General features: G+C 54.9%; 177 protein-coding genes, 3 tRNA genes, 1 pseudogene, 1 riboswitch and 1 other annotated feature (1 of these 183 only partly in view). Of the genes and pseudogenes, 81 read left to right on the forward strand and 100 right to left on the reverse strand.

Features of this window, described 5'->3' with window-relative positions:
* Nucleotides 1–1749 carry the 5' portion of an ATP-dependent helicase HrpB gene (gene hrpB / locus C3708_RS09125; protein WP_103949114.1) on the reverse strand. Its footprint begins 681 nt before the window's first position, so the window shows 1749 of its 2430 coding nt (coding positions 1–1749); it begins with the start codon at nt 1747–1749; its stop codon lies beyond the left edge, outside the window.
* Between the two features lie 73 nt (nt 1750–1822).
* Here hrpB and thpR point away from each other — a divergent pair, with 73 nt between their 5' ends.
* From thpR to panD, 9 genes are all read left to right on the forward strand, one after another.
* Nucleotides 1823–2353, forward strand: coding sequence for an RNA 2',3'-cyclic phosphodiesterase (thpR, locus tag C3708_RS09130; RefSeq protein ID WP_103949115.1), 531 nt, complete (start codon nt 1823–1825; stop codon nt 2351–2353).
* A gap of 13 nt (nt 2354–2366) precedes the next feature.
* Nucleotides 2367–3071, forward strand: coding sequence for a DNA/RNA nuclease SfsA (gene sfsA / locus C3708_RS09135; protein ID WP_103949116.1), 705 nt, complete (start codon nt 2367–2369; stop codon nt 3069–3071).
* 174 nt (nt 3072–3245) lie between these two features.
* On the forward strand, nt 3246–3701 hold the full coding sequence (gene dksA, locus C3708_RS09140) for an RNA polymerase-binding protein DksA (RefSeq protein ID WP_003829221.1): 456 nt from the start codon (nt 3246–3248) through the stop codon (nt 3699–3701).
* Nucleotides 3702–3772: 71 nt separating this feature from the next.
* Complete coding sequence (gluQRS, locus tag C3708_RS09145; protein WP_103948066.1) at nt 3773–4663, forward strand: tRNA glutamyl-Q(34) synthetase GluQRS; 891 nt, start codon at nt 3773–3775, stop codon at nt 4661–4663.
* 51 nt (nt 4664–4714) lie between these two features.
* On the forward strand, nt 4715–6115 hold the full coding sequence (gene pcnB / locus C3708_RS09150; RefSeq protein WP_207765889.1) for a polynucleotide adenylyltransferase PcnB: 1401 nt from the start codon (nt 4715–4717) through the stop codon (nt 6113–6115).
* Nucleotides 6112–6591, forward strand: coding sequence for a 2-amino-4-hydroxy-6-hydroxymethyldihydropteridine diphosphokinase (gene folK, locus C3708_RS09155; protein ID WP_095280815.1), 480 nt, complete (start codon nt 6112–6114; stop codon nt 6589–6591). The genes pcnB and folK overlap by 4 nt, the downstream gene beginning before the upstream one ends.
* A gap of 122 nt (nt 6592–6713) precedes the next feature.
* Nucleotides 6714–7505 carry a 3-methyl-2-oxobutanoate hydroxymethyltransferase gene (gene panB, locus C3708_RS09160; protein WP_103949117.1) on the forward strand — a complete coding sequence of 264 codons (792 nt, stop codon included), beginning with the start codon at nt 6714–6716 and terminating at the stop codon, nt 7503–7505.
* 11 nt (nt 7506–7516) lie between these two features.
* Nucleotides 7517–8371 (forward strand): pantoate--beta-alanine ligase, encoded by an 855-nt coding sequence (gene panC, locus C3708_RS09165; RefSeq protein WP_103949118.1) that lies wholly within the window; start codon nt 7517–7519, stop codon nt 8369–8371.
* 111 nt (nt 8372–8482) lie between these two features.
* Nucleotides 8483–8863 carry an aspartate 1-decarboxylase gene (gene panD / locus C3708_RS09170; protein ID WP_095284178.1) on the forward strand — a complete coding sequence of 127 codons (381 nt, stop codon included), beginning with the start codon at nt 8483–8485 and terminating at the stop codon, nt 8861–8863.
* A gap of 1 nt (nt 8864) precedes the next feature.
* On the opposite strand, the gene C3708_RS09175 is transcribed toward panD, so the two are convergent.
* From C3708_RS09175 to C3708_RS09190, 4 genes are all read right to left on the reverse strand, one after another.
* Entirely contained in the window at nt 8865–10112 is a 1248-nt protein-coding gene (locus C3708_RS09175) for a polysaccharide deacetylase family protein (RefSeq protein ID WP_103949119.1), read from the reverse strand.
* 63 nt (nt 10113–10175) lie between these two features.
* Entirely contained in the window at nt 10176–10616 is a 441-nt protein-coding gene (locus C3708_RS09180) for a PTS sugar transporter subunit IIA (protein WP_095280811.1), read from the reverse strand.
* A 107-nt stretch (nt 10617–10723) separates the two neighbouring features.
* Nucleotides 10724–11494, reverse strand: a complete 771-nt coding sequence (locus tag C3708_RS09185) for an ABC transporter permease (protein WP_095280810.1) — start codon at nt 11492–11494, stop codon at nt 10724–10726.
* Entirely contained in the window at nt 11491–12417 is a 927-nt protein-coding gene (locus C3708_RS09190; protein ID WP_095280809.1) for an ABC transporter ATP-binding protein, read from the reverse strand. Before C3708_RS09190 ends, C3708_RS09185 begins: the two co-directional genes overlap by 4 nt.
* A gap of 107 nt (nt 12418–12524) precedes the next feature.
* Between C3708_RS09190 and can the strand changes: the two genes are divergently transcribed.
* A complete protein-coding gene (gene can, locus C3708_RS09195; protein WP_095280808.1) occupies nt 12525–13187 on the forward strand; it encodes a carbonate dehydratase in 663 nt (220 codons plus the stop codon).
* Nucleotides 13188–13291: 104 nt separating this feature from the next.
* On the opposite strand, the gene hpt is transcribed toward can, so the two are convergent.
* Complete coding sequence (hpt, locus tag C3708_RS09200) at nt 13292–13828, reverse strand: hypoxanthine phosphoribosyltransferase (RefSeq protein WP_095280807.1); 537 nt, start codon at nt 13826–13828, stop codon at nt 13292–13294.
* A gap of 204 nt (nt 13829–14032) precedes the next feature.
* Between hpt and C3708_RS09205 the strand changes: the two genes are divergently transcribed.
* Nucleotides 14033–16423 (forward strand): glucose/quinate/shikimate family membrane-bound PQQ-dependent dehydrogenase, encoded by a 2391-nt coding sequence (locus C3708_RS09205; RefSeq protein ID WP_103949120.1) that lies wholly within the window; start codon nt 14033–14035, stop codon nt 16421–16423.
* A gap of 106 nt (nt 16424–16529) precedes the next feature.
* Here C3708_RS09205 and cueO read toward each other — a convergent pair whose 3' ends face one another.
* Complete coding sequence (gene cueO, locus C3708_RS09210; RefSeq protein ID WP_103949121.1) at nt 16530–18101, reverse strand: multicopper oxidase CueO; 1572 nt, start codon at nt 18099–18101, stop codon at nt 16530–16532.
* Nucleotides 18102–18246: 145 nt separating this feature from the next.
* Here cueO and C3708_RS09215 point away from each other — a divergent pair, with 145 nt between their 5' ends.
* From C3708_RS09215 to speD, 3 genes are all read left to right on the forward strand, one after another.
* Nucleotides 18247–18594, forward strand: coding sequence for a YacC family pilotin-like protein (locus C3708_RS09215; protein ID WP_095284177.1), 348 nt, complete (start codon nt 18247–18249; stop codon nt 18592–18594).
* Nucleotides 18595–18711: 117 nt separating this feature from the next.
* Nucleotides 18712–19581 carry a polyamine aminopropyltransferase gene (speE, locus tag C3708_RS09220; protein ID WP_103949122.1) on the forward strand — a complete coding sequence of 290 codons (870 nt, stop codon included), beginning with the start codon at nt 18712–18714 and terminating at the stop codon, nt 19579–19581.
* A gap of 1 nt (nt 19582) precedes the next feature.
* On the forward strand, nt 19583–20377 hold the full coding sequence (gene speD, locus C3708_RS09225; RefSeq protein ID WP_103949123.1) for an adenosylmethionine decarboxylase: 795 nt from the start codon (nt 19583–19585) through the stop codon (nt 20375–20377).
* Between the two features lie 31 nt (nt 20378–20408).
* Here the strand turns inward: speD and yacL are convergent, their stop codons facing one another.
* Both yacL and acnB read right to left on the reverse strand, forming a co-directional pair.
* The gene (yacL, locus tag C3708_RS09230; protein ID WP_095280802.1) at nt 20409–20771 is read right to left on the reverse strand and encodes a protein YacL; all 363 of its coding nucleotides are present in this window, start codon (nt 20769–20771) and stop codon (nt 20409–20411) included.
* Between the two features lie 179 nt (nt 20772–20950).
* Nucleotides 20951–23548, reverse strand: a complete 2598-nt coding sequence (acnB, locus tag C3708_RS09235; protein WP_095280801.1) for a bifunctional aconitate hydratase 2/2-methylisocitrate dehydratase — start codon at nt 23546–23548, stop codon at nt 20951–20953.
* A 1021-nt stretch (nt 23549–24569) separates the two neighbouring features.
* Here acnB and C3708_RS09240 point away from each other — a divergent pair.
* Both C3708_RS09240 and C3708_RS09245 read left to right on the forward strand, forming a co-directional pair.
* The gene (locus C3708_RS09240; RefSeq protein WP_103949124.1) at nt 24570–26129 is read left to right on the forward strand and encodes a DUF3300 domain-containing protein; all 1560 of its coding nucleotides are present in this window, start codon (nt 24570–24572) and stop codon (nt 26127–26129) included.
* Between the two features lie 10 nt (nt 26130–26139).
* Nucleotides 26140–26934 carry a DUF2950 family protein gene (locus tag C3708_RS09245; RefSeq protein ID WP_103949125.1) on the forward strand — a complete coding sequence of 265 codons (795 nt, stop codon included), beginning with the start codon at nt 26140–26142 and terminating at the stop codon, nt 26932–26934.
* 42 nt (nt 26935–26976) lie between these two features.
* Here the strand turns inward: C3708_RS09245 and lpdA are convergent, their stop codons facing one another.
* The 4 genes from lpdA to pdhR all read right to left on the reverse strand — a co-directional run bounded on the left by lpdA (nt 26977) and on the right by pdhR (nt 34175).
* Nucleotides 26977–28401: a dihydrolipoyl dehydrogenase gene (gene lpdA, locus C3708_RS09250; protein ID WP_095280798.1), complete on the reverse strand. Its 1425-nt coding sequence runs from the start codon at nt 28399–28401 to the stop codon at nt 26977–26979.
* 199 nt (nt 28402–28600) lie between these two features.
* Entirely contained in the window at nt 28601–30490 is a 1890-nt protein-coding gene (gene aceF / locus C3708_RS09255; protein WP_103949126.1) for a pyruvate dehydrogenase complex dihydrolipoyllysine-residue acetyltransferase, read from the reverse strand.
* Between the two features lie 14 nt (nt 30491–30504).
* The gene (aceE, locus tag C3708_RS09260) at nt 30505–33168 is read right to left on the reverse strand and encodes a pyruvate dehydrogenase (acetyl-transferring), homodimeric type (protein ID WP_095280796.1); all 2664 of its coding nucleotides are present in this window, start codon (nt 33166–33168) and stop codon (nt 30505–30507) included.
* Between the two features lie 242 nt (nt 33169–33410).
* A complete protein-coding gene (pdhR, locus tag C3708_RS09265; RefSeq protein ID WP_103947083.1) occupies nt 33411–34175 on the reverse strand; it encodes a pyruvate dehydrogenase complex transcriptional repressor PdhR in 765 nt (254 codons plus the stop codon).
* A 537-nt stretch (nt 34176–34712) separates the two neighbouring features.
* Between pdhR and aroP the strand changes: the two genes are divergently transcribed.
* From aroP to C3708_RS09280, 3 genes are all read left to right on the forward strand, one after another.
* The gene (aroP, locus tag C3708_RS09270) at nt 34713–36083 is read left to right on the forward strand and encodes an aromatic amino acid transporter AroP (protein WP_095280794.1); all 1371 of its coding nucleotides are present in this window, start codon (nt 34713–34715) and stop codon (nt 36081–36083) included.
* 161 nt (nt 36084–36244) lie between these two features.
* The gene (locus tag C3708_RS09275; RefSeq protein ID WP_095280793.1) at nt 36245–37642 is read left to right on the forward strand and encodes a glycoside-pentoside-hexuronide (GPH):cation symporter; all 1398 of its coding nucleotides are present in this window, start codon (nt 36245–36247) and stop codon (nt 37640–37642) included.
* Nucleotides 37643–37652: 10 nt separating this feature from the next.
* Nucleotides 37653–38603: a family 43 glycosylhydrolase gene (locus tag C3708_RS09280; RefSeq protein WP_103947085.1), complete on the forward strand. Its 951-nt coding sequence runs from the start codon at nt 37653–37655 to the stop codon at nt 38601–38603.
* Between the two features lie 18 nt (nt 38604–38621).
* Here the strand turns inward: C3708_RS09280 and ampE are convergent, their stop codons facing one another.
* Both ampE and ampD read right to left on the reverse strand, forming a co-directional pair.
* Nucleotides 38622–39476: a beta-lactamase regulator AmpE gene (gene ampE / locus C3708_RS09285; protein ID WP_103949127.1), complete on the reverse strand. Its 855-nt coding sequence runs from the start codon at nt 39474–39476 to the stop codon at nt 38622–38624.
* Nucleotides 39473–40036 (reverse strand): 1,6-anhydro-N-acetylmuramyl-L-alanine amidase AmpD, encoded by a 564-nt coding sequence (gene ampD / locus C3708_RS09290; protein WP_103949128.1) that lies wholly within the window; start codon nt 40034–40036, stop codon nt 39473–39475. The genes ampE and ampD overlap by 4 nt, the downstream gene beginning before the upstream one ends.
* A gap of 87 nt (nt 40037–40123) precedes the next feature.
* On the opposite strand from ampD, the gene nadC reads away from it, so the two are divergent.
* From nadC to hofC, 4 genes are all read left to right on the forward strand, one after another.
* Nucleotides 40124–41017, forward strand: coding sequence for a carboxylating nicotinate-nucleotide diphosphorylase (gene nadC / locus C3708_RS09295; RefSeq protein WP_095280789.1), 894 nt, complete (start codon nt 40124–40126; stop codon nt 41015–41017).
* A gap of 192 nt (nt 41018–41209) precedes the next feature.
* A complete protein-coding gene (gene ppdD / locus C3708_RS09300) occupies nt 41210–41647 on the forward strand; it encodes a prepilin peptidase-dependent pilin (protein ID WP_103949129.1) in 438 nt (145 codons plus the stop codon).
* Nucleotides 41648–41659: 12 nt separating this feature from the next.
* Nucleotides 41660–43042, forward strand: a complete 1383-nt coding sequence (gene gspE / locus C3708_RS09305) for a type II secretion system protein GspE (protein ID WP_103949130.1) — start codon at nt 41660–41662, stop codon at nt 43040–43042.
* Nucleotides 43032–44228, forward strand: coding sequence for a protein transport protein HofC (gene hofC / locus C3708_RS09310; RefSeq protein ID WP_095280786.1), 1197 nt, complete (start codon nt 43032–43034; stop codon nt 44226–44228). The genes gspE and hofC overlap by 11 nt, the downstream gene beginning before the upstream one ends.
* 35 nt (nt 44229–44263) lie before the next feature.
* Here the strand turns inward: hofC and C3708_RS09315 are convergent, their stop codons facing one another.
* Nucleotides 44264–45307, reverse strand: coding sequence for a GMP reductase (locus C3708_RS09315; RefSeq protein ID WP_095280785.1), 1044 nt, complete (start codon nt 45305–45307; stop codon nt 44264–44266).
* A 228-nt stretch (nt 45308–45535) separates the two neighbouring features.
* On the opposite strand from C3708_RS09315, the gene coaE reads away from it, so the two are divergent.
* Genes coaE through yacG form a run of 3 tightly spaced genes read left to right on the forward strand, consistent with a single transcriptional unit; the run spans nt 45536 to nt 47103 of the window.
* Nucleotides 45536–46156, forward strand: a complete 621-nt coding sequence (gene coaE, locus C3708_RS09320; protein ID WP_095280784.1) for a dephospho-CoA kinase — start codon at nt 45536–45538, stop codon at nt 46154–46156.
* Nucleotides 46156–46899, forward strand: a complete 744-nt coding sequence (gene zapD, locus C3708_RS09325; RefSeq protein WP_095280783.1) for a cell division protein ZapD — start codon at nt 46156–46158, stop codon at nt 46897–46899. Before coaE ends, zapD begins: the two co-directional genes overlap by 1 nt.
* Nucleotides 46900–46908: 9 nt before the next feature.
* Nucleotides 46909–47103, forward strand: coding sequence for a DNA gyrase inhibitor YacG (gene yacG / locus C3708_RS09330; protein WP_095280782.1), 195 nt, complete (start codon nt 46909–46911; stop codon nt 47101–47103).
* Nucleotides 47104–47135: 32 nt separating this feature from the next.
* Here yacG and mutT read toward each other — a convergent pair whose 3' ends face one another.
* From mutT to leuO, 23 genes are all read right to left on the reverse strand, one after another.
* Nucleotides 47136–47537, reverse strand: a complete 402-nt coding sequence (mutT, locus tag C3708_RS09335) for an 8-oxo-dGTP diphosphatase MutT (protein WP_095280781.1) — start codon at nt 47535–47537, stop codon at nt 47136–47138.
* Between the two features lie 60 nt (nt 47538–47597).
* A complete protein-coding gene (secA, locus tag C3708_RS09340) occupies nt 47598–50303 on the reverse strand; it encodes a preprotein translocase subunit SecA (protein WP_103947091.1) in 2706 nt (901 codons plus the stop codon).
* 60 nt (nt 50304–50363) lie between these two features.
* Entirely contained in the window at nt 50364–50867 is a 504-nt protein-coding gene (gene secM / locus C3708_RS09345; protein ID WP_095280779.1) for a secA translation cis-regulator SecM, read from the reverse strand.
* Between the two features lie 275 nt (nt 50868–51142).
* On the reverse strand, nt 51143–52060 hold the full coding sequence (gene lpxC / locus C3708_RS09350) for a UDP-3-O-acyl-N-acetylglucosamine deacetylase (RefSeq protein ID WP_095280778.1): 918 nt from the start codon (nt 52058–52060) through the stop codon (nt 51143–51145).
* 101 nt (nt 52061–52161) lie between these two features.
* Complete coding sequence (gene ftsZ, locus C3708_RS09355; RefSeq protein ID WP_006173842.1) at nt 52162–53313, reverse strand: cell division protein FtsZ; 1152 nt, start codon at nt 53311–53313, stop codon at nt 52162–52164.
* 110 nt (nt 53314–53423) lie between these two features.
* The gene (gene ftsA, locus C3708_RS09360) at nt 53424–54680 is read right to left on the reverse strand and encodes a cell division protein FtsA (protein ID WP_095280777.1); all 1257 of its coding nucleotides are present in this window, start codon (nt 54678–54680) and stop codon (nt 53424–53426) included.
* Nucleotides 54677–55519 carry a cell division protein FtsQ gene (gene ftsQ, locus C3708_RS09365; RefSeq protein WP_095280776.1) on the reverse strand — a complete coding sequence of 281 codons (843 nt, stop codon included), beginning with the start codon at nt 55517–55519 and terminating at the stop codon, nt 54677–54679. Before ftsQ ends, ftsA begins: the two co-directional genes overlap by 4 nt.
* Before the next feature lies 1 nt (nt 55520).
* Nucleotides 55521–56441 (reverse strand): D-alanine--D-alanine ligase, encoded by a 921-nt coding sequence (locus C3708_RS09370; RefSeq protein ID WP_095280775.1) that lies wholly within the window; start codon nt 56439–56441, stop codon nt 55521–55523.
* Nucleotides 56434–57909 carry a UDP-N-acetylmuramate--L-alanine ligase gene (gene murC / locus C3708_RS09375; protein ID WP_095280774.1) on the reverse strand — a complete coding sequence of 492 codons (1476 nt, stop codon included), beginning with the start codon at nt 57907–57909 and terminating at the stop codon, nt 56434–56436. Before murC ends, C3708_RS09370 begins: the two co-directional genes overlap by 8 nt.
* Nucleotides 57910–57967: 58 nt before the next feature.
* Nucleotides 57968–59032 carry an undecaprenyldiphospho-muramoylpentapeptide beta-N-acetylglucosaminyltransferase gene (gene murG, locus C3708_RS09380; RefSeq protein WP_103947093.1) on the reverse strand — a complete coding sequence of 355 codons (1065 nt, stop codon included), beginning with the start codon at nt 59030–59032 and terminating at the stop codon, nt 57968–57970.
* Entirely contained in the window at nt 59029–60273 is a 1245-nt protein-coding gene (gene ftsW, locus C3708_RS09385; RefSeq protein ID WP_095280772.1) for a cell division protein FtsW, read from the reverse strand. The genes murG and ftsW overlap by 4 nt, the downstream gene beginning before the upstream one ends.
* Nucleotides 60273–61589 (reverse strand): UDP-N-acetylmuramoyl-L-alanine--D-glutamate ligase, encoded by a 1317-nt coding sequence (gene murD, locus C3708_RS09390; RefSeq protein ID WP_103949131.1) that lies wholly within the window; start codon nt 61587–61589, stop codon nt 60273–60275. The genes ftsW and murD overlap by 1 nt, the downstream gene beginning before the upstream one ends.
* A gap of 2 nt (nt 61590–61591) precedes the next feature.
* Complete coding sequence (gene mraY, locus C3708_RS09395; protein ID WP_095280770.1) at nt 61592–62674, reverse strand: phospho-N-acetylmuramoyl-pentapeptide-transferase; 1083 nt, start codon at nt 62672–62674, stop codon at nt 61592–61594.
* On the reverse strand, nt 62668–64026 hold the full coding sequence (gene murF, locus C3708_RS09400; protein WP_095280769.1) for a UDP-N-acetylmuramoyl-tripeptide--D-alanyl-D-alanine ligase: 1359 nt from the start codon (nt 64024–64026) through the stop codon (nt 62668–62670). The genes mraY and murF overlap by 7 nt, the downstream gene beginning before the upstream one ends.
* On the reverse strand, nt 64023–65510 hold the full coding sequence (murE, locus tag C3708_RS09405; protein ID WP_103949132.1) for a UDP-N-acetylmuramoyl-L-alanyl-D-glutamate--2,6-diaminopimelate ligase: 1488 nt from the start codon (nt 65508–65510) through the stop codon (nt 64023–64025). Before murE ends, murF begins: the two co-directional genes overlap by 4 nt.
* The gene (locus tag C3708_RS09410; protein ID WP_095280767.1) at nt 65497–67263 is read right to left on the reverse strand and encodes a peptidoglycan glycosyltransferase FtsI; all 1767 of its coding nucleotides are present in this window, start codon (nt 67261–67263) and stop codon (nt 65497–65499) included. The genes murE and C3708_RS09410 overlap by 14 nt, the downstream gene beginning before the upstream one ends.
* 15 nt (nt 67264–67278) lie before the next feature.
* A complete protein-coding gene (gene ftsL, locus C3708_RS09415) occupies nt 67279–67644 on the reverse strand; it encodes a cell division protein FtsL (protein WP_095280766.1) in 366 nt (121 codons plus the stop codon).
* Entirely contained in the window at nt 67641–68582 is a 942-nt protein-coding gene (rsmH, locus tag C3708_RS09420; protein ID WP_095280765.1) for a 16S rRNA (cytosine(1402)-N(4))-methyltransferase RsmH, read from the reverse strand. The genes ftsL and rsmH overlap by 4 nt, the downstream gene beginning before the upstream one ends.
* A gap of 2 nt (nt 68583–68584) precedes the next feature.
* Entirely contained in the window at nt 68585–69043 is a 459-nt protein-coding gene (gene mraZ, locus C3708_RS09425) for a division/cell wall cluster transcriptional repressor MraZ (RefSeq protein WP_103949133.1), read from the reverse strand.
* Nucleotides 69044–69643: 600 nt separating this feature from the next.
* Nucleotides 69644–70648, reverse strand: coding sequence for a catabolite repressor/activator (gene cra, locus C3708_RS09430; RefSeq protein WP_103949134.1), 1005 nt, complete (start codon nt 70646–70648; stop codon nt 69644–69646).
* A 179-nt stretch (nt 70649–70827) separates the two neighbouring features.
* Complete coding sequence (gene ilvN, locus C3708_RS09435) at nt 70828–71319, reverse strand: acetolactate synthase small subunit (RefSeq protein ID WP_006173870.1); 492 nt, start codon at nt 71317–71319, stop codon at nt 70828–70830.
* On the reverse strand, nt 71319–73043 hold the full coding sequence (gene ilvI, locus C3708_RS09440; protein ID WP_103947097.1) for an acetolactate synthase 3 large subunit: 1725 nt from the start codon (nt 73041–73043) through the stop codon (nt 71319–71321). The genes ilvN and ilvI overlap by 1 nt, the downstream gene beginning before the upstream one ends.
* Nucleotides 73044–73429: 386 nt before the next feature.
* Nucleotides 73430–74374: a transcriptional regulator LeuO gene (leuO, locus tag C3708_RS09445; protein WP_095280761.1), complete on the reverse strand. Its 945-nt coding sequence runs from the start codon at nt 74372–74374 to the stop codon at nt 73430–73432.
* Nucleotides 74375–75007: 633 nt separating this feature from the next.
* Here leuO and leuL point away from each other — a divergent pair.
* From leuL to leuD, 5 genes are all read left to right on the forward strand, one after another.
* A complete protein-coding gene (gene leuL / locus C3708_RS24050; protein WP_103947098.1) occupies nt 75008–75094 on the forward strand; it encodes a leu operon leader peptide in 87 nt (28 codons plus the stop codon).
* Nucleotides 75095–75185: 91 nt separating this feature from the next.
* Nucleotides 75186–76757, forward strand: a complete 1572-nt coding sequence (gene leuA / locus C3708_RS09455) for a 2-isopropylmalate synthase (RefSeq protein ID WP_095280760.1) — start codon at nt 75186–75188, stop codon at nt 76755–76757.
* Nucleotides 76757–77848 (forward strand): 3-isopropylmalate dehydrogenase, encoded by a 1092-nt coding sequence (gene leuB / locus C3708_RS09460; RefSeq protein WP_095280759.1) that lies wholly within the window; start codon nt 76757–76759, stop codon nt 77846–77848. Before leuA ends, leuB begins: the two co-directional genes overlap by 1 nt.
* A gap of 2 nt (nt 77849–77850) precedes the next feature.
* Nucleotides 77851–79251 (forward strand): 3-isopropylmalate dehydratase large subunit, encoded by a 1401-nt coding sequence (leuC, locus tag C3708_RS09465; RefSeq protein WP_095280758.1) that lies wholly within the window; start codon nt 77851–77853, stop codon nt 79249–79251.
* Nucleotides 79252–79261: 10 nt separating this feature from the next.
* A complete protein-coding gene (gene leuD, locus C3708_RS09470) occupies nt 79262–79867 on the forward strand; it encodes a 3-isopropylmalate dehydratase small subunit (protein WP_095280757.1) in 606 nt (201 codons plus the stop codon).
* A gap of 75 nt (nt 79868–79942) precedes the next feature.
* Here leuD and C3708_RS09475 read toward each other — a convergent pair whose 3' ends face one another.
* Complete coding sequence (locus C3708_RS09475; protein ID WP_103949135.1) at nt 79943–81121, reverse strand: sugar efflux transporter; 1179 nt, start codon at nt 81119–81121, stop codon at nt 79943–79945.
* A gap of 120 nt (nt 81122–81241) precedes the next feature.
* Nucleotides 81242–81394 carry a glucose uptake inhibitor SgrT gene (gene sgrT / locus C3708_RS09480; protein ID WP_095280755.1) on the reverse strand — a complete coding sequence of 51 codons (153 nt, stop codon included), beginning with the start codon at nt 81392–81394 and terminating at the stop codon, nt 81242–81244.
* 87 nt (nt 81395–81481) lie between these two features.
* On the opposite strand from sgrT, the gene sgrR reads away from it, so the two are divergent.
* The 4 genes from sgrR (at nt 81482) to thiQ (ending at nt 86560) form a co-directional block, all read left to right on the forward strand.
* Complete coding sequence (sgrR, locus tag C3708_RS09485; protein ID WP_103949136.1) at nt 81482–83137, forward strand: HTH-type transcriptional regulator SgrR; 1656 nt, start codon at nt 81482–81484, stop codon at nt 83135–83137.
* A gap of 36 nt (nt 83138–83173) precedes the next feature.
* Nucleotides 83174–83274: riboswitch (TPP riboswitch) on the forward strand.
* Nucleotides 83275–83305: 31 nt separating this feature from the next.
* Nucleotides 83306–84289 (forward strand): thiamine ABC transporter substrate binding subunit, encoded by a 984-nt coding sequence (gene thiB / locus C3708_RS09490; protein WP_103949137.1) that lies wholly within the window; start codon nt 83306–83308, stop codon nt 84287–84289.
* A complete protein-coding gene (gene thiP / locus C3708_RS09495; RefSeq protein ID WP_103949138.1) occupies nt 84265–85875 on the forward strand; it encodes a thiamine/thiamine pyrophosphate ABC transporter permease ThiP in 1611 nt (536 codons plus the stop codon). Before thiB ends, thiP begins: the two co-directional genes overlap by 25 nt.
* On the forward strand, nt 85859–86560 hold the full coding sequence (gene thiQ, locus C3708_RS09500; RefSeq protein ID WP_103949139.1) for a thiamine ABC transporter ATP-binding protein ThiQ: 702 nt from the start codon (nt 85859–85861) through the stop codon (nt 86558–86560). The genes thiP and thiQ overlap by 17 nt, the downstream gene beginning before the upstream one ends.
* Before the next feature lie 204 nt (nt 86561–86764).
* Here the strand turns inward: thiQ and C3708_RS09505 are convergent, their stop codons facing one another.
* Together C3708_RS09505 and araC are read right to left on the reverse strand one after the other, a co-directional pair.
* The gene (locus tag C3708_RS09505; protein ID WP_095284175.1) at nt 86765–87532 is read right to left on the reverse strand and encodes a DedA family protein; all 768 of its coding nucleotides are present in this window, start codon (nt 87530–87532) and stop codon (nt 86765–86767) included.
* Between the two features lie 128 nt (nt 87533–87660).
* Nucleotides 87661–88503, reverse strand: a complete 843-nt coding sequence (gene araC / locus C3708_RS09510; protein ID WP_095280750.1) for an arabinose operon transcriptional regulator AraC — start codon at nt 88501–88503, stop codon at nt 87661–87663.
* Nucleotides 88504–88840: 337 nt separating this feature from the next.
* Between araC and araB the strand changes: the two genes are divergently transcribed.
* From araB to rluA, 8 genes are all read left to right on the forward strand, one after another.
* Entirely contained in the window at nt 88841–90550 is a 1710-nt protein-coding gene (araB, locus tag C3708_RS09515; protein WP_103949140.1) for a ribulokinase, read from the forward strand.
* A gap of 10 nt (nt 90551–90560) precedes the next feature.
* Nucleotides 90561–92063: an L-arabinose isomerase gene (gene araA, locus C3708_RS09520; RefSeq protein ID WP_095280748.1), complete on the forward strand. Its 1503-nt coding sequence runs from the start codon at nt 90561–90563 to the stop codon at nt 92061–92063.
* 104 nt (nt 92064–92167) lie between these two features.
* The gene (araD, locus tag C3708_RS09525; RefSeq protein WP_103949141.1) at nt 92168–92863 is read left to right on the forward strand and encodes an L-ribulose-5-phosphate 4-epimerase; all 696 of its coding nucleotides are present in this window, start codon (nt 92168–92170) and stop codon (nt 92861–92863) included.
* A 137-nt stretch (nt 92864–93000) separates the two neighbouring features.
* Complete coding sequence (locus C3708_RS09530; RefSeq protein WP_103949142.1) at nt 93001–93852, forward strand: hypothetical protein; 852 nt, start codon at nt 93001–93003, stop codon at nt 93850–93852.
* A 2-nt stretch (nt 93853–93854) separates the two neighbouring features.
* The gene (locus tag C3708_RS09535) at nt 93855–94313 is read left to right on the forward strand and encodes a hypothetical protein (protein WP_103949143.1); all 459 of its coding nucleotides are present in this window, start codon (nt 93855–93857) and stop codon (nt 94311–94313) included.
* Nucleotides 94314–94357: 44 nt separating this feature from the next.
* On the forward strand, nt 94358–96715 hold the full coding sequence (gene polB, locus C3708_RS09540) for a DNA polymerase II (protein ID WP_103949144.1): 2358 nt from the start codon (nt 94358–94360) through the stop codon (nt 96713–96715).
* A 131-nt stretch (nt 96716–96846) separates the two neighbouring features.
* Nucleotides 96847–99753, forward strand: coding sequence for an RNA polymerase-associated protein RapA (rapA, locus tag C3708_RS09545; protein ID WP_103949145.1), 2907 nt, complete (start codon nt 96847–96849; stop codon nt 99751–99753).
* A 12-nt stretch (nt 99754–99765) separates the two neighbouring features.
* Entirely contained in the window at nt 99766–100425 is a 660-nt protein-coding gene (gene rluA / locus C3708_RS09550) for a bifunctional tRNA pseudouridine(32) synthase/23S rRNA pseudouridine(746) synthase RluA (protein WP_103947109.1), read from the forward strand.
* A gap of 45 nt (nt 100426–100470) precedes the next feature.
* On the opposite strand, the gene djlA is transcribed toward rluA, so the two are convergent.
* Nucleotides 100471–101286, reverse strand: a complete 816-nt coding sequence (djlA, locus tag C3708_RS09555) for a co-chaperone DjlA (RefSeq protein WP_095280743.1) — start codon at nt 101284–101286, stop codon at nt 100471–100473.
* A gap of 240 nt (nt 101287–101526) precedes the next feature.
* Between djlA and lptD the strand changes: the two genes are divergently transcribed.
* Genes lptD through apaH form a run of 6 tightly spaced genes read left to right on the forward strand, consistent with a single transcriptional unit; the run spans nt 101527 to nt 108253 of the window.
* Entirely contained in the window at nt 101527–103875 is a 2349-nt protein-coding gene (gene lptD, locus C3708_RS09560) for an LPS assembly protein LptD (RefSeq protein ID WP_103949146.1), read from the forward strand.
* Between the two features lie 53 nt (nt 103876–103928).
* Nucleotides 103929–105215, forward strand: coding sequence for a peptidylprolyl isomerase SurA (surA, locus tag C3708_RS09565; RefSeq protein WP_095280741.1), 1287 nt, complete (start codon nt 103929–103931; stop codon nt 105213–105215).
* A complete protein-coding gene (pdxA, locus tag C3708_RS09570; RefSeq protein ID WP_103949147.1) occupies nt 105215–106201 on the forward strand; it encodes a 4-hydroxythreonine-4-phosphate dehydrogenase PdxA in 987 nt (328 codons plus the stop codon). Before surA ends, pdxA begins: the two co-directional genes overlap by 1 nt.
* Nucleotides 106198–107019: a 16S rRNA (adenine(1518)-N(6)/adenine(1519)-N(6))-dimethyltransferase RsmA gene (gene rsmA / locus C3708_RS09575; protein WP_103949148.1), complete on the forward strand. Its 822-nt coding sequence runs from the start codon at nt 106198–106200 to the stop codon at nt 107017–107019. The genes pdxA and rsmA overlap by 4 nt, the downstream gene beginning before the upstream one ends.
* A 3-nt stretch (nt 107020–107022) precedes the next feature.
* Complete coding sequence (gene apaG / locus C3708_RS09580; protein ID WP_095280738.1) at nt 107023–107400, forward strand: Co2+/Mg2+ efflux protein ApaG; 378 nt, start codon at nt 107023–107025, stop codon at nt 107398–107400.
* A 4-nt stretch (nt 107401–107404) separates the two neighbouring features.
* On the forward strand, nt 107405–108253 hold the full coding sequence (gene apaH, locus C3708_RS09585; RefSeq protein WP_095280737.1) for a bis(5'-nucleosyl)-tetraphosphatase (symmetrical) ApaH: 849 nt from the start codon (nt 107405–107407) through the stop codon (nt 108251–108253).
* Nucleotides 108254–108341: 88 nt separating this feature from the next.
* On the opposite strand, the gene folA is transcribed toward apaH, so the two are convergent.
* The 6 genes from folA to C3708_RS09620 all read right to left on the reverse strand — a co-directional run bounded on the left by folA (nt 108342) and on the right by C3708_RS09620 (nt 114872).
* Nucleotides 108342–108821, reverse strand: coding sequence for a type 3 dihydrofolate reductase (gene folA, locus C3708_RS09590; protein ID WP_095280736.1), 480 nt, complete (start codon nt 108819–108821; stop codon nt 108342–108344).
* 114 nt (nt 108822–108935) lie between these two features.
* Complete coding sequence (gene kefC / locus C3708_RS09600) at nt 108936–110801, reverse strand: glutathione-regulated potassium-efflux system protein KefC (protein ID WP_103949149.1); 1866 nt, start codon at nt 110799–110801, stop codon at nt 108936–108938.
* Nucleotides 110794–111324 (reverse strand): glutathione-regulated potassium-efflux system oxidoreductase KefF, encoded by a 531-nt coding sequence (gene kefF / locus C3708_RS09605; RefSeq protein ID WP_103949150.1) that lies wholly within the window; start codon nt 111322–111324, stop codon nt 110794–110796. Before kefF ends, kefC begins: the two co-directional genes overlap by 8 nt.
* Before the next feature lie 88 nt (nt 111325–111412).
* Nucleotides 111413–112723 (reverse strand): MFS transporter, encoded by a 1311-nt coding sequence (locus tag C3708_RS09610; protein ID WP_095280732.1) that lies wholly within the window; start codon nt 112721–112723, stop codon nt 111413–111415.
* Between the two features lie 71 nt (nt 112724–112794).
* The gene (locus C3708_RS09615; protein ID WP_103949151.1) at nt 112795–113745 is read right to left on the reverse strand and encodes a 2-hydroxyacid dehydrogenase; all 951 of its coding nucleotides are present in this window, start codon (nt 113743–113745) and stop codon (nt 112795–112797) included.
* A gap of 134 nt (nt 113746–113879) precedes the next feature.
* Nucleotides 113880–114872 (reverse strand): substrate-binding domain-containing protein, encoded by a 993-nt coding sequence (locus tag C3708_RS09620; protein WP_103949152.1) that lies wholly within the window; start codon nt 114870–114872, stop codon nt 113880–113882.
* A 244-nt stretch (nt 114873–115116) separates the two neighbouring features.
* Between C3708_RS09620 and idnO the strand changes: the two genes are divergently transcribed.
* The 3 genes from idnO to C3708_RS09635 are packed head-to-tail and all read left to right on the forward strand — an operon-like array spanning nt 115117 to nt 116890.
* A complete protein-coding gene (idnO, locus tag C3708_RS09625) occupies nt 115117–115881 on the forward strand; it encodes a gluconate 5-dehydrogenase (protein ID WP_095280729.1) in 765 nt (254 codons plus the stop codon).
* 14 nt (nt 115882–115895) lie between these two features.
* The gene (locus C3708_RS09630; RefSeq protein WP_095284173.1) at nt 115896–116426 is read left to right on the forward strand and encodes a gluconokinase; all 531 of its coding nucleotides are present in this window, start codon (nt 115896–115898) and stop codon (nt 116424–116426) included.
* The gene (locus C3708_RS09635) at nt 116423–116890 is read left to right on the forward strand and encodes a YhcH/YjgK/YiaL family protein (RefSeq protein ID WP_103949153.1); all 468 of its coding nucleotides are present in this window, start codon (nt 116423–116425) and stop codon (nt 116888–116890) included. The genes C3708_RS09630 and C3708_RS09635 overlap by 4 nt, the downstream gene beginning before the upstream one ends.
* A gap of 44 nt (nt 116891–116934) precedes the next feature.
* On the opposite strand, the gene C3708_RS09640 is transcribed toward C3708_RS09635, so the two are convergent.
* The 5 genes from C3708_RS09640 to C3708_RS09665 form a co-directional block, all read right to left on the reverse strand.
* The gene (locus C3708_RS09640) at nt 116935–117168 is read right to left on the reverse strand and encodes a YgdI/YgdR family lipoprotein (protein WP_095280727.1); all 234 of its coding nucleotides are present in this window, start codon (nt 117166–117168) and stop codon (nt 116935–116937) included.
* 424 nt (nt 117169–117592) lie between these two features.
* A complete protein-coding gene (gene carB, locus C3708_RS09645) occupies nt 117593–120817 on the reverse strand; it encodes a carbamoyl-phosphate synthase large subunit (RefSeq protein WP_095280726.1) in 3225 nt (1074 codons plus the stop codon).
* Between the two features lie 18 nt (nt 120818–120835).
* Nucleotides 120836–121969 (reverse strand): glutamine-hydrolyzing carbamoyl-phosphate synthase small subunit, encoded by a 1134-nt coding sequence (gene carA / locus C3708_RS09650; protein ID WP_103949154.1) that lies wholly within the window; start codon nt 121967–121969, stop codon nt 120836–120838.
* A 454-nt stretch (nt 121970–122423) separates the two neighbouring features.
* Entirely contained in the window at nt 122424–123245 is an 822-nt protein-coding gene (gene dapB, locus C3708_RS09660) for a 4-hydroxy-tetrahydrodipicolinate reductase (RefSeq protein WP_095280724.1), read from the reverse strand.
* A gap of 133 nt (nt 123246–123378) precedes the next feature.
* A complete protein-coding gene (locus tag C3708_RS09665) occupies nt 123379–124386 on the reverse strand; it encodes a LacI family DNA-binding transcriptional regulator (RefSeq protein ID WP_095280723.1) in 1008 nt (335 codons plus the stop codon).
* 189 nt (nt 124387–124575) lie between these two features.
* On the opposite strand from C3708_RS09665, the gene C3708_RS09670 reads away from it, so the two are divergent.
* From C3708_RS09670 to C3708_RS09690, 5 genes are read left to right on the forward strand one after another with little or no spacing between them, the layout of a single operon-like run.
* Nucleotides 124576–126312, forward strand: coding sequence for a class I mannose-6-phosphate isomerase (locus tag C3708_RS09670; RefSeq protein ID WP_103949155.1), 1737 nt, complete (start codon nt 124576–124578; stop codon nt 126310–126312).
* Nucleotides 126313–126314: 2 nt separating this feature from the next.
* Complete coding sequence (locus tag C3708_RS09675; RefSeq protein ID WP_103949156.1) at nt 126315–126743, forward strand: PTS sugar transporter subunit IIA; 429 nt, start codon at nt 126315–126317, stop codon at nt 126741–126743.
* Nucleotides 126744–126753: 10 nt separating this feature from the next.
* The gene (locus C3708_RS09680) at nt 126754–127248 is read left to right on the forward strand and encodes a PTS sugar transporter subunit IIB (RefSeq protein ID WP_095280720.1); all 495 of its coding nucleotides are present in this window, start codon (nt 126754–126756) and stop codon (nt 127246–127248) included.
* 10 nt (nt 127249–127258) lie between these two features.
* Nucleotides 127259–128056: a PTS sugar transporter subunit IIC gene (locus C3708_RS09685; RefSeq protein WP_103947120.1), complete on the forward strand. Its 798-nt coding sequence runs from the start codon at nt 127259–127261 to the stop codon at nt 128054–128056.
* Nucleotides 128056–128871 (forward strand): PTS system mannose/fructose/sorbose family transporter subunit IID, encoded by an 816-nt coding sequence (locus C3708_RS09690; protein ID WP_103949157.1) that lies wholly within the window; start codon nt 128056–128058, stop codon nt 128869–128871. The genes C3708_RS09685 and C3708_RS09690 overlap by 1 nt, the downstream gene beginning before the upstream one ends.
* A gap of 167 nt (nt 128872–129038) precedes the next feature.
* Here C3708_RS09690 and C3708_RS09695 read toward each other — a convergent pair whose 3' ends face one another.
* The 7 genes from C3708_RS09695 to ribF form a co-directional block, all read right to left on the reverse strand.
* Nucleotides 129039–129809: a glucose-6-phosphate isomerase family protein gene (locus C3708_RS09695; RefSeq protein ID WP_095280717.1), complete on the reverse strand. Its 771-nt coding sequence runs from the start codon at nt 129807–129809 to the stop codon at nt 129039–129041.
* A complete protein-coding gene (locus tag C3708_RS09700; RefSeq protein WP_103949158.1) occupies nt 129802–130365 on the reverse strand; it encodes a glucose-6-phosphate isomerase family protein in 564 nt (187 codons plus the stop codon). Before C3708_RS09700 ends, C3708_RS09695 begins: the two co-directional genes overlap by 8 nt.
* A 155-nt stretch (nt 130366–130520) precedes the next feature.
* Nucleotides 130521–131471: a 4-hydroxy-3-methylbut-2-enyl diphosphate reductase gene (gene ispH / locus C3708_RS09705; RefSeq protein WP_103949159.1), complete on the reverse strand. Its 951-nt coding sequence runs from the start codon at nt 131469–131471 to the stop codon at nt 130521–130523.
* Nucleotides 131452–131922 (reverse strand): FKBP-type peptidyl-prolyl cis-trans isomerase, encoded by a 471-nt coding sequence (fkpB, locus tag C3708_RS09710; RefSeq protein ID WP_095280714.1) that lies wholly within the window; start codon nt 131920–131922, stop codon nt 131452–131454. Before fkpB ends, ispH begins: the two co-directional genes overlap by 20 nt.
* 117 nt (nt 131923–132039) lie before the next feature.
* Nucleotides 132040–132540 carry a signal peptidase II gene (gene lspA, locus C3708_RS09715; RefSeq protein ID WP_095280713.1) on the reverse strand — a complete coding sequence of 167 codons (501 nt, stop codon included), beginning with the start codon at nt 132538–132540 and terminating at the stop codon, nt 132040–132042.
* On the reverse strand, nt 132540–135356 hold the full coding sequence (gene ileS, locus C3708_RS09720) for an isoleucine--tRNA ligase (protein ID WP_095280712.1): 2817 nt from the start codon (nt 135354–135356) through the stop codon (nt 132540–132542). Before ileS ends, lspA begins: the two co-directional genes overlap by 1 nt.
* Nucleotides 135357–135393: 37 nt before the next feature.
* Nucleotides 135394–136332: a bifunctional riboflavin kinase/FAD synthetase gene (gene ribF / locus C3708_RS09725; protein ID WP_095280711.1), complete on the reverse strand. Its 939-nt coding sequence runs from the start codon at nt 136330–136332 to the stop codon at nt 135394–135396.
* A gap of 327 nt (nt 136333–136659) precedes the next feature.
* On the opposite strand from ribF, the gene rpsT reads away from it, so the two are divergent.
* On the forward strand, nt 136660–136923 hold the full coding sequence (rpsT, locus tag C3708_RS09730; RefSeq protein ID WP_003856458.1) for a 30S ribosomal protein S20: 264 nt from the start codon (nt 136660–136662) through the stop codon (nt 136921–136923).
* Nucleotides 136924–136981: 58 nt separating this feature from the next.
* On the opposite strand, the gene nhaR is transcribed toward rpsT, so the two are convergent.
* From nhaR to dnaK, 4 genes are all read right to left on the reverse strand, one after another.
* Nucleotides 136982–137884 carry a transcriptional activator NhaR gene (gene nhaR, locus C3708_RS09735; protein WP_095280710.1) on the reverse strand — a complete coding sequence of 301 codons (903 nt, stop codon included), beginning with the start codon at nt 137882–137884 and terminating at the stop codon, nt 136982–136984.
* Between the two features lie 60 nt (nt 137885–137944).
* Nucleotides 137945–139120 (reverse strand): Na+/H+ antiporter NhaA, encoded by a 1176-nt coding sequence (nhaA, locus tag C3708_RS09740; protein ID WP_095280709.1) that lies wholly within the window; start codon nt 139118–139120, stop codon nt 137945–137947.
* Between the two features lie 172 nt (nt 139121–139292).
* A complete protein-coding gene (gene dnaJ, locus C3708_RS09745; protein ID WP_095280708.1) occupies nt 139293–140438 on the reverse strand; it encodes a molecular chaperone DnaJ in 1146 nt (381 codons plus the stop codon).
* Between the two features lie 86 nt (nt 140439–140524).
* A complete protein-coding gene (gene dnaK, locus C3708_RS09750) occupies nt 140525–142444 on the reverse strand; it encodes a molecular chaperone DnaK (protein WP_095280707.1) in 1920 nt (639 codons plus the stop codon).
* Between the two features lie 295 nt (nt 142445–142739).
* Between dnaK and satP the strand changes: the two genes are divergently transcribed.
* From satP to C3708_RS09775, 5 genes are all read left to right on the forward strand, one after another.
* Nucleotides 142740–143303, forward strand: a complete 564-nt coding sequence (gene satP / locus C3708_RS09755; RefSeq protein WP_095280706.1) for an acetate uptake transporter — start codon at nt 142740–142742, stop codon at nt 143301–143303.
* 117 nt (nt 143304–143420) lie between these two features.
* Nucleotides 143421–144671 (forward strand): chloride channel protein, encoded by a 1251-nt coding sequence (locus C3708_RS09760; RefSeq protein ID WP_095280705.1) that lies wholly within the window; start codon nt 143421–143423, stop codon nt 144669–144671.
* A gap of 256 nt (nt 144672–144927) precedes the next feature.
* Nucleotides 144928–145929, forward strand: a complete 1002-nt coding sequence (locus C3708_RS09765) for a FecCD family ABC transporter permease (RefSeq protein WP_370446876.1) — start codon at nt 144928–144930, stop codon at nt 145927–145929.
* The gene (locus tag C3708_RS09770; protein ID WP_103949161.1) at nt 145929–146702 is read left to right on the forward strand and encodes an ABC transporter ATP-binding protein; all 774 of its coding nucleotides are present in this window, start codon (nt 145929–145931) and stop codon (nt 146700–146702) included. Before C3708_RS09765 ends, C3708_RS09770 begins: the two co-directional genes overlap by 1 nt.
* 23 nt (nt 146703–146725) lie before the next feature.
* The gene (locus C3708_RS09775; RefSeq protein WP_103949162.1) at nt 146726–147850 is read left to right on the forward strand and encodes an ABC transporter substrate-binding protein; all 1125 of its coding nucleotides are present in this window, start codon (nt 146726–146728) and stop codon (nt 147848–147850) included.
* Here the strand turns inward: C3708_RS09775 and C3708_RS09780 are convergent.
* The 3 genes from C3708_RS09780 to tal form a co-directional block, all read right to left on the reverse strand.
* The gene (locus C3708_RS09780) at nt 147837–149138 is read right to left on the reverse strand and encodes an MFS transporter (RefSeq protein WP_103949163.1); all 1302 of its coding nucleotides are present in this window, start codon (nt 149136–149138) and stop codon (nt 147837–147839) included. The genes C3708_RS09775 and C3708_RS09780 overlap by 14 nt on opposite strands.
* A gap of 121 nt (nt 149139–149259) precedes the next feature.
* On the reverse strand, nt 149260–149847 hold the full coding sequence (mog, locus tag C3708_RS09785) for a molybdopterin adenylyltransferase (RefSeq protein ID WP_103949164.1): 588 nt from the start codon (nt 149845–149847) through the stop codon (nt 149260–149262).
* 115 nt (nt 149848–149962) lie between these two features.
* Nucleotides 149963–150916 carry a transaldolase gene (tal, locus tag C3708_RS09790; RefSeq protein WP_095280699.1) on the reverse strand — a complete coding sequence of 318 codons (954 nt, stop codon included), beginning with the start codon at nt 150914–150916 and terminating at the stop codon, nt 149963–149965.
* Nucleotides 150917–151176: 260 nt separating this feature from the next.
* On the opposite strand from tal, the gene C3708_RS09795 reads away from it, so the two are divergent.
* A complete protein-coding gene (locus C3708_RS09795; RefSeq protein WP_095280698.1) occupies nt 151177–152607 on the forward strand; it encodes a sodium:alanine symporter family protein in 1431 nt (476 codons plus the stop codon).
* Between the two features lie 66 nt (nt 152608–152673).
* Entirely contained in the window at nt 152674–153447 is a 774-nt protein-coding gene (gene yaaA / locus C3708_RS09800; RefSeq protein ID WP_103949165.1) for a peroxide stress protein YaaA, read from the forward strand.
* 69 nt (nt 153448–153516) lie between these two features.
* Here yaaA and C3708_RS09805 read toward each other — a convergent pair whose 3' ends face one another.
* The 7 genes from C3708_RS09805 to yjjY form a co-directional block, all read right to left on the reverse strand.
* Complete coding sequence (locus C3708_RS09805) at nt 153517–153813, reverse strand: DUF2502 domain-containing protein (RefSeq protein WP_103949166.1); 297 nt, start codon at nt 153811–153813, stop codon at nt 153517–153519.
* 247 nt (nt 153814–154060) lie between these two features.
* Nucleotides 154061–155347, reverse strand: a complete 1287-nt coding sequence (gene thrC / locus C3708_RS09810) for a threonine synthase (RefSeq protein ID WP_095280695.1) — start codon at nt 155345–155347, stop codon at nt 154061–154063.
* Between the two features lie 3 nt (nt 155348–155350).
* On the reverse strand, nt 155351–156280 hold the full coding sequence (thrB, locus tag C3708_RS09815; protein WP_095280694.1) for a homoserine kinase: 930 nt from the start codon (nt 156278–156280) through the stop codon (nt 155351–155353).
* Nucleotide 156281: 1 nt separating this feature from the next.
* A complete protein-coding gene (gene thrA, locus C3708_RS09820; RefSeq protein WP_103947133.1) occupies nt 156282–158744 on the reverse strand; it encodes a bifunctional aspartate kinase/homoserine dehydrogenase I in 2463 nt (820 codons plus the stop codon).
* Between the two features lie 23 nt (nt 158745–158767).
* Nucleotides 158768–158886, reverse strand: a sequence feature (Thr leader region).
* On the reverse strand, nt 158825–158893 hold the full coding sequence (thrL, locus tag C3708_RS23580) for a thr operon leader peptide (protein WP_107704209.1): 69 nt from the start codon (nt 158891–158893) through the stop codon (nt 158825–158827). It overlaps the preceding feature by 62 nt.
* Nucleotides 158894–159104: 211 nt before the next feature.
* The gene (locus C3708_RS09830; RefSeq protein WP_095280692.1) at nt 159105–159791 is read right to left on the reverse strand and encodes a tRNA/rRNA methyltransferase; all 687 of its coding nucleotides are present in this window, start codon (nt 159789–159791) and stop codon (nt 159105–159107) included.
* 399 nt (nt 159792–160190) lie between these two features.
* The gene (gene yjjY / locus C3708_RS09835; RefSeq protein ID WP_001303782.1) at nt 160191–160331 is read right to left on the reverse strand and encodes a protein YjjY; all 141 of its coding nucleotides are present in this window, start codon (nt 160329–160331) and stop codon (nt 160191–160193) included.
* Nucleotides 160332–160426: 95 nt separating this feature from the next.
* Between yjjY and arcA the strand changes: the two genes are divergently transcribed.
* Nucleotides 160427–161143: a two-component system response regulator ArcA gene (arcA, locus tag C3708_RS09840; RefSeq protein WP_006174002.1), complete on the forward strand. Its 717-nt coding sequence runs from the start codon at nt 160427–160429 to the stop codon at nt 161141–161143.
* A gap of 45 nt (nt 161144–161188) precedes the next feature.
* On the opposite strand, the gene creD is transcribed toward arcA, so the two are convergent.
* From creD to creA, 4 genes are read right to left on the reverse strand one after another with little or no spacing between them, the layout of a single operon-like run.
* Nucleotides 161189–162541, reverse strand: a complete 1353-nt coding sequence (gene creD, locus C3708_RS09845; protein WP_103947134.1) for a cell envelope integrity protein CreD — start codon at nt 162539–162541, stop codon at nt 161189–161191.
* A 58-nt stretch (nt 162542–162599) separates the two neighbouring features.
* The gene (creC, locus tag C3708_RS09850; protein ID WP_103949167.1) at nt 162600–164024 is read right to left on the reverse strand and encodes a two-component system sensor histidine kinase CreC; all 1425 of its coding nucleotides are present in this window, start codon (nt 164022–164024) and stop codon (nt 162600–162602) included.
* Nucleotides 164024–164713 (reverse strand): two-component system response regulator CreB, encoded by a 690-nt coding sequence (gene creB, locus C3708_RS09855; protein ID WP_103947136.1) that lies wholly within the window; start codon nt 164711–164713, stop codon nt 164024–164026. The genes creC and creB overlap by 1 nt, the downstream gene beginning before the upstream one ends.
* A gap of 14 nt (nt 164714–164727) precedes the next feature.
* A complete protein-coding gene (creA, locus tag C3708_RS09860; RefSeq protein ID WP_095280688.1) occupies nt 164728–165198 on the reverse strand; it encodes a protein CreA in 471 nt (156 codons plus the stop codon).
* Between the two features lie 211 nt (nt 165199–165409).
* Between creA and robA the strand changes: the two genes are divergently transcribed.
* Nucleotides 165410–166279 carry an MDR efflux pump AcrAB transcriptional activator RobA gene (gene robA / locus C3708_RS09865; protein ID WP_095280687.1) on the forward strand — a complete coding sequence of 290 codons (870 nt, stop codon included), beginning with the start codon at nt 165410–165412 and terminating at the stop codon, nt 166277–166279.
* Here robA and gpmB read toward each other — a convergent pair.
* Complete coding sequence (gene gpmB / locus C3708_RS09870) at nt 166276–166923, reverse strand: 2,3-diphosphoglycerate-dependent phosphoglycerate mutase GpmB (protein ID WP_103949168.1); 648 nt, start codon at nt 166921–166923, stop codon at nt 166276–166278. The two genes, robA and gpmB, sit on opposite strands and share 4 nt — an antisense overlap.
* 49 nt (nt 166924–166972) lie before the next feature.
* On the opposite strand from gpmB, the gene yjjX reads away from it, so the two are divergent.
* A complete protein-coding gene (yjjX, locus tag C3708_RS09875) occupies nt 166973–167488 on the forward strand; it encodes an inosine/xanthosine triphosphatase (protein WP_103949169.1) in 516 nt (171 codons plus the stop codon).
* A 131-nt stretch (nt 167489–167619) separates the two neighbouring features.
* On the opposite strand, the gene trpR is transcribed toward yjjX, so the two are convergent.
* Entirely contained in the window at nt 167620–167946 is a 327-nt protein-coding gene (gene trpR, locus C3708_RS09880; RefSeq protein ID WP_103947139.1) for a trp operon repressor, read from the reverse strand.
* Nucleotides 167947–168117: 171 nt separating this feature from the next.
* The gene (sltY, locus tag C3708_RS09890; protein ID WP_095280682.1) at nt 168118–170055 is read right to left on the reverse strand and encodes a murein transglycosylase; all 1938 of its coding nucleotides are present in this window, start codon (nt 170053–170055) and stop codon (nt 168118–168120) included.
* Between the two features lie 226 nt (nt 170056–170281).
* Between sltY and ettA the strand changes: the two genes are divergently transcribed.
* On the forward strand, nt 170282–171949 hold the full coding sequence (gene ettA / locus C3708_RS09900) for an energy-dependent translational throttle protein EttA (protein ID WP_103949170.1): 1668 nt from the start codon (nt 170282–170284) through the stop codon (nt 171947–171949).
* A gap of 100 nt (nt 171950–172049) precedes the next feature.
* On the opposite strand, the gene C3708_RS09905 is transcribed toward ettA, so the two are convergent.
* Nucleotides 172050–172949, reverse strand: coding sequence for a LysR family transcriptional regulator (locus C3708_RS09905; protein ID WP_103949171.1), 900 nt, complete (start codon nt 172947–172949; stop codon nt 172050–172052).
* Between the two features lie 106 nt (nt 172950–173055).
* Between C3708_RS09905 and C3708_RS09910 the strand changes: the two genes are divergently transcribed.
* Complete coding sequence (locus C3708_RS09910) at nt 173056–174057, forward strand: zinc-binding alcohol dehydrogenase family protein (RefSeq protein ID WP_103949172.1); 1002 nt, start codon at nt 173056–173058, stop codon at nt 174055–174057.
* A gap of 61 nt (nt 174058–174118) precedes the next feature.
* Here the strand turns inward: C3708_RS09910 and nadR are convergent, their stop codons facing one another.
* From nadR to serB, 3 genes are all read right to left on the reverse strand, one after another.
* Complete coding sequence (gene nadR / locus C3708_RS09915; protein ID WP_095280678.1) at nt 174119–175351, reverse strand: multifunctional transcriptional regulator/nicotinamide-nucleotide adenylyltransferase/ribosylnicotinamide kinase NadR; 1233 nt, start codon at nt 175349–175351, stop codon at nt 174119–174121.
* A gap of 66 nt (nt 175352–175417) precedes the next feature.
* A complete protein-coding gene (radA, locus tag C3708_RS09920; RefSeq protein ID WP_095280677.1) occupies nt 175418–176800 on the reverse strand; it encodes a DNA repair protein RadA in 1383 nt (460 codons plus the stop codon).
* Nucleotides 176801–176813: 13 nt separating this feature from the next.
* Nucleotides 176814–177782, reverse strand: coding sequence for a phosphoserine phosphatase (gene serB / locus C3708_RS09925; protein ID WP_103949173.1), 969 nt, complete (start codon nt 177780–177782; stop codon nt 176814–176816).
* A 117-nt stretch (nt 177783–177899) separates the two neighbouring features.
* On the opposite strand from serB, the gene C3708_RS09930 reads away from it, so the two are divergent.
* Together C3708_RS09930 and lplA are read left to right on the forward strand one after the other, a co-directional pair.
* Nucleotides 177900–178544, forward strand: a complete 645-nt coding sequence (locus C3708_RS09930) for a YtjB family periplasmic protein (RefSeq protein WP_103947144.1) — start codon at nt 177900–177902, stop codon at nt 178542–178544.
* A gap of 39 nt (nt 178545–178583) precedes the next feature.
* Nucleotides 178584–179600, forward strand: coding sequence for a lipoate--protein ligase LplA (gene lplA / locus C3708_RS09935; RefSeq protein WP_103949174.1), 1017 nt, complete (start codon nt 178584–178586; stop codon nt 179598–179600).
* 112 nt (nt 179601–179712) lie between these two features.
* Here the strand turns inward: lplA and deoD are convergent, their stop codons facing one another.
* The 4 genes from deoD to deoC all read right to left on the reverse strand — a co-directional run bounded on the left by deoD (nt 179713) and on the right by deoC (nt 184055).
* Nucleotides 179713–180435 carry a purine-nucleoside phosphorylase gene (deoD, locus tag C3708_RS09940; RefSeq protein ID WP_095280675.1) on the reverse strand — a complete coding sequence of 241 codons (723 nt, stop codon included), beginning with the start codon at nt 180433–180435 and terminating at the stop codon, nt 179713–179715.
* A 98-nt stretch (nt 180436–180533) separates the two neighbouring features.
* Nucleotides 180534–181757 (reverse strand): phosphopentomutase, encoded by a 1224-nt coding sequence (deoB, locus tag C3708_RS09945; RefSeq protein ID WP_095280674.1) that lies wholly within the window; start codon nt 181755–181757, stop codon nt 180534–180536.
* A 60-nt stretch (nt 181758–181817) separates the two neighbouring features.
* The gene (gene deoA, locus C3708_RS09950; RefSeq protein ID WP_103949175.1) at nt 181818–183140 is read right to left on the reverse strand and encodes a thymidine phosphorylase; all 1323 of its coding nucleotides are present in this window, start codon (nt 183138–183140) and stop codon (nt 181818–181820) included.
* A gap of 135 nt (nt 183141–183275) precedes the next feature.
* A complete protein-coding gene (gene deoC, locus C3708_RS09955; protein WP_103947176.1) occupies nt 183276–184055 on the reverse strand; it encodes a deoxyribose-phosphate aldolase in 780 nt (259 codons plus the stop codon).
* 261 nt (nt 184056–184316) lie between these two features.
* Between deoC and C3708_RS09960 the strand changes: the two genes are divergently transcribed.
* Complete coding sequence (locus C3708_RS09960; protein ID WP_103949176.1) at nt 184317–185864, forward strand: YjjI family glycine radical enzyme; 1548 nt, start codon at nt 184317–184319, stop codon at nt 185862–185864.
* Entirely contained in the window at nt 185839–186699 is an 861-nt protein-coding gene (locus C3708_RS09965; RefSeq protein WP_095280670.1) for a YjjW family glycine radical enzyme activase, read from the forward strand. The genes C3708_RS09960 and C3708_RS09965 overlap by 26 nt, the downstream gene beginning before the upstream one ends.
* On the opposite strand, the gene C3708_RS09970 is transcribed toward C3708_RS09965, so the two are convergent.
* From C3708_RS09970 to C3708_RS10005, 8 genes are all read right to left on the reverse strand, one after another.
* On the reverse strand, nt 186694–187476 hold the full coding sequence (locus C3708_RS09970) for a TatD family hydrolase (RefSeq protein ID WP_103949177.1): 783 nt from the start codon (nt 187474–187476) through the stop codon (nt 186694–186696). The genes C3708_RS09965 and C3708_RS09970 overlap by 6 nt on opposite strands.
* Nucleotides 187473–188525: a patatin family protein gene (locus tag C3708_RS09975; protein ID WP_095280668.1), complete on the reverse strand. Its 1053-nt coding sequence runs from the start codon at nt 188523–188525 to the stop codon at nt 187473–187475. The genes C3708_RS09970 and C3708_RS09975 overlap by 4 nt, the downstream gene beginning before the upstream one ends.
* 133 nt (nt 188526–188658) lie before the next feature.
* Nucleotides 188659–188820 (reverse strand): DUF1328 domain-containing protein, encoded by a 162-nt coding sequence (locus tag C3708_RS09980; protein WP_002887716.1) that lies wholly within the window; start codon nt 188818–188820, stop codon nt 188659–188661.
* A gap of 83 nt (nt 188821–188903) precedes the next feature.
* Nucleotides 188904–189509, reverse strand: coding sequence for a molecular chaperone OsmY (gene osmY / locus C3708_RS09985; RefSeq protein WP_095280666.1), 606 nt, complete (start codon nt 189507–189509; stop codon nt 188904–188906).
* 304 nt (nt 189510–189813) lie between these two features.
* A complete protein-coding gene (gene prfC, locus C3708_RS09990; RefSeq protein ID WP_095280665.1) occupies nt 189814–191403 on the reverse strand; it encodes a peptide chain release factor 3 in 1590 nt (529 codons plus the stop codon).
* Between the two features lie 91 nt (nt 191404–191494).
* On the reverse strand, nt 191495–192172 hold the full coding sequence (gene yjjG, locus C3708_RS09995; RefSeq protein WP_103949178.1) for a pyrimidine 5'-nucleotidase: 678 nt from the start codon (nt 192170–192172) through the stop codon (nt 191495–191497).
* 17 nt (nt 192173–192189) lie between these two features.
* Nucleotides 192190–192633: a ribosomal protein S18-alanine N-acetyltransferase gene (gene rimI / locus C3708_RS10000; RefSeq protein ID WP_095280663.1), complete on the reverse strand. Its 444-nt coding sequence runs from the start codon at nt 192631–192633 to the stop codon at nt 192190–192192.
* Complete coding sequence (locus C3708_RS10005) at nt 192602–193015, reverse strand: DNA polymerase III subunit psi (RefSeq protein WP_103949179.1); 414 nt, start codon at nt 193013–193015, stop codon at nt 192602–192604. Before C3708_RS10005 ends, rimI begins: the two co-directional genes overlap by 32 nt.
* 102 nt (nt 193016–193117) lie before the next feature.
* On the opposite strand from C3708_RS10005, the gene rsmC reads away from it, so the two are divergent.
* The 4 genes from rsmC to C3708_RS10025 all read left to right on the forward strand — a co-directional run bounded on the left by rsmC (nt 193118) and on the right by C3708_RS10025 (nt 194623).
* A complete protein-coding gene (gene rsmC, locus C3708_RS10010; RefSeq protein ID WP_095280661.1) occupies nt 193118–194146 on the forward strand; it encodes a 16S rRNA (guanine(1207)-N(2))-methyltransferase RsmC in 1029 nt (342 codons plus the stop codon).
* A gap of 154 nt (nt 194147–194300) precedes the next feature.
* A tRNA-Leu gene (locus tag C3708_RS10015) sits at nt 194301–194387 on the forward strand.
* Nucleotides 194388–194416: 29 nt separating this feature from the next.
* Nucleotides 194417–194503, forward strand: a tRNA-Leu gene (locus tag C3708_RS10020).
* A 33-nt stretch (nt 194504–194536) separates the two neighbouring features.
* Nucleotides 194537–194623: transfer RNA gene (locus tag C3708_RS10025), tRNA-Leu, on the forward strand.
* 40 nt (nt 194624–194663) lie between these two features.
* On the opposite strand, the gene C3708_RS10030 is transcribed toward C3708_RS10025, so the two are convergent.
* The gene (locus tag C3708_RS10030; RefSeq protein ID WP_103949180.1) at nt 194664–194933 is read right to left on the reverse strand and encodes a DUF1435 domain-containing protein; all 270 of its coding nucleotides are present in this window, start codon (nt 194931–194933) and stop codon (nt 194664–194666) included.
* 216 nt (nt 194934–195149) lie between these two features.
* On the opposite strand from C3708_RS10030, the gene C3708_RS10035 reads away from it, so the two are divergent.
* The 3 genes and pseudogenes from C3708_RS10035 to C3708_RS10045 form a co-directional block, all read left to right on the forward strand.
* Nucleotides 195150–196214: a GGDEF domain-containing protein gene (locus C3708_RS10035; RefSeq protein ID WP_095280660.1), complete on the forward strand. Its 1065-nt coding sequence runs from the start codon at nt 195150–195152 to the stop codon at nt 196212–196214.
* 98 nt (nt 196215–196312) lie between these two features.
* Nucleotides 196313–197101 carry a siderophore-iron reductase FhuF gene (fhuF, locus tag C3708_RS10040; protein ID WP_103947152.1) on the forward strand — a complete coding sequence of 263 codons (789 nt, stop codon included), beginning with the start codon at nt 196313–196315 and terminating at the stop codon, nt 197099–197101.
* A gap of 128 nt (nt 197102–197229) precedes the next feature.
* Nucleotides 197230–197357, forward strand: a pseudogene (locus tag C3708_RS10045) (IS481 family transposase); the annotation flags it as partial.

Consider the following 197357-nt stretch of genomic DNA (forward strand, 5'->3'; position numbering starts at 1 on the left):
TTTCAGCGTGCCCTGCGCATCGTCCCACTCGATAGTGTCCGATTGCTGCAACAGCTGCGGGCAGGTGCGAGTCAGAGCCTCAATGTCCACGGCGATAGCCTGCAAAATACGCGCATCCGGGGATGAACTCCCCTGCAACAGCAGCGGGGCGATCAGCCACTCGTGGCGGGTCAGCGCGTCGTCGCTGTCGAGCATGGCGCCCATGCCGTTCGCCAGCTGATAACGACCGTCCAGCCCGCGACGGCGCGCAATGCGATCCGGGAAAGCCTGCGCCAGCAGACCGGCGATAAGTTCGCTATCCAGCGCGCCGCCGCGACTGTTCAGGCGCTGACTAAGCCGCTGCGCGCGCTGCTGCCAGTTAGGCTGATTGCGCGAAAACGCCGAAGCCAGATCGCTGCTTCCGCCACGCGGAGGCTCTTCCAGAATCGCCGCGAGCTTCGCGGCGGTAGCCACTTCGTCATCATTTTTTGCCGCCACCAGCATCGCCGCCAGACGCGGTTCGTTGCCAAGCGTCGCCATTTTCTGCCCGCGGGACGACAGGCGTTCATTCTCCAGCGCGCCGAGCTGCGTGAGCAATCGACGTGCCGCCGCCAGATTCACTGCTGGCGGCTGGTCGAGCCAGGTCAGTTGGCTCGGGTCCAGGCAACCCCATTGCAGTAATTCCAGCAGTAGCCCGGAAAGATCGCTTTGCAGAATTTCCGGCGTGCCCTGCACTGTCGCGCGTTCTGCCTGTTCCGCGCCGATGAGATGCAGGCAAATCCCCGACTCCAGTCGCCCGGCGCGGCCCGCACGCTGAATCATCGACGCCTGGCTGATGCGCTGTGTCAGAAGACGCGTCAGGCCAGTACGGGGATCGAAACTCGCTACCCGCTCCTGCGCGGTATCGACCACCAGACGAATACCTTCAATGGTTAAACTGGTCTCGGCAATATTAGTCGCCAACACCACTTTGCGCTGCCCGGCGGGTGCAGGAAGGATCGCTTTGCGCTGTTCGTTCAGCGAAAGTGCGCCGTATAGCGGGCAGAGCATGACATCGCTGCCGACGCGGGAAGCGAGCTTTTCCTGGACGCGCTGAATTTCACCGACGCCGGGTAAAAACAGCAGCAGCGAGCCGGGCTCGTGACGCAGTAACTCTGCGGTGGCAATAGCAACGGCTTCATCAAAACGCTGATGAGCGGGTAACGATTGATAGCGACGATCGACGGGAAACGCCCGCCCTTCTGATGAAATCACGGGGGCATCAGGCAGCATCTGCTGCAAACGTGCGTTATCCAGCGTCGCGGACATGATTAACAATTTGAGATCGTCGCGCAGCCCTTGCTGCACATCGAGCAGCAGCGCCAGCGCCAGATCGGCCTGTAGGCTGCGCTCGTGGAATTCATCGAGGATCACCAGACCTACGCCGCTCAACTCCGGATCGTTCTGCAGCATTCGAGTGAGAATGCCCTCGGTCACCACTTCGAGACGCGTCGCGGCGCTGACGCAGGTTTCGGCGCGCATACGATACCCGACCGTTTCGCCCGGCTTTTCGCCAAGCAGTTCAGCGAGCCGTTGCGCCACGTTGCGGGCCGCCAGCCTGCGCGGCTCCAGCAGAATAATTTTTCCGGGAATATTCCCCTCTTTGAGGATTTGCAGCGGCAACCAGGTCGATTTACCCGCGCCCGTTGGCGCATTCAGCAGGATCTGAGGGGCATGTCGTAAGGTGGTAAGTAGCTCAGACAGTACGGCGGCGACCGGCAATAAGGACACGAACAGCTCCAGAGGGTTAACATTAGGCGGCGGACATTGTAGCATCGCCGCATATCATTACCGAGCCCCCCTTATGTCTGAGCCGAAACGCCTGTTTTTCGCCATCGAGCCACCTGCAAAAATTCAGCGACAGATTGTCCGCTGGCGCGCCGCGAATTTCCCGGCAGAAGCGGGCCGCCCGGTGGCGGCCGCCAATTTACATCTGACGCTGGCGTTTCTCGGTGAGGTGAGCGCGGAGAAGCAGCAGGCGCTGTCGGCGATGGCCGGGCGCATCCGCCAGCCGGGCTTTACCCTCAATCTGGACGATGCCGGACAGTGGCTGCGCTCGCGCGTGGTATGGCTCGGCACGCGTCAGCCGCCGCGCGGTTTGTTGCAGCTGGCGAATCTGCTGCGCGCTCAGGCCGCACGCAGCGGCTGCTATCAAAGTCCACAGCCGTTTCACCCGCATCTCACCCTGCTGCGCAACACCAGTCACGCCGTTGCCATTCCCGCGCCCGGCTTTAGCTGGAGCTTTCCGGTGACGGAGTTTGTGCTTTACGAATCGGTATTCCACCAGGGACGCACCCGCTATACGCCACTCACGCGCTGGCCGTTGAGCGACTAATCAAGGATTCACGATGAAGTTTACCCCTGCTTTACAGCAAGCCACCCTGATCCTGCGCTATAAGCGTTTTCTGGCCGATGTCATCACCCCAACCGGCGAGCACCTGACGCTGCACTGCCCAAATACCGGGGCGATGACCGGCTGCGCTACGCCGGGTGATACGGTCTGGTACTCTACGTCCGATAATCCTAAACGCAAATATGCGCACACCTGGGAAATTACCGAGACTCAGGACGGTGCATTTATATGCGTGAATACCCAGCGTGCGAATCCTCTGGTAAAAGAGGCCATCGACGCCGGGGTGATTCCTGAGCTTACGGGATACAGCCAGATTAAAGGCGAAGTGAAATATGGCGAGGAAGGCAGCAGAATTGACTTTATGCTCCAGGCGAATGACCGCCCGGAGTGCTATATTGAAGTCAAATCAGTGACGTTAGCAGACAGGGATAACGGTTACTTTCCGGATGCGGTGACGCTACGCGGCCAAAAGCATCTGCGAGAGTTGATGAGTGTTGCGGCGGCGGGCAAGCGCGCCGTATTGTTGTTTGCCGTCTTGCATTCAGCAATTGAACGATTCTCTCCGGCCCGCCACATTGACCCGAAGTACGCACAATTGTTGAATGAGGCACAAAAGCAGGGGGTAGAAGTTTTCGCTTATAAAGCGGAACTTTCTGCCGATAATATGACTCTGAAGTCGACGCTCCCCGTTGTGTTATAAGGGGTTAGAAGATGACTATTTGGTGTTCTGGCCGCGTGCGCAAATACGCTTTTCCTCACAGGCTTGTCAAGTGTTACGTATAGATAATTGCCTTACGGAAAAGCATCTGCTATTTATAGCGACCTGATTTTTCCCCCACACGGGGATCGATAGTGCGTGTTAAGGAGAAGCAACATGCAAGAAGGGCAAAACCGTAAAACATCGTCCCTGAGTATTCTCGCCATCGCTGGGGTGGAGCCATACCAGGAGAAGCCGGGCGAAGAGTATATGAACGAAGCCCAGCTGTCTCACTTCAGGCGTATTCTTGAAGCATGGCGTAATCAGCTTCGGGATGAAGTCGATCGCACCGTTACACATATGCAAGACGAAGCAGCCAACTTCCCGGATCCGGTAGACCGTGCCGCTCAGGAAGAAGAGTTCAGCCTCGAACTGCGTAACCGTGACCGCGAGCGCAAACTCATCAAAAAGATTGAGAAAACGCTGAAGAAGGTCGAGGACGAAGATTTTGGCTACTGCGAATCATGCGGTGTAGAAATTGGCATTCGTCGCCTGGAAGCGCGTCCAACTGCCGATCTGTGCATCGACTGCAAAACGCTGGCTGAAATCCGCGAAAAACAGATGGCGGGTTAATCCCGACCCTGTCGTAACGATCATAAAGGCGGGAGTTAATCCCGCCTTGTGGCTTTTTGTCTGTCGTGAATATGCCTCAATCTGACTATATCGGGCGCTTTGCGCCATCTCCCTCCGGTGAGCTGCATTTTGGTTCGCTCATTGCCGCTCTCGGCAGCTACCTGCAAGCACGTTCTCAGCACGGTATCTGGCGCGTGCGTATTGAAGATATTGATCCCCCTCGTGAAGTTCCCGGTGCAGCAGAAACCATCCTGCGTCAGCTGGAACATTACGGCCTGAACTGGGACGGCGACGTACTGTGGCAATCGCAACGTCACGACGCCTACCGCGAACGCCTGAAGTGGCTCTATGAACAAGGGCTTTCTTATTATTGCACCTGCACCCGCGCGCGCATTCAGAGCGCTGGCGGTGTGTACGACGGTCATTGCCGTACTCTGAACAATGGGCCTGAAAATGCAGCAGTCCGTTTGTTGCAACATCATCCCGTGACCCGATTTCAAGATGTTCTGCTCGGTGAAATTAACGCCGATGAGCGTCTGGCGCGGGAAGATTTTATTATTCATCGTCGCGATGGCTTATTTGCTTATAATCTTGCTGTGGTCGTCGACGATCATTTTCAGGGCGTGACCGAAATTGTGCGCGGTGCAGATTTGATTGAACCCACAGTGCGGCAAATTTCTTTGTATCAGCAGTTTGGCTGGCAGACGCCGGATTATATTCATCTGCCGCTGGCCGTGAATGAACAGGGCAATAAACTTTCAAAGCAGAATCACGCGCCAGCGCTACCCGATGGCGATCCGCGCCCTGTTTTGATCGACGCTTTACGATTTCTAAACCAGAATGTAACCCAGGAATGGCAGGATCTATCCGTTGAAGAATTGCTGAAAAAAGCTGTCGATAGCTGGTCGCTGTCTGCGGTGCCTAAAATCCAGCATTCTCAAATGCGTCTCGCTGAGCTATGATTAGCCGCTATTTTTTTTCGGATCAATGAAAACACACTACCGAGGTGTACTATTTTTACTCGAGTCGCTAATTTTTGCCGTAAGGTGCTAAGCCGCGATGAGAGCGTAGCAAATGACGCTATCGCTCAATCACATATGTCGGTTATTCCGCGTGAGCAGCACACTATTTCCCGCAAAGATATCAGTGAAAATGCCCTCAAGGTGCTCTATCGTCTGAATAAAGCAGGATACGAGGCCTATCTCGTGGGCGGCGGGGTCCGCGATTTACTGCTTGGCAAAAAACCAAAAGATTTTGACGTGACGACCAGCGCCACGCCGGAGCAGGTGCGTAAATTATTCCGCAACTGCCGTCTGGTAGGCCGTCGTTTCCGTCTTGCTCACGTGATGTTTGGCCCGGAAATTATCGAAGTGGCCACCTTCCGTGGTCACCACGAAGCGGGCGGAACACCGGATCGCACCACGTCTCAGCGCGGCCAGAACGGCATGCTGCTGCGTGACAACATCTTTGGTTCCATCGAAGAAGATGCCCAGCGTCGCGATTTCACCATCAACAGCCTTTATTACAGCGTGGCCGATTTCACGGTGCGTGATTTCGTCGGCGGCGTGCAGGATCTGAAAGACGGCGTGATTCGCCTGATCGGCAATCCAGAAACGCGCTATCGCGAAGATCCGGTGCGTATGCTTCGCGCCGTGCGCTTTGCCGCCAAGCTGAATATGCAAATTAGTGCGGAAACCGCCGAGCCGATCCCACGTCTGGCGACGCTTATCAACGACGTTCCGCCTGCGCGTCTGTTCGAAGAAGCGCTGAAAATGCTGCAAGCCGGTTATGGGTATGAAACCTATAAACTGCTGCGTGAAAACAGCCTGTTCCAGCCACTGTTCCCGACCATTGTGCGCTACTTCACCGAAAACGGTGACAGCCCGATGGAACGCATTATCGCGCAGGTGCTGAAAAACACCGACACCCGCATTCATAACGATATGCGCGTGAATCCGGCGTTCCTGTTTGCGGCGATGTTCTGGTATCCGCTGCTGGAAACTGCGCAGAAAATTGCTCAGGAAAGCGGTCTGGCCTATTACGATGCGTTCGCGCTCGCCGCTAACGACGTGCTGGATGAAGCCTGCCGTACGCTGGCGATTCCAAAGCGCATCACCACGCTGGTTCGCGATATCTGGCAGCTGCAGTTACGCATGTCTCGCCGTCAGGGCAAGCGCGCGTGGAAGCTGATGGAGCATCCAAAATTCCGTGCGGCTTACGATCTGCTGGCGCTGCGCGCTGAGATCGAGAACAACAAAGAGCTGCAAAGTCTGGTTCAGTGGTGGGGCGAGTTCCAGGTTTCCGCACCGCCGGAACAAAAAGGGATGCTGACCAATCTCGACGAAGAGCCTGAGCCGCGTCGCCGTCATCGCCGCCCGCGTAAACGCGCACCGCGCCGCGAAGGCAGTGCATGACGCTTGCTTATATCGCCATCGGCAGCAATCTGGCCTCTCCTCTGGAGCAGGTTAACGCTGCCGTTCAGGCGTTAAGCGAAATCCCACAGAGCCGCCTGGTGGCGGTTTCTGCGTTTTACCGCACTCCGCCGCTTGGGCCGCAGGATCAGCCTGATTACCTGAATGCCGCCGTGGTGCTTGAAACCTCCCTCGATGCCGAAACGCTGCTGGATAATACCCAGCGTATTGAGCTCACGCAGGGCCGTCAGCGCAAAGCAGAACGCTGGGGACCGCGTACGTTGGATCTCGATATCATGCTGTTTGGCGATGAAGTGATTCATACAGAACGCCTGACGGTGCCGCATTACGACATGAAAAATCGCGGTTTTATGCTCTGGCCGCTGTTCGAAGTCGCCCCGCAACTCACCTTCCCGACCGGCGAATCGCTCCAGGCGATTTTGCAGCAACTCAACGCCGACAAACCCGCCCTCTGGTAAACCGTTTTTTTTGCTGATTACCCACAAAACATTTGCTGTTAATCGGTTGCCTAAAATCATTGTTCCCCTGAATGTTACTGATAGAATGCGCAAAGATTCGTTTTGGGCTATCAGGACACATTATGAAACCAACCACCATCGCCTTATTGCAGAAATGCAAACAGGAAAAAAGACGCTTCGCCACGATTACCGCTTATGACTACAGCTTTGCAAAGCTGTTTGCCGAAGAGGGTATTAACGTCATGCTGGTCGGCGACTCGTTAGGGATGACGGTACAAGGACATGATTCCACCCTGCCAGTGACGGTAGAGGATATTGCTTATCACACCCGCGCCGTGCGTCGCGGTGCGCCAAATTGTCTGTTACTTTCTGACCTTCCTTTCATGGCTTATGCCACACCTGAACAAGCCTTTGAAAACGCCGCCGCGGTGATGCGCGCGGGCGCCAATATGGTGAAAATCGAAGGCGGTGCCTGGCTGGTTGAGACCGTTAAAAAGCTGACCGAGCGCGCGGTACCGGTGTGCGGCCATCTCGGTTTAACGCCGCAGTCGGTGAATATCTTCGGCGGGTATAAAGTTCAGGGTCGCGGCGACGCCGGGCAAATTCTGCTGGACGATGCGCTGGCGCTGGAAGCCGCTGGGGCGCAGCTGCTGGTGTTGGAATGTGTACCTGTTGAACTGGCTAAACGCGTCACCGAAGCGCTCTCCATTCCGGTAATCGGCATTGGTGCAGGCAACGTGACTGACGGGCAGATCCTGGTGATGCACGACGCCTTCGGCATCACCGGCGGCCACATTCCTAAATTTGCGAAGAATTTTCTGAGCACCGCGGGCGACATGCGCGCTGCGGTCAGGCAGTATATTGCCGACGTCGAATCCGGTGTTTACCCGGGTGAAGAACACAGTTTCCATTAAGGAGTCTCGTTGTGCTAATCATTGAAACCCTGCCGCTGCTGCGCCAGCACATTCGCCGCCTGCGTCAGGAAGGTAAACGTATCGCTCTGGTCCCGACTATGGGTAATCTGCATGACGGCCACATGAAACTGGTCGAAGAGGCCAAAGCCCGCGCCGATGTGGTGGTGGTCTCTATCTTCGTGAACCCGATGCAGTTTGACCGTGCCGACGATCTGGCGCGTTACCCGCGTACGCTGCAGGAAGATTGCGAGAAGCTCAAAAAACACCACGTCGACTTCGTCTTCTCGCCTGCGCCTGGCGATATCTATCCGCAAGGTACCGAAGGGGCGACTTTCGTTGACGTGCCTGGCATTTCAACGATGCTCGAAGGGGCAAGCCGTCCGGGGCATTTCCGTGGCGTTTCGACGATCGTCAGCAAACTCTTTAATCTGGTACAGCCGGATATCGCCTGCTTCGGCGAGAAAGATTTTCAGCAGTTGGCGCTGATCCGCAAAATGGTCGCGGACATGGGCTACGACATCGAGATCGTCGGCGTGCCGATTGTGCGCGCGAAAGACGGTCTGGCGCTCAGCTCCCGCAACGGTTATCTGACCGCTGACCAGCGTAAAATTGCGCCTGGACTCAGCAAAGTCATGAATGCAATGGCGGAAAAACTCAGCGCAAACGAGCTGACGGCGGAAGAGATTATCGCCATTGCGGAACAAGAATTGAACGAAAAAGGGCTGCGTGCTGACGACGTGCAAATCCGCGATGCCGACACTCTACTGGAGCTTTCAGACACCAGCAAACGCGCCGTGATTTTGGTAGCCGCGTGGCTGGGCCAGGCACGTCTGATCGACAATAAAGTGGTTGAACTGACGCAGTAGACAGCGACTAAAAATCGGGCAATACTGCGCTGATATTTGCCTGGGGAATGTTTCCCCTCACCCTGCCCTCTCCAGCCGGAGAGGGACTGCATGAAGAGTAAAGGTAACGTTATGATTCGCACAATGCTGCAAGGTAAGCTTCACCGCGTCAAAGTGACGCAGGCAGACCTGCATTACGAAGGTTCCTGCGCGATTGACCAGGATTTCCTTGAGGCGGCGGGTATTCTTGAATACGAAGCCATTGATATTTACAACGTCACCAACGGCAAACGCTTCTCGACCTATGCGATTGCCGGTGAACGCGGCTCGAAAATCATCTCCGTGAACGGCGCGGCGGCACACTGTGCGGACGTGGGTGATATCCTGATTATCGCCACCTACGTCACCATGCCGGACGAGCAGGCGCGCAGCTGGCAGCCGAAAGTGGCCTATTTTGACGGCGACAACGAGATGAAACGCACCGCGAAAGCGGTCCCGGTTCAGGTTGCCTGATTTACCCCTGCGGCTGGTTGCTTACCAGCCGCGACATCGTCTCCAGCGAATCCGTTCTTAAGATGTACAGGCGTTTGAGTAAGAACGGATTATCCCCCGGCTTCACCTTCCCTTTCACCGTTGTCACCGCCAGATGAAAACCGGCCTCGTTCGCCGCTTTCACCGCTTTGTCATCGTACCCACCGAACGGATACGAGAGATAGAGCACGCGCGGGTTGAACTGCGCCAGCGCGCGGCGCGAGCGTTCAAAATCAAACAAGATCACATGCGCGCTGCGGCTCAGCAAAATCGGATGTTTGTTGGCGTCGACGCGATGCAGGAAGTGGGTATGCGACTGGATATCAAACACATCCTGGATCTCTTTCAGCTCCGACACGCTCATAAACTGCAGTGATTTAGGATCCCACTTCTGCGGGTGGGCTTTGATTCGCGACGAGATAATAAACGCCGTCGCTTTAAAACCGTACTGCTTCAGAATCGGCCAGGCGTAACGGTTGACCGACTTCAGACCGTCATCAAAGGTGATCACCACCGCCCGCGCGGGCAGGTTCATCTTATTGCGCACATAGCCTTCCAGCTGATACATGGTCAGCGTGGTATAGCCCTGATCGCGCAGCCAGGTCATCTGGTTATTGAACGCGCGCACGCTGGTGGTCGTGGAGGTATGGCGGAAACGGGTATTCTCTTCGTCGCGCAGGATATGATGATAGGTGATCACCGGAATACCGTTATCTTCCTGAGCGTCGAGGCTGCTTACCCACGCAAGCCGGTTGCCCATACGAATCTGGAACCACGTCTGGTTGAGCCTGTCTTTCAGCTTACTGAGAATGGGATAGCGCAGGTTTGAACTGAGCGTACCAAACGGAGCGCTGCCGCTGTTAGGGGCGTTGTAAACCGGAGTGTCTTTCCAGGTGATGAGATTCTGATTGCTGAGCGGCTTATTGAGATCGCCCAGGCTGTCCTGAACGCGCTGTTTCCCCTGCACCTTTTCGAGGTGCCCTTTGTCGATAAAACCGGTGCCAAAGCCGAAGCGAAATTCGTAATAGTCCGCTGCTGTCGGGACCACCGCGAGAATTTGCCCCGCGCGGACATTGCCGACGTTCACGACCTCGTTGCCCACCTGCGCCCAGATCGCCGCATCTTCGGTGGTTTGCATATATTGAGCGGGTAAGCCTTGCTGGCTTAATAAACTGGCCGACGCACCGCCGGAAACCAGCAGCATCAGAAGGAAAAAAACGCGCATAAACATGGGATTATTATCGACACAAAAAATCAGTCGCCATTGTAGCAAAAGCGACATCAATACCAATGTTTAATTCTTATACAGATCGTGGAGCAGGACGAAAGGCGGGTTTTTCTGCTGCTGATGCCAGAGACTGCTGACACCAGGTATTTCCTGCCCAACCAGCGTGTCGCGGAACTCCGCGCTGCTGAGCGTCTGACGCAGCGGGTACATCATCTCCAGCAACGGGTAGTTAATACCGGAAATCACTTCGCAGTTTTCATGTTTGTGGCTTAACAATGCGGCAGCACGATAAGGTGCAGCACCGGATTTATCGGTCAGAAAGATCACCCCTTCGCCGGTGTCCGTCTGATGCAGAGCATCGCACATCATGCGGCTCAGCATATTGGTGCTCAGTCCACGCCAGTAATTGACTACCCAACACTGCGGCAGCGGGCCAAACTTCTTTTCCAGGCGATCGATCATTGCCTGGGCATCGTCATCGTGACAGGTAATTACCCAACCCAGCATAGCGTCTCTCCTTAACGGGGAAAGTAGTTTAGCGGAGTGAAGGTTAATTTAGGGTGATAACTATCAAGAAAATGGCCCGGCAGGTTGTGCGCTGCCGGGTAGGATATTTAGGTGCGCAGTCCGCGCCCGCGCTGGATCAGATACCAGCACAGAATATAGAAAGCAATGATGAAGACGGCCAGCACGATGACGGTGGTAAACAGCGGTACGTCGGTAATACCGAGGAACCCAAAGCGGAACCCGCTGATCATGTAGACAATCGGGTTGAGGTGCGACAGCGCCTGCCAGAACGGCGGCAGCAGCGTCAGGGAGTAGAACACCCCACCGAGATAGGTCAGCGGCGTCAGGACGAAGGTTGGGATCAGGCTGATGTCATCGAACGTGGTGGCGAACACCGCATTCAGCAGGCCAGCCAGCGAGAACAGGATCGCTGTCATCAGCAAGGTCAGCGCCACGAACATCCATGAATGCACCTGGAACGGGACGAAGAACAGCGAAATGGCCGTGACCAAAATCCCGACCGCCAGCCCGCGCGCCACGCCACCGCCGACATAACCGGCGATAATCACGTGCGTCGGCACCGGGGCCACCAGCAGTTCTTCAATATTGCGCTGGAACTTAGCGCTGAAGAACGACGAGGCCACGTTGGCGTAAGCGTTGGTGATCACTGCCATCATGATCAGGCCCGGAACGATAAACTGCATGTAGGTAAAACCGTGCATTTCACCAATGCGGGAACCAATCAGATTACCGAAGATGATGAAATAGAGCGTCATGGTGATCACCGGCGGCACCAGGGTCTGCACCCAGATGCGCATAAAGCGGTTGATCTCTTTGGCCCAGATACTCTTGAGCGCCACCCAGTAAAGATGTGTCATGCCTGCTCTCCTTGTTTATCGTTAACCAGAGAGACAAACAGTTCTTCCAGTCGGTTGGCTTTGTTACGCATACTCAAAACCTGTACGCCCTGTGCGCTCAGCTGCGCGAAGACGCTGTTGATGCCCTGCTCACGCAGCACTTCGACTTCCAGGGTTGAAGTATCTACCAGTCGATACTGATAGCCCTCCAGCTTCGGCAACGGGCTTTTCGCCGCCAGATCGAGAATGAAAGTTTCAGATTTCAGTTTCGACAGCAGGTTTTTCATCGAGGTGTTTTCCACCAGCTCGCCGCGCTGAATGATACCGATATTGCGGCACAGCATTTCAGCTTCTTCGAGGTAGTGAGTGGTCAGAATGATGGTGGTGCCTTTGTCATTCAGATCCTTCAGGAAGCCCCACATCGAGCGGCGCAATTCGATATCGACGCCCGCAGTGGGTTCATCGAGGATCAACAGCTTTGGTTCGTGCATCAGCGCACGGGCGATCATCAGACGGCGCTTCATACCGCCGGAGAGCATCCGCGCACGTTCGCCGCGCTTTTCCCACAGATCGAGCTGTTTGAGGTACTTTTCGCTGCGCTCGATGGCGTCCTGACGCTCAACGCCGTAATAACCGGCCTGGTTAACGACGATTTGCTGCACGGTTTCAAACGGGTTGAAGTTGAACTCCTGCGGCACCAGTCCCAGCTGACGCTTGGCGTTCACCACGTCTTTATCGAGGTCATAACCAAATACCGCGACGCTGCCGGAAGATTTATTCACCAGTGAACTGATGATGCCGATGGTGGTGGATTTCCCTGCGCCATTCGGCCCCAGCAGCGCGTAGAAATCCCCCGCTTCGACCTGCAGATCGATTCCACGCAGCGCCTGAACGCCGCCAGAATAGACTTTTTTAAGCTGCTTTAGCTCAAGTGCAATTGTCATGAATTAAACTTACCTATAGTTCTGACACACGTTGTGTGGTTTCAATAAAAGTCGAGTTACCCTATATTAGCGCAACGCTATTACTCGGTTACAGGTCGTTAACCTCTATGAATGACATAGATACACTCATCAGCAACAATGCACTATGGTCAAAAATGCTGGTAGAAGAGGATCCGGGATTTTTTGAGAAGCTGGCGAAAGCGCAGAATCCACGCTTTTTGTGGATTGGCTGCTCTGACAGCCGCGTCCCGGCAGAACGCCTGACAGGCCTTGATTCGGGTGAACTTTTTGTTCACCGTAACGTTGCCAACCTGGTCATTCACACCGATCTCAATTGTCTTTCCGTCGTACAGTACGCAGTCGACGTGCTGGAAGTGGAGCACATCATTATTTGCGGCCACTACGGCTGCGGTGGCGTGCAGGCGGCGGTCGAAAACCCGGAGCTGGGGCTAATCGATAACTGGCTGCTGCACATTCGCGATATCTGGTTCAAACATAGCTCACTGCTGGGCGAAATGCCGCAGGAGCGCCGCCTCGATACCCTCTGCGAGCTGAACGTGATGGAGCAGGTTTATAACCTGGGTCATTCCACGATTATGCAGTCGGCATGGAAGCGCGGGCAGAAAGTCTCGGTTCACGGCTGGGCGTACGGTATTCATGACGGATTACTGCGTAACCTGGAAGTGACCGCCACCAACCGCGAAACCCTGGAACAACGCTATCGTTCCGGCATTGCCAACCTGAAGCTCAAGCACGTTAACCATAAATAACCTGTAAAAAAGCCGGGTGGCGGCTTCGCCTTACCCGGCCTTGTTGTCCCTCTCCCTGTGGGAGAGGGTTGGGGTGAGGGCATCAGACCGCACCCACATCAGTCTTACTCGTCCAGCAGAACCACTTTTCCAACATACGGCAGATGGCGATAGCGCTGTGCATAATCGATGCCGTAACCCACCACGAACTCATCCGGGATCGAGAAACCGACGAATTCAACCGGGACATCCACTTCGCGACGCGTCGGTTTGTCCAGCAGGGTACAGATCGCCAGGGATTTTGGTCCACGCAGGCTCAGGATCTCGCGCACTTTAGAAAGGGTGTTACCGGAATCGATAATGTCTTCTACGATTAACACGTCTTTGCCGCGAATGTCTTCGTCCAGGTCTTTCAGGATCTTGACATCACGGGTGGTCGACATCCCGCTGCCGTAGCTGGAGGCGGTCATGAAATCCACTTCATGGGACACCTGAACTTCACGGCACAGGTCTGCCATGAACATGAAAGAGCCGCGCAGCAGGCCTACCAGCACCATATCGCTGCCGCTGTCCTGATAACGTTCGGTGATTTGACGACCCAGTTCGGCGATACGCGCTTTGATCTCGGCTTCCGGGATCATCACTTCAACAGTATGTTTCATATTACTAACCGTATGATTTAAAACCAATCTATCACTGCAGATGTAGATACGTCCGGCAATGATTCACAAGTTCAGCAGTATACCAGCAAATGGATTCGCCTGGCGCATGAGTTACAAAAAGCTCATTTTGTGATTCCGATCACACTTGTTAATACCTATAATTAATTGCTATCAAATAATTAACAAACTACAGAGTACTTTTCTATGGCTGAAACAAAATCTCCACAGCCGCGTCTACTGGTAACGTTAACAGCCGCATTTGCCGCTTTCTGCGCGCTGTATCTGTTAGCCGGTGGCGTATGGCTGGTCGCGTTAGGCGGCTCCTGGTACTACCCGATTGCGGGCCTGGTCATGATAGGTGTGACCGTCCTGCTTTTGCGTCGTAAACGTTCCGCGCTGTGGCTTTACGCAGCATTACTGCTCGCAACGATGGTATGGGGTGTCTGGGAGGTCGGCTTCGACTTCTGGGCGCTCACGCCGCGTAGCGACATCCTCGTCTTCTTCGGTATCTGGTTGATTCTGCCGTTCGTCTGGCGTCGCCTGCTGGTTCCGTCCAGCGGTGCCGTGAGCGCACTGGTCGTTGCCCTGCTCATCACGGGTGGCATTCTGACCTGGGCCGGGTTTAACGATCCGCAGGAAGTGAAAGGCACCCTCAGCGCTGATTCCACTCCTGCTGCCGCCATTTCTCAGGTGGCAGACGGTGACTGGCCGGCGTATGGCCGTAATCAGGAAGGACAACGCTACTCGCCGCTGAAGCAAATCAACGCCGATAACGTGAAAAACCTGAAAGAAGCCTGGACCTTCCGCACCGGCGATCTGAAGCAGCCGAACGATCCGGGTGAACTGACCAACGAAGTCACGCCGATCAAAGTGGGCGACATGCTTTACCTGTGTACTGCTCACCAGCGTCTGTTCGCGCTGGATGCGGCGACGGGTAAGGAGAAGTGGCACTTTGACCCGCAGCTGAACACCAATACCTCGTTCCAGCACGTGACCTGTCGCGGTGTCTCTTACCACGAAGCGCGCGCGGAAACGGCCTCCCCGGAAGTTGTGGCTGATTGTCCTCGCCGTATCATGCTGCCGGTGAACGATGGCCGTCTGTTTGCCATCAATGCCGAAACCGGCAAACTGTGCGAAACCTTTGCCAACAAAGGTATCCTCAATCTGCAGACCAACATGCCGGATACCACGCCGGGCCTGTATGAGCCGACGTCTCCGCCGATCATCACCGATAAAACCATCGTCATTGCCGGCTCAGTCACGGATAACTTCTCTACCCGTGAAACCTCTGGCGTGATTCGCGGTTTCGACGTGAATACCGGGAAACTGCTGTGGGCCTTCGATCCGGGCGCGAAAGATCCCAATGCGATCCCGTCGGATGAACATACCTTTACCTTTAACTCTCCTAACTCCTGGGCACCGGCGGCGTATGACGCGAAGCTGGATCTGGTCTATCTGCCGATGGGCGTGACCACGCCAGATATCTGGGGCGGAAACCGTACGCCAGAGCAGGAACGTTACGCCAGCGCGATTGTGGCGCTGAACGCCACCACCGGGAAACTGGCATGGAGCTATCAAACCGTTCACCACGATCTGTGGGATATGGATATGCCGTCCCAGCCGACGCTGGCCGACATTACCGTCGACGGTAAAACGGTTCCGGTGATTTACGCTCCGGCGAAAACCGGCAACATCTTCGTACTGGACAGGACCAACGGCAAACTGGTGGTTCCGGCTCCAGAAAAACCAGTACCGCAGGGTGCGGCGAAAGGCGACTACGTTTCAAAAACGCAGCCATTCTCTGACCTGAGCTTCCGTCCGAAGAAAGATCTGACCGGCGCGGACATGTGGGGCGCCACGATGTTCGACCAGCTGGTGTGCCGCGTGATGTTCCATCAGCTGCGCTATGAAGGCATCTTCACACCGCCGTCTGAGCAAGGCACATTGGTCTTCCCGGGGAACCTGGGGATGTTTGAGTGGGGCGGTATCTCAGTTGATCCAAACCGTCAGGTAGCGATTGCTAACCCGATGGCATTGCCGTTTGTCTCGAAGCTGATCCCACGCGGTCCTGGTAACCCGATGGAGCAGCCGAAAGATGCGAAAGGCAGCGGTACCGAAGCCGGTATTCAGCCGCAGTACGGCGTGCCGTTTGGCGTGACGCTGAACCCGTTCCTTTCTCCGTTTGGCCTGCCGTGTAAACAGCCTGCCTGGGGTTATATCTCCGCGCTGGATCTGAAAACCAATCAGATCGTATGGAAAAAACGTATTGGCACACCGCAGGACAGCATGCCGTTCCCGATGCCGGTTCCGGTGCCGTTCAATATGGGGATGCCGATGCTCGGCGGCCCGATCTCTACCGCTGGTAACGTCCTGTTCATCGCCGCAACCGCAGATAACTATCTGCGTGCGTATAACATGACCAACGGTGAGAAACTGTGGCAAGGCCGTCTGCCAGCAGGCGGACAGGCCACACCGATGACCTACGAAGTGAATGGCAAGCAGTACGTTGTCATTTCAGCGGGTGGTCACGGATCGTTTGGCACCAAGATGGGCGACTATATTGTCGCGTACGCGTTGCCGGATGATGTGAAGTAATTTTCCCCCTCACCCTAGCCCTCTCCCTCAAGGGAGAGGAGACTGTCCGGTTTTCCCCCTCTCCCTGTGGGAGAGGGTCGGGGTGAGGGCATCAAACCGCACGAATTTACACCGTAAAGCCGAGCATCATCCCCGTATCTTCATGCTCCAGCAGATGACAGTGCGCCATATAGGCAAACTCATTCGGCGCATCATGCTCGAACTTCACCAGCACTTCGCTGACGCCACCTTCCACTCGCACCGTATCTTTCCAGCCCGTACGATGGGCCGCAGGCGCTTTGCCATTCTCGGACAAAATGCGGAACTGCGTGCCGTGAATGTGGAACGGATGCAGCATCATGTCGCCCTCGCCTGAAATCACCCAGCGCTCGTACTGCCCTTTTTGGGCCGCAAACATCGGCGTGTTCATATCGAAGGCCTGACCGTTGATACGGTTGGCGTTGTGGAAATCAAACCCTTTCCCGCCGCCGTGATTCATATGGCCCATGTTGCCCATCTTGCCATGATCCATATTCATATGACCCATCGGCTGCCCGTGGTGCATCCCGGCCATCGCCTGGTCGCCATATTTAGTCATCAGCGCCTGCATCCCCATCATGTCGAGCATCGGGTCCATCGACAGCTGGAGTTTGCGCTGGGTTAAGCCGTCGAGTGACGGCAGCGCTGGCACGGTGGCAAGCGCGTCTGGCAATATGCCAGAGGCCGTGACCAGCAAAGGCTGAATGCGCAGCACCGGATGTGGCTTATCGAACGGGGCTACAGCCATCCCCATCTGACTCACCGGCAGTGTGACGAGATCAAACGGCTTGCCGTCGCTGATATCCACCAGCACTTCAAAACGCTCGCCCATCAGCATCGGCAGCTCGCTGACTTTCACCGGCTCGGCTAACAGCCCGCCGTCGCTCGCCACCACGTACAGTGGACGCTGGTCGCTGGTCGCAAAATTCAGGGAGCGGGCGTTACAGCCGTTGAGCAGACGCAGACGCAGCCAGCCTTTCGGTGCCGCGTGCTGGGGGTAAATCGCACCGTTGGTCAGGAGCGTATCGCCAAACCAACCGACGGCTGCGCTCATCACGTCCAGCTGATAGTCGATCTGCCCGTCGGCGGTAAACTTTTTATCCTGCACAATCACCGGCACATCGTCGATGCCCCACTGTTTTGGCAGGCGCAGCAATCGACTTTCGTCATCTTCGATTAGCACTAATCCCGCCAGCCCCATCGCCACCTGATGCCCGGTTTTGCCATGCTGATGCGGGTGGAACCAGCAGGTTGCCGCGTGCTGGTCGGGGGTAAAAGTCACGGTACGCTCACCGCCCGCTTTAATCACACCCTGCGGGCCGCCGTCCACTTCACCGGGGATCTCCAGGCCGTGCCAGTGCAACGTCGTCTCTTCCGCCAGCGTATTGTGAATATTCACCGTCACTTCTTTTCCCCTGCGCAGTTGAAGCGCCGGGCCGAGCAAGTTACCGTTATATCCCCATGTCGTGGCTTGATGTGGTCCAAAGGTGGATTTTCCTGACTGAACGATCAACTGGATGCGGCTACGTGCGTCTGCGGTCAGTAAATCGGGGATCGGAAGCGCCGGTCTGTCGGCGGCAAACACCGCGCGACTCCATAAAGGTAATGCGCTGGCAGCCCCTATTACGGCTGAATATTTCAAAAAATCACGACGTTGCATGTTCATTCCTTTTTTCCGTGCAGGCGATATTTTGAGCTTAAACCCTCCCCTAAGCGGAAGGTCAAGTAAAGTGGCAATAATAAAGATCGTCGGGCTGGTATCAAGTATGCTAACGTTTAATTTCCGTGATGCAGTGGTAGAAGCAATGAAGACGTTTTTCAGGACAATTTTGTTCGCCTGCCTGGTGGCGACAAGTGCGAACAGTTATGCGCTGAGTGAAAACGAAGCAGAAGATATGGCCGATTTAACGGCAGTTTTTGTTTTCCTGAAAAACGATTGTGGATACCAGAATTTACCCAACGGGCAAATTCGTCGCGCACTGGTCTTTTTTGCCCAGCAAAACCAATGGGATCTCAGCAACTACGATAGCTTTGACATGAAGGCACTCGGCGAAGACAGCTACCGCGATTTAAGCGGCATCGGCATCCCGGTCGCGAAAAAATGCAAAGCGCTGGCCCGCGATTCGCTGAGCCTGCTCGCCTACGTGAAGTAACCTTCCCGACGCCCCTTTGTTAAACATGATGGCCGTGCATGCGCGGTCATTGTTGGCTATGATGTTGCGCCCATTTTGCGTGGGTGTAATAGATGTTAACAAAGGAGGTATCAGCCTGTGACCGAGAAAACCCTGTGGCACGAAACGCTGCATGACCAGTTTGGTCAGTACTTTGCCGTTGATAACGTGCTTTATCATGAGAAAACCGATCATCAGGATCTGGTCATCTTCGAGAACGCCGCATTTGGGCGCGTGATGGCGCTGGACGGGGTGGTGCAAACCACCGAGCGCGACGAATTTATCTATCACGAAATGATGACCCACGTGCCGCTGCTGGCACACGGCCACGCAAAACACGTGCTGATTATTGGCGGTGGCGATGGCGCAATGCTGCGCGAAGTGTCCCGTCATAAGACCGTCGAGACGATTACGATGGTCGAAATCGACGCCGGTGTCGTCTCCTTCTGCCGCCAGTATCTGCCGAACCACAATGCGGGCAGTTACGACGATCCGCGCTTTTCGCTGGTGATTGACGATGGCGTCAACTTTGTGAATCAGACCAGCCAGAATTTCGATGTGATCATCTCCGACTGCACCGATCCTATTGGGCCGGGCGCGACGCTCTTCACGTCATCCTTCTACGAAGGCTGCAAACGTTGCCTTAACCCTGGCGGTGTTTTCGTCGCCCAGAACGGTGTGTGTTTCCTGCAGCAGGACGAAGCCATCGACAGTCATCGCAAGCTCAGCAATTACTTCGGTGATGTAAGCTTTTATCAGGCGGCGATCCCCACCTATTACGGCGGCATCATGACCTTTGCCTGGGCGACGGATAACGAGGCACTACGCCATCTCTCAACGGAGATCATTCAGGCCCGATTCCATCAGGCACACCTCAAATGTCGTTACTATAATCCGGCAGTCCACACCGCCGCTTTTGCCTTGCCGCAGTATCTGCACGACGCGCTGTCTTCTAAGGGGGTGAACTAAATTGAAAAAGCTGAAACTGCATGGCTTTAACAACCTGACCAAAAGCCTGAGTTTTTGTATTTACGATATCTGCTACGTCAAAACAGCGGAGGAGCGCGATGGTTATATCGCCTATATCGATGAACTCTACAACGCCAACCGACTGACCGAGATCCTGTCAGAAACCTGCTCCATCATCGGGGCTAATATCCTGAACATTGCCCGTCAGGACTATGAACCGCAGGGCGCGAGCGTCACTATCCTGGTGAGCGAAGAGCCGATTGATCCACAGCTTATCGACCCAACAGAGCATCCTGGCCCGTTGCCAGAGGCGGTAGTCGCCCATCTCGATAAGAGCCACATCTGCGTCCATACCTACCCGGAGAGCCATCCTGAAGGCGGGCTGTGCACCTTCCGCGCCGACATCGAGGTGTCGACCTGCGGCGTGATTTCACCGCTTAATGCGTTGAATTATCTTATCCACCAGCTGGAATCTGATATCGTCACCGTCGATTATCGTGTGCGCGGTTTCACCCGTGATATCAACGGGATGAAACATTTTATCGACCATGAAATTAACTCGATTCAGAACTTTATGTCAGACGACATGAAGGCGCTGTACGACATGATGGACGTGAACGTGTACCAGGAAAACATCTTCCACACCAAGATGTTACTGAAGGAGTTCGACCTGAAGCACTACATGTTCCACACGAAGCCAGAAGATTTAAGCGAAGAAGAGCGGAAGGTGATCACCGATTTGCTCTGGAAAGAGATGCGCGAAATCTACTACGGCCGCAATATTCCGGCCGTGTAAAACGCACGGGGAGCAAGGATGCTCCGTTGGTTTACTTCTGTTTCATGAAATCGCGGTACGCCGCGACAACCTGCAAAAAGTCTTCGACGCCGCAGAGCGACAGGCTCTCTTCGTCGTAGTAGCTCATCCCCTCTTCGATCTCATCGCCTGAAAACTCAAGCTGATTGGCGCGAACCATGACCTCTTCACCGTCCATCCACAGAGTATATTCATGTCCGACGCGCTGCCATGAGCGCTCGCTCCCTTTCACCGTGCCCGCCGCCTGTTCCACTTCATCAAGCAGGGCAAGGTTCTCTTTCACTTCTTCGTTAAACCAGTGCCCGACCACTTCGTGGCCCATCGACATACGCACTTTCACCACTCCGGTGATATCGCGCAGAAATTCGTAATCCATGGTGTTTTCCTCTGCAAAGCCATTGCCTAATTATCGCAGATAGAGAGGAGATAAAAAACGGGACGGGTGTCAGGAGTGGAAAATAAAAACCCCGCGTGAAAAACGCGGGGTTTTTGGGGGAGATTGTGCGGGCTGATGCCCTCACCCCGGCCCTCTCCCACGGGAGAGGGAGAAAACAGTTATACAGCAGTCTGGAAGATCACGCCGTCCGCTTTCTCGGTGTACTGAGAAAGTTTATCGAAGTTCAGATAGCGATAGGTATCTACCGCCGTCTTATCAACCTGAGCCACATAGGTCTGATACTCTTCCGGCGTCGGCAGTTTGCCGATCAGCGCCGCAACAGCCGCCAGTTCCGCAGACGCCAGATAGACGTTCGCGCCGGTCCCTAAACGGTTCGGGAAGTTACGGGTCGAGGTGGAAACCACCGTTGAACCGTCTGCCACACGCGCCTGGTTACCCATACACAGGGAACAGCCAGGGATTTCGATACGCGCACCGCTCTTACCAAACACGCTGTAGTAGCCTTCTTCCGTCAGCTGTGCCGCATCCATACGCGTTGGCGGAGCGACCCAAAGACGAGTTGGCAGCTGGCCTTTATGCGCATCCAGCAGCTTACCTGCCGCGCGGAAGTGACCGATATTGGTCATGCAAGAACCGATGAACACTTCGTCAATCTTATCGCCCTGCACATCAGAAAGCAGACGTGCATCGTCAGGATCGTTCGGCGCACACAGGATTGGCTCTTTGATATCCGCCAGATCGATGTCGATCACTGCCGCATATTCTGCGTCAGCATCTGCTTCGAGCAGATTAGGTTCCGCCAGCCATTTTTCCATCCCCTGAACACGACGCTCCAGAGTACGACGATCGCCGTAACCTTCTGCGATCATCCACTTCAGCAGCACGATGTTAGAGCTGAGATACTCAACGATCGGCTCCTGATTGAGCTTAATGGTACAGCCAGCAGCAGAACGCTCAGCGGAGGCATCGGTCAGCTCAAACGCCTGCTCGACTTTCAGATCCGGCAGACCTTCGATCTCCAGAATACGGCCAGAGAAGATGTTGATCTTCCCTTTCTTCTCAACGGTCAGCAGACCCTGTTTGATCGCGTACAGCGGGATCGCGTGCACCAGATCGCGCAGCGTAATACCCGGCTGCATTTTGCCTTTGAAGCGCACCAGAACGGATTCCGGCATGTCCAGCGGCATGACGCCTGTCGCAGCGGCAAACGCCACCAGGCCAGAACCCGCCGGGAAGGAGATACCGATCGGGAAACGGGTATGGGAGTCACCACCGGTACCGACGGTATCCGGCAGCAGCATACGGTTCAGCCAGGAGTGGATAACGCCATCGCCCGGACGCAGGGACACGCCGCCACGGTTCATGATGAAGTCTGGCAGGGTGTGGTGAGTGGTCACGTCAACCGGCTTCGGATAGGCCGCCGTGTGGCAGAAGGACTGCATCACCAGGTCAGACGAGAAGCCCAGACACGCCAGATCTTTCAGCTCATCACGGGTCATTGGACCGGTGGTGTCCTGAGAACCGACGGATGTCATTTTGGGTTCGCAGTACGCACCCGGACGCACACCGGCTACGCCGCAAGCGCGACCTACCATTTTCTGTGCCAGGGAGAAGCCGCGATTGCTCTCGGCAACATCTTTCGCCTGACGGAACACATCGCTGTGCGGCAGACCCAGCGCTTCACGCGCTTTGGTTGTCAGACCACGACCGATGATCAGTGGAATACGGCCACCGGCACGCACTTCATCGATCAGCACATCAGTTTTCAGTTCGAAGCTGGCCAGCAGTTCGTTGGTTTCGTGGTTGCGCACTTCACCTTTGAACGGGTAAACGTCAATCACGTCGCCCATGTTCAGGTCATTCACATCGACTTCGATCGGCAGCGCGCCCGCGTCTTCCATAGTATTGAAGAAGATAGGTGCGATTTTACCGCCAAGACACAGGCCACCGCCGCGCTTGTTCGGCACATGAGGGATATCATCGCCCATGAACCACAGCACGGAGTTGGTTGCGGATTTGCGCGAAGAACCGGTACCGACAACATCACCGACGTAAGCCAGCGGGAAACCTTTCTTATTTAATTCTTCGATCTGTTTGATTGGGCCAACAACACCCGGCTGATCTGGATTAATGCCTTCGCGGGCGTTTTTCAGCATCGCCAAAGCGTGCAGTGGGATATCCGGGCGAGACCAGGCATCCGGGGCCGGAGACAGGTCATCGGTGTTGGTTTCACCGGTCACTTTAAAGACGGTGACAGTGATTTTTTCGGCCAGTGCCGGGCGGTTCAGGAACCATTCGGCATCCGCCCAGGATTGCATCACCTGCTTCGCATGAGGGTTGCCCGCTTTTGCTTTCTCTTCCACATCGTAGAAGTTATCAAACATCAGCAGCGTCTGAGACAGGGCTTTAGCAGCAATCGGTGCCAGCTTTTCGCTTTCCAGGGCATCAATTAGCGGGTGGATATTGTAGCCGCCCTGCATCGTGCCGAGCAGTTCAATCGCTTTTTCAGGAGTGACCAGTGGGGAGGTGGCTTCGCCTTTGGCAACGGCAGCAAGGAATCCGGCTTTTACATACGCGGCTTCATCAACGCCAGGCGGAACGCGGTTGATCAACAGATCTAACAGGAATTCTTCTTCGCCCGCAGGCGGATTCTTCAGCAGCTCGACGAGGCCGGCCATCTGGGTTGCATCTAAGGGTTTCGGTACAATTCCCTCGGCGGCACGTTCTGCTACGTGCTTACGGTATTCTTCTAGCACGACGGTTCTCCTCGCTCTCATTGTCATAGTGCGGCATACACTTCATCCTTCAATTTGCCTCTGCGTTGGCTACGCTCGCTCACCCCGGTCACATACTCATGTAAGCTCCCGGAGATTCACTCCCTTGCCGCCTTGATGCAACTTGAAAGCTTTCGTGTACTGGGCGTTCTCTTCACGCTCCTGTGAGACAGCAGTTTGTAGGGTAAATGCCCGATACCGCGTCGGGCAGCATAGCAGGATTTCTGCACAGTGTTAATCCGTTTACAAAAAAGCAACATTGAATAATTTGCTGAATCGTTAAGGATGGTGTAGCGCGCAGAGAGAGGAATTTTTCGGGCACAAAAAAACCGCCTTTCAGCGGTTTAGTTGTTGCCTTGCGGTGGTAGCACACCGGGCTGGCAGGTTGTGCGGCAATCATCAACACAGCGAATTTTGCTCTTTCATTCGGTGCGGTGCAAGTTCTGTTTTTCTTTTTGCGTAGCCTCTTCCGCTTTCAGTTGAAAATCAAAGTAATGCCATTTCACAGCTTCTTTCACAATAATTAATACGCTAATGTCCACTCCGGCCTGCTTCGCTGGTGTAGCAACCAGTCACCGGGCCCGGGAGCAGTTCCGTAACCTACGTGGCAATCATCAACTTGCCTGGTTCTGCCTTTCCCGGTGAAGAAGGAATCCGCGTAGCCCTGCAAAGGAACGCACGCAATGGAGAGGCGATATGTTTATGCGCTGATCGTTGTGACCGGTTTACTGCTGACGGCGCTGCATGGTGGCTGGAATATTTCCGACATCACGGTGCTGTTGGTGGTCAATCTCGGCAACTAGCTACTGGCCGCTCGCAAGGGCGGCCTTCTGAATCTCCGACGTCTTTTCCTCCATCGGATATAATTTGTGTCATAAATGCTCACACTCTTTATCCGGACACTTCCGCCGTTTCCCAAGAAACGTCAAAACGGCAAACCACGGGTGAATATACTCGCGGCAACAAGAACGCCCATCGACACTGCTTACGCTGGAGTCACACTATGAAGTTGCCCTTTAAGCCACACCTTCTGGTCCTGCTGTGCAGTGCCGGGCTGTTAGCCGCATCCGGTGTTATGTATGTGAAGAGTCGAGCGCCTGAAACGGTTTCAACACCTTCGGTAACGGCAACTCCCGCCGCTCCTCAGGCCGTAAGCCCTCCCCCCGCACCGGTTGTCGCACCGACCTATACCGCCGCGCAAATCGATCAATTGACGGCGCCTGTTGCGCTCTATCCTGATGCCCTACTGTCGCAAATCCTGATGGCCTCGACCTATCCGGCCAACGTTATTCAGGCGGCGCAGTGGTCGAAAGATAATCCCAAAATGCAGGGCGATGCGGCGATTCAGGCGGTGAGTAATCAGCCGTGGGACCCGAGCGTAAAATCTCTGGTCGCTTTCCCTCAACTGATGTCGCTGATGGGTGAAAACCCGCCGTGGATACAAAGTCTCGGCGATGCCTTCCTCGCACAACCGAAAGATGTGATGGATTCCGTCCAGCGTTTGCGCCTGCTTGCCCAACAAACGGGCGCACTGCAATCGACACCGCAGCAAACGGTGACGAGCGTGAAGAAAGCGGCTCCCGCAACCAGCACCACATCGGGCTCAACGACTGTCACAACGACAACAAGCCCACCGGTAATCAAGATCGAATCCGCCGATCCGCAGGTGGTTTACGTCCCAACGTACAACCCCAACACGGTTTACGGCACCTGGCCAAGTACCAGCTATCCGCCGGTTTATCTGCCCCCTTCTCCGGGCGAGCAATTTACCGATAGCCTGGTAAAAGGCCTGGGCTTTAGCCTCGGCGTCGCAACGACCTACGCCATTTTCAGTAATATCGACTGGGACGATGACGACGATTATCATCACCATGACCACGATGATTACGACCACCACAACGGCGGCTATAACCGTAACGGCGATAACAACATCAATATCAACGTGGATAATTTCAATAAAATCAGCGGGCAGAGGCTGAACGAAAATAACCGTACCTGGCAGCATAATCCTGCTTACCGCGAAGGCGTTCCTTACCCGACTCATCAGCTGAACAATCGTTTCCATTCGACAAACAGCGCAACGGGACTGAGTGCGACTCAACAAAAACCGGTTAACCGCGACAGTCAGCGCCAGGCGGCACTGGCTCAGGTTCAGCAATCCACCGGGAAAAACCTTTCGCAAACCCAGCGTCCGGCAACGAAAGACGCTCAGCGTCAGGCGGCCAACAATCAGCTGAAGCAGATTTCCCAGCGCAATAATTACCGTGGTTACGACAACAGCAAACCGCAGACCGCGCAAAGGGCGAATAACAAAGCGCAGCGCGAAAATCGCCAAACGCAGACGCAACGACAAAACAGGCCGGCTGCGCAAACCAGCCAGCAGCGAAATACGCAACCCCGAGCCAATGCCCTAAGCGGGAACGATAGCCGGTCAGCAAACTGGCAGGCACAGCAGCAGCGTGGCAATCAGAGTCGCCAGCTCGCATCGCACAACCAGAACCGTCAGCAGCCACGGCAAATGCCTGCGGGCCGTAGTGAACATCGTGAATTCCGTCATCGCTAAGGACAACAACATGAAAAAGAAATTACTCAGTGGGATGATGCTGTTGATGGTCTCGACGTTCACTCTCGCACAGCAGAGCTTCACTAACCCAGACGAGGCAACCAGCGCACTGGCCAAGGCGATAAACGCGCAAAACGAAGGCGAGATGAAAAATCTGCTCGGCGATGACTGGCGTGATTTTCTGCCACCAGAAGGTGTCGATCCCGATGCCGTTGACCGTTTCCTGCGAGACTGGAAAGTGAGCCATCGTACGGTGGTCGAAGGTGATATTGCGCATCTGAACGTGGGCGACAGCGACTGGCAACTGCCCATTCCGGCGGTGAAACGCGCCTCCGGCTGGCAGTTTGATATGCAAAAAGCTTCAGAGGAAATCCTGACGCGTGAAATCGGCCGCAACGAACTCGCCGCCATTGAAGCCCTTCACGCCTATGTCGATGCTCAGGAAAGCTATTTCGCGCTCAATCATCAGTACGCGAAAAAAGTGATCAGCTCAGAAGGGAAAAAAGATGGCTTGTACTGGCCTGCAGTACCCGGTGAAGCACCGAGTCCACTTGGTCCGGCATTCAGCCCGCAGGTGCCAGGAACCGGATATCACGGCTATCAATTCCGTATTCTTCCGGACAGCAATAATGGCTTTGCGATGATCGCCTGGCCCGTCAGCTATGGCCAGACCGGAGTGATGAGTTTTATGGTGAACGGTGAAGATCAGGTGTATCAGACGGATCTGGGCAAGGAGTCGCAGAAGAAAGCGCAGGAGATAAAGACTTATCATCCGGATAAAGGGTGGCAGGCCGTAGCGCCATAAAAAAAAGCCGCTCAGTTGAGCGGCTTTTTCACATTCAGAAGATTACTTCTTCTTGGCTTTCGCGTTCGGCAGGTCGGTGATGCTACCTTCGAAGATCTCTGCCGCCAGGCCCACTGACTCATGCAGAGTTGGGTGCGCGTGGATGGTCAGCGCGATGTCTTCAGCGTCGCAGCCCATTTCGATAGCCAGACCGATCTCACCCAGCAGCTCGCCGCCGTTGGTGCCGACAATCGCACCACCGATGACACGGTGAGTCTCTTTGTCGAAGATCAGTTTGGTCACGCCATCGGCGCAATCGGAAGCGATCGCACGGCCAGAAGCAGCCCACGGGAAGGTGGCGGTTTCGTAGCTGATGCCTTTTTCTTTCGCTTCTTTCTCGGTCAGACCCACCCAGGCAACTTCTGGCTCGGTGTAGGCGATCGATGGGATCACTTTCGGGTCGAAGTAGTGCTTCATGCCCGCGATGACTTCAGCGGCAACGTGGCCTTCGTGAACACCTTTGTGCGCCAGCATTGGCTGACCGACGATATCGCCGATAGCAAAGATGTGCGGCACGTTGGTGCGCAGCTGTTTGTCGACACGGATAAAGCCACGGTCGTCAACTTCAACGCCAGCCGCGCCTGCATCCAGGTTTTTGCCGTTCGGTACACGACCGATAGCCACCAGCACTGCGTCGTAACGCTGCGCTTCAGCAGGGGCTTTTTTGCCTTCCATGGAAACGTAAATACCGTCTTCTTTCGCTTCAACGGCAGTCACTTTGGTTTCCAGCATCAGGTTGAATTTCTTGCTGATGCGTTTGGTGAAGACTTTAACGATGTCTTTATCGGCAGCCGGGATAACCTGGTCGAACATTTCAACCACGTCAATCTCTGAACCCAGCGCGTGGTATACGGTACCCATTTCCAGACCGATGATACCGCCACCCATAACCAGCAGGCGTTTTGGAACGGTTTTCAGTTCCAGAGCGTCGGTGGAATCCCACACGCGTGGATCTTCATGCGGAATGAACGGCAGTTCGATCGGACGGGAGCCCGCCGCGATGATCGCGTTGTCGAAGTTGATCACGGTTTTGCCGTTTTCGCCTTCCACTTCCAGGGTGTTTGCCCCGGTAAATTTACCCAGACCGTTGACCACTTTCACTTTACGGCCTTTGGCCATGCCAGCCAGACCGCCAGTCAGCTGAGTGATCACTTTTTCTTTCCAGGTACGAATCTTGTCGATATCGGTTTTCGGCTCGCCGAAGACGATACCGTGGTCAGCCAGTGCTTTGGCTTCTTCGATAACTTTTGCTACGTGCAGCAGTGCTTTAGAAGGGATACAGCCGACGTTCAGACAAACACCACCGAGGGTGCTGTAACGTTCTACGATAACGGTTTCCAGACCTAAATCAGCGCAACGGAAGGCAGCAGAGTAACCTGCAGGACCTGCCCCAAGTACCACGACCTGAGTTTTGATTTCAGTACTCATCATGACCTCTTATTGATTTCCGGCGGTCCAGGTACTTGTCGCCCTTCATCCACCGGGACGTTCTATCCGCCCGTATTTTACAAAATTGTTAACAATTTTGAAACAACAAACGGCTCATGAATTCTTGTCTTTACCCATAACCTCACAATTATCATGAGATTACAAGACAAAAAGCCGGCCGACTGGCCGGCTTTTGCGATTACATCACCAGGCGGCGAATATCGCTCAGGGTGTTGTTGATGATGGTAATGAAGCGAGCACCATCAGCACCGTCGATCACGCGGTGGTCGAAGGAGAGAGAGATTGGCATCATCAGACGCGGCACAAACTCTTTACCATTCCACACCGGTTCCATCGCGGACTTAGACACACCGAGGATCGCCACTTCTGGCGCGTTAACAATCGGCGCGAAGTGGGTGGTACCCAGGCCGCCGATGCTGGAGATAGTGAAGCAACCGCCCTGCATTTCGCCGGCTGTCAGCTTACCATCACGCGCTTTCTTGGAGATCACTGTCAGTTCACGGGACAGCTCAGTAATGCTCTTCTTGTTCACGTCTTTGAAGACCGGAACAACCAGACCATTTGGCGTATCAACCGCAACACCGATGTTGATGTATTTTTTCAGCGTCAGACGTTGTGCATCTTCAGACAGAGAGCTGTTGAAACGTGGCATCTGCTCAAGCGCTGCCGCAACGGCTTTCATGATGAAGACCACTGGGGTGAATTTCACGTCCAGTTTACGTTTTTCAGCTTCGGCGTTCTGCTGTTTACGGAACGCTTCCAGATCGGTGATATCGGTTTTGTCGAAGTGCGTAACGTGCGGGATCATCACCCAGTTACGGCTCAGGTTAGCACCAGAGATTTTCTGGATACGACCCAGTTCCACTTCTTCGATTTCACCAAACTTGCTGAAGTCCACTTTCGGCCAAGGCAGCATGCCCGGAATACCGCCGCCGGTGGCAGCAGCAGGTGCCGCTTCAGCGCGTTTCACCGCTTCTTTCACGTAAGTCTGAACGTCTTCGCGCAGGATACGACCTTTACGGCCAGTCCCTTTCACTTTCGCCAGATTCACACCGAATTCGCGCGCCAGGCGACGAATCAGCGGAGTGGCATGAACGTACGCGTCGTTTTCAGCAAACTCAGATTTGCCTTCGGATTTCGCCGCCGGTGCCGCTGCTTTTGCAGCAGGAGCCGGAGCGGCAGCAGCAGGTGCTGGTGCAGCAGCCGGAGCCGCGGCAGGCGCAGCGCCTTCCACTTCGAAGACCATGATCAGAGAGCCGGTAGACACTTTGTCGCCGGTGCTGATTTTGATTTCTTTCACGGTACCTGCGAACGGAGCCGGGACTTCCATAGAGGCTTTGTCGCCTTCTACGGTGATCAGTGACTGCTCAGCGGCAACTTTGTCGCCCACTTTCACCATCACTTCAGTCACTTCAACTTCGTCACCGCCGATATCCGGAACGTTAACGTCTTTCGCGCCAGACGCTGCTGGTGCCGCCGCTGCTGCCGGAGCAACTGCCTGTGCTGGAGCCGCAGCAGGTGCTGCGCCCGCTACTTCGAAGACCATAATCAGGGAGCCGGTAGACACTTTGTCACCGGTGTTGATTTTGATCTCTTTAACGACGCCCGCGAACGGAGCCGGGACTTCCATAGAGGCTTTGTCGCCTTCTACGGTGAGCAGGGATTGTTCAGCGGCAACGGTGTCGCCCACTTTCACCATGATCTCAGTCACTTCGACTTCGTCACCGCCGATGTCCGGCACGTTAACGTCTTTTGCAGCCGCAGCCGCAGGTGCAGCCGCCGGAGCCACTGCTTCTTTCTTCTCTTCCTGCGCAGGTGCAGCAGCTGCTGCACCGTCGGCGGAATCGAAAATCATGATCAGTTTGCCGGTCTCGGTTTTGTCGCCAACAGAGACTTTGATCTCTTTAACGATGCCAGCCTGAGGAGACGGGACTTCCATAGAGGCTTTATCGCCTTCTACAGTGATCAGCGACTGTTCAGCTTCAACTTTGTCGCCTACTTTGACCAGGATCTCGGTGATTTCAACTTCATCAGCCCCGATGTCCGGTACATTGATTTCGATAGCCATTATTCTTTTACCTCTTACGCCAGACGCGGGTTAACTTTATCTGCATCGATGTTGAATTTGGTAATTGCTTCTGCAACCACTTTCTTATCGATTTCGCCACGTTTAGCCAGTTCGCCCAGCGCTGCTACAACCACGTAAGAAGAGTCAACTTCGAAGTGGTGACGCAGGTTTTCGCGGCTGTCAGAGCGACCGAAGCCGTCGGTACCCAGTACGCGGTAATCGTCAGCCGGTACATAAGTACGAACCTGCTCGGCGAACAGTTTCATATAGTCAGTAGATGCCACTGCCGGTGCGTCGTTCATTACCTGAGCGATGTACGGTACACGTGGAGTTTCCATCGGGTGCAGCATGTTCCAGCGCTCACAATCCTGGCCATCACGCGCCAGTTCAGTGAAGGAGGTCACGCTGTACACGTCGGAGCCAACGCCGTAGTCGTTCGCCAGGATCTGCGCTGCTTCACGTACGTGACGCAGGATAGAACCGGAGCCCAGCAGCTGAACTTTACCTTTGCTACCCGCGATGGTTTCGAGTTTGTAGATACCTTTACGGATACCTTCCTCGGCACCTGCTGGCATAGCCGGCATGTGGTAGTTTTCGTTCAGAGTGGTGATGTAGTAATAAACGTTCTCTTGCGCTTCACCGTACATACGAACCAGGCCGTCATGCATGATGACTGCTACTTCGTACGCGTAAGACGGGTCATAAGAGATACAGTTCGGGATAGTCAGAGACTGAATATGGCTGTGACCATCTTCGTGCTGCAGACCTTCACCGTTCAGCGTTGTACGACCGGAAGTACCACCGACCAGGAAGCCGCGAGCCTGTTGGTCGCCAGCCTGCCAGCACAGGTCACCGATACGCTGGAAACCGAACATTGAATAGTAAATGTAGAACGGAATCATCGGCAGGTTGTTGGTGCTGTAAGAGGTCGCAGCAGCCAGCCAGGATGCGCCTGCACCCAGCTCGTTGATCCCTTCCTGCAGAATCTGGCCTTTCTCGTCTTCTTTGTAGTATGCAACCTGCTCACGGTCCTGCGGGGTGTACTGCTGGCCGTTCGGGCTGTAAATACCGATCTGACGGAACAGACCTTCCATACCGAAAGTACGCGCTTCATCGGCGATGATTGGCACCAGGCGATCTTTGATCGACTTGTTCTTCAGCATCACGTTCAGGGCACGAACGAAAGCGATAGTGGTAGAGATCTCTTTGTTCTGCTCTTCCAGCAGCTGGGAGAAGTCTTCCAGAACCGGCAGTTCCAGTTTCTCAGTGAAGTTCACCTGACGGGACGGCAGGTAGCCGTTCAGTTTCTGACGCTGTGCGTGCAGGTAGGTGTGTTCTTCAGAACCTTCCGGGAAGGTGATGTAAGACAGGTTTTCAACCTGCTCGTCGGTGACAGGAACGTTGAAACGGTCGCGGATATAACGCACGCCGTCCATGTTCATTTTCTTCACCTGGTGAGCAATGTTTTTACCTTCAGCGGTGTCACCCATGCCATAACCTTTGATGGTATGTGCCAGGATAACTGTTGCTTTGCCTTTGGTGTCTTGAGCGTTTTTCAGTGCTGCGTAGACTTTCTTCGGATCGTGGCCGCCGCGGTTCAGAGCCCAGATCTGATCGTCAGACCAGTCTGCAACCAGCGCTGCGGTTTCAGGGTATTTACCGAAGAAGTGTTCACGAACGTAAGCACCGTTTTTGGATTTGAAGGTCTGATAGTCGCCGTCAACGGTTTCGTTCATCAGCTGGATCAGTTTACCGCTGGTGTCTTTACGCAGCAGTTCATCCCAACGACCGCCCCACATCACTTTAACCACGTTCCAGCCAGCACCGCTGAAGATGCCTTCCAGTTCGTTGATGATCTTGCCGTTGCCGGTTACCGGACCATCCAGACGCTGCAGGTTACAGTTGATGATGAAGCACAGGTTGTCCAGTTTCTCACGGGTGGCGATGGTGATCGCACCTTTAGATTCTGGCTCATCCATTTCGCCGTCGCCCAGGAAGGCGTAAACGGTCTGCTGAGAGGTATCTTTCAGGCCACGGTGTTCCAGATATTTCAGGAATTTAGCCTGGTAGATTGCACCGATTGGACCCAGCCCCATAGAAACGGTCGGGAACTGCCAGAATTCAGGCATCAGTTTAGGGTGCGGGTAAGAGGACAGACCTTTACCGTGAACTTCCTGACGGAAGTTGTTCATCTGCTCTTCAGTCAGACGACCTTCCAGGAACGCACGTGCGTAAACGCCCGGAGAGATGTGGCCCTGGAAGTACACCAGGTCGCCGCCGTCTTTCTCGGTGCGCGCGCGGAAGAAGTGGTTGAAGCACACTTCGTATACGGTCGCAGAAGACTGGAAGGAAGCCATGTGGCCGCCCAGTTCCAGGTCTTTCTTGGATGCGCGCAGAACGGTCATGATCGCGTTCCAGCGGATGGCAGAACGAATACGACGTTCCAGATCCAGATTGCCCGGGTATTCCGGTTCGTCTTCGACGGCAATCGTGTTTACGTAGTTGCTAGCCCCTGCACCTGAAGCTACTTTCACGCCACCTTTACGGGCTTCTGAAAGCAGCTGATCAATCAGATACTGAGCGCGCTCAACACCTTCTTCACGGATGACCGATTCGATCGCTTGTAGCCAGTCGCGAGTTTCGATCGGATCCACGTCATTTTGGAGACGTTCTGACATGGGGGTATTCCTTATCTATCTAATACGTTGATTTGTCTGGAACCTGTCCCATTGTGCTCTTTTTCTTCCTATTTCAGGCTGTCTCTTTGTTGGCTGCGCTTCCTCACCCTGGTCACATAGTTAACTATGCTCCCAGGATTCGCGCCCTTGCCACCGCGATACAACCCGAACTATTTCGAAAACTAAAAGCACAATAAGACAGGTTCTGCGTTTAGTTGCCGCGCTCTAAAAATGCCTGGCGCTTAATCCTTTCGTTGCTGTATGCGGCGAAGTGAACGTTCTCGACGACTCTGTTCACGGCTGCGGTCCAGCAAGATTTCCTCAATGAAAGCCAGGTGACGGTGCGACGCTTCACGCGCCTGCTCCGGTTCCCCGGCCATTATCGCCTCGAATACTCGGGTGCGATGGTTGCTGACCAACGGGAGCATCTCCCGGCGGGCGTACAACAATTCAAAATTTTGTCGAACATTCTGGGCCAGCATCGGCTCCATGCAGCGAAGCAGATGGAGCAGCACCACATTGTGCGCCGCTTCGGTGACGGCAATTTGATACTGGACGACGGCATCGGACTCGGCGTCGAGATCGCCTGACTGCTGGGCCCGTTCAATGGCCTGATGAAGCTCGCGAATACGTTCACGATCTTCATCATTGCTGCGCAGGGCCGCGTAATATGCAGCGATGCCCTCAAGCGCGTGACGGGTTTCAAGCAGGTCAAACTGGGATTCTGGGTGGTCAGATAGAAGCTCTACCAGCGGATCGCTGAAGCTCTGCCACAGGCTGTTTTGCACAAAAGTTCCACCGCCCTGACGACGAAGCAGCAAGCCCTTCGCTTCGAGACGTTGAATTGCCTCGCGCAGAGAGGGACGAGAAACGTCGAACTGTTTTGCCAGTTCGCGTTCAGGCGGGAGTTTTTCACCGGGGCGCAGAGTCCCTTCGAGGATTAAAAACTCCAGCTGCTGCTCTATCACATCCGATAGTTTTGGTTGGCGAATTTTGCTGTAGGCCATATTCCCTGTCTTACGCCTTTTTGCCCGGAGTAAATTGGTCTTACCAATTTCATGTTCGTATCGCTAAAGTAACAAAGTATTCACCTTCTGTCCATCTTGGTTTTGATTGAAATCAGTAAACCCTGCACATTTTAACAACCTTACAGAAATAACGTTTCAGAAATGTAACTTTGCACAAATGAACTGGTTACTACTAAAGAGGGTGTTTTAACCATATTGAAACGAGGGAATTTGCAATCTGAAGCGATTCAACAAGGTAAATAATGAAAATTAGCCCACTTATGGAGCATTTTTATTCTATAGGTTGGGTACGGGAGTGAATCGGCACTATTTACAAATGCTTTCTTTTTATTCAAGCGATCCACATCCCTTCATAAAGCAGGTGCATTCGCGGTCGCTTACCACTATTCTGGCGTCAACGGAAGCCATCTCCGATTTTTTCGGTTAACTTAACCGTAAAGAAATAAATACAGAAAATGGACTTTCATAATTACACACGCCCGAGCGTGAACATAACAACCACACACGAGGTTTCAAATGGAAGCTCAACAGCATGGCGATCAGCTAAAGCGCGGCCTTAAAAACCGCCATATACAGCTCATCGCGTTGGGTGGCGCTATCGGTACCGGCCTGTTTCTGGGCAGCGCATCCGTCATTCAGTCGGCAGGTCCGGGCATTATTCTGGGTTACGCCATTGCAGGCTTTATTGCCTTCCTTATTATGCGCCAGCTGGGCGAAATGGTCGTTGAAGAGCCGGTAGCAGGCTCCTTTAGCCACTTTGCCTACAAATACTGGGGCAGCTTTGCCGGTTTCGCATCGGGCTGGAACTACTGGGTCCTGTACGTTCTGGTTGCCATGGCGGAGCTGACTGCCGTCGGTAAGTACATTCAGTTCTGGTATCCGGAGATCCCTACCTGGGCTTCAGCGGCGGCCTTCTTCGTGATCATCAACGCCATCAACCTGACCAACGTTAAAGTGTTTGGTGAGATGGAGTTCTGGTTTGCCATTATCAAAGTCATCGCTGTGGTCGCGATGATCATCTTCGGCGGCTGGCTGCTGTTCAGCGGCAACGGCGGCCCGCAGGCCACTGTGCGTAACCTGTGGGAGCAAGGCGGGTTCCTGCCTCACGGCATGACCGGTCTGGTGATGATGATGGCGATCATTATGTTCTCGTTCGGTGGGCTGGAGTTGGTGGGTATTACCGCAGCTGAAGCCGATAATCCTGAGCAGAGCATCCCGAAAGCCACCAACCAGGTTATCTACCGTATTCTGATTTTCTATGTGGGCTCCCTGGCGGTTCTGCTTTCCCTGCTGCCGTGGACGCGCGTGACCGCAGACACCAGTCCGTTCGTATTGATCTTCCATGAACTGGGCGACACTTTTGTGGCGAACGCGCTGAACATCGTGGTGCTGACCGCTGCGCTATCCGTCTATAACAGCTGCGTATACTGCAACAGCCGTATGCTGTTCGGCCTGGCTCAGCAGGGCAACGCACCAAAAGCGCTGCTTAACGTGGATAAACGTGGCGTACCGGTGAACTCCATTATGGTGTCCGCGCTGGTTACCGCACTGTGCGTACTGATTAACTACCTGGCACCGGAATCTGCCTTTGGTCTGCTGATGGCACTTGTGGTCTCCGCACTGGTGATCAACTGGGCGATGATCAGCCTGGCGCACATTAAATTCCGTCGCGCCAAGCAGAAACAAGGTGTGAAAACCCGCTTCCCGGCCCTGCTTTATCCGCTCGGCAACTGGGTCTGCCTGGTCTTTATGGCGGCGGTACTGGTCATCATGCTGATCACCCCAGGCATGGCCATCTCCGTGTATCTGATCCCGGTGTGGATTGCGATACTGGGTGTGGGCTACATGTTTAAACAGAAAAATGCCAAAACCGTAAAAGCGCATTAATCGTGTCTCGCTCTGTGCCCGATTGCGGCACAGAGCGTGTTACCTGCCTCACAAATTCTCACCAACAGCCATTTCATCCATATCACCGCCCTTATCCTGCAACGCATATATTCCTTCGCCAGCGAATAATTCTCTCCATACCGAAACTCGGAGATCTGTCGATGGATAACAATAAGCTGTCAGTAAAAGAAAAGATCGGCTATGGGATGGGCGACGCGGGATGCAATATCATCTTTGGCGCCATCATGTTGTTTGTTAACTATTTTTATACGGATATCTTTGGGCTGGCACCGGCACTGGTCGGCGTACTGCTGCTGTCAGTGCGGGTTATCGATGCCATCACCGACCCGATAATGGGCGCGATTGCCGATCGCACCCGCAGTAAATATGGTCGATTTCGTCCATGGCTGCTGTGGATTGCCTTCCCCTATGCCCTGTTCAGCATCCTGATGTTCACCACCCCAGAGTGGACTTACAACAGCAAAGTTATCTATGCGTTTGTCACTTACTTCCTGCTGTCTCTCACCTACACGGCAATTAACATCCCATACTGCTCGCTGGGCGGGGTGATCACCAACGACCCTAAAGAGCGCGTGGCCTGTCAGTCGTACCGCTTTGTAATGGTCGGGATTGCCACGCTGCTGCTCTCGTTAACGCTGCTGCCAATGGTGGAGTATTTTGGCGGCGACGACAAAGCAAAAGGCTATCAAATGGCGATGACCGTGCTGGCGCTGATTGGCACCTGCATGTTCCTGTTCAGTTTCTCGACCGTACGGGAACGTATTCGCCCTGCGGTGCAAACCAATGATGAGCTGAAAAACGATCTGAAAGATGTGTGGAAGAACGATCAGTGGGTGCGCATCCTGCTGCTGACCCTGTGCAACGTCTGTCCGGGCTTTATCCGCATGGCGGCGACCATGTATTACGTCACTTGGGTAATGGGACAAAGCACCCATTTCGCCACCCTGTTTATCAGCCTCGGCGTGGTGGGCATGATGCTCGGCAGTATTTTCGCGAAAACCCTGACCGACCGCTGGTGTAAGCTGAAAGTGTTCTTCTGGACCAATATCGCACTGGCGATTTTCTCCTGCGCGTTCTACTTCTTCGACCCGAAAGCCACGACCACCATCGTCGTACTCTATTTCCTGCTCAATATTCTGCATCAGATCCCTTCCCCGCTGCACTGGTCGCTGATGGCGGATGTGGACGACTACGGTGAGTGGAAAACCGGGAAACGCATCACCGGGATCAGTTTTTCCGGCAATATCTTCTTCCTCAAACTCGGGCTGGCGATTGCCGGTGCAATGGTTGGATTCCTGCTCTCCTGGTACGGTTATGATTCCGGAGCAAAAGCACAAAGCGCCGATGCCACTAACGGGATTGTCCTGCTGTTTACCATCATTCCGGGCGTGGGTTATTTGATTACTGCTGGCGTGGTTCGCCTGCTGAAAGTTGACCGCGAAATGATGAAGCAGATCCAGGAGGACCTGGAAAAGCGCCGTAATAACTATCGCGAGCTGAATGATTACCAGGAACTCAAAGCTGTAGAGACTAAATAAGGAAAGCCCTATGCGTCACTGGCCAAACCCGTTTATCGAACAACGTGCCGACCCGTATATTCTGCATCACGACGGGCTTTATTATTTCATCGCCTCAGTACCAGAGTACGACCGGCTGGAGATCCGTCGCGCCGACTCGCTGGAAGGGTTACGTAGCGCAGAAGAAGTGGTGGTCTGGCGTAAACCGGATACCGGCCCGATGAGTGAGCTGATCTGGGCACCGGAACTGCATTACATTGACGGCAAGTGGTACATCTACTTTGCCGCCGCGCACACCCAAGCTCTCGACCAACTGAATATGTTCCAGCACCGGATGTTCGCGCTGGAATGCGCAGACAGCGACCCGCTGAGTGGGAAGTGGGTCGAAAAAGGACAAATCGTCACGCCGTTTGATACGTTTGCGCTCGATGCCACCACCTTCGTGCATCAGGGCAAACGTTGGTATCTGTGGGCGCAAAAAGCACCCCATATTTCCGGTAACTCCAATCTCTATCTGTGCGAAATGGAAAACCCGTGGACGCTTAAAGGTGAGCCCATCATGCTCAGCAAACCGGAATACGACTGGGAATGTCGGGGGTTTTGGGTCAACGAAGGCCCGGCGGTGCTGGAGCATAGCAATACGCTATTTATCAGCTACTCTGCCAGCGCGACGGATGAGAACTACTGCATGGGGCTATTGTGGATTGATAAAAGCGCCGATCCGCGCAATCCAGCCAACTGGCACAAAGCACCGCGACCGGTGTTTACCACCAGCTACGAAAATCGCCAGTACGGGCCAGGGCACAACAGCTTTACGAAAACGCCGGACGGCGAAGATGTGCTGGTGTATCACGCACGAAACTACACAGAAATTGAAGGCGATCCGCTTTACGATCCGAATCGTCATACCCGCCTGAAGTTAGTTCGCTGGGACAAAAACGGGATGCCTGATTTTGGCATCCCGCCTGCGGATACGTATTGAGGAATGCGGTGCGCTGGCTTACACCAGCGTGCCGTAAATGGTCAGTAACGCCACCAGCACCACAATCACAAACGAAGTTTTCTTCGCCATCGACACCGCCGCTTTCGGGGTTTCGACTTTATCCGTGTGTGGTTCACGCGCCAGTGAGAACTGCGCCAGGCGCGTCAGCACCTGATACTGAGAAGTATGACGATCGGCCAAGGAGGCAAACCACGCCGGAAGTGCTTTTTCGCCGTGACCGATTAAGGCATAGACCACACCGACCAGACGAACCGGCAGCCAGTCCAGCACGTGTAAAATCGCGTCGATGCCCGACAGCAGACGCTCGTGCGGTGTCAGATAGCGCGCCAGCCAGGTCTGCCAGGCGCGTAAGAAAGCGTATCCCATCAGGAACACCGGGCCCCACGGGCCGCCCACGACAAACCAGAACAGCGGCGCGAGATAATAGCGGAAGTTGATCCAAAGCAGCGCATTTTGCAGCTCGCGCAGATAATCGCGCTCATTGCAGTCCGGCGGCACGCCGTGAATAAGCGTCAGTTCGCTCGCCATCGCGCCACGCGCGTGGCTATCGTCACGCGATGCGGCTTTCAGATAGGCATGATAGTGCAACCGCACTTTTCCGGCACCGATACACAGTACGCCAAGCAAGATCCACACTACCAGCAGCGGCACGTTAAAAAAGAGGCCATGCAGCGCACGCAGCAACAGAAATACCACGCCCATCAACACAGCGGTCATCAGGAGGGTGCGCAGCATCGAAAAATGTTTAATCCGGCGGAAGAATACTTCCATCCGGTGATCCAAATGCCAGTGCTCGCCCAGTTTAAATAACCGTTCAGCGATCATCACCAGCAGCATGGTAAACAACGTCATGTCATCTCCTTATCTGACGAAGCGGTAAGCATGGCGAGAAACCGGGACCAGTCAAACGCCGGGCCGGGATCGGTTTTTCTCACGGGTGCAATATCGCTATGCCCGGTGATATTTTCAGCAATTTTTGGGTACAGCGCGGACAAAGCACGCGTCACCGCAGCCAAAGCCAGATACTGCGCATCGGTGTAAGGCGTAGTATCTGTGCCTTCCAGCTCAATACCAATCGAAAAATCGTTACAGCGTTCACGCCCTTGATACACAGAGACACCGGCGTGCCACGCACGTTTATCGAAAGGAACATACTGGACGATTTCACCGTCGCGTCGAATCAGACAATGTGCCGAAACGCGCAGATGGGCAATTTCAGCAAAAAAAGGATGGGCATTAGGATCGATTGTTCCGGTGAATAATGCGTCGATCCACGGACCGCCAAATTCACCCGGTGGTAGGCTAATATTGTGGACCACCAGCAGTGAGGGCGTTTCATCCTCCGGGCGGCCATCATGGTGCGGCGACGGTACGTGCCGCGCATCCACCAGCCATCCGTCTTGTAACTGCATGCTGGCTCTCCTTATATATGGTGCAGATTCTCGGTTCAGAGTAGCATGTTTCAATCTTATGATTCGTTACCAATTTGGAGTTTTATCATGCCGCCTCGCCGCTACAACCCCGACCACCGACGTGACGCGCTTCTGGAACGTATTAACCTCGATATCCCGGCAAGCGTCGCCCATGCGCTGCGCGAAGATCTGGGCGGAGAGGTGAATGCCGATAACGATATTACCGCACAATTGCTACCAAAAGAGACGCTTTCCCACGCAGTGATTATCACTCGCGAAGACGGCGTATTCTGCGGCAAGCGCTGGGTAGAAGAGGTCTTTACCCAGCTCGCTGGCGACGACGTACAGATAACCTGGCACGTTCAGGATGGCGACAGCATCAGCGCCAATCAACCTCTTTTTGAACTCAATGGCCCGTCCCGCGTGCTGTTGACAGGTGAACGTACCGCTCTGAACTTTGTCCAGACATTGTCTGGCGTGGCGAGCGCCGTTCGTCGCTACGTTGAGCTTCTGGCTGGCACTAAAACTCAGTTGCTCGATACTCGTAAAACGCTTCCCGGCCTGCGTACGGCGCTAAAATATGCGGTTCTGTGTGGCGGTGGCGCAAACCATCGTCTGGGATTATCCGATGCCTTCCTGATCAAAGAGAACCACATTATCGCGTCTGGTTCGGTACGCCAGGCGGTCGAAAAGGCCTTCTGGCTGCATCCTGACGTGCCTGTCGAAGTCGAAGTTGAAAACATGGATGAATTAGACGCCGCACTCAAAGCCGGGGCGGACATCATCATGCTCGACAACTTCGAAACCGAACAAATGCGCGAAGCCGTCAAACGCACCAATGGTCAGGCGCAGCTGGAAGTCTCCGGCAACGTTACGCATGAAACCCTGCGTGAATTCGCTGAAACGGGCGTGGACTTTATTTCTGTTGGCGCGCTCACCAAACACGTACAAGCACTCGACCTCTCTATGCGCTTCAAATAATACGTGATTCTTCGCTCTCTTCTACCGGGAGAGCGAAGTTAATCCACCGTTTACGGCGCTTCTCGCAAAATTTTTATGCCTTCATACAACTGCTTTAAAATCCTCTGAACCGCCCTTCACAATCTCCTTATTGCTCCTCGTTTTTACTTTCGCGCACTGCCACAGTTGCGCCACGAAACCCAAGGAGCAGACATGAACAGACAACAAGGATTTACCCTCATTGAGCTAATGGTGGTCATTGGCATTATCGCGATTCTCAGCGCCATCGGCGTGCCCGCATACCAGAACTATCTTCGCAAAGCCGCACTGACGGATATGTTGCAAACCTTTATGCCCTATCGCACAGCTATAGAACTTTGCGCGCTCGATCATGGCGGTGTCGATAGCTGCGATGGTGGAACCAACGGGATCTCCTCACCGACAACAACGCGTTACACCTCAGCGATGAGCGTCGCCAAAGGCTCAGTAGCTCTGACAGGTCAAGAGAGTCTGAACGGTCTGGAAGTGGTTTTAGCCCCAATCTGGAACGACGGAAACGGGATAACCGGCTGGACTCGAGACTGCAATATCGCTAATGACAGCGCCATGAAACAAGCGTGTGAAGATGTTTTTCGCTTCGACAATAAATAAAAGGGGCGGACGATGAATTCAGAACAACTGATGCTGCTGTGCCAGCGCCATCATGCATTGCTATTAAGCAATAACGATGAAATGGTCAGTATTGCCGTGCTGGACACTCCAGCATCACAGATGATGGAGGCTCTGCGCTTCGTCACGCAAAAGCGGATTGATATTGAATGCTGGACGAAAGAGCGGATGGAGAAATATCAGCAGACATCATCCCAGGCACATTTACCGATAACCACTCCCGTCAGCTCCGCTGTCGATATTCTTAACCGCACGCTTCAGCTGGCGCTGAGTCAGCGCGCGTCCGATATCCATATCGAGCCTGCCGGGGAGAGTTGGCAAATCCGCTTGCGTATTGATGGCGTGCTTTATCCACAACCCCCGTTAACAGCAGCGTTAGCGACGACGCTCATTGCTCGGCTGAAGGTACTGGGTGAACTGGATATTGCAGAACGCCGCCTGCCGCAGGATGGTCAATTTACCGTTGAGTTGACGGGCAGCGCAGTCTCTTTTCGTATCGCCACGCTCCCTTGTCGCGGGGGCGAAAAAATCGTTTTGCGTTTACTTCATCAAGTGCAACAGGCACTGGAACTTGGCGCATTAGGCATGACTGATTCCCAACGGATGCTTTTTGCAGAAGCACTTTATCAGCCGCAAGGACTTTTATTGGTGACCGGCCCGACCGGAAGTGGAAAAACCGTCACGCTCTACAGTGCACTGCAAGCCCTAAACGCCCAGGACGTGAATATTTGTAGCGTAGAAGATCCGGTAGAGATCCCTCTCGCAGGGTTGAACCAAACACAAATCAATCCACGAGCAGGACTGACGTTTCAAAGCGTGCTTCGAGCACTGCTACGCCAGGACCCGGACATCATCATGGTGGGCGAAATACGCGATGGTGAAACGGCTGAAATCGCCATCAATGCCGCCCAGACGGGGCATTTGGTGCTCTCAACATTGCACACCAACTCCACCACCGAGACATTGATACGATTGCAGCAGATGGGTGTTGCCCGCTGGATGGTGTCATCCGCCCTGACGCTGGTGGTAGCGCAAAGGCTGGTACGCCGCCTGTGCATTCATTGTCGAAAAGAGGGTGAGATGAAAGCAAAATTGCCTAAGACCGTCTGGCCACGTGAACTTCCTCACTGGCAACCGGTAGGCTGCGATCGCTGTTATCACGGCTTTTATGGTCGCGTCGCTCTGTTTGAAGTGCTCTCGGTCAACAGTGATATTCGTCAGGCGATAGCTAGCGGTACGTCGATTGAAGAGATAGACCTCACAGCAAGGGGGACAGGCATGACCACGCTCTTCGAACACGGCTGCATGGCCGTGGAACAAGGACATACCACTCTGAAAGAGATAGTCCGCGTTTTGGGGCTGCCCGATGGCTGCTAATCATCTCTGGCGCTGGCGCGCCCTCACCTTACAGGGGGAACTTCAGCAAGGCACCCTTTGGGCGGTGAATCGAGAAGCAGCCTTTAGTCAGTTGTCATATGAGGCACTTTGCCCGCTGTCACTGTCTCGCACGCTTATGCTGAAGAAATGGCAGCCTCAACATTGCTATGAGATTTTCCGCCAACTTGCCGCGCTGCTTCAGGCCGGGCTTACACTCGCCTACAGCCTGCAAATGCTGGCTGATCAACATCCGATGAAACAATGGCAGGCGCTTTTAGCCAGACTTGCGAACGATCTCAGCGCAGGCTGCGCATTCTCTGAAGCCCTGAAAAAATGGCCTGAGGTATTTCCTCCGCTTTATATCTCAATGATGAAAACCGGAGAACTGACCGGAAAACTGGAAGAGTGCTGTAGTCAGTTGGCTCAGCAGCAAAAATCACAGCAATTGCTCAGTATGAAAGTCAAAAAGGCCCTGCGTTATCCGCTGATCATTCTGGCCCTCGCGGTGGTTGTGGTGCTGGCGATGGTGACATTAGTGTTACCCGAATTCGCCGCCATCTATCAAACGTTCAATACGCCCCTCCCTTTGCTAACACAATTGGTAATGGGGTTTGCTGACTTCGTCCATCAGCACATCATTGCTCTATTCTTCGTGATGCTGTTTCCGGCATTCATGATGCGTGGCTTACGATACCACCCACGCTGGCAGCGTTTTAGTCAGCGTCTGGTTTTGCGTCTACCTGTTATGGGAGTGTTGGTACGCGGACAAAAACTAAGCCAAATATTTACCGTGTTATCGCTAACCCAACAGGCAGGGATCGCCTTCTTACAGGGGCTGGAAAGTGCAGAAGAATCGGTTGCGGGCATATTCTGGCAAGAAGCACTGCGGGGCGCCAGGGAGCGGGTGGCGCAAGGAGCACCTATTGGGTCCTCACTCAGTGAAGCGCGAATTTTCACCCCTCTGTGCATTCAGCTTGTGCGAACAGGGGAGGTTTCTGGCTCACTGGATACGATGCTGGCAAATCTAGCTCATCATCATAATGAACAAACATTCCAGCACGCGGATAATCTCGCGTCGCTGTTAGAACCACTGCTGTTAATTGTGACAGGCATCATTATCGGAACACTGGTGGTGGCAATGTATCTGCCAATTTTCCATTTAGGCGATGCGATGAGTGCGGGATAACGCTGGTGCACAGGTGCGCACCAGCGGAACAGCGATTACAGGCTGTTGAAAACGCGGTTTTCTTGTTCCTGAACGCGGATAAACGTCGTGCGTTTGGTCAACTCTTTCAGACGAGATGCACCGACGTAGGTACAGGCAGAACGCAGGCCACCGAGAACATCACGAGCGGTATTCTCAACCGGACCGCGCAGGGACAGTTTCACGGTTTTGCCTTCTGCTGCACGGTACTGCGCAACGCCGCCGACGTGGCGATTCATAGCGGATTCAGAACTCATTCCGTAGAACAGCATGAATTTCTCACCGTTTTCTTCAACTACGGTACCACCGCTCTCTTCATGACCGGCCAACATACCGCCCAGCATCACGAAATCTGCGCCGCCACCGAAGGCTTTTGCAACATCGCCCGGCATGGTGCAGCCGCCGTCGCTGATGATCTGACCGCCCAGGCCGTGGGCCGCATCGGCACACTCAATCACGGCGGACAGCTGCGGATAGCCGACACCTGTTTTGACACGCGTAGTGCAGACAGAGCCAGGGCCGATCCCCACTTTCACGATATCCGCGCCGGACAGAATCAGCTCTTCACACATCTCGCCGGTCACAACGTTACCCGCGATGATGGTTTTGGTTGGCCAGGCCGCGCGTGCTTTGCTGACAAACTGAACGAAATGTTCGGAATAGCCATTCGCCACGTCGATACAAACAAAATTAAACTCTGGATTATCCACCAGAATTTGTTTGGTTTTCTCGAAATCAGCGTCAGATGTACCCGTGGACACCATCACGTGTTTCTTAACATCATCAGAAGCAGAAGCCGCAAATGCGTTCCACTCTTCGTTGCTGTAGTGTTTGTGCACTGCAGTCAGAATATCGAAACTCGCCAGCGCCGTAGCCATCGCAAAGGTACCCACGGTATCCATATTGGCAGCAATAACAGGCACGCCAGACCAGGTCTGACCGGAGTGTTTAAAGGTGAATTGACGTTCGAGTTCAACGTCTGAGCGGCTTTTCAGCGTAGAGCGTTTAGGGCGGATAAGAACGTCTTTGAAACCTAACTTCAGATCTTCTTCGATACGCATGTGCGGGTTCCTGGGGTTAGAGGCAAATATAGTCAAAGCACAACTCCAGTGACGTTATCATACGCACTAATACGTGCTCCGCAAGACTGCGAATTTCTCTTTTTTTACGCTACAATCCTATAAATTTACCTGGTCAAAAGCAGGTAAACAGAGTTAACCATCCGCTCCGGTAAGTTTAATTTCTAAGCAGCTGATTTTAAAAATGAATAATTCCCAGGATTTGATTTAATGGGGTACGTTGTTGCGTTAACAGGCGGTATCGGTAGTGGCAAAAGCACCGTTGCTGACGCTTTTTCACGCTTGGGTATTGCGATAATTGATGCCGATATCATTGCCCGTCAGGTGGTAGAGCCTCATTCACCTGGGCTTAATGCTATCGCTGCACATTTCGGGCCCAACATCATGAATGCCGACGGCACGCTGAACAGACGCCTGCTGCGCGAGAGTATCTTTTCGCAACCCGCAGAAAAAACCTGGCTCAACGCCCTCCTGCACCCCATGATTCACCAGGAAACTCAGCGCCAGATCGCTGAAGCCACGTCGCCTTATGTACTCTGGGTTGTTCCCTTGCTCGTTGAAAATCAGCTTCAGCATAAGGCCGATCGTATTCTGGTGATCGATGTGTCGCCTGAGACACAGCTTAAGCGAACCATGCTGCGCGATAATGTCTCTCGCCAACATGCTGAACAAATTCTTGCTGCGCAGGCAACACGCGAAGAGCGCCTTGCCGTCGCAGATGATGTTATTGATAATGATGGCGCACCCGATTCCATTGCGTCGGATGTCGCCCGCCTGCACGCCCAATATCTGACCTACGCCGCGCAGGCCGTAGCACAGGAAAAACCATAATGAATACGCACATCCTTTTTGAGCACCCACTCAATGAAAAAATGCGCACCTGGTTGCGCATCGAATTTCTGATTCAGCAGATGTCACACCATCGCCCTATTGCCGATCATGCTGCGGCACTGCATTTTTTTCGCAACGTTGGCGATCTGCTGGATGTCATTGAACGCGGTGATGTTCGTACAGAGTTACTGAAAGAACTTGAGCGCCAACAGCGTAAATTACAGGGGTGGGCTGAAGTCCCGGGCGTCGATCAGAGCCGAATTGATTCCCTGCGACTGCAGTTGAAACAAAGCAGCACAGTTCTGATGGCAGCGCCTCGCGTGGGGCAGTTCCTGCGTGAAGACCGCCTGATTGCCCTGGTACGCCAGCGCCTGAGTATTCCAGGCGGATGCTGTAGCTTTGATCTGCCGACGCTGCACATGTGGCTGCATATGCAGCAGGAACAGCGTGATGTGCAGGTGAAGAGCTGGATGGATAGTCTGGAACCAATGAATCAGGCGTTGACACTAATCCTCGATCTCGTACGCCACTCTGCACCATTTCGCAAGCAGACCAGCCTCAACGGTTTTTACCAGGATAATGGTGACGACGCCGATCTGCTGCGACTAAATCTGTCGCTCAGCGAACAACTTTATCCGCAGATTTCCGGGCATAAAAGTCGCTTCGCGATTCGCTTTATGCCGCTGGATAGCGAAAATGGCACAGTGCCAGAACGTCTCGATTTTGAACTGGCTTGCTGCTAAGGAATATTGATGTCTGAAATTATTACCGTAAGCTGCCCGACCTGTGGGAAAGCTGTTATTTGGGGCGAGATTAGCCCGTTTCGCCCGTTCTGCTGCAAACGCTGCCAGTTAATCGATCTGGGTGAATGGGCCGCAGAAGAGAAACGCATCCCGAGCGAGGGCGATTTATCAGATAGCGACGACTGGAGCGAAGAGCAACAGTAACGTCTTCTTTGTTGTGCCTGCTGGCAACGTGCTTAGCAGGCCTTCAGTTCCTGAGTCAGTCTGGCGATTACTGGTTCATTAGCGGGCGGGAATTTCTCGGCGTCCAGCGCCTCCAACGCCAACCAACTGCCAGGCTGCCCTTCTTTACCCCACGGCTCGCCTTCCCAGCGTTCAACCATCCAGAACCACAACGTAATGTGCCTGTCCGGGAATTGATATTCGAGCTTATCGAACAACGTTGGTTCCAGCGCAGTAATTCCCACCTCTTCCTGAAGCTCTCGCACCAGCGCCTGTTCCGGCGTTTCACCTGATTCGATTTTACCGCCCGGAAATTCCCATTTGTTGGCCATATGGGCATCAGCGGCACGCTGAGTAATGAAGATCTGGTTTTGCGGGTTACGAATAATCCCGACAGCGATTTGCAGTACTTTCATATGTGTGACTTCCATAAAAAAGGCGCAGATCTCTGCGCCTTTTCGATTGGTGATGTGCGTTTAGCTCAGACGGCCATGACACGCTTTATATTTTTTACCGGAACCACATGGGCATGGATCGTTACGACCCACTTTGCGATCGCCCGTCTGGGCAGCAATCGCCGCTGCGGCTTCATCTTCGTCAGTCTGATGGCTCAGCTGTTGCATCTGTGCCAGGCGCTCAGCTTCTTCACGACGCTGCTGTTCCATTGCTTCTACTTCTTCCGGCATACGCACCTGAACTTTACTCAGGGTACTAATCACTTCGTACTTCAGCGACTCCAGCATTGAAGCGAACATCGCAAAGGATTCACGCTTGTACTCCTGCTTAGGATCTTTCTGCGCATAGCCACGCAAATGGATACCTTGACGCAGATAGTCCATCGCTGCCAGATGCTCTTTCCACAGGGAATCCAGCGTCTGCAGCATGACGCCTTTCTCGAAGTGACGCATCATCTCAATGCCAACGACTTCTTCCTTCTGCTTGTAAACAGTAATCGCTGTTTCCAGAATACGTTCGCGCAGCGTCTCTTCGTGCAGCTCAGGCTCTTTGTCCAGCCACTCTTTGATCGGCAGTTCGAGGTCGAAGTCGTTTTTCAGACGTTCCTGCAGGCCTTCGATGTCCCACATTTCTTCCAGAGACTGTGGCGGAATGTACGCATCAATTGTCGCTTTAAAGACATCTTCGCGGATGCTGTTGATGGTTTCGCTCACATCAGACACGTCCAGCAGTTCGTTACGCTGGGAGTAGATCGCACGGCGCTGATCGTTCGCAACGTCATCATATTCCAGCAGTTGCTTACGAATATCGAAGTTGCGACTTTCCACTTTACGCTGGGCGTTGGCAATTGCTTTGGTCACCCACGGGTGTTCGATTGCTTCACCTGGTTTCATGCCCAGTTTGCGCATCATGCCAGACACGCGGTCAGAGGCGAAAATACGCATCAGCGCATCTTCCATTGACAGGTAGAAGCGGGAAGAACCAGCATCACCCTGACGACCCGCACGACCACGCAGCTGGTTGTCGATACGACGAGATTCGTGACGCTCGGTGCCGATAATGTGCAGACCACCAGATGCCAGTACTGCATCGTGACGCACCTGCCAGTCAGCTTTGATCTGCGCAATTTGTTCTGGAGTTGGGTTTTCCAGCTCGGCCAATTCGGCCTGCCAGCTACCACCCAGCATAATATCGGTACCACGACCTGCCATGTTGGTGGCGATGGTAACCGCCGCCGGATAACCGGCCTGAGCAACGATATCTGCTTCTTTAGCGTGGAATTTAGCGTTCAGTACGTTGTGCTTGATACCCGCTTTATCGAGTTCATGAGAAACCACTTCGGATTTCTCGATCGAGATGGTACCCACCAGTACCGGTTGACCTGCAGCGGTACGCTCGCGGATATCTTCGATGATCGCCTGAATTTTTTCCGCTTCGGTCATGTACACCAGATCCGGCATATCTTTACGGATCATTGGGCGGTTAGTCGGGACGACAACGGTATCCAGTTTGTAGATGGAGCTGAATTCGAACGCTTCGGTATCTGCAGTACCGGTCATGCCCGCCAGTTTTTCGTACAGACGGAAGTAGTTCTGGAAGGTGATAGAAGCCAGCGTCTGGTTTTCGTTCTGAATATCCACGCCTTCTTTGGCTTCCACAGCCTGGTGCAGACCATCAGACCAGCGACGGCCCTGCATGGTACGACCGGTATGTTCATCAACGATGATCACTTCGCCGTCTTTCACGATGTAATCCACATCGCGGGTGAACAGCACGTGAGCGCGCAGTGCGGCAGTCACATGGTGCATCAGCATAATGTTGGTCGGAGAGTAAAGTGACTCGCCTTCATCCATAATGCCCTGCTCAACCAGCAGCTCTTCAATCTGAACCAGACCGCGTTCGGTCAGGTTCACCTGACGCGCTTTTTCGTCAACGGAGAAGTGGCCTTCGCCCTGGAACGTATCAGAATCTTCTTTCTCCTGACGAATCAGATGCGGAATGATTTTGTCGACTTTGCGGTACATCTCAGAGCTGTCTTCAGCCGGGCCAGAGATGATCAGCGGAGTACGAGCTTCATCGATCAGGATTGAGTCGACCTCATCCACCAGCGCATAGTGCAGTTTGCGCTGTACGCGCTCTTCCGGGCTGAACGCCATGTTGTCGCGCAGGTAGTCAAAACCGTATTCGTTGTTGGTGCCGTAGGTAATGTCCGCGCCATAAGCTTCGCGCTTCGCCGGAGCAGGCAGGCCAGACATGTTGATACCCACGGACATGCCGAGGAATTCGAACAGTGGACGGTTGTTTTCGGCGTCACGCTGCGCCAGGTAGTCGTTGACGGTGACGACGTGAACGCCTTTACCGGTCAGTGCGTTCAGGTATGCAGGCAGCGTTGCGGTCAGGGTTTTACCTTCACCGGTACGCATTTCTGCGATGCAGCGTTCGTTCAGAACCATACCGCCGAGCAGCTGTACGTCAAAGTGACGCATGCCGAACACGCGTTTACTCGCTTCACGAACCACGGCGAAAGCTTCCGGAATCAGGCTTTCCAGGGTTGCGCCTTTTGCCAGGCGCTCACGGAATTCACCGGTTTTCGCTTTCAGTTCGTCATCGGAGAGTTTTTCCATCTCCGGTTCCATACCATTAATGACGATGACCGCTTTGCGCATACGGCGCAGGGTACGATCGTTACGGCTACCGAAAACTTTGGTTAATAATTTGATTAGCATAATAAATTCTCACACGCCCCATCATGGGCAGATAAATTAAGGTATTGAAAAACAGTTAATTTAGCTGAGGCGTTGTGGCCCGGCGCGGATGCCCTGCACCTGGCTAATCCAGGCCGACACCGAAAAGGCAGCGTGTGGAATAAAAGCGGTATTCGTCATCTGACGAACGATCACTGGCGGTTTGCTTTCTTGCGTCAACAGCGCATTGAGCGTATCCAGCAGAGCAAGATGTTGTGCCTGAACGGGCAGTGATTCTTCTACGACAGGCACAGCCTGCGGTGCCATCGCAAATGAAAGATGGCGAATGACGGTCCGGATAGCATGTTGATGCCAGTAATCGACCGTAAAGTTAGGGCGGCGATTGGCTTCAAGCAGCGCGAGGTTAGTGAAATTAACCCGCGTGGAGAGATCGTGTTTAGTTGTGGTGGTGTTTGCAGGCGTTGCCGCTTCTGCGCTGTGGCTGAGCACAGGCAAGCCGAAGCTCGCCGCGACCATCCCTAATAAGAGATGCGGCCAGAAGTAACGTCTGCCAAATTGTCGCCAGCGCGTTAGTATTCCGCTCACCTAATCCACCATCGTATGCAGGCCAGTACAGGCATGCGTTCAGATATTATTTAGCGCACAGATATTATCACTAAAGCGATAATACAGCAGCAGGAATGACGTAATGCCTCAGGGAAATTCGGTCAAGAATGCAGCGAACGCGCGCACATTCTGTGCTTAGTGGGCAAATTTCATGCGGGGAAGAAAATCAGAGGTCTAGAAACAAAAACGACTGGTCTTCCTGGTCGGAGAGAGTACCAGGTCAACCAGTCGATTTTACGATACGGAATTAACCGTTACGCCAGGACCGTGCTCGGAGCTTTGAATGCCAGAGGCAGTTCAGCTTCATCTTCGAAGGTCACAAATTCCCAGGCTTCCTGTTTTGCAAGGACTGCCTGCAACAATTTGTTGTTCAATGCATGACCGGATTTAAACGCGGTGAATGCACCAATGATATTGTGACCACACATGAACAGGTCGCCGATCGCATCCAGCATTTTGTGACGAACGAATTCATCTTCAAAACGCAGGCCGTCTTCGTTCAGTACGCGATAATCGTCAACAACGATGGCACAATCGAAGCTGCCGCCCAGGCATAGGCCACGGGACTGCAGATATTCGATATCACGCATGAAACCGAAGGTACGTGCACGGCTAATCTGACGCATAAACGCATCAGCAGAGAAGTTCATCGCATAGCGCTGGTTGCTGCCATCAATCGCTGGATGGTTAAAATCGATGGTAAAGTCCAACGAGAAACCATTAAACGGTTTGAATTCAGCCCATTTGTCGCCATCTTGAACGCGAACAGTCTCTTTAATGCGTACAAATTTCTTCGCGCAGTTCAGTTCATCGATGCCGGCATCCAGCAGCAGATAAACGAACGGAGCAGCACTACCGTCCATAATTGGGATTTCTGGTGCATCGACTTCAATAACAATGTTGTCGATACCCAGACCCGCCAGGGCGGCGTTCAGGTGCTCTACGGTAGAAATCCGCACGTCATGCTCATTCACCAGGCAAGTACAGAGCATAGTATCACGCACAGATTTGGCATCAGCCGGAAAATCTACCGGTGGATTCAAGTCGGTGCGACGATAGATGACCCCGGTATTGGCCGACGCAGGGCGTAACGTCAGTGTGACTTTTTTGCCGGTATGTAAACCGACGCCAGTCGCCTGAACGATACGTTTAAGAGTCCTTTGTTTGATCATCGTATAATCTCGCCAAATTACTTATCCAACCGAGAGTGTATATCACTAACGGTGGGCCAGTTTAGCACAAAGAGCGAAAATCCCCAAATTCCAGCCAATTCTTAGTCAGCTTGCTTACGCAGGAACGCTGGGATATCCAGATAATCCGGTTCTTTCGCAGTTTGCGGCGTATTGTCGTTAACCACTTTCGCGGCCGGTTTTTGCTCCTGCGTGAGCGGCGCCATGCCGTGCTGCTGGTAGCGATCCATCACCGGCTGCTGAGTCTGTTTGTTGGTGACCAGGGTGATCTCAGGACGTTTGTCCATACCGATACCGGTCGCAACGACAGTCACACGCAGTTCATCATTCATTTCCGGGTCAAGGGAAGTACCGATAACCACAGTAGCATTATCAGAAGCGAATGCGCGAATGGTGTTACCTACTGTTTCAAATTCGTCCAGACGCAGATCGAAGCCAGCGGTAATGTTGACCAGCACGCCGCGCGCACCAGACAAGTCGATATCTTCCAGCAGTGGAGAAGAGATCGCCATTTCAGCCGCTTCTTCTGCACGGTCTTCACCGCTCGCTACGCCAGAGCCCATCATCGCATAGCCCATTTCGGACATCACGGTGCGCACGTCAGCGAAGTCGACGTTCATCAGACCCGGACGAGTAATCAGCTCAGCGATACCCTGAACCGCGCCTTTCAGCACGTCGTTCGCAGCGCCAAACGCGTCCAGCAGGGAGATACCGCGACCCAGCACTTTCAGCAGTTTGTCGTTCGGAATAGTGATCAGAGAGTCCACGTGTTTGGACAGCTCAGTGATACCCTGCTCCGCGAATGCCATACGCTTCTTGCCTTCAAAGTTGAAAGGCTTAGTCACGACAGCAACGGTCAGAATACCTAAATCTTTGGCCACTTCAGCCACCACTGGCGCAGCACCTGTACCGGTACCACCGCCCATGCCCGCTGCGATAAACACCATATCGGCGCCATCAAGTGCAGCTCGCAGTGCTTCGCGGTCTTCTTCAGCCGCATTACGGCCTACTTCTGGGTTAGCCCCTGCGCCCAGACCTTTGGTGATACCACCACCGATCTGAATAGTCTGGCCTACGGCGGTCTTTCGCAGTGCCTGAGCGTCGGTGTTCACAGCAAAGAACTCAACACCTTCGATGCGCTCGCGCACCATATGCTCCACAGCGTTACCGCCGCCGCCACCGACGCCGATGACTTTAATCACCGCGTCGTTGGTTAATTCCATTGGTTCAAACATGGTTTCTCTCCGTTTTTACACTTCACCATTCTGCCTGCCTGGGCGTATTGAATGCTTCCGCGTATGTGCCTGTCGCCTGAGACCGCTAATTCTCTCCGGTCTCTTTAAAATTAAAATTCTTTTCTCAGCCAGGAGTTGAGTCGCTTGACCCAAGAACCGACCGACGTGCGTTTTTCGACTTCTGCTTCACCACTTAAATGGGACTCTTTCCCGTAGTGCAGCAGGCCCACCGCCGTTGAGTAATACGGCTCCTGAGCGTAATCCGTTAAACCGGTAATATTCAACGGCGCACCAATACGGACTTGCGTATGGAACACGCGCTGGGCACAGGCAGCGAGACCTTCAATTTGCGCTGCACCACCGGTTAAGACAATCCCCGCCGCAAGATGGTGTTTCACACCCTGCTGACGAAGCTGTTCCTGTAACTGTAAAATCTCTTCGTTGACCAGATTGAGCAGCTCGGTATAACGCGGCTCTATCACTTCGGCCAGAGTCTGCCGTTGCAGACTACGCGGCGGACGACCGCCCACGCTTGGCACTTCAACACTCTCATCTTTGCCAACGATAGAACCTAACGCACAACCGTGGCGCACTTTGATTGCCTCTGCATCGCTCGGTGGCGTACCAAAGGCGTAGGCGATATCACTGGTCACTACATTCCCGGCGTAAGGGATAACTTTGGTGTGACGCAATGCACCGCCGGTATACACGGCCATATCCATTGTACCACCACCGATATCAACCACACAGACGCCCAGTTCACGTTCGTCTTCTGTCAGCACCGAATAGCTTGCTGCCAGCCCTGCAAAGATAAGTTGGTCAACTTTCAGGCCACAACGTTCCACGGCTTTAACAATGTTCTTCGCCATATCGTTGTGACATGTGATCAAGTGCACTTTTGCCTGCATACGCACACCGGAAAGGCCGACCGGGTTTTTGATACCCTCTTGATAGTCGATCGCATATTCCTGTGGGATGACATGCAGCACACGATGTTCATCGCGCACGCGCACGGATTTAGCCGTATGCACCACGTTTTCAACGTCTTCCTGCGTCACTTCCTCTTCGGAAATCGGCACCATCCCGATTTCGTTCTGGCAGCTTATATGCTTACCAGAGAGGGCCAGATAGACGGAGGAAATCTGGCAATCTGCCATTAATTCTGCCTGATCGATGGCGCGCTGTACGCATTTCACCACCGACTCGAGGTCGTTTACCCCACCTTTATCCATACCACGGGACGGGCAACTGCCCACGCCAATGATATTGACCATACCGTCGGGCAGAACTTCCCCTACTAAAGCGGCAACCTTAGCGGTGCCAATCTCCAGTCCAACTACCAGTTTTCTGTCCGTCGCCTTGATCATTGTTGTTCTGCCTGTACCTGTGCCTGATTCTGTTGCTGATTAGGTTCCTCAACCGGAGCCGGTACCCAGCCGACTGCTGCGCCTGAGTCATAGCGCAAATCAACGTAGCTTATCCGTTTGCCGTCGGTCTGCGCCTGCTGCTGTAAAACCGGGTACAGTTCTACAAAACGCGCCAAACGCTTCATCGTGTCGCCGCGACCAAGATTGAGCTTAATCCCATTCGTTAACGTCAGTTGCCATGAACGGCGCGCCGTCATTGCTGCATCTTTTAACGCAAATCTGTCCTTAGCCAGCACCTGCCCCATCTCGCGAAAACCTTGTAACACTTCGTTCTCACTGCCTTCCGGGCCAGACAACATCGGTAAACTTTGCTTGCTGACACGATCTGCCGGGACGCTAAACGAATTTCCGTCTACGTCGACCATATGCTGATCATTCCAACGCGCAATGGGCACATATTCAACCAGATGAATCTTCAATTCATCAGGCCATTGCTTTCTTACGCTCGCCTGTTTTATCCACGGCAGCCTTTCAATCTGGCTTTGGATAATGTTGACGTCCTGCGTCATAAACGTTCCGGGCGAGCCCAGGGCCAGGATCGACTGGCGAATATCATCGTTACGCGTGTAATGACGCTCGCCGGTGACCACCAGTTTTGATAGCGGCAACCGTTGTGCATCTTCCATCCAGCCCAACACCATCCAGCCGCTGATAAACACGGTACACAGCACACCCAGCAGGAATAAAATCCCTGCAAGACGCGTTCCATTACTCCGACCAGATGAAGAATATTCTTCTTCCTCTTCACGGTTGCGCGTGTTCAGTGCGGCCTGAGACATATCAGCCCGCCTGGTCCAGAATACGGACGACTAACTGCGAGAAGCTCATGCCCGCCTGACGTGCCGCCATTGGCACCAGGCTGTGGCTGGTCATACCCGGTGAGGTATTGGCTTCCAGCAAATAAAATTCCCCGTCGCTGTCCTGCATCACGTCGATACGACCCCAACCACGGCAACCTAAAACAGTCCAGGCTTTGAGCACCAGGCTCTGCAATTCAGCTTCACGTTCTGCTTCCAGACCACTTGGGCAGAAATATTGCGTCTCATCAGAGAGATACTTCGCTTCATAATCATAGAAGGTTCCAGCGGGTTGGATACGAATTGACGGCAAAATTTCTTCACCGAGCATCGCCACGGTAAATTCCGGCCCGCTGAGCCATTTTTCGATCAGAACTTCTTCATCATGTTGAAAAGCCAACGCTAACGCAGAGGTTAAATCGCCCGCTTTCTCGACTTTTGACATTCCGACGCTAGAGCCTTCACGGCTGGGTTTTACAATAACCGGTAACCCCAACTGCGCAATGCGTGCATTAACGCTATCTTCAAGTCCCATTTCAAACTCACGGCGCGTCAATGCCACCCACGGCGCAACCGGCAAACCCGCGCCCTGCCACAGCAATTTGCTGCGCAGTTTGTCCATTGAAATCGCGGAGGCCATTACACCACTTCCGGTGTAAGGCAAACCGATCAAATCCAATAGCCCTTGCAGGGTTCCATCTTCACCACCGCGCCCATGCAACGCGATGAAAACTTTATCAAAGCCCATTTCTTTCAGGCGGGTGACGTCGGTCTCTTTCGGATCAACCGGATGAGCATTCACGCCACCTTCACGCAACCCCGCCAGCACAGCCGCGCCAGAGTTCAGGGAAACGTCACGCTCCGCAGAGGTGCCACCAAACAGGACCGCAATCTTATCAGCCATTGCGTTCATCCTCAGAGGTTTGCGGCGTCAGTTTGATTTGCGCTAAGTTACGGGCGATTTTGCCGATATTTCCCGCACCCTGAATTAGAATCAAATCGTTACCGGTCAGTACAGGAGCCAGAATTTCAGCCACTTGCGCCGGATCGGAGACCAGAATCGGGTCTACCTTACCGCGTCCACGGATAGTACGACATAAGGAACGACTGTCTGCGCCCGGAATCGGAGTTTCACCCGCTGAATAAACGTCCAGCATCAGCAGCGTATCCACCTGAGACAGCACGTTAGCGAAGTCGTCATACAGGTCGCGCGTACGCGTGAAACGGTGCGGCTGGAATACCATCACCAGATTTCTGTCCGGCCAACCTGCTCGCGCGGCTTTAATCGTTGCATCCACTTCAGTCGGGTGATGACCGTAGTCATCCACCAGCATCGCCGTGCCCGTTTTGCCGTTTACCGGTTCCAGCGGGAATTCGCCGAGGAAATCGAAGCGCCGTCCTGTACCCTGGAAACTCTCCAGCGCGCGTAAAATGTCTTCGTCTTCAATGCCTTCTTCAGTGGCAACCGCCACCGCTGCAGCAGAGTTGAGCGCATTGTGGCGGCCCGGCGCGTTCAGCGTCACGCGCAGCGGGGCTTTATCCTGACGCACCAGGGTGAAATGTCCCTGGGCGCCCCGTTGCGTGTAATCTTCTACGCGCACGTCTGCATCGTCACTGAAACCGTAAGTCGTAATATGACGACCCACACGTGGCAGTAATTCACGAATGACCGGATCGTCCACACACATCACTGCACGACCATAAAACGGCAAATTGTGCAGGAAATTAATAAACGTCTGCTTTAAATTTTCGAAGTCACCCTGGTAAGTATCCATGTGGTCAGCTTCGATATTGGTGACAATCGCTACCATCGGCTGCAGATGCAGGAACGACGCGTCACTCTCATCAGCTTCCGCAATCAGATAACGACTGTGGCCGAGGCGCGCATGAACGCCCGCCGCTTTAACCAGACCGCCATTAACAAATGTCGGATCGAGACCGGCTTCGGCATAAATGCTGGAGACCATCGCCGTGGTCGTGGTTTTGCCGTGCGTACCGGCAACCGCGATGCCATGACGAAAACGCATCAGCTCAGCCAGCATTTCTGCACGACGAATAACCGGGATGCGCGCTTCATGCGCGGCGACAATTTCCGGGTTATCGGCAGAGATCGCGCTGGAGACCACAACAACGCTCGCATCGAGCACGTTTTCAGGGCGATGATTGAAATAGATAGTCGCCCCAAGCGACGCCAACTGCTGCGTAACAGGATTCGGCGCCAGATCGGAACCGCTGATCTGGTAACCTTCGTTTGCTAAAACTTCGGCAATACCGCCCATACCTGCGCCGCCGATGCCAACGAAGTGAATGTGCCGGACGCGACGCATCTCGGGCACGATTGAACGCAGTTTCGCCAGTTGTTGTGTATTCATTCTCTAACCGCCATCGATACTTCTAAAAATTCGTGCAACGCAAAACGCGCTACAAGGGTTAAGCCTTTGCTGCCAGGCTCACTTCATTTGCCACCCGCTCGGTCGCATCCGGGATCGCCGTCGCGCGCGCGCGTTCGGCCATTTCCAGCAGCGTCGCACGATTCCAGCCCGCAAGGGTGGTAGCGACTGCGTCAGCGGTAAACTGTGGCTGTTCAAAAATTTTGGCGGCACCGGCTTTCTCAAGCGGCAACGCGTTCCAGTACTGCTGCCGGTCTTTGTGCTGGAAAGGCACAAACACCGCTGGTAAACCCGCGGCGGCAATTTCACTCACCGTCAGCGCACCGGAACGACACACCACGACATCGGCCCAGGCATACGCCGCTGCCATGTCGTCAATAAATTCTGTGACTTTATGCTGTGGCTGGCCCGCCTCGGCATAAGCCTGTTCAACCGTTTGCTGCCCGCCCTTCCCGCTCTGATGCCAGATGGTCACGCTGTCGCCCAGTTTTGCCGCAACCTGCGGAAGCGTCTGGTTCAGAATACGTGCGCCCTGCGAGCCGCCGACGACTAACACCCGCACCGGGCCTTCGCGCCCGATCAGGCGCTCCTGCGGTAGCGGTAACGCCAGCACATCAACGCGCACCGGATTGCCCACCACGTCCGCTTCCGGAAACGCGCCAGGGAAAGCCTGCATCACTTTGCTGGCAATTTTTGCCAGCCATTTATTGGTCAATCCGGCAATACCGTTCTGCTCATGAAGCACAACCGGAATGCCCAGCGACCAGGCAGCCAATCCGCCAGGACCGGAAACGTACCCGCCCATACCCAGCACCGCATCAGGTTTAAAGCGCTTCATGATTGCGCGCGCCTGACGCCAGGCATTGAAGATGCGCACCGGAGCCAGCAGCTGAGCTTTGATACCTTTGCCACGTAAGCCTGAAATCCGAATAAAGTCGATCTCGATACCGTGCTTTGGCACCAGATCGGCTTCCATGCGATCGGCGGTTCCGAGCCAGCGAACTTGCCAGCCTTGATCCATTAAATGGTGCGCAACCGCGAGCCCAGGGAAAACATGTCCGCCGGTGCCGCCCGCCATCACCATTAACCGCTTCGGTTGATTCATCGTGAACCTCGTGTAAACGCCTGGGCTTTTTCCAGACGCGTCTCATAATCTATACGTAACAAGAACATAATCGCTGTCGACATGATCAACAGACTCGAACCACCGTAACTGATCAACGGCAACGTCAGGCCCTTTGTCGGCAGCATACCGGCTGCCGCGCCAACGTTGACCAATGCCTGGAAGCTAAACCAGATACCAATTGAGCAGGCCAGGAAACCTGAGAAGCGGTGATCGATTTCCAGCGCTTTTCGGCCAATCGACATGGCGCGGAAAGCGACGAAGAATACCATTAAAAGTGCCAGTACCACACCGATATAACCCAGTTCTTCCCCAATAATGGAGAAGATGAAGTCGGTATGTGCCTCGGGTAAATACTCCAGTTTTTGCACTGAATTGCCCAGCCCCTGGCCCCAAACCTCGCCTCGCCCAAACGCCATCAGAGACTGAGTAAGCTGATAACCGCTGCCAAATGGATCTTCCCAAGGGTTCCAGAAAGAGGTCACGCGGCGAATACGATACGGCTCGGCGAGGATCAGCAGGACCACTGCCGAAATCCCCATCCCGATGATGGCGATGAACTGCCACAGTTTCGCGCCCGCCAGGAACAGCATTGCCAGCGTGGTCACGAACAGTACGACTACCGTACCGAGGTCAGGCTGCGCCAGCAAAAGAACCGCCAGCACCAGAATCACACCCATCGGTTTTAAGAAGCCGCGCAGGTTATTTCGCACTTCATCGACCTTGCGCACCAGGTAGTTGGCGAGATAGCAAAACAGCGACAACTTGGTAAATTCCGCTGGCTGGATACGCAGCGGGCCGAAGGCAATCCAGCGCGATGCACCGTTAACCGAGCTCCCCACCACCAATACGATCAGCAGCATGATGATGGAAGCAATCAGCATCGCGGTACTGTGGCGCTGCCAGAACTCCATCGGCAAACGCAAGGTAATCATCGCCAGACAGAATGCGAGGATGATGTACAAACCGTCACGCTTGGCGAACAGGAAAGGATCGTTCGCCAGACGCTGCCCTACGGGCATCGAAGCCGAAGTCACCATGATGAAACCGACCGCCGCCAGGCCCAACGTGAACCACAGCAGCGCACGGTCATACATCACCAGGCTATCGGAATCTTTATCCCGCGAGCCCATCACCCAGCCTTTCAGCGCCGCAAACAGCCAGCCAAAGATACGCGATCCCGGCATACGCGGCATTCTCAGGCGAGGGAGAGATAAACGCATCAGCCTAACTCCCTCGCGAGGCGGGTAAAGAGATCACCACGCTGTTCGAAATTCTTAAACTGGTCGAGGCTGGCGCACGCTGGCGACAGCAGCACCATATCGCCCGCTTTGACCAGAGGCGCAATCAGGCGGATCGCCTGTTCCATAGTTTCGGTTTGCACCGCAATCTCTGGACGTAGGTCCGCCAGCTCAGCGCCATCGCGGCCAAAGCAGTACAAACGAATGTTATCGCCCTTCAGATAGTGCTTCAGGGAGGAGAAATCCGCTGATTTACCGTCGCCGCCGAGCAGGAGGTAGAGCGAGCCATCGACGCGTAAACCGTTCAGCGCCGCTTCGGTACTGCCGACGTTGGTGGCTTTAGAATCGTTAATCCAGCGCACACCGTTATGTTCCAGCGCCAGCTGGAAGCGATGCGCCAGACCGGTAAAGGTGGTCAGGGCTTTCAGGCTGGAAGCACGCGGTAAACCTGCGGCATCCGCCAGCGCCAGTGCCGCCAGAGCATTGGTGTAGTTGTGTTGTCCGGAAAGCTTCATCTCTTTCACGTTCAGCACTTTTTCGCCTTTGACGCGCAGCCAGGTTTCGCCCTGCTGGTGATTCAGGTGATAGTCACCCATATTCACGCCAAAGCTGATGCAGCGCTCATCGGCACCGCGCACCGGCATGGTTAACGCATCGTCCGCATTCACCACGCACACTTTTGCATTTTCATAGACGCGCAGTTTGGCCGCGCGATACTGCTGCAGCCCAAACGGATAGCGATCCATATGATCTTCCGTTACGTTCAGGATCGTCGCCGCCACGGCCTGCAGACTGGAAGTGGTCTCCAGCTGGAAGCTGGACAGTTCAAGCACATAAAGTTCGCGCGCCGGATCGAGCAGCATCAGCGCTGGCAGGCCGATATTGCCGCCGACGCCGACGTTCACGCCCGCCGCTTTTGCCATATCGCCGACCAGCGTCGTGACCGTGCTTTTCCCGTTAGAGCCGGTAATCGCCACAATCGGCGCCTGGGCTTCACGGCAAAACAGTTCGATATCGCCGACAATCTCAACGCCTGCATCCGCCGCCGCGCTTAAGGACGGATGCGCCAGCGCCATACCAGGGCTGGCAACAATCAGATCGGCATCCAGCAGCCAGGTATCATTCAGACCACCAAGGTGGCGTTCAACCTGTTCTGGTAACTTGTCCAGGCCAGGCGGAGAAACACGCGTATCCATCACACGCGGCGTCACGCCACGCCCGAGGAAAAAGTCCACGCAGGAAAGCCCCGTAAGGCCTAACCCGATGATAACGACTTTTTTACCCTGGTAATCTGCCATGATTAACGTACCTTCAGCGTGGCCAGGCCAATCAGGACCAGCATCAGCGAAATAATCCAGAAGCGCACAATGACGCGCGGTTCTGGCCAGCCTTTCAGCTCATAGTGATGGTGAATCGGCGCCATACGGAAGATGCGCTGACCGCGCAGCTTGAAGGAGCCGACCTGCAAAATCACCGAAAGAGTTTCAACCACAAACACGCCGCCCATGATCACCAACAGGAACTCCTGACGCAGCAGTACAGCGATGATGCCGAGCGCCCCGCCCAGTGCCAGCGAACCGACGTCGCCCATAAAGACCTGCGCCGGATAGGTGTTGAACCATAAGAAGCCGAGGCCAGCACCGACAATCGCCGTGCAGACGATCACCAGCTCACCGGCATGACGCAAATACGGAATGTGCAGGTAACTGGCAAAGTTCATGTTACCGCTCGCCCACGCCACCAGCGCAAAACCACCGGCCACAAAGACGGTTGGCATAATCGCCAGGCCATCCAGGCCATCGGTCAGGTTCACGGCGTTGCCGGTACCGACAATCACGAAGTAGGCCAGCAGGATGTAGAACAGACCCAGCTGTGGCATCACGTCTTTAAAGAACGGCACCACCAGCTCAGTGGCCGGAGTATCTTTCCCTGCCAGGTAAAGTGCGAAGGCTACACCCAGCGCAATGACCGACATCCAGAAGTATTTCCAGCGTGCAATCAGACCTTTAGTGTCTTTGCGAACAACTTTGCGATAGTCATCAACAAAACCGATAATCCCGTAGCCGATGAGAACGGTCAGAACACACCAGACGTACGGGTTTGACGGATAAGCCCACAGCAGAACGGAGACCACAATGGCGGTCAGGATCATGATCCCGCCCATCGTCGGCGTGCCGCGTTTGCTGAAATGCGATTCCGGACCGTCGTTACGCACGACCTGGCCAAAAGAGAGTTTTTGCAGACGGGCGATCATGCGCGGGCCCATCCACAATGAGATGAACAGCGCGGTCAGCAGGCTGACGATGGCGCGAAACGTCAGATAGGAAAAGACGTTAAAGCCTGAATAATATTTGACCAAATGTTCGGCCAGCCAAACTAACATGTTCCGTTCTCCTGTAATGCGTGCACAACCTCTTCCATGGCGGCACTACGTGAACCTTTCACTAAAACCGTCACAATTTGGTGTTCTTCTACCAGTGTTTTAAGGCGCGTAATCAGCGCCGATTTATCAGCGAAATGTTCACCGACGCCACTCGCCTGGCTAATCGCCTGGCTCAAGGTTCCGGCGCTCAATACACGATCAATTCCTGAAGCTTTCGCCGCTTCGCCGACCTGGATATGACAGGCTTCGCTCTCGACACCCAGTTCTGCCATATCGCCCACGACCATCACGCGATAGCCCGGCATTTCTGATAGCACTTGCACTGCGGCGGTCATGGAACCGACGTTGGCATTGTAGGAGTCATCCAGTAGCAGCTTGTTTTCCGCCAGTTGGACCGGGAACAGACGTCCTGGTACTGCTTGCAGATTTGCCAGACCCGTTTTGATCGCCTCGTGCGTGGCGCCGACCGCCATCGACAACGCGGCAGCGGCCAGGGCATTAGCGATATTGTGGCGGCCCGGCAGCGGGAGTAAAACATCAACGCCACCCGTTGGGGTTTGCAACGTAAATTCGGTGCCGTGCGAGGTCACATGGATATTGGTCGCCGTAAAGTCGCTGTTGGCGGCATTTGGCGAAAAACGCCAGGTTTTGCGCGAGCCAATCACCTCTTTCCAGTTCAGCCAGTCGTTGTTATCGGCATTCATGATGGCGATGCCGTCTGTCGGCAGACCGGTGTAAATCTCACCTTTGGCTTTCGCCACGCCTTCCAGCGAACCAAAACCTTCAAGATGTGCTGCAGCCAGATTGTTGACTAACGCCGCTTCCGGACGCGTCAGACCGACGGTCCAGGCGATTTCGCCCTGGTGGTTGGCGCCTAATTCAATCACGGCGTAGTCATATTCTTTGGTCAGACGCAGCAGCGTCATTGGCACACCAATGTCGTTATTCAGGTTGCCTGCGGTGTACAGCGTGTTGCCACACTGGCTCAGGATAGCCGCCGTCATCTCTTTTACGGAGGTCTTGCCAGAAGAACCGGTCAGCGCGACTACGCGTGCCGGAACGTGCTGACGAACCCACGCCGCCAGCTCACCGAACGCCAGACGGGTGTCTTTCACCACAATCTGCGGCAGGTCGATATCCAGCTTGCGGCTGACAAGCAGTGCGCCCGCGCCGTTTTCTTTCGCCTGGTCGGCAAAATCGTGCGCATCAAAGCGCTCGCCTTTCAGCGCCACAAACAGACAGCCCGCGGTGATTTTGCGGGTGTCGGTCGTGACGGCATCAATAGTCAGATCCTGACCCTGCAGCTCACCCTTGAGCACAGAAGCAGCCTGGCTTAGCGTTAAGCTAATCATGCCACCACTCCCAGCAGACGGGCCGCGGTAACGCGGTCGGAATAGTCGAGACGACGTGCACCGACAATCTGGTAATCTTCGTGGCCTTTACCGGCCAACAGCACCACGTCGTTCTCTTTAGCCTGCATGATGGTGTTCGTGACCGCTTCAGCGCGGCCTTCCACCACACGTGCGTGGCCCGCATCAATCATGCCGGCGAGAATATCGTTGATGATCGCACGCGGCTCTTCGGTACGCGGGTTGTCGTCGGTCACAACAGGAATATCCGCGAACTCTTCGGCAATCGCCCCCATCAGTGGGCGTTTACCTTTGTCGCGATCGCCGCCGCAGCCGAAGACACACCACAGTTTACCCGTGCAGTGCAGACGCGCCGCTTGCAGCGCTTTTTCCAGCGCGTCCGGGGTGTGGGCATAATCAACCACTACCGTCGGTTTGCCCGGCGCGGTAAACACTTCCATACGCCCACAAACAGGTTGCAGACGCGCGGCGGTTTTCAGCAGATCCGCCAGCGGGTACTCCAGCGCCAGCAGCGTTGCCAGTGCCAGCAGTAAATTGCTGACGTTAAATGCGCCCATCAGGCGGCTTTCAATTTCGCCTTCGCCCCAGTTGGAGTCAAAGCGGATCGTCGCGCCGCTGTCGTGGTACTTCACGTCCGTAGCTTTCAGCCAACGGCCATGACAGTTCGGATTAATATGGTCTTCCATCGACACCGCAACCGCATCCGGCAGCTTAGCCAGCCAGCGACGACCCACTTCGTCATCAGCGTTAACAATCGCCTGGCCGCAGAGGTGCGTGGAGTACAGCAGCCATTTCGCCGCTTCGTAGCTTTCCATATCGCCGTGATAATCGAGGTGATCGCGACTCAGGTTGGTGAATACCGACGCCGCAAATTTCAGCGCGGCGACGCGATGCTGGACCAACCCGTGAGAAGAGACTTCCATCGCGGCAAAGGTTGCGCCCTGCCCTGCCAGACCCGCCAGCACGTGCTGCACGTCGACCGCAGAACCGGTGGTATTTTCCGTTGGATTCACTTTGCCCAACAGACCGTTACCGACGGTACCCATCACCGCGCTGGTTTCGCCCAGCAGTTCGGCCCACTGCGCCATCAGCTGCGTGGTGGTGGTTTTACCGTTGGTGCCCGTCACGCCAACCAGACGCAGCTGGTCAGAGGGTTCATCATAAAAACGTCCCGCCAGGGCGGAAAGACGCTCATTTAACTGGCTGAGATAGATGACCGGAACACCGTGCATTTCACGGACTTCACCATCGGTTGCTTCATCTTTTGCCTCAGCAATAATGGCAGCTACACCTTGCGCTATCGCCTGCGGGATATAACGACGCCCGTCCGCCTGATGACCGACTACCGCTACAAAAAGATCGCCCGATGCAGCCACACGGCTGTCGAGTACCATCTCTCGCAGTGCCCGCGCAGGTAGCGATTGCACCCACGGAGCAAGAAGGTCGCGCAAATTACGATCTGCCACCTGTTCCCTCGCCTTGATTAGTTACGAATTCATTTTTATCGCCCGTGGCCAGCGCATCAGGTTCGATGTTCATGGTGCGTAACACACCGCCCATGATGGCACCGAACACTGGCGCGGAAACGGCGCCGCCGTAGTATTTACCCGCCTGTGGATCGTTAATGACGACCACCAGCGCAAAACGCGGATTACTGGCAGGCGCAACGCCTGCGGTATAAGCAATGTATTTGTTGATGTAGCGGCCATCTGGCCCCACTTTTTTCGCGGTACCGGTTTTAATCGCGATGCGATAGCCTTTGATGGCGGCCTTCACGCCACCGCCGCCCGGCAGGGCGACGCTTTCCATCATATGAACGACGGTACGCACCGTCGCTTCCGGGAAGATTCGCTCCCCCGGAACCGGTGGATCAACTTTGGTAATCGACAGCGGGCGATAAACGCCATAGCTGCCAATCGTTGCATAGACTCGCGCTAACTGTAACGGCGTTACCATTAGCCCATAGCCGAAAGAGAAGGTGGCCCTCTCTATGTCAGACCACCGTTGTTTTTGAGGATATAAGCCACTGCGTTCTCCGACCAACCCCAAATTGGTCGCCTTTCCTAGCCCAAAACGTGAGTAAGTATCTACCAACGCTGAGGACGGCATCGCTAACGCCAGCTTAGAAACACCGACGTTACTCGACTTCTGCAAAACCCCCGTCAGGGTCAATTCGCTATAACGCGCCACGTCTTTGATTTCATGGCCGTTGATTCGGTAAGGTATGGTATTCAGAACGGTACTTTCATTGACGATACCGCGCTGAAGTGCGGTCATCACCACCATCGGTTTAACGGTAGAACCAGGCTCAAAGACGTCAGTAATGGTGCGGTTACGCATGACATCTTTCTGCGTGCCGGTCAGGTTGTTCGGGTTATAGGACGGGCTGTTGGCCATCGCCAGCACTTCGCCGGTGCTGACATCCACCAGCACGGCGCTGCCGGATTCGGCTTTGTTGAAAGCCACGGCGTTGTTCAGTTCACGGTAGACCAGCGCCTGCAGGCGCTCGTCGATGCTCAGCGCGAGGTTGTGCGCGGCCTGGCTGTCAGTTGAGGAGATATCCTCGATAACGCGACCGTAGCGGTCTTTACGCACCACGCGTTCACCTGGCTGGCCGGTCAGCCATTTATCAAAGCTTTTTTCGACCCCTTCAATCCCCTGGCTATCCACGTTTGTAAAACCAATGAGGTGAGCGGTCACTTCTCCCGACGGGTAATAACGGCGTGATTCTTCGCGCAGATGAATGCCCGGCAGTTTCAATTTTTTGATGTAGTCGGCCATGTCAGGGTTCACCTGACGCGCCAGATAGATAAAGCGTCCTTTCGGGTTAGCGTTCACGCGAGCCGCCATCTGATCGAGCGGCATTTTTAGCGCATCGGCCAGCGCTTTCCAGCGGTTATCGAGCGTCACACCACCCGCATCATGCAGCTCTTTCGGGTCGGCCCAGATCGCTTTCACCGGCACACTCACCGCCAGTGGACGACCGGAACGATCGGTTATCAAACCGCGTGATGTCGCCACTTCCTGGACGCGCAGGGAGCGCATGTCCCCCTGACGCACCAGCATGTCAGGGGCGATAATCTGCAACCACGCCGCACGACCCAGCAGGAAAACCAGCGCCAGTAAAATACAGCCACAAAGCAACGCAAAACGCCAACTCACAAAGTTGGCTTGTTCTTCCTGACGTTTCGGTTTTTGCGTTTTCGCCGCTGCTCTCATGCGTCGCGTGTTCCCTTATTTTTGTACTACGATATTTTCCTGAGAAGGATCAACATGCTGCAATTGCAGCTTTTCCGTTGCGATCCGTTCAACCCGGCTATGATCGCCGAGCGCGTTTTCTTCAAGAATCAAATTTCGCCATTCGATATCCAGCGCATCACGTTCCAGAACCATCTGTTCGCGCTGCGCGGTTAATAAACGGGTATGGTGTGCGGTGGTCACCACCGTCACAGCCGTCACAATAATGCAAATGAACAGGCAGAGTGGCAGCTTCCCAAACCGCAAGAGATCGTCGCCGATCACGCCAGGCAAGGCATGGCGCTCGTTGCTTCCTAACGATCCTTTAACCTTGCTTAAGGTCTCTGCTACTCTGCCGATCATGCGTTCGTCCTTTCTGCAATACGCAGCACTGAACTACGGGCACGTGGATTCTCTGCCACCTCTTCTTCGCCCGGCATCATCTTGCCTAATGCTCGCAGCTGACGACCGCCCAGTTTCCTGAGTTGTTCTTCCGTCATCGGCAGCCCAGCAGGGACTTGAGGACCGCGGCTTTGCTCACGCATAAAGCGCTTCACAATACGGTCTTCCAGCGAGTGGAAGCTGATGATGGATAAACGCCCACCGGGGGCCAGTACGCCGAGCGAGCTTTTTAGCGCCTGCTCTATCTCCTCCAGTTCACTGTTTACCCAGATGCGCACCGCCTGGAAGGTACGGGTCGCAGGATGTTTGAATTTGTCTTTGACCGGCGTGGCCGCCGTAACAACTTCTGCCAGCTCTTTAGTGCGCGTCATCGGTTCGATGCGGTTACGCTCAACGATGCCGCGCGCAATGCGTTTGCCGAAACGCTCTTCGCCGAAGGTTTTAATTACCCACGCAATATCCGCTTCGTCAGCAGTTTGCAGCCACTCGGCAGCAGACTGACCGCGCGTCGGGTCCATACGCATATCCAGCGGCCCGTCACGCATAAAGGAAAAACCGCGTTCTGCATCATCAAGCTGTGGAGAAGAGACGCCAAGATCGAGAAGGATTCCGTCGATCTTGCCCGTCAGGCCGCGCTCAGCGACATAATCAGCCAGCGCAGAGAAAGGTCCGTGGACGATGGAAAAGCGTGGATCATCGATAGTCTTCGCCACGGCAATAGCCTGCGGATCGCGATCGATTGCCAGTAAGCGACCTTCCGCTCCCAGTTGGGAGAGGATCAGACGCGAGTGACCACCGCGACCAAATGTTCCATCGATATAGATGCCATCAGGACGAATATTCAGGCCGTTGACGGCCTCATCCAGTAGCACCGAAGTATGTTTAAAATTTTCCATCATATTTATAGAGACAAGTCCTGCAATCGATCCGACAACACTGCGGATTCTGACTGCTCAGCGTCGATATCTTCCTTGACCTGTTGATACCAGGTCGTTTCATCCCACAGTTCAAACTTATTGAACTGCCCGACCAGCATCACTTCTTTCGTCAGACTGGCATGTTGCCGCAACACAGGCGCTATCAATAATCGCCCTGCATTGTCCATCTGACATTCACTGGCATGTCCCAATAACAACCGCTGCACGCGGCGTTCCTGCGGGTTCATGCTCGACAGTCGCGACAGCTTTTGCTCAATAATTTCCCATTCGGGCAAGGTGTAAAGCAGCAGGCAGGGGTGGTTGATGTCAATGGTGCAAACCATTTGACCAGAAGCGTTTTCGATCAGCAGATCGCGATATCGGGTTGGTACCGATAAACGTCCTTTGCTGTCGAGATTAACTAACGCCGCCCCACGGAACATGCCAGCTTCACCCCTTATCACCACTTTAACCCACAAATTCCCACATAAAGGAGTTTACGGAGCGAAGGAAAAGCTTGTCAAGCCAGGACTGCCGCGATATGGGTCTGGAAGACCCCTATTTACAGACATAACCCAACTTGATTAATAACTGCACAACTGGCGAGGCAAAATTAACGTCATGAATATTTGTAAGAAAAAAAACAAACAGGCATACGGGCGTTAAATTTCACTTCATATCATCAGAGGCAAATATAAAGTGTCAGTTTGCGACGCGGACGGCATTTTAAGACATTACGCACAGGGATGACAGCGCCAGATGCAGCCCAGAAGCGTGAAGGCACAAGACCTGGCGCGCAGGCTGGAGTCAATGAGGAAAAAACGGCTGATATTTCAGCGAGAGAATGGTCTTTGTAACAAAACAATACAAAAAATAGTGATGACTGTTGCCGAAATAACCTTAAAAAGACCGCGAAGAACGCAAAATGAAATAAGAAGAATAGCAGGCTATGAATCTTAAAGAATTATCCTAATTTTGGTCAGGTTATTATTTAGCGTGATAATGAGAAACAATCAGGGCAGTCAACTGCCCTGATAATTCAATTAATGACGGCTCAGCACACCACGGCGGTACAGATTACGTTTGATACGCGTCAGCCCAAGTTTTGGCCTGCGCGGCTCATCAAGGCTCGCCAGCACAATTTCCAGTACACGCTCCGCTACGTCACGATGACGCTGAGCAACGGCCAGAACCGGACATTGCAGGAAATCGAGTAATTCGTTATCGCCAAAAGTGGCAATAGCCAGCTCAGAAGGCAGTTTCCCTTCACGACGCAGCGTAACGTCCATCACCCCCTGAAGCAGAGCAAAAGAAGTGGTGAACAACGCCTGCGGCATCGGATGAGTCTCAAGCCATTTCTCAAACAGCTGTGCAGCGGCTTCGCGCTCGTAGCTATTGGCATACAGATAATGCACTTCGCGCGGATCGTCTTTCCAGGCGGTACGGAACCCCTGCTCGCGCAAGAAGCTAACGGACAACTCCGGCAACGCGCCGAGATAAAGCACGGTTTCCGCCGGGAAAGTGCGCAGCTCGGCGGCCAGCATCTCAGCATCGTCCTGATCCGCACCCACTACGCTTGTGAAATGCTCGCGATCCAGTGCACGATCCAGTGCGACGATCGGGAACGAGCCATTCGCCCAGCGCTGATAGAAAGGATGCTCTGGCGGCAGAGAGGTGGAAACAATAATCGCATCAACCTGGCGTTGCAGGAGATGTTCAATGCAACGCATCTCGTTATCCGGCTGATCTTCCGAGCAGGCGATCAACAGCTGATAGCCACGCTGGCGCGCCTGACGTTCGAGATAATTCGCAATGCGGGTATAGCTGGTGTTCTCAAGATCCGGAATCACCAGACCAATAGAGCGAGTGCGCCCGGCACGTAACCCAGCCGCGACGGCGTTCGGATGGTAGTTATGCTCGCGAACCACCGCCATGACTTTTTCAACGGTTTTGTCGCTAACACGGTACTGCTTTGCTTTACCGTTAATCACATAGCTCGCCGTAGTTCGTGACACGCCGGCTAGCCGGGCGATTTCATCCAGTTTCACAATTGCCCCTTAAACGAAATAAAAGAGTCCATGGCCTTGTCAGGTTTATGGTTATATCTTTTAACATCTAAACGCAGAATAGTCCTTGCGGCAACCGCTTTTCTCTCAGTTAGGCTGCGTTTAGGCAAAAAAAGCCCGGCTTTGCAGACCGGGCTGAAAGAGGCGAACCTTTTTGGTCGTTAACGCATGATTTTATCACCGCGGGACAAGCCCACGATGCCTGAGCGAGCGACCTCAACAATTTTTGCTACATCGCGAACAGAAGCCAGAAACGCATCAAGCTTATCGCTGGTTCCGGCAAGCTGAACGGTATAGATAGACGGCGTGACGTCAATGATCTGCCCACGGAAGATATCCGTATTGCGCTTCACCTCTTCGCGCCCGTATCCGCTGGCCTGAATTTTGACCAGCATGACTTCGCGCTCGACGTACGCCCCCTGCCCTAATTCACTCACTCGCAGCACATCGACTAATTTATGCAGCTGCTTTTCAATTTGCTCAAGCACTTTTGCATCGCCGACGGTCTGGATGGTCATTCGCGACAACGTCGGATCGTCGGTCGGTGCCACGGTCAGGCTTTCAATGTTGTAGCCGCGCTGCGCAAAGAGCCCAATGACGCGCGATAACGCGCCAGATTCGTTTTCCAGGAGTACAGATAATATCCTGCGCATCAGGTTCTCTCCGTTTTGCTTAACCACATTTCATCCATACCGCCGCCGCGAATATGCATCGGATAGACGTGCTCCGTTCCATCGACGATCACATCCACAAAGACCAGGCGGTTGTTCCTGACGTGCTCCAGCGCTTCGCCGAGTTTTGCCTCCAGTTCATTTGGATCGCTAACGCGAATCCCCACGTGGCCGTAGGCTTCTGCCAGACGCACAAAGTCCGGCAACGATTTCATATAGGATTGCGAATGGCGTCCAGAGTAGATCATATCCTGCCACTGCTTCACCATCCCCAGATAGCCGTTGTTGAGGTTCAGCACCAGCACCGGAAGATCGTATTGCAACGCGGTGGAGAGTTCCTGAATGTTCATCTGGATACTGCCATCCCCGGTCACGCACACCACGGTTTGATCCGGCAATGCCAGCTTAACGCCCAGTGCCGCAGGCAGACCGAATCCCATGGTTCCCAGGCCACCGGAGTTAATCCAGCGACGCGGTTTATCGAATGGATAATAAAGGGCAGCAAACATCTGGTGCTGGCCCACATCGGAGGTGACGTAAGCCTCTCCTTTGGTCAACCGCCAGATCGTTTCGATCACCGCCTGCGGTTTAATGTGTTCACTCTGGGTGTCGTACTTCAGACACTGACGGGCGCGCCACTGCTCAATCTGCTGCCACCAGTCGCGAATATCATCCAGCGGCTGTGCAGGAACGTCCTGCGCCAGCAGCTCCAGCATCTGTTCCAGAACCTGAAGGGCATCGCCCACAATCGGCACATCGGCGGGAACCGTTTTGGAAATGGAAGTCGGGTCGATATCGATATGCAGCACTGTCGCATTCGGGCAGTACTTCGCCAGATTGTTGGTGGTGCGATCGTCAAAACGTACGCCGACGGCGAAAATCACATCGGAGTTGTGCATCGTCATGTTGGCTTCATAAGTGCCATGCATGCCTAACATACCCAATGCCTGGCGATGGGTAGCCGGAAACGCACCCAGCCCCATTAACGATGAGGCCACGGGTAAGTTTAATTTTTCGATAAGTTCGCGTAGCTGCGCGTGACAATGTGCATTTACCGCCCCACCGCCGACGTAAACCACCGGTTTTTTGGCGGCGATCAGCGTGTGCAGCGCACGTTTGATTTGACCTTTATGTCCCTGAGTCGTCGGGTTATAGGAACGCATGCTCACGGAATCCGGCCAGACGTACGGCAGCTTATTGGCCGGATTAAGAATATCTTTCGGTAAATCGACCACCACCGGGCCTGGACGACCGCTGGCCGCCAGCCAGAACGCTTTTTTCAGTACGCCCGGAATGTCTTCCGTTTGCTTGACCAGGAAGCTGTGTTTTACCACCGGGCGGGAGATCCCCACCATGTCGCACTCCTGAAAGGCATCGTAGCCAATCAGGGAAGTCGCAACCTGTCCGGATAAAATGACCAGCGGGATGGAATCCATATAGGCAGTCGCAATGCCCGTAATGGCGTTGGTGGCTCCAGGGCCGGAGGTGACCAGCACCACGCCCACTTCTCCGGTTGCACGCGCCAGGCCATCGGCCATATGTACGGCAGCTTGCTCATGGCGAACCAGTACATGATCGATACCGCCCACGGTATGCAGGGCATCGTAAATATCGAGGACCGCGCCTCCGGGATAGCCGAATACTTGCTTGACGCCCTGATCGATAAGCGACCGGACGACCATTTCGGCGCCAGACAACATCTCCATGGTTTGCCTCCAGGCTTCTTGTTGTTATAGACGAACCGAGAAATTCATTTCCTCGCCGTCTTACTTTCCAGGGTTTCCCCTGTCTGTCATTTTTGCAGAGTGACCTTCACCTTAACCGCTCCCTATGAGGCAGGCAATCAGCAAACGGAGGCGTGAAAATGAGGGTAAAAGCAGAATACACAGGCATTATGACAAGATATGGTGAATTCCACTGGAATAGACTTTTGTGATGATGATTCGTCGCTTAAAAAGGCATTGAACCAGTAATTCATCTATTTTTGCGTGGTAAAAAGCGAAAGGAAAAATTCAGAACAGCATAAAATACTGGTCGATAAAATAAATGCAGGATAAAGCGGATGAGTTACACCGATTTATCCTGATGGTGATTAACGCCGACAAACGCTTACCAATAGCTCTTCCATCCACTGATGGCCTTTATCTCGCCCTGCGGCTTCATGCCAGGAAAGATAACAAGTGCGGCTATTGAGTTTTAGCGGCAGCGATAATATTTGCAAATTCAATTGGGATGAGAACTCTTCCGCCAGCCAGCGAGGGGCAATAGCCACCAGATGCGTCTGCGAAACGATATTCAACACACTCACCATAGCCATTCCCTGATATGCCACGCTGGCCTGTTTATCCGGGGTGTCATACCACGGCTGGCTAAATGAAGCGTACCTGTCAAGGGCAACAACCGCGTGCTGCTCATTATACACGTCACTTTCGAGCAACGGCCCATTTATGCGCGGATGGGTTTTGCTGGCGACTAATACCATTTCATCTTTGAATAGCGGCACGCAGGAAAACTCTGGACGCCGAAACTCTTCATAACCCAGTACAAATTCCGTTTCCTGATAACGTAGCTGGTGCTCTGTATTCTGATTTAAGCAGGACTTAAATATCAAATTAATATTCGGCGCAATGGCTTCAACTTTATTATAAATAATAGAGGTCAGATAATTATCCAGTGGGCTGCATACACAAAGATGGAAAATACGCTCGCTGCTTAAAGGTTCGAAACCGGACCCAGGGAGCTCATTTTGCACCAGTTGTAATGCTTGTCGTACAGAAGCAAAAAGCTGATAAGCTCTGGCGGTCGGCTGTATACCCCGTCCATAACGCACGAACAGTTCGTCGTTAAACATCAGTTTAAGCCTTGCTACAGCATTACTCACAGCAGGCTGGGACATCCCCAGAGACTGTGCCGCTCGAGTGATATTCTGCTCCTGCATGACTGCATCAAAAACGGTTAATAAGTTAAGATCAACGGTGCGTAATTGTGGCCTGCTCCCTTCACTGGCGTGAGGCCGTTCATTTCTTTTTTCTAACATACCTAACTCCACTGTCACGCTACACTCCCTTTGCTTTAGTGCAGTAATAACTTTTAAAAATATTATTTATCATGCAGATAAAACCAGAAAATGAGAAAAGATTAAAAATCGGAATATTCAAAGGACTCACACTAAATAGCACATACAGGAACATACGCGATCACGCGATGAGAAATAAAAGTAATAAGTAAAACATTAGGATTCGAATGAAACCATAAATCCAATGAATAAACAATAAGCCTGCTGATAAACAAATATTTAAGTTTTATTAAACTATTCAACATGACTAACGACCACCGGTTAACATTTCATTATCATGGTTCCATATTCATTCACTCTTCACACCCCATGAAAACCTACAACTCTATGAATTTAATGAAATTAGAAATTATCAATCATTCGACCAGTCTTAAGGATAATTGAAACGAAATATATTAATTTCATTCCAAACATTTAATCAAAGTCCAAAATTAGACAATTTAAATAGCCACAGAGGCATAACCCAGCACAATACGCTAAAGCGTTCCGCTTATTGCTTTCAATGACTGTTGCTGTTTTTCACCTCAAGGGTTGACTTGAATCCGCATATCCAGTACCACTAAAAGCATAACGCATTCATCTGGAGCCTGATTCATGATTCGTACCATTCGCTTCCTCAGCCTACTACTACTAAACGCATCCACTTTGCGCGGTAGGCTGGCGGGCGAAATTCAACGTTGAATCGTCTCCAGTAAACAAAAAAACCCGCGCCACTGCGCGGGTTTTTTTATGCTCGTAGCAAGGCGCCCCAGGACAGACAAGGACCAAACCCATGAGCCAGCAAGTCGTAATTTTCGATACAACCTTACGTGACGGTGAACAGGCGTTACAGGCAAGCCTGAGCGTGAAAGAGAAACTGCAGATTGCGCTGGCCCTGGAACGCATGGGTGTCGATGTAATGGAGGTGGGTTTCCCGGTCTCCTCACCGGGTGACTTCGAGTCCGTGCAGACTATCGCCCGCACCATCAAAAATAGCCGCGTATGTGCTCTGGCTCGCTGCGTAGAAAAAGATATCGACGTGGCAGCAGAATCGTTGAAAGTGGCCGAAGCATTCCGAATCCATACTTTTATCGCCACCTCCCCGATGCATATCGCCACAAAATTGCGTAGCACGCTGGATGAAGTTATTGAGCGTTCGATTTACATGATCAAACGGGCTCGCAACTACACCGACGACGTTGAATTCTCCTGTGAAGATGCCGGTCGTACGCCAATCGCCGATCTGGCACGCGTGGTTGAAGCCGCGATTAACGCCGGTGCCACCACCATCAATATCCCGGACACCGTCGGCTACACCATGCCGTTCGAGTTCTCCAACATCATTACCGGCCTGTACGAACGCGTACCGAATATCGATAAAGCGATTATTTCCGTCCACACTCACGACGATTTGGGCTTGGCCGTTGGCAATGCAATTGCAGCCGTCCATGCTGGCGCACGTCAGGTAGAAGGGGCAATGAACGGCATCGGTGAGCGCGCCGGTAACTGTTCGCTGGAAGAAGTGATCATGGCGATCAAAGTGCGTAAAGACATCATGAATGTGCAGACCCGCATTAATCACAACGAAATCTGGCGCACCAGCCAGACCGTCAGCCAGATTTGCAACATGCCGATCCCGGCAAACAAAGCGATTGTCGGTACCGGCGCATTTGCCCACTCCTCCGGCATCCACCAGGACGGCGTGCTGAAGAACCGCGAAAACTACGAAATCATGACCCCGGAATCCATCGGTCTGAACCAGGTACAGTTGAACCTGACCTCCCGTTCTGGCCGCGCGGCGGTAAAACACCGTATGGAAGAGATGGGGTACAAGGAAAGCGACTACAACATGGATCACCTGTACGACGCGTTCCTGAAACTGGCCGATAAAAAAGGTCAGGTGTTCGATTACGACCTGGAAGCGTTGGCGTTCATCAACAAACAGCAGGAAGAACCAGAGCACTTCCGCCTGGACTACTTCAGCGTCCAGTCCGGCTCCAGCGACATCGCCACCGCCTCTGTAAAACTGGCCTGCGGCGACGACATCAAAGCGGAGGCCGCCAACGGTAATGGCCCGGTCGACGCGATTTACCAGGCCATCAACCGCATCACCGCCTATGACATCGAGCTGGTCAAATACGATCTCAGCGCCAAAGGCCACGGCAAAGACGCACTCGGTCAGGTCGATATCGTCGTCACCTACAATGGCCGCCGTTTCCACGGCGTCGGTCTGGCGACGGATATCGTTGAATCCTCCGCCAAAGCGATGGTTCACGTTCTGAACAACATTTGGCGCGCCGCCGAAGTCGAAAAAGAATTGCAACGCAAAGCTCAGAATAAAGAGAACAATAAGGAAACCGTGTAATGTCGAAGAATTACCATATTGCCGTGTTGCCGGGCGATGGAATTGGCCCGGAAGTGATGACACAAGCCCTGAAAGTCCTGGAAGCCATTCGCGCACGTTTCGCGATGAAAATCACCACCAGCCACTATGATGTGGGTGGCATTGCGATTGATAACCACGGCACTCCACTGCCGAAAGCCACCGTTGAAGGCTGTGAAAACGCTGATGCGGTCTTGTTCGGCTCCGTTGGCGGCCCGAAATGGGAACACCTGCCGCCAGCAGAGCAACCAGAGCGTGGCGCGCTGCTGCCGCTGCGTAAGCACTTCAAATTGTTCAGCAACCTGCGTCCGGCGAAGCTGTATCAGGGGCTGGAAGAGTTTTGCCCGCTGCGTGCCGATATTGCCGCCAACGGCTTCGACATTCTGTGCGTGCGTGAATTAACCGGTGGCATCTATTTCGGCCAGCCAAAAGGTCGCGAAGGCAGCGGTCAGCACGAGAAAGCGTTTGATACCGAGGTGTATCATCGTTTTGAAATCGAACGCATTGCCCGCATCGCCTTTGAGTCTGCGCGTAAACGCCGTCACAAAGTGACCTCCATTGATAAAGCTAACGTTCTGCAATCTTCGATTTTGTGGCGCGAAATCGTCAACGAAATCGCCAAAGAGTATCCGGACGTTGAGCTGGCACACATGTACATCGACAACGCCACCATGCAGTTGATCAAAGACCCGTCGCAGTTTGACGTGCTGCTGTGCTCCAACCTGTTCGGCGATATTCTGTCTGACGAGTGCGCGATGATCACCGGCTCGATGGGCATGCTGCCGTCCGCCAGCCTGAACGAAGAAGGGTTTGGTCTGTACGAGCCAGCGGGCGGTTCTGCTCCGGATATCGCGGGTAAAAACATCGCCAACCCGATTGCACAGATCCTGTCGCTGGCCCTGCTGTTGCGCTATAGCCTGAATGCGAACGACGCGGCAGACGCTATTGAAAGCGCCATCAACCGCGCATTAGAAGAAGGCATCCGCACCGGCGATTTAGCGCGCGGCGCGGCGGCGGTCAGTACTGATGAAATGGGCGATATCATTGCCCGCTATGTCGCTGAAGGGGTGTAATCATGGCGAAGACGTTATACGAAAAATTGTTTGATGCTCACGTGGTTTTTGAGGCACAAAACGAAACCCCGCTGCTGTACATCGACCGTCATCTGGTTCACGAAGTGACGTCCCCGCAGGCATTCGATGGCCTGCGCGCGCACAACCGTCCGGTTCGCCAGCCGGGTAAAACTTTTGCCACGATGGATCACAACGTTTCGACCCAGACCAAAGATATCAACGCGTCCGGCGAAATGGCGCGTATCCAGATGCAGGAGCTGATCAAGAACTGCAACGCGTTCGGCGTTGAGCTTTACGACCTGAATCATCCGTATCAGGGCATCGTCCACGTAATGGGGCCTGAGCAGGGCATCACCCTGCCGGGCATGACCATCGTCTGCGGCGACTCCCACACCGCCACCCACGGCGCGTTCGGTGCGCTGGCGTTTGGTATCGGCACCTCTGAAGTGGAGCACGTTCTGGCGACGCAAACCCTGAAACAGGGCCGCGCGAAAACCATGAAAATCGAAGTCAATGGCAAAGCGGCACCGGGTATTACCGCCAAAGATATCGTGCTGGCGATTATCGGTAAAACCGGTAGCGCAGGCGGTACCGGCCACGTCGTGGAATTCTGCGGTGATGCTATCCGTGCACTGAGCATGGAAGGCCGCATGACGCTGTGTAACATGGCAATTGAGATGGGCGCCAAAGCCGGTCTGGTTGCGCCAGACGACATCACGTTTAACTATGTGAAAGGCCGTCTGCACGCGCCGAAAGGCAAAGATTACGACGATGCGGTGCAATACTGGAAAACCCTGCAAACTGACGACGGCGCGACCTTCGACACCGTGGTGACGCTGCAGGCCGAAGAGATCGCCCCGCAGGTCACCTGGGGCACCAACCCAGGCCAGGTGATTTCCGTCAACGACAACATCCCCGATCCGGCCTCGTTTGCCGATCCGGTTGAACGTGCGAGCGCCGAGAAAGCGCTGGCCTATATGGGCCTGAAACCGGGCGTGCCGCTGACGGACGTGGCGATCGATAAAGTGTTTATCGGCTCCTGCACCAACTCCCGTATCGAAGATTTGCGCGCGGCGGCGGAAATTGCCAAAGGCCGTAAAGTGGCTCCTGGCGTGCAGGCGCTGGTGGTACCAGGCTCCGGCCCGGTAAAAGCGCAGGCGGAAGCCGAAGGTCTGGATAAGATCTTTATCGAAGCCGGTTTTGAGTGGCGTTTACCCGGCTGCTCCATGTGCCTGGCGATGAACAACGACCGTCTGAATCCAGGCGAGCGCTGCGCATCTACCAGCAACCGTAACTTTGAAGGCCGCCAGGGTCGTGGTGGACGCACCCATCTGGTCAGCCCGGCGATGGCGGCAGCGGCAGCTGTCACCGGTCATTTTGCCGATATTCGTGGTTTGAAATAAGGAGACAATCATGGCAGAGAAATTTACCCAACATACGGGCCGGGTTGTCCCGCTGGATGCGGCGAACGTGGATACGGACGCCATTATTCCGAAGCAGTTTTTGCAGAAAGTCACTCGCACCGGATTTGGTGCCCACCTGTTCAATGACTGGCGTTTTCTCGACGATGAAGGTCAGAAGCCGAATCCTGAGTTCGTCCTGAACTTCCCGGAATTTAAAGGCGCATCGATTCTGTTAGCGCGTGAAAACTTCGGCTGTGGTTCTTCCCGTGAACACGCGCCGTGGGCACTGACCGACTACGGTTTTAAAGTGGTGATCGCCCCGAGCTTTGCCGACATCTTCTACGGCAACAGCTTCAACAATCAGCTGCTGCCGGTGACCCTGAGCGATGAGCAGGTCGATGAGCTGTTCGCGCTGGTGAAAGCCAATCCGGGCATTTCGTTTGAAGTGGATCTGGAAGCGCAGGTGGTGAAAGCAGGTGAAAAAACCTACAGCTTTAAAATCGATGATTTCCGCCGCCATTGCATGATTAACGGTCTGGACAGCATCGGTTTGACCCTTCAACACGAAGAGTCGATTGCGACCTACGAAAACAAACAACCGGCGTTTATGCGTTAACGAAAAAGGCCCGCGAAAGCGGGCCATTTTGTTTGGTTTGTAGGCCGGGTAAGGCGAAGCCGCCACCCGGCAAAACTAAACATCCCTGACGCGCAACGTCAGCCCCAGCGTCACCAGCGATATTCCCGCAATCACCCAGTACACCGCAAAGTGACCGTAGCTCTGCGCCAGCGCCCCTTGAATCACCCCCGCCAGAATCACGCCGGTCGAAATACTGTTAGTGAAAAGTGTGGTGGCTGAACCCGCACGTCCGGGCATCAGATCCTGGAACCAGAGCATACCAATCCCGGCGACAATCCCGATAAAAATCGCATTAAACAACTGCAACGCCAGCAGCGCCTCGCGGGAATGGAACAGAATTAACCCAAGATAAAACAGCACGCCAGCCGCCACCGCGATCACCATCATCCGGCGCTTGCCAAAGCGTTTCACGTAATAGCCCGCGAGGATCATCGCTGGGATCTCCAGCCCGGCGGCGGTGCCCATCAAAATCCCCGCGAGCTTATCCGGCAGCCCCAGATCGCTACTGATCCACAGTGGCATATCGATGATGTACATAGTGTTGCAGGTCCACATCAGCGTCGAAGCGATAAACAGCATACGGACGTTTTTGTTACTCCAGCCGCTCACCTGGGTGACGGGCGTATCTGTAGCCTGTTCGACCCTGGCGACGGACGGCAATACGCACGCGATGAGCACCAGGCTGATGGCAAAAATCCCCGCCGCGATCGAGAACATCATCGTAAAACCGTAATTCAGCGCCAGCATAAAAGCCAGCGGCGGGCCAATGACCCACGCCAGCGAAAGCTGGGCACGCATCACCGAGCTGAACATCACCACTTCTCGCGCCGAGTTATCCGCATACTCACGCGCCAGCGCAAAGAGCTGCGGCATGGCGGTATTGGCGAGCGACGCCAGCAGCACACCGCAGGTGAGCAGCGTCAGATAGTGGCGGTTGAAAGCGAACAGCAGCGCGTTGCCGATGGCCATCGCGCAGCAAAAGAGGATTAGTTTGCGGCGATCGCCCTTGCTGTCAGAGCGTTTCGCCAGCGCAAGGCTAACCAAAATCCCGGCGATGGCGTTGACCGTATAAAACAGGCCCACCCAAAAAGGCTGTGCGCCCACTTCGCGACTCAGGAACAGGCTCAGCGTCGGCGCTTGCAGCGCACCCGCGACGCCCATCATAAAGGCCACCAGCATAAAAGCGGCATACACGCCGTTAAGGCGGCGGCCCATCGTCATCAACCAGAGCATGCGCAGTTCCTTGTCAAAGAGGAGCGAAATCAGGAGGCAGTGTAAACGAAAAAAGCCAGCAAAAACATTTTGCTGGCGGGTGATAAGCACCAATACTCAGTCACACATGATCGAGGCAAGTCAGCGGGAAGAGGTCGGATTCGTAACATCCCACTGCATCAGATCTTCGAGCATTTTCAGGCGCTGTTCTGCACACTGGCGGGCCAGCCAGGACACTCCTTTTGTCGCTGAAAAGTACTGCTGATAAAACTGACGTGCGGTAGACCTCTTCATATTCACCTCCTCACTTCATCGAAATCAATTATTGGCTTATTATGAGGAATAATAAATTGCTGATTTTTTGTCAGGAGTTCCCCTTTTATGCCGTCTGGTCGTCTGCAACAACAATTCATCCGCCTCTGGCAATGCTGCGAAGGCCAGCCGAAAGAGACCACGTTGAGCGAACTGGCAGAACTGCTGAACTGCTCGCGCCGCCATATGCGAACGCTACTCAACACCATGCAGCAGCAGGGATGGCTCAGCTGGGAGGCGGAGGCCGGACGCGGAAAGCGCTCGCGCTTAACCTTCCTTTATACCGGGCTGGCACTCCAGCAACAGCGCGCCGAAGACCTGCTGGAGCAGGACCGCATCGATCAGCTGGTGCAACTGGTGGGCGACAAAGCCGCCGTGCGCCAGATGCTGGTCTCTCATCTGGGCCGCAGCTTCCGCCAGGGCAAGCACATCCTGCGCGTGCTTTACTATCGTCCGATGAAAAACCTGCTGCCCGGCAGCGCCTTACGTCGTTCCGAAACGCACATGGCGAGACAAATATTTAGCGGCCTGACGCGTATAAATGAGGAAAATGGGGAACTGGAAGCCGATATCGCCCATCACTGGCAGCAATTATCCCCGTTACACTGGCGCTTTTTTTTACGCCCCGGTATTCATTTTCATCATGGCCGCGAGCTGGAGATGGACGACGTTATTGCCTCCCTGCAACGCGCCCGCGAGCTGCCGCTCTACTCCCACATTACGCACATTCACTCCCCTACCGCCTGGACGCTGGATATTGAGCTTTCCGAGCCAGACCAGTGGTTGCCGTGGCTGATGGGCCATATTCCGTCGATGATTTTGCCGCACGAGTGGGGGTCGATGGCGAATTTCGCCAGTCAGCCGGTAGGAACCGGCCCTTACGCGGTGACGCGCAATAATAACAATCAGCTGAAAATTCGTGCCTTCGATGACTATTTTGGCTATCGCGCATTGATTGATGAAGTGAATGTCTGGGTGCTGCCGGAGATCAGCGAAGAGTTCAGCCCCGGCCTGACGCTGGAAGGCCCGACCGACGGCGAAAAAGCGATCGAAAGCCGTCTGGAAGAGGGCTGCTACTATCTATTGTTCGATGCTCGCACCCACCGGGGCGCCAGCCCCGAAGTGCGCCAGTGGGTCAGCCAAATCCTCGCACCTGCCAATCTTATCTATCAGGCGGAAGATCAGCATCAGACCTACTGGTTCCCGGCCTACGGGCTGCTGCCGCGCTGGCACCACGCCCGTCCGGGGCGGTGCGAAAAGCCTGCCGGGCTGGAATCCATTACCCTGACCTATTATCGCGAACACGTTGAGCACCGGTTTATCGCCCGCATCATGAGTAAACTGCTGGCCGCGGAAGGGGTGGTGCTAGACATTCAGGAAGTGGAATACGACGAATGGCATCGCGGCGAAGCGGTGAGCGATATCTGGCTCAACAGCGCGAACTTCACCCTGCCGCTCGATTTCTCGTTATTCTCGCATCTGTATGAAACGCCGCTGATCCAGCACTGCATCGCCCGCGACTGGCAGCAAGACGCCGCCCAGTGGCGAGCGGGCGATATGAATCTGGCGGTCTGGTGCCAGCAACTGCTGGCCCAGCAGGCGATGGTGCCGCTGATCCACCACTGGCTAATGATTCAGGGACAGCGCAGTATGCGCGGCCTGCGCATGAACACCCTCGGCTGGTTTGACTTTAAATCAGCCTGGTTTGCGCCGCCGGAACCATAACACTTTCGTAATATTCACCAAATCATTACAATACCGCCGTTCTCAACGGGGTGCTGCATCAACGATGTGCGCTGAGATAATACCCGTCGAACCTGATCCGGATAACGCCGGCGAAGGGATTTGAGGCTGTCGCTCAAAATCCTTTGCCACTCAACTTTGAGGTGCAAAGTGTTAAAAAAAGTTCTCCCCCTGCTGGCGCTGTTCGCGCTGCCTGCTTTTGCCAAACCCGTTTTGACGGTCTACACCTACGACTCCTTTGCCGCCGACTGGGGCCCTGGCCCGGTGGTCAAAAAAGCCTTTGAAGCCGATTGCAACTGCGAACTGAAATTCGTGGCGCTGGAAGATGGCGTCTCCCTGCTGAACCGTCTGCGGATGGAAGGCAAAAACAGCAAAGCCGACGTGGTGCTGGGTCTCGACAACAATCTGTTGGAAGCGGCCTCGCAAACCAATCTGTTCGCCAAAAGTGGGATCGCCACCGATGCGGTGAGCGTTCCAGGCGGCTGGAAAAATGACACCTTCGTGCCCTTCGATTACGGCTACTTCGCCTTCGTCTATGACAAAAACAAGCTCAAGAATCCGCCGAAAAGCCTGAAAGAACTGGTTGAGAGCGACCAGAAATGGCGCGTAATTTATCAGGACCCGCGCACCAGCACGCCAGGCCTGGGCTTGCTGCTATGGATGCAAAAAGTGTACGGCGATAAAGCCCCTGAAGCCTGGCAAAAACTGGCGGCCAAAACCGTCACCGTCACCAAAGGCTGGAGTGAGGCCTACGGCCTGTTCCTGAAAGGTGAAAGCGATTTGGTTCTGAGCTACACCACCTCTCCGGCCTATCACATCATCGAAGAGAAAAAAGACAACTACGCCGCCGCAAACTTTGCCGAAGGCCATTATCTGCAGGTGGAAGTCGCCGCGCGTACCGCCGCCAGCAAACAGCCAGAACTGGCAGAAAAGTTCCTGAAATTTATGGTCTCTCCTGCGTTCCAGAATGCGATCCCGACCGGCAACTGGATGTACCCAGTGACCGACGTGACGCTGCCCGCCGGCTTTGATCAGCTGAGCAAACCGCAAACCACGCTGGAATTTACTCCACAGCAGGTTTCCACTCAGCGCGCCGCCTGGATCAGTGAATGGCAACGCGCCGTCAGCCGTTAATTCCCGACTGGCTGCTCCCTGGGCTGACTGCCGCCACGCTGATGGTGGTGGTGAGCCTGGGGGCTTTTCTTGCCCTGTGGCTGAACGCACCGGAAAGCGATATCGCCGCGCTGTGGCAGGATAGCTATCTCTGGCACGTGGTGCGCTTCTCCTTCTGGCAGGCGTTTCTCTCGGCATTGCTTTCTGTCGTCCCGGCGATTTTTTTGGCGCGGGCCCTGTACCGTCGGCGTTTCCCTGGCCGACAGGCGTTGTTGCGCCTGTGCGCAATGACCTTAATTCTGCCCGTGCTGGTCGCTGTGTTTGGCATTTTGAGCGTGTACGGACGACAGGGGTGGATCGCCACGCTGTTGAATGCGCTTGGCATCGAATGGAGTTTCTCCCCTTACGGCCTGCAGGGCATTTTACTCGCTCACGTATTCTTTAATATGCCGATGGCGACGCGCCTGTTCCTGCAAGCGCTGGAAAACATTCCCGGCGAGCAGCGCCAGCTGGCGGCCCAGCTCGGGATGCGCGGTTTTGCCTTCTTCCGCTTTGTCGAGTGGCCGTGGCTTCGTCGGCAGATCCCGCCCGTTGCGGCACTGATTTTTATGCTCTGTTTCGCCAGCTTTGCCACCGTGCTGTCGCTTGGTGGCGGGCCGCAGGCGACCACTATTGAACTGGCGATCTATCAGGCGCTGAGCTTTGACTACGATCCAGGCCGCGCGGCGCTGCTGGCAATGATTCAGATGTTCTGCTGCCTGGGGCTGGTGCTGCTCAGCCAGCGCCTGAGCAAGGCGATTGCCGTCGGCAGTCATCAGGTGAACGGCTGGCGCGACCCGCAGGACAGCCTGCGCAGCCGTCTGAGCGATCTCGTGCTGATCGCCCTCGCGCTCTTATTACTCCTCCCGCCGCTGCTGGCAGTGGTGGTAGACGGTCTTAATCTGAATCTGTTATCCGTGCTGCAACAGCCGGTGCTGTGGCAGGCGCTGTGGACGTCACTGCGGATCGCCCTGGGGGCCGGGTTGCTGTGCGTTGTGCTGACCATGATGCTGCTGTGGAGCAGTCGCGAACTGTACGCCCGCCAGTCCCGCATCTTCGGACAGGCACTTGAGCTGAGTGGAATGCTGATTCTGGCGATGCCAGGCATTGTGCTGGCGACCGGATTCTTTTTACTGTTCAACAGTACCCTCGGATTACCTGACCATGCCGACGGGATCGTTATCTTCACCAACGCGCTGATGGCTATCCCCTACGCGCTGAAAGTGCTGGAAAATCCGATGCGCGATCTGAGCGCCCGTTACACGCTGCTCTGTCAGTCACTGGATATGCGCGGCTGGCAGCGGTTGAAGGTGGTGGAACTCCGCGCTCTGAAGCGCCCACTGGCACAGGCGCTGGCGTTTGCCAGCGTGCTGTCGATTGGCGATTTCGGCGTAGTGGCGCTGTTTGGCAACGACGATTTCCGCACCCTGCCGTTCTGGCTGTATCAGCAGATTGGCTCGTATCGCAGTCAGGATGGCGCGGTCACCGCCCTGCTCCTGCTGCTGCTGTGCTTTACCCTCTTTACCGTTATCGAAAAACTTCCGGGGCGCGATGCTAAAACTGACTGATGTAACCTGGCTTTATCAGCATCTGCCGATGCGCTTTACGCTCTCCGTCGAGCGCGGGGAGATGATTGCGATCCTCGGCCCGAGCGGTGCAGGGAAAAGCACGCTACTGAATCTGATTGCAGGTTTCTTGCCTCCGGCACGCGGGGAGATGGTGATTGACGGGCAGACCCACACCCTCACGCCGCCTTCCCAGCGCCCGGTGTCGATGCTGTTCCAGGAAAACAACCTGTTTACCCATCTGACGGTGCGCCAGAATATCGGCTTAGGGATGAATCCCGGCCTCAAGCTGACCGCGGCTCAGCGTGAGAAACTGGACACTATCGCGCAGCAAATGGGACTGAATGAATTTCTCGACCGACTGCCGGGTGAGCTTTCCGGCGGCCAGCGTCAGCGCGTCGCGCTAGCCCGCTGTCTGGTTCGCGAACAGCCGATTTTACTCCTCGACGAACCTTTCTCCGCCCTCGACCCGGCGCTACGCCAGGAGATGCTGTTGCTGGTGAAGGAGGTGTGCCAGCAGAAGAACCTGACCATGCTGATGGTGTCGCACAGCGTAGAAGACGCCGCGCGGATCGCGGCGCGCTCTGTGGTGATCGCCGACGGACGCATTGCGTGGGACGGGGAAACGCAAGAGCTGGTAAGTGGGAAGGCGAGTGCCTCAGCGTTGTTGGGAATCGTGCCGCAGTAAAAACGCCGGATGGCGGCTACGCCTTATCCGGCCTACGGTTCGAGCCCTTGTAGGAACGGTAAACGAAGCGCCACCGGGCAATATCAGACCGCACCATGTTTAGTCATTCGAGCCCTTGTAGGCCCGATAAGCGTAGCGCCATCGGGCAATATCAGGCCGCACCGCCGTTCGGGCCGCTGTAGGCCTGCGCCACCGGGCGATAAACTACCGGCTCACCACCTTCAACAAAATCTCGCCATACACCGGCATCAATGGATGACGAATCAACGCCACCAGCGCCACCACGGCGATCCCGAGCGTCAGGGGAGCAAGCATCATCAGGCGGCCACGCGGCAGATAGTGGGTCAGACGATCGGTCCCCGCTTTCGCACTGCGCCACAATCTCCAGCACAACCACACCGCCACCCACAGTAATAGCGCGGTGGCGAGCAACAGCCATTTAAAATGACCGCTTTGCGCATCGGCAGGAATATCAATCGCCGCACCGGCAAGAATGCCCGGCAGGAAATAGAGCGGCGGCCACAGGATACAGCCGATGATGTTCGGCAGAAGAAACTTTGCGACAGGCAGGTCCAGCATCCCGGCAACCATCGGCACAATCGGCCGCGTTGGCCCAATAAACCGTCCGATCAGGATCGTAAACATGCTGTGCTGATGCAGGGCATGTTCGGTTTTATCGAGCAGCGCTTTGTTCTTTTTCATGAACGACCAGCGATGCAGCGGCTTTTTGAAGCGCCAGCCTAACCAGAAAGAGATCCAGTCGCCCAGCAAACAGCCGATAATACCGGCCATCCACGCCTGCCAGAAGTTAACCTCGCCGCTGCCGATCAGCGCTCCGAGGCCTGCCATCATTACCGTACCGGGTAAAATCAGCCCGACCAGCGCCAGCGATTCAAGGAAAGCCACTAGCGCGACGGCAAGCAGCGAGTAGGCGACGGACTGCGTAATAAAATGTTCCAGCAATGCCTGCATAACGATTCCGGTCAGATAACGAAGCACGGATTCTGCGAAGTGCATCCTGCCGCGTCAAGACAACAATTGTCTGAATAGTTTACCGGGTGCCGCCAGACTTCACCTGTTTGTTTAGTTTTATTTACGTTTTATTCACACCCGGCGCGGAATTCGCTCGGGCTGGCGCCGGTGCATTTCTTAAAGACGCGCGAAAAATAGAGCTGATCTTCAAAGCCAACGTTACGCCCGACGGTGGCGATCGGCATCCGCGTGGTGCTGAGCAGCAGTTTGGCCTGGCTGATGCGTTGATCCTCGCGCCAGCTCAGGACGCTCACGCCGAGCTGCTGGCGGAACAGGTGCGACAGGCGCGACGGCGACAAACAGACGTGCTGCGCCACGCCCGCAATATCAAACTGGCTGTCCGACAGATGATCGCTAATGTACTGACAGGCATCGCGCACGCGGTTATCCAACGGCGGATTGAGCGATTCGTTAATCGCCTCCATGCGACGCAACAGCAGCTGTTCCAGCAGATTTATCGCCAGCAGTTCGGCATAGCGCCCGCCCGCCTGGGCCTCGATAATCTGCGCAAACAGCTCGCGGAACTGCGCCTGGTGCGCCTCGTCGGGGCGATAAAAACCGGTATGGGCAAAAATCGCCGGCCACGCAAGCCACTCCTGCCAATAGGCGCGCGGGCGGAAATAGACCCACTGGTGATACCACTCTTTCGCATCGGGATGGCGGCCATAGTGGTGAATCTCCCCCGGCGGAAACAGCAATATATCGCCTGGGCGACAGATAAACTGCCGATCGTTATTTTCAATCACCCCTTCGCCGCGCACGGTAATATTCAGAATGTAGCCTTTCATACCCAGCGGGCGATCGACAAAAAAGTCGAGGTAGCCGTCGGCTTCGATGGGGGTCAAACCCGCCACCAGATGGGCGTTGAAGGAGTAACCCGGCAACAGGGGATCGTTTTGTATTTCAGCCATAAACAGGTGACTCCCGACGGTCAATAAGGAAACAAATTGTCCATATCGATAAAAACTGCCTTAAAACGAGTCGTTAAAAGATCCCAATCGTATGTCCGCTCTTTTAACTCCGCTTTTCCTCAGCCTTTACCCCAGATTTATCCGCGACATCGTGCACATCAGCAGTAACAAAAGTGTCTATAACTGCGGCAGAAATGTCCACATTGAATATTTGCACGGCGTCACACTTTCCACCTCAACAGCAATTTAATCCATAAGATTAGCGAATCCTGCCTGACGATTTTCGCCCCCAATCTCTAATGTTGATCCATACCCGTTTTTTGATGGAGCAACATAAATGGCAATTGCGATTGGCCTCGATTTTGGCAGTGACTCGGTACGCGCCCTGGCGGTGGAGTGTGGTACGGGCCAAGAAATAGCGACCAGCGTTGAGTGGTATCCGCGCTGGCAAGAGGGGCGTTACTGCGATGCGCCAAATAATCAGTTCCGCCATCATCCGCGCGATTACATCGAATCGATGGAAGCGGCGATCAAAACCGTCCTCGCCGAACTGAGCGAATCGCAACGTGCGGAGATCGTCGGGATTGGCGTCGACAGCACCGGCTCTACACCTGCTCCGGTAGATGCCGAAGGCTGCGTGCTAGCGCTACGCCCTGAGTTTGCCGACAACCCGAACGCCATGTTCGTACTGTGGAAAGACCATACTGCGGTTGAAGAGGCCGAAGCCATCACCCGTTTGTGCCATCAATCCGGCAAGGTGGACTACTCCCGTTACATTGGCGGAATTTATTCCAGCGAGTGGTTCTGGGCAAAAATTTTACATGTCACCCGCGCCGATCGCGACGTGGCACAGGCCGCGGTGTCGTGGATTGAGCTATGTGACTGGGTGCCTGCGCTGCTGTCAGGCACCACCCGTCCGCAGGATATTCGCCGTGGACGCTGCAGCGCCGGGCATAAATCACTGTGGCATGAAAGCTGGGGCGGACTGCCTCCGGCGGCGTTCTTTGATGAACTCGACCCACTCATCAATCAAAGCCTGAAATACCCACTGTTTACCGACACTTATACCGCTGATATTCCGGTCGGCACGCTCAGCGAAGAGTGGGTGCAGCGTCTGGGCTTGCCGCAAAATGTCGCCATTTCCGGCGGCGCGTTCGACTGCCATATGGGTGCCGTTGGCGCAGGCGCACAGCCGAACACGCTGGTGAAAGTCATTGGCACGTCGACTTGCGACATCCTCACCGCCGATAAAGCCACCGTCGGCGATCGCGCGGTGAAAGGCATTTGTGGACAGGTTGACGGCAGCGTAGTGCCTGATTTTATCGGTCTGGAAGCGGGGCAATCGGCCTTCGGTGATATCTACGCCTGGTTTGGCCGCGTACTCGGCTGGCCGCTGGATCAGCTGGCGGAAACCCATCCAGAGCTGAAAGCTCAGATCGCTGCCAGCAAAAAACAGCTTCTCCCGCAACTCACCGAAGCCTGGGCCAAAAACCCGTCGCTGGATCATCTCCCGGTGGTGCTCGACTGGTTTAACGGCCGCCGTACGCCGTTTGCTAACCAGCGTCTCAAAGGCGTGATTACCGACCTCAACCTGGCAACCGACGCGCCCGCGCTGTTTGGCGGCCTGATTGCAGCCACCGCCTTTGGCGCACGCGCCATCATGGAGTGCTTCACCGAACAGGGCATCGCGGTCAACGAGGTGATGGCGCTCGGCGGTATCGCGCGTAAAAACCCGGTCATCATGCAGGCCTGCTGCGACGTGCTGAACCGTCCGCTGCAAATCGTCGCCTCCGATCAGTGCTGTGCCCTCGGTGCTGCCATTTTCGCCGCCGTGGCGGCAGGCGTTCACGCGGATATCCCGACCGCGCAGCAACATATGGCGAGTGCCGTCGAAAGCACGCTCCAGCCTCGCACCGCACAGGCTCAACGCTTCGAACAGCTTTATCAGCGCTACCTGCAATGGTCGAAAAGCGCCGAACAACACTATCTCCCTGTCGCCGCCCCGGCCAAAAACACCGCGGAAAAACCGGCAACCCTGACACATTAAGGACACGATAATGAGCATTTTTAACAATTATGAAGTGTGGTTTGTCATTGGCAGCCAGCATTTATACGGACCGGCAGCGCTGCAACAGGTGACGAAACACGCGGAACACGTGGTTAATGCCCTGAACGCCGAGGCCAAACTGCCGTGCAAACTGGTGCTGAAACCGCTCGGCACCACGCCGGATGAGATCACTAACATCTGCCGCGACGCCAACTACGACGATAAATGCGCCGGGATGGTAGTGTGGCTGCACACCTTCTCTCCGGCCAAAATGTGGATCAACGGTCTGACGATCCTTAACAAACCGCTTCTCCAGTTCCATACCCAGTTCAACGCCTCCCTGCCGTGGGACAGCATCGACATGGACTTTATGAACTTGAACCAGACCGCGCACGGCGGCCGCGAGTTCGGCTTCATCGGCGCGCGTATGCGCCAGCAGCACGGCGTAGTGACTGGCCACTGGCAGGATCAACACGCCCAGCAGCGCATCGGCTCCTGGATGCGCCAGGCGGTATCGAAACAGGATACCCGCCATCTGAAAGTGGTGCGTTTTGGCGACAACATGCGCGAAGTGGCGGTGACGGACGGCGATAAAGTCGCCGCGCAGATTAAGTTCGGTTTCTCGGTTAACACCTGGGCCGTGGGCGACCTGGTGCAGGTAGTGAATGAAATCAGCGAGGGCGACATCAGCGCGCTGGTCGATGAATACGAAAGCAGCTATCGCCTGACCGCAGCGGCGCAGATCAACGGCGACAAACGTCAGAACGTCATCGATGCGGCGCGCATTGAGTTAGGCATGAAACGCTTCCTGGAACAGGGCGGTTTCCACGCTTTTACCACCACTTTTGAAGACCTCCACGGCCTGAAACAACTGCCCGGCCTGGCGGTACAACGTCTGATGCAGCAAGGCTACGGCTTTGCGGGCGAAGGCGACTGGAAAACCGCCGCCCTGCTTCGCATCATGAAGGTGATGTCGACCGGTCTACAGGGCGGCACCTCGTTTATGGAGGATTACACCTACCACTTTGAGAACGGCAACGATCTGGTGCTGGGCTCGCACATGTTGGAAGTGTGCCCTTCCATCGCCGTCGAAGAGAAACCGATCCTCGATGTGCAGTACCTGGGCATCGGCGGCAAAGCCGATCCGGCCCGTCTGATCTTCAACACCCGCACCGGCCCGGCGATTAACGCCAGCCTGATTGATCTGGGCGATCGCTTCCGCCTGCTGGTGAACTGCGTGGATGCCGTCGAGACCCCGCATTCCTTGCCGAAACTGCCGGTGGCGAACGCCCTGTGGAAAGCACAGCCGGATCTGCCGACCGCATCCGAAGCCTGGATCGTCGCCGGTGGCGCACACCATACGGTCTTCAGCCATTCGCTGGATCTGAACGATATGCGTCAGTTCGCGGAACTGCATGACATCGAGCTGACCGTTATCGACAACGACACCCGTCTGCCAGCGTTTAAAGATGCGCTGCGCTGGAACGAAGTCTATTACGGTTCAAAACGTTAAGCACGCTGCCGGATTGCCCGGTGGCGCTTCGCTTACCGGGCCTACGGGAGGGCACAAATACTGTAGGCCGGGATCGCTGCGCGCCACCCGGCATGGAGACAACAATGTTAGAAGATCTCAAACGTCAGGTGCTGGAAGCCAATCTGGCCCTGCCGAAACACAACCTCGTCACCCTCACCTGGGGTAACGTCAGCGCCGTCGATCGTGAGCAAGGCGTGTTTGTGATCAAACCCTCTGGCGTGGATTACAGCGTGATGACCGCCGAGGACATGGTCGTGGTGAGCATCGCCACCGGCGAAGTCGTCGAAGGGACTAAAAAGCCCTCTTCCGATACGCCAACCCATCGCCTGCTGTATCAGTCATTCCCGTCTATTGGCGGCATCGTCCACACCCACTCGCGCCACGCCACCATCTGGGCGCAGGCCGGGCAGTCGATACCGGCGACGGGCACGACGCACGCCGACTATTTCTACGGCTCTATCCCCTGCACGCGCAAAATGACCGACGCCGAAATCAACGGCGAATATGAGTGGGAAACGGGCAACGTGATTGTCGAAACCTTCGAAAAACGGGGGATCGACGCGGCACAAATGCCTGGCGTGCTGGTTCACTCCCACGGCCCGTTCGCATGGGGGAAAAACGCCGAAGACGCGGTGCATAACGCCATCGTGCTCGAAGAGGTCGCCTACATGGGGATCTTCTGCCGCCAGCTGTCACCGCAGCTCCCGGACATGCAGCAAACGCTGCTGGATAAACACTATCTGCGCAAGCATGGGGCGACGGCGTATTACGGGCAGTAAAACCTTTAGGGCGTCTGCGATACGGGCGCCCTATCAATGATATAATCTATCAATAGTTTTGTTGAAATAATAAAAAAATCACATTTGTTCCCCCAGACCTCCTTTGCTATAAAAATAATCCACAAGGGAGGTGAATAATGAGCACTCGCAGCGATATAACCGATGGAGTATTTTCAACAACCCGTAATAGCGGATTAGTTTACACGGAAAAGCTGGGCTGGATTGATTTGGGTCATGCTCAGGGGAATGATGCCCGGGCATTAAAAGATAAGCTAGATAATGAGTCTTACCCCCAATATTTCGAAGAGTATGGTGACTGGTACTTTCCGGTCTCATATCATCAGGAAATGGCGAAAAAAGGACGATTTCCTGGATATGAATTTACGTTTCATACAGGCGTTAATACCCAGGTCATGGTGAAAGCGTGTTTATCGCCGGAATCAAAAGCAAGAGTGGCATTAACAATCATGTATGGCACAGCTATAAGGTTCGAGGCATGGCAAAATTCGATCCTTTTTAACTGGTATACCGATAGCGGCTTTAGTGCTGAGGATTTAGTGTCAGATTTGGTCGGTTTCTATCGCGTGTTTGGTAAGGGACCAGACCCACTTTGGCTTGCGAAACCTGTATCCTATGAAACCGCCATCCAGATATGGGATTCGCACGGTCCTATCGGGCATTACAAGAATACGACGTTTTCGCCACTCCAGTTCTCTTTGCATCCGCCTATGAAGCATGGCGAGCCTGTCCGAAAAAATTTACCTGCATGGTTAAATTACATTAAGCCGTTCGGCCATGAGTACAATAATTTTTTTCTCAATCAATTTAGAAACAGACCTATCGATAACTTCTTTAGCGATCGTTCGCGTATCAACCATGAGCTTTATGGTTCGATCACGTCATCCTACACAAAAAATTATTCAGATGATCCTTTCGAACGCCCAATGTACTTCTTATTCAACCCTCACCAACCTCATTACGTCTGGTAAAAATGAAAAAATGGATCTTACTCTTATTCGTTGCTTTATTAATGCCATCATTTTTCATTTATGGATGGTTTTCTCTGACAACCGGAGAACATCATTATTCTCGCACAGATATTTTTTCTTACTGGCTATATACCCCCACTAGTTTACGACAAGCTCCCGCGATCTCAGAAAATGCAGAATACAGATATATTTATGATCCCGACTCTCAGCACATGACTGTAACAATTCTCTGGAAAAACATTGGGAATAGAGTTCTACAAAAGGCTCAGCTCATTGATTTTATCCAAAAACAAGGCGGCTTTGAGCAATACGACTGCGTGTGGCGCTATTACGATGAAAAGGATTATACGGATAACTACCGGCGGTATTGTGTGTTTCAAAAATCAGAAACTCTCGAATTAGAATATTTTGAAACTGAGAGACGAATAAGTACTGTACAAAAAATCAGTGAAATCGATTAAACCAGGCTATACTCACGCCTGGTTTTGTTTTATGGGATAACGGCGTGGCGCAGGCGCGAGAAGGCTTTTTACTGACCCGACACTGGCGGGACACTCCTCAGGGAACCGAGGTGGAATTCTGGCTGGCAACGGACGACGGCCCGCTGAACGTCACACTTGCGCCGCAGGAGTCCGTGGCCTTTATCCCGGAACAGCATGTTGAAAAAACGCGCGAGGTATTGCGCGGTGAAAACGGCTGGCGCATCACGCCGCTGGAACTGAAAGATTTCCACCGCCAGCCGGTGTACGGGCTGTATTGCCGCGCGCATCGCCAGCTGATGCGCTATGAAAAGCTGCTGCGTGAAGCGGGCGTGACACTCTACGAAGCCGACATTCGTCCGCCTGAGCGTTTCCTGATGGAGCGCTTTATCACCGCCCCCGTCTGGGTCGACGGCACACCGCAAGGTGACAGGCTGATCAACGCCCGTCTGAAACCCAATCCCCACTACCGCCCGCCGCTGAAATGGGTGTCGCTGGATATCGAAACCACCCGCCACGGCGAGCTCTACTGCATCGGGCTGGAAGGCTGCGGCCAGCGGATTGTTTATATGCTGGGGCCAGAAAATGGCGATGCCTCAGCTCTCGATTTCGAACTGGAGTACGTCAACAGCCGCCCGCAGTTGATCGAAAAACTCAACCAGTGGTTTGCCACCCACGACCCTGATGTACTGATTGGCTGGAACGTAGTGCAGTTTGACCTGCGCGTTTTGCAAAAACATGCCGAACGGTATCGCATCCCACTGATGCTCGGGCGCGGCAACAGCGAACTGGAGTGGCGCGAGCACGGTTTCAAGAACGGCGTGTTCTTCGCTCAGGCCAATGGCCGGGTGATTATCGACGGCATCGACGCCCTCAAATCCGCTTTCTGGAGTTTCTCATCTTTCTCGCTGGAAGCGGTGTCGCAGGAGCTGCTCGGAGAAGGGAAATCCATCGACAATCCCTGGGATCGCATGGACGAAATCGACCGACGCTTCAACGAAGACAAACCGGCGCTGGCGACCTACAACCTGAAAGACTGTGAGCTGGTGACGCGGATTTTCCATAAGACGGAAATCATGCCGTTCCTGCTGGAACGCGCCACCGTAAACGGCCTGGCTATCGATCGTCACGGCGGATCTGTCGCTGCATTTGGGCATCTGTATATACCGCGTATGCACCGCGCGGGCTATGTCGCGCCAAATCTCGGCGAAGTGCCTCCGCAGGCCAGCCCCGGCGGGTATGTGATGGACTCGCGGCCTGGACTGTATGATTCGGTGCTGGTGCTGGATTATAAAAGCCTGTACCCGTCGATCATTCGTACCTTCTTGATCGACCCCGTCGGGCTGGTTGAGGGCATGGCGCAGCCCGATGACGCGCACAGTACGGAAGGTTTTCTCGGCGCGCGTTTCTCGCGGGAAAAGCACTGCCTGCCGGAGATCGTCAGCCAGATCTGGCACGGGCGCGACGAGGCCAAGCGCCAGCACAACAAACCCCTTTCTCAGGCGCTGAAAATCATCATGAACGCCTTCTATGGTGTGCTCGGAACCAGCGCGTGCCGGTTTTTCGATCCGCGTCTCGCATCCTCGATCACCATGCGCGGGCATGAGATCATGCGCCAGACCAAAGCGCTGGTGGAATCCCAGGGCTATGACGTGATCTACGGCGACACGGACTCGACGTTCGTCTGGCTGAAAGGCGCGCACAGCGAAGAGGCCGCCGCAAAAATCGGCAACGATCTGGTGGCTTTCATTAATGACTGGTGGCAAAACCATTTGCAAAAAGAGCGGTTAACCAGTGCGCTAGAGATTGAATTTGAAACCCACTTCAGCCGCTTTTTGATGCCGACGATTCGCGGCACCGAGCAGGGCAGCAAGAAGCGTTACGCCGGTTTGATTCAGGAAGGCGATACGCAGCGCATGGTGTTTAAAGGGCTGGAAACGGTTCGCACCGACTGGACCCCGCTGGCGCAACAGTTCCAGCAAACGCTCTATTTGCGCGTATTCCGCAACGAGCCGTATCAGGATTATGTCCGCGAGACCATCGCCAGCCTGCTGGCCGGAGAGCTGGACAGTCAGCTGGTGTATCGCAAGCGCCTGCGCCGCCCGCTGGCGGAGTATCAGCGCAATATTCCGCCGCACGTTCGCGCCGCACGGCTGGCCGATGAGGAAAACGTGCGCCTCGGGCGTGCGCCACAATATCAAAACCGGGGAACCATCAAATACGTCTGGACCACCAGCGGCCCGGAGCCGGTGGATTATCAGCACTCACCGCTGGATTACGATCACTATCTGACGCGTCAACTCATGCCTGTCGCCGATGGAATATTACCCTTTGTCGACGATGATTTTGCTACACTCATGACAGGGCAACTGGGGCTATTTTGACGCGTGACGAAAACGCCGCCATCCAGTACCATAGCGCCCTTTCCATTCCCGGACCCATTTTTCGATGGCCGTCACTTTTCGACGGTGGTCGAACTATTGCCTGCAAATTAAAAGATTAGAGCCGAACAACTATGCCTTTTACACTTGGTCAACGCTGGATCAGCGATACAGAAAGCGAGCTTGGATTAGGAACTGTGGTAGCGCTGGATGCGCGTATGGTCACCATCCTGTTCCCGGCCACCGGTGAAAACCGTCTGTATGCACGCAATGATTCCCCTGTTACCCGCGTCATGTTTAATCCGGGCGACACCGTTACCAGCCATGAAGGCTGGCAGCTGAAGATTGAAGACGTAAAAGAAGAGAATGGGATCCTCGCCTACATCGGTACGCGAGTGGATACTGAAGAAACGAATGTCGTCCTGCGCGAAGTCTTACTCGACAGCCGCCTGGTGTTCAGCAAGCCGCAGGACCGTCTGTTCGCCGGTCAGATTGACCGCATGGACCGCTTTGCCCTGCGCTATCGCGCGCGTAAGTTCCAGAGCGAGCAGTACCGTATGCCGTGGAGCGGCCTGCGCGGTCAGCGCACCAGCCTGATCCCGCACCAGTTGAACATCGCCCACGATGTCGGTCGCCGTCATGCACCGCGCGTACTGCTGGCTGATGAAGTGGGCTTAGGTAAAACCATCGAAGCGGGCATGATCCTGCATCAACAGCTGCTTTCTGGCGCTGCCGAGCGTGTGCTGATTGTGGTGCCTGAAACCCTGCAACACCAGTGGCTGGTCGAAATGCTACGCCGCTTCAACCTGCGCTTCTCGTTGTTTGACGATGAACGCTACGCCGAAGCTCAGCACGATGCGGATAACCCGTTCGAAACGGAACAGCTGGTGATTTGCTCCCTCGATTTCGTGCGCCGCAGCAAGCAGCGCCTTGAGCATCTGTGCGACGCCGAATGGGATATTATGGTTGTCGACGAAGCGCACCATCTGGTGTGGAGCGAAGACGCGCCTAGCCGTGAATATATGGCTATCGAACAGCTGGCGGAACGCGTGCCGGGTATTCTGCTGCTGACCGCCACGCCGGAACAGCTGGGTCTGGAAAGCCACTTTGCCCGTCTGCGTCTGCTCGATCCAAACCGTTTCCACGATTTCTCGGTGTTTGTCGAAGAACAGCAAAACTACCGTCCGGTCGCTGATGCTGTCGCTCTTCTGCTGGCCGGGAAACACCTCTCTAACGACGAACTCAACACCCTGAGCGAGCTGATTGGCGAGCAGGACATTGAGCCGTTGCTGCACGCCGCCAACAGCGACCGCGACGACGCCGAAACTGCGCGTCAGGAGCTGGTTTCGATGCTGATGGACCGCCACGGCACCAGCCGCGTGTTGTTCCGTAACACCCGTAACGGCGTGAAAGGCTTCCCGAAACGCGAGCTGCACACCATCAAGTTGCCGCTGCCAACCCAGTATCAGACGGCGATTAAAGTCTCCGGCATCATGGGGGCGCGTAAAAGTGCTGAAGAGCGCGCACGCGACATGCTCTATCCGGAACAAATTTACCAGGAATTCGAAGGCGATACCGGAACCTGGTGGAACTTCGATCCACGCGTTGAGTGGCTGATGGGTTATCTCACGGCTCACCGCTCGCAGAAAGTGCTGGTGATTTGCGCCAAAGCGGCCACCGCGCTGCAGCTGGAGCAGGTCCTGCGCGAGCGAGAAGGGATTCGCGCTGCCGTGTTCCACGAAGGGATGTCGATCATCGAACGTGACCGCGCGGCGGCCTGGTTCGGCGAAGAGGACAGCGGAGCGCAGGTTCTGCTCTGTTCCGAAATTGGCTCCGAAGGCCGTAACTTCCAGTTCGCCAGCCATCTGGTGATGTTCGATCTGCCGTTTAACCCGGATCTGCTGGAACAGCGTATTGGCCGTCTGGACCGTATCGGTCAGGCGCATGATATTCAAATCCACGTCCCGTTCCTGGAAAAAACCGCTCAGTCCGTACTGGTGCGTTGGTTCCACGAAGGGCTGGATGCGTTTGAACATACTTGCCCGACCGGACGCACTATTTACGACCAGGTACATAGCGATCTGATCGGTTATCTGGCGGCTCCCGAAGAGACCGAGGGCTTCGACGACCTGATCAAATCCTGTCGCGAGAAGCACGATGCGCTGAAATTGCAGCTGGAGCAAGGGCGCGACCGTCTGCTGGAAATCCATTCCAACGGCGGCGAAAAAGCGCAGGCCCTGGCCGAAAGCATCGAAGAGCAGGACGACGACACCAGCCTGATCAGCTTTGCAATGAACCTGTTTGATATCGTGGGTATCAACCAGGACGATCGCGGCGAAAACATGATCGTCCTGACCCCGTCCGATCACATGCTGGTACCGGACTTCCCTGGCCTGCCGGAAGATGGTTGCACCATCACCTTCGAACGCGATGTGGCCCTTTCCCGCGAAGATGCGCAGTTCATCACCTGGGAACACCCGCTGATTCGCAACGGTCTGGATTTGATCCTTTCCGGCGATACGGGCAGCAGCACCATCTCCCTGCTGAAAAACAAGGCGCTGCCTGTCGGAACGCTGCTGCTTGAGCTGATCTACGTAGTTGAAGCGCAGGCGCCGAAACAGCTGCAGCTCAACCGCTTCCTGCCTGCGACGCCAGTGCGTCTGATGCTCGACAAAAACGGTACCAACCTCGCCGCACAGGTGGAGTTTGAGAGCTTTAACCGTCAGTTGAGCGCGGTGAACCGTCACACAGGCAGCAAGCTGGTGAACGCCGTTCAGCAGGACGTGCACGCCATCCTGCAGCAGGGCGAAGCGCAGATTGAGAAAGCCGCGCGCGCGCTGATTGACGCCGCTCGCAGCGAAGCGGACGATAAGCTCTCGGCCGAACTGTCGCGTCTGGAAGCGTTAAAAGCGGTGAACCCAAACATCCGTGACGACGAGCTGGCTGCGATCGAAAGCAACCGTGAGCAGGTCATGGAAAGCCTGGATCAGGCGAGCTGGCGACTGGATGCCCTGCGTCTGATCGTTGTGACGCATCAGTAACCGGAGCGCGACATGATCATGGAGACCTACAATCCGCCGATGGACCCGTGGCTGGTCATTCTGTATCAGGATGAGCACATTATGGTGGTCAACAAGCCCAGCGGCCTGTTGTCCGTGCCGGGACGTCTGGAGGAGCATAAAGACAGCGTGATGACGCGCGTACAGCGCGATTATCCGCAGGCCGAATCCGTGCATCGCCTGGATATGGCAACCAGCGGCGTGATTGTGGTGGCTCTGACCAAAGCGGCTGAGCGCGAGTTAAAGCGCCAGTTCCGCGATCGTGAACCAAAGAAACAGTACGTCGCGCGCATCTGGGGGCACCCGGAAAAGGCAGAAGGTCTGGTGGATTTACCGCTGATTTGCGACTGGCCGAACCGGCCTAAGCAAAAAGTCTGTTTTGAAACCGGCAAGGCGGCGCAGACGGAATATGAAGTGCTGGACTACGCGGCGGATAACACCGCGCGTATTCTGCTTAAACCGATTACCGGCCGCTCGCACCAGCTGCGCGTGCATATGCTGGCGTTAGGTCATCCGATTCTGGGGGATCGTTTTTACGCCACGCCAGAAGCGCTGGCGATGGCGCCGCGCCTGCAATTGCATGCTCAGATGCTGACAATAACGCATCCGGAGTTTGGCAATCTTATGACGTTTAAAGCCCCTGCTGACTTTTGATGTATAGCATAACCGTTTGCCCGGCGCTCGCCGGGCAAACGTATGTTACTTGAAGCCTTTCTGCTCTTTAATGAGTTCGTACGCTTTCTGAATTTCCTGCGCTTTCTGCTTCGCCATCTCCATCATCTCTGGCGGTAAACCTTTCGCCACCAGTTTATCCGGGTGATGTTCGCTCATCAGCTTGCGATAGGCGCGTTTGATGGTCGTCGCATCGTCGGTCGCTTTGACGCCCAGCACATTACACGCATCTTCCAGCGTCGGACCACGCTGCGTCTGCTGCCAGCCGCCGCCCGCAGACTGCTGCTGATAACCGCCACCAAACTGGGCTCCGCCCTGCATCATGCGCAGGAACTGGTCGAACTGCATGCGGGAAATGCCCAGCTCTTCGGCAATCACATACAACACGTCGCGTTCGTTTGGATGTAGCGAACCGTCGGCAAACGCCGCCTGGATCTGGATTTCGAGAAACATCCGAATTAAATCGAAACGGCCAAAACAGATGCTGCGGAACTGGCGCATTTTCTCGCGCAGCGGGTAGTTATCCGCCTTGCCGATACGAAACGCGTTTTGCGCCGCAACGCGGGATTCCCCGTGCAGGCTCATGCGATCCATAAACACGCTGGCGATTTGAATGTCTGCTTCGGTGACGCGACCTTTTGATTTGGTGAGATGCCCCATCACTTCAAAAGTCGTTGCGAAAAACAGCGCCTGACGCTCGCGCTGATTGGCAAACCAGGCCATCTTGCGGCTACGCGCTTTATCAAACATATGCCCGATAATCAGGCCCAGAACGATGCCCCAGAACCCTGCGCCCATCAATAAAGCGAACGCGACGCCAATTATTTTACCCCAATACTGCATATACTCCCCGTATAGTCATGTTCCAGGTATCGACGCAACTCTATCATCTCAGTGGTCGAGCCACGGTCAATTGAGGGACATCGCCTATAATTTGCATTATCATACTCGTCATTCGATAGCGAGCCTAACACTCTGACTCGTAACCGGGCAGGATTAACGCTGGCACTGCGCAGATGAGTAAGATAGTCTCTGAGCGTTTGTAAGCCGTAGCCACTGATGACGGAACACTAAATATAACGTATGAAAAAACGTATCCCCACCCTCCTGGCCACCATGATCGCCGCCGCTCTGTACAGCCAACAGGGCATGGCCGCCGATCTTGCCTCGCAGTGTATGCTGGGCATTCCAAGTTATGATCGCCCACTGGTGCAGGGTGATACCAATAACTTACCTGTCACGATTAATGCCGACCACGCGAAAGGGAATTACCCTGATAACGCGACCTTTACCGGTAATGTCGATATTAATCAGGGTAACAGCCGTCTACAGGCGGACGAAGTTCAGCTGCATCAGAAGCAACCCGAGGGCGCGGCAGAGCCAGTCCGTACCGTGGATGCTCTGGGCAATGTGCACTATGACGACAATCAGGTCATCCTGAAAGGTCCGAAAGGCTGGGCAAACCTGAATACAAAAGATACCAACGTCTGGGAAGGTGATTACCAGATGGTGGGTCGCCAGGGACGCGGTAAAGCGGACCTGATGAAACAGCGCGGTGAAAACCGTTACACCATTCTGGACAACGGCTCCTTTACCTCCTGCCTGCCAGGTTCCAATACCTGGAGCGTCGTCGGTAGCGAAGTCATCCACGACCGCGAAGAGCAGGTTGCTGAGATCTGGAATGCGCGCTTTAAACTCGGCCCAGTGCCCGTCTTCTACAGTCCCTATCTCCAGTTGCCCATTGGCGATAAGCGTCGTTCAGGTTTCCTGATCCCGAACGCCAAATACAGCACCACGAACTATTTTGAGTTCTACCTGCCGTATTACTGGAACATCGCGCCGAACATGGACGCCACGATTACGCCGCACTATATCCACAAGCGCGGCAATATTCAGTGGCAGAACGAGTTCCGCTATTTGACCAAGGCCGGTACCGGTTTGATGGAGCTGGATTATCTGCCATCAGATAAAGTGTTCAACGATGAGCATCCGACTGAGGGCGATCGCCACCGCTGGCTGTACTACTGGCAACATTCGGGTGTGATGGATCAGGTGTGGCGTTTTAACGTCGACTACACCAAAGTCAGCGACCCATACTACTTTAACGATTTCGATTCCAAATACGGTTCAAGTACCGATGGCTACGCAACGCAGAAATTCAGCGTCGGTTACGCCATTCAGAACTTCAACGCCACCGTTTCCACCAAACAGTTCCAGGTGTTTAGTACCCAGACACGTAGCACTTACGGCGCAGAGCCGCAGTTGGACGTTAACTGGTACCAGAACGACGTCGGTCCATTTGATACCCGCGTTTATGGTCAGGCCGTCCACTTCGTCAACACCAACTCCGACATGCCGGAAGCGACGCGTGTTCACCTTGAGCCGACTATCAACCTGCCGCTGTCTAACGACTGGGCAAGTCTGAATACCGAAGCCAAGATGATGGCCACCCATTATCAGCAGAAAAATCTGGACTGGTATAACACCCGTTACGGCACCGATCTCGAAGAGTCCGTTAACCGCGTACTGCCGCAGTTCAAAATGGACGGCAAGCTGATTTTCGAACGCGATATGAACCTGGCGAACGGATATACCCAGACGCTGGAGCCGCGCATGCAGTATCTGTATGTGCCGTATCGCGATCAGAGCAAAATCCAGAACTACGACTCCTCTTTCCTTCAGTCAGACTATAGCGGCCTGTTCCGCGACCGTACCTATGGCGGTCTCGACCGTATTGCGTCCGCGAACCAGGTCACGACCGGTGTGACGACGCGCGTATATGATGACGCAGCAGTTGAACGTTTTAACGTTTCTGTGGGTCAAATCTACTACTTCACCGAAGCACGAACCGGTGATGACGACATCAACTGGGAAAAAGACAACAAAACGGGTGCTCTTGTATGGGCGGGTGATACCTACTGGCGTATGACCGATCGCTGGGGTCTGCGCGGTGGTCTGCAATATGACACGCGACTGGATAACGTTGCGACCAGCAGCGCGAGCGTTGAATATCGCCGTGATGAAGACCGGATGGTGCAGCTGACCTATCGTTACGCCAGCCCGGAGTATATTCAGGCAACGCTGCCAAACTACGCCACAGCCGAGCAATACAAGGACGGTATTTCGCAGGTCGGTGGCGCAGCAAGCTGGCCAATCGCCGATCGCTGGTCAATTGTGGGCGCTTATTACTTTGACACCAATACCAGCAAGCCAGCGGATCAGATGGTTGGCTTGCAATATAACTCCTGCTGTTACGCGCTTCGCGTCGGTTACGAACGTAAGCTTAACGGCTGGGATACCACTAATAATCAGAGCAAATACGATAACGTCATTGGCTTCAATGTCGAATTGCGCGGCCTGAGTTCCAATTACGGCCTGGGCACGCAGCAGATGCTGCGCTCGAACATTCTGCCATATCGTAGTTCCTTGTAATGTGCTTGATTTACAACGCCATCCGCTTTGCGGTTAATTGAAATGGAAAAAGTATGAAGAACTGGAAAACGCTGCTGCTCGGTATCGCTATGGTTGCGAACACCAGCTTTGCCGCGCCACAGGTTGTTGATAAAGTCGCCGCCGTTGTTAACAACGGTGTAGTACTTGAAAGCGACGTAGATGGTTTAATGCAATCTGTGAAGCTCAATTCGGGCGAAGCAGGTCAGCAACTTCCAGATGACGCCACGCTGCGTCATCAGATCCTCGAGCGTTTGATCATGGATCAGATAGTGCTGCAGATGGGTCAGAAAATGGGTGTAAAAGTGACCGATCAGCAGCTCGATGAAGCGATCGCGAACATTTCTAAGCAGAACAACATGACGATCGACCAGATGCGCAGCCGTCTGGCCTATGACGGCATCAGCTACGCGACTTACCGTAATCAGATCCGCAAAGAGATGCTGATCTCTGAAGTGCGTAACAACGAAGTGCGTCGTCGCGTCACGATCCTGCCACAGGAAGTGGATCAGCTGGCGAAGCAGGTGGGCAATCAGAACGATGCCAGTACCGAACTGAACCTGAGCCACATTCTGGTGCCACTGTCGGAAAACCCAACCTCAGATCAGGCCGCTGAAGCCGAAAGCCAGGCGCGTTCTATCGTTGAACAGGCGCGTAACGGCGGTGATTTCGGCAAGCTTGCCATCACCTATTCTGCTGACCAGCAGGCGCTGAAAGGCGGCCAGATGGGCTGGGGTCGTATTCAGGAACTGCCGTCTATCTTCGCTCAGGCACTGAGCACGGCGAAGAAAGGCGATATTATCGGTCCAATCCGTTCCGGTGTTGGTTTCCACATCCTGAAAGTGAACGATATGCGCGGCCAGAGCCAGAGCATTTCCGTCACCGAAGTCCACGCTCGCCACATTCTGCTTAAGCCATCACCGATCATGACTGACGATCAGGCTCGCGTGAAACTGGAACAGATTGCGGCAGATATCAAGAGCGGGAAAACCTCCTTTGCGAATGCCGCAAAAGAGTTCTCTCAGGACCCAGGTTCTGCCAACCAGGGTGGCGATCTTGGCTGGGCGGCTGCAGATATCTACGATCCTGCCTTCCGCGATGCACTGATGAAGCTGAACAAAGGCCAGATGAGCGCACCTGTACACTCTTCCTTCGGCTGGCACTTAATCCAGCTGATGGATACCCGCAATGTGGATAAAACCGACGCGGCGCAGAAAGACAGAGCCTACCGTATGCTGTTCAACCGTAAATTCTCTGAAGAAGCAGCGACCTGGATGCAGGAACAACGCGCCAGCGCTTACGTGAAAATCCTGAGCAACTAATGAATCAACATCGTGTTGTCATCACTCCCGGCGAACCCGCCGGGATTGGTCCTGACCTCGTCGTCCAGCTCGCACAGCGAAGCTGGCCGGTGGAACTGGTTGTCTGCGCTGATGCAACACTGTTAAAAGACCGGGCTGAATGGCTCGGTCTGCCTTTAACACTTCTGCCTTACGACGCCAGCCAACGCCCTGTTCCGCAACAGGCAGGCTCATTAACGATTCTTCCCGTCCCGCTTCGCGCCCCCGTCACCCCTGGTCAGCTCAGCACCGATAACGGTCTTTACGTTGTCGATACGCTGGCGCGTGCCTGTGATGGCTGCCTGAACGGTGAATTTGCCGCGTTGATTACTGGCCCGGTGCACAAGGGCGTGATCAACGACGCGGGCGTTCCCTTTACCGGGCACACTGAGTTCTTCGAAGAGCGTTCGCACAGCAACAACGTAGTGATGATGCTGGCGACAGAAGAGCTGCGCGTTGCGCTGGTGACAACACATTTGCCGCTCAAAGCGATTTCAGATGCGATCACGCCCGAGTTACTGCGTGAAATCATCACTATTTTGCATCACGACCTGCAAACCAAATTTGGCATCAAAGCGCCTCACGTGCTGGTCTGCGGGCTGAACCCGCATGCAGGCGAAGGCGGGCATATGGGCACGGAAGAGATCGACACCATCATTCCGGTCCTGGAAGAAATGCGCGCCAAAGGGATGAATCTCAGCGGACCGCTGCCCGCCGATACTCTTTTCCAGGCTAAATATCTCGATAACGCCGATGCGGTGCTCGCGATGTACCACGATCAGGGCCTGCCCGTGCTAAAATACCAGGGATTTGGCCGCGCCGTGAATATCACGCTCGGTTTACCCTTTATTCGAACGTCCGTTGACCACGGTACTGCGCTGGATCTGGCAGGAAAAGGCAAGGCGGATGTCGGCAGTTTTATTACGGCGCTTAATCTCGCCATCAAAATGATTGTTAATACTCAATGAATACTAGAGTCCATCAGGGCCACTTAGCCCGCAAACGCTTCGGGCAAAACTTCCTTAACGATCAGTTCGTTATCGAAAGCATCGTTTCTGCTATCAATCCACAAAAAGGCCAGGCGATGGTCGAAATCGGTCCGGGCCTTGCAGCACTGACTGAGCCAGTGGGTGAGCGCCTCGACGAAATGACGGTTATCGAGCTGGACCGCGACCTGGCTGCGCGTCTGCAAACGCACCCGTTCCTGGGGCCAAAGCTGACAATTTATCAGCAGGACGCCATGACCATGAACTTCGCTGAGCTGTCCGAGAAACTGGGCCAGCCGCTGCGCGTGTTCGGCAACCTGCCGTATAACATCTCCACGCCGCTGATGTTCCATCTGTTTAGCTATACTGATGCCATTGCCGACATGCACTTCATGCTGCAAAAAGAGGTCGTCAACCGACTGGTTGCGGGACCGAACTGTAAAGCGTATGGTCGATTGAGCGTCATGGCGCAATATTACTGCCAGATTATTCCGGTGCTTGAAGTTCCGCCAACGGCGTTTACGCCAGCGCCAAAAGTGGAATCTGCGGTCGTTCGCCTGGTGCCGCACGCGGTGATGCCGCATCCGGTTAAAGAGCTGCGCGTACTGAGCCGCATCACCACCGAGGCCTTTAACCAGCGCCGTAAAACGATTCGTAACAGCCTGGGTAATTCATTTACCGTTGAAGTGCTGACCGAATTAGGTATCGACCCGGCGATGCGTGCGGAGAATATTTCCGTTGAGCAGTACTGTAAGTTGGCAAACTACATTAGCGATAACGCCCCGCCAAAGGAGAGCTAAGCCATGATTGATTCGCCCCGCGTATGTGTTCAGGTGCAAAGCGTCTATATCGAATCTCAGTCCACACCGGACGACGAGCGTTTTGTTTTTGCTTACACCGTAACCATTCGCAATCTGGGGCGGATGCCTGTGCAACTGCTCGGGCGCTACTGGCTTATTACCAACGGCAATGGCCGCGAAATCGAAGTCCAGGGTGAAGGTGTGGTGGGCGAACAACCCCACATCGCCCCTGGCGAAGAGTATCAATACACCAGCGGTGCCGTAATTGAGACACCGATGGGCACCATGCAGGGCCATTATGAAATGGTCGATCCAGACGGCAATACCTTCCGTGTTGCTGTTCCTGTTTTCCGTCTCGCCGTTCCTACATTCATTCATTAAATCTATGTCTACATATCTCATTGGCGACGTTCACGGTTGCTACGATGAACTGATCGCGTTGTTAAAACAGGTGGATTTTACACCCGGACAAGACACCCTCTGGCTGACGGGCGATTTAGTGGCGCGCGGGCCTGGCTCACTGGATGTCCTGCGATTCGTCAAATCGCTGGGCGACAGCGTGCGCCTGGTGTTGGGCAATCACGATCTGCATCTGCTGGCAGTGTTTGCCGGGATCAGTCGCAATAAGCCGAAGGACCGGATCACGCCGCTGCTGGAAGCGGCTGACGCCGACGAGCTGCTGAACTGGCTGCGCCGTCAACCGCTGTTGCAGGTCGACGAAGAGAAGAAGCTGGTGATGGCCCACGCCGGAATAACGCCGCAGTGGGATCTGCAAACGGCCAAAGAGTGCGCACGCGACGTCGAAGCGGTGCTGGCGAGCGACTCCTATCCGTTCTTCCTTGATGCGATGTATGGCGACATGCCAAACAACTGGAGCCCGGAATTAAGCGGTCTGGCACGCCTGCGTTTCGTGACCAATGCTTTTACGCGTATGCGCTACTGCTTCCCGAACGGCCAGTTGGATATGTACTGCAAAGACACGCCGGAAAACGCGCCGTCGCCGCTCAAACCGTGGTTTGCGATTCCTGGCCCGGTGACGGACGAATACAGCGTGGTGTTTGGCCACTGGGCGTCGCTGGAAGGCAAAGGCACGCCAGAGAATATTTACGGGCTGGATACGGGATGCTGCTGGGGCGGGGATTTAACCTGCCTGCGCTGGGAAGATAAGCAGTATTTTGTACAGCCGTCGAACCGGCATCTTGAGCTAGGAGATGGCGAGGCGGTTGCCTCCTGATGTTATTGCCGGATGGCGGCTCCGCCTTATCCGGCCTACGTTCAGGTTTTGTAGCCCCGGTAAGCGAAGCGCCACCGGGGACTAAAACTTAACGACGTTCTAACACTTCGAAGCAGTAGCTGTGGGAGTTCTGCGCATCAGCGTCGTGGAATTCGCTGAACACAGATTCCCATTCGTCAGGATCGTAGTCCGGGAAATGCGTATCCCCTTCCACTTCTGCGTCAATGTGGGTCAAATAGAGCTTCTGTGCTTTCGGCAGGAACTGCTCGTAAACACGACCCCCACCAATCACCATAATCTCTTCCGCGTCACCGCAGGCGGCAATCGCGTCGTCGATGGATTTAACCCACTCGACGCGATCGTCGGTACCCGGCTGGCTACTGATAACGATGTTTTTACGACCCGGAAGCGGACGACCGATTGACTCCCAGGTCAGGCGGCCCATCACTACCGGCTTGTTTAAGGTGGTGCGTTTAAACCATGCGAGATCGGCAGGCAGGTTCCACGGCATGGCGTTTTCCATGCCGATAACGCGGTCTACCGCCAGCGCTGCAATCAGACTGATCATTGAAAATTTCCCGGATGCAAAAAATTGCCGCCACTATACGTAAAGCTTAATCTTTCGTCGACTCCAGCCCGAGTAAAGAAAGGGAAATATTTCAATATTGCTGGCAACTCCACTTCACGCGACAGGTTTACTCTCGGGTTCATCTTTCGGATCGCCGGTATGTTTCCCCTCTTCCGTTCCCTGCCAGCCGTGACGCTGGGTCAATGACAGATGATTACGATCCTCATTAATGATCTCCGTCAGCATCGCGCTGGTGCGTTTCACCACCGCTGCGCGAGACGATGCATCCTCTTCTGCCATCTCCACCATCTCTTCAACCATATCGGTGTTAAAACGGCGGAACAGGTCGGCGCGTTCTCGTGCTTCATAAGCCCCCAGACCTAACCCTTCCAGCGCCATGCGCCCGGACTTGAGCGCCCCTTCGAAGGTTTCACGCTCTGGCGCTTCAATCCCTGCCTGACGCAGTTTGATGTAATGGTCTACATCACGCGCGCGGGAGATGATTTTCAGGTTCGGGAAATGCTCCAGCGCCAGCTCTGCCAGCTGAAGACTGGCCTGCGGATCGTCAATCGCGTTGATCAGCACTTCGGCTTTTGCCGCTCCGGCGGACTCCAGCAGATCGACGCGCGTCGCATCGCCGTAAAACACTTTCATACCAAATTTACGCAGGGTTTCGATGTGGTCAGGATCGTGATCCAGAATCACCATTTTCACTCCGCTGGAGAGCAGCAAACGGCCTGTGATCTGCCCGAAGCGGCCAAACCCGGCGATAATCACTCGTGGCTGTTCTTCATCAATTTCATCGGCTTCCCGATCCTGCCCGCTGTTAGACTGCTCAAGACGAGTCAACAGCACCAGAAGTATTGGCGTAGCAGCCATCGACAGTGCCACCGCCAGCGTCAGTGCCTTTGCCCATTCTGCGTCGAGCACGTTCGCCATCTGCGCGGCGCCAAACACCACGAAAGCAAACTCACTCCCCTGTCCAAGCAAGACGGCAAACCAACGGCGCTGTTTATTCGGCACGTTGAGCGGACGCGCGATCAGCCATAACATCCCCATCTTGATGACCAGGAACCCGACCAGCAGAGTCAGAATACGCAGCGGGTGCGTTACCAGCGTACCAAAGTCGATCGACATCCCGACGCCGATAAAGAACAGCCCCAGCAGCAAACCTTTGAAGGGTTCGATATCGCTTTCCAGCGCATGGCGGTATTCGGAGCTGGCCAGCAGCACGCCCGCCAGGAATGCGCCCATCGCCATCGACAGACCGGCCTCTTCGAGCAGCAAACCAAAGCCGAAGACCAGGAACAGTGCCACGGCGCTGAAGACTTCACGCAGCCCAGAGCGGGCTACAAAACGCAGCAGCGGACGCGTCACATAACGTCCTAAAAGAATCACTAACGCTAGCGCGCCCGCCACTTTCAGCGCCGACAGGGCGAAGGCCCCCAGCGTGGTGGACGACCCGCTTGCCGCCAGCAGCGGGATCATCGCCACCAGCGGAATGGCGGCGATATCCTGGAACAGCAGGACAGAAAACGTGCTGCGCCCCATCTGAGAAACGGTCAGGTTGCGCTCATTCATCGCCTGCATGGCAATCGCCGTCGAGGAGAGCGCCAGCGTCATGCCGATAAGTTCAGCCACCTTCCAGTCCATGCCGAGCAGAATACAAAAGCCGCCGAGCAGCACGCCGCACGCCACCATTTGCAATGCCCCGCCGCCAAACACCGAGGCGCGCAGTTTCCACAGGCGCTGCGGGTCCAGCTCCAGACCAATGACAAACAGCATCAGCACCACGCCGATTTCGGCGAAGTGCAGAATAGACTCAGCGTCCGTAACCAGCCCCAGCCCCCACGGGCCGATAGCGCAACCGGCAATCAAATACCCCAGCACCGAGCCCAGGCCCAGACGCACAGCAACCGGCACAATCAGCGCCGCCGCCCCCAGATAAATCAGCGCCTGTATGAGCGTATGGCTATCCATGATGGTGCTCCTGCCAGTCGAGTAAGCGTTGTTTGTATTGGCGGGCCTGCGCCTGCAGCGTTTCGTCGTCACAGACGAACGTGCAGTGCATGGCGAAAGGGGGTAACCAGGTAAGCCCACAGTAAACCGCCGTTGCCTGTAGCGGCTGTGACAAGACGTCAAACCCCGGATGGGAGCCGATATCAAAGTGGCTTTCACCACCGCCGGTAGTGACGGCCCACAGCAGGCTTTTGCCCTTCAGCGCGTGACCGTTGTGGCCGTAGGCCCAGCCGTGGGAGAACACTTTGTCGATCCACAGTTTGAGCAGTGGCGGTGTGCTGTACCACTGCATCGGATGTTGCCAGACGATAAGATCTGCGCGGGATATCGCCTCCTGTTCGGCGGCGATATCGATGTTGAAGTCAGGATAAAGTTGATAGAGGGAGCGTATCTCTACGCCGTCGATTTCCCTTGCTTGCTCAAGCATCCGCTTATTCGCATGAGAGTGCTGCGGATAAGGATGCGCATAAATTATCAGAATCATTGTATTGCCTGTTTTAACGCTTGTTGTAATCAGCAAGAGTGTAGACAGTTAATCGAACCGCTTACAATGATAACTGTTATTTATGTATTCACGGTGATGTGTGTCCAGGCTGTTCGCTTACCTTCACGTCCGGCTCGCTGACCACCAGGTCGCATTTCTTCGGCAGCAGGAAAGTCATCGTCCCGGCGATAATCAGCGATCCCGCCAGGGCGCACACTGCAACGTTCTGCCCATAGAGATAAATCATCACGCCCACCAGATACGGGCCGCAGAATCCCCCAAGATTCCCCAGTCCGTTAATCACGCCACGCGCACTTCCGGCTACTTCCGGAGCCGCAATCCGCCCAGGCATCGACCAGAATGGACTGGTTGCAGACTTGAGGAAGAACCCGCAAATCACCAGCGCAATATAGGCTGCGACCACATGTTCACGCAGGATAACCGAGGCCACCAACGCCGTAGCAAAGCTATAGAGGGAGAACCGTACCCACAGGCGACGTTTGCCACTGCGATCGCTGAACAGTGAAATGACGTAAATCCCCGCCAGCGTGGCAACAAACGGCAGCACCGCCAGAAAACCCACGCTCGTCATACTCCCCCCCGTCAGCCCTTTCAGTATGGTGGGTAGCCACAGGGTGTAGCCATAATCACCGGTCTGGTAGAAGAAGTTAAGGATCACCAGTTTCATCAGCCCGGAATTGCGAAAGACATCTTTCACCGGTGCGTTGCTGACCGGCGCTTCGGCAAGCTTTGCGGCGCGCTCGGCGGCTAAGGTCGTCACCAGATAATCGCGTTCACGATCCGACAACCAGCGCGCCTCTTCGGGCCTGTCGCTGATCATGAACCACCAGACGGCCAACACCACCAGCGACAGCAGCCCTTCGATGATAAAGAGCCAGCGCCAGTCAAACGCCGAGATAATGGCGCCGGAAACGGGCGCGGTCAGCATCCCGCCCAATGGAGCAAACATCATCACAAACGCGTTCGCACGACCGACCTCTTTTTCGGGGAACCAGTTGCTGACCATCGTTAAAACGACCGGCAGCATCCCGCCCTCGGAAACGCCCAGAATAAAGCGCAGGACCAGCAATTGATATTCATGAGTCACAAACCCGGTCGCAACAGAAACAATCGCCCAGGCCACCAACGACCAGGCAATAAAACGTTTCCCGCTGCCGTTAACGGCAATTTTCCCGCCCGGTATTTGTAAAAAAAGATAGCCAATAAAAAATATTCCGCTGGCGACACCGGCCATTTGACTGGTAATGCCTAAATCGGCTTCCATCCCACCGGGTAGCGCAAAACTAATATTAACCCGGTCCATAAACGAAATAATGCACGCAATTAATACCGGCGCAATGATACGCAGCCAGCGAGTGCTGGGAATGTTATCGTTCATATTTCTCACTCTCTATGCAGAGGTTATTGTTGTCATTTCATGAAAACAGGGGCAGAAATAAGACTCTTAAATTAATTAATCGCATTCGGTAAAGCAGTCCCGGAAAAATAAGCAGCGACGTTAGCAAAAACCACGTCACTCATTTTTTGCCGCGTCTCATGCGTGGCGCTGGCGACGTGCGGTTGTAGAACCACATTATCGAGGGCCATCAGTTCCGCCGGCACATTGGGCTCATCGTCAAAAACGTCCAGCCCGGCTCCAGCAATAACACCCTTCTGTAACGCCTGAATCAGCGCCTTTTCATCCACCAGCGAGCCGCGAGCAATATTAATCAGCCACGCGTGTTTCGGCATGACGTTAAAAACTGAAGCGTCGATCAAACCGCGATTCGCTTCCCCGCCTGAGGCCGCAATCACCAGAAAATCACTCTCGTGAGCCAGCGTATGTAAATCTGCGCACCACTGATAATCCAGATCAGCCAACTTTTTGCGATCGGTATAGAGCACTTCCATATCAAAACCACGGGCACGACGGGCGATAGCCTGGCCAATGTTCCCCATTCCCAGCAACCCAATGCGTTTGCCGCTGACCTGAGTTCCCAGCGTAAGACCGCCGTTCGCCCAGCGGCCTTCACGCACAAAGCGGTCGCCCTGGCACAGCTGGCGTGCGCCGGATAGCAGTAGCCCCATCGCCAGATCGGCCACGTCGTTGGTCAATACGCCGGAGGTGATGGTGACGGATATCTGGCGAGTGCGGAGATAATCCAGATCGACCGCATCAGTTCCCACACCGAAAATCGCCACCAGCCCTACGTGTGGCAGCATCTCAAGAACGTTGTTTTGTACACCAACATCGCCGCGCGTCACCACCACGGCGATGTTCTCGCCCTGCTCGCGTAAAAAGGTGATGGGATCGTCCTGTTCATAGAGACGATACAGCGGGAACTGGCTGGCGAGCTGCTGTTGCAGGCTCTCGACAACGGGAGCGATTAAAAGGACGGCGCGGTTATTTGCAATATTCATCAGATCACCTGTTTGATGTGTCGTGAAAATGGATGCCACTATCAAACGGGTTTTTTGTAGGGTTTTTTGCGATCTGCGTCACGCTGAATCGTGTTAACAAACGCTGTTACAGCGTCCGTGATCTGTATGACAAATCAGATGGTTTCACCCATCGACAGCCGATAATGCAGATCGACTTTTTCGATGGTGGGCAGCCCTTTAATTTTCTTAATCAGGATCTCGGTCGCCACTTTGCCCATTTCGCTACGCGGGGTCAGGACGCTCGCCAGGCGCGGTGAAACGATCTGGCCAATCTCCAGACCGTGGAAACCGGCAATGGCCATCTCCTGCGGAATCGCGATTCCACTGGCAATGCACTCCTGCAATACACCCACGGCCAGATCGTCGTTGGTACAGAGAATAGCGTCCATACTGGCGTACATCTGCCGCGCCAGCGTCATCATCCCGGTGCCAATCGACACTGACGAGACTTTATTTGGCGCGATGCGCCCCACGGCCAGCCCGGCATTGCTCATCGCTTCGCAGTAACCCGCGTAACGCTGCTCGTCGCGCACATCGGACATCGAGCCAAAGTAAATAACATACTGCTTACCGCTCGCCAGCAGCATATTGGTCATATCAAAACCGGCTTTGAAGTTATCAAACCCGACGTTGATGCGCCCAGGGTTGTCCGATAAGCCCATCACTTCAGCGACAGGAATTTTCGCGGCGTTGAGATACTTCTCCGCTCTGAGCGTGTGCACCGACTCCGTCAACAGCAACCCTTTGAGGTTAAAGGCCAGTACGGCGGCAATTTGCTCTTCTTCGCGCTGGCGGTCGTAGTCGTAGTTCACGACCAGCGTTTGATAGCCGTGAGCCGCCGTCACCGACTCAATCCCGGCTAACAGATCGGCAAAAATTTGATTATGAAAAGAAGGGATCAGCACGCCGATGCGGGGAACACAGACGCTGCTCATTGCCGGATTATCCGGGTCTGGCTCAAAACCCACTTCCGCAATAACACTGGCTATACGCTCTGCCGTTTCAGGTTTCACTTTTTCCGGTGTACGTAAATAACGGCTGACGGTCATTTTCGTTACGCCAGCAAGCTCAGCGATATCATTGAGCGTAATGCGTTGTGCTTTCATTCATTTGTCCGTCAAATACTTCCACGACTTCAGGCCATTATGCCTGCCAGAGGGGGAAAAGAGAATCGCCCTTCCCCCGTGAATCCCCTGTATGACGCGCCGATTCCCGTCCCGCATCACGTTTAACGTAACCCCTTTTCGTAACACGGTGTTGAGTGATCTTTATCACAGTTTGAAGCGACGAAAATCCGTGAGATAGGACACACGACTTCATTGATATTCAGCCGTTAATCAGGATAGCGAAATGAACGATCTTTTTAGCTTACAAGGCAAACGCATTTTAATTACCGGTGCCGGACAAGGTATTGGTTTTGTTATGGCGCAAGGGCTGGCGAAATACGGAGCAGAGATAATCATCAACGATATTTCTGCACCACGGGCAAATGATGCAGTAATGAAATTACGCGATGAAGGCGCAATTGCGCATTCCGCAGTCTTTAATGTGACGGATGCAGAATCCGTTGAAAATGCAGTCGCTAAAATCGAAGCGGAAATAGGCGTAATTGACGTGCTATTTAATAATGCGGGCATTCAGCGTCGTCACCCATTTACAGAATTCCCGGTACAGGAATGGAATGACGTTATTTCGGTAAATCAGACAGCGGTGTTCCTGGTATCTCAGGCCGTCGCAAAACGGATGGTCATCCGCAATCAGGGAAAAATCGTCAATATTTGTTCGATGCAGAGCGAGTTAGGCCGGGACACTATCACTCCTTACGCCGCCGCCAAAGGTGCAGTGAAAATGCTGACCCGTGGCATGTGCGTTGAGCTGGCTCGCTACAACATTCAGGTGAATGGAATAGCGCCGGGCTACTTCAAAACGGCGATGACCCAAACTCTGGTCGATGACCAGGCGTTCACCGACTGGCTGTGCAAACGCACTCCCGCTGCGCGATGGGGCGATCCACAAGAGCTGATCGGTGCGGCGGTATTCCTGTCGTCGAAGGCGTCCAATTTCGTCAACGGTCACCTGCTATTCGTTGATGGCGGCATGCTGGTCGCCGTCTGATCATGGGGGAAATTATGGCAGGACAATGCATCATTTTGATGGGTGTTTCTGGCACGGGAAAAACGACGGTCGGCCAGGCGCTGGCCGGCGTACTCGGTGCAAAATTTATCGACGGTGACGATCTGCATCCGCGAAACAATATCGTGAAAATGGCCGCCAGCCAGCCGCTTGACGACGATGACCGTCAGCCCTGGCTGGAACGCATCGCCGACGTGATTTTTAGCCTTGAGCAAAAAAATGAGTCAGGTGTACTGGTCTGTTCCGCGCTGAAAAAGCGCTACCGGGATCGTCTGCGCGAGGGGAGCCGCAATCTGCGCTTTCTCTGGCTCACCGGAGATTACACCTGCATTCTGCATCGTATGCAGCAGCGCAAAGGCCATTTCATGCCTGAAGCGCTCTTGCAGAGTCAGTTTGCCGCACTGGAAATCCCGGACGACAGCGAGCCGGATATTATCGCGGTGGATATCGCCCCCGACGTCAGTCTTATCGTGGAGCAATCATTAGCGTTGCTCGACAAAACGCCTTCTGTAAGGGTACCCGCATGATTATTGATACGTTAACCGCCGCCGCCAAAAATGCTTTTTATCCGCCTGTCATCCGCAAAGCGCTACAGGCAGTGATTGGGCAAGAGCCACATTCACTGCCGCCCGGCAAATATACCATCGACGGGGATAATCTTTTCTTCACGGTGGTCGAGGGCGAAACGCGCCCGCTTGCAGAGCAGCGCCCGGAATATCATCGTCAGTTCCTCGACATACACATTGTGCTGGCGGGTGAAGAGGTCATTGGGGCGGGAAATAAAGGGCTGGAGATTATCGAAGATGGCCCGTTTAATCAGGCTCATGATATCGGTTTTTGTACGCAAATCAGCAGTGAAACCCTGATTCACCTGCATCCGTTTGAGCTGGCCATTCTTTTTCCGGGTGAGCTTCATCGTCCGATGGGTGCAATTGGTGCGGGCGCACCGCTGCGTAAAATCATTGTCAAAATCGACAATGCTCTGCTCTGAGCATCACGCGATGGCCCCGCCGCTCGGCAGGGCCTGCCAGACAGTTAGTTATCCAGTTCGCTCATGTTCTTAACCTGGTCACGGTTAATCTGCTCGGTTTTACCGGTCTCTGCGTTTTTATAAGACACCAGTCCGGTGTCGTCATCCACCTGTGGTTTGCCGTCAGTGACGATCGTTCTGCCATCGGTGGTTTTTACCGCCTGGTTGGATGAACAACCGGCAACGGTGAAGAGGGCTGCTGCAGCAAAAATTGAGGTAGCCAGAAGTTTATTTCGCATGGTGTTCTCCCTGCTTTTCAGTTGAATTTAATTATCGACCTAACCATTTTAGGCTAACTGACTGACGGGAGATGGAAAACCAGAACACTCTGAAGAGGTACAAAGAGCTGTGTTGCCGGGTGGCGGCTACGCCTTACCCGGCCTACGAGTGGAGTATTTGGGTTTTGTAAGGCGGGTAAGCGCAGCGCCACCCGCCAGATGACCGCACGGACAAAAATTGCCGGGTGGCGGCTGCGCCTTACCCGGCCTACGAGTGGTGTATTTGGGTTTTGTAGGGCGGGTAAGCGAAGCGCCACCCGCCTGATGACCGCACGGACAAAAATTGCCGGGTGGCGGCTACGCCTTACCCGGCCTACAGGTGGAGAATTTGAGTTTTGTAGGGCGGGTAAGCGCAGCGCCACCCGCCAGATACACGCGGTGCGGCTTACTTATTAATCTGAGCGTGCATTTCCTGCACCGAAATCACCTTCTCGGTGGCATCGGCGTTCAGCGCCATCGCTGTCGCGAAACCGCCGTTCAGGGTGGTGTCGTAATGCACTTTGTACTGCAACGCGCTGCGGCGAATCAGCTTGGAGTCTTCAATCGCCTGACGACCTGCGGTGGTGTTGATGATGTAGGTGTACTCGCCATTCTTGATACGGTCCTGAATGTGCGGACGACCTTCATGCACCTTGTTGACCAGACGCGGGTTGATACCGGCTTCACCCAGCACGATAGCCGTGCCGTGGGTCGCATCCAGCTCAAAGCCTTGTTTCAAAAGTTTCGCCGCCAGGTCTACCACACGCTCTTTGTCGCCTTCGCGCACGGAGAGCAGCGCACGGCCCTGCTTTCTCATGGTTGAGCTGCTGCCGAGCTGTGCTTTGGCGAACGCTTCTGCGAAGGTACGGCCCACGCCCATGACTTCACCGGTGGAGCGCATTTCTGGCCCTAACAGCGGGTCAACGCCCGGGAATTTGTTGAACGGCAGGACTACTTCTTTCACCGAGTAGTACGGTGGAATAATTTCTTTGGTCACGCCCTGCTGGGTCAGCGTTTGACCCGCCATCACGCGCGCCGCCACTTTCGCCAGCGGAACGCCGGTCGCTTTGGAGACGAACGGTACGGTACGTGCCGCACGCGGGTTAACTTCAATCAGGTAGACTTCGTTATCTTTCACCGCGAACTGGACGTTCATCAGGCCGCGAACCTGCAGCTCGAAGGCCAGTTTCTGCACCTGCTGGCGCATCACATCCTGAATTTCCTGGCTCAGGGTGTAGGCTGGCAGAGAACATGCGGAGTCACCGGAGTGCACGCCCGCCTGCTCGATGTGCTCCATGATGCCGCCAATCAGCACCATTTCGCCATCGCAGATGGCGTCCACATCCACTTCCACCGCGTCGTCGAGGAAGCGGTCGAGCAACACTGGCGCATCGTTAGAGACGCTTACCGCGGTCTGGAAGTAGCGGCGCAGGTCTGCTTCGTCGTAGACGATTTCCATCGCACGGCCGCCCAGCACGTAGGATGGACGCACCACCAGCGGGTAGCCAATCTCTTTCGCCTTCTCAACCGCCATTTCAATCGCGGTTACAGTGGCGTTGGCCGGTTGTTTCAGCTTCAGACGGTCAACCGCCTGCTGGAAACGCTCGCGGTCTTCCGCGCGGTCAATCGCATCCGGGCTGGTGCCGATAACCGGCACACCTGCCGCTTCCAGCGCGCGCGCCAGCTTCAGCGGAGTCTGGCCGCCGTACTGCACGATAACGCCTTTTGGCTTCTCGATACGCACGATTTCCAGCACGTCTTCCAGCGTTACCGGCTCGAAGTAGAGGCGGTCAGAGGTGTCGTAGTCGGTTGATACGGTTTCCGGGTTACAGTTGACCATGATGGTCTCGTAACCGTCTTCGCGCAGCGCCAGCGAGGCGTGTACGCAGCAGTAGTCAAACTCGATGCCCTGGCCGATACGGTTCGGGCCGCCGCCGAGGACCATGATTTTATCGCGGTCGTTGGACGGATTCGCTTCACACTCGTCTTCGTACGTGGAGTACATGTAGGCGGTGTCGGTAGCGAACTCAGCCGCACAGGTGTCCACGCGTTTGTAGACCGGGTGCAGGTTGTACTGGTCGCGCAGCTTGCGGATTTCAGATTCGCGCACGCCCGCCAGTTTAGCCAGACGCGCGTCGGCGAAGCCTTTACGCTTCAGCATACGCAGGAAGTCAGCGTCGAGACCGGTGATGCCCATCTCTGCCACTTTCTCTTCCAGGCGCACCAGCTCTTCGATTTGCACCAGGAACCAGCGGTCGATGTTAGTCAGGTTGAAGACGCCGTCGACAGACAGGCCCGCGCGGAAGGCATCGGCGATATACCAGATACGCTCAGCGCCCGCGTCTTTCAGCTCGCGGCGGATTTTGGTCAGCGCTTCCGGGTCATCCAGGCTCACTTTCGGGTCGAAGCCCATCGCGCCGACTTCGAGGCCGCGCAGGGCTTTCTGCAGGGATTCCTGCTGAGTGCGACCAATCGCCATCACTTCGCCGACGGATTTCATCTGGGTGGTCAGACGGTCGTTCGCGCCCGCGAATTTCTCGAAGTTAAAGCGAGGAATTTTAGTCACGACGTAGTCGATGGACGGTTCAAACGAGGCCGGAGTACGACCGCCGGTGATGTCGTTCATCAGCTCGTCGAGGGTGTAACCCACCGCCAGTTTCGCCGCCACTTTCGCAATCGGGAAGCCTGTCGCTTTGGAGGCCAGCGCCGAGGAGCGGGATACACGCGGGTTCATTTCGATAACAATCAGGCGACCGTTTTTCGGGTTTACGGAGAACTGCACGTTGGACCCGCCGGTTTCGACGCCGATTTCACGCAGTACCGCCATCGAGGCGTTACGCATGATTTGATACTCTTTGTCGGTCAGGGTCTGAGCCGGTGCGACGGTGATGGAGTCACCGGTGTGGATACCCATCGCATCGAAGTTTTCGATAGAGCAGACGATGATGCAGTTGTCGTTTTTATCACGCACCACTTCCATCTCGTACTCTTTCCAGCCAATCAGCGACTCGTCAATCAGCAGCTCTTTGGTAGGGGAAAGATCCAGACCGCGCTCGCAAATCTCTTCGAACTCTTCGCGGTTGTAGGCGATACCGCCGCCGGTGCCGCCCATGGTGAAGCTCGGGCGGATGATGCACGGATAACCCACGTCAGCGGCAACCGCCAGCGCTTCTTCCATAGTGTGCGCGATGCCGGAGCGCGCGGTGTCGAGACCGATTTTCTTCATCGCCACGTCGAAACGGCGGCGGTCTTCGGCTTTATCAATCGCGTCGGCGGTGGCACCAATCATGGTCACGCCGAACTCAGCCAGCACGCCCTGACGTTCCAGTTCCAGCGCACAGTTCAGCGCGGTCTGGCCGCCCATCGTTGGCAGCACGGCGTCCGGACGCTCTTTTTCGATGATTTTGCGGACAACTTCCCAGTGAATCGGCTCGATGTAGGTCGCATCAGCCATTTCCGGGTCGGTCATGATGGTGGCCGGGTTAGAGTTCACCAGAATGACGCGGTAACCCTCTTCGCGCAGGGCTTTACACGCCTGTGCGCCGGAGTAGTCGAATTCGCAGGCCTGGCCGATAACGATCGGGCCAGCGCCAAGGATCAGGATGCTTTTTATATCTGTACGTTTTGGCATGTTGTTCTCGGCTCCTGATTATTTAGCGGTCTGACGGTATTGCTCGATAAGTTCGATGAAGTGATCGAACAGCGGCGCGGCATCGTGCGGGCCTGGGCTGGCTTCCGGGTGACCCTGGAAGCTGAACGCCGGTTTGTCGGTGCGATGGATACCCTGAAGGGTGTGGTCGAACAGCGACTTGTGGGTGACGCGCAGATTGGCAGGCATTGACGCCTCGTCCACCGCGAAACCGTGGTTCTGCGCGGTAATCATCACCGTGTTGTTGTCGATATCTTTCACCGGGTGGTTACCACCGTGGTGACCGAACTTCATCTTGACGGTTTTCGCACCGCTCGCCAGCGCCAGCAGCTGATGGCCGAGGCAGATGCCAAATACCGGAATATCGGTTTCGAGGAAGGTTTTAATCGCTTCAATCGCGTAATCACACGGCGCCGGGTCACCAGGGCCGTTGGAGAGGAAGATCCCGTCCGGGTTCATCTTCAGCACTTCGTCCGCAGGCGTTTTCGCCGGAACCACCGTCAGGCGGCAGCCACGGTCCACCAGCATGCGCAGGATGTTGCGCTTCGCGCCGTAGTCGTAGGCGACCACGTGGAACGGCAGCTCTTCTTCTTTCTTCGCTTCTGGCAGTTCACCCGCCAGCGTCCAGCTGTAAGCTTCCGCGGTGGTCACTTCTTTCGCCAGATCCATCCCGTTCAGGCCAGGGAAGGCTTTCGCTTTTTCCTGCGCCAGTGTCGCATCCAGGTTATCACCCGCGATGATGCAACCGTTCTGTGCGCCCTTCTCGCGCAGCAGACGGGTCAGCTTACGGGTATCGATATCGGCAATCGCCACGATGTTGTGACGCTTCAGGTAAGAAGAGAGGTCTTCGGTGTTGCGGTAGTTGCTGGCAATCAGCGGCAGGTCGCGAATAATCAGACCTTGCGCGTGGACCTGGGAGGATTCGGCATCGGCTTCGTTGGTGCCGACATTACCAATATGAGGATAAGTAAGGGTGACGATTTGGCGGGAATAGGAAGGATCAGTGAGGATTTCTTGATAACCGGTCATTGAAGTATTGAAAACGACTTCCCCAACCGCCGAACCTGTTGCCCCTATGGCCCGACCGATAAACTGGGTTCCGTCTTCCAGAACCAATAGCGCTGACTTAATCAAAACACCCTCCAGAGAATATTCACTCACTTTATCTGCATATTAATTCACAACGGCGCTATGAATCAATGCAAATTTGCTGCCAGTGGATTTTCGGCAAACGGCGGCATTCTGGGGATTTGGTGGGGTAAAGTCAACTCAAAACGGCTTTTTTGTGTATTATTTTGCAAGGCTTTGGCGTTTGGCGGCGTTTAAGCCATAAAAAGATCAACAAAATCACGTTAGAAAACGTTTGTATGCTGAGTTTAGTGGGATCTGAGTGCGAGAGGCAATAAAAACCAGACCAAATGGTCAAAATTTACAGTGCGATAACACAAAATTGAGAGAAGATGATATCTTTAATGGTGTTGGTTAATGAAACCACGCCAAAATGACAAAATAAAAGGGCAATAAAATATTGCCCTGTGCAATCAATCAATTAAGACTGCAATAACCACATCACGATGGGCAATAACACTTATAAATCGTTAAGATTAAGCACATCTCGCATATCAAAAAGACCATTATCCAGATTTTTAAGCCACAATGCGGAGCGCACTGCACCGTTAGCAAAGGTCATGCGGCTCGATGCTTTATGGGTAATCTCCACGCGCTCACCGATATCGGCGAAGATAGCCGTGTGTTCGCCGACGATGTCGCCCGCGCGCACCGTCGCAAAGCCGATGGTGCCCGGAACACGCTCTCCGGTGTGCCCTTCGCGAGAGTAGACCGCGCAGTCCTTTAAATCCTTATCAAGTGCATAAGCAATCGCTTCGCCCATCGCCAGCGCTGTACCGGACGGGGCATCCACTTTATGACGGTGGTGCGCTTCGATAATCTCGATGTCCGTGTAGTCACCCATCACTTTGGCCGCTTTCTCCAGCAGCTTGAGCATCACGTTCACGCCGACGCTGAAGTTAGCCGCAAAGACAATGGCGATGTCCTGGGACGCCTCTTTGATGGCCTGTTTGCCCGCGTCGTCAAAACCGGTGGTGCCGATGACCATGCCCTTACCGTGCTGACGGCAAAAGGCCAGATGGTGCAGCGTCCCTTCCGGGCGGGTGAAATCGATGAATACATCAAAATCGTCTTTCACCGCCTCCAGGCTGCTTTGCACAGTGACGCCCGTCTTACCCACACCTGCCAGTTCGCCCGCATCGGTTCCCAGTAATGAGGAGCCGTCGCGCTCCAGCGCCGCGCCAAGCGCAACGCCGTCTAATTGCAGCGCTGCCTGAATTAACTGACGGCCCATACGGCCACCCGCGCCCGCTATCGCGACACGCACCTGTGCATCATGCATAGTTATTCTCTTACGTTAAAAGTATGTAAATCGTTTTCAGATTAACCAGCCTGTGAAGAACCCGCTATCTTAAAACGCCGATAATTAGAATTTTATGATAAACAGGGAGCAGTATCAGTAAAAGACATGAGGATCAGCGAAAACCGCATGATTCACGCACCACCAGCGCAGGCGGTAAAATGATCCTTTTCGCTGGCTCATCGTTCCCCTGAATCCGGCTGAATAACAGCTCCCCCGCTTTACGACCAATCTCTTTGGCCGCGACCGACACCGTGGTGAGCGCGGGCTGCACCAACGCCGCTTCGGTGATGTCATCGAAGCCGACCAGCGCAAAATCCCGCCCCGGTTCGCGGCCCAGTTTGCGTAAACTCTGCATAACGCCGAGCGCCACAATATCCTGATAGCAAATGGCCGCCGTGATCTGCGGGTTCTCTTTCAGCAGCGTTTCCGCCACGCGCGCGCCGTCGCTCTGGCTGGCCTGGGAGGTGATGATCCAGTCGGGATTCGGCGCGACGCCGTACTCCAGCAGTTGGCTGGTAAAGCCGCCGATACGCTGCGCCCGCGAGCCGGAATTCTGGCTGCCGCCAATAAACGCAATCTGCCGATGCCCCATCCGCAGCAGATGTTCCGTCGCCATCTGCGTGCCGAGGAAGTTATCCGTCCCGACAAAATCGAAATCCGGGTCGTTGAGCGGACGCACCACCATGATCGCCGGAATATTGCGTCGCTTCAGACCGTCGAAAAACGCCTGCGGCGTTTCACGGGCGGCGCACAGCACCATTCCGCCGACGTTATTGCGCATCAGGGAATCGACAAATTTCTGCTGCCGCTGGGAGGACTCTTCGCTGTTCGCCAGAAACAGCATCAGGTCGTGACGCTCCATTTCGTGGCTCAGCCCCGCCGTCATCTCCCCGTAAAAGGGGTTAGTGATATCGTGCAGCAGCAGTCCCACCTGATTACTGCTGCGATTGCGCAGGTTGGCCGCCGTCTGGTTATAGACGTAGCCCGATTCATCCAGGGCTTTCAGCACCCGCTCGCGCGTCGCCTGCGAAATGCGCCCTTTGTTGCACAACACCATCGAGACCGTCGCCGTTGAGACTCCGGCCCGCTTCGCGACATCGGCCAGCGTGATTCCTGTCATAGTGACTCCTTTAAGACTTCATTCCAGATTAATCGAATAACCTATTTTTTGCATTTTTCCCTGTGAGCCTCTTCACATTCCGCCCGCTTTTTCCCCTTTCATTGCCTGGAATGGCGGGTTAATCGCGTTAACCACCCTTCTCAAACTCGGTTAATCGAATAACCTTAAGCAACGATTACGGAGGATAAAATGAGCTGCTACGAGAAATATCCCACGCTCCAGATTGAAGGCTACGACGACAGCGCCTGGCAGGGCTGGGAAGCGATAACGGCCCGGCTTGGCGCCAGAACAGGCCAGCGAACCGTTGTGGTGATTGACTGCTATCCGGGCGTTCGGCTGGCCGAGTTGGAAGAAAAACTGCTGACCGCGCTGAATCCGGTCCTTGCGATTAACGCCGAACAGGCGCGGCTCGATGAGTCGGCCCTGCATCAGCTTCTGGCGCGCAATCTCACCGATGACCGCGTCTTTGGCGTGCTCTCCTGCCACCAGCTCAGCGAGTTTATCGACCCGCAAAAGCTGGCTGCGCTGAAAGAGCAGGTGAACAACGTGGCTGAAGGGCTGGTTGTGGTTTACGGTCCCGGCGCGTCGTTAGTCCATCCGGGTGATGTGCTGGTGTATGCGGATCTGCCGCGCTGGGAAATTCAGCAGCGGATGCGCAGCGGCGAGCTGGATAACTGGGGCGCTGAGAATCAGAGCGAAGATATGCTCAGGCGCTACAAGCGCGCGTTCTTCGTCGAGTGGCGCGTCTTCGACCGCCATAAAACCCCGCTCTTAAAACGCGCCGATTTCCTGCTGGATACCACCCTTGCTGACAGCCCGGCAATGGTCACGGGTGACGCGCTGCGTGCCGGACTGAAACAGACCACGCAGCAGCCGTTTCGCGTCGTCCCCTTCTTCGACCCCGGCGTCTGGGGCGGTCAGTGGATGAAGCAAAAATTCGATCTCGATCCCTCCGCACCCAATTACGCATGGTGTTTTGACTGTGTGCCCGAGGAGAACAGCCTGTTACTGCGTTTTGGTGCGGTGCGGATCGAGATCCCCTCTCAGGATCTTGTTCTGCTTGAGCCTCGCGCGCTGTTGGGTGAAAAAGTCCACGCCCGCTTTGGCGCCGAGTTCCCGATTCGCTTCGATTTTCTCGATACCATCGGCGGGCAGAACCTCAGTTTCCAGGTACATCCGCTGACCGAGTACATCCAGCAGCAGTTTGGCATGCACTACACCCAAGATGAGAGTTATTACATTCTGGAAGCAGAGCCGGGCGCGATGGTCTATCTCGGGACCAAAACCGGCACTGAGCCGCAGGCAATGCTCGACAACCTTAGAAGCGCCGGTCGCGGTGAGCAGCCGTTTGATGATGCGCGCTTTGTGAATCAGATCCCGGCGAAGAAACACGATCATTTCCTGATCCCCGCGGGAACTGTTCACTGTTCCGGTGCCGGGACGATGGTTCTGGAGATCAGCGCCACGCCGTATATCTTCACCTTCAAACTGTGGGACTGGGGCCGCCTGGGCATGGACGGTCTGCCGCGACCAGTGCATCTGGAACACGGTGAAAAAGTGATCGACTGGCAGCGCGATACCCAGTGGGTGCATCAGTATCTGGTGAATCAGATTGAGCCAGTAGCAGAAGGAGAAGGCTGGCGGGAAGAGCGCACCGGGCTGCACGAACGCGAATTTATCGAAACGCGCCGTCACTGGTTTAGCGCCCCGGTCATTCATCACACCCACGGCGGCGTCAACGTGCTCAATCTGGTGGAAGGCACAGAAGCTGTCGTCGACAGCCCGAGCGGTGCTTTTGCTCCCTTCACCGTGCGTTACGCCGAGACCTTTATCATCCCGGCGGATGTGGGCGAATACCGCATTTCACCTTCCGAAGCCAATCCCGGCAAGCCGCTGGCCACCATTAAAGCCTGGGTAAGGGGGTAAACATGATTCGATTTATCGTCGCCACCCACGGTCCGCTGGCCAGCGCGCTGCTGCAAAGTGGGCGGATGGTCTATGGCGAGCTTCCTCAGGTTCAGGCGGTATGCCTGACCGAACAGGCCGGTATCGAAGGTTTTCGTCGCGATTTTGCTGCGGTGCTGGAGTCGGCCAGCGCACAGGCAGACGGCGTTCTGGTGCTGTGCGATATGCAGAGCGGTACGCCGTGGAACGTGGCCTGCGAAGCGGCATTTAATCCACATACTCAGCCGCCCATCGCGGTGGTTGCTGGGGTGAATTTCCCGATGCTGTTGCAAACCGACGACGTGGCGCACCTGCCCGACGTCAATATCGCGGCGGCCCGACTGATTGAACTGACCCATCCTACGTTGATTCAGGCAAAACCTGTCGTGTCAGCGCAATCAGATGACTTTTAAGGAGAATGCCATGAGTATTTCGTTTGTTCGCATTGATGACCGGGTGATCCACGGGCAGCTCATCACACGCTGGGCCAAAGAGCTGCCCTGTGACGGTATCGTCGCCATTGACGACGCCGTCGCGGCCGATCCGCTGCTCTCTTCAGTCATGAAAGGTGCCGTATCCGACACCAAAGTGTGGCTGTTCGACACTGCAACGGCCATCGAAAAACTGCCCAAAGTGATCGCCAGCGATAAGCGCTATTTCGTGATTGGCAAATCGCCCGTCACCCTGCAACGGCTTGAGCAGGCAGGCATCAGCTTAAAAAACAGCAATGGCAAAATTAACGTCGGGCCCATGAGCGCACGCGCTAACACCACCACCATCGGCCCAAATCAGTCCGTCACTACTGACGAAGCCGCCGCGTTTGAGTGGCTGACTGCTCAGGGGCATACCGTTGAGTTTCGCCTCGTGCCGGATGCCAGCTTTTACACCTGGCAGGACGCACGGCAAAAGCTGAAATAAGGAGCGCAGAATGATTATCGAAGCTTCACTCATTGGCCTGCTGTGCTATCTCGGCGCCCTCAGCAGCCCGTGGCTGTTGGGCCTAACCGGAGGCTGGTATCTGATTTCCCGTCCGCTGGTCTCCGGCATGCTGGTCGGTCTGATTCTGGGCGATGTCAAAACCGGGATCATGATCGGCGTGGCGGTGCAGGCGGTCTACATCGCGATGGTCACGCCGGGCGGTTCGATGCCCGCCGATCTGAACTTTGTCGCCTACCCCGCCATTGCGCTGGGGATTCTCTCCGGAAAAGGGCCGGAAGTGGCCGTCGCGCTGGCGGCGACCATCGGCATCGCCGGGACGATTTTGTTCAACGCGATGATGGTGCTGAACTCGTACTGGAACCACCGCGCCGATGTGGCGCTGGAGAAAGGCGATGAGCGCGGAATCTACTTCAACAGCGCTATCGGCCCGCAGGCGATGAACTTTGTCCTGCGCTTTGTGCCGACCTTTATCGCGGTCTATTTCGGCGCGCAGTACATCAGCGGCTTTATGGACAGCCTGCCAAAAATCGTGCTTTCCACCATGAACGTGCTGGGCGGGATTTTGCCTGCGGTGGGGATCGCCATTCTGCTGAAACAGATCATCAAAAATTACACCATGCTGATCTACTTCCTCGTCGGCTTTATCTGCATCGTTTTCCTGAAGCTGAACATGGTGGCGCTGGTGATCGTCGGCAGCCTGCTGGCGTTGATCCACTACAACTACAAACCGGAAGCCCCGCAGTCGGTGGCGGCACGCAGGGTTGACGACGATGAGGATGAATTCTGATGGAAGAGCGTAAATTAACCCGCAAAGATCTGCGCCGCTGCTGGCGTGCGTGGATGATGCACAACCTGTCGTCGATGAGCTTTGAGCGTCTGGAATCGTTCGGCTTCTGTCTGAGCATGCTCCCGGTGGCGAAAAAACTCTATCCGGATGCCACTCAGCGCAAGGAGATGCTTAAGCGCCATGCGTCGTTCTACAACACCGAGCCGCAGATTGGGGCGATCGTCAACGGCATGGCGCTGGGGCTGGAGGAGAAAAAAGCCAACGGCGAACCGATCGACGGCGAGACTATTAACACACTCAAAGTCGGGCTGATGGGGCCGATCGCCGGGATCGGGGATTCGATGATCCCCGGCATGCTGATCCCGATCTTGCTGAGTATCGGGATGGCGCTGGCGGCGGGCGGCAATATTCTCGGCCCGCTGTTTTATACCGTCGCGTGGCTGGCGATCATCCTTCCTGGCTCCTGGTATCTGTTTCTCAAAGGGTATCAGATGGGATCGGGATCGGTGGAGATGCTGGTCAGCAGCAAATCGACTCGCCTGCGTGAAGCCCTGTCGCTGCTGGGTGTGTTCGTCATGGGCGGCGTGGCGGCGAGCTATGTGAAGCTCGGCACCGGGCTGGAGTTCATCACCAAAGACGGCGTGAACATTCATGTACAGCAGATGCTCGACGGGATTTTCCCGCAGCTGTTGCCGCTGATTGTGGTGCTGGGGACCTGGTATCTGATGGCGAAACGCGGCGTGTCGCCGGTGAAAGCGATGGTGTTACTGCTGATTCTGGCGGCGGCGGGCGTGGCGAGCGGATTGTTTGCCTAAGGATGTTGCATCGGGTTAAAAAATGTCGGGTGGCGCTGCGCTTACCCGACCTATAACAGCTCGAACCGTAGGCCGGGTAAGGCGCAGCCGCCACCCGGCAAAAAGGTAAAGCTCGTGCGGTTTAATGCCCGGTGGCGCTTTGCTTACCGGGCCTACGTTTACACTGTTTATGGATGGAAATTCTGCCACAACTCAGCCGCTCGGTCCGGGCGGGAGATAAACTGAAAACGCGCCGGATCATCAATAAACTGCTGATAGATTGGCTCGTCGGTAATCCCAAATTCGCTATATCGACGCGGCGTAATAGTGTGTAATCGCCCCGGCTGATAGTGATGATTGTGCTGCCAGATAATATGATTTCCCTGCACCAGCGGATACCATGCCAGCCCTTTGCGCGCACGGACGGCTTCATATTCAAACCCGTATTCCCGGTCGCACCACGCGCCAAAGGTCAGTGGTTCATCGGGCGAGGCGGAGATCGTCGCGTGTCCCCATCCCGGCGGGACCAGCACTTTATCACCTGGTCCGGCGAGCACCGCGAAACAGCGCCCCGGATCGTCCTCGACCCTTTCCTGCATGTAGATAATCGCTTTCCCTTGCCAGATCTCGTACAGCTCCGGCGGTGACCAGCCGCTGTGCTGGCTTTTGCGGTGCACATGTCCCTGACTACGCACTGGCTCATCGCCCAGCGTCCCGGCAGCATAGGTCACCACGCCGAACAGCAGCATCCGTTTTTCCAGCTCCTGACGATCCGCCATCCGCGCCACGTCCATCGCGATGGCATAGACCTGCTCGGGCCCGGCGCAGTCAGGATTGCGCAGCGACAGGCGGATCTGATCCAGGGTGCGGATCTCCGGCATCGGCCCGGTGACATCATCACCGTAGCTAAACCCAAGCGGCTGATGAGTGATAGTCATGTCCAGCCCAAACTTATTCATGGCGCGCCTCCCAGCCTTCAGAGTGGTGAGCAGAGGAGAACACGCGAAGCGCAAACCCCTCTGCCAGCGCGGCGTAATCATGCCCCGCGACACTCGGCCAGACGGCGAGAGAAGAGAGGGTTGCAGGTCCGGTGTTGATCAAACGGTGCGCGGTGAAGGGAGGAATAATATGCACTGAGCCTGGCGCGACGCGCTCCAGCCGTGCATTCCCCTGCTCCGACTGGAGCAACAGCAAACCTTCGCCACAGAGACCAAAGTAGACTTCACCCTGCTCTCTCTGCTTATGAAAATGCCCGCGCGTCATAAAAAATTCGTCGCCGATTTTCCCGGCATTGAGGTGGGTAACGCCGACATACAGCGCCCCTGCGTCTGCCGGGGAGTCGAGCATTTCAACGTGATAAACGACGTCAAGCGGATCGCGTTTCTGATAAGCGAGCACGTCGCTGAACACGCCATTAAGATCGCCCACGCGCGTGGCTTTATGAATAACAGAACCATTGGCGAACGCGACGCTGGCCCATGCCACATGCGGTGGCAGGATAAGATCAGGAATCATAGTTGGTCTCCGGCCCAAGGAGAACTGCATCACCAGCCTATCAGATTAAACGATTAACCTAATGTCAGGAGGGAGGAACTGTCGGGTTAATCACAGGTAATCAGACAAAAAAATGCCGGTCGCTTGCGGGACCGGCATTTTCAAAACAGAGGGGATTATTCGACTTCTTTGGCGTCGATGCGCAGCTCTTTCGGCACTTCGAAGACGATATTCTCTTCGCGGCCTTCCAGCGGCACGGCCTCGCCACCGCCGAGTTCCTGCAAACGCTTTATCACGTTTTGCACCAGAATATCCGGCGCTGAAGCCCCTGCAGTCACGCCGACACAGGTCGCATCTTTCACCCAGGCTTCCTGGATATCGGTGGAATCGTCAATCAGAAACGCCGCTTTCCCCATGCGCTGCGCCAGTTCGGCCAGACGGTTAGAGTTGGAAGAGTTTTTGGAACCGACCACCAACACTACATCAGCCTGCTCCGCCAGCGCGCGAACCGCTTCCTGGCGGTTGGTGGTGGCGTAGCAGATGTCATCTTTACGCGGCCCGACGATTTTCGGGAATCGGCTGCGCAGAGCATCGATCACATCTGACGTATCATCCACCGAGAGCGTGGTCTGAGTCATAAACGACAGGCGCGCTTCGTTTTTCACGTTCAGCGTCAGCACATCGTCTGGCGATTCAACCAGATACATCCCCCCTTCCGGGTTGCTGTACTGCCCCATCGTGCCTTCGACTTCCGGGTGACCGGCGTGGCCAATTAGAATCGACTCTTCACCGCGACGGCTGGCGCGAGCCACTTCCATATGGACTTTGGTCACTAATGGGCAGGTGGCATCGAACACGGTCAGGTCACGGCTTTTCGCTTCGTTACGCACCGCCTGAGAGACGCCGTGCGCCGAGAAGATCAGGATCGCACCGTCTGGCACTTCGCTGATCTGCTCGATAAAGATTGCGCCGCGCTCGCGCAGGCTGTCCACCACATAGCGGTTGTGCACCACTTCATGACGGACATAAATCGGCGCGCCGTAAATTTCCAGCGCGTTTTCAACAATGCTGATAGCGCGGTCTACTCCGGCACAAAAACCGCGCGGGTTAGCCAACAGGATCTGCATTCACTTCCTCCAGCGCCGGATCAATCTCCAGCACTTCAACATCAAAATGGACGGTACGCCCGGCAAGAGGATGGTTGAAATCAACGGTGATGGAGTCGCCATTAATTTCACGAATCACGCCAGGCATTTCGCTGCCATCCATTGCGGTAAAGAGCATAATCGCGCCGATTTCTGGCTCGCCTGCGTCCATAAATTCACGACGCGAGAAATACTGGATAAGATCCGGGGTCGGCACGCCAAACGCCGCATCAGGCTCCAGAGAGAAGGCTTTTTTCTCGCCCTCTTTCAAGCCTAGCAGCTGCTGCTCCAGGCCTTCCGAAAGAGAGGTATCGCCCAGGCGAAACAGCGCAGGTTTGCCATTATTGCGGGTCGATTCCGCAGTGGAACCATCGTCCAGTTTCAGCGTGAAATGGACTAACACCGCGCTATTGCTCTGTATGGATTTTGACATGCCAGTTGCTCGCTTGTTTTGCCTCATCGGTTTGCCCGGTGGCACTTCGCTTACCGGGCCTACGGGAGGCGACAAATTCTGTAGGCCGGATAAGCGAAGCGCCACCCGGCATTGACCTTACGCCTGTTTCTTCGCGGCTGCGTTCGGTAAAAAGCCTTCCAGCACAATCAGCGCCGCACCGATGCAAATCGCACTATCGGCCAGGTTGAAGGTGGCGAAGTGCCAGTCACCGACATAGAAGTCGATCATATCGACGACAAAGCCGTGCCACAGACGGTCGAACAGATTGCCCAGCGCACCGCCAATGATCAGCGCGTAGGCGATATTGTTCAGCTTCTGCGTCGCTTTCGAGCGATACATCATGACCGCCAGAATTACGCAGATACCGAGTGCGATGCCTGCGAAGAACCAGCGTTGCCAGCCGCCGCTGTCGGCGAGGAAGCTAAACGCTGCGCCATAGTTGCGCGCGTAATGCAGATTAAGTGACGGGAACAGCGGGACCGTATCCCCCAGAGCAAAATTCTGGAGGATCAGGAACTTGCTGCCCAGATCAATAATCAGTACGACGACGACCAGCCACAGCCAGCGCAGTCCACTTTTACAGATTGATTGACTCATCAGGCAAACTTACGTTTTTCGCCATCACCGGCGATATTGCTGACACAGCGTCCACAGATATCTGCGTGTTCCGCCACCTGGCCGACGTCAGTGGTGTAATGCCAGCAGCGCGGGCATTTCTCACCTTCGGCTTTCACCAGCGCCACTTTCAGCCCTTTGAGCAGTTCGCTCTGCTGGGCGTCGGCGCTCGCCTGTGCATAATCGGCAACAGCTGCACCGGAGGTCAACAGGACAAATCGTAATTCGTCACCGAGAGCCGTCAGTTTCGCCGCCAGCTCTGGCTCAGCGTACAGGGTCACTGCCGCTTCCAGAGAACCGCCGACTTTCTTGTCAGCACGCGCCTGTTCGATCACCTTGTTCACTTCGCCGCGCACTTTGAGCAGCTCGTCCCAGAAGCCATCGTTCATCGCTTCGGTGTCGGCCAGACCAAACAGACCTTCGTACCACTCGCCGGTGAAGACGTATTTCTCGCGCTCGCCTGGCAGGTAAGCCCAGATTTCGTCGGCGGTGAAGGACATGATCGGTGCCATCCAGCGAACCAGCGCTTCTGCGATGTGGAACAGCGCAGTCTGGCAGCTACGACGCGCCACGCTGTCCGCTTTCGCGGTGTACTGGCGGTCTTTGATGATGTCGAGGTAGAACGAGCCCATTTCGATGGAGCAGAAACGCATCAGACGCTGCACCACTTCGTGGAAGTCGTAAGACTCGTAGGCTTTCAGGATATCTTCCTGCGCCGCTTGCGCACAGCCTACGGCCCAGCGATCCAGCACCACCATCTCTTCCGGTTTCACCATGTCTTTAACCGGATCGAAACCGTTCAGGTTAGCGAGCAGGAAGCGCGCGGTGTTACGGATACGACGATAGCTGTCGGCAGCACGTTTGAGGATCTCATCGGAAACCGCCATTTCGCCGGTATAGTCCGTTGAGGCCACCCACAGACGCAGAATGTCCGCGCCCAGTTTGTTCATCACGTCCTGCGGAGAAACGGTGTTACCGATGGATTTGGACATCTTGCGTCCCTGACCATCTACGGTAAAGCCGTGGGTCAGAACCTGACGGTACGGTGCTTTGCCTTTCATCGCAGTGGAGATCATCAGAGATGACATAAACCAGCCGCGGTGTTGGTCAGAGCCTTCCAGATACATATCGGCCGCGTGACCATAGAACTCAGGGCGCACATCCACAACAGATGAGTGGGTAGATCCGGAGTCGAACCACACGTCGAGGGTATCTGGCACTTTCTCGTAGTTAGCTGCGTCGTCGCCCAGAATCTCTTTAGAGTCCAGATCCCACCACGCCTGGATGCCATCCACTTCAACGCGTTTAGCAACTTCTTCCATCAGCTCCAGCGAGCGAGGATGCAGTTCCTGCGTCTCTTTATGAACGAACAGGGACATCGGCACGCCCCAGGTACGCTGACGGGAGATACACCAGTCAGGGCGGTTAGCGACCATAGATTCGATACGCGCCTGGCCCCAATCTGGGATCCACTGCACGCCTTTGATCTCTTTCAGAGACTGCTCGCGCAGGCCCTTCTGATCCATGCTAATGAACCACTGTGGGGTCGCACGGAAGATGATTGGCGACTTGTGACGCCAGCAGCACGGATAGCTGTGCTGCATCTTCTCAACGTGCAGCAGCGCGCCGCTGGTGCGCAGCATGTCGACGATAATGTCGTTAGCTTTGAAGACGTTGATACCGTCCAGCGCCGGGTAAGTGCCAGGCAGGTAAGAACCGTCCGGACCGACCGGGTTAGCGATTTCCAGACCGTATTTCAGGCTGATGTTGTAGTCGTCCGGGCCGTGGCCACCGGCGGTATGTACCGCACCGGTACCCGCTTCCAGAGTGACGTGATCGCCCAGGATTGCCGGGACGTCGAAATCAAGGAACGGATGTTTGAAGCGCAGCAGTTCTAGCTCAGCGCCGTTCACGGTACCCAGCACGGTATATTCGCTGATATGAGCACGTTTCAGGACGCTCTCAACCAAGTCTTTCGCCAGGATCACCGCCTGACCTTCAACCTGCACCAGCGCATAGTCGAAATCAGCAGACAGAGAGATCGCGCGGTTCGCGGGCAGAGTCCACGGCGTGGTGGTCCAGATAACCAGTGAAATTGGGCCGTTGACGGAGGTCACGCCGAATTTGGCTTTCACCGCATCCTGATCAACCGCGTGGAAAGCCACGTCGATGGATGGAGAGGTTTTGTCGTAATATTCCACTTCCGCTTCTGCCAGTGCAGAGCGGCAGTCAACGCACCAGTGCACCGGCTTCGCGCCTTTATGCAGATGGCCGTTGCCGATGATTTTGCCCAGCGCGCGGATGATGTTGGCTTCAGTTTTGAAGTCCATCGTCAGGTATGGACGAGACCAGTCGCCCAGCACGCCGAGGCGGATAAAATCTTTACGCTGACCGTCAACCTGCGCAGCGGCGTATTCGCGGCATTTTGCGCGGAACTCGGCGGCGGTGAATTTCTCACCCGGCTTACCGTATTCCTGCTCCACTTTCAGCTCGATCGGCAGACCGTGGCAATCCCAGCCCGGAACGTAAGGCGAGTCAAAACCGGTAAGTCCTTTGGACTTCACGATAATGTCTTTCAGAATCTTGTTTACAGAGTGACCAATATGAATGCTGCCATTCGCATATGGAGGGCCATCGTGCAGAATGAAGGTTTTTTTACCTTTCTTGGCTGCACGGATGATGCCGTACAGGTCATCATCAGTCCAACGCGCCAGCATTCCCGGTTCACGCTTGGCGAGATCGCCGCGCATCGGGAACCCTGTTTCCGGCAAATTCAGGGTTGATTTATAGTCACTCATCAGATTCTCGGTTCCGTATTTAAAACTCGTTCAGGCATTAAGCCGGGTTCGATAGCCCAAAAAATTCGCGGGCCGTTAACTCATCACGCGCGATTTGTGCTTTCAGCTCATCGAGCGATGCAAATCGCTGCTCATTGCGTATTTTTTTACGCAGGATAACTTCTATATGGCGGCCATAGAGGTCCATTACAACATCCAGCAGATGCACTTCGAGCTGCTGACGTACGCCTGCCACCGTGGGACGGGTGCCAATATTGGCAACACCGGGCAACGGTTTATCACCCAGTCCGGTGACTTCTACCGCATACACCCCTTTTACCGGGGACACCTGACGGCGCAGCGGGACGTTCGCCGTCGGGAAACCTATTGTGCGACCTAACTCATCGCCATGCACGACACGACCTGAGATAGAGAACGGATGCCCTAACAGGTTCTCCGCCACATCCAGCTGATCGTCAGCCAGTGCCTGTCGCACCGCCGTGCTGCTCACGCGCACGCCGCCTTCGCAGAAGGTCATGGTGCTGGTGACATCAAAGCCATACTCCAGACCAGCCTTCTGTAATAACAAGAAATCGCCCTGACGACCAGCGCCGAAGCGGAAATCATCGCCCACGGCGAGAAATTGCACGCCCAGGCGTTTGACCAGCAACTCACCGACAAAATTTTGCGCCGTCAGTGCCGCAAAACGCCGGTCGAAGCGCACGCACAGGACGTAGTCCACGCCGCATTCCGCCAGATAGCGCAATTTCTCGCGCAGGCGAGTTAAGCGCGCGGGCGCTTTATCACCTGCAAACAGTTCCAGCGGTTGCGGTTCGAAAATCATCACCACGACCGGCAGCCCACGGGCCTGGCCCTCTTTACGCAATCCCTGCAACAGCGCCTGATGCCCACGATGCACGCCGTCGAAATTACCAATGGTCAGTACGCACCCGTGCGGCGCGTGACTGAGATTATGTATGCCGCGTATCAGCTTCATGACAGGCTCAAAACAGTGAAAAACGCCCGAGTATACCTTGTACAGCGATTAAGGTTAACCGGCGATTGTTGCCTCAAATCATAAAGCAGTAATGATTTCATGATGCTTACCATTAGGAGGCAAAAAAACTGCCAGCAAACTGCGTTTTTTACACCGAAAGACTGTATTCAGGTGAGACAAGCTGGTAGAATCCTGCGCCATCACTACGTAACGTAGCGTCGCCATTCAACGGCGCTTATTTGCACAAATCCATTGACAAAAGAAGGTATAGAGGGCATATTCCTCGGCCTTTGAATTGTCCACATAGATCATATTTGGGAGTTGGACTTGGCTAATATCAAATCAGCTAAGAAACGTGCCGTTCAGTCTGAAAAGGCTCGTAAGCACAATGCAAGCCGTCGCTCTATGATGCGTACTTTCATCAAGAAAGTATACGCAGCAATCGAAGCTGGCGACAAAGCTGCAGCGCAGAACGCATTTAACGAAATGCAACCAATTGTGGATCGTCAGGCTGCTAAAGGTCTGATCCACAAAAACAAAGCAGCGCGTCATAAAGCAAACCTGACCGCGCAGATCAACAAACTGGCTTAATCGCCACTTGTTGTTGCTTGTTGTAAAGAACCCGCTTAATGCGGGTTTTTTTATTGGCTCATTTTGGCGCTGGCGGCGTAAACAGCGTCGAGTAGTCGCCGTTACAAATCCTCTGTACCGCCGGATGCTGAATCATTCTCTCGGCAAAAATCGCGTGGTACTCTTCCATCACGTTATCCACCCGGCCAATCTCCGTGACCCTGTTGTCGGTATAAAGATCGTGCGCATACAGCGTCGGGGCAACGAAAATCGCGTTATGTGCTTCGCCAAAGGCTTTCATCAGCGCCGCATCATCAAACTCCCCCAGAATCTCAACCTTCAATCCCTGTGAGTTAAACCAGTTCAGCAATTTGCGGCCTAACATCGAACGTCGCCCTGGTATGAGCAAACGTCGCTCCTCAAGGCAGGCAGGAAACGGTTTTTCTGGCGGCGGGTTGATGCACCAAAAACTCACACCACATTCGCCAATCTTCACTGAAAACAGCCCTTCCTGCTGGGTGGAGTCAATCGGGCAGTCCGAGATGATGATATCCAGCTTGTGCTGGCTCAGTTGCTCCAGCAGCATCTCATGAGTGGATTCAAAGCAGCGCAGATGGATTTGTTCATCGGCCACCACTGCCGCATCCAGCACGCCGCTCACCAGACGTTTAGATAGCGCATCCGCAACACCGACATCAAACAGCAGGTTAGACTCTTTGCGATAATTCACAATATCGAGCATTTCCTGGCTCAGGGTGAACATCTTGTCCGCGTAACGAAAAACCAGCTCACCCAACTCGCTCGGCTCAATCCCACGGCCTTTGCGTTTAAACAGTTTTCCTTGCAGGCGTTCTTCGAGCGCTTTTATCTGGCCGGTAATCGTCTGGGGCGTCAAATACAGAGCTTCCGCCGCGCCCACGACCGAGCCTTCTTTGTAGACATGCCAGAAATAGTACAGATGGTTGTAATTGATGTGAGACATTACGTAATCGCTCCCTGAGAGTGTTGTCAGGAGAGGGCCTCTGCCCTCCCCCTTAGTCTGTTACGCCGGCTGCACCTGTCCTGACAGCTTCACCTTCAGTAAGGTGTAGCCGCTAAATGCCGCGAGCAACGAACCGGTTAAGATCCCAAGCTTAGCCCACACAATGAGCTGCGGATCGAGCGAATCAAACGCCAGTGTCGAGATGAAAATCGACATCGTAAAACCGATTCCGCACAGTACGCCGACCGCCATAATCTGCCGGAAAGTGGTTCCATTCGGCAGCGATGCCAGCTTCAGCTTCAGAGCCAGCCAGCAGAACAAGCTGATGCCCAGCGGCTTGCCAATAAACAGCCCGGCGATAATGCCCATCGGCAACATGGACGTCAGGCCACTCAGGGTCACGCCTTGCAGCGACACGCCCGCGTTGGCAAAAGCGAACAGCGGCAAGATCATAAACGCGACCCACGGATGCAGCACATGCTCCAGCGTTTTAGCCGGAGAGTTACCGTCCTGCTCTTTCAGCGGGACGAAGAAGCCGATAATGACGCCCGCCAGCGTCGCATGAACACCCGATTTCAGCACCGCCGTCCACAGCACAACGCCCACCAACACGTAAAGGCCAATTCGGCGCACGTTAAAGATATTGAGCAACGCCAGCACCGCAATGGCGCCCGCCGCCACACTCAGCGACAGAATCGACAGCTCGCTGGTATAGAACAGGGCAATAATCACGATCGCGCCCAGGTCATCGATAATCGCCAGCGCCATCAGGAAAATCTTGAGCGCCACCGGCACACGGCTGCCGAGCAGCGCCAACACGCCGAGCGCGAAGGCGATATCCGTGGCCGCTGGGATGGCCCAGCCGTGACGGGCAACCGGGTCGTGGTAGTTAAACGCCAGATAGAGCAGCGCCGGTACCACCATACCGCCAAGCGCAGCGATAACCGGGAAAGCAGCCCGTTGACGGCTGTTAAGAGAGCCCAGCACCAGCTCGCGCTTCACCTCCAGACCAACCAGCAGGAAAAACACGGCCATCAGCGCATCGTTAATCCACAGCAGCATGTTCTTGTTAATTTCCAGCGCACCCACGCGTAGCTCAACGGGTGTGTCCAGAAACGCATGATACGCGCCCTGGGTCGCCCCCAGGTTTGCCAGCACCATCGCAGCGACAGCGGCGATAATCAAAATGACGCCACCGGATGCCTCATTGCTGAAGAATCGTTGTAAAAGTTTCACTTTAGTTCTCTCTTTAAGACCATACCTCGATAAAACCATAATACCAAGGTAAACAGATCGAAAAAATCAGATTAATATTGAGCATAAGCTCGGCTTTACCGAGTTATACCGCGCAAAAAGAAAAAGCCCGGAATGGCTTCCGGGCTTTGAAAAATTCACACTCGCTAAGGTCTTAGCGGGTCAAATCATCGAAGAATTTTTTCACGCCATCGAAGAAGCTTTTAGAGCGCGGGCTGTTTTTCTCACCCGTTGGGCCGCCGAAGCTTTCCTGCAATTCTTTCAACAGCTGTTTCTGTTTGTCATTCAGGCTGACCGGTGTTTCAACAACCACGCGACACAGCAGGTCGCCCTGCGCTCCGCCACGAACGGACTTCACGCCTCTTCCACGCATGCGGAACAACTTGCCGGTTTGTGTTTCACCCGGAACTTTCAGGTTCACACGGCCATCCAGCGTAGGCACTTCGATTTCACCGCCCAGCGCTGCCATCGCAAAGTTGATCGGCACTTCACAGTACAGATTATTGCCTTCACGCTCGAAAATCGCGTGCTGCTTAACCTGGACCTGAACATACAAATCGCCTGCCGGTGCGCCATGCTCGCCTGCTTCACCTTCGCCTGAGAGACGAATGCGATCGCCGGTATCCACACCTGCCGGAATTTTAACGGACAGGGTTTTGGTCTTCTCAATGCGGCCATGACCGTGACATTTGTTGCACGGATCTTTAATCAGCGTACCGCGACCATGACAGTGCGGACAAGCCTGTTGAACCGCGAAGAAGCCCTGACGAATCTGCACCTGGCCGGAACCGTGACAGGTCGGACAGGTTTGCGGTTTAGTGCCCGCTTTCGCGCCGCTGCCGTGGCAGATATCACACTCTTCCAGCGTCGGAATACGGATCTCTTTGGTCACGCCGCGTACGGCTTCTTCCAGCGTCAGATCCATGTTGTAGCGCAGGTCCGCGCCGCGTGCCGCGCGCTGACGACCACGGCCACCGCCGAAGATATCACCGAAAACATCGCCAAAGATGTCGCCGAAATCAGCGCCACCGCCACCAAAGCCACCGCCGTATCCGCCGCCGCCCATGCCGCCCTGTTCAAACGCCGCATGACCGTACTGATCGTAGGCTGCACGTTTCTGAGCGTCGGTCAGGATCTCATACGCTTCTTTGATCTCTTTAAATTTGGCTTCGGCCTCTTTGTCACCCTGGTTACGGTCCGGGTGAAATTTCATGGCCAGGCGCTTGTACGCCTTTTTGATTTCACGCTCTTCCGCTGTTTTCGGAACGCCTAAAATCTCGTAATAGTCTTGCTTTGCCATTGGTTTTTTCAGCCCCTTAACATGCGAGCACGGGCGGAGAGGAAACCTCTTCGCCCGTGCTGATTAATTACCCTGCATCAGGGCGATTATTTTTTGTCTTTGACTTCTTCGAACTCAGCGTCGACAACGTCGTCATCTTTCGCGTTGTTCGCGGAAGCACCCGCTTCAGCGCCAGCCTGCTGCTGTGCGTGCTGTTGCTGAGCGATTTCCATCAGCTTCTGGGACGCCTGCGCCAGTTCCTGCATCTTCGCTTCGATGTCCGCTTTGTCTTCGCCTTTCAGGGAAGTTTCCAGCGCGCTCAGTGCAGTCTCGATAGCGGTTTTGTCGTCAGCTGGCAGTTGTTCGCCTGCTTCTTCAACCTGCTTGCGAGTGCTGTGCAGCAGATGGTCACCCTGGTTACGGGTCTGAACCAGTTCTTCAAATTTACGGTCAGATTCAGCGTTTGCTTCCGCTTCACGAACCATTTTTTGAATTTCTTCTTCGTTCAGACCAGAAGAAGCCTTGATCGTGATCTTCTGCTCTTTACCGCTGTTTTTGTCCTTCGCGGAAACGTGCAGGATGCCGTCAGCATCGATGTCGAAGGTGACTTCGATCTGTGGCATACCGCGCGGTGCCGGGCTGATACCGTCGAGGTTAAACTGGCCCAGATCTTTGTTATCCGCAGCACGTTTACGCTCACCCTGCAGCACATGGATGGTTACCGCAGACTGGTTGTCTTCAGCGGTAGAGAACACCTGGCTGTGCTTGGTCGGGATTGTGGTGTTTTTGGTGATCAGCGCAGTCATCACGCCGCCCATGGTTTCGATACCCAGCGACAGCGGGGTAACGTCCAGCAGCAGTACGTCTTTCACTTCACCGGTCAATACACCACCCTGAACCGCTGCACCGATTGCCACAGCTTCGTCCGGGTTAACGTCTTTACGCGGCTCTTTACCAAAGAATTCAGCCACTTTCTTCTGAACCATTGGCATACGCGTCTGACCACCGACCAGGATAACGTCCTGGATGTCAGAGACAGACAGGCCAGCGTCCTGCAGAGCAACTTTCAGCGGCTCGATAGAACGGTTCACCAGGTCTTCGACCAGGCTTTCCAGTTTTGCACGAGTCACTTTGATGTTCATGTGTTTTGGACCAGACGCATCTGCAGTGATGTACGGCAGGTTCACGTCGGTCTGCTGCGCAGAGGACAGCTCAATTTTGGCTTTTTCTGCGGCTTCTTTCAGGCGCTGCATGGCCAGCGGATCGTTACGCAGGTCAATGCCCTGATCTTTCTTAAATTCATCAACGAGGTAGTTGATCATACGGCTGTCGAAGTCTTCGCCACCCAAGTGGGTATCACCGTTGGTTGCCAGAACTTCGAAGGTTTTTTCGCCGTCAACTTCGTCGATTTCGATAATAGAGATATCGAAAGTACCACCACCCAGGTCGTAAACCGCGATAGTACGGTTGCCAACTTCTTTATCCAGACCGTAAGCCAGTGCGGCTGCGGTAGGTTCGTTGATGATACGTTTGACTTCCAGACCCGCGATACGACCGGCATCTTTGGTAGCCTGACGCTGAGCATCGTTGAAGTATGCAGGTACAGTGATAACCGCTTCAGTTACCGGTTCGCCCAGGTAATCTTCAGCCGTTTTCTTCATTTTTTTCAGCACTTCAGCAGAGATCTGCGGAGGTGCCATTTTCTGGCCCTTCACGTCGATCCATGCATCACCGTTGTCAGCACCGATGATTTTGTACGGCATGATGGCTTCATCACGCTGCACTTCTTCGTCCTGGAAGCGACGGCCAATCAGGCGTTTAATCGCAAACAGAGTGTTTTGCGGGTTAGTCACGGCCTGACGTTTAGCCGGCTGGCCAACCAGAGTTTCACCATCCTGGGTATAAGCAATGATAGAAGGCGTGGTGCGATCGCCCTCGGCGTTCTCCAGCACACGTGCAGTAGTGCCGTCCATAATCGCTACACAAGAGTTGGTAGTACCCAGGTCGATACCAATAATTTTACCCATCTAAACGTCTCCACTAAAAATTTGTTCATCATGTGGTTGTGAATCTGTAATAAGGGCGAAACGTGCGGTTTCAACTGCCCCAATTTGATTTTTTTCAGCTTCACTCACTGCGGTTGACTACAAGATGGGGTCGTAACGGCATCCATCAAGGGGGAAGGATAAAAAATTTTTTAATTTCACCCTGCTCAGATCATAGACGGCGAGGGTCGCGCTGATTATTATGCCGCGCCACGCCTGGGAGAGTAGGCGTGGATTTATCTATTTCACCATACTAATGATGATTTTTTGAGGACTTATGGGCAACACTAAGTTGGCTAATCCGGCTCCGCTGGGCCTGATGGGTTTTGGCATGACCACCATTCTGCTGAACCTGCATAACATCGGCTTATTCCCGATGGACAATGTTATCCTGGCGATGGGCATTTTTTACGGCGGTATCGCGCAAATCTTCGCGGGCCTGCTGGAATATAAAAAAGGCAACACCTTCGGTTTAACCGCATTCACCTCTTACGGCTCTTTCTGGCTGACTCTGGTCGCCATTCTGGTAATGCCAAATATGGGCTTTGCTCCAGCAAACGGACATTTCCTCGGCGTTTATCTGGGCCTGTGGGGCGTCTTCACCCTGTTCATGTTCTTCGGTACTCTGGTCGCCAACCGCGCCCTGCAGTTCGTGTTCCTGAGCCTGACCGTACTGTTCGCCCTGCTGGCGATTGGCCACCTGGCGGATAACGAAAGCATCGTTCACGTTGCTGGCTGGATTGGCCTGGTGTGTGGCGCAAGCGCTATCTACCTGGCAATGGGCGAAGTGCTGAACGAACAGTTTGGCCGCACCGTTCTGCCGATTGGTGAAAAACACTAATCTCCCTTCGTGCCCGTTTCGCGGGCACGAATCTCCCGCTTTAATTCTTCTGATTGATTCCGCGTTTTGCCGCTTTGTGGGACACTGTTTCTCCCTCTTTTTATTAAGACATTCCGTATGATGGCTCATGATCCGTCTCGCGCCTTTTGGCTGCATCGCTGGACTGCTTTACTGCTCACCGGGATTCTGGCGGGGCTGGGCGGTATGCTGCTCGCTATGTTACTGCATGAGATTCAACATCTGGTGTACGGATACAGCCAAACGCTCCTGATCAGTCCGCAGTCCTTTTTAGAGGGCGTGACGGATGCCAGCGCCCAGCGTCGTTTTCTCGCTCTCACTTCCGCAGGGCTGGTGGCGGGAATCGGCTGGTGGTTACTCGCTCGCTTTGCAAAGCAACGTGTCAGCATCGGTGAAGCAATAAAAAACCCTGATAAACCAATGCCCGCCGTCACCACACTCATTAACGCACTGCTGCAAATTGTCACCGTCGCGATGGGCTCGCCGTTGGGCCGTGAAGTCGCTCCCCGCGAAGTCGGCGCACTGTTTGCTGGTGGCGTCGCCCGTCGATTGCACCTGAGCGCCGCCGATATCCAGTTGATGATCGCCTGCGGCGCGGGTGCCGGGCTGGCGGCGGTTTATAACGTTCCGCTGGCCGGAGCCATTTTTACTCTTGAGGTTTTACTCGTCAGTTTTAGCTGGGAGAAAGCCGTCGCAGCGCTGGTAACGTCCGCGCTGGCGGCGTGGATCGCTACTCTGGGCCTGGGTGACGAACATCAGTACCACTTCACCACCGAAATCGCCGCCACCTCGCTGGTATTTTGGGGAGCGCTATCCGGCCCGCTGTTCGGCGGCGCAGCGTTTCTGTTTCGTCGCGTTACCCAGCGCGCACGCAGTAAAGTGCGTAGCAACTGGCAAATGCCGCTTTTTAGTCTGATCGCGTTTACCGCGCTGGGCGCATTATCCGTCTGGTTCCCGCAGTTGCCCGGCAACGGTAAAGGCCCGACGCAGCTCGCCCTTAGCGGCGATGTGACACTCCAGCTCGCCATCGCGATCCTCATTCTTAAAGTGGTGGTGATCTGGGCGGTACTGCGCGCCGGTGCTCAGGGCGGTTTGCTGACGCCGGGCCTCGCCGTGGGCGGCCTGCTCGGCTCGGTACTGTTTATTCTGCTGGGGAAAGCCTTCCCCGGAACCGATATGGCGAGTTTTGCATTAACAGGTGCGGCGGGTTTTCTCGCCGCCTCCCTGCAAATGCCGATCACCGCCGTTGTGCTGGTCATGGAATCCACCCGGATGGACCACAGTTTTCTGGTGCCGATGGCCCTGTGCGTGACGGGAGCCTATATGACCTGCCGACACCTGGAAGGCTGATTTTTGCACAAAACAGCAACCGCAGCTAAACGAGCTGCGCTCTTCTCATGATTTTAATTGATAAGCATTATCATCCCGAATATTGTCGCCGGGAGCATCCCCGGATATTGGATATCAGGCAGCAACTGGACAGGAACGTTTCGGGATAAACTACGATTCTGCTTTTGTTGCATAAGGTAAGCCAATGAGTTCCCCTCTTGTCGCCAGCGTGAAACCTGACGGATCGGCGGTGGCGTCACAGTACCGTAAAGTCGTGATGAAACGCTTTATCGTCGCAGGCGCGATCCTGCTGATGATCATCTTCTCGCTGCTGCTGGATTTTACCCTCGGGCCTTCCGGAATTTCCATCACCACCCTGTGGCACACGCTGTTTGATGCCGCCTCCGCAGACGCGGGCACGCGGGTGATTGTCTGGGATTTACGCCTGCCCTTCGCCCTGATGGCCGTGGTCGTGGGAATGGCGCTGGGCCTGGCGGGCGCTGAAATGCAAACCATTCTGAATAACCCGCTCGCCAGCCCGTTTACGCTGGGCGTCTCCTCTGCTGCCTCCTTTGGCGCCGCGCTGGCGATTATTCTTGGGCTGGGAATCCCCGGTATTCCCGATCAATGGTTTATCTCCGCCAATGCCTTTGTCTTTGCGCTAATGGCCTGCTTCGTTCTCGACGGCATCAGCCGCTGGACGCGCGTCGCCACCTCCGGCGTGGTGCTGTTTGGTATCGCCCTGGTCTTCACCTTTAACGCGCTAATCTCCATTTTGCAGTTTGTCGCCAGCGAAGATACCTTGCAGGGGCTGGTGTTCTGGACGATGGGCAGCCTGGCCCGCGCGTCGTGGGATAAACTCGCGATTCTGCTCGTGGTGTTAATCATCGTCGTCCCGCTGTCGCTGAAAAACGCGTGGAAGCTCACCGCCCTGCGCCTTGGCGAAGACAGGGCCGTGAGTTTTGGCATCAACGTGCGCAAACTACGGCTGGCGACGCTGCTGCGCATCAGCATTATCTCTGCGCTGACGGTGGCGTTTGTCGGCCCGGTCGGGTTTATCGGTCTGGTCGCCCCGCATATTTCACGCATGATGTTTGGCGAAGACCATCGCTTTTACCTGCCTGGCAGCATGCTGATCGGCGCGCTGGTGCTCTCGCTGGCCTCGGTTCTGTCCAAAAATATCGTTCCCGGCGTCATCATTCCGGTTGGAATCGTCACCTCACTGGTCGGCGTGCCGTTCTTCCTGAGCATCATTATTCGCCACCGGGGGACGCTGTAATGGATGGATTGATCGTCACCAACCTGCACACCGGCTATCGCAAAAAGAAAATCATCGACGGGCTGACGACGCCCCTGCTGCCGCGCGGAAAAATCACCGCGTTATTAGGGCCAAACGGTTCGGGGAAATCGACGCTGCTGCGCGCGATGGCCGATCTGAATCCTGCCCAGGGCAAGCTTGAACTGAACGGCGAAGATTTGATGACGTTGCCCTCCGCGCAGCGGGCGCAAAAAGTGGTGTATTTGCCGCAGTCGCTCGCGGCAGGCGTGCATCTGCATGCCCTGGAGTCGGTGATTGTCGCGAGACGCGCCAGCGGCTCTCCCGTTGACAGCAACGCCGGGGAGGAAGCTTTTGCGATCCTGGAAAAACTCGGCGTCGCCCATCTGGCAATGAGTTATCTCGACCAGCTTTCCGGCGGACAAAAACAGCTGATTGGCCTGGCCCAGTCGCTGATCCGCCAGCCCGATCTTCTGCTTCTGGATGAACCGCTCAGCGCCCTCGATCTCAACTATCAGTTTCACGTCATGGACATCGTTGCCCGCGAAACGCGACTGCGCAATATCGTGACGGTGGTGGTGATCCACGACATCAATATCGCGCTACGCCACGCCGAATATGCGGTGATGCTCAAAGAAGGCGCGCTGGTTGCGAGCGGCATTCCACGCGAGGTGGTCACGCCTGCAAATCTGGCGACGGTCTACGGCGTAAAAGGCCGGGTGGAACAATGTTCACAAGGGCTGCCGCATGTGGTGGTCGATGGGTTAACAACATAACAATAAACGTGAGACGGGGAAGTATGAACATTAAGAAGACAATCTTCGGCGCAGTGCTGCTGCTCTCGCCGCTGCTGGCGATGGCGCAAAACTGGCCTGTGACCGTGAAGGATATGGATAACCGCACGGTGACGATCCCTCAGGAGCCGCAACGCATTATCTTGCAGGATGGCCGCGATATTCTGACGCTGGCAATGCTGGAGCGCGACGATCCTTTCGCCAAAGTGGTGGCGTGGAACAACCTGCCGAAGAAACAGGACACCGAAACCTGGAACGTGCTGAAGCGCAAATGGCCAGAAGCCGAGAAGATCCTCGATATGCAGTTCTCGGATCAGGGGAATGTCGATCTTGAAACGGTGATCTCGCGCCATCCGGATCTGATGATTGCCCAGCTGCGTGCTAAACCGTCATTGACGCAAAGCGGTGTGTTAACCCAGCTTGAGGCCCTGCACATCCCGGTAGTCTTCGTCGATTACGAGCTGCATCCGGTGGAAAACACCCTGCCGAGCATTGATCTGCTGGGCAAGGTGTTAGGCCAGACGGATCGTGCGCAGGCCTATGTCGATTTCTATCAGCAGCGTCTGGACCGGATTCATCAGCGCCTGACGGAAGCAGAGAAAAAACCACTGGTGTTTATCGAGCCGATCGCTGGCGTGGCCGGACTGGATAACGGCTGCTGTTTCACCCATGCGCACAACGGCTGGGGCGGACTGGTGGAGGCCGCAGGCGGCGTGAATATTGGCTCGCAACTGCTGCCGGGCGCAACCGGGAATATCTCGGTGGAGAAAATTATTTCCCTGAATCCAGATTACTACCTGATGACCGGTTCAAAACGCTCAGGCAAAGGCACCGCGATTATTCCGTTTGGCTACAACGTGGCGGAAAGTGATGTCGCTAGCGCCTTTAATGCGCTGGTTGCGCGTCAGGGCGTGAGCAGCATCCCTGCCGTTGCACAAGGGCATACCGGCGCGTTGTACCATCATTTTTACAACAATCCGTACAACATCATTGCTATTGAAGCGTTGAGTAAAATCTTCTACCCAACGCTTTTTAAAGATGTTGATCCACAGGCGGACTATCACGAGCTGATCAAAAGCTTTACGCATATCCCGGATGACAACATCATCCTGAGCTTTACCCCTCATTAGCCTGCGCGTGCGCCATCAACTGATGGCGCTCACCGCGAAGCCAGATCCCAAGCCCTAACCCCATCAGCGAAAGTGCCAGCACGTACCAGGCCGGCGCCATCGGCGACGCGCCCATCAGTAGCGTGACGGCAATCGGCGTTAAGCCGCCAAAGATGGCGTACGAGACGTTGTAGGAAAATGATATCCCTGTAAAGCGCACTTCCGCCGGGAAAGCACGAACCATGACGTAAGGCACTGCCCCGACAACGCCGACGCACAGCCCCACCACGCCGTAGAGCAGGAACAGCTGTTCCGGATGTGCGCCCGCCAGGTGATAGAACGCCCAGCTCGATGCGGCCAGTAGAAGGCTGCCGATGATAAACGTGCGGCTGGCACCGAAGCGATCCGCCGCCAGGCCGGCAATCAGACAGCCAAAGCACAGCATAATGGTGGCAATGCTGTTGGCCTGCAGCGTCACCGCAGGAGCAAAGCCGTACTGTTTTTGCAGCCAGACCGGCGACATCAAAATCACCACCACAATTCCTGCGGACAGCAGCCAGGTGAGCAGCATGGAAATCACCACCGCTTTCTGATGGCGCACCACCACGGCTTTCACCGGAAGTTCCTGCGCCAGCGCTTTACGCTGCTGCATCTCAAGGAAAATTGGCGTCTCCTGTAACCAGCGGCGCAGATACATCGCCACCAGGCCAAACGCCCCTCCAAGCAGGAACGGAATACGCCAGCCCCACTCATGCACAGCCTGTGGGGTCATGCTGGTATTGACGAGCGTCGCAACGACCGAGCCGAGCAAAATCCCGACGGTCAGCCCGGCGGTTAATGTCCCGCAGGCGATCCCGATGCGACGCGCCGGAACGTGTTCAGCGACAAACACCCATGCGCCCGGCACTTCGCCGCCAATCGCCGCGCCCTGCAAAATGCGCATCAATAGCAGCAATACCGGCGCAACAATGCCCATCGAGGCATACGTCGGCAGCAAGCCAATCGCCAGCGTCGGGACCGCCATCAGCAGAATACTGAGGGTGAACATTTTTTTGCGCCCGACCAAATCGCCAAAGTGCGCCATGATAATGCCGCCCAACGGACGCGCCAGATAGCCCGCAGCAAATATGCCGAAGGTCTGAACCTGACGCAGCCATTCAGGGATATCCGCCGGGAAGAAGAGTTCCCCCACCACGGCGGCAAAGAAGACGAAAATGATGAAATCGTAAAACTCCAGCGCGCCGCCGAGAGCCGCGAGCGTGAGCGTTTTGTAGTCCTGACGATTCAGAGGCCGGGTGTAATGTGACATAGCGAACCTTTTACCAGCGGTGTTGATTTAGTTTTACAGTAATCGTAAAGAAAAAATGACTATACCGTAAATAAATTAACACGCCATTGAGGCTGTAGCTTATGTCACAAACGCATTCATTTCAGGATAATGTTTCGCGACGTGCGCTTTTCGGGCGAAAAGCTGCTACCACTTGCGGATCGGTCTCGACGTAAGGGCCGTCAAGCAGCTGTATACAATACGGTACACTGGCAAAAATCCCCGCCACCACCACTTTGCCATCTTCGGCTTTTACACCTTCCAGCGTCTCTTTGATCGACTTCGGCTGGCCCGGCAGATTGAGGATCAGCGCCTGTTTGCGGATAACCCCCACCTGGCGCGACAGGATCGCCGTCGGCACAAAGTGCAGGCTTATCTGACGCATCTGCTCGCCGAAACCAGGCATTTCGCGATCGGCTACCGCCATTGTCGCATCAGGCGTGACATCACGACGCGCCGGGCCTGTTCCGCCGGTGGTCAGCACCAGATGGCAGCTCATTTCGTCCACCAGCTCGCACAGGGTTTGCTCGATTATCGGCTGTTCATCCGGGATCAGACGGGTTTGCAGTTCAAAAGGTGTGGTGAGCGCGGCTGCCAGCCACTCTTCCAGAGCCGGGATGCCTTTATCGGCATAAACGCCGCTGGACGCGCGGTCAGAAATCGACACTAAGCCGATGCGTAAGGTATTCATATCTATTCCCTTCATAACAATACTGATTAAGAGGAATGATACACGCAGAGGGGGAAATCAGACAGGGGACGAACGAAGTAACATGGCCGGACAAACGCCCGGCCATGAAGAATGATTACAGCAGATCGCCGATCATTTTTTCCAGTTTTTCCTGGTCAACAGCAAACTTACGGATACCGTCCGCCAGTTTGTCTACCGCCATTGGATCCTGGTTGTGCTGCCACAGGAACTGGGATTCAGTGATGCGTTCTGGACGCGCTTTCACTTCGCCGGTGTAGCTCAGTTTACGCTCCAGTGCGCCTTCGCTCTCTGCCAGCTCTTTCAGCAGCGCAGGGGCGATGGTCAGACGGTCACAGCCAGCCAGCTCGATGATTTCACCGACGTTACGGAAGCTTGCGCCCATGACGACAGTCTCATAACCGTGCTGTTTGTAGTATTCGTAGATTTCAGTCACAGAAACCACGCCTGGATCTTCTGATGCTGCGTACTCTTTCTTGTCGGTGTTGGCTTTGTACCAGTCCAGAATACGGCCCACAAACGGAGAAATCAGGTACACACCTGCTTCTGCACACGCACGCGCCTGAGCGAAGGAGAACAGCAGAGTCAGGTTACAGTTGATGCCTTCTTTTTCCAGCTGTTCTGCAGCGCGGATGCCCTGCCAGGTGGAAGCCAGTTTGATCAGAATACGATCGTTGCTGATGCCCGCATCGTTATACAGTTTGATCAGGTGCTTGGCTTTAGCGATAGACGCTTCGGTGTCGTAGGACAGACGCGCGTCAACTTCGGTAGAAATACGACCCGGAACCAGTTTCAGGATTTCCAGACCGATATTCACAGCCAGTTTGTCAGTTGCATCCACAACCTGCTGCGCACGATCGTTGCTCTGGCTTTTCGCCCAGGTCACAGCTTCGTCGATCAGTTTGCGGTACTCAGGGATCTGCGCGGCGTTAAGAATCAGAGAAGGGTTAGTTGTGGCATCCTGCGGCTGGTACAACTTCATTGCCGCGATATCTCCGGTGTCAGCTACGACAGTGGTGAACTGACGAAGGGAGGTCAATTTATCCGTCATGATAGTGTTTCTCTTTTAACGTGCCCTGGATAATTCACGCTACCGACAGCCTGCCAGCAGCGGAAAAATGACAGGTTTACTTGTTAGGGGGATGTAACCGGTCTGCCCTGATGATAACACGACGGAATGACAGCGCAACCGCAGACAGTGCGCTTACTGATAGTATGGTAAACTCGAAATATTAACAGCCTGCTAATTAACAGCGTGCTCATTCAGCGTTACCGCGTATCTATTCAGTGGCATCAACAAGAGGGACGTTAATGCCTGATTTCTTCGCTTTTATTAATGAAGTCCTGTGGGGCTCAGTAATGATCTATTTATTACTGGGGGCCGGAATTTGGTTTACCGTCCGCAGCGGTTTTATTCAATTTCGCTATATTCGCCAGTTTGGCAAAAGTCTTAAAAACAGCGTCAGCCCACAGCCCGGTGGATTAACCTCCTTTCAGGCGCTTTGCACCAGCCTTGCCGCGCGCGTCGGCAGTGGGAATTTAGCCGGTGTCGCGCTTGCCATCAGCGCGGGCGGTCCTGGCGCGGTGTTCTGGATGTGGGTAACGGCCATGATTGGTATGGCGACCTCCTTTGCCGAGTGCTCATTGGCACAACTCTACAAAGAGCGCGATAAAAACGGTCAGTTTCGCGGCGGCCCGGCCTGGTATATGTCCCGAGGCCTTGGAATGCGCTGGATGGGCGTCCTGTTTTCAATCTTCCTTCTCGCGGCTTATGGCCTCATTTTTAACACCGTGCAAGCCAACTCAGTGGCCCACGCGCTGCGCTATGCGTTCGACTTCCCTGAATGGATAACAGGCGTTTCCCTTGCCGTACTCACACTCTTAGTCATCGTGACCGGAATCAGAGGCGTTGCGCGCCTGATGCAGTGGATGGTTCCGGTGATGGCGCTGCTGTGGGTGATCGCCAGCCTCGTGGTGACGGCCATGCATATCGAACAGGTTCCGGCGGTGATTGCCGCAATATTTAAAGCCGCATTTGGCTGGCAAGAGGCCGCAGCAGGCGCGCTGGGATACACTGTCAGCCAGGCGCTGACGGCGGGCTTTCAGCGCGGCATGTTCTCGAATGAAGCAGGAATGGGCTCCACGCCGAATGCCGCAGCGGCAGCGGCATCATGGCCCCCGCATCCGGCAGCGCAGGGGATCGTGCAGATGATCGGGGTGTTTACCGATACCATCATCATCTGTTCGGCCAGCGCAATGATTGTTCTGCTGGCAGGGCCTGTCGCTCATACGTCGAGCACCGCAGGCATCCAGCTTGTTCAGCAGGCGCTGGTCAATTTGTCCGGCACCTGGGGCGCGGGATTTGTCTCGCTGATTGTCATGCTGTTTGCCTTCAGCTCTATCGTCGCCAATTACATTTATGCCGAAAACAATCTGATATTCCTGCGTCTCGATTCGCGTAAAACGCTGTGGTTTTTGCGCATTGGTATCGCGGGAATGGTGCTGATCGGCTCGGTGATGAGCCTGCCATTGGTCTGGCAACTGGCGGATGTGATTATGGCGCTGATGGCCATTACCAACCTGACGGCAATTTTGCTGCTGTCGCCGGTGGTGACGCTCATCGCCCGCGACTATTTGCGCCAGCGCAAGCTCGGGGTTCAGCCAGTGTTTGACGCCACCCGTTATCCAGAAATTGAGTCACAAATTGCGCCGGGAAGTTGGGATGATTTGCCACGTCAATAACAGCCATCGATCTCATCAGGCCATTTTTTTGCTAAAGTCGCACTAAATTTCCTGCAAGGACTGGATATGCTGATTCTGATTTCACCTGCAAAAACGCTCGATTTCCAGAGCCCGCTCGCCACCGAGCGCTATACCCAGCCCGAACTGCTGGACCATTCACAGCAGCTGATCCGTGAGGCGCGTAAACTTTCAGCCCCGCAGATCGGCAAGCTGATGAGCATCAGCGACAAACTGGCCGATCTCAACGCCACCCGCTTCCACGACTGGCACCCGGACTTCACGCCGAAAAATGCCCGTCAGGCGATCCTCGCGTTTAAAGGCGATGTTTACACCGGATTACAGGCCGAAGAGTTCAGCGAAGCCGATTTCGATTTTGCCCAGCAGCATTTGCGCATGCTTTCAGGTTTATACGGCGTGCTGCGCCCGCTGGATCTGATGCAGCCGTATCGCCTGGAGATGGGTATCCGTCTGGAAAACGCCAAAGGCAAAGATCTTTACCACTTCTGGGGCGATATCATCACCGAGAAGTTGAACGACGCGCTGAAAGCGCAGGGCGATAACATCGTCATCAACCTGGCTTCCGACGAATACTACAAATCCGTGAAGCCGAAAAAGCTCAACGCGGAAATCATCAAGCCGGTATTTTTGGATGAGAAGAACGGCAAGTTTAAAGTGATCAGCTTCTACGCCAAAAAAGCGCGTGGGCTGATGAGCCGCTACATCATTGAGAACCGCCTGACTAAGCCAGAGCAGTTGACCCAATTTAACACTGACGGATATGTCTTTGACGGCGAAGCGTCAGGGAAAGGCGAGCTGGTGTTTAAGCGGCACGAGCAGTAATTTCCCCGGTGGCGCTACGCTTACCGGGGCTACTCGTAGGCCTGATAAGCGCAGCGCCATCAGGCGTTGTTAATGATGCTTCCAGTCCGGTCCACGTCCATGATCGTCATGTTTATCGCCGTGACGATTGTCATGGTGGTCGCGATGATCGTCATGCTGGTGCCAGCGGTTGTCGCGCCACTCGTAATGCGATTTCCACCAGTCATGATCGCGCCAGCGACCGCCATCCCAGTAGTGTCCGCTTCTGTCCTGATCGCCAATCTGTAATTTTACCGCCGGAATCAGGGTGATTTCTCCGGCGTGTACCAGCGTGGGAGCGACCAGCATCAGTGAAAGCACGAGCAGTGCAGGTTTCAATTTAGACATAGGTGACTCCTTTTCATTCTTGCCCAACGTGGGCCGATGGAAGGAGATTACGTGAGGGAAGTCGGGGATGTTATTCTCTGCAATCCTAATCTGTAAGTGACCGCATTTATTGGGAATTTCTACTTATTCCCTGCGTTTTTCCTCCATAATTTCTTCACAAAAAAGCCGGGTGGCGGCTTCGCCTTACCCGGCCTACAGTGTGAATTATGTAGGTCGGGTAAGGCGAAGCCGCCACCCGACACAATAATTAACCGCGCGTCATCATCAACTGACGCAACGCCGCAAAATCTGCCGGCAGGTTGTGGGACAGCAGCGGCAGGTCAGCGCGATCGGCCAACTCTTTTGGCAGTGGCAGCGATTCACCCAGAATCTCATCCACACTCTCTTTGAACTTCGCCGGATGCGCCGTTCCGAGGAACAGCCCGTACTCGCCCGGATTAAGCTGGTCACGCAGCGCACGATAGGCAATCGCGGCATGCGGCTCAGAGGTATACCCCACCGCTTTCAGCTCGCGCATCGTCTCTTTGGTGGTGTCATCACTCACTGCCGCATAGCCCAGATCGCCCAGACGCCAGATCTTACGGCGGAACAGTTCTTCCACGCGCGGCCAGTTGTTCGGCTGGCTAACGTCCATCGCGTTTGACAGCGTCGCCTGGGTCGCGTTTGGCGTCCATTTCCCGTCTTTCAGGAAACGTGGAACCGTGTCGTTGGCGTTAGTCGCAGCGATAAAACGCTTCACCGGCAGGCCGAGAGATTTCGCCAGCAGACCAGCGGTCAAATCACCGAAGTTACCGCTTGGCACTGAGACAACCAGTTGATTACGCGCTTCCTGCGGCAGTTGTGCCACCGCTTCGAAGTAGTAGCAAATCTGTGCCAGCAGACGGCTGATGTTAATCGAGTTTGCAGAGTTCAGCCCCAGCGCTACTTTCAGTTCTTCGTCGTCGAAAGCCTTTTTCACCAGCGCCTGGCAGGCATCAAAGTCGCCGTCGATGGCGACGGTTTCAATATTGCCACCCAGCGTGCAGAACAGTTTTTCCTGCAGCGGGCTGATTTTCCCCTGCGGATAAAGAATGATTACGCGGACGTTTTTCAGCCCGTAAAACGCATGAGCTACCGCCGCGCCGGTATCACCCGACGTGGCAGTCAGAATCGTAACCGGTTTGTCGCCGCTGATGTGGGTCAGCATCTGCGCCATAAAGCGCCCGCCGAAATCTTTAAACGCCAAAGTTGGACCGTGGAACAGCTCCAGACAGCCGATATCCGGCTCAACGGATTTCACCGGTGCCGGGAAGGCAAAGGCGCTACGCACGCGTTCTTCCAGCAGCTCGTGTGGAATTTCATCGCCAATGAAGGCAGACAGGATTTTCGCACTGCGGCTGACAAAATCCTGCTTCAGCATTTCGTCTATTTCAGTGAGGCTAAATTCGGGCAAATCGTGCGGAAAAAACAGCCCCTGATTTTTACCCAGCCCCTGAGTCACGGCCTGCGCGAAGCTCACCTGCTCGTTATGATCTTTAAGATTGTAGAGTTTCATCGTTTATCCCAGTACTCGTGCGCCGGCCGTGTCCAGACGGCAAATATGAACAAAGCCTTCCTGATTTTGCAGGTAGTTTTTCGACAACCAGTCCGCTACGCGCTGCGCGGTATCTGGCTTATCGCATAATGCGAACAGCGTCGGACCGGAGCCCGAAATGCCGCACGCCTGCGCGCCGATATCCATCGACGCCTGACGCGCTTCATTGAAGCCCGGCAGCAGTTTGGTGCGGTAAGGTTCGGCAATCACATCTTTCATCAGCTTCGCGGCAAGCGCTGGCTGACGGGTGTAGCAGGCGTGAATAAAGCCCGCCAGATGGCGACCATGCGCGATACAGTCCTGACGGCGATACTGCGCAGGAAGGATCGCGCGCGCTTCGGCGGTCGAGACTTTAATCCCCGGATACGCCAGCACCCACAGCCACTCATCAAAGCCTGGCACCTGCTGGCTGATAATGCCGTTCTCTTCGATCATCAGCTGCATGCCGCCGAGGAAGCACGGCGCGACGTTATCGTAGTGAATGCTGCCAGAGATGCGCCCTTCCAGCTCGCCCATCAGCGACAACAGGCGGGTATTATTCAGCGGTTTACCACAGTGTTCGTTCATCGCCACCAGCGCGGCGACGACGGAACAGGCGCTGGAGCCGAGGCCCGAGCCAATCGGCATACTTTTTTCGAGGGTCATGGCAACCGGCACGTTTTTGCCGATCTCCTGACAGAAGCGCTCCCAGCACTGATAAACAATATTTTCGCGCGGTTCTGGCGGCAACTTACTGGCAAAGCGGCCAATATTATTGAGGCTGAAACTGTCCGCCGCTTCGACGGTGACGGTATCACCCAGCAAAGAACCGTCGAGAGGCGTAACCGCCGCACCCAGCACATCAAATCCGACGCTCATATTGGCGCTGGAAGCCGGGGCATAAACTTTCACCATGTTAAACTCCTAACTTCCATGACAGGGTACGCAGCAGATCGGCAAACACGCCAGCCGCTGTCACATCATTCCCTGCGCCGTAACCGCGTAACACCAACGGCAATGGCTGATAATAATGGCTGTAAAACGCCAGAGCGTTTTCGCCGTTTTTCACTTTAAAGAGCGGATCGTTCCCGTCCACTTCGGCAATCTTCACGCGGCACACGCCGTCGTCTTCAATGTTGCCAACATAGCGCAATACTTTGCCTTCATCACGGGCTTTCGCCACGCGCGCCGCAAAGTCATCGTCAAGATGCGGCAAGCGTTCCATAAACGTGGCGACATCACCGTTGTCATCAAAACTCGCAGGCAACACTGGCTCGATAACAATATCGGACAGCTCCAGCTCGCGGCCAGTTTCACGGGCGAGGATCAATAGCTTGCGCGCCACGTCCATCCCGGAGAGATCGTCACGTGGGTCCGGCTCGGTATAGCCCAGCTCTCGCGCCGCGCGGGTGGCTTCAGAAAGACTCATCCCTTCATCCAGCTTGCCGAAAATGAACGACAGCGATCCGGAAAGAATGCCGGAGAATTTCTGCAGTTCGTCACCCGCATTGAGCAGGTTTTGCAGGTTCTCAATCACCGGCAGGCCTGCACCGACGTTAGTGTCGTACAGAAACTTGCGACGTGACTTGCTGGCGGCGGTACGCAGCTGATGGTAGTAATCCATCGACGAGGTATTGGCCTTTTTGTTCGGCGTTACCACGTGGAAGCCTTCGCGCAGGAAGTCAGCATACTGGTCTGCTACGGCCTGGTTTGAGGTGCAGTCCACAATCACCGGATTCAGCAGGTGATACTCCTTAGCCAGGCGAATCAATCGGCCAAGATTAAATGGCTCTTTGGCCTGCGCCAGCTCGTCCTGCCAGCTTTCAAGATTAAGGCCATGCACGTTGGTCAGCAGTGCTTTAGAGTTCGCCACGCCGCACACGCGCAAATCGATATGTTTGTTCTTCAGCCAGCCTTGCTGACGCTTCACCTGCTCCAGCAACGCCCCGCCGACACCGCCGACGCCAATCACAAACACTTCGATCACCTGATCGGTGTTGAACAGCATCTGGTGCGTTACGCGCACACCGGTTGTTGCATCGTCATTGCTCACGACAACGGAAATGGAGCGCTCGGAAGAACCCTGAGCAATGGCCACGATATTGATGTTGGCGCGCGCCAGGGCAGCAAAGAATTTGGCAGAGATCCCGCGCAGAGTGCGCATTCCATCACCGACGACCGAGATAACCGCCAGACGCTCCTGGATAGACAGCGGTTCCAGCAGCTCTTCTTTCAGCTCCAGATAGAACTCTTCTTCCAGAGCACGACGCGCACGGGCGCAATCGGCCTGCGGCACGCAGAAGCTGATGCTGTATTCCGAGGAGGACTGAGTGATAAGTACCACGGAAATGCCGTTGCGGGACATGGCAGCAAAGACGCGCGCGGCCATGCCGACCATGCCTTTCATGCCCGGCCCGGAGACGCTGAACATCGCCATGTTGTTCAGATTAGAGATACCTTTTACCGGCAAATCGTCTTCGTCATGACTGGCGCCAATCAGAGTGCCCGGTGCCTGCGGATTACCGGTGTTTTTGATAAGACAGGGGATCTGGAACTGAGCAATCGGAGAGATGGTGCGCGGGTGGAGAACTTTCGCGCCGAAATACGACAGCTCCATCGCTTCCTGATAAGACATCGATTTCAACAGCCTTGCGTCCGGTACCTGGCGCGGATCGCAGGTATACACGCCGTCAACGTCGGTCCAGATTTCGCAACAATCAGCGCGTAAACAGGCAGCCAGCACGGCGGCGGAGTAGTCAGAACCGTTACGGCCCAGCACCACGAGTTCGCCTTTTTCATTCCCGGCGGTAAAGCCCGCCATCAAAATCATATTCTCAGACGGGATTTTACTGGCCGCGATGCGGCGCGTGGATTCAGCGATGTCTACGGTAGATTCGAGGTAATGCCCAACGGCCAATAGCTTTTCGACCGGGTCGATCACCGAGACAGCGTGACCGCGCGCTTCCAGCAGCCCCGCCATGATGGCGATGGACAGTTTTTCACCGCGGCAAATCAGCGCCGCGTTGATGCTGTCAGGGCATTGGCCCAGCAGGCTGATGCCGTGCAGAACGTGTTTGATCTGGGCGAACTCTTGCTCCACAAAGGCCTTGAGCTGAGCGTGCGGGAAACCCGGCTGGATATCGGCCAGTCCCTGAAGCAGTTCTGCAAAAATACGCTCGGCATCGCTGATGTTCACAACGGCATCCTGACCACCGATGGTTTTCTCAATCATCGCTACCAGGTGGTTCGTAATTTTCGCCGGAGCAGAAAGCACGGTAGCCACCTGCCCCTGCCTGGCGTTGCTTTCCAGGATATCGGCAACGCGCAGAAAACGTTCTGCGTTTGCCACTGATGTACCGCCGAACTTCAAGACTCGCATGGTTTACCTCGTGATCTTTGGTCGAAAAAAAAGCCCGCACTGTTCAGGTGCGGGCTTTTTTCTGTTTTTCCTGTTACGCGTCAGCCCGCATCGTTACCTGTGGTAATGATGATGGTTGTTGTAATGGTGGTGGTGCTAACGCGATTCATGGATGTTGTGTGCTCTGTGTTGTTTTCTGTCTGTCCTGTATCCTTTTAGGGTTAAAGTATCCGGCACCTTAAGTCAATGAATTTTTACTTTGATCACAATTTGTAACCCTTTCACGACCCGCTGCTTGCGGTTTTATTTTTAACCGCATACCACCAGTTGCAACCCTTATACACAGACAGTTAATCCATACGAAAAACAAATGTCAGATTTTTATTCTGCCAATTTTTTTTCAATATCATGCAGCAATCGGTGCAACATTGCGGTGTCGCGCTGTTCAAGCAGCCCGAGGCGCTGGTGTAGCCAGTCGACCATTTTCCGATCGTCATCCACGCCCAGCTGTGCCAAAAGCGATTGTGTCCGTTCACGTAACGCGCGCAGCTGGTTTTCATCTACGCTGTCTGCGGAAGGTGTGGGAATTTGTATTAAGGATGCTAATTGATAGCAATAGACCATCACCGCCTGGCCCAAATTGAGCGACGGGTAATCCGCGACCATCGGTACGCCCGTTAGCACGTCTGCCAGCTCCAGCTCTTCATTGGTCAGACCCGAATCTTCACGACCAAACACCAGCGCGGTCTTCGTCGCCCACGTACTTTTTTCTTCGAGAATAGGCACCAGTTCTGTCGGTGTCGCGTAGTAATGGAACTTCGCCCGGCTGCGTGCCGTGGTCGCAACGGTGAACGAAATATCGTGCAGCGCGTCGGCAAGCGTCGCGTAAGTGGTTATGTTGTCGAGAATTTCTCCCGATCCATGCGCCACCCAGCGAGTGGCGGGTTCGAGGTGCGCCTCACTGGCCACGATACGCAAATCGGTGAATCCCATCGTCTTCATCGCGCGCGCAGCGGCGCCAATATTTTCTGCTCTTGCTGGCGATACCAGCACTATCGATAAGTGCATTTATGCTCTCTTTTTAATCAGTTAGCGCGCTAAAGTGTGATGCAGCTCAACATATTACGCAGCGCGAATTTACAAAATTGCAACACAAATCACCGAAATAGCGTTTCACCACAAATTAAAAGCGCTAAACTGTTCCGTGACTGAACTATTGATTCAAATGTTAACAGACAGTCGTTATCCATATGTTTATTAATGATAATACTCGTAATGATTGGTTTTTCGAATTGGATTCGCGTTGTTTATTAATCAATAGCTGCAACTAGTTGGTTTATTGAAAATTTGTGACAAAGGCTAGCAATCCGATACGATGATTTCATCAAACTGTTAACGTGCTACAATTGAACTTGATATATGTCAACGAAGCGTAGTTTTATTGGGTGTCTGGTGTCACTTAGCCTGTTATGTTGCTGTTAAAATGGTTAGGATGACAGCCGTTTTTGACACTGTCGGGTCCTGAGGGAAAGTGCCCACGACCAAGCTAATGATGTTGTTGACGTTGATGGAAAGTGCATCAAGAACGCAATTACGTACTTTAGTCACGTTAGGCCGATCATGTTAATTTGCGACATGCATCAGGCAGGTCAGGGACTTTTGTACTTCCTGTTTCGATTTAGTTGGCAATTTAGGTAGCAAACATGCAGACCCCGCACATTCTTATCGTTGAAGACGAGTTGGTAACACGCAACACGTTAAAGAGCATTTTCGAAGCAGAAGGCTACGATGTCTTTGAAGCGACCGATGGCGCAGAGATGCATCAGATCCTTTCTGAAAATGATATCAATCTGGTCATCATGGACATCAATCTGCCAGGAAAAAACGGCCTTCTTCTGGCACGCGAACTGCGTGAACAGGCGAACGTCGCATTAATGTTCCTGACAGGCCGTGATAACGAAGTGGATAAAATTCTTGGCCTGGAAATCGGCGCTGATGATTACATCACCAAGCCGTTTAATCCTCGCGAGTTAACCATTCGTGCACGCAATCTGCTGTCCCGTACCATGAATCTGGGCACGGTGAGCGAAGAGCGTCGTAGCGTCGACAGCTACAAATTCAACGGCTGGGAACTTGATATCAATAGCCGCTCGCTGGTGAGCCCGAACGGCGAACAGTACAAGCTGCCGCGCAGTGAATTCCGCGCCATGCTGCACTTCTGCGAAAATCCGGGCAAAATTCAGTCCCGTGCAGAGCTGCTGAAGAAAATGACCGGTCGCGAGCTGAAGCCGCACGACCGTACTGTTGACGTGACGATCCGTCGCATTCGTAAACACTTCGAATCTACGCCGGATACGCCAGAAATCATCGCCACTATCCACGGCGAAGGTTATCGTTTCTGCGGCGACCTGCAGGAGTAATCCCGCACGCCACGCAGTAAAAACGGCGCTTTACGCGCCGTTTTTTTATTTCCAAATCCGTAATGAATCGTCGTCCCCTTCCCCTTTCGGCACACTTTGCTTAACCTGTGAAAGCGAGTACCAGTCAAAGTGGCGCGTCAGATACATCACCGCAAACAGCGCTATCGCCAGCACGCCGGACCCCAGCAGCAACGCACTATCCTCAGAGCGCAGTAAACACCACATCACGCCATCCAGCCCCAGCAACGCCACCACAAACACCGCACTGCGCTTCCAGCCCTTAAGCACCGCATGAAGATAAACACCGTTCATCATCGCCCCGACCAGGCTTGCGATAATCCATGCAGCCGTAAAGCCCACGTGCTCAGAGAGCGCCAGCAGTACCAGGTAAAAGAGCACCAGTGACAACCCCACCAGCAGATACTGCATCGGGTGCAGGCGAAGGTGAGTGATAGTTTCGTAGACAAAGAAAGCCATAAACGTCAGAGCAATCAGCAAAATGGCATATTTAATCGCCCGGTCAGTTAGCTGATACTGATCGGCTGGCGTCGCCACGGTGACGCTAAATGCGGGAACGGTACGAAACTCTGGCGGTTCGATAGCGCTAAACTGGCTTTCAAGATTGTTGGCAAACCAGCTGCTCTGCCAGTGCGCTTCAAAGCCTGACGCGCTGATTTCACGTTTAGACGGCAAGTAATCGCCCATAAAACCCGGATGCGGCCAGTTACTGCGCAGGGTTAACTCACTATTTCGCCCCACTGGCACGACGGAGAAACTTCCCGTTCCGTTGAGATTCAACGACATCTCAAGGTCCACACTTTTCGCATTGAGCATCTCCCACGTCAGCGGAATGTGGACCCCCGCCTGTTGCCCAGAAATACCTGAACCCGGTTCGACCGTCAGCGTTTCATCGTTAACGTTAGACACCTTCACTGCGCCAATCCCACGCGCATCGCCCACGCCGACAGCGATAAACGGCTGCCCCAGAGAGATCGTTTCGCCTTTTAGCGCGTCCAGCTTGTCGGTATTAAATTGCGCCTTCAGTTTGAGATCGGTGCTCCAGATTTGCCCGTCGTAGATCCCGATGCTTCGGGACTCTACCCGTTGATTACCGTCAATCACCAGCGATTCAGGCAGCAAAAAGTGCAGGAAACTGCGCTTATGCTCAACCCTCACGTTATCTTCAAACTTGTAATAAATTTCCGTGACCGGAATGGCGATTAGCGGGCCGGTGAGCTGCTGCGGACCACTGGTGCTTTGACGCAGCGTATCCTCAACGTCATCGCGATAGCTAGCGCGCTCAGAAATCAGGTTACTCACCATAAACAGGGGAACTAACAGCAGCAGGATGCACCCCATCAGGGTGCTTACTTTCCAGAACAGTGGGGATTTTTTCATTGCCTTCTCCTTATTTGATGGAGAGAGCGTAACGCGGCTATGTGCGCTGAATTTGAAGCTATGTGAAGGGACGGTGAAGTCTCAGAATCGCTTCAACACCGCCCTCTTCGCGGTTTTGAAGCTGGATTTCACCATGATGCAAACGCGCTACCTCCTGCACAAACGCTAGCCCGAGGCCGCTGCTTTTCAGGCCCGTCTCGCGGGGAAGTGAATAAAAGCGCTCAAAGATGCGTGATTGCGCGTAATCAGGAATCCCGCTGCCGTTGTCCGTCACCTTTAACAAGGTCTGTTTCTGCGTCTCTTCAGCGCTGAGAACAATGCTGCCGCGTGTGGGGGTGAAATCGATGGCGTTATCGAGCAAATTGCCGAGCGCCTGCTCCAGCAGATCCGCATCGCCATTAACCGTTAACGCTGCGCCGTTGCCTGTCAGCGTGATGTTCTTCACCGCCAGCTGCATAGAACGGGCATCACTGATGCGCGTGAACAGCGCATCAATACTCACGGGAGTCGGTATAATCTCCACGCGGTTTTCCAGCTTAGCCTGCTCAAGCAGTTTTTCGACCAGTGACTGCATCCGCGCATTCTGCACCAGAATATTATCAACAAACCGCGCAGCCACCTGCGGCGGCGGCTGTTCGGCTAAGATCTCCGCCGCACCGCGAATCGCCGCCAGCGGGCTTTTCAGCTCATGCGTCAGGGCGTGAACGTAGTGCTCAATGTAATTTTTGCCTTCAAGGCGAATACGCATGTTTTCCAGCGCCTGTGCCAGTTTGCGCAATTCGCTGCTGCCGGGATCGGGCAACGGCAGCGGCGTATCCTGGGTCACCGAATCGGCATAGCGTGATAAAGAGCTGATTGAGCGGTTAATCCACCAGGCCACAACCAGCCCGATCAACAGGGCAATACCCAGCAACGCTCCCCCCGCCCAGAGAATGCGTCGTTCGCTACGGTGGATGACCGGGGCCATCGCGCTATTCGGTTTTCCTACCGACAGGACGCCAATTATTTTTCCCTGATCAACAATCGGGGCCGCCACGTACATCACGGTACTTTCTGGATCGCTGGGATCGTCCTGGGTGCTGCGCGCGCCGTACTGCCCGCGAAGAGTCAGCCAGACATCGTTCCAGCGCGAGTAATCTTCGCCCAGACCTTTCCCGGTCGAATCAAAAACAACGCGGCCCTGCGCGTCAGTCATGTAAACATGATATTCGTTGCGAACCTTGTGAATACCTCCAATGTTGGCACGGAACGGGCGCTGATGCAGTTGCGAAAAAGCCTGCGCCAGCCGACCGTTTTGCGCAGCACCGGTGAGGAGATCGTCGCGTCCCACTTCCGCCAACAAGGTGGCTGTATCGATAAGCGTCCCTTCGGTGGCCCGGCGCACGCCGGGTTTGACCTCCTGCACAAAGATCGACAGCACGAACCACGCAGCGATGGCCACAATCAGAAAATAACCCAGCAGCAGACGCATTCCGATGCGCATTACACCAGCCCCAGGCTGTAGCCCAAACCGCGATGGGTGCTGATCGGCGAAAGATCCGCATTTACCGCGCGCAGTTTGGCGCGCAGGGTTTTGATATGGGTATCGACGGTTCGGTCAAAGCTGTCGCCGTCCTCGCCCCAGACTTTGTCCATCAACTGCTGGCGCGAGAAAACGCGGCCCGGTGCGTGCAACAGGGTTTTGAGCAACAAAAATTCGTAGCGCGTCAGAATGAGCGGCTCGCCGCACCAGTTGATCTGCGCCGCTGGCTCATTGAGTTCAAAATGTCCAATGCGCACGATTGCTGAAGGCAGCGTGGATTTCTGCATCCGCCGCAAAATGGTCCGTACGCGGGCGCAGACTTCGCGGGGTGAAAACGGCTTAGCAACATAATCATCCGCTCCCATTTCCAGGCCCAACAGCTTATCCACTTCATCGCTGCGGGCCGTGAGAAACAGTACCGGCAGCGAGGGATGTTGCGTCAGCAGTTGGCGGCACAACTCAAACCCGCTGATATCAGGCAAACCGACATCAAGGATCGCCAGCGCCGGGGTCTGACGACGCGCCTCTTCGAGCGCAGGCAGCCCGCGCTCGAAGGCTTTCACCGCAAACCCTTCCTGCGACAGCATATAGATCAGCGTCTCAGCGATACTGATTTCGTCTTCCACCAGCCAAATCAACGGTTGCTGCATTGTCTGTCCCTGAATTAGCGCCACGGCATAATCGGCACTGCGCTGAGTGCGTTTTTCGGCGATCCTTCGACCACTTTATCGGAGTAGGCGAGGTACGCTAAGGTGTTGCGTTTCGCATCATAAAAACGCACGACCTGCAGTTTTTTGAACACCAGCGATGTCCGTTTCTGGAACACCACATCGCCCTGCGCCTTGCCGTTTTTGATTTTGTCGCTCAATTCAACCGGCCCGACCTGCTGGCAGGAAATCGCCGCATCGGCCGTATCTTCTGCCAGCCCCAATCCACCTTTAATCCCACCCGTTTTCGCGCGGCTGATATAGCAGGTCACGTTTTTCACATCCGGATCGTCAAAGGCTTCGACCACAATTTTATGGTCCGGGCCAAACATCTTAAACACGGTATCGACGGAGCCAACTTGTTCAGCAAACGCCGTCCGGCCAACCAACAGCATCAGAGCAGTGAAGATCAATGTCTTGTATTTCATATTGTTACCATTCTTTAAAATTACGTTGGGCAATTATTCAACAAACAGAATAAAAATGTAGCAAGATCACAGGATTAGCAATTTGATGCCCATAATGTGCGGCAAAAAGCATTTATGCGCAAAAAAAACACTGAATGCTAAAACATCAAAAAATGCTATTATCCGCTACCCTGTTATCAGGCACCTGCTGTTTTAAGGATGAGGATAGTATATGGATCAGGCTGGAATTATTCGCGATCTGCTTACCTGGCTGGAAGGTCATCTTGACCAGCCTTTGTCACTGGATAATGTGGCGGCAAAAGCAGGCTATTCCAAGTGGCATTTGCAAAGGATGTTCAAGGATGTCACCGGTCATGCCATCGGTGCCTATATTCGCGCTCGTCGCCTGTCAAAATCGGCTGTGGCACTGCGCCTGACCGCGCGCCCGATTCTGGATATTGCCCTGCAATACCGTTTTGATTCTCAGCAGACGTTCACCCGCGCCTTCAAAAAACAGTTCTCGCTGACACCTGCGCTCTATCGCCGTTCTCCCGACTGGAGCTCATTCGGTATGCGTCCACCGCTGCGTCTGGGCGAATTCGCGATGCCAAAATACGAATTCCTCGACCTGCCAGAAACGCACCTGATCGGCACCACGCAAAGCTATACGTGTTCACTGGAACAGATTTCTGAATTCCGCCATCAGATGCGAACCCAGTTCTGGCGCGATTTCCTCAGCCACGCCCCGGCGCTTCCGCCGCTGCTATATGGTTTGAACGAGACGCACCCAAGCCAGGAAAAAGACGACGAGCAGGAAGTGTTTTATACCACCGCGCTCACGCCAGAGATGGCCAACGGCTATATTCAGGGCTCGAAACCGGTGGTGCTGGAAGGCGGCGAATACGTCATGTTCAACTATGAAGGGCTGGGCACTGGCGTGCAGGAATTCATCCTGACCGTTTACGGAACCTGTATGCCGATGCTGAATCTGAACCGCCGCAAAGGTCAGGACATTGAGCGCTACTATCCGGCCAGCGATGCAAAACCGGAAGTAGGCCCAATTAATCTGCGGATGGAATACTTGATTCCTGTGCGCCGCTAGCGCTGCAGCTCATCCAGCGCAGGGGCATCCAGATGCGATATGTCCCCTGCCATTTCCACCACCCAACCGGACGCCAGCCACGGGCTTTCCTGATAATCGATGCGGGAAATAGAGCAGTTGCGCAGACGCAAACGGCGTTCCGCATAGGCCGGTAATCCGAGAATAGTGCTCACCAGACAACCCAGCGCAATACCGTGGCTAACAAGCAGCGGGCGGCTGCCGGCCGGCAATTTGAGGCAATTCGCCAGCGCCGCCTGAACGCGCACGCTCAGTTCCTGCATGGATTCGCCTTCAGGAATACGGCCATCTTCCGTACCGTTGACCAGCGTGCGGCGCCAGCCCTCTTCCTGTTCTGTCAGTGTATCCACATGACGTTTTTCCAGCACGCCCATATCCAGTTCGCGCAGGCGAGGATCGAGGATAATGTCGCACCCGCAGGCCTCGGCGATAATGCGCGCCGTTTGCTGCGTGCGACCCAGGTCGCTGGAGATAATGTGCGTGATGCCTAACGTTCTGGCACGTTCCGCTACCTGCCACGCTTGTTGCTCACCCTTCGCGGTGAGAGGGCTGTCGGACTGGCCTTGAATACGTCGCTCGGCGTTCCACTGCGTTTCACCGTGGCGAACAAGGTAAACCTGTAACATGTTTTTTTCCGTTATAATGCGATGAGTTTTTTTTGAATCGAGCTTAATTATGCACCAGGTTGTCTCTGCTACCACTAATCCTGCCAAAATTCAGGCAATTCTAAGGGCATTTGAAGAGATCTTCGGCGAAGGATCCTGCCATATTGACGCCGTCGGCGTCGAGAGCGGTGTTCCTGAACAGCCGTTTGGGAGCGAGGAAACGCGCGCTGGCGCACGAAATCGCGTCGTGAATGCGAAGGCCGCACGCCCTGAGGCAGATTTTTGGGTGGCTATTGAAGCAGGGATTGACGAGGGTGCCACCTTTAGCTGGGTGGTTATCGAAAGCCGCGAACAGCGTGGGGAATCGCGCTCAGCGACGCTGCCTTTACCGGCCATCATTCTGGATAAAGTGCGTGCTGGAGAAGCGCTCGGGCCGGTGATGTCTCAGTACACCGGCATTGATGAAATTGGCCGCAAAGAAGGGGCTATTGGCGTATTTACCGCCGGAGCTTTGACGCGTTCGAGCGTATATCATCAGGCGGTAGTGTTGGCATTAAGCCCGTTTCATAACGCGGTGTACGACTGATTCCGCCGTTGTAGGCCTGATAAGCGCAGCACCATCAGGCAACCGGCCACGCCATTGCCGGGTGGCGGCTTCGCCTTACCCGGCCTACAAAATCCAATCCAAGAACCGTAGGCCTGATAAGCGCAGCGCCATCAGGCATTTTTCAGCAGCACGTCCTCAAGCCAGTGGCGCAATTCCACCGGGGCCGATTTCAGACTGTTCGAACCACGGGTAATCGTCGCAATGCCTGCGCCCAGCTCACTTTTCAGCTCACGCTGGCTCATCTCACCACGCAGCAACTCTTCGATGATACGCACACGCGTGCCCAACGCTTCACGCTCGTCGGGTGTCAGCATCAATTGCATCAGCGGTAAGTGCAGATCTTGCTCGTAGGACTGGCGAAGCAGCTCCACAAAACGAAGCCACTCCAGATTGCGCTGTTCGGCCATTGCCGATGAATAAGGGGAATGCTGGGTCATGTTATGCCGCCGTTTGTACTCTTAGACGAGTACAAGCATAACATACACTTCATCATTCCATCTGCATCTTTGTTGGCTGCGCCTGCTCACCCCGGTCACTTACTAATGTAAGCTCCCGGGGATTCACAGGCTTGCCGCCGCGATGCAACTTGAATGATTTTGTGTACGTAATTAATACTTTCTCTGCCACTCAGCGTCGCTCATCAGGGTATCTTTCTGCCCCATGAAGTAGCGATAGTAAGCGTCATACGCCAGCACATTCTTCACATAACCGCGTGTTTCAGAGAACGGAATGCTCTCGACAAACGCCACAGCGTCGATGCGCCCGGCGCTGTTGCCAAGCCAGGTACGCACGCGTCCAGGCCCTGCGTTGTAGGCCGCAGACGAGAAGATGCGGTTATTGCCGAACTGGGAATAGACATACTGCAAATAGCTGGTGCCGATATTGATGTTGGTATCCGGGTCCAACAGCTGTGACGGGCTGCTGTAGCCTGGAATATTAAACATCTTCACCGTATGCGTGGCGGTGCCCGGCATGATTTGCATCAGGCCGCTGGCCCCCACCGGTGAGCGCACTTTAGGGTTCCATGCACTTTCCTGACGAGCAATTGCCATCGCATAGCTCTGCGGAATGTCTTTTCCGCTGGTGTAGCGATCGAACAGATCTTTATAGGCCAGCGGGAAACGCTCTTCCAGATGATCCCACAATTTACCGGCGATCGTTGCTTGAACGCTCAGATCCCACCAGCGATTATCAAAGGCATAACGCGCCAGCTGCGCTTTTTCATCGGTAGTGCGGCTGGTCACCAGATTGGCCCACTCGCTGCGCGCCGTGTTGTCCATTCCCCAGTACATCAGCTCGCGTACGCGCGCCATTTCTGCCCCCTGAACCAGAGCTGAGTTGAGGTTGGTCGGAGCTTTGTCGATTTTGAGCGTGTACTCCTCGCCCAGACGCTGCGCCGCCGCCATCGGGTAGAAGCCACGCTGCTGCATCAGAGAATGGAGGATCTCTTTCGCTTCGTCATCACGCCCGCGCTCCATCAGCAAATCGGCCTGCCAGTAGCGCCATTCATCTTTTTCTTTGGCATCCATCGGCAAGCGGGAAAGCCAGGTATTGAGACCACGGCGATCGCCAGCGCCCAGCGCCATGCGCACCCGACGTTCGACAAGCGAGGTCGAATTTGAGCGCATGATCGCGTCGTCACGCCAGCGCGCCTGTTCGTCGGTCACATCGGTGCCCATCAAACGCCATGCGACGATATCGCGCAAATCCTGAGTTTGATCATCGTTAAGCTGCTGCGCCTGAACCAGTTGCGGAATCATCAGCCGCGCATTTTCAACGTCGTCACGCGCCACGCTGGTAAAGGCCACCGCCGCCATCTGACGAGTGAAATCGGTCGCGCCCGTTGAGCGAGCAAAAGTCAGAACAGAATTCGGATCGTTGGCAAGCTGAATAACCGCCGTGGAAATGGTCTGATAATCGGAAGGCATTTGCCCTGCGAGCGTAGTCACGAGGCGCGTATTACCCGCTTTCATCGCCAGGCGAATACGTTCGAGGTACGCCAGCGGGTCTTGCTGGCCCGATGCACGCCAGGCCCCGAACAGGGAATCACAGGCGTTAGGCTGATTTTTGCCGGTGAGCCACAGCTCTTTCGCACCGTCCCAGGCCTCCTGCTGCTGGCCTGTCGCCCATTTGGCGTAATAGAAATTACACTGCGCTTCGGTGGTACCTGGTTTTTGCGGACTGAACGCCAGCAGGCCGCGCCAGTCTTCACGTCGCGCCAGTTCGTTCACAAAGCGTGACTGTAGAGTTCGAGCAGGCGGCAACGTCGGGTTGGCCTGGATAAAATTGGCGACGGTGAGCGTCGGCTGGTTCATGAGATCGTCGGTAATCTGACGGTATTCCAGATAAGGGTACAGCGGATATTCTTTCAGCGTCGGCATCAGTGCCTGCACGGTATCCATCTGCTTGCTGTCCCACGCCTGCTTGATCTGCGCATAGCGGTTACGCTGTTCATCCAGTGAATCGGCATGCGCTGCGTGGCTTATCGTCATCACGCATACGCTGGCAGCCAGCAGACGCCAGACCACCTGTTTGGCTTTTTCCACAAGCTCTTCCTCAATGTGTTAAATACAGTTGCAGCGTCGTGCCACGTAAAAATGTAATGGATCTATGCTAACCAGGCATAAGGCAACGCGCCACGTCATGGACACTTTTTTACCTTTCTTGCGTGCTTTAACACTCCCGACGTTCGTGTCTGGGATTAGGCACTGAAAAAGGCTACACTTCGCAGCTGAATTCTATTTTCTTCACGATAAAAGAGGCGAAGTCCACGTGGCTCAATTCGTTTATACCATGCATCGTGTCGGCAAAGTCGTTCCGCCGAAACGCCATATTCTGAAAAATATCTCGCTGAGCTTCTTCCCGGGCGCAAAAATCGGTGTCCTGGGTCTCAACGGTGCCGGTAAGTCCACCCTGCTGCGCATCATGGCGGGCATCGATACAGACATCGAAGGTGAAGCTCGTCCACAGCCGGGCCTTAAAATCGGCTATCTGCCGCAGGAACCGAAGCTAAACCCGGAACACACCGTTCGCGAATCCGTCGAAGAAGCCGTTGCCGAAGTCGTTAACGCGCTGAAAGGTCTGGATGAGGTGTACGCGAAGTACGCTGAACCGGATGCTGACTTCGACAAACTGGCGGCGCAACAGGGTAAATTCGAAGAAATTATCCAGGCGCACGACGGTCACAACCTGAACGTCCAGCTGGAGCGTGCGGCCGATGCCCTGCGCCTGCCAGACTGGGACGCGAAAATTGAAAAACTGTCCGGTGGTGAACGCCGCCGCGTCGCGCTGTGCCGTCTGTTGCTGGAAAAGCCAGACATGCTGCTGCTCGACGAACCGACGAACCACCTGGATGCCGAATCCGTCGCCTGGCTGGAACGCTTCCTGCACGACTTCGAAGGGACCGTTGTGGCGATTACCCACGACCGTTACTTCCTCGATAATGTGGCGGGCTGGATCCTGGAGCTGGACCGTGGTGAAGGTATTCCGTGGGAAGGCAACTACTCCTCCTGGCTGGAGCAGAAAGATCAGCGTCTGGCGCAGGAAGCCTCTCAGGAAGCCGCTCGTCGTAAATCGATTGAGAAAGAGCTTGAGTGGGTTCGTCAGGGCGCGAAAGGCCGTCAGTCTAAGGGCAAAGCCCGTCTGGCACGCTTTGAAGAGCTGAACAATTCCGAATACCAGAAACGTAACGAAACCAACGAACTGTTTATTCCACCTGGAGCACGTCTGGGCGATAAAGTCGTTGAAGTGAGCAATCTGCGTAAGTCCTACGGCGACCGTGTGCTGATCGACGACCTGAACTTCTCCGTGCCGAAAGGGGCGATTGTCGGGATCATCGGTCCTAACGGCGCGGGTAAATCGACGCTGTTCCGCATGATGTCCGGTCAGGAACAACCTGACAGCGGCACCATTACGCTGGGCGATACCGTGAAACTGGCCTCCGTTGACCAGTTCCGTGACGCGATGGATAACAGCAAAACCGTGTGGGAAGAAGTCTCCGGCGGGCAGGATATTATGCGTATCGGCAACACCGAGATGCCAAGCCGTGCCTACGTTGGCCGCTTCAACTTCAAAGGTGTTGATCAGGGTAAACGCGTCGGCGAGCTGTCCGGTGGTGAGCGCGGTCGTTTGCATCTGGCGAAACTGCTGCAGGTTGGCGGTAACGTGCTGCTGCTCGATGAACCAACCAACGACCTGGACATCGAAACCCTGCGCGCGCTGGAAAACGCCATGCTGGAGTTCCCAGGCTGTGCAATGGTTATCTCGCACGACCGTTGGTTCCTTGACCGTATCGCGACCCACATTCTGGATTACCAGGACGAGGGTAAAGTGGAGTTCTTCGAAGGTAACTTCACCGAATACGAAGAGTACAAGAAACGTACCCTCGGCGCGGATGCGCTGGAGCCAAAACGTATCAAGTACAAGCGTATTTCGAAATAAAAGCAAAACGGCAACTTCGGTTGCCGTTTTTTATGTTTTCTCCCTCTCCCGTGGGAGAGGGCCGGGGTAAGGGCACCAGGCCGCACTATTCCCCCGGCAATCACACCCCAACGTAAAACCGCTTCACCTCATCAAACTGCATCGCAAACTGGATATAGCTCATCAGCGCAGGTGAATTCAGTTTCCTGCTCGGATAGACCAGCCACAGCTCGTTTCCTTCCACGCTCCATTCCGGCAAAACCTGCACCAGCGCGCCCTTCTCGATTTTATCTTCCAGCAAAAATGCGGGCAGTAGCGTGATTCCCGCGCGTGCGATGGCACTTTCGCGGGCGTAGACCAGGTTATCCGTCACGTGGGCATTGTTCGGCAGATGACGATAATCCTCGTCGTTATGGCGTAAAAGCCACTCCGGCCAGGCCTTGTGCGTAATACACCGGTGTTCGACCAACTGGCGCGGATGCTCCAGCGGGGCAAAACGTGCCAGATACTCGGGTGAGGCCAGCATGTAGCGCGGGCAGTTACCAATCTTGCGGCCAATCAGAGAAGAATCCTGCGGTTTACCGGTGCGCAGCGCCACGTCATAGCCCGACTGCACCAGATCCTGCACATCATCGGAAATACAGACATCGAGAGAAACGTCCGGGTATCGGCGCTGAAATTCCGCATTCAGATGCGCCAGCAGCGTCGCGCCAATTCCCGCCGGGGAAGTGACGCGCAGCCGTCCACCGGGATTATCGCGCAGGCGCTGAATGGCGTATTCCGCCCGCTCGCTGGCCGCCAGCATCTCGCGGCAATGCACCAGATAGTGCTCGCCCGCAAAAGTTAAATTGAGTTTGCGGGTGGTGCGGTTCAGCAGCCGGATGCCTACCTGCTGCTCAAGCTGACTAACGCGCTGGCTGACGCTCGATTTCGGCAGCCCCGCTTTTTGCGCCGCCGCGGTAAAACTGCCCATCTCCGCCACCAGCGCAAACAGGGCCATATCCTGAAGCTGCTTAAACATAATTGTTCATCTCATGCGAACACTTTGTTATTGATTGTCCATCTTATCACGCAAGTGGTGACTTAATAGACTAGCCTCAACACACGTATTCCATGAGGAGTTCACCATGTCCGTTAAAGCTATCGCCGTTAATCCAGACCAGCCGTCTGTTTTTATTGAAATTACCCAGCCGATGCCGCAACCCGGCGAGCACGATCTGCTGGTCGAAGTGAAAGCCGTTTCCGTGAACCCGGTCGATACCAAAGTCCATGCGGGCCTGAGTAAAAACGGCCTGCAAGCACCGCGCATTCTGGGCTGGGACGCGAGCGGCATTGTGAAAGCGGTCGGTGCGGGTGTCACGCAGTTCCAAGCCGGTGACGAAGTGTGGTACGCCGGTGACATCACCCGTCCGGGCAGCAACACCACCCACCAGTTGATTGACGCGCGCATCGTCGGCCACAAACCGCAAAGCCTCGACTGGGCCGCCGCGGCGGCACTGCCTTTAACCGCGTTGACGGCATGGGAAGGACTGTTTGAACGCCTGAATATTCAGGACGCCGGATCGGACAAAACGCTGCTGATCATCGGCGGTGCGGGTGGCGTCGGATCGCTGGCGGTCCCCTTTGCTAAGCACAACAGCCAGATCAAGGTGATCGCCACCGCCTCTCGCGAGGACTCAGCCCAATGGTGCCGGGATCGCGGCGCCGATCTGGTGGTGAATTATCGTGACCTGAAGGGTGAGCTGGCGAAGCACGACATCAAATTCGTCGACTACATTTTCATCCTCAATGACACCGACGGACACTGGGACGCAGTCTGCGAACTGATTGCGCCGCAGGGGCATATTTGCACCATCGTGGAGAACGACCGTCCGCTGGATCAGAGTAAGCTGAAGTCAAAATCTGCCGCGCTGCACTGGGAGTTTATGTACACCCGCAGCATGTACCAGACCGCAGACATGGCGCGTCAGGGCGAGATCCTGAATGAGGTGGCGAAGCTGGTTGATGCTGGCGTGGTGGAAAGTTCGCTGAGCGAAACCCTGCACGGCTTAAGCATGGAGAGCATCACCGAGGCACACCGGAAAGTGCTGGACGGGCATATGCGCGGAAAAGTGGTGGTGGCGTTCTGAGGTCATTGCCCCCTCACCCTAACCCTCTCCCAAAGGGAGAGGGGATCGATCGGAGCAGTCTTTACTCCCGCTCCCCCATCAACTCCTTCACCAGCTCCACACAGCGCAGGAAGCGGCCATCGTAGTCCGACTCTTCGACGTGAACAAACTCCACGTTATTCTCGCGCAGCATATCCACCAGCATGGTCTGGAACTCTTTACGATCAACGGAGCTGCCGAGGCTGCGCATCCCGTCGGCGACCCACGGCGTGTTGTTTTCCAGCAGGATCACCAGATCAAAACGGTACTCGTCAATCAGCGCCTGAACGAACGGGTGCTCACGCCCTTCGTACTTTTTACAGAACGCCTGGGTGGTGACAAAATCCGTATCGACAAACGCGACCTTGTTGGCGTATTTCACCGCGAAATCAATGTACTGAGCGTGGCCGAGCGCGATTTTGTCGTAGTCGGAATACTGGAGCGCCATCTCATCGCCGCCCAGATGCGAGAAGACATAATCGCGTCCGTATTCCCACGCACTGCTGGTGTTGAAGATGTTTGCCAGCTTGTTGACCAGCGTGGATTTACCGCTTGATTCACCGCCCAGAATCGCCACGGTGCGCACAAAGAACGGTTTTACTTCAGTCGGGATGTAATCCCAGTAGCGGAACGGATTTTCGCGGATCTGCCCGCCGCTGATGTTCATAAAGGTACGTTTCGGGTCGATCAGCACCGTTTCGGTGCCAAGGTGCTCGCGGAACTGCGGCGCATCGGACTCTTCAGAGGTGTAGATCCAGTTAGGGGCGATACCCTTCTCTTCCATAAAGGCTTTGATGCCGTTACTCCACACATCCCAACCGTGTGGATACGGCTCCATGCCCTCTTCGTTAAAGGCATGAATGCGAATATTTTTTTGGTATTTAAAGGTCTGGAGCAGCCAACGCAGGCGGTCTGAGACGGTCGGCTGCTGGGACATGGCGCTGTCTTCGAACAGCGCACGGTCACGCGTGTCGTCGTAACCCATGATGATATGCAGCTCATCGACCTGGCTACAGGCGCGCTGAATCAGATAGATATGCCCGGTGTGCAGCGGATAGAACTTGCCGAACACCACGCCGATGTTCTTTTGCATGCGCGGAAATTCGAGGCCCAGAAAGCGGTGCAACGCTTCCAGCTTTTGCGCGCTCGGGCTTTTGATTTTGGCATTCAGAAGCTGGCTTAAATAGCCCTTGGTCATCCCGCTGGCTTCCGCCACCTGCTGCAAGGTGCAGCCCTTCTGGCGGATTGCGGTTTTAAGATAGTCAAATGTTGACACAAGAGCCTCCTGCTAAGTGAGGCGGGTCAGCAAGACGCCCCCGCCAATAAGATACGAACTTAAATATTATAAGTCGTCAAAGACGCTTAACGCATCAGACAGTTTCTTCACCGGGAAAATCTTCATCCCTTCCGGCACTTTTTTCGGCACGTTGGCAATCGGGACAATCGCACGGCGGAAACCGTGTTTTGCCGCTTCGGAAATACGTTCCTGACCGCTCGGGACCGGGCGAATTTCCCCCGCCAGCCCGACTTCGCCGAAGACCACCAGGTCCTGTGGCAATGGGCGGTTGCGCAGGCTGGAAACCATCGCCAGGAGCAGCGCCAGATCGGCGCTGGTTTCGGTCACTTTCACGCCGCCAACCACGTTGACGAACACGTCCTGATCCGCCATTTGCAGGCCGCCGTGGCGGTGCAGTACCGCCAGCAGAATCGCTAAACGGTTTTGCTCAAGCCCGACCGCGACACGACGCGGATTGCCCATCATCGACTGATCCACCAGCGCCTGAATCTCGACCAGCAGCGGGCGAGTCCCTTCCCAGAGCACCATTACCGAACTGCCCGGCGTCTCTTCTTCGCCACGGCTGAGGAAAATCGCCGACGGGTTACTGACTTCACGCAGCCCCTGTTCGGTCATGGCGAAAACGCCCAACTCATTCACGGCACCAAAACGGTTTTTGTGGCTGCGCAGGGTGCGGAAGCGGGAATCAGCGTCGCCGTCGAGCATCACCGAGCAGTCGATGCAGTGCTCCAGCACTTTCGGACCGGCCAGCGAGCCGTCTTTGGTGACGTGACCAACCATCACGATCGCCACGCCGCGCGTTTTGGCGAAGCGCGTCAGATAAGCCGCGGTTTCGCGCACCTGGGCCACGCTGCCCGGCGAGGACTGAATGTCCGCCATGTGCATCACCTGGATGGAGTCGATGACCATCAGCTTCGGCTGCTCTTCATCGGCAATCATGCAAATCTGTTCAATGCTGGTTTCCGACAGCATGTTGAGATTGCCAGTCGGCAGGCCGAGACGGTGTGCGCGCATTGCCACCTGTTGCAGGGATTCTTCACCGGTGACATACAGGGTTTTCATCTGCTCAGAGAGCTTACACAGAGTTTGCAGCAGCAGCGTCGATTTACCCGCCCCTGGATTACCGCCGATCAGGATCGCACTGCCCGGCACCACTCCGCCGCCTAATACGCGGTCGAACTCTTTAAATCCGGTGGAGAAGCGCGGGACTTCATCGAGGCTGATCTCAGATAGTTTTTGCACTTTCGAGACGCCCGCGTTGCCTGCATAGCCCGTCAGACGCTCATTGCGGGCCACGGTTGGCGAAGCGGCCACGCGCACTTCGGTGATGGTGTTCCAGGCATGACAGGCGCTGCACTGCCCCTGCCAGCGCGGATAATCCGCACCACATTCATTACAGACAAATGCGCGTTTTGGAGCTTTCGCCACGGTTTACCTCTAATTATTTCTGATTCACACTGCCGGACAGGATGCAGAACACGCCCATCAGATCAGCATGACGGATGGTGACTTCTGTCTTTTCGTTCACTTTTGGCTTGGCATGATAGGCGATGCCCAGACCTGCCACTTTGATCATCGGCAGATCGTTCGCGCCATCGCCGATGGCGACCGTCTGCGTCACCGGGATTTCATATTTTTCCGCCAGACGCGTGAGCGTGTTGGCTTTGTACTGCGCATCCACGATATCGCCGATCACTTCCCCGGTCAGCTTGCCGTCGCGGATCTCCAGCTCGTTCGCCACTACGGTCGTCAGATGCAGTTTGTCGCGCAGGTAGTCTGCGAAGAAGGTGAACCCGCCGGAGGCAATCGCCACTTTCCAGCCGAGGGTTTCGAGCTTCAGCACCAGTTGGGTGAGGCCCGGCATCAGCGGCAGCGTGTCGCGCACCTGGCGCAGAATATTGGCATCGGCCCCTTTCAGGGTGGCGACGCGCTGCTTCAGGCTGGCGGCAAAATCGAGTTCACCGCGCATCGCGCGTTCGGTCACTTCCGCCACCATCTCACCGCTGCCGGCCAGTTTAGCGAGTTCATCGATGCACTCGATCTGGATGGCGGTCGAATCCATGTCCATCACCAGCAGCCCAGGGGTTTTCAGATGTGGGATTTTCCCCAGCGGCGCCACATCCAGCCCGGCGTCATGCGCCAGACGAGTGGCGCGCGGCGTCAGTGAACCGGCCAGACGCAGCACCTGATAATCGTCCACGCACCAGGCCGCCACGATGACCATCGCCGCACCGAGCTTGGTTTGGTATTGGGTCAGGCGTTGCTTATCCAGGCCACGGCCATACAGCAGCCAGCCGCTACGCCCTGCATGGTAGTCCAGAGGCATAACCTCGTCGCCACTTAATGAGAGCGGCAATCCTGGCCATAAAGAGACGTCATCGGTCAGGTCGCACCAGGTAATGTTCGGCATTGAAGCTCCTGTAAATTGGTTCGCGCCGGAAGGTTCCAGGGGGAAAATAACGCATGAGGCTACCCTGTAACCATCACTTCTGGCAACATTAAGCCGTAAATTTTCAGCAGGTGGAATATGGCTCGCGCAAAACTGAAATTCCGGCTTCATCGTGCAGTGATTGTCCTGTCCTGCCTCGCGCTTCTGGTGGCGCTGATGCAAGGGGCGTCCTGGTTTAGCCAGAATCATCAACGGCAACGTAATCCACAGCTCGAAGAGCTGGCACGCACGCTTGCGCGTCAAGTCACGCTGAGCGTTGCGCCCGCGATGCGCACCGAGACGCCAGACGATAAACGTATCGCGCAGATACTGCGCCAGATTACTGAAAACAGCCGCATTCTGGATGCGGGCGTGTACGATGAACAGGGCGATTTAATTGCCCGCGCCGGTGAGCACGTCGACGTCCGCGACCGACTGGCGCTGGACGGCAAAAAAGCCGGCGGCTATTTCAATCAGCAGATCGTCGAGCCGATTCAGGGCAAAAATGGCCCGCTCGGTTATCTGCGCCTCACGCTCGACACCCATACCCTGCCGACCGAAGCCAAACAGGTGGATAACACCACCAACATTCTGCGCCTGATGTTACTCCTTTCGCTGGCGATTGGCGTGGTGTTAACGCGCACGCTGTTGCAGGGCAAACGCACGCGCTGGCAGCAGTCGCCATTCCTGCTGACGGCCAGCAAATCGGTGCCGGAAGAGGAAGAGAGCGAGAAGAAAGAATAGTGGTAAAATGGGCGTACGATTCGGAAAAGGAAATCTGCCATGACGACGCTCCGCCTGCTTATCTCTGACTCTTACGATCCCTGGTTCAACCTCGCGGTGGAAGAGTGCATCTTCCGCCAGATGCCCGCCACGCAGCGCGTCCTGTTCCTCTGGCGTAACGCCGATACGGTGGTCATTGGCCGCGCGCAGAACCCGTGGAAAGAGTGCAACACGCGGCGCATGGAAGAGGACAACGTGCGTCTGGCCCGTCGCAGCAGCGGTGGCGGCGCGGTGTTCCACGACCTTGGTAATACCTGCTTTACCTTTATGGCCGGGAAACCGGAGTACGATAAAACCATCTCCACCGCGATTGTGCTCAACGCGTTGAACTCCCTCGGCGTGACGGCGGAAGCGTCCGGGCGTAACGATCTGGTGGTCAAAACCCCCGAAGGCGACCGTAAAGTCTCCGGCTCGGCCTATCGCGAAACCAAAGATCGCGGTTTCCACCACGGCACCTTGTTGCTCAACGCCGATTTAAGCCGTCTGGCGAACTACCTTAATCCTGATAAGAAAAAGCTTCAGGCCAAAGGGATTACCTCGGTGCGAGGCCGTGTGGCAAATTTGGTTGAACTGCTGCCCGGCGTGACTCACGAGCAGATTTGCACGGCGATCCGCGAGGCGTTCTTCGACCATTATGGCGAGCGCGTCGAGGCGGAAGTGATTTCCCCCGATAAAACCCCGGACCTGCCAAATTTTGCCGAGACCTTTGCGCGCCAGAGCAGTTGGGAGTGGAACTTTGGTCAGGCACCGGCATTCTCCCATCTGCTGGATGAGCGCTTTACCTGGGGCGGCGTGGAGCTTCACTTCGACGTCGAGCGCGGCGTTATCACACGCGCACAGGTGTTTACCGACAGCCTGAATCCGGCCCCGCTGGAAGCACTGGCGGCCCGCTTGCAAGGGTGTTTGTATCGCGCGGAGTGTTTGCAGCAGGCGTGTGACGCACTGGTAGCGGATTTCCCGGAGCAGGAGAAGGAATTGCGGGAATTGTCGGCGTGGGTGGCGAAAGCGGTGCGGTGATATGAGTGCGGTCTGGTGCCCTCACCCCCGCCCTCTCCCACAGGGAGAGGGAGAAAACCGCACTAGCCAGTTCCCTCTCCCTGAGGGAGAGGGTTAGGGTGAGGGGGAGGAATTACTCTTTATCGCCCAGCAGAACAGATTCCAGCGCGATTTTGATCATGTCGTTGAAGGTGGTCTGACGCTCAGCGGCAGTGGTCTGCTCGTGAGTACGGATGTGGTCAGACACGGTGCAGATGGTCAGCGCTTTCGCACCGAACTCAGCCGCGACGCCGTAGATACCTGCCGCTTCCATTTCCACGCCCAGGATGCCGTATTTTTCCATCACGTCGAACATTTCGCCGCCGTCCGGAGAGTAGAACAGGTCAGCAGAGAAGATGTTACCGACGCGCGCGTCAACGCCCAGCGCTTTCGCTGCATCAACCGCGTTACGCACCATGCCGAAGTCAGCAATCGCTGCGAAGTCGTGATCTTTGAAACGCATACGGTTCACTTTGGAATCGGTACAAGCACCCATGCCGATGACTACGTCACGCAGTTTCACGTCCATACGCACGGCACCGCAAGAGCCCACGCGGATGATTTTCTTCACGCCGAAATCGGTGATCAGCTCTTTGGTGTAGATGGAGCAGGACGGGATACCCATACCGTGACCCATTACGGAGATTTTGCGGCCTTTATAGGTACCGGTGAAGCCCAGCATGCCGCGCACGTTGTTCACTTCACGCACGTCTTCGAGGAAGGTTTCAGCAATGTGCTTCGCGCGCAGCGGGTCGCCCGGCATCAAAACTACGTCCGCGAAATCGCCCATTTCTGCATTAATGTGTGGGGTAGCCATCTTCAGTTCCCTTATAAGTTTTTTTGCCGGGTGGCGCTTCGCTTACCCGGCCTACGATTCAGTAGACCCGGCAAGCGCAATGCCGCCGGGCAACAGGTTTAAAGCATGTTTTTGCCGTAGTCCATTGGAGAGGTACCGAAGTAGCTCGCAATGGTCTGGCCGATATCCGCGAAGGTTTCGCGGTGGCCGAGCGATCCTGGTTTCACTTTCGGGCCGTACACCAGCACAGGAATGTGCTCACGGGTGTGGTCGGTACCGGTCCAGGTTGGGTCGCAGCCGTGGTCAGCGGTCAGGATGATGATGTCATCTTCCCCAACCAGCTCCAGCAGCTCCGGCAGACGGCGGTCGAACAGTTCCAGACCGGCAGCATAACCGGCGACGTCGCGACGGTGGCCCCAGGAGGAGTCGAAGTCCACGAAGTTAGTGAAGACAATGGTCTTGTCACCCGCTTCTTTCATCTCTTTGATGGTCGCGTCAAACAGCGCGTCCAGACCGGTGGCTTTCACTTTTTTGGTGATGCCGCAGTTAGCGTAGATATCCGCGATTTTACCGACGGAAACCACTTCGCCCGCTTTCTCATCAACCAGTTTCTGCAGCACGGTCGGCGCTGGCGGTTCAACGGCCAGATCGTGACGGTTGCCGGTACGCTGGAAGTTGCCCGGTTTGTCGCCGATAAACGGACGAGCGATGACGCGGCCAATGTTGTAGCCGCCTTCGGTCAGCTCTTCACGAGCGATTTCGCACAGCTCGTAAAGACGGTCCAGACCGAATGTTTCTTCGTGGCAGGCAATCTGGAACACGGAGTCAGCGGAGGTATAGAAAATCGGTTTGCCGGTTTTCATGTGCTCTTCGCCGAGCTGGTCCAGAATCACGGTACCGGAAGAGTGACAGTTACCGAGGTAACCCGGCAGATTGCCGCGCTCAACCAGCTTATCCAGCAGCTTCTGCGGGAAGCTGTTTTCGTGATCGGAGAAGTAGCCCCAGTCGAACAGAACCGGCACACCGGCGATTTCCCAGTGACCCGACGGGGTGTCTTTACCGGAAGAGAGCTCGTGCGCCCAGGCGTATGCGCCGATCACTTCTGCGTTGCCGTCCATACCGGCAGCGACTTTACCTGTCGAACCTTCATGCGCTTTCACCAGGCCCAGACGGGTCAGGTTTGGCAGGTTCAGTGGGCCCTGACGGCCAATGTTCGCTTCGCCTTTGGCACAGGCTTCTGCGATATGGCCCATAGTGTCGGAACCGACATCACCAAAGCGGTCAGCATCTTCTGTAGCGCCGATGCCGAATGAGTCCAGCACCATAATAAATGCACGTTTCATATGTTCTCCGTACTTATGTGCTTCAAAAATTCATAAAAAACCGATCAGATCAGTATACCGCTATTCGGTGATACGACGATAGACGGTTGGTGTGGTTTCGGGAGCTGTGTCGTCAAGTTTAATGGCCGCTTTCACCGCTTTCGCCGCTTCCTGCCAGCTGGCTTCATCTTTGGCGTGGATAACCGCCAGCGGGCGCTGTCCGTCGACGCTGTCGCCCAGACGCGCCATATCGGTAAAGCCGACGCTGTAATCAATAGTGTCCGATGCCTGACGGCGTCCGCCGCCCATCGAGACCACGGCCATGCCCAGCGCGCGAGTGTCCATCGCGGAAACAAACCCTTCCACATCGGCGTACACCGCTTTGCTGAGCGTCGCGGTCGGCAGATATTTCGCATAGTTTTCGACGAAATCGGTCGGGCCTTTTTGCGCCGCAACCATACGACCGAAGATCTCAGCCGCTTTGCCGTTATCCAGCACTGCCTGCAGTTTCGCACGTGCTTCAGCGTCGTCTTTGGCAAGCTTACCGGAAATCAACATCTCCACGCACAGGGCCGTGGTGACGTCGAGCAGACGCGGATTGCGGTATTCGCCGGTCAGGAACTGCACGGCTTCGCGGACTTCGACCGCGTTACCGGCGCTGGACGCCAGCACCTGATTCATGTCGGTGAGCAGCGCGGTGGTGCGCACGCCTGCGCCGTTGGAGACGCCAACGATCGCTTCGGCCAGTGCCGCAGAGAGTTCAAAGGTCGGCATAAACGCACCGCTACCTACTTTCACGTCCATCACCAGCGCATCCAGACCTTCGGCAAGCTTTTTAGCGAGGATCGAAGCGGTGATCAGCGGAATGGAATCGACGGTCGCGGTGATGTCGCGGGTGGCGTAAAAACGTTTATCCGCCGGAGCAAGAGAGCTGGTCTGGCCGATGATCGCCACACCAACGTCTTTAATAATTTCGCGGAAGCGCTGGTCATCCGGGAAGATATCGAAGCCCGGAATGGCTTCCAGTTTGTCGAGCGTACCGCCCGTGTGGCCCAAACCGCGACCAGAGATCATTGGGATGTAACCGCCGCAGGCTGCGACCATTGGGCCGAGCATCAGTGAGGTGACATCGCCCACACCGCCGGTGGAGTGTTTATCCACAATCGGGCCGTTGAGGTTAAGGCTTTTCCAATCCAGGACGGTCCCTGAATCTCGCATCGCCATGGTCAGCGAGACGCGTTCCGGCATCGCCATATCGTGGAAGAAAATGGTCATCGCCAGGGCGGCAATCTGCCCTTCAGAGATGGTGTTATCACGAATACCGTTGATAAAGAAGCGGATCTCTTCGTCGCTTAATGCATGACCATCACGTTTTTTACGAATAATTTCTTGTGCGAGAAACACGGTAACCCCCAGGGGAAAAGAGTAGAAGGCCGTTGTAGGCCGGGTAAGCAACGCGCCACCCGGCAGTCGTATTCATGCCGGATGGCGGCTGCGCCTTATCCGGCCAACGTCACTACACATCCGGCAATATAAGGCTTAGTAGCTACTTGCGCTCTTGCCGTCGCCGTGACCCAGCGCTTTCAACAGGCTTGCCAGCAGGCTGGATGCGCCGAAGCGGTAGTGGCGGGAATCCGCCCAGTCAGCACCAAACAGATCGTCAGCGATAGCCAGGAATTGCTGCGCATCTTCTGCGGTACGTACGCCACCTGCAGGTTTAAAACCAACGGTTTTAGAGACGCCCATGTCGCGGATCACTTCCATCATGATGCGCGCGCTTTCTGGCGTCGCATTGACCGGCACTTTACCGGTAGAGGTTTTGATGAAATCCGCACCGGCTTTGATAGAGATTTCAGACGCTTTACGAATCAGCGCTTCTTCTTTCAGCTCGCCGGTTTCGATGATCACTTTCAGCAGCACGTTAGCCGCCGCACACGCGTCTTTACAGGCTTTCACCAGGTCAAAACCAACCTGCTCGTTACCGGCGATCAGTGCGCGGTACGGGAAGACCACGTCCACTTCGTCTGCACCGTAGGCAATCGCCGCGCGGGTTTCGGCCAGCGCGATATCGATGTCGTCGTTACCGTGTGGGAAGTTGGTGACCGTGGCGATACGCACGTCAGGGGTACCCTGGGCGTTCAGCGTTTTACGGGCAATCGGGATGAAACGCGGATAGATACAGATAGCAGCGGTATTGCCTACCGGCGTTTTCGCCTGATGGCACAATGCGATCACTTTTTCATTGGTGTCGTCATCGTTCAGGGTGGTCAGGTCCATCAGTTTCAACGCGCGCAGGCTGCTTGCGGTTAAATCAGTCATAACATTCTCCAACGGCTTTGCCGTATAAATTTTCACCGTGCGGGTCTGTGAGTATTCTAACATTCACCCGCATTCACACTTCGACATTCATCACAGTTAATGAAAACTGCATACAAATTTGCATTACTGTAATGAGATCAACTTCAAACTTTAAACTTCATACTGCTGGCTAAAACAGCAATCACCCGCGTCGGATCAAAGGCCTTTGCGCGATGAGTTCCTACAATCTGCCCATCATCCGCAGAATAAAAGGAAGCGAACATGTCCACCTCCGGCCTCGATGCGATGCAACAACGTTGCCAGCAAATTGTGACAAGCCCAGTACTGACGCCTGAGCAGAAACGCCATTTTCTGGCGCTGGAAGCGGAAAACAATCTGCCCTACCCCACGCTTTCAGACACGGCGCGCGCCGCGCTGGACGAGGGTTTTATCTGCGACATGTTTGAAGGCCATGCGCCCTACAAACCGCGCTACGTTCTGCCGGACTATGCCAAATTCCTGGCGAACGGCTCAGAGTGGTTAGAGCTGGAAGGGGCGAAAGATCTCGATGACGCCCTGTCGTTACTCACTATCCTCTACCACCATGTTCCATCCGTTACATCAATGCCGGTGTTTCTCGGCCATCTCGACGCACTGCTGCAACCATATGTTATAATTCTAACACAAGACGAAATAGATAGCCGAATAAAACGTTTCTGGCGTTATCTCGACCGCACCCTGCCTGACGCCTTTATGCACGCCAATATCGGCCCTGCCGATACCCCTGTCGCGCGCGCCATTTTACGCGCCGACGCAGAACTGAAGCAGGTTGCACCGAATCTGACCTTTATCTACGATCCAGAAATCACGCCGGACGATTTGCTGTTAAGCGTCGCCAAAAATATTTGTGAGTGCAGTAAACCGCATATTTCAAACGGTCCGGTGAATGATAAAATTTTCACAAAAGGCGGTTATGGTGTGGTGAGTTGTTACAACTCTCTGCCGCTGGCGGGCGGTGGCAGTACCCTGGTTCGCCTCAATCTCAAGGCTATCGCACAGAATAGCGAATCAGTGGAAGATTTCTTTACCCGCACGCTACCGCACTACTGTCAGCAGCAGATCGCCATCATTGATGCCCGCTGTGATTTCCTTTATCAGGAATCCGGCTTCTTTGAGAATAGCTTCCTGGTGAAAGAGGGGCTGATTGATGCGGATCGTTTTGTGCCGATGTTTGGTATGTACGGCCTGGCAGAAGCAGTGAATATCCTGTGTGAGAAAGCCGGGCTGGACGGGCGTTACGGCAAAGATGAGCAGGCCAATGCGCTGGGGTATCGCATCAGTGAACAACTCGCGGAATTTGTCGAAAACACGCCGGTGAAACACGGCTGGAAACAGCGCGCGATGCTGCATGCGCAGTCCGGTATCAGCTCTGATTCCGGCACCACGCCGGGAGCGCGTCTGCCGTACGGCGACGAGCCAGACCCGATCAGCCATCTGCTGGCCGTCGCACCGCATCACAAACATTATCATTCCGGTATCAGCGATATTCTGACCCTGGACGAAACCATCAAACGTAACCCGCAGGCAGTGGTTCAGCTTTGTCTCGGCGCCTTTAAAGCTGGAATGCGTGAGTTCACTGCTAACGTGGCCGGGAACGATCTGGTGCGCGTCACCGGGTATATGGTGCGCTTATCGGATCTGGAGAAATACCGCGCAGAAGGGTCTCGCACTAACACCACCTGGCTTGGCGAAGAGGCTGCCCGCAATACCCGTATTCTTGAACGTCAGCCGCGCGTGATGAGCCATGAACAGCAGATGCGCTTTAGTTAGTCAGGTTATCCCTTTCTCCTGCGTGGACGGACCGGGCAGTCGCCTGGCGCTGTTCCTGCAGGGGTGCAATCTGCGCTGCAAAACCTGCCACAATCCGTGGACCATCGGTCGCTGCAATGACTGCGGCGACTGTGTGGTGCATTGCCCGCACGATGCCCTGACCCTTCAGGCCGGGCGGGTCTGGTGGCAGGAAAGCGACTGCCAGAAGTGCGATACCTGCCTGCACGTCTGTTCGCAGCAGTCCACGCCGATGGCCCACCGTTTTAGCGTGGAGGAGATACTCGCTCAGATCCGCAAAGTCGCACCGTTTATCGAAGGGATCACCGTCAGCGGCGGCGAAGCCACTACCCAACTGCCGTTTTTAGTGGCGCTGTTTCACGCCGTCAAAGCCGACGAATCACTGAAGCATTTGACCTGTCTGGTGGACAGCAACGGTTTACTGAGTGAAACCGGCTGGCAAAAACTGCTGCCGGTGTTTGATGGCGCGATGCTGGATCTGAAAGCGTGGAATAACGAACATCATCGTTTCCTGACCGGACGCGAAAACCCGCAGATCAAACACAGCATTCGCTGGCTGGCCCAGCATAAACGCCTGACGGAACTGCGCCTGCTGGTGATCCCCGATCATTGTGATTACTTCGAACATCTGGGGCCGTTGAGCGCCTTTATTCACGCTCTGGGCGACGTACCGGTGCGGATCAACGCCTTTCACGCCCACGGCGTTTATGGTGAAGCGGCCCGCTGGCGCAGCGCCACGGCGGACGATGTTGAACCGCTGGCCGTTGCGCTGGAAAAACGCCGGATCACCGTGATCCGCCCGGCGCTCTATTTATAGAGTGATGCCAAACAGATCGCCGGTGTTGCGCAGCAGCGCATCGGCAATCGCCTCTGCAGGTTCCTCGCGCAATTCACATAAAGTCGTAAACACACGCGCCGCCTGCTCCGGTCGATTAGGCTGGCCCTGAAAACCGTTCAGCGGCATGTCCGGTGCGTCGGTTTCCAGCAGCAGGGATGAAAGGGGTAATTGCGCCATCACGTCGCGGGTTTTACTGGCGCGTGGATAGGTGATCGTCCCGCCAACGCCGATTTTGTAGCCTAGCTCAATGAAACGCTGCGCCTGCTGCAGGCTACCGGAAAAACCGTGCACCACACCGGTTCGCGGTAAATCGTGGCGTTTAAGGTGCATCGCCAGTTTATCGTGGGTGCGTCGGGAATGGAGGATCACCGGCAAATCGTGGCGTTTTGCGAGCTTTAGCTGCGCGTCCAGAAGCGCCTGCTGGCGATCAAAGTGTGGATCGTCGCGATAGAGATCGAGGCCGATCTCGCCTATCGCCACCAGCTTTTCTCCGGCGCTGAGAATACACGCTTCCAGCTGTTCCAGATGCGCATCCTGATGCTTTTCTATAACAATTGGATGCAGGCCCAGCGCGGCGTAGAGCGCGGTGTGCGTTCTGGCCAGATCGAGTACCCGACTAAAATTTGCCGCTTCGATGGCGGGCACAACAATCACCTGTACACCCGCGCTTGCCGCCTGAACAATGCTTTGCGCTTCATTGCCGGTAAAGGGCGGAAAATCAAAGTGGCAATGGGTGTCGACAAAGCGGAAAGTCACGCCAAATCCTCATTATCAAAGGTCGTATCGTTAGCCTGCGGGACATTCACCAGTGGCATCGTCAGGGCATCGTTCGCCACAATCGCAGGTGGCAGGATAATGCGTTTATGTCGATGAATAGGCGGACGTTCGGCCAGCAGTTTGCCTACCGTTGCGAGGAAATAGCGCGCGCACAGACGCCCTGTTTTGTAATCATCCCGTAGGGCAGGTATACGACTGCCCAGCGCCATGCTGTTGAGGGGTTTTGGCGGATAAATTTCAAAGATTTTCAGCTTGCCCGGCGGCTTTTCGATAAAGCGCTGCATTGCGCTGTAGCTGGTTTCATGCAAATTGGCGATATTCACCAGCGGTTGCAGGCTGCTGTCTCCCAGCCATTTTTCCATCCGCTTAAACCACTGTGGGGTGTAGTACATCTGCGACGGCACGGTGCGGATCACCACAATAGTTTGCGCCCCGCGCCGGGCGGCTTCCTGAACGGGTACCGCATCGCTGATCCCGCCGTCCAGGTAGTTGATTCCGTCAAGCGCCGCGGCGGTTCGGTAGAAACCAGGGATCGCGCTGGAGGCGCGAAGGATATCCAGCCAGTTCTCTTTCTGCGGCGAGAAGTAGCCCGGCGAGTAGTCGTCGCCCCGACTGGCGCACATCCAGAACTCTTTTCCGCTATCGAACAGGCGGGACGCGGTGTCCATCGCCAGCGGCATCTGGCTGGCGGTGGAATCGAGCAGCCAGTCGAGATCGATAAGATTCCCGCCGCGCACAAAGCGCAGCGGATTGAAGAAATCTCGTGAAGTGGTGTAGCGCATGATGACTTTGCGCGCATAGCCAGGCTGGTTGCAGACATAAGCCGAGAGGTTTTGCGCCCCGGCGGAGGTGCCGAAAAACAGGTCAAAGGGGTTAAATTGCGCGCGCATGAACTCATCCAGTACCCCGGCTGTGAAGATGCCTCTTTGCCCACCGCCTTCGCATACCAGTGCGAGTCGTCCGACGCGAAAGGGTTTTAACGCCAACGGCGCAATATTGCCGAGCGTAACGGGAATTCTCTGGCCCACTGCTGCACCTGTTTTTCGTTTTTATGTCATTACACAGTAGCGCAAACTGGCCCTATGACTCAAACATGAAAAGCCCGTCACAGGGACGGGCTTTGAGAAGATTGTCGATTAACGACAGGCTAATTACGCTTTGCTAGGGACGACGGCGTCCGGTAAACAGGCTGACCAGGAACAGGATAATACCGACGACGAAGACAATTTTCGCCGCGCCGGCCGCTGTACCCGCCAGACCACCAAAGCCCAGAGCGGCGGCAATTAACGCGATAACCAGAAATATAATGCCCCAACGAAACATAGAACTCTCCTTTACCATAGTTAATATCAGCCGCTATACGTGAGCGCTCAGGTGCTCACAAGCGTTGTGTCCAAAAGTCGTTCTTATTTCGCTTTCAGATCGTTTTTGACGCTTTTCACGCCATCTACGGCTTTAGCGATAGTTTCAGCACGTTCAACCTGCGCTGAGGAATCCACCGTACCGGAGAGCTGAACCACACCATCAGTGGTTTCGACCTTCACTTTACGTGACGGCACAATGTCATCTGCTAATAGTTTAGCTTTGATTTCACTGGTGGTTGCTGTGTCACCCGCATAACCTTTTACAGACTGGTCTTTGCCATCACGCACATGCAGTTTGTCGCTGACGGAAGTAACGCCTTCAACGCCTTTCGCTACGGTGACGGCCTGCTCAGCCTGCGCCTGGCTTTCAACAAAGCCGCTCAGAGTGACTACTTTTTTATCCGTTTTCACGGAAATGTCGGTGCTCTTGATGTTTTCATCGTCCACCAGAGCCGCTTTCACTTTTGCTGTGATAGAGCTGTCATCCATGAAATTACCGACTTTATTCATAGAGCTATCGATTTTTTGCCCTGCGCTATCCGCGGTGGATTGCACGCTGTTTTCAGCAAGTGCGGAACCACTGACCAGAAGGCCACTAAGCGTGACGGCTAACAGAGTTTTAGAAATCTTCAGGCTTGTCATATTCATCGATTTATTCCTGTAGTTTGCCCATCAGTTGAGCGTCGAACATCCCTTCATACTAGTTTTTAATTTTGCGAATAAACACAGGGTCGGGATGAGAGACTCATGAACACGCATTGAACAGAACTATCATCCGCGCCCGGTGTTAAACACTGAGTTAAATATAGATCACATTGACAAAGCCGCTTTCAGAATCGGGCAAAAAACGAGCAATAACGCCAAAAACGCGTTGAATTAAGAACATTCCGCAAGGGATTAATAAGGCTGAAGTTTAAGAAGAGCACGGCGGGCGCCGTGCTCTGAGAGGGGATTAGTGCTCGCGGGTTTTACGGAACTGCACGTCAGGATAACGTTCCTGCGTCAGGTTCAGGTTCACCATCGTTGGGGCGATATAGGTCAGGTTATCACCGCCATCCAGCGCCAGCTGGATTTCGTTCTTACGTTTGAATTCTTCGAATTTCTTCACGTCAGAACACTCGACCCAGCGCGCGGTTGCCACGTTGACGGATTCGTAAATCGCTTCAACGTTGTATTCGCTCTTCAGACGCGCAACCACCACGTCAAACTGCAGCACACCGACCGCGCCAACGATCAAATCGTTGTTGGCGATTGGGCGGAAGACCTGCACCGCGCCCTCTTCGGAGAGCTGGACCAGACCTTTCAGCAGCTGTTTCTGCTTGAGCGGATCTTTCAGGCGGATACGACGGAACAGTTCCGGCGCGAAGTTCGGGATACCGGTGAACTTCATCATTTCACCCTGGGTGAAGGTGTCACCGATCTGGATTGTGCCGTGGTTGTGCAGACCGATGATGTCGCCCGGATAAGCCTCTTCAACGTGCGAACGGTCGCCCGCCATGAAGGTCAGCGCGTCGGAAATAACCACGTCTTTACCGATACGCACCTGGCGCAGCTTCATGCCTTTCTCGTACTTACCGGAAACCACACGCAGGAAGGCCACGCGGTCGCGGTGTTTCGGGTCCATGTTGGCCTGAATCTTAAACACGAAACCGGTGAACTTCTCTTCGGCGGCTTCCACCAGACGGGAGTCTGTTTTGCGCGGCATTGGCTGCGGTGCCCACTCAATCAGACCGTCGAGCATGTGGTCCACACCGAAGTTACCCAGTGCAGTACCGAAGAACACTGGCGTAATTTCCCCAGCCAGGAACAGCTCATGGTCAAATTCGTGAGACGCGCCTTTAACCAGCTCCAGCTCATCGCGCAGCTGGTTGGCCAGCTCTTCGCCAACGGCCACATCCAGATCCGGGTTGTCCAGACCTTTAACGATGCGCACTTCCTGGATGGTGTGACCTTTACCGGTCTGGTACAGGTACACTTCATCTTTATAGAGGTGGTAGACGCCCTTGAACAGCTTACCGCAGCCGATCGGCCAGGTGATTGGGGCACAGGCAATTTTCAGCTCGCGCTCCACTTCGTCCATCACTTCCATTGGGTCACGGATGTCACGGTCGAGTTTGTTCATGAAGGTCAGGATCGGCGTATCGCGCAGACGGGTCACTTCCATCAGCTTACGGGTACGATCTTCTACACCTTTCGCGGCGTCGATCACCATCAGACAGCAGTCAACGGCCGTCAGGGTGCGGTAGGTATCTTCAGAGAAGTCTTCGTGACCCGGAGTGTCCAGCAGGTTCACCAGGCAGTCGTGATACGGGAACTGCATCACGGAGGTGGTAATCGAAATACCACGCTGCTTTTCCATCTCCATCCAGTCGGATTTCGCGTGCTGGCTAGAGCCACGGCCTTTTACCGTACCGGCGGTCTGAATTGCCTGTCCGAATAACAACACCTTTTCGGTGATGGTCGTTTTACCGGCATCCGGGTGAGAAATAATGGCAAAAGTACGGCGCTTCGCCACCTCTTGCAGATAAGGAGACAACGTCATAATCAAATCTTCTTATATAAGCGCGGCAGCAGGCCACGCATCATGGAATACGAAATTGCGGCTATTTTACCCATCAATGGGGGGCAGGCAATCATTGTTTACACAGGAGCTGCTCCAGTTCGTTCAATGATGATACGGTCCAGGTCGGTTCGATGCCTTCCGGCAGTGCGCGACCGTGCGCGTTCAGCCAGCAGGTCGCCAGCCCGGACTTCATTCCGCCCAGAATATCCGACTCTGCGGTGTCTCCGACCATCAGCACGCGCTCGCGAGCGGGATGACCGGCTTTTTCCAGCGCATAGTCAAAAATACGCGGATCGGGCTTTGGCACGCCAACTTGTTCGGAAATCACCAGCGAGTCGAAATGGTCGCGCAGGCCCGTGCGTTCAAGGCGGATTTGCTGCAGGGCGGTAAAGCCGTTGGTGATGATGCCAAGCTTCACGTTGCCTTTGAGCGCGTTCAGCAGGGAGATCGCCCCCGGCAGCGGTGCACAAATCTCCGCCATCGCATTGAGGAAAGCCTCGTTCAGTGCACCGGGCGTCACGTTAAGACGCTCCGACCAGCCCTGAAAACGCTGATGCTGAAGCTGTAACGCCGAGATGACACCGTTCTGGTAGTCCACCCAAAGCGGTTTATTTACCGCCTGATAGTCCTGAAAATCTTCGGCGGTAAAGGTGACGCTGTAGTCCAAAAACATCCGCTGTAGGCCGCCAAACGAATCGAACGTAAACAGCGTTTCGTCGGCATCAAAGAAAATCCAGTCCCATTTCATCGTTACAACCTTATTCGTTATCCAAGCGGTAGCGCCATGATGATGGCGTCTTCGCGGCCCTCGGCAGTCGGGTAATAGTTACGGCGAATCGTCGCTTCGTTAAAGCCTAAGCTCTCATAAAGTGCGATGGCAGCAGAGTTGGAGGCGCGAACCTCCAGCCACAGCGTGAAGACGTCACGCGTCTCCAGTTCGCGAATCAAAAACTCCAGCAGTTCTCTGCCTAATCCCCGACGCTGATATGCAGGATCGACGGCGATGTTAAACAGCGTCGCCTCGTCCAGCACGACCTGAGTAATGGCAAACGCGGCCATTTCGCCATCAACATCCAGGCGGAAATTTAGGTAGCGCTCACCCTGATTGCTGGCAAATGTTTTTTCGCTCCACGGAAAAGCGTGGGCGCGGGTTTCGATCGCGAACGCTGATGCAAGATCAGTCGTCGTGAGGGAAGAAATCGTGTTCATATTCGCAGATTTGTTGCCATAGCGCGCTTCGCGCCTTTGGGTTTGCTTTCAATTCTTCCAGTGTGGCCGTGCGAAGTTGACCGCCTTCAAGCGGGGTCTCATCCGCGACACCCAGTCGCCAGCTATTACAGCGGCTCTCCGATGGCAGCATCGCCACGCGCTCGGGCGTCAGCTGTAACACCTGATCCGCGCTCAGTTTTAGCGCGCGCAGCACATCGCCAATCAGCGTTTCAGTGAGCGCAGGCAGCTTTTCGGCCACCATCACCAGACGAACGTGTGCCGGAATGGAAATAGCGATTTCACCCTGCAACGCCGTCGGGCGACGCAGAGCCCACTGGGTGATGCCAAGCTGCTGTAACTGCCAGTCACGTCGGGATGTCATAGGGAAAACTCCTGTCTCTCAGGCGCGCAAATATAGCAAATTCGTCGTATATCCGCCAACAAACTACTATAATCCCCGGCTGAGTTTATTGAGGAACAATTCATGTCTGCATTTACCCCGGCAAGTGAAGTCTTGCTGCGTCACAGTGATGATTTCGAACAAAGCCGTATTCTGTTTGCCGGAGATATGCAGGACGATCTGCCTGCCCGTTTCGAATGCGCCGAAAGCCGCGCGCATACCCAGCAGTTCCACCACTGGCAGGTATTGAGCCGTCAGATGGAAGACCGCGTGCGCTTTAGTCTGGTGGCTGAACAAAGTGACGTCGCAGGCTGCGATACGCTGGTGTACTACTGGCCGAAGAACAAGCCGGAAGCACAGTTCCAGCTGATGAATCTGCTCTCCATGATGCCTGTTGGCTGCGATGTGTTTGTCGTCGGTGAAAACCGCAGCGGCGTGCGCAGCGCCGAGCAGATGCTGGCGGAATACGCAACGCTGAATAAAATCGACAGCGCCCGTCGCTGCGGTTTGTACCACGGCCGTCTGGAAAAACAGCCAGAATTTGATGCCGAGAAAGCCTGGGGCGAATATCAGCTCGAAGGGTTAACTATCAAAACGTTGCCGGGCGTCTTTAGCCGAGACGGACTGGACGTGGGTAGCCAACTCCTGCTGTCCACCTTCACTCCACATACGAAAGGCAAAGTGCTGGATGTCGGTTGTGGCGCGGGCGTGCTGTCTGCCGTGCTCGCCAGCCATTCACCAAAAGTACGTCTGACACTGTGCGACGTAAGCGCTCCGGCTGTTGAAGCGAGTCGTGCTACGCTTGCGGCAAATGAAATCGAAGGCGAAGTCTTTGCCAGCAACGTGTTCTCCGAAGTGACGGGCCGTTTCGATATGATTATCTCCAACCCGCCATTCCATGACGGTATGGAAACCAGCCTCGAAGCAGCACAAACGTTGATCCGTGGCGCGGTGCGTCATCTTAACAGCGGTGGCGAACTGCGTATCGTGGCGAACGCCTTCCTTCCTTATCCAAAACTGCTGGATGAGATTTTTGGCTTCCACGAAGTGCTGGCCCAGACCGGGCGTTTCAAAGTGTACCGCACGGTGATGACCCGTCAGGCGAAGAAGTAATTCCCTTGCGCCCGGCAGCGTTTTGCGCTCCGGGCGATTCAAGTGCCCATTTTTGCAGCAATTAAAACGCCCCGGCTAATTATCTGTTGACGAAAAGCTGAAAACATCTAGAATGCGCCTCCGTGGTTGCAATACTTTTTAAGTATTATGGTATGCGACGGTGGCGGAATTGGTAGACGCGCTAGCTTCAGGTGTTAGTGTCTTTACGGACGTGGGGGTTCAAGTCCCCCCCCTCGCACCACAAACCATGTTTGATATTGTTCTCACCGGGCGACGGTGGCGGAATTGGTAGACGCGCTAGCTTCAGGTGTTAGTGTCTTAACGGACGTGGGGGTTCAAGTCCCCCCCCTCGCACCAACGAGGCAATATCAAAAAGAATAAGATAACAGTGCGAAGGTGGCGGAATTGGTAGACGCGCTAGCTTCAGGTGTTAGTGTTCTTACGGACGTGGGGGTTCAAGTCCCCCTCTTCGCACCACTTATCTTATCTCCTCCCTGATTTATCTCTGCTTTATTCTCTATTTCAAACTCATCATTATCACCAGCATTCCACCGATCAGCGCTACGCACGACGGCAGCAGGACAAAATGGCGTAATTGTTTGTGCCAGATCATTCCTGAGGTGACCAGTAAGCCCGACACAATAATCGCTTTCCAGACGTCTAATGAGAGATCGGCAAACGTTAGCCCGGCGATGACAATGCCCGGCAGCAGTACACCCCATCCACTTCCCAGCGCCTTGCTCAACATGGTTTTCTCTCTCAATTCGATAATGATAACCAATATCATATGATAGGTTTTCTCATTTGTCAGCATCAGCCGCGACAATCTCGTCACCTTTACCTTTCGCGTAATGACAGGAAATGAGTAAGGTGATAAATTGCACACCTGTTAACTACACATTACTAATTCCTGATACTTTAGTCCCTGATAATTTCATAGTTTTTCATTCGCACTGGCCGCCATTAGTTTGATTTAATTAAGTATTAATAAAAACATACCGACATGACAGCACAATCCTGGCGTTCATTACGTCACAAGAAATATCAGTTATCTTTACGTTTATTTTTGTTTCTGAACACCGTGTCAGCGCTTTTCAGTGTGTTGAATCCCCTGTACACCGTGCATACGCTCACTCTTCCCGTCGCGCTCATTTTCACGCTCAGCCTGTCGCTGCTTATCTGGCACTGGAAGCATAAAACCCGCCAGATCCATATTCCGCTGATTTCATTTATCTTTGGGGCATTATGGGCCTGGCATATCGCCTATAAATACACGTTGGTGACACAAGACCCCATCACCTTCCTGCTGCTGGCGCTGTTAAGCGTGTTGTTCATCGGCTCGCTGGCATTTGCCAGTGATATCAAGGCGTTTACCATCCATTCATTGCCAACGTTTATCGTTTGCCTCTGGTTTAGTCCTTACGAGCATTGGCTGCGGATTGTCTACTCCCTCGCACTGCCGATGATTGGAATCGCTATTCATCACGTGATTCAAAAACGTAACGATCGCTTCGCGCAAGATTTGCTCTACCGCCTGCTTGAGGAGCGAGAAACGCTCAATGACCTGAGCATGATGGACCCTCTTACTGGCTTGTATAATCGCCGTGGCCTGCAAAATCGGCTGGAGAATCTCCCGACGCTAGAGCACGGGGAGCATTTCGTTCTGCTGCTGGATATCGACCATTTCAAAGCCTATAACGATCACTACGGCCACATGATGGGCGATCAGGCGTTGATTCGGGTATCCGCCGCGATCCGCGATGCGGTACGTTCCCGGGATATCGTTGCCCGCTTTGGCGGCGAAGAGTTCATGGTACTGCTGACCAGCGTCACCATCGATCAGGCACGTCAGACGGCGGAACGCATCCGCCAGAAAGTCTACGACCTGAAGATCCCACATATGTTTAACGAGAGCGTGGCGACAAATGTCACCATCAGTATCGGCATTGCCATTTTCGAGTCAGAAGATATCGAAAGCGCCCTCGAAAAAGCCGATAAAGCCCTGTACGAAGCCAAGCATATGGGTCGCAACAATATCCTTTTAAGCCCTGAGCTACACACCGGATAAGCCCCAGCTCTCGCTTTCCCGACAAAAGGCTTGCGATCGGTTTACTCTATGGCTAGGATTGGCAATCATTATCATTTAGATTCTTATCCTAATCCTTTATGGCTACACGTTCCGCACAAATCGTTGATCCTATCCTCTGGCGAGTTCCTCTCTCCGCCGGGAGTACAACGCTTGCGGACTCCATTCGGGAAACCATCGCCGAGCATCGCGCTTACCTGCTAGATTTCACCAAGCTGGATGAAGCACATCCTCATCAGGCCATGACGCTGGAGCAGTGGTGTCGTCCGGCAGAGATGCAGTCCCTGTTCGCCGCCTACTCTGATCATATCTACCGTAATCAGCCAAACCTCGCGCGGGAAAACAAACCGCTACTGTCCCTGTGGGCGCAGTGGTATTTCGGGCTGATGGTGCCACCGCTGATGATTGCCCTGCTCACTCAGAATATGGCGCTGGATCTTTCTCCGGAGCACTTTTACGTCGAGTTCCATGAGACTGGTCGTGCGGCCTGTTTCTGGATTGACGTGCATGAAGACAGGAATGCTACGCTGCTCTCAGCGACCGAGCGCATGGAAACGCTGGTGAAGCAGGCGCTTATTCCTGTGGTGAAGGCGCTTGAGGAGACGGGTGATATCAATGGGAAGCTTATCTGGAGCAATACCGGGTATCTCATTCACTGGTATCTGACAGAAATGAAACCGGTGCTGGGTGACGAGACCGTCGAGGCACTGCGTCAGTCCTGCTTCTTTGCTAAACAGCTTGCGGATGGTCAGGACAACCCGCTTTTCCGCACCGTGGTCCCACGCGACGGGCTGCTGGTGCGTCGTACCTGCTGTCAGCGCTATCGCTTGCCAGATGTTCAACAGTGCGGCGATTGTACGTTGAAATGATTTGATGACGGGGAACAGCGCGCGCTGGTGCCCTCACCCTGACCCTCTCCCTGTACGGTCCGGGGACATCATGAACACTTGTTCGGGGACATGGTAGACACTTACAACTAAGGCATACGAACCCGTTTTTGGAGTCGCTTATGCCCTGGGATGCGAGAGATACCATGTCATTACGTACCGAGTTTGTTCTGTTCGCCTCGCAAGACGGGGCGAACATCCGTTCTCTTTGCCGTCACTACGGCATTTCGCCCGCTAC

It is taken from the genome of Lelliottia sp. 7254-16, assembly GCF_002922995.1.
Classification (GTDB): domain Bacteria; phylum Pseudomonadota; class Gammaproteobacteria; order Enterobacterales; family Enterobacteriaceae; genus Enterobacter; species Enterobacter jeotgali.

Excerpts from the sequence above, each read along its gene's own strand:
- thpR (WP_103949115.1), top strand. The coding sequence starts at position 1,823 with ATGTCTGAGCCGAAACGCCTGTTTTTCGCCATCGAGCCACCTGCAAAA.
- sfsA (WP_103949116.1), top strand. The coding sequence starts at position 2,367 with ATGAAGTTTACCCCTGCTTTACAGCAAGCCACCCTGATCCTGCGCTAT.
- dksA (WP_003829221.1), top strand. The coding sequence starts at position 3,246 with ATGCAAGAAGGGCAAAACCGTAAAACATCGTCCCTGAGTATTCTCGCC.
- gluQRS (WP_103948066.1), top strand. The coding sequence starts at position 3,773 with ATGCCTCAATCTGACTATATCGGGCGCTTTGCGCCATCTCCCTCCGGT.
- folK (WP_095280815.1), top strand. The coding sequence starts at position 6,112 with ATGACGCTTGCTTATATCGCCATCGGCAGCAATCTGGCCTCTCCTCTG.
- panB (WP_103949117.1), top strand. The coding sequence starts at position 6,714 with ATGAAACCAACCACCATCGCCTTATTGCAGAAATGCAAACAGGAAAAA.
- panD (WP_095284178.1), top strand. The coding sequence starts at position 8,483 with ATGATTCGCACAATGCTGCAAGGTAAGCTTCACCGCGTCAAAGTGACG.
- C3708_RS09175 (WP_103949119.1), bottom strand. The coding sequence starts at position 10,112 with ATGTTTATGCGCGTTTTTTTCCTTCTGATGCTGCTGGTTTCCGGCGGT.
- C3708_RS09180 (WP_095280811.1), bottom strand. The coding sequence starts at position 10,616 with ATGCTGGGTTGGGTAATTACCTGTCACGATGACGATGCCCAGGCAATG.
- C3708_RS09185 (WP_095280810.1), bottom strand. The coding sequence starts at position 11,494 with ATGACACATCTTTACTGGGTGGCGCTCAAGAGTATCTGGGCCAAAGAG.
- C3708_RS09190 (WP_095280809.1), bottom strand. The coding sequence starts at position 12,417 with ATGACAATTGCACTTGAGCTAAAGCAGCTTAAAAAAGTCTATTCTGGC.
- can (WP_095280808.1), top strand. The coding sequence starts at position 12,525 with ATGAATGACATAGATACACTCATCAGCAACAATGCACTATGGTCAAAA.
- hpt (WP_095280807.1), bottom strand. The coding sequence starts at position 13,828 with ATGAAACATACTGTTGAAGTGATGATCCCGGAAGCCGAGATCAAAGCG.
- C3708_RS09205 (WP_103949120.1), top strand. The coding sequence starts at position 14,033 with ATGGCTGAAACAAAATCTCCACAGCCGCGTCTACTGGTAACGTTAACA.
- cueO (WP_103949121.1), bottom strand. The coding sequence starts at position 18,101 with ATGCAACGTCGTGATTTTTTGAAATATTCAGCCGTAATAGGGGCTGCC.
- C3708_RS09215 (WP_095284177.1), top strand. The coding sequence starts at position 18,247 with ATGAAGACGTTTTTCAGGACAATTTTGTTCGCCTGCCTGGTGGCGACA.
- yacL (WP_095280802.1), bottom strand. The coding sequence starts at position 20,771 with ATGGATTACGAATTTCTGCGCGATATCACCGGAGTGGTGAAAGTGCGT.
- C3708_RS09240 (WP_103949124.1), top strand. The coding sequence starts at position 24,570 with ATGAAGTTGCCCTTTAAGCCACACCTTCTGGTCCTGCTGTGCAGTGCC.
- C3708_RS09245 (WP_103949125.1), top strand. The coding sequence starts at position 26,140 with ATGAAAAAGAAATTACTCAGTGGGATGATGCTGTTGATGGTCTCGACG.
- lpdA (WP_095280798.1), bottom strand. The coding sequence starts at position 28,401 with ATGAGTACTGAAATCAAAACTCAGGTCGTGGTACTTGGGGCAGGTCCT.
- aceF (WP_103949126.1), bottom strand. The coding sequence starts at position 30,490 with ATGGCTATCGAAATCAATGTACCGGACATCGGGGCTGATGAAGTTGAA.
- aceE (WP_095280796.1), bottom strand. The coding sequence starts at position 33,168 with ATGTCAGAACGTCTCCAAAATGACGTGGATCCGATCGAAACTCGCGAC.
- pdhR (WP_103947083.1), bottom strand. The coding sequence starts at position 34,175 with ATGGCCTACAGCAAAATTCGCCAACCAAAACTATCGGATGTGATAGAG.
- aroP (WP_095280794.1), top strand. The coding sequence starts at position 34,713 with ATGGAAGCTCAACAGCATGGCGATCAGCTAAAGCGCGGCCTTAAAAAC.
- C3708_RS09275 (WP_095280793.1), top strand. The coding sequence starts at position 36,245 with ATGGATAACAATAAGCTGTCAGTAAAAGAAAAGATCGGCTATGGGATG.
- C3708_RS09280 (WP_103947085.1), top strand. The coding sequence starts at position 37,653 with ATGCGTCACTGGCCAAACCCGTTTATCGAACAACGTGCCGACCCGTAT.
- ampE (WP_103949127.1), bottom strand. The coding sequence starts at position 39,476 with ATGACGTTGTTTACCATGCTGCTGGTGATGATCGCTGAACGGTTATTT.
- ampD (WP_103949128.1), bottom strand. The coding sequence starts at position 40,036 with ATGCAGTTACAAGACGGATGGCTGGTGGATGCGCGGCACGTACCGTCG.
- nadC (WP_095280789.1), top strand. The coding sequence starts at position 40,124 with ATGCCGCCTCGCCGCTACAACCCCGACCACCGACGTGACGCGCTTCTG.
- ppdD (WP_103949129.1), top strand. The coding sequence starts at position 41,210 with ATGAACAGACAACAAGGATTTACCCTCATTGAGCTAATGGTGGTCATT.
- gspE (WP_103949130.1), top strand. The coding sequence starts at position 41,660 with ATGAATTCAGAACAACTGATGCTGCTGTGCCAGCGCCATCATGCATTG.
- hofC (WP_095280786.1), top strand. The coding sequence starts at position 43,032 with ATGGCTGCTAATCATCTCTGGCGCTGGCGCGCCCTCACCTTACAGGGG.
- C3708_RS09315 (WP_095280785.1), bottom strand. The coding sequence starts at position 45,307 with ATGCGTATCGAAGAAGATCTGAAGTTAGGTTTCAAAGACGTTCTTATC.
- coaE (WP_095280784.1), top strand. The coding sequence starts at position 45,536 with ATGGGGTACGTTGTTGCGTTAACAGGCGGTATCGGTAGTGGCAAAAGC.
- zapD (WP_095280783.1), top strand. The coding sequence starts at position 46,156 with ATGAATACGCACATCCTTTTTGAGCACCCACTCAATGAAAAAATGCGC.
- yacG (WP_095280782.1), top strand. The coding sequence starts at position 46,909 with ATGTCTGAAATTATTACCGTAAGCTGCCCGACCTGTGGGAAAGCTGTT.
- mutT (WP_095280781.1), bottom strand. The coding sequence starts at position 47,537 with ATGAAAGTACTGCAAATCGCTGTCGGGATTATTCGTAACCCGCAAAAC.
- secA (WP_103947091.1), bottom strand. The coding sequence starts at position 50,303 with ATGCTAATCAAATTATTAACCAAAGTTTTCGGTAGCCGTAACGATCGT.
- lpxC (WP_095280778.1), bottom strand. The coding sequence starts at position 52,060 with ATGATCAAACAAAGGACTCTTAAACGTATCGTTCAGGCGACTGGCGTC.
- ftsZ (WP_006173842.1), bottom strand. The coding sequence starts at position 53,313 with ATGTTTGAACCAATGGAATTAACCAACGACGCGGTGATTAAAGTCATC.
- ftsA (WP_095280777.1), bottom strand. The coding sequence starts at position 54,680 with ATGATCAAGGCGACGGACAGAAAACTGGTAGTTGGACTGGAGATTGGC.
- ftsQ (WP_095280776.1), bottom strand. The coding sequence starts at position 55,519 with ATGTCTCAGGCCGCACTGAACACGCGCAACCGTGAAGAGGAAGAAGAA.
- C3708_RS09370 (WP_095280775.1), bottom strand. The coding sequence starts at position 56,441 with ATGGCTGATAAGATTGCGGTCCTGTTTGGTGGCACCTCTGCGGAGCGT.
- murC (WP_095280774.1), bottom strand. The coding sequence starts at position 57,909 with ATGAATACACAACAACTGGCGAAACTGCGTTCAATCGTGCCCGAGATG.
- murG (WP_103947093.1), bottom strand. The coding sequence starts at position 59,032 with ATGAATCAACCGAAGCGGTTAATGGTGATGGCGGGCGGCACCGGCGGA.
- ftsW (WP_095280772.1), bottom strand. The coding sequence starts at position 60,273 with ATGCGTTTATCTCTCCCTCGCCTGAGAATGCCGCGTATGCCGGGATCG.
- murD (WP_103949131.1), bottom strand. The coding sequence starts at position 61,589 with ATGGCAGATTACCAGGGTAAAAAAGTCGTTATCATCGGGTTAGGCCTT.
- mraY (WP_095280770.1), bottom strand. The coding sequence starts at position 62,674 with ATGTTAGTTTGGCTGGCCGAACATTTGGTCAAATATTATTCAGGCTTT.
- murF (WP_095280769.1), bottom strand. The coding sequence starts at position 64,026 with ATGATTAGCTTAACGCTAAGCCAGGCTGCTTCTGTGCTCAAGGGTGAG.
- C3708_RS09410 (WP_095280767.1), bottom strand. The coding sequence starts at position 67,263 with ATGAGAGCAGCGGCGAAAACGCAAAAACCGAAACGTCAGGAAGAACAA.
- ftsL (WP_095280766.1), bottom strand. The coding sequence starts at position 67,644 with ATGATCGGCAGAGTAGCAGAGACCTTAAGCAAGGTTAAAGGATCGTTA.
- rsmH (WP_095280765.1), bottom strand. The coding sequence starts at position 68,582 with ATGATGGAAAATTTTAAACATACTTCGGTGCTACTGGATGAGGCCGTC.
- mraZ (WP_103949133.1), bottom strand. The coding sequence starts at position 69,043 with ATGTTCCGTGGGGCGGCGTTAGTTAATCTCGACAGCAAAGGACGTTTA.
- ilvN (WP_006173870.1), bottom strand. The coding sequence starts at position 71,319 with ATGCGCAGGATATTATCTGTACTCCTGGAAAACGAATCTGGCGCGTTA.
- ilvI (WP_103947097.1), bottom strand. The coding sequence starts at position 73,043 with ATGGAGATGTTGTCTGGCGCCGAAATGGTCGTCCGGTCGCTTATCGAT.
- leuO (WP_095280761.1), bottom strand. The coding sequence starts at position 74,374 with ATGTTAGAAAAAAGAAATGAACGGCCTCACGCCAGTGAAGGGAGCAGG.
- leuL (WP_103947098.1), top strand. The coding sequence starts at position 75,008 with ATGATTCGTACCATTCGCTTCCTCAGCCTACTACTACTAAACGCATCC.
- leuA (WP_095280760.1), top strand. The coding sequence starts at position 75,186 with ATGAGCCAGCAAGTCGTAATTTTCGATACAACCTTACGTGACGGTGAA.
- leuB (WP_095280759.1), top strand. The coding sequence starts at position 76,757 with ATGTCGAAGAATTACCATATTGCCGTGTTGCCGGGCGATGGAATTGGC.
- leuC (WP_095280758.1), top strand. The coding sequence starts at position 77,851 with ATGGCGAAGACGTTATACGAAAAATTGTTTGATGCTCACGTGGTTTTT.
- leuD (WP_095280757.1), top strand. The coding sequence starts at position 79,262 with ATGGCAGAGAAATTTACCCAACATACGGGCCGGGTTGTCCCGCTGGAT.
- C3708_RS09475 (WP_103949135.1), bottom strand. The coding sequence starts at position 81,121 with ATGCTCTGGTTGATGACGATGGGCCGCCGCCTTAACGGCGTGTATGCC.
- sgrT (WP_095280755.1), bottom strand. The coding sequence starts at position 81,394 with ATGAAGAGGTCTACCGCACGTCAGTTTTATCAGCAGTACTTTTCAGCG.
- sgrR (WP_103949136.1), top strand. The coding sequence starts at position 81,482 with ATGCCGTCTGGTCGTCTGCAACAACAATTCATCCGCCTCTGGCAATGC.
- thiP (WP_103949138.1), top strand. The coding sequence starts at position 84,265 with ATGGCAACGCGCCGTCAGCCGTTAATTCCCGACTGGCTGCTCCCTGGG.
- thiQ (WP_103949139.1), top strand. The coding sequence starts at position 85,859 with ATGCTAAAACTGACTGATGTAACCTGGCTTTATCAGCATCTGCCGATG.
- C3708_RS09505 (WP_095284175.1), bottom strand. The coding sequence starts at position 87,532 with ATGCAGGCATTGCTGGAACATTTTATTACGCAGTCCGTCGCCTACTCG.
- araC (WP_095280750.1), bottom strand. The coding sequence starts at position 88,503 with ATGGCTGAAATACAAAACGATCCCCTGTTGCCGGGTTACTCCTTCAAC.
- araB (WP_103949140.1), top strand. The coding sequence starts at position 88,841 with ATGGCAATTGCGATTGGCCTCGATTTTGGCAGTGACTCGGTACGCGCC.
- araA (WP_095280748.1), top strand. The coding sequence starts at position 90,561 with ATGAGCATTTTTAACAATTATGAAGTGTGGTTTGTCATTGGCAGCCAG.
- araD (WP_103949141.1), top strand. The coding sequence starts at position 92,168 with ATGTTAGAAGATCTCAAACGTCAGGTGCTGGAAGCCAATCTGGCCCTG.
- C3708_RS09530 (WP_103949142.1), top strand. The coding sequence starts at position 93,001 with ATGAGCACTCGCAGCGATATAACCGATGGAGTATTTTCAACAACCCGT.
- C3708_RS09535 (WP_103949143.1), top strand. The coding sequence starts at position 93,855 with ATGAAAAAATGGATCTTACTCTTATTCGTTGCTTTATTAATGCCATCA.
- rapA (WP_103949145.1), top strand. The coding sequence starts at position 96,847 with ATGCCTTTTACACTTGGTCAACGCTGGATCAGCGATACAGAAAGCGAG.
- rluA (WP_103947109.1), top strand. The coding sequence starts at position 99,766 with ATGATCATGGAGACCTACAATCCGCCGATGGACCCGTGGCTGGTCATT.
- djlA (WP_095280743.1), bottom strand. The coding sequence starts at position 101,286 with ATGCAGTATTGGGGTAAAATAATTGGCGTCGCGTTCGCTTTATTGATG.
- lptD (WP_103949146.1), top strand. The coding sequence starts at position 101,527 with ATGAAAAAACGTATCCCCACCCTCCTGGCCACCATGATCGCCGCCGCT.
- surA (WP_095280741.1), top strand. The coding sequence starts at position 103,929 with ATGAAGAACTGGAAAACGCTGCTGCTCGGTATCGCTATGGTTGCGAAC.
- pdxA (WP_103949147.1), top strand. The coding sequence starts at position 105,215 with ATGAATCAACATCGTGTTGTCATCACTCCCGGCGAACCCGCCGGGATT.
- rsmA (WP_103949148.1), top strand. The coding sequence starts at position 106,198 with ATGAATACTAGAGTCCATCAGGGCCACTTAGCCCGCAAACGCTTCGGG.
- apaG (WP_095280738.1), top strand. The coding sequence starts at position 107,023 with ATGATTGATTCGCCCCGCGTATGTGTTCAGGTGCAAAGCGTCTATATC.
- apaH (WP_095280737.1), top strand. The coding sequence starts at position 107,405 with ATGTCTACATATCTCATTGGCGACGTTCACGGTTGCTACGATGAACTG.
- folA (WP_095280736.1), bottom strand. The coding sequence starts at position 108,821 with ATGATCAGTCTGATTGCAGCGCTGGCGGTAGACCGCGTTATCGGCATG.
- kefC (WP_103949149.1), bottom strand. The coding sequence starts at position 110,801 with ATGGATAGCCATACGCTCATACAGGCGCTGATTTATCTGGGGGCGGCG.
- kefF (WP_103949150.1), bottom strand. The coding sequence starts at position 111,324 with ATGATTCTGATAATTTATGCGCATCCTTATCCGCAGCACTCTCATGCG.
- C3708_RS09610 (WP_095280732.1), bottom strand. The coding sequence starts at position 112,723 with ATGAACGATAACATTCCCAGCACTCGCTGGCTGCGTATCATTGCGCCG.
- C3708_RS09615 (WP_103949151.1), bottom strand. The coding sequence starts at position 113,745 with ATGAATATTGCAAATAACCGCGCCGTCCTTTTAATCGCTCCCGTTGTC.
- C3708_RS09620 (WP_103949152.1), bottom strand. The coding sequence starts at position 114,872 with ATGAAAGCACAACGCATTACGCTCAATGATATCGCTGAGCTTGCTGGC.
- idnO (WP_095280729.1), top strand. The coding sequence starts at position 115,117 with ATGAACGATCTTTTTAGCTTACAAGGCAAACGCATTTTAATTACCGGT.
- C3708_RS09630 (WP_095284173.1), top strand. The coding sequence starts at position 115,896 with ATGGCAGGACAATGCATCATTTTGATGGGTGTTTCTGGCACGGGAAAA.
- C3708_RS09635 (WP_103949153.1), top strand. The coding sequence starts at position 116,423 with ATGATTATTGATACGTTAACCGCCGCCGCCAAAAATGCTTTTTATCCG.
- C3708_RS09640 (WP_095280727.1), bottom strand. The coding sequence starts at position 117,168 with ATGCGAAATAAACTTCTGGCTACCTCAATTTTTGCTGCAGCAGCCCTC.
- carB (WP_095280726.1), bottom strand. The coding sequence starts at position 120,817 with ATGCCAAAACGTACAGATATAAAAAGCATCCTGATCCTTGGCGCTGGC.
- dapB (WP_095280724.1), bottom strand. The coding sequence starts at position 123,245 with ATGCATGATGCACAGGTGCGTGTCGCGATAGCGGGCGCGGGTGGCCGT.
- C3708_RS09665 (WP_095280723.1), bottom strand. The coding sequence starts at position 124,386 with ATGACAGGAATCACGCTGGCCGATGTCGCGAAGCGGGCCGGAGTCTCA.
- C3708_RS09670 (WP_103949155.1), top strand. The coding sequence starts at position 124,576 with ATGAGCTGCTACGAGAAATATCCCACGCTCCAGATTGAAGGCTACGAC.
- C3708_RS09675 (WP_103949156.1), top strand. The coding sequence starts at position 126,315 with ATGATTCGATTTATCGTCGCCACCCACGGTCCGCTGGCCAGCGCGCTG.
- C3708_RS09680 (WP_095280720.1), top strand. The coding sequence starts at position 126,754 with ATGAGTATTTCGTTTGTTCGCATTGATGACCGGGTGATCCACGGGCAG.
- C3708_RS09685 (WP_103947120.1), top strand. The coding sequence starts at position 127,259 with ATGATTATCGAAGCTTCACTCATTGGCCTGCTGTGCTATCTCGGCGCC.
- C3708_RS09690 (WP_103949157.1), top strand. The coding sequence starts at position 128,056 with ATGGAAGAGCGTAAATTAACCCGCAAAGATCTGCGCCGCTGCTGGCGT.
- C3708_RS09695 (WP_095280717.1), bottom strand. The coding sequence starts at position 129,809 with ATGAATAAGTTTGGGCTGGACATGACTATCACTCATCAGCCGCTTGGG.
- C3708_RS09700 (WP_103949158.1), bottom strand. The coding sequence starts at position 130,365 with ATGATTCCTGATCTTATCCTGCCACCGCATGTGGCATGGGCCAGCGTC.
- ispH (WP_103949159.1), bottom strand. The coding sequence starts at position 131,471 with ATGCAGATCCTGTTGGCTAACCCGCGCGGTTTTTGTGCCGGAGTAGAC.
- fkpB (WP_095280714.1), bottom strand. The coding sequence starts at position 131,922 with ATGTCAAAATCCATACAGAGCAATAGCGCGGTGTTAGTCCATTTCACG.
- lspA (WP_095280713.1), bottom strand. The coding sequence starts at position 132,540 with ATGAGTCAATCAATCTGTAAAAGTGGACTGCGCTGGCTGTGGCTGGTC.
- ileS (WP_095280712.1), bottom strand. The coding sequence starts at position 135,356 with ATGAGTGACTATAAATCAACCCTGAATTTGCCGGAAACAGGGTTCCCG.
- ribF (WP_095280711.1), bottom strand. The coding sequence starts at position 136,332 with ATGAAGCTGATACGCGGCATACATAATCTCAGTCACGCGCCGCACGGG.
- nhaR (WP_095280710.1), bottom strand. The coding sequence starts at position 137,884 with ATGTCTCACATCAATTACAACCATCTGTACTATTTCTGGCATGTCTAC.
- dnaJ (WP_095280708.1), bottom strand. The coding sequence starts at position 140,438 with ATGGCAAAGCAAGACTATTACGAGATTTTAGGCGTTCCGAAAACAGCG.
- dnaK (WP_095280707.1), bottom strand. The coding sequence starts at position 142,444 with ATGGGTAAAATTATTGGTATCGACCTGGGTACTACCAACTCTTGTGTA.
- satP (WP_095280706.1), top strand. The coding sequence starts at position 142,740 with ATGGGCAACACTAAGTTGGCTAATCCGGCTCCGCTGGGCCTGATGGGT.
- C3708_RS09760 (WP_095280705.1), top strand. The coding sequence starts at position 143,421 with ATGATGGCTCATGATCCGTCTCGCGCCTTTTGGCTGCATCGCTGGACT.
- C3708_RS09765 (WP_370446876.1), top strand. The coding sequence starts at position 144,928 with ATGAAACGCTTTATCGTCGCAGGCGCGATCCTGCTGATGATCATCTTC.
- C3708_RS09770 (WP_103949161.1), top strand. The coding sequence starts at position 145,929 with ATGGATGGATTGATCGTCACCAACCTGCACACCGGCTATCGCAAAAAG.
- C3708_RS09775 (WP_103949162.1), top strand. The coding sequence starts at position 146,726 with ATGAACATTAAGAAGACAATCTTCGGCGCAGTGCTGCTGCTCTCGCCG.
- C3708_RS09780 (WP_103949163.1), bottom strand. The coding sequence starts at position 149,138 with ATGTCACATTACACCCGGCCTCTGAATCGTCAGGACTACAAAACGCTC.
- mog (WP_103949164.1), bottom strand. The coding sequence starts at position 149,847 with ATGAATACCTTACGCATCGGCTTAGTGTCGATTTCTGACCGCGCGTCC.
- tal (WP_095280699.1), bottom strand. The coding sequence starts at position 150,916 with ATGACGGATAAATTGACCTCCCTTCGTCAGTTCACCACTGTCGTAGCT.
- C3708_RS09795 (WP_095280698.1), top strand. The coding sequence starts at position 151,177 with ATGCCTGATTTCTTCGCTTTTATTAATGAAGTCCTGTGGGGCTCAGTA.
- yaaA (WP_103949165.1), top strand. The coding sequence starts at position 152,674 with ATGCTGATTCTGATTTCACCTGCAAAAACGCTCGATTTCCAGAGCCCG.
- C3708_RS09805 (WP_103949166.1), bottom strand. The coding sequence starts at position 153,813 with ATGTCTAAATTGAAACCTGCACTGCTCGTGCTTTCACTGATGCTGGTC.
- thrC (WP_095280695.1), bottom strand. The coding sequence starts at position 155,347 with ATGAAACTCTACAATCTTAAAGATCATAACGAGCAGGTGAGCTTCGCG.
- thrB (WP_095280694.1), bottom strand. The coding sequence starts at position 156,280 with ATGGTGAAAGTTTATGCCCCGGCTTCCAGCGCCAATATGAGCGTCGGA.
- thrA (WP_103947133.1), bottom strand. The coding sequence starts at position 158,744 with ATGCGAGTCTTGAAGTTCGGCGGTACATCAGTGGCAAACGCAGAACGT.
- C3708_RS09830 (WP_095280692.1), bottom strand. The coding sequence starts at position 159,791 with ATGCACTTATCGATAGTGCTGGTATCGCCAGCAAGAGCAGAAAATATT.
- arcA (WP_006174002.1), top strand. The coding sequence starts at position 160,427 with ATGCAGACCCCGCACATTCTTATCGTTGAAGACGAGTTGGTAACACGC.
- creD (WP_103947134.1), bottom strand. The coding sequence starts at position 162,541 with ATGAAAAAATCCCCACTGTTCTGGAAAGTAAGCACCCTGATGGGGTGC.
- creC (WP_103949167.1), bottom strand. The coding sequence starts at position 164,024 with ATGCGCATCGGAATGCGTCTGCTGCTGGGTTATTTTCTGATTGTGGCC.
- creB (WP_103947136.1), bottom strand. The coding sequence starts at position 164,713 with ATGCAGCAACCGTTGATTTGGCTGGTGGAAGACGAAATCAGTATCGCT.
- creA (WP_095280688.1), bottom strand. The coding sequence starts at position 165,198 with ATGAAATACAAGACATTGATCTTCACTGCTCTGATGCTGTTGGTTGGC.
- robA (WP_095280687.1), top strand. The coding sequence starts at position 165,410 with ATGGATCAGGCTGGAATTATTCGCGATCTGCTTACCTGGCTGGAAGGT.
- gpmB (WP_103949168.1), bottom strand. The coding sequence starts at position 166,923 with ATGTTACAGGTTTACCTTGTTCGCCACGGTGAAACGCAGTGGAACGCC.
- yjjX (WP_103949169.1), top strand. The coding sequence starts at position 166,973 with ATGCACCAGGTTGTCTCTGCTACCACTAATCCTGCCAAAATTCAGGCA.
- trpR (WP_103947139.1), bottom strand. The coding sequence starts at position 167,946 with ATGACCCAGCATTCCCCTTATTCATCGGCAATGGCCGAACAGCGCAAT.
- C3708_RS09905 (WP_103949171.1), bottom strand. The coding sequence starts at position 172,949 with ATGTTTAAGCAGCTTCAGGATATGGCCCTGTTTGCGCTGGTGGCGGAG.
- C3708_RS09910 (WP_103949172.1), top strand. The coding sequence starts at position 173,056 with ATGTCCGTTAAAGCTATCGCCGTTAATCCAGACCAGCCGTCTGTTTTT.
- serB (WP_103949173.1), bottom strand. The coding sequence starts at position 177,782 with ATGCCGAACATTACCTGGTGCGACCTGACCGATGACGTCTCTTTATGG.
- C3708_RS09930 (WP_103947144.1), top strand. The coding sequence starts at position 177,900 with ATGGCTCGCGCAAAACTGAAATTCCGGCTTCATCGTGCAGTGATTGTC.
- lplA (WP_103949174.1), top strand. The coding sequence starts at position 178,584 with ATGACGACGCTCCGCCTGCTTATCTCTGACTCTTACGATCCCTGGTTC.
- deoD (WP_095280675.1), bottom strand. The coding sequence starts at position 180,435 with ATGGCTACCCCACACATTAATGCAGAAATGGGCGATTTCGCGGACGTA.
- deoB (WP_095280674.1), bottom strand. The coding sequence starts at position 181,757 with ATGAAACGTGCATTTATTATGGTGCTGGACTCATTCGGCATCGGCGCT.
- deoC (WP_103947176.1), bottom strand. The coding sequence starts at position 184,055 with ATGACTGATTTAACCGCAAGCAGCCTGCGCGCGTTGAAACTGATGGAC.
- C3708_RS09960 (WP_103949176.1), top strand. The coding sequence starts at position 184,317 with ATGTCCACCTCCGGCCTCGATGCGATGCAACAACGTTGCCAGCAAATT.
- C3708_RS09965 (WP_095280670.1), top strand. The coding sequence starts at position 185,839 with ATGAACAGCAGATGCGCTTTAGTTAGTCAGGTTATCCCTTTCTCCTGC.
- C3708_RS09980 (WP_002887716.1), bottom strand. The coding sequence starts at position 188,820 with ATGTTTCGTTGGGGCATTATATTTCTGGTTATCGCGTTAATTGCCGCC.
- osmY (WP_095280666.1), bottom strand. The coding sequence starts at position 189,509 with ATGAATATGACAAGCCTGAAGATTTCTAAAACTCTGTTAGCCGTCACG.
- prfC (WP_095280665.1), bottom strand. The coding sequence starts at position 191,403 with ATGACGTTGTCTCCTTATCTGCAAGAGGTGGCGAAGCGCCGTACTTTT.
- yjjG (WP_103949178.1), bottom strand. The coding sequence starts at position 192,172 with ATGAAATGGGACTGGATTTTCTTTGATGCCGACGAAACGCTGTTTACG.
- rimI (WP_095280663.1), bottom strand. The coding sequence starts at position 192,633 with ATGAACACGATTTCTTCCCTCACGACGACTGATCTTGCATCAGCGTTC.
- C3708_RS10005 (WP_103949179.1), bottom strand. The coding sequence starts at position 193,015 with ATGACATCCCGACGTGACTGGCAGTTACAGCAGCTTGGCATCACCCAG.
- rsmC (WP_095280661.1), top strand. The coding sequence starts at position 193,118 with ATGTCTGCATTTACCCCGGCAAGTGAAGTCTTGCTGCGTCACAGTGAT.
- C3708_RS10030 (WP_103949180.1), bottom strand. The coding sequence starts at position 194,933 with ATGATATTGGTTATCATTATCGAATTGAGAGAGAAAACCATGTTGAGC.
- C3708_RS10035 (WP_095280660.1), top strand. The coding sequence starts at position 195,150 with ATGACAGCACAATCCTGGCGTTCATTACGTCACAAGAAATATCAGTTA.
- fhuF (WP_103947152.1), top strand. The coding sequence starts at position 196,313 with ATGGCTACACGTTCCGCACAAATCGTTGATCCTATCCTCTGGCGAGTT.